General features: G+C 74.5%; 122 protein-coding genes and 3 pseudogenes. 55 read left to right on the forward strand and 70 right to left on the reverse strand.

Annotated features, from left to right (window positions below):
* Window positions 1-119 precede the first annotated feature (119 nt).
* From ACZ47G_RS25785 to ACZ47G_RS25795, 3 genes are all read left to right on the forward strand, one after another.
* Window positions 120-296, forward strand: coding sequence for a hypothetical protein (locus ACZ47G_RS25785; protein ID WP_465746434.1), 177 nt, complete (start codon window positions 120-122; stop codon window positions 294-296).
* 103 nt (window positions 297-399) lie between these two features.
* Window positions 400-1434 carry an AAA family ATPase gene (locus tag ACZ47G_RS25790; RefSeq protein WP_465746436.1) on the forward strand — a complete coding sequence of 345 codons (1035 nt, stop codon included), beginning with the start codon at window positions 400-402 and terminating at the stop codon, window positions 1432-1434.
* A 12-nt stretch (window positions 1435-1446) separates the two neighbouring features.
* Window positions 1447-7356: an SAV_2336 N-terminal domain-related protein gene (locus ACZ47G_RS25795; RefSeq protein ID WP_465746438.1), complete on the forward strand. Its 5910-nt coding sequence runs from the start codon at window positions 1447-1449 to the stop codon at window positions 7354-7356.
* Between the two features lie 163 nt (window positions 7357-7519).
* On the opposite strand, the gene ACZ47G_RS25800 is transcribed toward ACZ47G_RS25795, so the two are convergent.
* Window positions 7520-8377, reverse strand: coding sequence for a helix-turn-helix transcriptional regulator (locus ACZ47G_RS25800; protein WP_465746440.1), 858 nt, complete (start codon window positions 8375-8377; stop codon window positions 7520-7522).
* An 86-nt stretch (window positions 8378-8463) separates the two neighbouring features.
* On the opposite strand from ACZ47G_RS25800, the gene ACZ47G_RS25805 reads away from it, so the two are divergent.
* Entirely contained in the window at window positions 8464-9246 is a 783-nt protein-coding gene (locus ACZ47G_RS25805) for an SDR family NAD(P)-dependent oxidoreductase (protein WP_465746442.1), read from the forward strand.
* Window positions 9247-9359: 113 nt separating this feature from the next.
* Here ACZ47G_RS25805 and ACZ47G_RS25810 read toward each other — a convergent pair whose 3' ends face one another.
* From ACZ47G_RS25810 to ACZ47G_RS25840, 7 genes are all read right to left on the reverse strand, one after another.
* On the reverse strand, window positions 9360-10313 hold the full coding sequence (locus tag ACZ47G_RS25810) for an SAM-dependent methyltransferase (RefSeq protein ID WP_465746444.1): 954 nt from the start codon (window positions 10311-10313) through the stop codon (window positions 9360-9362).
* The gene (locus ACZ47G_RS25815) at window positions 10310-10972 is read right to left on the reverse strand and encodes a cysteine hydrolase family protein (protein ID WP_465746446.1); all 663 of its coding nucleotides are present in this window, start codon (window positions 10970-10972) and stop codon (window positions 10310-10312) included. Before ACZ47G_RS25815 ends, ACZ47G_RS25810 begins: the two co-directional genes overlap by 4 nt.
* On the reverse strand, window positions 10969-12108 hold the full coding sequence (locus tag ACZ47G_RS25820; RefSeq protein WP_465746448.1) for an isocitrate/isopropylmalate family dehydrogenase: 1140 nt from the start codon (window positions 12106-12108) through the stop codon (window positions 10969-10971). The genes ACZ47G_RS25815 and ACZ47G_RS25820 overlap by 4 nt, the downstream gene beginning before the upstream one ends.
* Window positions 12109-12134: 26 nt before the next feature.
* The gene (locus ACZ47G_RS25825; protein ID WP_465746450.1) at window positions 12135-12668 is read right to left on the reverse strand and encodes an EF-hand domain-containing protein; all 534 of its coding nucleotides are present in this window, start codon (window positions 12666-12668) and stop codon (window positions 12135-12137) included.
* Between the two features lie 159 nt (window positions 12669-12827).
* Window positions 12828-13583 carry an FAD:protein FMN transferase gene (locus tag ACZ47G_RS25830; RefSeq protein ID WP_465746654.1) on the reverse strand — a complete coding sequence of 252 codons (756 nt, stop codon included), beginning with the start codon at window positions 13581-13583 and terminating at the stop codon, window positions 12828-12830.
* A 30-nt stretch (window positions 13584-13613) separates the two neighbouring features.
* Window positions 13614-14132 (reverse strand): FMN-binding protein, encoded by a 519-nt coding sequence (locus ACZ47G_RS25835; protein ID WP_465746452.1) that lies wholly within the window; start codon window positions 14130-14132, stop codon window positions 13614-13616.
* 85 nt (window positions 14133-14217) lie between these two features.
* Window positions 14218-15585 (reverse strand): ferredoxin reductase family protein, encoded by a 1368-nt coding sequence (locus tag ACZ47G_RS25840; protein WP_465746454.1) that lies wholly within the window; start codon window positions 15583-15585, stop codon window positions 14218-14220.
* A gap of 232 nt (window positions 15586-15817) precedes the next feature.
* Here ACZ47G_RS25840 and ACZ47G_RS25845 point away from each other — a divergent pair, with 232 nt between their 5' ends.
* Together ACZ47G_RS25845 and ACZ47G_RS25850 are read left to right on the forward strand one after the other, a co-directional pair.
* Entirely contained in the window at window positions 15818-16582 is a 765-nt protein-coding gene (locus ACZ47G_RS25845; RefSeq protein WP_465746456.1) for a response regulator transcription factor, read from the forward strand.
* A complete protein-coding gene (locus ACZ47G_RS25850; protein ID WP_465746458.1) occupies window positions 16579-18072 on the forward strand; it encodes a sensor histidine kinase in 1494 nt (497 codons plus the stop codon). Before ACZ47G_RS25845 ends, ACZ47G_RS25850 begins: the two co-directional genes overlap by 4 nt.
* Here the strand turns inward: ACZ47G_RS25850 and ACZ47G_RS25855 are convergent.
* Window positions 18047-19111 carry a GlxA family transcriptional regulator gene (locus tag ACZ47G_RS25855; RefSeq protein WP_465746460.1) on the reverse strand — a complete coding sequence of 355 codons (1065 nt, stop codon included), beginning with the start codon at window positions 19109-19111 and terminating at the stop codon, window positions 18047-18049. The two genes, ACZ47G_RS25850 and ACZ47G_RS25855, sit on opposite strands and share 26 nt — an antisense overlap.
* A gap of 239 nt (window positions 19112-19350) precedes the next feature.
* Here ACZ47G_RS25855 and ACZ47G_RS25860 point away from each other — a divergent pair, with 239 nt between their 5' ends.
* Both ACZ47G_RS25860 and ACZ47G_RS25865 read left to right on the forward strand, forming a co-directional pair.
* Entirely contained in the window at window positions 19351-19941 is a 591-nt protein-coding gene (locus tag ACZ47G_RS25860) for an isochorismatase family protein (RefSeq protein ID WP_465746462.1), read from the forward strand.
* Between the two features lie 185 nt (window positions 19942-20126).
* Window positions 20127-21128: an ArsR/SmtB family transcription factor gene (locus ACZ47G_RS25865; RefSeq protein ID WP_465746464.1), complete on the forward strand. Its 1002-nt coding sequence runs from the start codon at window positions 20127-20129 to the stop codon at window positions 21126-21128.
* 27 nt (window positions 21129-21155) lie between these two features.
* On the opposite strand, the gene ACZ47G_RS25870 is transcribed toward ACZ47G_RS25865, so the two are convergent.
* Window positions 21156-21869: an alpha/beta fold hydrolase gene (locus ACZ47G_RS25870; protein WP_465746656.1), complete on the reverse strand. Its 714-nt coding sequence runs from the start codon at window positions 21867-21869 to the stop codon at window positions 21156-21158.
* A 243-nt stretch (window positions 21870-22112) separates the two neighbouring features.
* Between ACZ47G_RS25870 and ACZ47G_RS25875 the strand changes: the two genes are divergently transcribed.
* A complete protein-coding gene (locus ACZ47G_RS25875) occupies window positions 22113-22916 on the forward strand; it encodes a membrane protein (protein ID WP_465746466.1) in 804 nt (267 codons plus the stop codon).
* Window positions 22917-22931: 15 nt separating this feature from the next.
* On the opposite strand, the gene ACZ47G_RS25880 is transcribed toward ACZ47G_RS25875, so the two are convergent.
* Complete coding sequence (locus ACZ47G_RS25880; protein WP_380453055.1) at window positions 22932-23285, reverse strand: DUF6401 family natural product biosynthesis protein; 354 nt, start codon at window positions 23283-23285, stop codon at window positions 22932-22934.
* 142 nt (window positions 23286-23427) lie between these two features.
* Between ACZ47G_RS25880 and ACZ47G_RS25885 the strand changes: the two genes are divergently transcribed.
* The 6 genes from ACZ47G_RS25885 to ACZ47G_RS25910 all read left to right on the forward strand — a co-directional run bounded on the left by ACZ47G_RS25885 (window position 23428) and on the right by ACZ47G_RS25910 (window position 34386).
* The gene (locus ACZ47G_RS25885) at window positions 23428-24354 is read left to right on the forward strand and encodes an LLM class F420-dependent oxidoreductase (protein WP_465746469.1); all 927 of its coding nucleotides are present in this window, start codon (window positions 23428-23430) and stop codon (window positions 24352-24354) included.
* 115 nt (window positions 24355-24469) lie between these two features.
* Entirely contained in the window at window positions 24470-25156 is a 687-nt protein-coding gene (locus tag ACZ47G_RS25890; protein ID WP_465746471.1) for an AAA family ATPase, read from the forward strand.
* Window positions 25157-25245: 89 nt separating this feature from the next.
* Window positions 25246-26211: a zinc metalloprotease gene (locus ACZ47G_RS25895; RefSeq protein WP_465746473.1), complete on the forward strand. Its 966-nt coding sequence runs from the start codon at window positions 25246-25248 to the stop codon at window positions 26209-26211.
* 240 nt (window positions 26212-26451) lie between these two features.
* Window positions 26452-32721, forward strand: a complete 6270-nt coding sequence (locus ACZ47G_RS25900) for a beta-ketoacyl synthase N-terminal-like domain-containing protein (protein ID WP_465746475.1) — start codon at window positions 26452-26454, stop codon at window positions 32719-32721.
* A gap of 267 nt (window positions 32722-32988) precedes the next feature.
* Window positions 32989-33453 carry a universal stress protein gene (locus ACZ47G_RS25905; RefSeq protein ID WP_465746477.1) on the forward strand — a complete coding sequence of 155 codons (465 nt, stop codon included), beginning with the start codon at window positions 32989-32991 and terminating at the stop codon, window positions 33451-33453.
* A 75-nt stretch (window positions 33454-33528) separates the two neighbouring features.
* Window positions 33529-34386 carry a DNA-formamidopyrimidine glycosylase family protein gene (locus ACZ47G_RS25910; protein WP_465746479.1) on the forward strand — a complete coding sequence of 286 codons (858 nt, stop codon included), beginning with the start codon at window positions 33529-33531 and terminating at the stop codon, window positions 34384-34386.
* Here the strand turns inward: ACZ47G_RS25910 and ACZ47G_RS25915 are convergent.
* Together ACZ47G_RS25915 and ACZ47G_RS25920 are read right to left on the reverse strand one after the other, a co-directional pair.
* Window positions 34334-34969, reverse strand: a complete 636-nt coding sequence (locus tag ACZ47G_RS25915) for a nucleoside/nucleotide kinase family protein (protein WP_465746481.1) — start codon at window positions 34967-34969, stop codon at window positions 34334-34336. The two genes, ACZ47G_RS25910 and ACZ47G_RS25915, sit on opposite strands and share 53 nt — an antisense overlap.
* Window positions 34970-35024: 55 nt before the next feature.
* On the reverse strand, window positions 35025-36335 hold the full coding sequence (locus ACZ47G_RS25920) for an outer membrane protein assembly factor BamB family protein (RefSeq protein ID WP_465746482.1): 1311 nt from the start codon (window positions 36333-36335) through the stop codon (window positions 35025-35027).
* 257 nt (window positions 36336-36592) lie between these two features.
* On the opposite strand from ACZ47G_RS25920, the gene ACZ47G_RS25925 reads away from it, so the two are divergent.
* From ACZ47G_RS25925 to ACZ47G_RS25955, 7 genes are all read left to right on the forward strand, one after another.
* Entirely contained in the window at window positions 36593-39142 is a 2550-nt protein-coding gene (locus ACZ47G_RS25925) for a SpoIIE family protein phosphatase (RefSeq protein ID WP_465746484.1), read from the forward strand.
* A 36-nt stretch (window positions 39143-39178) separates the two neighbouring features.
* A complete protein-coding gene (locus tag ACZ47G_RS25930; RefSeq protein ID WP_465746486.1) occupies window positions 39179-40843 on the forward strand; it encodes a sensor histidine kinase in 1665 nt (554 codons plus the stop codon).
* A gap of 154 nt (window positions 40844-40997) precedes the next feature.
* The gene (locus ACZ47G_RS25935) at window positions 40998-41666 is read left to right on the forward strand and encodes a response regulator transcription factor (protein WP_465746658.1); all 669 of its coding nucleotides are present in this window, start codon (window positions 40998-41000) and stop codon (window positions 41664-41666) included.
* A gap of 554 nt (window positions 41667-42220) precedes the next feature.
* Complete coding sequence (locus ACZ47G_RS25940; protein ID WP_465746488.1) at window positions 42221-42991, forward strand: transglycosylase family protein; 771 nt, start codon at window positions 42221-42223, stop codon at window positions 42989-42991.
* Between the two features lie 258 nt (window positions 42992-43249).
* Window positions 43250-44005, forward strand: coding sequence for an SDR family NAD(P)-dependent oxidoreductase (locus tag ACZ47G_RS25945; protein ID WP_465746490.1), 756 nt, complete (start codon window positions 43250-43252; stop codon window positions 44003-44005).
* A 177-nt stretch (window positions 44006-44182) separates the two neighbouring features.
* The gene (locus tag ACZ47G_RS25950; protein WP_465746492.1) at window positions 44183-44761 is read left to right on the forward strand and encodes a TIGR03086 family metal-binding protein; all 579 of its coding nucleotides are present in this window, start codon (window positions 44183-44185) and stop codon (window positions 44759-44761) included.
* 48 nt (window positions 44762-44809) lie between these two features.
* Window positions 44810-46108: an alpha/beta hydrolase family protein gene (locus ACZ47G_RS25955; protein ID WP_465746494.1), complete on the forward strand. Its 1299-nt coding sequence runs from the start codon at window positions 44810-44812 to the stop codon at window positions 46106-46108.
* 112 nt (window positions 46109-46220) lie between these two features.
* Here ACZ47G_RS25955 and ACZ47G_RS25960 read toward each other — a convergent pair whose 3' ends face one another.
* Window positions 46221-47495, reverse strand: coding sequence for a helix-turn-helix domain-containing protein (locus ACZ47G_RS25960; protein WP_465746496.1), 1275 nt, complete (start codon window positions 47493-47495; stop codon window positions 46221-46223).
* A gap of 283 nt (window positions 47496-47778) precedes the next feature.
* Here ACZ47G_RS25960 and ACZ47G_RS25965 point away from each other — a divergent pair, with 283 nt between their 5' ends.
* On the forward strand, window positions 47779-48171 hold the full coding sequence (locus tag ACZ47G_RS25965) for a hypothetical protein (RefSeq protein ID WP_465746498.1): 393 nt from the start codon (window positions 47779-47781) through the stop codon (window positions 48169-48171).
* Between the two features lie 54 nt (window positions 48172-48225).
* Here the strand turns inward: ACZ47G_RS25965 and ACZ47G_RS25970 are convergent, their stop codons facing one another.
* Window positions 48226-48690 carry a (2Fe-2S)-binding protein gene (locus ACZ47G_RS25970; protein WP_465746500.1) on the reverse strand — a complete coding sequence of 155 codons (465 nt, stop codon included), beginning with the start codon at window positions 48688-48690 and terminating at the stop codon, window positions 48226-48228.
* A 15-nt stretch (window positions 48691-48705) separates the two neighbouring features.
* Window positions 48706-51252 (reverse strand): xanthine dehydrogenase family protein molybdopterin-binding subunit, encoded by a 2547-nt coding sequence (locus ACZ47G_RS25975; protein WP_465746502.1) that lies wholly within the window; start codon window positions 51250-51252, stop codon window positions 48706-48708.
* A gap of 285 nt (window positions 51253-51537) precedes the next feature.
* Here ACZ47G_RS25975 and ACZ47G_RS25980 point away from each other — a divergent pair, with 285 nt between their 5' ends.
* The 3 genes from ACZ47G_RS25980 to ACZ47G_RS25990 all read left to right on the forward strand — a co-directional run bounded on the left by ACZ47G_RS25980 (window position 51538) and on the right by ACZ47G_RS25990 (window position 54186).
* On the forward strand, window positions 51538-52788 hold the full coding sequence (locus ACZ47G_RS25980) for an MFS transporter (protein WP_465746504.1): 1251 nt from the start codon (window positions 51538-51540) through the stop codon (window positions 52786-52788).
* A 90-nt stretch (window positions 52789-52878) separates the two neighbouring features.
* Window positions 52879-53610, forward strand: a complete 732-nt coding sequence (locus tag ACZ47G_RS25985) for a Mut7-C RNAse domain-containing protein (RefSeq protein ID WP_465746506.1) — start codon at window positions 52879-52881, stop codon at window positions 53608-53610.
* A 129-nt stretch (window positions 53611-53739) separates the two neighbouring features.
* Window positions 53740-54186 carry a cupin domain-containing protein gene (locus ACZ47G_RS25990; RefSeq protein WP_465746508.1) on the forward strand — a complete coding sequence of 149 codons (447 nt, stop codon included), beginning with the start codon at window positions 53740-53742 and terminating at the stop codon, window positions 54184-54186.
* A 52-nt stretch (window positions 54187-54238) separates the two neighbouring features.
* Here ACZ47G_RS25990 and ACZ47G_RS25995 read toward each other — a convergent pair whose 3' ends face one another.
* Window positions 54239-55057, reverse strand: coding sequence for a hypothetical protein (locus ACZ47G_RS25995; protein ID WP_465746510.1), 819 nt, complete (start codon window positions 55055-55057; stop codon window positions 54239-54241).
* 453 nt (window positions 55058-55510) lie between these two features.
* On the opposite strand from ACZ47G_RS25995, the gene ACZ47G_RS26000 reads away from it, so the two are divergent.
* The gene (locus tag ACZ47G_RS26000) at window positions 55511-56809 is read left to right on the forward strand and encodes an alpha/beta hydrolase family protein (RefSeq protein ID WP_465746512.1); all 1299 of its coding nucleotides are present in this window, start codon (window positions 55511-55513) and stop codon (window positions 56807-56809) included.
* Window positions 56810-57116: 307 nt separating this feature from the next.
* On the forward strand, window positions 57117-57602 hold the full coding sequence (locus tag ACZ47G_RS26005) for an inorganic diphosphatase (protein WP_465746660.1): 486 nt from the start codon (window positions 57117-57119) through the stop codon (window positions 57600-57602).
* 97 nt (window positions 57603-57699) lie between these two features.
* Here the strand turns inward: ACZ47G_RS26005 and ACZ47G_RS26010 are convergent, their stop codons facing one another.
* A complete protein-coding gene (locus tag ACZ47G_RS26010; protein ID WP_465746514.1) occupies window positions 57700-59016 on the reverse strand; it encodes a pyroglutamyl-peptidase I in 1317 nt (438 codons plus the stop codon).
* Between the two features lie 161 nt (window positions 59017-59177).
* Between ACZ47G_RS26010 and ACZ47G_RS26015 the strand changes: the two genes are divergently transcribed.
* Window positions 59178-60224, forward strand: coding sequence for a TerD family protein (locus ACZ47G_RS26015; protein ID WP_465746516.1), 1047 nt, complete (start codon window positions 59178-59180; stop codon window positions 60222-60224).
* Window positions 60225-60251: 27 nt separating this feature from the next.
* Here ACZ47G_RS26015 and ACZ47G_RS26020 read toward each other — a convergent pair whose 3' ends face one another.
* The 3 genes from ACZ47G_RS26020 to ACZ47G_RS26030 are packed head-to-tail and all read right to left on the reverse strand — an operon-like array spanning window position 60252 to window position 62952.
* Entirely contained in the window at window positions 60252-60737 is a 486-nt protein-coding gene (locus ACZ47G_RS26020) for a GerMN domain-containing protein (protein WP_465746518.1), read from the reverse strand.
* Window positions 60734-62275 (reverse strand): ATP-binding protein, encoded by a 1542-nt coding sequence (locus ACZ47G_RS26025; RefSeq protein ID WP_465746520.1) that lies wholly within the window; start codon window positions 62273-62275, stop codon window positions 60734-60736. Before ACZ47G_RS26025 ends, ACZ47G_RS26020 begins: the two co-directional genes overlap by 4 nt.
* On the reverse strand, window positions 62272-62952 hold the full coding sequence (locus tag ACZ47G_RS26030; RefSeq protein WP_465746522.1) for a response regulator: 681 nt from the start codon (window positions 62950-62952) through the stop codon (window positions 62272-62274). Before ACZ47G_RS26030 ends, ACZ47G_RS26025 begins: the two co-directional genes overlap by 4 nt.
* Before the next feature lie 182 nt (window positions 62953-63134).
* Between ACZ47G_RS26030 and ACZ47G_RS26035 the strand changes: the two genes are divergently transcribed.
* On the forward strand, window positions 63135-63392 hold the full coding sequence (locus ACZ47G_RS26035; RefSeq protein WP_465746524.1) for a hypothetical protein: 258 nt from the start codon (window positions 63135-63137) through the stop codon (window positions 63390-63392).
* On the opposite strand, the gene ACZ47G_RS26040 is transcribed toward ACZ47G_RS26035, so the two are convergent.
* Entirely contained in the window at window positions 63382-64044 is a 663-nt protein-coding gene (locus ACZ47G_RS26040; RefSeq protein ID WP_465746526.1) for a C39 family peptidase, read from the reverse strand. The genes ACZ47G_RS26035 and ACZ47G_RS26040 overlap by 11 nt on opposite strands.
* Before the next feature lie 155 nt (window positions 64045-64199).
* Window positions 64200-64820, reverse strand: coding sequence for a TetR/AcrR family transcriptional regulator (locus ACZ47G_RS26045; RefSeq protein ID WP_465746528.1), 621 nt, complete (start codon window positions 64818-64820; stop codon window positions 64200-64202).
* A gap of 126 nt (window positions 64821-64946) precedes the next feature.
* Between ACZ47G_RS26045 and ACZ47G_RS26050 the strand changes: the two genes are divergently transcribed.
* From ACZ47G_RS26050 to ACZ47G_RS26065, 4 genes are all read left to right on the forward strand, one after another.
* On the forward strand, window positions 64947-65984 hold the full coding sequence (locus ACZ47G_RS26050) for an aldo/keto reductase (protein ID WP_465746662.1): 1038 nt from the start codon (window positions 64947-64949) through the stop codon (window positions 65982-65984).
* 255 nt (window positions 65985-66239) lie between these two features.
* On the forward strand, window positions 66240-67373 hold the full coding sequence (locus ACZ47G_RS26055; protein WP_465746664.1) for a molybdopterin-dependent oxidoreductase: 1134 nt from the start codon (window positions 66240-66242) through the stop codon (window positions 67371-67373).
* A complete protein-coding gene (locus tag ACZ47G_RS26060; protein WP_465746530.1) occupies window positions 67370-67783 on the forward strand; it encodes a hypothetical protein in 414 nt (137 codons plus the stop codon). The genes ACZ47G_RS26055 and ACZ47G_RS26060 overlap by 4 nt, the downstream gene beginning before the upstream one ends.
* Before the next feature lie 145 nt (window positions 67784-67928).
* Window positions 67929-69626: an N-acyl-D-amino-acid deacylase family protein gene (locus tag ACZ47G_RS26065; RefSeq protein WP_465746532.1), complete on the forward strand. Its 1698-nt coding sequence runs from the start codon at window positions 67929-67931 to the stop codon at window positions 69624-69626.
* 86 nt (window positions 69627-69712) lie between these two features.
* On the opposite strand, the gene ACZ47G_RS26070 is transcribed toward ACZ47G_RS26065, so the two are convergent.
* From ACZ47G_RS26070 to ACZ47G_RS26085, 4 genes are all read right to left on the reverse strand, one after another.
* Window positions 69713-69871, reverse strand: a complete 159-nt coding sequence (locus tag ACZ47G_RS26070) for a hypothetical protein (RefSeq protein WP_465746534.1) — start codon at window positions 69869-69871, stop codon at window positions 69713-69715.
* Window positions 69872-69966: 95 nt separating this feature from the next.
* Complete coding sequence (locus tag ACZ47G_RS26075) at window positions 69967-70893, reverse strand: LysR family transcriptional regulator (protein ID WP_465746536.1); 927 nt, start codon at window positions 70891-70893, stop codon at window positions 69967-69969.
* A gap of 41 nt (window positions 70894-70934) precedes the next feature.
* Window positions 70935-72311 (reverse strand): diaminopimelate decarboxylase, encoded by a 1377-nt coding sequence (lysA, locus tag ACZ47G_RS26080; RefSeq protein WP_465746538.1) that lies wholly within the window; start codon window positions 72309-72311, stop codon window positions 70935-70937.
* Window positions 72312-72547: 236 nt separating this feature from the next.
* Window positions 72548-74614, reverse strand: coding sequence for an MDR family MFS transporter (locus tag ACZ47G_RS26085; protein WP_465746540.1), 2067 nt, complete (start codon window positions 74612-74614; stop codon window positions 72548-72550).
* Between the two features lie 273 nt (window positions 74615-74887).
* On the opposite strand from ACZ47G_RS26085, the gene ACZ47G_RS26090 reads away from it, so the two are divergent.
* Entirely contained in the window at window positions 74888-76411 is a 1524-nt protein-coding gene (locus tag ACZ47G_RS26090) for an MFS transporter (RefSeq protein WP_465746543.1), read from the forward strand.
* On the opposite strand, the gene ACZ47G_RS26095 is transcribed toward ACZ47G_RS26090, so the two are convergent.
* On the reverse strand, window positions 76374-77210 hold the full coding sequence (locus tag ACZ47G_RS26095) for a protease-associated domain-containing protein (protein WP_465746545.1): 837 nt from the start codon (window positions 77208-77210) through the stop codon (window positions 76374-76376). The genes ACZ47G_RS26090 and ACZ47G_RS26095 overlap by 38 nt on opposite strands.
* On the reverse strand, window positions 77207-78118 hold the full coding sequence (locus ACZ47G_RS26100; RefSeq protein WP_465746547.1) for an ABC transporter ATP-binding protein: 912 nt from the start codon (window positions 78116-78118) through the stop codon (window positions 77207-77209). Before ACZ47G_RS26100 ends, ACZ47G_RS26095 begins: the two co-directional genes overlap by 4 nt.
* Before the next feature lie 134 nt (window positions 78119-78252).
* On the opposite strand from ACZ47G_RS26100, the gene ACZ47G_RS26105 reads away from it, so the two are divergent.
* Both ACZ47G_RS26105 and ACZ47G_RS26110 read left to right on the forward strand, forming a co-directional pair.
* Window positions 78253-79446 carry a sensor histidine kinase gene (locus tag ACZ47G_RS26105; protein ID WP_465746549.1) on the forward strand — a complete coding sequence of 398 codons (1194 nt, stop codon included), beginning with the start codon at window positions 78253-78255 and terminating at the stop codon, window positions 79444-79446.
* On the forward strand, window positions 79443-80141 hold the full coding sequence (locus ACZ47G_RS26110) for a response regulator (RefSeq protein ID WP_465746551.1): 699 nt from the start codon (window positions 79443-79445) through the stop codon (window positions 80139-80141). The genes ACZ47G_RS26105 and ACZ47G_RS26110 overlap by 4 nt, the downstream gene beginning before the upstream one ends.
* On the opposite strand, the gene ACZ47G_RS26115 is transcribed toward ACZ47G_RS26110, so the two are convergent.
* From ACZ47G_RS26115 to ACZ47G_RS26145, 7 genes are all read right to left on the reverse strand, one after another.
* Window positions 80108-80935 (reverse strand): tRNA-dependent cyclodipeptide synthase, encoded by an 828-nt coding sequence (locus ACZ47G_RS26115; RefSeq protein WP_465746553.1) that lies wholly within the window; start codon window positions 80933-80935, stop codon window positions 80108-80110. The genes ACZ47G_RS26110 and ACZ47G_RS26115 overlap by 34 nt on opposite strands.
* Window positions 80936-81123: 188 nt before the next feature.
* A complete protein-coding gene (locus tag ACZ47G_RS26120; RefSeq protein WP_465746555.1) occupies window positions 81124-81963 on the reverse strand; it encodes an SAM-dependent methyltransferase in 840 nt (279 codons plus the stop codon).
* Between the two features lie 98 nt (window positions 81964-82061).
* The gene (locus ACZ47G_RS26125; RefSeq protein WP_465746557.1) at window positions 82062-82826 is read right to left on the reverse strand and encodes a hypothetical protein; all 765 of its coding nucleotides are present in this window, start codon (window positions 82824-82826) and stop codon (window positions 82062-82064) included.
* 228 nt (window positions 82827-83054) lie between these two features.
* Window positions 83055-84065 carry a DUF1648 domain-containing protein gene (locus tag ACZ47G_RS26130; protein ID WP_465746559.1) on the reverse strand — a complete coding sequence of 337 codons (1011 nt, stop codon included), beginning with the start codon at window positions 84063-84065 and terminating at the stop codon, window positions 83055-83057.
* Window positions 84062-84409 carry a GntR family transcriptional regulator gene (locus ACZ47G_RS26135; protein WP_465746561.1) on the reverse strand — a complete coding sequence of 116 codons (348 nt, stop codon included), beginning with the start codon at window positions 84407-84409 and terminating at the stop codon, window positions 84062-84064. Before ACZ47G_RS26135 ends, ACZ47G_RS26130 begins: the two co-directional genes overlap by 4 nt.
* A gap of 57 nt (window positions 84410-84466) precedes the next feature.
* Complete coding sequence (locus ACZ47G_RS26140) at window positions 84467-84760, reverse strand: hypothetical protein (protein WP_465746563.1); 294 nt, start codon at window positions 84758-84760, stop codon at window positions 84467-84469.
* A 229-nt stretch (window positions 84761-84989) separates the two neighbouring features.
* Window positions 84990-86762 (reverse strand): oleate hydratase, encoded by a 1773-nt coding sequence (locus ACZ47G_RS26145; protein ID WP_465746565.1) that lies wholly within the window; start codon window positions 86760-86762, stop codon window positions 84990-84992.
* Window positions 86763-87026: 264 nt separating this feature from the next.
* On the opposite strand from ACZ47G_RS26145, the gene ACZ47G_RS26150 reads away from it, so the two are divergent.
* From ACZ47G_RS26150 to ACZ47G_RS26160, 3 genes and pseudogenes are all read left to right on the forward strand, one after another.
* Window positions 87027-87584 (forward strand): universal stress protein, encoded by a 558-nt coding sequence (locus tag ACZ47G_RS26150; RefSeq protein WP_465746567.1) that lies wholly within the window; start codon window positions 87027-87029, stop codon window positions 87582-87584.
* Window positions 87585-87913: 329 nt separating this feature from the next.
* On the forward strand, window positions 87914-88510 hold the full coding sequence (locus tag ACZ47G_RS26155) for a GNAT family N-acetyltransferase (protein ID WP_465746666.1): 597 nt from the start codon (window positions 87914-87916) through the stop codon (window positions 88508-88510).
* Window positions 88511-88718: 208 nt separating this feature from the next.
* Window positions 88719-89264, forward strand: a pseudogene (locus ACZ47G_RS26160) (ABC transporter permease); the annotation flags it as partial.
* Window positions 89265-89344: 80 nt separating this feature from the next.
* Here ACZ47G_RS26160 and ACZ47G_RS26165 read toward each other — a convergent pair.
* The 3 genes and pseudogenes from ACZ47G_RS26165 to ACZ47G_RS26175 form a co-directional block, all read right to left on the reverse strand.
* Window positions 89345-89740, reverse strand: a complete 396-nt coding sequence (locus ACZ47G_RS26165) for a hypothetical protein (protein WP_465746569.1) — start codon at window positions 89738-89740, stop codon at window positions 89345-89347.
* 482 nt (window positions 89741-90222) lie between these two features.
* Window positions 90223-91487, reverse strand: a pseudogene (locus ACZ47G_RS26170) (APC family permease).
* Between the two features lie 424 nt (window positions 91488-91911).
* Entirely contained in the window at window positions 91912-92139 is a 228-nt protein-coding gene (locus ACZ47G_RS26175; RefSeq protein ID WP_465746571.1) for a hypothetical protein, read from the reverse strand.
* Window positions 92140-92640: 501 nt separating this feature from the next.
* Here ACZ47G_RS26175 and ACZ47G_RS26180 point away from each other — a divergent pair.
* The 3 genes from ACZ47G_RS26180 to ACZ47G_RS26190 all read left to right on the forward strand — a co-directional run bounded on the left by ACZ47G_RS26180 (window position 92641) and on the right by ACZ47G_RS26190 (window position 95358).
* Window positions 92641-92844: a cold-shock protein gene (locus ACZ47G_RS26180; RefSeq protein WP_030918248.1), complete on the forward strand. Its 204-nt coding sequence runs from the start codon at window positions 92641-92643 to the stop codon at window positions 92842-92844.
* Window positions 92845-93185: 341 nt separating this feature from the next.
* Complete coding sequence (locus ACZ47G_RS26185; RefSeq protein ID WP_465746573.1) at window positions 93186-94781, forward strand: DEAD/DEAH box helicase; 1596 nt, start codon at window positions 93186-93188, stop codon at window positions 94779-94781.
* Between the two features lie 196 nt (window positions 94782-94977).
* Window positions 94978-95358, forward strand: a complete 381-nt coding sequence (locus tag ACZ47G_RS26190) for a CBS domain-containing protein (protein WP_465746575.1) — start codon at window positions 94978-94980, stop codon at window positions 95356-95358.
* A 138-nt stretch (window positions 95359-95496) separates the two neighbouring features.
* Here ACZ47G_RS26190 and ACZ47G_RS26195 read toward each other — a convergent pair whose 3' ends face one another.
* The 4 genes from ACZ47G_RS26195 to ACZ47G_RS26210 form a co-directional block, all read right to left on the reverse strand.
* A complete protein-coding gene (locus tag ACZ47G_RS26195) occupies window positions 95497-96375 on the reverse strand; it encodes a thioesterase II family protein (protein ID WP_465746577.1) in 879 nt (292 codons plus the stop codon).
* Complete coding sequence (locus ACZ47G_RS26200; protein WP_465746579.1) at window positions 96372-104147, reverse strand: SDR family NAD(P)-dependent oxidoreductase; 7776 nt, start codon at window positions 104145-104147, stop codon at window positions 96372-96374. Before ACZ47G_RS26200 ends, ACZ47G_RS26195 begins: the two co-directional genes overlap by 4 nt.
* Window positions 104148-104338: 191 nt before the next feature.
* Window positions 104339-105184 (reverse strand): methyltransferase domain-containing protein, encoded by an 846-nt coding sequence (locus ACZ47G_RS26205; RefSeq protein WP_465746581.1) that lies wholly within the window; start codon window positions 105182-105184, stop codon window positions 104339-104341.
* 832 nt (window positions 105185-106016) lie between these two features.
* Window positions 106017-107162 carry an FAD-dependent oxidoreductase gene (locus tag ACZ47G_RS26210; RefSeq protein ID WP_465746583.1) on the reverse strand — a complete coding sequence of 382 codons (1146 nt, stop codon included), beginning with the start codon at window positions 107160-107162 and terminating at the stop codon, window positions 106017-106019.
* Between the two features lie 235 nt (window positions 107163-107397).
* Between ACZ47G_RS26210 and ACZ47G_RS26215 the strand changes: the two genes are divergently transcribed.
* Window positions 107398-107991 (forward strand): TetR/AcrR family transcriptional regulator, encoded by a 594-nt coding sequence (locus ACZ47G_RS26215; protein WP_465746585.1) that lies wholly within the window; start codon window positions 107398-107400, stop codon window positions 107989-107991.
* Between the two features lie 38 nt (window positions 107992-108029).
* Here ACZ47G_RS26215 and ACZ47G_RS26220 read toward each other — a convergent pair whose 3' ends face one another.
* From ACZ47G_RS26220 to ACZ47G_RS26230, 3 genes are all read right to left on the reverse strand, one after another.
* Window positions 108030-109262 (reverse strand): NAD(P)/FAD-dependent oxidoreductase, encoded by a 1233-nt coding sequence (locus ACZ47G_RS26220; protein ID WP_465746587.1) that lies wholly within the window; start codon window positions 109260-109262, stop codon window positions 108030-108032.
* 200 nt (window positions 109263-109462) lie between these two features.
* On the reverse strand, window positions 109463-109894 hold the full coding sequence (locus ACZ47G_RS26225) for a nuclear transport factor 2 family protein (protein WP_465746589.1): 432 nt from the start codon (window positions 109892-109894) through the stop codon (window positions 109463-109465).
* Window positions 109895-109901: 7 nt separating this feature from the next.
* The gene (locus ACZ47G_RS26230; protein WP_465746591.1) at window positions 109902-110705 is read right to left on the reverse strand and encodes an MBL fold metallo-hydrolase; all 804 of its coding nucleotides are present in this window, start codon (window positions 110703-110705) and stop codon (window positions 109902-109904) included.
* 281 nt (window positions 110706-110986) lie between these two features.
* Here ACZ47G_RS26230 and ACZ47G_RS26235 point away from each other — a divergent pair, with 281 nt between their 5' ends.
* Window positions 110987-114103 (forward strand): SpaA isopeptide-forming pilin-related protein, encoded by a 3117-nt coding sequence (locus ACZ47G_RS26235; RefSeq protein WP_465746593.1) that lies wholly within the window; start codon window positions 110987-110989, stop codon window positions 114101-114103.
* Between the two features lie 99 nt (window positions 114104-114202).
* Here ACZ47G_RS26235 and ACZ47G_RS26240 read toward each other — a convergent pair whose 3' ends face one another.
* Window positions 114203-114772 carry a hypothetical protein gene (locus tag ACZ47G_RS26240; RefSeq protein ID WP_465746595.1) on the reverse strand — a complete coding sequence of 190 codons (570 nt, stop codon included), beginning with the start codon at window positions 114770-114772 and terminating at the stop codon, window positions 114203-114205.
* A 31-nt stretch (window positions 114773-114803) separates the two neighbouring features.
* The gene (locus tag ACZ47G_RS26245) at window positions 114804-116090 is read right to left on the reverse strand and encodes an MFS transporter (RefSeq protein ID WP_465746597.1); all 1287 of its coding nucleotides are present in this window, start codon (window positions 116088-116090) and stop codon (window positions 114804-114806) included.
* 139 nt (window positions 116091-116229) lie between these two features.
* Here ACZ47G_RS26245 and ACZ47G_RS26250 point away from each other — a divergent pair, with 139 nt between their 5' ends.
* Together ACZ47G_RS26250 and ACZ47G_RS26255 are read left to right on the forward strand one after the other, a co-directional pair.
* Window positions 116230-117324 (forward strand): DUF5937 family protein, encoded by a 1095-nt coding sequence (locus tag ACZ47G_RS26250; RefSeq protein WP_465746599.1) that lies wholly within the window; start codon window positions 116230-116232, stop codon window positions 117322-117324.
* Window positions 117325-117395: 71 nt separating this feature from the next.
* Window positions 117396-118247, forward strand: a complete 852-nt coding sequence (locus ACZ47G_RS26255) for a PhzF family phenazine biosynthesis protein (protein ID WP_465746601.1) — start codon at window positions 117396-117398, stop codon at window positions 118245-118247.
* 47 nt (window positions 118248-118294) lie between these two features.
* Here ACZ47G_RS26255 and ACZ47G_RS26260 read toward each other — a convergent pair whose 3' ends face one another.
* The 11 genes from ACZ47G_RS26260 to ACZ47G_RS26310 form a co-directional block, all read right to left on the reverse strand.
* Complete coding sequence (locus ACZ47G_RS26260) at window positions 118295-119524, reverse strand: aminotransferase-like domain-containing protein (protein ID WP_465746668.1); 1230 nt, start codon at window positions 119522-119524, stop codon at window positions 118295-118297.
* 65 nt (window positions 119525-119589) lie between these two features.
* Window positions 119590-120720: an alpha-hydroxy acid oxidase gene (locus ACZ47G_RS26265; RefSeq protein ID WP_465746603.1), complete on the reverse strand. Its 1131-nt coding sequence runs from the start codon at window positions 120718-120720 to the stop codon at window positions 119590-119592.
* On the reverse strand, window positions 120717-121874 hold the full coding sequence (gene hppD, locus ACZ47G_RS26270) for a 4-hydroxyphenylpyruvate dioxygenase (RefSeq protein ID WP_465746605.1): 1158 nt from the start codon (window positions 121872-121874) through the stop codon (window positions 120717-120719). The genes ACZ47G_RS26265 and hppD overlap by 4 nt, the downstream gene beginning before the upstream one ends.
* A 154-nt stretch (window positions 121875-122028) precedes the next feature.
* On the reverse strand, window positions 122029-123348 hold the full coding sequence (locus ACZ47G_RS26275) for an MFS transporter (RefSeq protein WP_465746607.1): 1320 nt from the start codon (window positions 123346-123348) through the stop codon (window positions 122029-122031).
* Between the two features lie 47 nt (window positions 123349-123395).
* A complete protein-coding gene (locus ACZ47G_RS26280; RefSeq protein ID WP_465746609.1) occupies window positions 123396-124415 on the reverse strand; it encodes a pyridoxal phosphate-dependent aminotransferase in 1020 nt (339 codons plus the stop codon).
* Complete coding sequence (locus tag ACZ47G_RS26285) at window positions 124415-125476, reverse strand: SAM-dependent methyltransferase (RefSeq protein WP_465746611.1); 1062 nt, start codon at window positions 125474-125476, stop codon at window positions 124415-124417. The genes ACZ47G_RS26280 and ACZ47G_RS26285 overlap by 1 nt, the downstream gene beginning before the upstream one ends.
* A gap of 92 nt (window positions 125477-125568) precedes the next feature.
* Window positions 125569-139110 carry an amino acid adenylation domain-containing protein gene (locus ACZ47G_RS26290; RefSeq protein WP_465746613.1) on the reverse strand — a complete coding sequence of 4514 codons (13542 nt, stop codon included), beginning with the start codon at window positions 139108-139110 and terminating at the stop codon, window positions 125569-125571.
* A gap of 79 nt (window positions 139111-139189) precedes the next feature.
* Window positions 139190-148990, reverse strand: a complete 9801-nt coding sequence (locus tag ACZ47G_RS26295; RefSeq protein ID WP_465746615.1) for an amino acid adenylation domain-containing protein — start codon at window positions 148988-148990, stop codon at window positions 139190-139192.
* Between the two features lie 169 nt (window positions 148991-149159).
* The gene (locus ACZ47G_RS26300) at window positions 149160-149372 is read right to left on the reverse strand and encodes an MbtH family protein (RefSeq protein ID WP_465746617.1); all 213 of its coding nucleotides are present in this window, start codon (window positions 149370-149372) and stop codon (window positions 149160-149162) included.
* Window positions 149373-149479: 107 nt separating this feature from the next.
* The gene (locus ACZ47G_RS26305; RefSeq protein WP_465746619.1) at window positions 149480-149638 is read right to left on the reverse strand and encodes a hypothetical protein; all 159 of its coding nucleotides are present in this window, start codon (window positions 149636-149638) and stop codon (window positions 149480-149482) included.
* A 402-nt stretch (window positions 149639-150040) separates the two neighbouring features.
* Window positions 150041-151390 (reverse strand): IS256 family transposase, encoded by a 1350-nt coding sequence (locus tag ACZ47G_RS26310; RefSeq protein WP_465746670.1) that lies wholly within the window; start codon window positions 151388-151390, stop codon window positions 150041-150043.
* Window positions 151391-151783: 393 nt separating this feature from the next.
* On the opposite strand from ACZ47G_RS26310, the gene ACZ47G_RS26315 reads away from it, so the two are divergent.
* Window positions 151784-152770 carry a helix-turn-helix transcriptional regulator gene (locus tag ACZ47G_RS26315; RefSeq protein ID WP_465746621.1) on the forward strand — a complete coding sequence of 329 codons (987 nt, stop codon included), beginning with the start codon at window positions 151784-151786 and terminating at the stop codon, window positions 152768-152770.
* Window positions 152771-153069: 299 nt separating this feature from the next.
* On the opposite strand, the gene ACZ47G_RS26320 is transcribed toward ACZ47G_RS26315, so the two are convergent.
* Window positions 153070-153468: an MBL fold metallo-hydrolase gene (locus ACZ47G_RS26320; RefSeq protein WP_465746623.1), complete on the reverse strand. Its 399-nt coding sequence runs from the start codon at window positions 153466-153468 to the stop codon at window positions 153070-153072.
* Window positions 153469-153564: 96 nt separating this feature from the next.
* Between ACZ47G_RS26320 and ACZ47G_RS26325 the strand changes: the two genes are divergently transcribed.
* Complete coding sequence (locus ACZ47G_RS26325) at window positions 153565-154836, forward strand: phosphotransferase family protein (protein ID WP_465746625.1); 1272 nt, start codon at window positions 153565-153567, stop codon at window positions 154834-154836.
* A gap of 49 nt (window positions 154837-154885) precedes the next feature.
* Window positions 154886-155800, forward strand: coding sequence for a LysR family transcriptional regulator (locus tag ACZ47G_RS26330; RefSeq protein ID WP_465746626.1), 915 nt, complete (start codon window positions 154886-154888; stop codon window positions 155798-155800).
* A 306-nt stretch (window positions 155801-156106) separates the two neighbouring features.
* Here the strand turns inward: ACZ47G_RS26330 and ACZ47G_RS26335 are convergent.
* The 3 genes and pseudogenes from ACZ47G_RS26335 to ACZ47G_RS26345 all read right to left on the reverse strand — a co-directional run.
* Window positions 156107-157048: pseudogene (locus ACZ47G_RS26335) on the reverse strand (MFS transporter); the annotation flags it as partial.
* Window positions 157049-157206: 158 nt separating this feature from the next.
* Entirely contained in the window at window positions 157207-157497 is a 291-nt protein-coding gene (locus ACZ47G_RS26340) for a ferredoxin (RefSeq protein WP_465746628.1), read from the reverse strand.
* Window positions 157494-158714 (reverse strand): cytochrome P450, encoded by a 1221-nt coding sequence (locus ACZ47G_RS26345; RefSeq protein WP_465746630.1) that lies wholly within the window; start codon window positions 158712-158714, stop codon window positions 157494-157496. The genes ACZ47G_RS26340 and ACZ47G_RS26345 overlap by 4 nt, the downstream gene beginning before the upstream one ends.
* Window positions 158715-159431: 717 nt before the next feature.
* Between ACZ47G_RS26345 and ACZ47G_RS26350 the strand changes: the two genes are divergently transcribed.
* The 3 genes from ACZ47G_RS26350 (at window position 159432) to ACZ47G_RS26360 (ending at window position 161668) form a co-directional block, all read left to right on the forward strand.
* The gene (locus tag ACZ47G_RS26350) at window positions 159432-160517 is read left to right on the forward strand and encodes an S-(hydroxymethyl)mycothiol dehydrogenase (RefSeq protein ID WP_465746632.1); all 1086 of its coding nucleotides are present in this window, start codon (window positions 159432-159434) and stop codon (window positions 160515-160517) included.
* Window positions 160514-161143, forward strand: a complete 630-nt coding sequence (locus ACZ47G_RS26355) for an MBL fold metallo-hydrolase (protein WP_465746634.1) — start codon at window positions 160514-160516, stop codon at window positions 161141-161143. Before ACZ47G_RS26350 ends, ACZ47G_RS26355 begins: the two co-directional genes overlap by 4 nt.
* A gap of 123 nt (window positions 161144-161266) precedes the next feature.
* Window positions 161267-161668 carry a pyridoxamine 5'-phosphate oxidase family protein gene (locus ACZ47G_RS26360; protein WP_465746636.1) on the forward strand — a complete coding sequence of 134 codons (402 nt, stop codon included), beginning with the start codon at window positions 161267-161269 and terminating at the stop codon, window positions 161666-161668.
* A gap of 70 nt (window positions 161669-161738) precedes the next feature.
* Here the strand turns inward: ACZ47G_RS26360 and ACZ47G_RS26365 are convergent, their stop codons facing one another.
* From ACZ47G_RS26365 to ACZ47G_RS26380, 4 genes are all read right to left on the reverse strand, one after another.
* Window positions 161739-162143, reverse strand: a complete 405-nt coding sequence (locus ACZ47G_RS26365; protein WP_465746638.1) for an SRPBCC family protein — start codon at window positions 162141-162143, stop codon at window positions 161739-161741.
* Window positions 162140-162454 carry a metalloregulator ArsR/SmtB family transcription factor gene (locus ACZ47G_RS26370; protein ID WP_380462274.1) on the reverse strand — a complete coding sequence of 105 codons (315 nt, stop codon included), beginning with the start codon at window positions 162452-162454 and terminating at the stop codon, window positions 162140-162142. Before ACZ47G_RS26370 ends, ACZ47G_RS26365 begins: the two co-directional genes overlap by 4 nt.
* Before the next feature lie 183 nt (window positions 162455-162637).
* Window positions 162638-164335, reverse strand: a complete 1698-nt coding sequence (locus ACZ47G_RS26375; protein ID WP_465746640.1) for an FAD-binding oxidoreductase — start codon at window positions 164333-164335, stop codon at window positions 162638-162640.
* Between the two features lie 94 nt (window positions 164336-164429).
* Window positions 164430-165467: an Lrp/AsnC family transcriptional regulator gene (locus tag ACZ47G_RS26380; protein WP_465746642.1), complete on the reverse strand. Its 1038-nt coding sequence runs from the start codon at window positions 165465-165467 to the stop codon at window positions 164430-164432.
* Window positions 165468-165580: 113 nt separating this feature from the next.
* Between ACZ47G_RS26380 and ACZ47G_RS26385 the strand changes: the two genes are divergently transcribed.
* A complete protein-coding gene (locus tag ACZ47G_RS26385) occupies window positions 165581-167134 on the forward strand; it encodes an AbgT family transporter (RefSeq protein ID WP_465746644.1) in 1554 nt (517 codons plus the stop codon).
* A 114-nt stretch (window positions 167135-167248) separates the two neighbouring features.
* Window positions 167249-168448, forward strand: coding sequence for a M20 family metallopeptidase (locus ACZ47G_RS26390; RefSeq protein ID WP_465746672.1), 1200 nt, complete (start codon window positions 167249-167251; stop codon window positions 168446-168448).
* Window positions 168449-168605: 157 nt separating this feature from the next.
* On the opposite strand, the gene ACZ47G_RS26395 is transcribed toward ACZ47G_RS26390, so the two are convergent.
* From ACZ47G_RS26395 to ACZ47G_RS26405, 3 genes are all read right to left on the reverse strand, one after another.
* Window positions 168606-169253 carry a 2'-5' RNA ligase family protein gene (locus ACZ47G_RS26395; protein WP_465746646.1) on the reverse strand — a complete coding sequence of 216 codons (648 nt, stop codon included), beginning with the start codon at window positions 169251-169253 and terminating at the stop codon, window positions 168606-168608.
* 233 nt (window positions 169254-169486) lie between these two features.
* Window positions 169487-170656 carry an alanine--tRNA ligase-related protein gene (locus tag ACZ47G_RS26400; protein WP_465746648.1) on the reverse strand — a complete coding sequence of 390 codons (1170 nt, stop codon included), beginning with the start codon at window positions 170654-170656 and terminating at the stop codon, window positions 169487-169489.
* Between the two features lie 406 nt (window positions 170657-171062).
* Window positions 171063-171641 (reverse strand): amidohydrolase family protein (locus tag ACZ47G_RS26405; protein WP_465746650.1); only part of this gene is annotated, 579 nt, incomplete at its 5' end.

A 171641-nucleotide genomic window follows, 5' to 3' on the forward strand; every position in this document is an offset into this window, starting at 1 on the left:
CCTTACACCCTGTGCGGGAGGCCCATCGCTTGGGGTTGTGGGCGGTTGTCTTCGGTTCTGTAGGCCCGGGCGTCTTCCCTCCGGTTTTGTGCCCCCCCCCCCCCCCCCCCCCGACCGACGTGGTCGACGCCCTGCGCCGCGACCGCCCGCGCTCACTGGCCCACCTGCCGGAGGCCGTCCACCGGCACCGCAAGGTCACCAGGGCGGCACCGGCCCAGGACGGCGTCACCCTGTTCTGGGACGACCCCAACTGCATGGATCCGGATCAGGACGCCGGCTTTCCGGGGATGGTGTGACGCGGACGGCAACGGCGGAGCAGCAGTCGGCGGAGCGGCAAACGGCGGAGCGGCAAACGACGGAGTGGCAAACGATGAGCACGACGAGGACGAGGCGGTAACGATGCCCGAGAACTGGTGGATCTACCGAGGCACCGGCGTGCCCCACAGCGGCATCGCCGCGCTCCCGCCCGCCCCCGCCTGGCGCTCCTTCGGCGAGTGGGTCGAGAGCGAGGACGAACTGCCCCCGCCCCCGGCCGACGACGCCGCCGGCCCGACCGCCCGCCGGCTCGGCCGCATCCAGCAGGCCATCGCCTACCAGGCCGACGACCGCGAGATCCACCTCGTCAACCTGGCCCTCCACCTGCGCCGCCCGCTGCTGATCACCGGCAAGCCCGGCGTCGGCAAGTCCACCCTCGCCTACGCCGTCGCCCACGAGCTGGGCCTCGGCCCGGTGCTGCGCTGGCCCATCAGCAGCCGCTCCACCCTGCGTGACGGCCTCTACACCTACGACGCCATCGGACGGCTCCACGAGGCGGGCCTGCGCACCCCCGAGGGCCCGGACCGACAGCCGCCCGCCATCGGCCAGTTCCTGCGCCTCGGCCCGCTCGGCACCGCGCTGCTGCCCTGGCGCACCCCGCGCGTCGTCCTCATCGACGAGATCGACAAGAGCGACATCGACCTGCCCAACGACCTCCTGAACGTCTTCGAGGAGGGCGAGTTCGAGATCCCCGAACTCCAGCGCCTCGGCCCGGTCCCGCAGGAGGTCGCCACCGCCGACCCGGGCCGGCGGGCGACCGTCCGCGGCGGCCACGTGCGCTGCGCCCACTTCCCGCTGGTCGTCCTCACCAGCAACGGCGAACGGGAGTTCCCCTCGGCACTGCTGCGCCGCTGCGTCCGCCTGGAGATCCAGCCGCCCACCGAGGACCGGCTGGCCGCCATGGTCGCCGCCCACCTGGGCGCCGACCGCTCGGCCGACGGCGCCCAACGCGCCGCGCTGATCACCGAGTTCCTCCGCCGCCAGCGCGAGGACGGCGCCGACCTCGCCAACGACCAACTGCTCAACGCCCTGCTGATGGCCGAGCGCGGCCTGTGGGGCAGCGGACCGGGGCGCGACGTCATCCACGACGTCCTGCTGCGCCCGCTCAACGAGAGCTGAGGCGGCGGTCGGGTGAATAGCGACTTCGGTACGGGCCCTGGTACCGCCGGGGAGTCGGCGGCGCGGTCCGTGCTGCGCCAGGCGCTGGCCGCGCTGGTCGCCCCCGACGGCGGGCGGGCAGAGCCGCAGGACCTGGCCGACGTGCTGTGGATCTCCCGCCTCGCCGGCCTCGGCCCGCTGCCCGACGGCGACCCGGAGCAGCCCGCCGACCGGCCCGCGCCACCGACGGCCGTCACGCCGTCGCCCGGCACCCCGCAGCGGCCCGACCCCGGGCCCGACCGGCCGACCGAACCCGAACCGCCCGCGCCCACCACCCCCCGGCCCGACCCCAAGGTCCGACTCCACCCCCGCGGCGCCCCCACCGGCCCCGGCCGGCCGGAGGCCGTCGCCCCCGCCGCCGAAGTCGTCCAGGTCACCCGGCCCACCGCCCTGCCCGGCGCCCTGGCCATCGCCCGCGCCCTGCGCCCGCTGCGCCGACCGCTCACCCAACGCCCCGGCGGCCGACGGCCGTTGCACCTCGACGAGGAGGCCACGGCGGCGGCCACCGCCGAGGCCGGCGTCCTGCTGCCGGTCTGGCAGCGGGCCCGACCCCGGTACTCCGTCGACCTGCTGGTCGACACCGGCGCCACCATGGCCGTCTGGCACGACCTGGCCGGCGAACTCGCCACCCTGCTGGAACGCCACGGCGCCTTCGAGAAGGTGCGCACCTGGTCCCTCGACACCGACCGGGACACCCCGCACCTCACCCCCTTCCGGCGCCGCCGCACAGCCGTACCGCAGTCCGCCAGCCCTCAGTCCGCCGGCCGCGACCGCAACTGGGCCCGCCCACTCGCCGACCCGCACCGGCGCCGCATCCTGTTCGTCCTCACCGACGGCGTCGGCCCCGCCTGGTACGGCGCCGAGCTGGTGCCCTTCCTCGCCCGCGCCGCCGCCACCGGCCCAGCCGCCGCCCTCCAGGTGCTGCCCCGTCGCCTCTGGCACCGCACCGCGCTGCGCCCAGCCCCCGTCGAGGCCCGGGCCGCCACCCACGGCCGCCCCGTGCCCGTCCTGCGCACCGACACCACCCTGCCCGGCATCCCGCGCGGCAGGGCCGGCGAAGCCGCGCGCGCGGCAGTGGGCTGGCTCCCGCTGCTGGAGATCGACGCCGACTGGCTCGCCCCCTGGGCCGACCTCACCGCCGGCCGCACCACCGGCTGGACGCCCATGCTCGCCGCACCCCTCAGCGGAGTGCCCCGGCCACGCCGCCCCCGCGCCGGGGACACCGCCCCGCGCCCCGCCGCCGACCGGGTCGCCGCCTTCCGGGCCGGCAGCTCTCCGAACGCCTACCGGCTGGCCTGCCACCTGGCGGCGGCACCGCTCAGCCTGCCGGTGATGCGGCTGGTCCAGCGGGCCACGGTGCCGGAGTCGGGGCAGCGGGAGCTGGCCGAGCTGTTCCTGTCCGGGCTGATCGAGGTACGGCAGAAGGCCGCCGACCCGGACGAGGTGGTGTACGACTTCGTCGACGACGTCAGGGAGGAACTGCTGGGCGAGCTGACCCGCACCGAGTCGGTACGGGTGCTGGACCACGTGCTCGCCAAGGTCTCGGGGCGGGTCGCGGCCACCTTCGGCGGGACGCTCGACTTCCGCGCCCTGGTGGCGGCCGGCGCGGGGGAGGGGCGCCACCGGCTGCCCGAGCGCAGCCGCCCCTTCGCCGAGGTCGCGGCGACGGTGCTGGCCGGAGCGGGCGGCCAACACGCTGCGATCGCACGGAACTTGGGCAGAGCGGTGGCCGACCGGGCGATCCGGGCGCTACTCACCCCGCCGCCGCCGATCGTCAGCCCGCCGGACCCACCGCGGATGATCGGGCGGGACCACGAACTCCGCCTGCTCGCCGAGGCCTGCGAGCCCGGGGGCGCCCGGACCCGGATGGTGGTGATCGAGGCCGCCCCCGGCATGGGCCGACGCCGTCTCGTCCAGGAGTACGCCCAGCGCCACGGCGGCCGGCACGCCTTCGTCCACTGGATCGACGGCCGGACGGCCCGCACGGTGGGGAACGGCTTCGAGCGGCTGCGAGCCGCCCTCGCCACGGACCGTACCGAGCCCCTCGGCGAGACGGTCAAGGACCACCCGAACTGGCTGGTCGTCGTGGACGACCTGGGATCGGGCGCCCTGTACCCCCGCGAACTCGCCCAGCTGATCGACTCCGATGCCGGCCGCTTGATCGTCACCACCGACACGCGCCAGGGGAAGCCCTTCCTCCGGTCCGCGACGACCATCACCCTCGGCTTCCTCACCGAGGCCGAACTGCGCGAGGAGATCCGCCACCGCCTCGGCGACGCCTACCAACGGATCGAGCACGCCGAGGAGTTCCAACACCTGCTGGACCGGATGCCCCGGCGCCCGGACGAACTGGCGACCTGGCACCTGGACGAGCAACTGGCCGCCCTGGTCGGCCGGGCCGGGGCGGGGGACTCCTCCTCCAACGTCCGGAGCTTCCGGCTGCCGAGTCCGGCGCTGGCGATGGCCGCGGTGTCGCACCCCCCTGGCTGCCTCGCCGTGTGCGGGGCGGACCGCCTGATCCGCTACATCGACATGACGACCGGGCAGGAGGCGCGGCCCCCGTTGGCCCTGGAGGACCAGATCTCGGACGTCTTCGCCCTGGCCGAGGCGAGCAACTCGCCTTTCGTCCTGGTGACGACGGGGTTCGCCGGTGGCCTCCTCTACTGGGACACCGGCAACGGCTCCTTCGTGACGGGCCACCGTGCCATGGCCGAACCGCTGGTGGCCCTGGCGCCCATCGACCACACCGACGGGCAGCGGTACCTCTGGACGGTGGACCTCAACGGCCGGATGCGCCTGTGGAGCCCACAAGACGCCTCCGTGGTCGCGGAGTTGCCGAGCCTCGCCGGTGGCCACCCCTCCTGGGTGATGACCACACTGCCCCAGCCCGACGGCCGCCCCTCGCTCCTGATCGGCGTCGACCCGACCGGCCGCCTTCACCGCTGGCGCCCCGACGACCCCTCGACCGTCGAGTCCTTCGCCGCCGCCGTCATCGACCCCGGCCGGGCGCGCACCATCGTCGGGATCACCGGCGACGAGAACCGCTGCGTGATCGCCTCGATCGGCGACCGGGACACCCACGTCCACATCTGGGAGTTCGAGGGCCACTGGCGCGCCGACCAGCGGAGGGAGACCGAACGGCCGCTGCTCGCCAGCCGCTTCCGCCTCATCGAGCGGATCGCCCAGGGCCGGCAGAGCGAGATATGGCGGGCCCGGGACGAACGGGACGGCACGACCGTCGCGGTGAAGACCTTCGACCGTGAGCGCCTGCCCGCCGTCCTGGAGGCGGACCCGTTCCTGGACCAGACCGGGAGGCTCGCGGACCTCGACCACCCCGGCGTCGTCGCCTGCCGGAGCGCCGGCATCGGCCCCGAACGCCTGTTCCTGGTGATGGAGTTCATCGACGGCCCCGACCTGAGCACGATGCTCGACGGGGAGCCGCTACCCCCGTACGAGGCAGCGGCGATCGCCCACGGCGTCGCCGAAGCGCTGGACTACCTGCACGGCCGCGGGATCACCCACGGCAGGATCGAGCCCGCCAACATCCTCATCCGCCCGGACGGCCGCCCGGTCCTCTGCGACTTCGGGATCGACCTCGCCGGGGCCGGGCCGGCGGACCGGGCGGACGACCTCCACGCCCTCGGCAACCTCCTCCAGCAGACCGGCGTCCCCGAGGCCCTGCAAGGACTCGTCCTCGAACTGCTGCACCCGGACCCGCGCCGTCGGCCGTCCGCCGCCGAGGCCGCCCGGCGGATCGACGCCTCGGGTGCCCTGCGCCGGCCCGACCGCACACCGGAGCCCCCGCTCAGGTTCACCCTGCTCGGCGAGGTGCGGGTCTGGCGCGGGGACGAGCCGATCGATCTCGGGTCGCAGGAGCGGGGGGCGGTGCTCGCCGCCCTGCTGAGGTACCGGGGCCGTCCCGTCCGGGCCGAGGTCCTGCTCGACGCGGTCCGGCCCCAGCACACCTCCTCCGCCCAGGAGATCGACGAAGTGTGGGTCCACGTCCAGGAGTTGGAGCGCCTGCTCAACTCGCCCTCGGCGCCGCGCGCCGTGCTGGAGGAGCTGGCGGACGGCCACACCTGGGTCCTGAACGTCGCCGCCGAACAGATCGACGTCGTCCTCTTCGAACGGGCCCTGGAACGCGCCGAGGCCGCCCTCGCGGACGGCGCCCCGGGCTCGGCCCGACGGCACGCGGAGGAGGCCCTCGACCTCTGGCGGGGCACACCGCTGCCGGGCCTGTCCGGGCCTTCGGTGGAACCGGAGCGGACCCGCCTCGAAGAACTGCACCGGCGCGCGATGGAGTTGATCCTCGAAACCGCGCCACCGACCGCGTCCGAGGCCGGTCGCCTCAGCTACTCCCTGCTCGGCCCGCTGCGCGTCCGGCGCGGCGAGCAGCCGGTGCGCGTCGGCTCACCGCATCAGGAGGCCGTCCTCGCCGCCCTCCTCCTGCACGCGCCGGCGGCCGTGCCCGTCGCCAGCCTGATCAACGCGGTCTGGGGCGACCAACCACCGCCCGATGCCATGGCGGTGGTGCGCAGCCATGTGTCCCGGCTGCGCAACGCCCTGGGCGACCGCACCGGGCCGCGCGGTGCGGCCGAGCTCCTCCAGTCGGTGAGTGACGGCTACCGGCTGACCGTCGACCGGGGCTCGCTCGACGCGGCCCTCTTCACCGAGCGGCTGGCCGCGGCCGCGCAGGCGGAGCAGGCCGGCAACCCGGCCGCAGGCCACGAGCTGCTGCGCTCCGCGCTCGACCTCTGGCAGGGCACCGCGCTGGACGGCGTCCCCGGTCCGTACGCCTCCTGGGAGCGCACCCGGCTGACCGAGCGCCGGATGGCCGCCACCGAGGACCTGTACGCCACCGGGCTGGCACTCGGGCGGCACGAGGAGTTCGTCACGGAGATCGAACTTCTCGTCGCCGAGCACCCGTTGCGCGAGCGGCTGTGCGCCCTGCTGATGCTCGCCCTCTACCGGTGCGGGCGGAAGGCCGAGGCCTGGGAGGCCTACGGGCGGCTGCGGGCGCGGCTGGGGCAGGAGTTCGCCGTCGAGCCGGGCCCGGTCGTGACCAGGCTGCACCGGATGATCCAGGAGGACGACCGCGAGCTCCACCGCCCGGGCCGGGCCGAGGCGCTCGTGGTGCCGCAGGGCGGAACGACCGCGCCCGCCGGGGTGGACGCCGGCCGGCTCCCGCGCGGCGACGCCCCGCAGGGCGTGGCGATCGGGCTGGGCGTCGCCGAACAGGCGCCGGTCTTCGTGGACTTCGAGACCGACCCGCTGTTCGCGGTGTTCGGCGACGCCGGCTCCGGGAAGACCGCCCTGCTCCGCTTCCTGCTCAAGCAGCTCACCGAGCGCTACACCCCGGACCAGGCGGGCTTCCTGGTCTTCGACCGCCGCCACGCGCTGGTCGACGCGCTGCCGCCCGACTACCTGGTCCTCCACGCTTCGAGCGTCCCGGAGTTGGAGACCCTGGCCCGGACCCTGCGGGTCGCCGCGAACAGCCGTACACCGGGCGATCGGCGACACAAGGACGTCTTCCTGATCGTGGACGACCACGAGCTGATCGCCGCCGACCTCGCCGCGGACGAGGAGGACCCGCTGAACCTGCTGGTCGAGTTCCTGCCCCAGGCAAGCGAACTGGGCCTCCGCGTGATCATCGCCCGCCGCTGCGAGGGCGCCGGCCGCGCCCGCGCCACCCAGCCCTTCCTCCGTACCGTCTGCGACCTGGGCCCCCACGGCGTGGTACTCCCCGGCCAGGAACAGGAGGGCCGCTTGCTCGGCGCCGTCGCCCCCCAACCCCTCCGCCCGGGCGAGGGCATCCAGGTGACGCCGGAGAACCCGTCCGGAACCCTGATCCAGATCGGCTGGACGCCGATCGGCACGGGCTGATGGCCGGGACTGACGCGGGCCCGTTCCTGCGGGGGAGCGGCGGACACGGCGACGCACCCGGCCGAGCCGCGGCGCCGCCCGGCCCGCTACGGCTGGGCCCGGCGCCCTGACACCTCGATGCCCGACCGGTCCGGCGAGCCCTCGGAGGCCGTGTCCGGCTCCGTCAGAGCGACCCGCCCGCGTCAAGGCTCGCGGCTCCGAGCACGTTCAGGAAGGCCAGCGCCTCGGCGTCAGGAGTGTCCGGCGGCGCGCTGTAGAGCACGAGGTGCTGGTCGCGGTCGGTGAGCGTGAGCGAGTCGCAGTCGACGGTGAGCTCCCCGACGACCGGATGACGGAAGGTCTTGGTGAGCACCGGCGCGGCCTGGACGTCGCGCTGCTCCCAGAGCCGGACGAACTCCGGGCTGGCGTTGCGCAGTTCGTCGACCAGGTCGGTCACCGCGGGGTCGGACGGGTAGCGGGCGAGGGCGGATCGCAGCCCCATGGCGACGTGGCGGCGGAACTCGGCGACGTCGGAGATTCCGTACAGCGCCGTGTCAGGTCGGGCCGGGCCGAGGAACGCCCGCCGCGCGAGATTGCGGTCCGGTGGGGCGAGTTCGGTGAAGTCCCCCATGAGCGCGCCCGCCAGGTGGTTCCACGCGAGCACCTCGAACGCGGCGGACATCACGAACGCGGCCGTGTGCGGCAGCCGTTCGAGGAGCGCGAGGATGCTCGGGCGCACGTCGCGCCGGTGCAGTCGGTGGCGGCTCGGCGCGGTGCCGGCGAGGACGTGGAGGTGATCGGACTCGCTGTCCGTGAGCCGGAGCGCCCCCGCGATCCCGGCGAGGACCTCGCTCGACGGGCGCGGTGCCCTGCCCTGTTCGAGCCGGACGTAGTACTCCGTGGAGATGTGCGCGAGGACCGCGACCTCCTCGCGGCGAAGACCCGGTGTCCGGCGGCGCGGTCCGCACGGCAGGCCGAGGTCCTGCGGGCGGAGCCGCTCGCGACGGCTACGAAGGAACGCTCCGAGCTCCTGTTTGTCCATACCCCGAGTCTGCACGCTGTGCGTCGGCGGATCCTGGTACCGCCTGTGCCTGTATCCGGCGGGGAGGCCGATCCGAGACTGTCGGCATGACGAACACCACTGACATCACGCCCAGCGGCCTGCTCACCGGCAAGGTCGTGTTCATCACCGGCGCCAGCCGCGGCATCGGGGCGGCCGCGGCCCGGCTCTTCGCCCGCGAGGGCGCCGCCGTCGTGCTCGCCGCCCGCGGCGCCGACGCCCTCCAGCGGATCGTCACCGAGATCCGCGCCGACGGCGGCGTCGCGGATGCCGTGACGGTGGACCTCGCCGACCGCGCGAGCATCCGTGCGGCGCTCGACCGCGTCGAGGACCTGCACGGCCGGCTCGACGGCGCGTTCAACAACGGCGCGGCGATCCAGCGGCCGGGCCCGCTCGAGACGACCAGCGACGAGGACATCGACGAGCAGTTCGCGGTCAACTTCCGGGCGCACTGGACTGCCATGACGGCCGAAGCCGCGCTCATGCGACGGAACGGTGGCGGGGCGATCGTGAACACCTCCAGCATCGGCAGCCGCCGTGCGAACCAGGCCCTGCCCGCCTACGGCGCGATGAAGCGCGCGCTCAACAGCATCACCGAGACCGCCGCCGTGACCTGGGGGCGGCAGGGGATCAGGGTCAACGGCATCACCCCCGGCGGCACCGCCACGGAGATGATCGAGGCCTGGGAGGCGGCGTCCCCCGGCATCGTCGAAGCGATCAACGCGGCCACCCCGCTCGGCCGGATGGCCGAGCCCCGAGAGGTCGCCGAAGCGGCCGCTTGGCTGCTCAGCGACCGGGCCTCCATGGTGACCGGCGCGATCGTGCCGGTGGACGGCGGCGCCGGCGCCTGAGCAAGAGCGAGCCCGGGTGATGCCGCGACTCCGCTACGACGGACGACTACCGCCCGACGTCTGACGGCCGCAGCGGGACCAGGGGGGTGCGTGGCCTTCGGTCGGCAGCGGGATCACGGCCGGACGGCGAAGACCCAGCGGTTGGCGGCGAGGGTGTCGTCCGGTTCCGGGAGGGGGCCGCGGCCGTAGTGGCGGGTGAACTCGAAGGGGGTGTGGGCGGTGGTGGACCAGCCGCGGGCGGTGAGGTCGGCGGGGGTGTCGGGGCGGGGTTCGGCGTCGAAGAGGGCGAGCAGGTCGATGCCGGTGCGCTCGCGGGTGGCGGTGTAGACGGGGTTGCCGCGGACGGCCGCCGACTCGACGCCGAGCTTGGCTTCGTAGGCGAGGGTGGAGCCGGGGGCGCTGAGCCGGTCGACGACGGCGAAGAGGTCGCGTTCCACCGTGCCGGGCAGGTAGAGCAGCAGGCCTTCGGCGAGCCAAGCGGTGGGCCGGTCGGGGCGGAACCCGGCGGCGGTGAGGGTGTCGGCCCAGTCGGTGCGGAGGTCGGCCGCGACGGTGTGGCGTCGGGCGGTGGGCTGTGCGTCGAGGCCGTCCAGGACGCGCTGCTTGAAGGCGAGCACTTCGGGCCGGTCGATCTCGTAGAGGGCGCAGTCGGCGGGCCAGTCCAGCCGGTAGGCCCGGGTGTCGAGCCCGGCTCCGAGCAGCACGACCTGCCGGGCGCCGAGTTGGACGGCCCGGAGCAGCTGGTCGTCCAACGCCCTGGTGCGCAGGGCGAAGTAGCGGCCCAGGCGGCCCCAGAGCGGGTCGGCCTCGCCGTCCGGGACATCCCGGGGGTGGCGGGGCCAGTGGGCGGTGGCGGGGTCGGCGCGGACGAAGTGTTCCGCGTACGGGTCCCGGGCGAGGGCGTCGGGGCGGTGGGTCTCGACGGCCCGGGCGGCGGCGACCAGCAGGGCGGTGAGGCCCACGCCTTCGGTCAGGCCGGGGGCGTCGGGGGTGCCGGGGGTTCCGGTCAGGCCGGGGCTTCCGGGGGTTCCGGCCGGGGTGCGGGTTTCGGCGGCACCGACACTCATGCGCGCTCCTGCTGTGCGGGGACGGGGGGTTCGGGGTGGCTGGTCCAGACGGCGGGTTGGTCGCGGGTGGTGACGCGGGCGCCGTACACCCGGCGCATGAAGGCGAGGACGGCCTCGTCGGGCAGGTGCAGTGCCGCGGTGCAGTCGGCGAGCACCGTGATGTGGAAGCCCTTCTGGAAGGCGGTGCGCGCGGTGCTGTCGACGCACACGTCGGCGAACACGCCGACCAGGGCGAGGTGTCGGACGCCGCCGTCCACCAGGTGCCGTTCGAAGCCCGGGCTGAGGAAGGCGTCGAAGCAGGCGTGCTTGGTGAACACCGCCTCGCCGTCCTGCGGGGCCACGCCGGTGAACTCGGCTCCCCAGCTGCCGTCGAGGCACTTGGGGCGCTTGCCGAGCACGGCGTCCCGGTGGCGCCAACTCGCGCCCTGGTGTGCCGGATCGCCGAGGAAGCGGACGAACACCACCTCGATGCCGTGCGCGCGGGCGGCCTCGACGGCGTCGGCGGTGTTGGCGGCGACGGTGGCGAGCCGGGCCGGGTCGCCGGGGTAGCGGGCGGCGGCCACCGGCCCGGCGCAGAAGTCGTTCTGCAGGTCGACGACGACCAGGGCGGTGCGGCCGGGCGGTGGCGCGTTCACCTGGCTGGGCGGTGGCGCGTTCACGCGGCCGGTCCGGGGTGGGCGCCGACGGTGGCGTCGGCCGCGGTGCCGGGCGCGGTGCCGACCGCGACGCTTGCGTGGTCCGGGTCCTGGGGGTCCGCCGCCAGCGCGTCGAGGACCGCGGCCGCGACCTCGGTGGTGGAGTGCCGCCCGCCGAGGTCGGGCGTGCCGATGCCCTGCCGGCCGACGGCGGCGAGGGCGGCCTCCAGGGCGGCGACCGCGCCCGGGCAGCCCGCGTGCCGCTCGGCGATCACGGCGGCGGCTCGTAGGGTGGCGACCGGGTTGACGGTGTCCTTGCCGGCGAGGTCGTCGGCAGAGCCGTGCACGGTCTGGTACTCCACCAACTCGGCCAGCTCCGGGTGGAGATGGACGTTCTCGGTGCAGCGGTTCTCCTGCCGCTCGGAGCCGTACCGGTCGAGCAGGACGACGTGCATGATGTCCGCCCACTCGTTGCCGGCCACGATCACGGTGCGGTCGGCGGGGCCGTGGGTGATCAGGTTGCGGTTGACCGTGTCGGGCTGGTACAGCTCCACGTCGACGCCGAGCCGGTCGGACAGCTCGCGCACCCAGTCGTCCAGGGCGCCGTCGAGGAGGTGGAACTTGTAGGCCATGACGATCCGCTGCGGGCCGCCGTCCGGCCAGTGCCGACGGGCACGGCGCAGGGCGTAGTCCAGGACCGCGCGGGTGGTGTCGCGGCTGAACTCCATGGTGCGGGTGACCACGCCGGGGGAGTGCCGGTTCTCGCCGGTGTAGAAGCCCTGGGCCTCGTCCCGGACCAGCAGCAGCGAGGCCGTCCCGGCGGTGATCGGCTCGACCTTGACGGCCTGGAGCCGCTGGCGCACCAGGTAGAGCGACTGGGCGTTGATGGCGGTGCGGAAGATCGCGGGGACGCCCTGCCGGGCCTGGTCGCGGCAGAACCGCTCGTAGTGCTCGGCGTCCTCCTGGGTGAGGCGGCGGATCCGCTCGGTGTCCGCCACCTCCTCGCGCAGCGAGACGTAGGAGTGGTACGTCCGGGGCGACCGGGTGATCTCCACTGCGGTGCCGTGGAGTTGCGCGATCCGGTGCAGAGCCTGCTCGAAGACGGTCGCGAGTTCCGCGCCCGTTCCCCGGCCGACGGCGAGTGCGACGACGGGTGCCACGGTGCCTCCTCGGGGCGGCGGTGACGTCAGGCGGCCGGGTGGCCGACCAGGCGGTCGCCGGGGATGCCGGCCTTGTCCGGGCTGTAGAAGTCACGGATCCCGTCGGCCCAGGTGGCGACGGTGATCCGGTCGTCGGGGGTGGGGCCGAAGGCGTCGAACAGGGCGTCGGTGTTGGCGGGTTCGAACCCGATCGCGGTCATCAGGGCGAGGAACAGCGGCCGTTCGACGAGCCCGTCGCCGTCCGGGTCGCCGAGGGCGGCCAGCGCCTCGGCGAACTCGTCGGCGGTCGGGCCGAAGCGTTCGGGAGCCAGGACGAAGCCGCGGAACTCCTCCCGGCTGACCACGCCGTCGCCGTCGGCGTCCAACTCGCTCTCCAGCGTGGTCCAGTAGCGCCGGAAGGCGGCGCGGATGGCCTGCTTGGCGGACTCGTCGGACTCGGCGGCGGCCTCGACCACGCGGGTCGACATCAGCTCGAAGTCCTCGGCCTCGATCACACCGTTGCGGTTGGCGTCGAAGAGGGTGAAGACCAGTTCGACCCGCTGGGCGGCCTCGGTCAGCATGAACGGCTCCTGGTGGGTGGTGCGTCGGGGAACGGGGCGCCTCGGCGCCCGGTGGTTCCCCCACTATCGACGGACCGGGCCGGTGCGAGCGGGACATGATCGTCGGGTTCACCTGATGGAGTGAACTCGGCGTGGCGAGGGCCGAGTTGCCGCGGTGGCTCAGCGCGTCGCGGCGGGCTGCCAGTCGGCGGGGCCGGAGGGCGGCAGGTGGCCGGGCAGTCCGGGGGTCCAGCGCTTCGTGCCGTCGGGCAGGACGGCCAGGGCTTCCACCCCGGGGCGTCGGGCGGCCCAGGCCAGTGCGCGGTCCGGGCCCATGGCGAAGGCGGCGGTCGCCCAGGCGTCGGTGCGGGCGATGCCGGTGCCGGGGGCGCCGACCAGGGTGAGCGAGGCGAGGCCGTCGGCGGGGCGGCCGGTGTGCGGGTCCAGGATGTGGGCGCCGCGCTCGGCGGTGCCGGAGGTGGCGATGGCGAGGTCGTGGCCGCCGAGCACGGCGGCGAGGTCGCCGGGTCGCCGGGGGTGGGCGATGCCGATCCGCCACGGCCCGCCGGAGGTCTGGACGTCCCCGCCGCCGTTGACGCAGAACTGCCGGGCGCCGGCGGCCCGCAGCAGCCGGGCGGTCTCCTCGACGGCCCAGCCCTTGACCCAGCCGCTGGGGTCGAGCCGCCCGCCGGGCCGTTCGGTGAAGTACCCGTCGGTCTCGGCGGCGACCTCGCGGCAGGCGTCGAGCACCGTACGGACCTCGGGATCGCAGTCGGCGAGGGCCAGTTCGCCCCGGTCGAGCCGGCTGATGTCGCTGTCCGGCCGGTAGGTGGAGAACACCGCGTCGATCCGGTGCAGCCGTTCGGCGATCCGCCGCAGCGCCTCGGGCAGGGCGGGCCCGGGGTCGCGGACGGCGATGGAGAAGACGGTGCCCATCACGGGCTCGGCGTGCCGAAGCACCGGCGATCAGCCCTTCGCCCGGTCGAGGGCGCTCTGCAGCGAGCGGATGTAGCCGTCGCTGGTGTAGGTGGCGCCGCTGACGGCGTCGATCTGGGCGCTCTGCGCGGAGATCGCCTCCTGGTTGAGGGTGGGCAGGGCGTCGGTGTTGATCTCGCGGTCCCGGCGGTCCTCGGTGGGGTACTTGACCACGTCGACGCCGGTGAGCCGGCTCCCGCTGAGGGTGACCTGCACCTGCACCGGCCCGTACCGGGTGTTCACGGTGTCCCCGCTGATCTTCCGGGTGGCACCGCCGCCGGACGCGGGTGCGGGCGTGGGGGAGGCGGAGGTGTCGGGGGCACCGGTGGTCCCGGAACCGGACGACGAGCCGGACGAGGAACCGGACGAAGAGCCCGACGAAGAGCCCGAGGACGACCCCGCCCCCGAGCTGATCACCGGCGCGGACCCGGTGGCCTGGTGCGGTTTGAGGGAGAGCAGCAGCACCACCCCGGCGGCGGTGGCGGCACTGGTGACGACGGCTCGGCGCATCGGCGGGACAACTCCTTCGGATGTTCGGACTACGGACAGACGGCGGGCTCAGGCGGGTGGCCTCAGCGCGCTCGGGCGTACGGGCTCAGAAGGCGAAGGACTCGTGGTGGATCCGCCCCGCCCGCACCCCGGCCGCCCGCAGCCCGCGCACGGCCTCCGCGGTGACGGCCTCGGGCCCGCACAGGTACACCTCGTGCTCGGCCAGCCCGGGCACCAGCCGGGCGAGCGCCGTACCGAGGTCGCCGACCTGTTCCCGCGAGCCGAGCAGCTCGTGCACCACCGCGCCGCGTCGGCGGGCGACGTCGGCCAGCTCGGCCCGGAACAGGACGTCCTCGGCGCGCCGGGCCCGCTGCACCAGGGTGAGGTCGCCCGGCAGGGTCTCGAACAGCGCCCGCAGCGGGGTGATCCCGACGCCGACCCCGAGCAGCAGCACCTTGCGCTGCCGCTGCTGCCGTCCGGTGAAGGCCCCGTACGGGCCCTCGGCCCGTACCTTGGTGCCCGGCCGCAGCCGGGCGACGGCCGCGCTGTGCCCGCCGAGGTCCTTGACGGTGAACCGGAGGAAGTCGGGGCGGGCCGGTGCGGACAGCGAGTACGGGTTGGCGGCCCAGCGCAGTCCGGGGGCCTGGAACTGGAGGCGGAAGAACTGGCCGGGTTCGGCGCGGAGTTCGTCCAGCCGCCGGCCGGACAGGAACAGCGACACCACGCCGGGGCCCTCCGGGCGCACCTCGGCCACCTTCAGCCCGTGCCGCCGGTCGAGCAGCCAGGGCCACAGCAGCCGGTACCAGCCGAGCAGCGCCGCCGTCCCGAAGTAGAGCGCGTACCAGGCGGCCCGGCCGGGGCCGCCGCCGAGGTCGGCGCCGGTGGTCAGCTGGTGGGCGAAGGCGAGCGCGACCGCGAGGTAGGTGGCCAGGTGGAGGTAGTACCAGGTCTCGTAGGAGAGCCGGCGGCGGGCCGCCCGGGCGGAGACCGCTCCGGTGCCGAGCATCAGCAGGGTGCCCGCGGTGGCCTTGAGCATGTCGGGGTAGTGGAAGACGATCTCGACGCCCTCGCCGACCGGCCCGCGCCCGTCGGTGAGCGCGTAGCCCCAGATGACGGTCAGCACGTGCACGGTGACCAGGCCGACCAGCCAGCGGCCGCCGTAGGCGTGCCACCGGGCCAGCCGGTCGGCGCCGACCCCGCGCTCCACCGGCGGCAGCCGGGCCATCAGCAGGAGCAGCACCGGCGCGGCGTACCCGGCGAGCAGCCCGGCGATCCGCCCGGCGCCGGTCAGCCAGCCGGCCGCGCCGACCACCGCGGCGGTGTTCACCCACCACAGCCCGAGCACGCCGAGCGCGCCGGCGGCGATCAGGCCGAGCGCGGCGCCCGGCGGCAGCGCGAGCGGCGGGCGGGCCACGGCCCGGTGACGCGGGCCGGCGGGCGCCTGCCGGGACTTCGGTACGGTGGCAGTGCTCATCGCGGATCCTCCTTGACTCCCGGCGGTGGCACGGCCCCGCCGGGATGGTCCACGATGTCAGCGCAAGCTCTGAGTCACCTCTGAGGAAGCTCGGCCCGGCACCCGTCAGGACCATAATCGTCGCAGTTCAGCAGCTATGTTCTGGTGTACGAACCAGTCCCGGTGATCTCACGGGTTTCTCATCGCGGCGGGCCACAATGAACGCCGTCCACCGCCGAGCCGAAGGAGCACCATGGACGACAGCGCCGACCACCGGGAGGACCGCCCGGGCGGGCGCGCGGAGGACCGCCCGGACGACCGTCCGGACTGGCGCGTCCTGGTCGTCGACGACGAGCCGGACCTGGTGGAGGTGGTCTGCGGCGCCGTCCGCTACGAGGGCTGGCAGGCGCGCGGCGTCACCACCGGCCTGGAGGCCGTCCGGGAGGCGGAGCGGTGGCGGCCGCACGCGGTGGTGCTCGACATGATGCTGCCCGACCTCGACGGCCTGGAGGTGCTGCGCCGGCTGCACGCCGGGCAGCCCGAGGTGCGGGTGCTGTTCCTCACCGCCCGGGACGCCGTCGAGGAGCGGATCGCGGGCATCGCGGCGGGTGGCGACGACTACGTGACCAAGCCGTTCAGCCTGGCCGAGGTGGTGGTCCGGCTGCGCGGGCTGCTGCGCCGGGCCGCCCCGACGGAGGGGCCGCGCCGTCCGCCCGCGCACGCCCTGGTGCTCGGCGACCTCGTCCTGGACGACCGGGCCCGCGAGGTGACCCGCGACGGCGAGACCATCGAGCTCAGCCCGACCGAGTACGCGCTGCTCGCCCACCTGATGCGCCACCCCCGGCAGGTGCTCAGCAAGGCGCAGATCCTGGACGCGGTCTGGTCGTACGACTTCGGCGGGCAGGCGCACATCGTCGAGCTGTACATCAGCTACCTGCGCAAGAAGCTGGACGCCGGCCGCAGCCCGATGATCCACACCGTGCGCGGCGCGGGCTACCTGATCAAGGCCGCGCCGTGAGCCGCGCTGTGCGTCGCGCGGCGACCCGAGCCGCCACGGCCCTGCGCCGGCTGCTGCCCCGCACCCTGCGCGCCCGGCTGATCGCGGGCCTGCTGGTGCTGCTGGTGGTCACCTGCGCGGCCGTCGGCTTCGCCACCGCCGCCGCGCTGCGCCACTTCCTGGTGGACCGGCTCGACCAGCAGCTCGCCGAGGCCGGCGGCCGCTACGCCGCCAGCCTGGAGCACACCGGCGCCGGTGCCGGCCCGGACACCCGGGCCCAGACCCCCGGCACCCTGGGCGTGCGGCTGCTCGGCGGCAAGGTCACCGCCGCCGGGGTGGTGGACGGGGACGCCGACGACGTCGACAACCCCGACGACGCGGACGACCGGGTCACCTTCACGCCCGACGAGCAGCGCCGACTGGCCGCCCTGCCGGCCGGCGGCCCGGCCCGCACCCTGGACCTCGGCGGCACCCTGGGCCACTACCGGGTCCGGGCGGTGGCCGGGCGGGACGGCGACGTGCTGGTCAGCGGGCTGCCGCTGCGCCCGGCCGAGGACACCGTGGAGCGCCTGGAGACCCTCGAACTGACCGTCTTCGCGATCGCCGTCACCGCGGCCGGCGCCGCCGGGGCGGTCTGGGTCGGCTGGTCGCTGCGCCCGCTGCGCCGGGTGGTGGGGATGGCCGAGCGGGTGAGCGCGCTGCCGCTGGCCAGCGGCGAGGTGCTGCTGGCCGAGCGGGTGCCGGACGACGATCCGCGCACCGAGGTCGGCCGGGTCGGCGCGGCGCTCAACCGGATGCTGGGCCACGTCGGCGACGCGCTGGCCCGCCGGCACGCGGTGGAGGAGCGGCTGCGCGCCTTCGCCGCCGACGCCAGCCACGAGCTGCGCACCCCGGTGGCGGCCGTCCGCGGCCACGCCGAGCTGGCGCTGCGGCACCCCGGGGAGGTGCCCGGCGAGGTGCGGCACTCGCTGGAGCGGATCGACGCCGAGGCGCTGCGGATGGGCGCGATCGTCGAGGACCTGCTGCTGCTCGCCCGGCTGGACGCGGGCCGTCCGCTGGCCGAGGACGAGGTGGACCTCACCCGGATCGCGCTCAACGCGGTGGCCGACGCCCGGGCGGCCGGCCCCGACCACCGCTGGCGCCTGGTGCTGCCGGAGGAGCCGGTGCTGGTGCGCGGGGACGAGCACCGGCTGAGCCAGGTGGCGGCCAATCTGCTGGCCAACGCCCGCACCCACACCCCGGCCGGTACTGCGGTCGAGCTGGGTCTCGAACTCGTCGGCGACCAGGTGGAGTTGAGTGTCATCGACGACGGCCCGGGGATCCCGCCGGAGCTGCTGGGGCGGGTCTTCGAGCGCTTCGTCCGGGGCGACCGCGCCCGCTCCCGGGCCACCGGCTCGACCGGGCTGGGCCTGTCCATCGTCCGGGCCGTGGTCCAGGCGCACGGCGGTACGGTCGAGGCGGTCAGTCGGCCCGGCCGGACGGCCTTCACGGTGCGGCTGCCGGCGGTGTGACCGGGGCCGCGGTGACCGGGGTCGCGGCGCCCGGGGTCGCGCCCGGACCGGTGGCCGTACGGAAGCGCTGCCGGTAGTCCGTCGGCGTGGTGTCCAGCCGGCGGCGGAAGGCCCGTACCAGGGTGTCCGTGGTGCCGAACCCGCAGGCGGTGGCGATGCGTTCGAGCGTGTCGTCGCCCGACTCCAGCCGGTGGCGGGCGAGTTCGACCCGCGCCGACTCGATGTAGGCGCTCGGGGTGGTGTCCAGTTCGGTCTTGAAGATCCGGACCAACTGCCGTTCGCTGAGGTGCGCGTGGGCGGCGAGTGCGGGCACGGTGAGCCGTCCGGAGAGGTTGCGCAGGATGTGGTGGCGCAGCTCCTCGATCCGCCGGGTGGTGGAGACCGGCTCCAGCGGGACGCTGAACTGGCTCTGGCCGCTGGGGCGTTTGAGGTACATCACCAGCTGCCGGGCGACCCGCAGGGCGAGTTCCTCGCCGAAGTCCTCGGCGACCAGGGCGAGCGAGAGGTCCAGGCAGGCGCTGATGCCGGCGCCCGTCCACACCTCGCCCGCGCGGATGAAGATCGGGTCGGCGTCGACCTCGATCCCCGGGTACTCGGCGGCCAGCTGGCCCGCCGTCGACCAGTGGGTGGTGGCCCGCTTGCCCTCCAGCAGCCCGGCCGCCGCCAGCAGGTGGGCGCCGACGCAGACCGAGGCGACCCGGCGCGAGCGGGCGGCCAGCGTGCGGACGTGCTCGACCACGGCCGGGTCGGTGAGCGCCCGGACCCTGCGGGCCTCGTCGACCTCCACGGCCCCGGGCACCAGCAGGGTGTCGATGCCGCCCGCGGCGGCGGCCTGGTCGAAGGTGAGGTCGGGCAGGATCCGCACCCCGGCGGCGGTGGTGACCGGCCCGGTGGTCTCGGCGGCCAGCACCACCCGGTAGCCGGCGGCCTCCTCGCTCTCCCGCCGGACCAGCGAGAACACCTCCGGCGGCCCGGTGACGTCCAGCAGGTCGACGCCCTCGAACAGGATGATGACGATCAGCCGTTGCGGGCTCTCCACGGGCTCCCCCTCTGTGCCGGGCCTGCTCTGTGCCGGGTGTTCGCAGCGCCGGGCGTTCTCTGTGCCGGGCGTTCGCTGTGCCGATCCCCGATGTCGGAATCTGCATGTTAGACGGCATTGCCGCCATGGCGGACCGGCCCGTAGCGTTCCAGAGGCAGGCCGCACCACGCGTGACCTGCCAGAACACTCCTCGAATCCTCGAACCCGGACACCCCCGGAACGACGAAGGCGGCACAGCCATGCCCAGCACCACCCTGCGCACCCTCGACGGCCTCGACGACAAGCCCGCCCCGCTCGCCGCGGCCACCCTGGTCCTGATCGACTACCAGAACACCTACACCCGCGGCGTGATGGAGCTGACCGGCTGGCGCGAGGCCCTGGACGCGGCCGCCGACCTGCTCGCCCGGGCCCGGGCGGCCGGTACCACCGTCATCCACGTGATCAACGACGGCGGCGAGGGCACCCCGTACGACATCCGCGCCGAGATCGGACAGATCCACCCGCGCGTGGCCCCGGTCGAGGGCGAGCGGGTGGTGGTCAAGCAGGTCCCGGACGCCTTCGTCGGCACCGAGCTGGGCGAACTGCTGGACGCGGCCGGTCACCAGGAGGTGGTGATCGCCGGGTTCATGACCCACCTGTGCGTCGCCTTCACCACCGCCGGAGCCTTCCTGCGCGGCAACCGCCCCACGGTCGTCGCGGAGGCCTGCGCCACCCGCCCGCTGGGCTCCGGCACCGCGGAGCTCACCGCCGAGCAGATCCACCGGGGCGCGCTCGCCACCATCGGGGACCTCTACGGGGTCGTCGTGGAGTCCGCGGCCGAGCTGGGCTGACGGCCTGCCACCATCCGCCACCGTCAGGCCCCGGGCCCGCTTCCCGGCGAGGGTGCCCCGGTCCGTCACCCGGGGCACCCGGCCGGCCCCACCGAGCCTGCCCGGGCCGCGGGCGCGGGGCAATGGATTCGGTTCTCGCCGAAGGGTGTTGCGGTCCGGCCGCCGGCGGGGTGACGATCCTGTCCGTGCTGCGAATCTTCTTCGGTACGGACGACCTCGAACGCACCCGGGTGGCCGAGCGCCCGGACATGTCGATGGAACTGTCCCTCAGCGTGCACGCCCTGATCAGCGGCCGGTGCGACCCGCGCTTCCAGGCTTGGCGCAACCGCCTGCGGGCCTCCTGGAACCCGCGCACCTCGCTGCTCTTCGACCTCTACACCTCCACGGCGATCCCCGAGTTCCTCACCGTCCGCCGCGACCCCGGCGCGACCGAGAGCGCCACCGCGGAGGCACCCGAGGAGCCGCTCCGCGGCCACCTGCGATCGGTGGGCGGGGAGCGGCAGTTGAGCGCCTTCGCACGCGGCGTGGCGGCGGGCGACCGGCGGGCCAGGAGGCTGCTCGGCAACGTCACCGCCGACTACCAGACCCGCGCGATCGACCCCTACCGGCGGCAGATCGAGACCATCGTCACCACCGAGCACGGCCGGCGCCGCCGGACCACCGGGCCGGACGAGGTGCTCGGCTCGCTGCACCCGGCACTGTCCTGGCGCCGCCCGGTGCTCAGCTTCCCGCTGGTCGGCGGCTGCCGGCACGACCTACGGCTGGACGGCCGCGGACTCCTGCTCCAGCCCTGCGTGTTCGGCCCCCGCCGGCCGGTCATCGCCCGCTTCGAGGACCCGCGGCAGCAGCCCGTCCTCCTCTACCCGGCGAGGATCGGCGGCCCCTTGCGGCCCGAGCCCGAACCCACCCCCAGCCGCACCCTCACCGCGCTGCTCGGCCAGACCCGCGCCGCCGCCCTGGAGGCCATCGCCACCCACGGCCCGTGCTCCACCAAGGACCTGGCCGCCCACCTCGGCATCTCCACCGCCTCCGCCAGCGAACACGCCACCGTCCTCGCCGACTCCGGCCTCACCACCAAGGACCGCACCGGCCGCACCGTCACCCACCGCCCCACCCCCCTCGGCCACGCCCTTCTCACCGGCCACCTCCCCACCCCGGCCCCCGACCCCGACCAGCACCGCACGTAGCACCGCGCGGCCGTCCCTGGGGCGGGCTCAGGCGCGGGCGGGGCCGGTGCGGGGTTGGTGGGGGAGGGGGAGGGTGAGGGCTTCGGGGGAGGTGGGTGGGAGGGCGAGGGCGGAGGCGGTCTCGGCGGGGAGGGGGTGGAGGCCGAGGAGGGCGGTGGTGAGGCGGGTGGTGGCGCGGTGCCAGTCCGGGATGCGCTGGAGCATGGCGTGGCCGCTGCCGGTGACGGTGTAGCCGCAGACCCGGGCGCCGGCGGCGCGGCTGCGGGCGGCGAAGGCGCGGGTGTCGGCGGGCAGGGTGACGGTGTCGCGGTCGCCGTGCAGGAGCAGGACGTCGCGGCCGGCGAGGTGGTCGCAGGGGTCCTCGGCGGGGCACCAGGGGGCGAGGGCGACCAGGCCGGTGACGGCGGGGTGGCCGGCGGCGCGGAGGGCGGCGCGGCCGCCCATGGAGTGGCCGACCAGGACGGTCGGCACCGGGCCGAGCGTCCCGGTGAGTTCGTCGAGGGCGGCGAGCGCGTCCCGGGCCGCGTCGGCGCGGGCGCCGTTCCAGCCGCGGTGGCGGTAGCGGACGGTGCCGATGGCGATCGCCTCGGCCGCGGTCTCCCTGCTGAGCGCGCGGAGGAAGCCGTGCATGCGCAGCAGCGGGAGGTTGAGGCGCCGGGGGCGGGCGAGGTTGTGCTCCTCGCCGCCGTGGAGGACGAGGACGGCGGCCCGGGGAGCGGCGGGCCGCACCCGCCACCGCAGCGCCCGGTGCGCGGCCGTGTCCGTGCTGTCCCCGATCACCTGCGCACCGTCCGGCTCCGTCACCGCGACCCCTCACCTCTCGGTCTGGACCGCCACTGTACGCGTGCGGAGGGCGGGGGTGTTCACCCGACGGAACCATCCCGGACAGCCGGGCGCGCGCGGGTCGGGCGGGGTGCTGCTATCCACGAAGGGTGGGGGTCGCCTGCGCCGCTCGTGGCGCCGTGTCACCGAGTGGAGGACTTCGTGGCTCAGCAGCTCGCACTCTCCGTCGACTTCGGGTCGGGTTTCACCCAGGCCTGGGGCAAGATCGCCAAGGTCATCCCGCAGTTCATCGCCTTCCTGGTGATCCTGGCCATCGGCTGGATCGTCGCCAAGGCGATCGCCCGCGTCCTGGACCGCGTGCTTCGCCGGGTCGGCTCGGAGAAGGTCGCCGAGCGGGCCGGGATGGCCCGCTACCTGAGCGGCTCGAAGTACGACATGACCGGAATCATCTGCAAGATCGTCTACTACGCGATCCTGCTGATGGCGCTGCAGCTGGCGTTCGGCGTCTTCGGCCCGAACCCGATCAGCGTGATGATCCACAGCATCGTCGCCTGGCTGCCCCGGGGCATCGTCGCGGTGGCGATCGTGGTGGTGGCGATGGCCATCGCCAACGGGGTGCGCGACATCGTCGGCAACGCGCTCTCCGGCGCCTCGTACGGCCGTACCGTCTCCACCGTGGCCTGGGCGTTCATCGTGGCGCTGGGGGTGATCGCGGCGCTCGGCCAGGCCGGGATCGCGACCGCGATCACCGGCCCGGTGCTGATCGCCGCGCTGGCCACCGTCACCGGTGTGCTGGTGGTCGGCGTCGGCGGCGGCCTGATCATGCCGATGCGCCAGCGCTGGGAGCGGTGGCTGGACAACGCCGAGCAGGAGACCGCGCGGCTGCGCGGCACCGCGTACCAGGCGGGCCGTTCGGACGCGCTGGCCAACCAGCCGGTCCGGCCGACCACCCAGGCCGGTGGCCCGGGCAACCCGCCGGGGATCGAGGGCGACCAGCCGCGGTAGGGCTGTTACGGCTGCTCAGGCCTCCAGCAGGCCCTGGTCGCGCACCAGCCAGCAGATCGCGGTCAGCCGGGTGACGGCGTAGTCGTAGCCCACCGGCTCGCGCCAGCCGATCTCGGTGAGCGCGTCGAGGAAGCCCAGCGCGTAGTCCGAGAGTTCCTCACGGTCCAGGGGCCGGGGCGCCAGCTCCGGCCCCTGGGCGTACAGCAGCTCGCGCAGCATCGCCGCGTGCTGGTCGACGGCGGCGACGAAGCCGGGCTCGAAGGCGAACTCGGCCAGCCGGGGCGTGAAGGCGGCCACGATGCCGGGCAGCGGGCAGCCGGCCGGTTCGTCGGGGGAGCGCCGGAAGGACTCGTCGGGGGTCGCGAACATCCGTCCACGGTAGGCGAGCCGCCGAGGGGGCGAGCCGGGCCGTGACGGTTCCGTGCTGAGACCTTGGCCACCTTCGGGACTTTCCGTGGCATGGCCGGTTCCGTGCGTTCCCGAACCGGCGGTCCGTACCAGAATGGCCCGCATGGATCTCCGCATCTTCACCGAGCCCCAGCAGGGCGCGAGCTACGACACCCTCCTCACGGTCGCCCGCACCGCCGAGCAGCTCGGTGCCTTCAGCGCCTTCTTCCGTTCCGACCACTACCTGAAGATGGGCGACGTCGACGGCCTGCCCGGCCCCACTGACGCCTGGATCACCCTGGCCGGCCTCGCCCGCGACACCAGCACCATCCGCCTCGGCACCCTGATGACGGCCGGCACCTTCCGGCTGCCGGGCGTCACCGCGATCCAGGTCGCCCAGGTCGACGCGATGAGCGGCGGCCGGGTCGAGTTCGGCCTCGGCGCCGGCTGGTACGAGGCCGAGCACACCGCGTACGGCATCCCGTTCCCGAAGGAGAAGTTCGGGCGGCTGGAGGAGCAGCTGGAGATCATCACCGGCCTGTGGCGGACCAAGCTCGGCGACACCTTCGACTTCGCCGGCGAGTACTACACCCTCACCGACTCGCCCGCGCTGCCCAAGCCCGTCCAGGAGCGGATCCCGGTGCTGGTCGGCGGCACCGGGCCGAAGCGCACCCCGGCGCTGGCGGCCCGCTTCGCCGACGAGTTCAACCTGCCGTTCGCCTCCGTGGAGGACACCGCGGCCCAGTTCGGCCGGGTCCGGGCCGCGGTCGAGCAGGCCGGCCGCTCGGCCGACGAGCTGGTGTACTCCAACGCCCTGGTGCTGTGCGTCGGCCGGGACGACGCCGAGGTGGCCCGCCGGGCCGCCGCGATCGGCCGGGAGGTGGCCGAGCTGAAGGAGAACGGCCTGGCCGGCACTCCGGACGAGGTGGTGGAGAAGCTCGGCCGGTACGCGGCGGTCGGCAGCGAGCGGGTCTACCTCCAGGTGCTCGACCTGGCCGACCTCGACCACCTGGAGCTGGTCGCCGCCCGGGTCGCCCCGCAGCTGGGCTGAGGGAACTCCGACAGCGGCCCTCCACACCCGCCCTGACCACGTCTCTTTACTCGTTTTTGGGAATCCGCCATGCTACGGGGAGGGAACGGCGGCGGGAGCGGCGGGCGGAGGGCCGGTGACGGGGACACGAATACCGCGGGCGGCGGCACCACCGGTGCCGCCGCCTCGCGCTGCGGAGAGCCGCCGCGCCGGGGGCCGTCCGGTCGGGGGCCGTCCCGCCAGGGTGGTCCGTACCGGCGTGCACGAGCTGCGCGGCCCCGGCCCGGCCGCCCTGCACTACCCCGCCGGTGACCTGCTGGTGGTCACCGGACTGCCCGGCAGCGGCAAGAGCACCCTGATGCGCCGCTGCGTCCGGGCCTCGCTGGTCGACTCCCAGCTGGTCCGCGAGGAGTACGCGGCCCGGCTGCCCGGCCGCCTCCCGTACGCGCTGTACCGGCCGCTCGCCCGGCTCGCCCACTACCGGCGGCTGCGCCGGGCGGTGCTGGACGGCGGCCCGCTGGCGGTGCACGACTGCGGCACGCTGCCCTTCGTCCGGAGCTGGCTGGTCCGGGCCGCCGCCCGGCAGGGGCGCCGGGTGCACCTGCTGCTGCTGGACGCGGACCCGGCCGAGGCCCGGGCCGGGCAGCGGCGGCGCGGGCGGCGGGTCTCGCGCTACGCCTTCGCCCGGCACCGGGGCGCGGCGGCCAGGCTGCGCGGACTGCTGCTGGGGGCGGGGCGGCCGCCGGCGGGCTGTGCGTCGGCAGTGGTACTCGACCGGGGCGCCGCGCGCGCCCTGCGGGAGATCGACTTCCCGGCGTCGTAGTCTCGGCGGGTCCGCGCCGGGCGCCGGTCGCCGGTGGGCGGGCCCGGGGCGCGGTCGCCTCCCCGTCAACTCCCCCGTCAGGAGCGCTGATGCGCCGTACTGTCCGGGTGCGCTCGCGTGCCCCCCGCCTGTTCCCCTGCGCCGCCGTGCTGATCGCGGCGGCCGGTCTGAGCCAAGTCGCGGCCCCGGCCCCGCACCGCGCGGTGGCGGCCGTCTGCGACGGCACCGCCGACGCGGACGCCGCCGCCCGCAAGCCGGCCGGCAGCCGGGCGGGCCGGGACCCGAACGCCGTGAGTGCCGGCGAGGCCCGGGCGATGCAGGCGGACCTGGACCACCGGCTCGCCGAGCTCGGCCCGGCGCACGTCCAGCTGGCCGCCGCCCCGACCACCGTCCCGGTGTACGTCCACGTGATCCACTCCGGGGACGCCGGCCGGCTGGACGCGAGCGTCGTCGCCGCCCAGATCGACCACCTCAACGCCACCTACGGCGGCCAGGGCGACGGCAACACCCCCACCCGGTTCCACTTCGAGTCGGCCGGCACCGACTGGACCGACAACGCTGCCTGGTACACCGGCATGACGCCCGGCTCCGGCGCCGAGCGGGCGATGAAGAGCGCCCTGCGCAAGGGCGACCAGGGCGCCCTCAACCTCTACACCGCCCACCTCGGGCAGTCCCTGCTCGGCTGGTCGACCTTCCCCAACGCCTACCGCTCCAACCCGACCGACGACGGCGTGGTGGTCCTGGACGACTCGCTGCCCGGCGGCCCCGCCACCCACTACAACGAGGGCAACACCGCCACCCACGAGACCGGTCACTGGCTGGGCCTCTTCCACACCTTCCAGGGCGGCTGCCTGACCCCGGGCGACTACGTGGACGACACCCCGCCCGAGCGCAGCGCCGCCTACGGCTGCCCGGAGGGCCGGCACAGCTGCCCCGGCGGCACCCTCGACCCGATCCACAACTTCATGGACTACAGCTACGACTCCTGCATGACCCAGTTCACCCCGGGGCAGGCCCAGCGGATGTCCAACTCATGGGCGGCCTACCGCAGTTGAGGTGAGCGAGGCGACTCGCCCGAGAACGGCGCCGGGGCCCGTCCCGGCACCACCCGGCAGCTCTCCAGGTCGGAGGGCCATCCGCTGCCGACTCGGACCAGGCGGGGCGCGGGTCCGCGGAATCCACGAGAAACGCCGTGGTGCCGCCGCGCGGAGGCGGAGCGAATTTGACGAACGATCACGCCACGCGTGACCGTTGCGACAACCCGTTCACCACACCGCGGAATGCAGGGGTGCCAGATGCACGAGCTGATCCTCCGTCGCGCATCGGAGCATCCGGACAGGACCGCCTTCGCCGACGCCCGCGGCGCGCTGAGCTACGGCGACCTCGCCCGCCACACGGCCCTGGTGGCCGGCAATCTCCGGGTCGAGCGCGGCAGCCGGGTGGCGCTGTACCTGGCCGGCGGGGTGCCCGCGATCGCCGCGACCCTCGGCGTCGAACGCGCCGCCGCGGTCGGCGTTCCGCTCGACCCGCGGATCGGCGACGACGACCTCCGGTTCCGGCTGGCTGACAGCGGCGCCGACCTGGTGATCACCGACCGCGCCCACCTGGCCCGGGCCCGACGGATGTCCGGTGTCCGGGTGGTGACGGTGGACGACCTGCTCGCCCCCACCCGTACGCCGGCCCGGGACGACCTCGAACCGGACGCGCCCGCGTGGCTGCACTACACCTCGGGGACCAGCGGGGACCCGAAGGGCGTGCTGTCGACGCAGGCGGCCTGGCTCCGGTCGGCCGACCACGCCTACCGGGGACTGCTGGGCATGTCCGCCGAGGACCACCTGCTCTGGCCGCTGCCGCTGTTCCACGCCTTCGGGCACTCGATGTGCGTGGTGGGCGTGCTGGCCCTGGGCGCGAGCGCCCACGTGATGGACCGCTTCACGCCGGAGGCGGCGGCCGAGCTCCTCCGCCGGACGCCGTTCACGGCACTGGGCGGCGTACCGACGGTCTTCACCCAGCTCCTGGAAGTCGGGGCCCCGCTGCCGCCCCGCTGCCTGTCGGCCGGCGCTCCGCTGCCGGAGGAGTTGCGGGACCGCTTCCGCCGGGCGTCCGGCCACGAGCTGCACGACGGCTACGGCAGCACGGAGGCCTCCGGGAAGGTCGCCGTCGACGGCGTCGTGCTGCCCGGGATCGAGACCCGGTTCGTCGACGGCGAGATCCAGCTGCGGATGCCCGGCGCCGTCGGCTGGCAGGCCACCGGGGACCTCGGCCGGGAGGAGAACGGCCGGCTGGTGGTCACCGGGCGGGCGAGCGAGATCATCATCCGGGGAGGGGAGAACATCCACCCCGCCGAGCTCGAGCAGGTGCTGGCCCGCTGCCCGGACGTCCGGGACGCGGCCGTGGCGGGGGAGCCCGACGCGGTGCTCGGCGAGGTGCCGGTCGGCTACGTCGTCGGCGACGCCGATCCGGCGGCGGTCCTGGCCTTCTGCCGTCGGCAGCTGCCACCGCACCGGGTACCGGAGGTGATCCGCCCGGTCAGCCGGATCCCGCAGACGTCCTCGGGCAAGCCGGCCCGGCGACGGCTGCGGTTCCAGTACGTGCTGGACCTGGTCCGCCGGGAGACCGAGGCGATCACCGGTCGGGCACCGGAGCCGGACCAGCCGTTCGCCGAGGCCGGTCTGGACTCGCTGGGCACCGTACGGCTGCGCGACCGGCTGGGCACCGGACTCGGGGTCGCGCTGCGCCCGTCCCTGGTGTTCGACCACCCCACGCCCCGCGCGATGGCGGACCACCTGACCGGCGGGACGGACGGCGGGCCGCCGCCCGCCCGCCGTGCCACCGAGCCGGTCGCGATCGTCGGCATGGCCTGCCGCTACCCCGGCGGGATCGCCGGCCCCGAGGACCTGTGGCGGGTGGTCGCCGCCGGCCAGGACACCATCACGGACTTCCCCACGGACCGGGGCTGGCCCCTCGACGAGCTGTTCCACCCCGACCCCGACCACGTCGGCACCAGCTACGTGACGCGCGGCGGCTTCCTCGCCGACGCGGCCGACTTCGACGCGGCGTTCTTCCGGATGTCACCGCGGGAGGCGCTGACCACCGACCCCCAGCACCGGCTGCTGCTGGAGACGGCCTGGGAGGCGGTCGAACGGGCGGGCATCGCCCCCGAGTCGCTGCGCGGCAGCAACACCGGTGTCTTCGTGGGCCTGATGTACAACGACTACGCCGGCCGGTTCCGGGGCGCCGACCACGAGCTCCTGCCCCAGCTCGCCCTGGGTTCGGCGGGCAGCGTGGCGTCCGGGCGGATCGCCTACGGACTGGGCCTGCACGGGCCGGCCCTCACCCTGGACACCGCCTGTTCCTCCTCCCTGGTCACCATGCACCTCGCGGCGGACGCGCTGCGCAGCGGGCAGTGCGACCTGGCCCTGGCCGGGGGCGCCACGGTCATGGCGAGCCCGGACAGCTTCGTCGCCTTCAGCCGACAGCGCGGCCTCGCCCCCGACGGACGGGTGAAGCCGTTCTCCGCGGCCGCCGACGGCACCGTCTGGTCGGAAGGGGTGGGACTGCTGCTCATGGAGCGGGTCGAGGACGCGGTGCGCAACGGCCACCCGATCCTGGCCCTGCTGCGCGGCTCGGCGGTCAACCAGGACGGCGCCTCCAACGGCCTCACGGCGCCCAGCGGCCCCGCCCAGGCCGCGGTGATCCAGCAGGCGCTGGCCGACGCCGGGCTGACCGGCGCCGACGTGGACGTGATCGAGGCCCACGGCACCGGCACCGCCCTGGGCGACCCGGTCGAGGCGGCCGCGCTGCTCGCCACCTACGGCCAGGACCGGCCGGCCCCCGTCCTGGTCGGCACCGTCAAGTCCAACCTCGGGCACACCCAGGCGGCCGCCGGGGTCGCCGGGGTGATCAAGACCGTGATGGCGATGCGACACCGCACGGTGCCCGCCACCCTGCACATCGACGAGCCCTCCCGCGAGGTCGACTGGACGGCCGGCCGGGTCAGCCTGGTCACCGAGCCGACGCCCTGGCCGGCGCGGGACCGTCCGCGCCGTGGCGCGGTGTCGGCGTTCGGGATCTCCGGGACCAACGCACACGTGATCGTCGAGGAGTACGAGCAGCTGCGGACGGCGTACCTCTTCCCGGGGCAGGGAGCGCAACGGCCCGGGATGGGGCGGGAGTTGGCCGCCCGGCACCCGGTGTTCGGCGCGGCCTTCGAGGAGGCCTGGGCCCACCTGGACCCGGCGGTACGGGAGGCGGTCGACACCGAGCTGGTGCACCGCACCGACATCGCCCAGGCGGCCCTGTTCGCCTACGAGGTCGCCATGTTCCGCCTGTTGGAGTCCTGGGGGTACCGCCCGGACGCGCTGATCGGGCACTCCGTCGGGCAGATCGCGGCCGCCCACGTCGCGGGCGTCCTGTCGCTGCCCGACGCCGCGCGGCTCGTCACCGCCCGCGGACGGCTCATGCGGCGGCTGCCGCCGGGCGGGGCCATGGTCGCCCTCCGGGCCGCCGAGAGCGAGGTCCGGCTCACCCCCCGCACCGCGATCGCGGCCGTCAACGGCCCGGACTCGGTCGTCGTGTCCGGGCCGGAGGAGGAAGTCCTCGCCATCGCCGCCGGGTTCGAGCACGCCACCCGGCTCACCGTCGGCCACGCCTTCCACTCGCCGCTGATGGACCCCGTGCTGGCGGAGTTCGCCCGGGTGGCGGAGGGCCTGACGTACCGTCCGCCGACGATCCCGGTCATCGGCGCCCGCCCGGACGATCCGGGCCACTGGGTGCGACACCTGCGCGAGACGGTCCGCTTCGCCGACCACGTGGCCGCGGTCGAGGGTGCCACCCTGGTCGAACTCGGCCCGGGCAACACCCTGGGCGCCCTCGTCGAAGGGGTCGTCCCCACCACCGACCCCGAGCGGGCGGCGGCCCGGCTGCGCGGCACCCGCGGCTTCCGACGCCGGCGCTACTGGCTCGACCGGGGCGCCGAGCATCCGCTGATCGAGTCGACCGTCGTGGTGCCCGGTTCGGGCGAGGTGGTGTGCGTCGCCGACCTCAGCCCCGCCTGGCTGCTCGACCACGTCGTCGACGGGACCGCGCTGGTGCCCGCCACGGCGATCCTGGAACTGGTGCTGTACGCCGGGGAGCGGGCCGGGTGCGGCAGCGTCGGGGAACTGGTCCTGCACACCGCGATGCCGCTGCCCCGGACCCGGCGGGCCGAGGTCGTCGTCCGGCCCGGGGAACCCGACGGCGCACGGCCGTTCGAGGTCTACGCGAACGGGGTCCGCTGCGCGAGCGGCCGACTGGACTCCGGGCCGCCCCCGCAGGTGGAGACCGGCGAGTGGCCCCCGCCGGGCGCCGAGGAGCTCGACGTCGAGCACGCCGACTACGGTCCGGCGTTCCGCGGGCTGAGCCGGATGTGGCGCCGCGGCGACGAACTCTTCGGCGAGGTGCGCGGGGAGTTCCCCGACGCCGGACGGTTCGCCCTGCACCCCGCCCTGTTCGACGCGGCCCTGCACCCGGCCCGGCTGCTCACCGGCGGGGTGCCGTACGTCCTGCGCGGTGTGCACCTGCTGGCCCGGGGCGCCACGGCCCTGCGCGTGCGCATCCGCGCGGGGCGGATCGACGTGACCGACCGGACGGGCCGACCGGTGGCGTACGTCGAGTCGCTCACCGCGCGGACGACCGGAACCGGCCGGGGCTCCCTGTACCGCCCGCAGTGGCAGCGAGTGTCGGAACCCCCACGGGGCAAGCTGCTGGAGGTACCGGCCGGGGACGCGCCCGCCGCCCTGGCACTCGTCCTGCGGGAGTTGCAGGCCGATCACGAGCACCTGACCGTCCTGGTGCGGCCGGACGACCTCGCCGGAGCGGCGGTGGCCGGCCTGGTCCGGGTCGCGCAGCGGGAACACCCCGGCAGGTTCACCCTGGCCGAACTCGGCGACGGGGGGCCGGAAACCGTCGCCGAGCACGCGGAGCTGGTCCCCGTGGCCGGCGGCGGCGCCTTCGCCTGGCGCGGGACCGTCCTGGTCACCGGCGGCGGCGCGCTGGGCCGGGCGGTCGCCGACCACCTGCGGGACAAGGGCGTGCGCGTCGTCGTCGCCAGCCGCAGCGGCGAGACCCGGCTGGACGTCACCGACCGGGTGGCGCTGGCCGCACTGGTCGACTCGATCGAGGACCTGCGGGCCGTCGTGCACACCGCCGGGGTCCTCGACGACGGGATCCTGGCCTCGATGACTCCGGAACGCCTGGCGACCGTGTGGCACCCCAAGGCCGAAGCCGCCTGGCACCTCCACGAGCTGACCGCGCACCGGGACCTCGACGCCTTCGTGCTGTTCTCCTCGGCGGCCGGCGTGCTCGGCCACGCCGGGCAGGCCAACTACGCGGCGGCCAACAGCTACCTGGACGAACTCGCCCGCCACCGGCGGCGGGCGGGGCTCCCCGCGCTCTCCCTGGCCTGGGGCCCGTGGACGGTCGGGATGATGGCCGACCGGACCGCCGGTCCCGGCCCGGTGCCGCTCACCCCGGCGGAGGGCGTGGCGCTCCTGGAGTCGGCGCTGGGCAGCGACGAGCCGGTCCTGGTGCCGATCGCCTACGACCGGACTCCCCGGCCGGAACCGCGGCGCGCACCGGAACCGGCCCGGCCGACGAACCTGCTGGAACTGGTGTGCGCCGAGATCGCCGCCGTACTGAGCTACCCGGAGGTGGATCCGGACACCCCGGTCCCCGACCTCGGCTTCGACTCGCTGACCTCGATCGAGCTGCGCAACAGGCTGGAGGAGCGGACCGGCCTGCGCCTGCCCGCCACCGTGGTGTTCGACTCCCCCACGCCGAGGGCGATCGCCGAGCAGCTGCGCCCGCCGCCGGCCCCGGGAACGCTCGCCTTCCTGTACCACAGGCTCTGCGGGCTGGGCCGCCACCAGGAGGCCATGCACCTGCTCGTCTCGGCCTCGTGGGCGCTGCCGTCGGCGGCGACGCTCCCGTCGGTGGCCCCGACGCGACTCAGCGGCGGCGCCGGCGGGGGCGAGGGCGACGGAGACGGCGAGGGCGACGGCGAGGGCCCGGCGATCGTCTGCTTCCCCGCCTTCACCTCGCCTCCCGGGGAGTACCGCCTGCTGGCCCGGCACCTCCCGGGCCTGTGGCTGCTCCCGCACCCGGGGTACGAGGGCGGCGAGGTGCCGGAGGACGTGGAAGCGCTCGTCCGGACGCACGCCGCCTCGATCAGGCGGCTCGGCCGACCGGTGGTGCTGCTGGGCCGCTCCACCGGCGGCCTGGTCGCCCAGGCCGTCGCGGAGCGGGTCGGCGCCGAGGCCGTGGTGCTGCTGGACACCCACCCCGTCAGGGACGAGGAACGGCTCACCGGGCTGGCGGCCCGTACCGCGGTCAGGCTGGACGAGCCCGCGCTCGCGGCGATGGGCGCGTACGTGCGCATCTTCCTGGGTCGACCGGAGGAGACGGTCGAGCCCACCCTGCACCTGCGCCCCGGCGACGTCCCCGGAGACCACCACTCGATGCTCGACGAGCACGTGGCGACGACGGCGGAAGCGATCCGGACGTGGCTCGCCCGGACGGTGAACTGACCCCGGCTCCGGACCCCGGCCCCGCAGACCCCGGTCACGGTGGGGCCGGACCAGGCTGCGCTGGAGCGGGTGCGCCGAGCGGGCGGGGGGCTCGAACGGGTGGTTGACTCGACCTGGTCTGCGATCGGCCCTGCCGGCCCTGACGGCGTTCCACCCCACGGTTTCACCCAGGCCGGTCGGGCTCAGCAGTGACACCTGTCGCCTCCCGGCACACGGCACAGCCGGAACCCGGCACGGGCAACCCGGACCAAGCGAAGGAGCACCCACATGAGTGGCAAACCCCGGATCGTCGTCGGCGTGGACGGCTCGCCCGCCTCCGAGCAGGCCCTGCGCTGGGCCGTCGACTACGCCGAGGCCGTCGGCGGCACCGTCAACGCCGTCGCCGCCTGGGAGTACCCCGCCTTCTACGGCTGGGGCGGGACCGCCGCCCCTACCGACGTGTCCTTCAACCCGGAGGAACTGGCCGGCCAGACGCTCGCCGGGAGCGTCGCCAAGGTGGTCGGCGCGGACCCGCCCGTAGCGGTCACCGAGAACGTGCTGCCCGGCAACGCGGCGGGCGCCCTGCTGCAGGCCGCCAAGGGCGCCGCGCTGCTGGTCGTCGGCAGCCGCGGCCTCGGCGGCTTCTCCGGCGTGCTGCTCGGCTCGGTCAGCCGCCACGTCACCGAGCACGCGCCCTGCCCGGTGGTCGTGGTGCGCGAGGGCCGGACGGCGGACGGTGCGGCCGAGGACTAAGCCCTGTCCGGCCGGACCTGGTGCCGGCCGAGGGGCCGTGCCGCGCCGGGCCGCCATGCGGATCAGAATGGACTCATGCCAGAAGGTGACTCCATCTACCGCGTGGCGGCCCGGCTGCACGGGGCCCTCGCCGGACAGCTGCTGACCAGCGCCGAGCTGCGGGTGCCCGCCCACGCCACCGCCGCCCTCGCCGGGCGCCGGGTGCTGGAGGTCCGCCCGCGCGGCAAGCACCTGCTCACCCGCCTCGACGGCGGCCTCACCCTGCACACCCACCTGCGGATGGACGGCCACTGGGAGGTCTACCGCCCCGGCGAGCTCTGGACCGGCGGCCCCGCCCACCAGATCCGCGCCGTCCTCGGCACCGAGCAGGGCACGGCCGTCGGCTACCGGCTGCCCGTCGTCGAGCTGCTGCGCACCACCGACGAACACCGGGCCGTCGGCCACCTCGGCCCGGACCTGCTCGGCCCCGACTGGGACCCGGTCGAGGCCGTCCACCGGCTCACCGCCCGACCCACCCGGCCGCTCGTCGAGGCCCTGCTCGACCAGCGCAACCTGGCCGGGATCGGCAACGTCTACGCCAACGAGCTGTGCTTCGTGGCCGGGGTGACCCCGTGGACCGAGGTCGGTGAAGTCCCGCACCCCGACCGGCTGGTGGAACGCGCCCGGCAGATGCTCGACGCCAACAAGCTGCGCCCCGGCCACGTCACCACCGGTGACACCCGGCCCGGCTACCGGCACTGGGTCTACGGCCGCGCCGGGCGGCCCTGCCCGCGCTGCGTCACACCCGTGCTGGCCGGCCGCCAGGGCGAGGCCCCCCGGGACCGGGCGGTGTTCTGGTGCCCCTACTGCCAGCGCGGGCCGGCCCCGGCGGTTTCCGCGGTCACGGCCGCTCGACCAGGGCGGGGTGCCGCGGGTCGTCCACCCGGACGGTGAGGTCGGCGGCCTCGGCCGGCCCGGTCTCCGCCTCGTAGCGGGCGAAGGCGGGCAACGTCCACTGCCGGTCGGCCGGGGTGCGGCGGGCCAGCGCGGCCGGGGTGAGCGCCAGGTGGACGGTCAGGTCGAGCGGCAGCCAGCGGCCGAGCAGCAGCGCGCCGTCCAGCAACAGCACGCCGCCGGGCGGCAGTCGGACGTACGGTGCGCGGGTCGAGCGGTCGGTGGCCGGATCGCGCAGCGAGGGCAGCACCCGGCCGGTGCCGCCCGGCTCCAGCGGGTCCAGGACCTCGCGCAGCAGGGCGCCGTCGTCCAGCCAGAGGTCGTGGAAGGCGTCCGCGTCGTGGTGGCCGTACTCCAGCCGGATCGAGGCCGGGCGCAGGAAGTCCGCCGCCGACACCCGCAGCGTGGGCCGGCCGCGCAGCCGCAGCGGCTCCACCAGGGCGTCGGCGAGCAGCTCGGGCCGGGCGGGCCCGGCGCCGTCCACGGCGATCCGCAGCCACCGCTCGCCGGCGCCGGGCAGTTCGGTGATCCGGTCGGCGAGCAGCTCGGCCAGCTTGTCGGGGGAGATCGGGCGTACCTTCACCAGGCCATCCTGCCGGTTCGGCCGTTCCCGGCCCAGCAGTTTCAGGTCAGCGGAGTCACGCCAGCGGGAGCGCGTGCAGGACGTCGTCGTGGCCCGCGTAGAGGTGACGGTCGTCGACGGCGACCGCCCAGACGTCCCGGCCGGGGCCGGAGTCGCGGAAGGTCCAGAGCAGTCGGCCGGACCGGGTGTCGATCGCGCACACCCCGCCCGCCGCGGGCCCCGGGACGAACAGCGTGCCGACGGCGACCACCGGACGGCTGCGGCGGTCCAGCAGGAACGGCACCCGGCAGGTCCAGCGCACCGCGCCGGTCTCCGCGTCGTGCGCGGTGACCACGCCGTTGTCGCGCGGGACGTACACCTGGGGGCCGTCCGGCAGCGGCGGCAGCGCCCGCCAGGACTCGCCGCGGGCGGGGGAGGCCGTCCAGTCCGGCTCGCCGGAGACCCGCAGGGTGCGGACGCCGCCGGTGCCGTCCGGGAGGTAGAGGCGCCCGGCGTCGGCGGCGCACCAGCGCAGGTCCTCCTGGCCGGGGGCGGTCCACAGCTCCTGGCCGTCGGCGGCGCGCCGGACCACCAGCAGCGAGTGGTCGCCGAGGGAACGGGCGCAGGCGAGGTACTTCCCGTCCGCGGCGAGCGGGGTGACCGGCAGCTCCTGCTGGACGGCGGGCAGCGACCAGAGCAGCGAGCGGTCGGCGGGCCGCAGGGCGAACACCCGGTTCTCCGCCGAGGCCTGCTCCGGGCGGCCGCGGCCCCAGGAGAAACCGAAGAGGACACCGCCGTCCATGCCGGTGAGCTTGCACTGGCCCTGCAGCTCCTCCGGCAGCGGCAGGCTCCAGTCGCCGGCCGGATCGCTCAAGTGGTGCGCGTCCAGGTGGCCCTTCGACTCGGTGCTGAACAGGTGCTCCGGCCCGATCGCGACCTTCCCGCCGGGCAGTTCGAGGTCGCTCGGCCAGTCCGTGGGCCGCGGCGGGTCGAACACCAGCAGCCGCCGGGGATCACCGCCCGCCGGGTCGAGGACCTGCAACCCGGCCTTGGACAGGAACACCGGGCGCTGCGGCGGGGCGAGCAGCCGCTCGGGGGTCATCGCCTGTGCGCCCCGGTACGTCCACAGCGGCGTCGGCCCGGACACCCCGGTCGGCTGCGGCCTGCTCGGGCCCGGAGTCGGCGCCCCACCCGCACGGCTCAGCGCCCACGCCGCCCCGCCGACCGCCAGCCCCCCGGCCCCGGCCAGCAGCCCGCGCCGGCTCAGCCGCGGCCCGCCCCCGTCCGGACCCTGGCCGATCACGTCCCCGGACACCCCGTCGGCCCCGTCCACCGGCCCGTCCCACTGCCACGCCGCCTCCCGCGCGGGCCCCTCGGACGACTTCATACGGCCCTCGCCTCCACCCCCGGCGGCCACCGCGCCACCACCCGCCGCGAGGATATCGAACAGTCCCCGAACCATCCCAGGCCATCGCCGTGGGGCGGCCGCCCCGGCGTCGCGGGCCCGGCGACGATCCACGGGACATCACCCGCTCGGGGGAGCGGGGCGTGGGTGGCCGAACCGGTGCCGGAGGGGGCGGAGGTGGACCGGAGGCGGTGGGGGTTCGCCTTGACACGGTTCCGGGGCGGACGTAGCAAGGGAGCATGCGCCATCCGCAGCTGACCGGTGGGGCCGGCGAGCCGGTCGGGGGGACGGGCCCGGAGGCGGAGCACCGGCGGGACGAGCTGTTGGCGGAGGCCGTCCGGGGGGTGCTGGGGTCGACCGGGGCGTACGCGGCGATGGTGTACCTGCGGTCGCGGGACGGGCGGTCGCTGGTGCTGCGCACCCTGGCCGGGCTGCCGTTGTCGATCATGAGCCCGTTCCGGCGGATCGCGGCGGCCGGGCCGCTTCCGGTGGCGGTCTGCTTCCGGAGCGGCCGGAGCATCGCGCTGTCCGACTCCGAGGACACCATGCGGCGCTTCCCCCAGCTCGCGGTCGGCCTGCCGTACGAGTTCGTCTCGGTCTGCGTGCCGGTGGGGCACGGCGGGGAGCGGTTCGGGGTGCTCAGCGCGCTGTGGCCGGCCGCGGACGAGGGCGGGCCGGCCCGGGAAGGCCCGCAGCTGACCGCCATCACCTCCCGACTGGGCGCCGGGCTGGCCGAGTCGGTGGCCTCCGGGCAGCCGGTGGAGCCGGCCGGGGACGCCGCCGTGGTGGAGCTGCCGTCGGCGTCCGCGCCGAGCACCAGGGTCGGGCTGTTCGACTGGGACGTGGCCACCGGCGCGCTCGCCGCGGACGTCGGGTTCCGGGAGATCTTCGGCTTCGCGCCCGGCGAGTTCGACGGCACGGTGGGCTGCCTGACCGGCCGGATCGCCCCCGGGGACGTGCCCGGGTTCCGGGCCGCGGCCCGGACCGCCCTGGAGCGCGGCGAGGTGCTGGCCGCCCGGGTGCGGGTGCTCGGACCGGCGGGCCGCCCGCACCCGGTGGAGCTGTGGGCCCGGGTGCCCGGCGCGATCTCCGACGGCCGGACCCACCTGGTCGGCGCCGTCCTGGACGTCCGCACCCTGACCGCCGCCGCGGCCGCCGTCGAGCGGCTGCACGAGGGCGTCCTCGCGCTCGACCCGGACGGCCTGATCAGCTACGCCAACCGGGCAGCCGAGCCACTGCTGCGGGCGAGCGCGGCGGACCTCGTCGGCCACCACCCCTGGGAGGTGCTGCCCTGGCTCGCCGACCCCTTCTACGAGAACCGCTACCGCGCCGCCCTGCTCTCCCAGCAGCCCACCGCCTTCCTGGCCGCCCGCCCGCCGGACGGCTGGCTGGCCTTCTCGCTCTTCCCCGACGCGCACGGCGTCACCGCCCGGGTGGTCGCCGCCGAGGCCCCGCCGGGCACGGCCGAGCCGCCGGCCGCCCTGCTCTCCCCGGCCACCGCCGGCGCCGGCACGGGCGGGGTCGGGGGCGTCGGCGGCACCCACCACCTGCTCCAGCTGGCCAGTGCGCTCACCGAGGCCGCCACCGTGCGCGACGTGTGCCGGGCGGTGGCCGAGGAGATCCTCCCGGCCTTCGGCGGCCAGGAGCTGGCCATCTACGGGGTGCGCGAGCAGCGGCTGCACCTGGTCTCGCAGAGCGGCTACCCCGACGGCTTCCTGGACGGCTTCGAGGGCACCCCGCTCGACGCCCGGGTGCCCGGCGCCGAGGCGCTCAGCACCGGCACCCCGATCTTCTTCGAGTCGGTGCGCGAACTCGCCGCCGCCTACCCGGGCCTCGCCCTGGACGAGATGGGCGCCTGGGCCTTCCTGCCGCTGATCGCCTCCGGCCGGCCGGTCGGCAGCTGCATCCTCGGCTTCGACCGGGCGCACCCCTTCACCCTCGAGGAGCGCGGCCTGCTCACCGGCCTCGGCGGCTTCATCGCCCAGGCGCTGGAGCGCGCCCGGCTCTACGACGCCGAGTTCGCCCTGGCCCGCGGTCTGCAGCAGGCCCTGCTGCCGCACCGGCTGCCGCAGGTGCCCGGCATCCGGACCGCCGCCCGCTACCTGCCCGGCACCCAGGGCATGGAGATCGGCGGCGACTGGTACGACGCGATCATCACCGGCGCCGACCTCACCCTGGTGATCGGCGACGTCGAGGGCCACAGCGTCGGCGCCGCCGCCGCGATGGGTCAGCTGCGCAGCGCCGTCCGGGCCTTCGCCAGCGGCGGCGAACCGCCCGACCAGGTGCTCGCCCGGACCAACCGGCTGCTGCTCGACCTCGACCCCGGGCTGCTCGCCAGCTGCTGCCTGGTCCGGCTCACCCCCGCCGACGGCACCGTGCGGATCGGCCGGGCCGGGCACCTGCCGCCCGTGCTGCGCCACCCGGACGGGCGGGCCGAGGCGCTGTACGTCCCGGGCGGGCCGCTGCTCGGCGTGGACGACGGCGCCGCGTACCCGGTCAGCGAGCTGCGGTTGCGGCCCGGCTCGCTGCTCGCCCTGTACACCGACGGGCTGGTGGAGGACCCGGCGCTGGCGATCGACCAGGGGGTGGACCGGCTGCGGGCGGCGCTGGCGCACGGGCGGCCCGGGGAGGAGCTGGAGGAGCTGGCCGAGCGGCTGATCCGGGAGGTCGGCTCGACGGGGCGGGTGGACGACGTGGCGCTGCTGCTCACGGTCTTCGGGGAGGCCGGCGGCTCGGGCAGCGGCCCCGGAGAGGCGACTTTCGTCGGCCCCGCCGGCGACGAAGGGTGACCGCGGCCCGGACGGCCGCCCGGTTAGCCTCGACGGGTGGACGCAATCGCACGGGCCTGGTCGAAGGTGGTACGGACGGCACTCCCGGGGCCGTGGCGGCCCCGGCGGGTGGTGGGCGAGGCCGTGGTGGCGCTGCTGCTGGCCGTGCTCACCGGGCTGCTGGAGCTGGTCGCCGGCACCGGTCTGGCCTGGCCCTTCGGTCTCGCGGTCGCGGTGCTGTGGGTGCTGCGGCGCGGCTTCCCGGCCACCGTGCTGGTGCTGACCGGGGCGATCGCGGGCTGGTCGGTGGGGCCGGTACTGCTGCTGGTGTGCGCGGGCTGGGTGGCCGGGGCGCGGATCGGCCGGGTGTGGCGGCTGGTCGGCGCCTTCGTGCTGAGCTACCTGGTGTTCTCCACCTTCGGGATGCTCAAGGACGGCGCCGCGGGCTCGTCCAAGCTGATCATCGGACTGTCGCTCGGCGTCTTCCTGGTCTTCGCCGTGCTGCCCGCCCTCTACAGCCGCTACCGGGCGCAGCGCCGGGCCCTGCTGGACGCGCTGCGCGAGCGCAACGACCAGCTGGTACGCGAGCGGGCGATGGTGGTGCACCAGGCCCGGCTGCGCGAGCGGCACCGGATCGCCCAGGACATGCACGACAGCCTGGGCCACCAGCTCGCGCTGATCTCCGTGCACTCGGGCGCGCTGGAGGTGGACCGCACCCTCAGCGACCGGCAACGGGAGGCGGTCGGGGTGCTGCGGCAGGCGGCGGTCGCCGCGATGCGCGAGCTGCGCGAGGTGGTCGGGGTGCTGCACGACGAGTCGACGGCCCTGCCGCCGGCGGCAGGCGCCCCCGGCCCGGCGCCCTCCCGGGGCGGGGTGGACGGCGTCGAGGGGCTGGTGGAGTCCTCCCGCGCGGCCGGCGCGGAGGTGGTGTTCCGTACCGAGGGGGAGCGGCGGGCGCTCGCGGCGGCGGTCGACCACGCGGCGTACCGGATCGTGCAGGAGGCGCTCACCAACGCGCACAAGCACGCCCCCGGCGCGCCGATCGCGGTCGCGCTCCGGTACGAGCCGGACGCGCTGGTGGTGGAGGTCACCAACCCGGGCGCGCCGGAGCTGGTCGGCGCCCGCGCCGGCGCGGGGGCGGTGGTGAGCGGCGGACAGGGGCTCACCGGCCTGCGGGAGCGCGCCCGGCTGGTCGGCGGGATGGTGCACGCCGGTCCGACGCCCGAGCAGGGTTTCCGGCTGGCGGCCGTCCTCCCGTACGAGGGGGCGGAGGCCGAGGGCGCAGCCGTGCTGACGGCGGAGGAGGACTGGATGTCCGGTCTGCCGCCGGTCGACGGGGCGGAGGACGGTCGGCGCCGCCCGGCGCTCGGCTGCGCGGCCGGGGTGGGCGCGGTCACGCTGATCGTGGCGGGCTTGGTGGCCTGGGGCGTGGTGGCCTTCGTCCGGGGCGCCAGCGACTCGACGGTGTCGCAGTCGCTCTACGACCAGATCGGGGTCGGGGAGTCGAGGTCCGAGGTGATGCGGCAGCTGCCGCCCGGCAACGACTTCTTCACCTCCGACTACCAGCACGCGGGCCCGCCCCAGCCGGAGGACTCGCACTGCCGCTGGTACTCGCTGGCGAAGGCGGAGACGGGCGACTCCTGGTCGGACGACCACGTGGCGCGGTTCTGCTTCAAGGGCGGGGTGCTGGTGGAGAAGGTGGAGTACGTCAAGAAGAGCTGACACCGTCCGGGCGGGCCGCCGAGGCCAGGCAGGCGGGCCGGGCAGGCCGCCGAGGCCGGGCGCGTCGGGCGGGGCGGCCCGGGCGGGGGACGGTGGGGGCGGGGATGTGAGGATGGTGCTCCAGTCGCACCACCGTTCGAGGGGAATGACCAGCGTGATCCGAGTCCTCGTCGCCGACGACGAGCCGCTCATCCGGGCCGGGATCAGGATGATCCTGGGGTCGGCCGACGACATCGAGGTGGTCGCGGAGGCCGCCGACGGCCGGGAGGCGCTGGAACTGGCCAGGGCGCACCGGGTGGACGTCGTGCTGCTGGACATCCAGATGCCGGTGATGGACGGGCTGACGGCGCTCGGGGAGCTCGGGAGGGTCGCCCCCGGCGCGCGGGCGATCATCCTCACCACCTTCGGGGAGCGCGAGAACGTCCTGCGCGCCGTGACCGAGGGCGGCGCCGGGTTCCTGCTCAAGGACACCGCGCCGAACGAGCTGATCCAGGCCGTCCGTGCGGCGGCCGGCGGGAACGCCTTCCTCTCCCCGGCCGCCACCCGGCACATCGTCGACTCGCTCGCCTCCGGGCGCAGCGGCTCGGCGGCCGCCCGCGGGGCGGCGGCGCGGCGCCGGCTGGAGGTGCTCACCGGGCGCGAGCTGGAGGTGCTGGCGCTGCTCGGGGAGGGGCTGTCCAACGCGGACGCGGGGGCCCGGATCCACATGAGCGAGGCGACGGTGAAGACGTACGTCAGCCGGATCCTGGCCAAGCTGGGCTGCGAGAACCGGGTGCAGGCGGCGCTGCTGGCGCGGGACGCGGAGCTCGACGGCCGTAGCTGAGCGCGTTCGCGCGATCGCGGAGGGTGTCGGTGGTGACGGATCCCACTCGATCGCCTTGCCGAACGGGGAACTCCGGATGTCGTGGTGACGGTCCGTCAGTGATCGGTGACGGACCGTCGACGGTGTGCGGGACTTCACGGATGGACAGATGTGAGCGCGAGCACGGAAATTGATCGTTCGATCTTTAAAATGCGGTCAAACCCGGTCGAACCGGGCATCGTTTCTTGATCGATACCGCCGGTAACAGTCAACTGACCTGCGATGACCAAGAATTGCTTGCTGTGCCCCGGACATGCCCCTAGCTTTCTTGGCGGCGCAACGAGCGCCACCCGGGTTCACCCCGACGCACGGCCCGCCGACTGACCCCCGGCGCGAGGGCGGTGCCCGCCGACGAGACCGGCTCGAACAGGCCGTCGGCGAGTGGAGGTGACCGGGGCGGCACGGCACGTCCGACACGTGTCCGGCCGCCCGACGAGTGAGGTGAGCGCGACCGACCGGCCCGTGTCCCGGGCCTGGTTCCGCCTGCCCGCCCGGGGCTTGTCGAGAGGACATTCATGACTTCCCGTCACGAGACCGCCGCTGCCACCGACACCACCGCCACCGTCAAGCGCAACCGCCTGCGGCTGGCGGTCATCGCGGGCGCCGCCGTCGCGGCCCTGCCGGTGGCCGGCCTCGTCACGGCCACCTCGGCCTCCGCCGCACCCTCCTCGGCCTGGGACACCGTCGCCCAGTGCGAGAGCGGCGGGAACTGGAGCATCAGCACCGGCAACGGCTTCCACGGCGGACTGCAGTTCACCCCCTCCACCTGGGCCGCGTACGGCGGAACCGCGTACGCCCCCCAGGCCAACCAGGCGACCAGGGCGCAGCAGATCGCCGTCGCCGAGAAGGTGCTCGCCTCGCAGGGGCCGGGCGCCTGGCCGGTCTGCTCCAAGAAGGCGGGCCTGAGCAAGGGCGGCGCCCCGGCCGCCGTCGACACCGGCTCGGACGCGGGCTCGGACGCGGGCTCCTCGGCGGCCAAGCCGGCCCAGCGCTCCGCCAAGGCGGCCCCGAAGGCCGCCCAGCACGCCGCTCCCAAGGCCGCCCCGAAGGCCAAGGCGCCCGCCGCGGAGGCCCCGCAGGGCCGTCCGTCGGCCAAGCCGGCGCAGTCGGCCCCGGCGGCGGAGCGGAACACCTCCGGCGGCAGCTACACCGTCAGGAGCGGTGACACGCTGAGCGGCATCGCCGCCAAGTTCGGCGTCGACACCGACCGCCTGTACGGCAAGAACGTGCGCACCATCGGCGCCGACCCGGACCTGATCTTCCCGGGGCAGACGCTGACCGTCTGACACGGCTCCACACCGGCGGCCACCCCTGTGCGGGGGTGGCCGTTCCGGCGTGTTCGTGGGTCGGGTCGTACTACCTCCCGGTGGTCGCACCACCGGGGCGCGCGGAGTCGTAGTTGAAGATTGAACGCAACGTCTGAATACCGCCGGAGACGTCAAGGAATCCGGATCAGGATCGACCCGTACCCCGAGAGCGGCACACCGGCCGGACACACCGGCCGGGGCGCGATCGGAACACGGTGAACGAGGAGATCCGAAGACATGACGATGAACAGTGCGGCGGCGCTCGACGGCAAGGTGGCCCTGGTGACCGGCGGCAGCCGGGGGATCGGGGCGGCCATCGCGCTGCGGCTGGCCGAGGACGGCGCCCACGTGGCGCTGACCTACCAGGGCTCGGCCGAGCGGGCCGAGGAAGTGGTCGCGAAGATCACCGCGATGGGCCGGACCGGCTGGGCCGTGCGGGCCGACAGCGCCGACCCGGCGGCGGTGCGCGCCGCGGTGGCGGAGGTCGCCGAGCGGTTCGGGCGGCTGGACGTCCTGGTGAACAACGCGGGCGCCGGCGCCGGCGGGCCGATCGAGGAGGCCTCGATCGAGGAGATCGACCGGGTGCTGGACGTGAACGTCCGCGCGCCGTACCTCTACGCCCAGGCGGCGGTCGAGCACCTGGCCGAGGGCGGGCGGATCGTCAGCATCGCCAGCTGCATCGCCCAGCGCGTGGTCTTCCCCGGCGCCGCGCTCTACGCGACCAGCAAGGCCGCGCTGATCGGCCTGACCAAGGCGCTGGCCAGGGAGCTCGGCCCGCGCGGGATCACCGTCAACCTGGTCCACCCGGGCCCGATCGACACCGACATGAACCCGGCCGACGGCCCCTCCGCCGACTTCCAGCGCGGCTTCGTCGCCCTCGGCCGCTACGGCACGGTGGCGGAGGTGGCGGGCGCCGTCGCCTACCTGGTGGGCGAGGACGGACGGTACGTCACCGGCGCCGAACTGTCGGTGGACGGCGGGTTCGCCGCCTGACGCCCAGGGCCCGTCCGGCAGGGGCGGCGGTGTCGTGCCGGGCGGTCGTCGGTGACCGCGCTTACGATCGCCCGGCACGACCCGTGCGCCCCCCAGGCCCTGTCCGGCGGATCCTGCCGCGCGCTGATCCGACACGATCCGCCGGACAGGACCCAGACCCCGACCGAGAGGTGTGCCATGACCGCGGTGGACGACCCGATCGACCTGCTCGCCCGGGCGCTCGCCCAGACCGCCGGGCTGATCGACGGCACCGGTGTCGAGCTGGCCGGCCACCAGACCCCCTGCCACGCCTGGGACGTCGGCGATCTGATCAGCCACCTCCTCCACGACCTGCGGCAGTTCACCCTCCGGGCCGAGGGCGGCCGGCCGGACTGGTCACAGCCCTTCGACCGGGTGGAGGAGGACTGGCTGCACGCCTTCGAAGCCGGCGCCGAACGGCTCGTCCAGGCCTGGCGCGCCGCCGGGGACCTCACCGGCACCGTGCCGGGGCCCGGCGGCGGCACCCTCCCGGCCCGCTTCCCGGTCGACCAGCAGACCACCGAATTCGCCGTCCACGCCTGGGACTTGGCGCACGCCACCGGCCAGTCCACCGACGGGCTGGACCACCAGGTGGCCGACGCGGCGCTCGACTGGGCGCACGGCGCCCTCAAACCCGAGTACCGCGGCGAGGCCTTCGGTCCCGAAGTCCCCGCGCCGGCGGACGCCCCGGCGTACGACCGGCTGGCGGCGTTCTTCGGCCGCGACCCGGGCGCGTGACTCGGCGGCCGGTGGGGTCAAATCCTGTTCCTGATACGGTTCTTGACCATGGGGGATGATCAGGGACGAGTAATCGAGACGGCCCGCGCGTTCGCCGCGCTGCTGCGGGCCGAGGGCTTCGCCGAGGCCGTCGAACTGTTCGCGCCGCCGCTGCGGGCCGCCGTCCCGGCCGAGGCGCTCCGGCTCGCCTGGGCGACCGAGACCGACGGGCGCGGCGGGGTGACGGCGATCGGCGAACCGGAGCCCGAGGAGGTGGCGGGGGAAGGGGCCGAGGAGGTGGCCGAACCCGATGGCGAGCCGGTGCGCGTACGCATCCCGGTGAGCTGCGCGGACGGCGGCTTCACCGTGGTCACCTCGGTCGGCCCGGACGGCCTGCTGCACGGACTGCGGCTGGACCCGGGCGACGGCGCCGCCTGGCGGCCGCCGGCGTACGCGGACCCGGCGCGGTTCACCGAGACCGAGGTGCTGCTCGGCAGCGGACCGCTCGCCGTCCCAGGCACCCTCACCCTGCCGGTCGGACCGGGCCCCTGGCCCGCCGTGGTGCTGCTCAGCGGCGGCGGCGCCTTCGACCGCGACGAGAGCAGCGGCCCCAACAAGCCGCTCAAGGACCTCGCCTGGGGGCTCGCCACCCGGCTGACAGCCGTCCTGCGCTTCGACAAGCCGACCTTCACCCACCCGGACCGGCTGCCCGCCGGCTTCACCATGGCCGACGAGTACCTGCCGCCCGCGCTCGCCGCCCTCGACCTGCTCCGCGCCCGCCCGGAGATCGACGCCGACCGGCTCCACCTGCTCGGCCACAGCATGGGCGGCAAGGTGGCGCCCCGGATCGCCGCGGCCGCCGAACCCCCGGTCGCGGGAATGGTGTTGCTGGCCGCCGACGCCCAGCCGATGCACCAGGCGGCCGTCCGGGTCGCCCGGTACCTCGCGGCGCTGATGCCCGGACCGCAGCTGGAGCAGCTGGTGGAGACCCTGGTCGGGCAGGCCGCGGTCGTGGCGGGCCCCGAGCTGACCCCGGACACCCCGGCCGACGCCCTGCCGTTCGGACTCTCCGCCGCGTACTGGCTCGACCTGCGCGACTACGACCCGGTGGCCACGGCCGCCGGCCTGTCCGTCCCGATGCTGATCCTCCAGGGCGGCCGGGACTACCAGGTGACCGTCGAGGACGACCTGACGCGCTGGCGGCAGGCCCTCGCCGACCGGCCCGAGGTGACGGTGCGGATCCACCCGGAGCTCAACCACCTCTTCCTCCCGGGCAGCGGCCCCGCCACCCCGGCCGAGTACGCCCGGCCCGGGCACGTGGCGGCGGAGGTGCTGGAGGGCATCGCGGCCTGGCTGGACGGCCGATAGGGGCATGCTGCGGTGGGGGGCGTTCGACGGGGGCGCTCGGTAGGGGTGTTCGACAGGCCCTGAGCCGCGCCTGACCGTTGGGGCCGGTGCGGCCCGGCCGTGGAGCGGGTGCTCAGTGGAGGACGACGAGGACGGCGTCCCACTGGGCGGTGGTGCGGCCGGTGGCGGTGCAGTGGGTGGCGTCGGCATCGGTACCGGTGGCGATCCGGTGGGCGGTGGTGAGGCGGTCGGGGGAGAGCTGGAGGACGGGCAGGGTGGTCCAGCCGGCGGCGAACTCGGGGGCGGTGCCGCCGTTGCTGCCGACCGCGCCCACCAGGAGGTCGCCGGGTTCGCAGCCGGAGCTGCCGGCGGTGCTGAAGGCGGACCCGCCGGCGTCTCCGGAGGCGGGGGAAAAGGCGCGGAGGGTGCTGACGCCGCGGAACTCGTCCACGGCGACGTGGAAGTCCTCGGAGCGCGGATAGCTGGCGCGGATCGAATCGGCGGTGGTGAGGGCGGCGGCGTCGAAGGCGGCGAGCACCAGGACGCGGTGGCGCAGTGCGTCGGTGACGTCGCCGAGGAGCTGGAAGCGGTCGCCGTGGCTGTCGGTGACCGTGACCGGTCCGGGGCAGGTGCCGGTCAGCAGCACGGAGACCACCAGGGCGTCCCCGCGGGTGACCGGGGCCAGCACCGGCAGGGTGAAGTCCGTGCTGGTGGCGGCCTGTTGGCCGAAGGCCGTCCGGGCGACCCAGTCGGGCGCCGGCGTTCCGGGGCCGGTCGGGCCCGGTGTCGGGTGTTCGCCGGGCGCGGGGAGGTCGGGGTCGGCGCTCGGGCAGTCGTGCGCGGCGGACCGGGCGCCGGCTGGGGCTGGGGCTGGGGACTGGGCGGCGGGTGCGCGGTCGGCGAGCAGGCCGAGGGTGCCGAGGACGCCGAGCGCCAGCCCGAGGAGCAGGCTGAGCGCGTGGGTCCAGAGCCGGGTGCGCGGCGGCCGGGCGGGCGGGGCGGGCGGGGCGATCCGTACGGCCCCGGACGGAGTCGGGACCGGTGCCGGGACCGGTGTCGGGACCGGTGTCGGGACCGGCGGCGCGGGTGCGGGGGAGGTCGGCGGCGCCGGGATGACGAGTTCGGCGGGTGGTTCCCCCTTGACGGCGGCCCGCCAGCGGTGGTGCCACTCCTCCTCGTCCCCGCCGCAGGCGCTGACGAAGGCCCGGGTGGTGGGCCAGGAGGGGAGCCGGGAGCCGGAGGCGGCCTCGTAGAGCGTGGTGTGGGAGATCGAGCCGACGGCCTTGGCCATGGTGCGGAACGAGGGCTGGCCGGCGTCCAGTCGGAGGGTGCGCAGCTGGCCGGCGAAGTTCTCGGCGGCGGTGGGCGGTTTTCGCGCGGCTCGCCGCTCCTGCTGGTGTTCCGCCATGACGGCCCCCTGTTGTCAGCTGTCAGATCCTTCGGTGCCGCTGCTTGCTTGTCGCGTACGGATCATAGCGATGGGTGACGGCGGTGAAGGGGCGATTCATCGACTCCGGTCGGCGGAAGGCGTGTTCGGCAGGTGTGTTCGTCAGACGTGTCAGCTGTTGTCAGTTCCTGTCAGGCGGTACCGAACAGTGCCGGTGATCGGGTCAGCTGGCTCCGCCGTCGAGGTCGACGGGGTTGGCAACGGAGCGGCCGGACCGGGCGTCCGGCCGGACAGGAGGACCCTCATGGTCAAGAACATCATGAAGAAGATCGGGCGGCGCGGGGCGACCACGGCTGCCGTGCTGGCACTGGCGGCCGGCGCGGTGGGCGTCTCGGCCGGCAGCGCGTCCGCCGACGGCTGGTACTCCCTCCGGTACCACGCCAGCGGCCACGGCGTGGGCGTCTACGCGCAGCAGTACTCCTGGACGACCAAGGTCGCCGGCGACCTGGGCTCGTACTCGTGGTCCTCGGACGAGATCTACATCGAGTGCTGGACCCGGGGCGAGGACATCAACAACCAGGGCAACGTCTGGTACCAGATCGGTGGCACCAACGGCGTCTTCTTCGGAACGGCGTACACCTACGGCGCCTACACCGACGGCAACTGGTACTTCCACAACGGCCTGCGCGCGTGCTGACGGCCGGTTGACCCGGCTGTGCCCCGCCCGTCCGCCGGGCGGGGCACAGCCGCGTCAGTGTGCCGTCCGGGCCGCCGCCGCACGCTTGATCGCCTCGCGGATGCGCGGGTAGCTGCCGCAGCGGCAGATGTTCTGGATCTGGTCGATGTCGGCGTCCGTCGGCGCGGGGGTGCGGCGCAGCAGGGCGACGGCCGTCATGATCTGGCCGGGCTGGCAGAACCCGCACTGGGCGACGTCGCAGTCGATCCAGGCCTCCTGCACGGGGTGCAGGGTGTCGCCGTCGGCGAGGCCCTCGATGGTGGTGACGGTGCGGCCCTCGCAGTCCTTGACGGCGCGGGTGCAGGGCTGGAACTCCTGGCCGTCGAGGTGGCTGGTGCAGGCCCGGCAGACGCCCACCCCGCAGCCGTACTTGGGGCCGGTGACGCCGAGCTTGTCGCGGAGCACCCAGAGCAGCGGCATGTCGTCCGGGGCCTCGACGCTGACGGGCTGCCCGTTGAGGACGAAGGTGTGGGTGGGCATGGGGAGTCGGTGTCCTCAGAAGTCGATCGGGAAGGAGCGCGGGCTGGTGCCGGTGGCGCGGGCGTAGGCGTTGGCGACCGCGGCGGAGGCGGCCGGGACGCCCAACTCGCCCGCGCCGCCGGGGGATCCGCTGGGCGGCATGAGGTGGATCTCGACCGTCGGCGGGCTGTTGCGCTGCCGGGCGTAGTGGAAGTCGGCGTAACTCCCCTCCCGGAAGGCGCCGTTGTCCAGGTGGTTGCCGGCCTGCAGGATGACCGAGATGCCGTCGATCAGGGCGCCGGTCAACTGGGCTTCCAGACCACGGGGGTTGATCACCTGGCCGACGTCGGCGGCGATGACGGCCTTGGTGACCCGGGGGTTGGCGCGGTCGGTGGCGTCGAGCTCGACCAGGTAGGCGACCCGGCCGCCGTTCTCGTCGTGGTAGCCGACGCCCTGGGCCTGGCCGTCGGGCATCGGGCGGCCCCAGTTCCCGGCCTTGGCGACGGTGTCGAGCAGGGCCTGCCCGGCGGCGTCGCGCACCCGGGCGCGGCGGAAGGCGACCTCGTCCTGGCCCATCCGGCGGGCCAGTTCGTCCATCATGATCTCGTCGGCGACCCGCACCATGCCCGAGTAGACGGAGCGCCAGCTGCCGGTGTGCACCTGCAGCGGCACCTCGGCGAGCAGCTGGGTGGGGATGCCGACGTTGTACGGGTTCTTCTCGGTGAGCAGGAAGAAGGCCTGGGCGAGGCTGATCCCGGCGACGGAGAGGTTGAACCCGGCGCCGGTGAGGGCCTCGCCGAGGCCGTGCGAGAGGTCGGTGCGGACGGTGGCGGCGCGGTGCTCCCAGGTGAGGACCTGGCCGAGGCCGTAGGTGGCGCGGATGCGGTGGTGGCTGGCGGGGCGCATCCGGCCGTGGCGCATGTCGTCGTTGCGGGTCCACATCAGCTTGACCGGGCGCCCGGCGGCCTTGGAGATCTGGGCGGCCTCCAGGGCGGCGTCGAAGAACAGCCGGCGCCCGAAGGAGCCGCCGCCGCGCACCACGTGGACGGTGACGGCGTTCTGCGGCAGGCCGAGTTCGGCGGCGATGGTCTGCTGGGCGATGATCGGGCTCTGCGCGGCGAACCACAGCTCGGCGCGGCCGGGCCGGACGTCGGCGACGGCCGTCAGCACCTCCATCGGGGCGTGGTTGACGAAGGCGAAGTCGAACTCGCCGTCCAGGTACGGGGTGAGCAGCGGCGGCAGCAGGAACGGCGCGTGGGCGGCGCGCAGCCGGGCCTGGACGTCGGCGGTGGAGAGGTCGGCGACCGGGCCGGGGTTCCAGGTGGTGCGCAGCGCGTCGCGGGCCTTGAGCGCCTGGTCGAAGGTCTCGGCGAGGACGGCGACGCCGGTGGGGATCCGCACCACGGCGAGCACACCGGGCATGGCGCGGGCGACCGAGGCGTCCAGCGACCTGAGGGTGCCGTTGACGGTGGTCGGGCGGGCGACGACGGTGGGCGCGGCGCCCGGGATCCGGAGGTCCCCGGTGTACTCGGCGCGCCCGGTGACGATGTCGCGGGCGTCGATCCGGCCGGTGGGCCGGCCGACCAGGCGGCGCTGGTCGGCCGGCTTGGGGGTGGCGGGCACGGCGGGCACGATCACGGCGGCGGCGTCGGCGGCGAGTTCGCCGAAGCCGAGCCGGCGGCCGTCGGGGGCGAGCACCGCGGAGCCGGCGGTGCGCAGGCCGCCCGCGGGAACGTTCCAGCGGTGGGCCGCGGCCGTGACCAGCCGGGCGCGGGCGGCGGCGGCCGCGGCGCGCACCGGGTCGTACAGCGAGCGCACCGAGTTGGAGCCGCCGGTCAGCTGGTTGAAGAGCAGTTCGGGGCGGCCGTCGGAGAGCGGCACGTCCACGTCGGTGAGTTCGGCGTCGAGTTCGTCGGCGACCAGCATGGCGATCGCGGTGGTCAGGCCCTGGCCGACCTCCAGCCGGGGCAGGTACAGCGCGGCACGCCCGGCGGGGGTGATTTCGAGTACCAGCAGGTGGGAGGTCGGCAGCCCGGCGAGGATCATCGCGTCGCCGAGGTCGAGGACGTCGGGGATGCCGGGCAGGCCGAGCAGTTGCGGGGGCGCGGAGGCGGCCCGGGTGGCCGCGGCGGCTTCGGCGGTGCGGACGGCGGCCCGGGCGGTGGCGGGTGCGGCGGCGTCGAGGCCGAGCCGGGCGGCGACGGTGAGGGTGGGGGCGGCCAGCAGGTAGGTGAGGAAGCGGCGGCGGCCGGTGTCGTCGTCGGCGGGGCGGGCCGGCTCGTCCGGGTGGTCGGCGGTCTCCGAGGGCGCGATGGAGGTGCTGATGGGAGGAAACCCTTCGAACCGGGGACGGCGCCGGATCGGGCGGGCACGGACGGCCCCGGCCCCGGTGCCGGATCGCGAACGCCGTCGAGCATAGGAGGGCGCTACTGACGGGTCAACACGGTCAATCTTGGCCCTCCGGTCGGCTGGTGGAGGTGTCCGGTCCGCTTCCGGCGGGGGAGTCCGAGCGGGTACGGACGGCGCTTCGGCCGGGCGGCCGGGGGCGGCGCGGGGCCGCGCCGGATCCGGTCGACGGGCCAACGGACGGCTGTCGTACGGGAGTTCACGGCTCGTCCGGCGGTGCGCCCGGTGGTGCGGCGGGTGGCGCAGTGGGCGGTGGGGTGCGGTGGGGAAGTGGCCCAGGTGGATGCAAGATCAATGGATCTGTCGGATGGTCCACTTCTTCCCTAGGCTGGGCGCTGCCCCACCACGGACCGCCCCGAGCGGTTGCGAACGGGTGGCCCGCGCGCCGCCCGTCCGCAGTCCGTCGTCCCGAATCGTCGTCCGCAGTCCGCAGTCGCAGTCCCGCCATCCGACAGGAGACACGTGCCGAACCAGAGCGCCGCCCGGCTCGCCCTGCTGCCCCCCGCCGGCCCCCAGCGCACCCTCGCCGCAGCCCAGTTGGCGAGCGCGGTGGGCGACGGCGCCTACTACACCTGCTCCGCGCTCTACTTCACCCGGGTCGTCGGCATGTCGCCGACCGCCCTCGGCCTGGGCCTCGCGGTGGCCTGGGCGCTCGGCTCGCTGGCGGGCGTGCCGCTCGGCCACCTCGCCGACCGCCGCGGCCCGCGCCGCACCGCCGTGACGCTCGCGCTCGCCACCGCCGCCGTGGTCGCCGTCCTCCTGGTGGTCCGCTCGTACGCCCCCTTCCTGCTCGCCGTCTGCCTCTACGCCACCGCGCAGTCCGGCCTCACCGCCGCCCGGCAGGCGCTGGTCGCGGGCCTGGTGCCGCCCGCCGAACGCACCGGACTGCTCGCCCACCTGCAGTCAACCCTCAACGGCGGACTCGCCGTCGGCGCCGCCATCGGCGGCATCGCGCTCACCGTCGGCACCCGGACGGCCTACCTCGGCGCCTTCGCCGTCACCGCACTCGGCTTCCTGGCCGGCGCCCTCGTCCTCCGAGGGCTGCCCGAAGTCCCGCCCGCGCCACGGGAGTCGGGCACCGGCCCGCGCCTGGCCGTGCTGCGGGACCGCCGCTACGCCGCCGTCACCCTGGTCAACACCGTGCTGCTGCTGCGGATGCCGATGCTCAGCCTGATCCTGCCGCTGTGGATCGCCCAGCGCGCCCCCGGCCTGGGCTGGCTCGGCTCGGTGCTGTTCGTGCTCAACACCCTGGCCGTACTGGCCTTCCAGGTCCGGGCGGCGCGCGACGTCAGCGGACTGGACTCCGCCGTCCGCGCGGTGCGCTCGTCCGGGGTGCTGCTGCTCGCCTCCTGCGTGGTCTGCGGGCTGTCCGTGCTGGACGTCCCGCTGTGGGCCTTCGCCGCCCTGCTGGTGGCCTCGGCCGTCCTCCAGGTCGCCGGCGAGATGCGCCAGTCGGCCGGCTCCTGGCAGCTCGGCTTCGACCTCGCGCCGCCCGAGCGGATCGGCCAGTACCAGGGGTTCTTCGGCACCGGCGTGGCCGTCGCCCGCACCCTCGGACCGCTGCTGCTCACCGCCCTGCTGCTGGACGGCGGGCTCGCCGGCTGGCTGGTGCTGGGCGCGGTGTTCCTCGCCGCCGGGTACGCGATGGGCCCGGTGGCCCGCTGGGCGGCGCGCGACCGGGCGCCGCTGGCAGCGGCGGCGGCCGCCTCGTAGGGCGAGTCCGGGCCGGTCCGCCGGACGGGCCCAGGACGGCGCCGGGCAAACCGGTGGCCCCGGCCCGCCGTCCGCTGGCATGCTGGCCGCGTGGAAAGACCCCAGATCTGGCTCGACTTCGCCCCCGAGCTGCACCTCTTCGTCTCCGCTCCCCGGCGGGCCGGCCGCACCGCGCTGCGCACCGACGGCTCCTCCAGCCTCGGCCACGTGGTCGAGTCCCTGGGCGTCCCGCTCACCGAGGTCGGCACCCTGCGGGTGGACGGCCGGCCGGTGCCCGGCTCGTACGTCCCGGCCGAGGACGAGCACGTCAGCGTCGAGGCGGTGGCCCGGCCGCAGCCCTCGCCCGCCGCGCCGCGCTTCCTGCTGGACGTCCACCTCGGCACCCTCGCCCGCCGGATGCGCCTGCTCGGCCTCGACGCCGCGTACGAGAACCCGGACATCGGCGACGCCGCGCTGGCCGCCCGCTCCGCCGCCGAACAGCGCATCATGCTCTCCCGCGACCGCGGCCTGCTGCGCCGCCGCGAGCTGTGGGCCGGCGCCTACGTCTACAGCCACCGCCCCGCCGAGCAGCTGCGCGACGTGCTCTCCCGCTTCGCCCCGCCGCTCGCCCCCTGGAGCCGCTGCACCACCTGCAACGGCACCCTGCGCACGGTGAGCAAGACCACGGTGCGCGAGCAGCTCCACGACGGCACCGAGCGCTCCTACGACGCCTTCGCCCAGTGCACGGAGTGCGGCCAGGCCTACTGGCGCGGCGCCCACCACGCCCGGCTGGAGGCGATCGTCACCGACGCCGTGCGCGAGTTCGGGGGCGTCCCGGGGTAGCGGCCGCGCGGGCGTCCCGAGGCCGGATGCCGGCCGGTGCCGAAGCCGGGCCCCGCGGTGGGCGTGGCCCGATCGGCGACGGGGGACGATCCCGGGAACTCCGTCGTACGAGAGAGGCCGGGTCGTCGGATGAACGATCAGTCAGTGCAGCAGTCCGTCTCAGCACGGCACCAGGCGTTCGAGAGCGCCGAGGCCGCCGACGCCCCCGTGGTGACCGCCCCGGACGGCGCCGTGGTCCGCCCGCTGCTGGTCCTGGACGGGCTGGGCAGCCTCGCCGTCTTCGAGCTCGCCCCCGGGCAGGTCACTCACGCGGTGTCGCACGCCACCGTGCAGGAGCTGTGGCAGGTCACCGCCGGTGGCGGCGAGCTGTGGCGGCGCCAGGACGGCCGGGAGGAGGTCCACCGGCTCGACCCCGGCACGGCCGTGTCGATCCCGCTGGGCACCGCCTTCCAGTTCCGGGCCGACCCGGACGGCGACGGGCCGCTGCGGATCACCGCCGTCACCATGCCGCCCTGGCCGGGGACGGACACCGAGGCGCGCCCCGAGGACGGCCCCTGGAGGGCGACCGTCCGATGAGCCGGGCCCGGTGCGGCAACTGCCGTTAGAGCAAAGGTGGTTGCCGCGCCGGTCACGGCGTGTGCAGGCCGAGGGTCCAGACGTGGCGGTGGTAGCGGCCCATCCGGGTCGGGTGGCGCTCGACCAGCGTCGCGGTCAGGCCCTCGGCCGTCCGGCGCAGCGCGCCGGTGAAGCGGTGCCGCTGGTCCGGCGCGAGCGGGAGCAGTTCGGCGAGCACCGCGTCGTCCAGTTCCCGCCCGACGGCGCGCAGCACCCCCGCGTCCAGCACCAGCAGGGTGCCGTCGGGCAGCACCAGCGGCGCGGGGGCCCGGGCGTCGGAGAGCAGCGGGCCGCGCTCGACCACCCCGCCGGGCAGCAGCCGCACCACCCGGCTGTCGGTGGGGTTCCGGCGGTCCGCCTCGACGACGCGCAGCCCGCCGTCGACCACGTAGTGGCCGTAGCTGGGCCAGCTGTCGGTGACGGCGCCGTCCCGGTCGTACGCCCGGGTGCGGAAGGCGCCGTAGCCCTCCAGCCCGAGCACGAACCGGCCGTCGTCGCCGAGCGCCGCGCCCCGCTCGCCGCGTAGTTCGGCGACCAGGGAGCCGGCGGCGAGGTCCAGCAGCAGGGCCGGGCCCAGGTGGCCCCAGGCCGTGTACTCGAAGGAGTCGGTGGTGACCAGCACCCGGTCGGCGGACAGGTGTGCCGCGTTCGGCCGCCCCTGGCAGGGCCGCCGCCAGCGGACCCCGCCGTCCGGGCCGACCCAGCTGAGCCAGCCGTCCCCGCCGTGCACCTCCCAGCCGTCCCGGCGCGCCAGCGGCCCCTCCGGGCGCCCCTGCGGCCGTCCGCCGGGCTCGTGACGGTGGTCCAGGACGGTGACCTGCCAGCTCCCCATGGGCCGGATGCTATCGGCTGGGTCCGGGCGGCGGAGGCCGTTTCGACAGCTGCCCACGGCGCCCGGACCGCGGACAATCGCCCCGGTGCGGCGCCGCGTCGATCCTTCGAGGGTTCACCCTCACCCTCGTCACGCCCGCCATCGCCTCCGGAATCGGCACCGCCGCGCCGCCGTGGGCCGCGACCGCCCCGGCCGAGACCACCGGCACCACCACCCCGCCCGACGACAACGGCCGGGACCGACAGGTGGGTTATCCCTACCCCGGTCCGGTGGGCTGGCCATGTGTCCGGCCCGGCCGAACTGCGGTTGGCTGGACGGCAGATGGTCGGTTCGGGCCGCGCAGGTGCGCCGCCCCGCAGCACCACCGCCAACCACCGGTGAGGGCCACCGGCCTTTCCGAGAACGAGGAGTGGAACGATCAATACCTCAAGCCGCATCGCCCGACGGTGCACCATGACGACCGGCGACGGCGCGGTCGACCTCGCGGTGCCGTCGAGCACCGGCTACCTGGGCGACGCCCACAGCAGCAGCTCCGTCGGTCCCGTGAGACGCAATCGCCGCATCGGCGCTGTCGCGGTGCTGGCGCTCGCCGCCCTCGTCGCCGGAACCGGCACCGGGTTCGCCGCCACGACCACACCGTCGGCCACACCGGTGGCCGCGCACGCGTTCGGCACCGCACCGGCCACGGCCACGGCCGCCGCGCCCACGCGGTCCTTCCAAGGCGCGCTCCCCGCGCCGACCGGCCCCTACGCCGCCGGCGAGGACGTCATCCACCTCACCGACGCGAGCCGTCCCGACCCGTGGGTGCCGTCCTCCGGCCCCCGCCAACTGGCCGTCACGATGGTCTACCCGGCCGTCCCCGGGACCGGGACTCCGGCCCCTTACATGACCCTCGGCGAGGCAGCCGGAATCGTCCAGCGGCAGAATCTGCCGGCGAGCTCCGGCGTCACCCCGGAGACCCTTGCCGGCGTCACCACTCACGCCTTCAACGGCGCGCGGCCGCAGCGCGGCAAGTATCCGCTGGTGGTCCTCTCACCCGCGCACGAGGACCCGCGCATGACGCTCACCTCGCTCGCGACCGACCTGGCCAGTCACGGCTACGTCGTCGCGCTCGTCGGCGACACCTACGAGGACAGCGGCGAGACGCTGGCGAACGGCCAGACGACGTCGTGCGCGATCTGCGATGACCCGGCGCGGATCGACTCCATCCCCGCCAGCCGCGCGCTGGACGTGTCCTTCTTGATCGACCGGTTGACGCACGGCAATACCGCGTGGCGCCTGGCACACCTCATCGACAAGCACGAGATCGGCATGGCCGGACACTCCCTCGGCGGAGCGTCGGCCGCCACCACGATGATCGCCGACCCGCGCGTACGGGCCGGAGTGAACATGGACGGCAAGTTCTTCCCGGCCCCGATGCCCGGCCAGATCGACCGGCCGTTCCTCATGCTGGGCGTGACCGACAGCCACTCGCCCAGCGGCTCCGACACCACGTGGGGGCAGGCCTGGGCCGCCCTCGGCGGCTACAAGAAGTGGCTGACGGTCGCCGGCGCCGACCACTTCAGCTTCAGCGACCTGGACCTGCTTCACGAGCAGGCCGGGTTCCCGACGCCGCCCCTCTCCCCGGAACGCGGGGTGGAGATCACCCGCGAGTACGTGACGGCGTTCTTCGACCAGACGCTGAAGGGGATCCACCGTCCGCTGCTGGACGGCCCCTCGCCGAACAACCCGGAAGTACTCTTCCAGTCCTAGTTAGTGCGGCGCCGCGTTGATCCTGCGGGGGTTCATGCGGTTTCGAGTGGGCTGCCGTCGTAGGTCCAGTGGTAGGGCTTGGCGTGGTACTGGTCGGCCGCATCTCCCCGCCCCGAGATCAGCTGACCGATCCGCCGATCCTCGCGTCGTCAGGGTGGTGCGAGCCGTCGCCGGGGGCGGATCGGGCAAGATGGGCGGCATGGCCAGCTCGAACACCGTCAAGGCCGCAGCCTTGCCGCAGCGGGTTTGAAGGCGGGCCCGAGGAGCCGAGGAGGAGGCCGCGGTGGAACCCGCCGAGTTCGAGGTGATGATCGAGACCCCCCAGGGGTCGCGCAACAAGTACGTGATGGACTTCGCGGCGGGCCGGATCCGCCTCGACCGCACGCTCTTCACCGCCACCCGCTACCCCACCGACTACGGCTACGTCGAGGGCACCCTCAGCGGCGACGGCGAACCGCTGGACGCCCTGGCCCTCGGCCGCGAACCGGCCGTCCCCGGCTGCGTGCTCACCTGCCGGGCGGTCGGCATGTGGGTGATGCGCGACGAACGCGGCCCGGACCAGAAGATCCTCTGCGTCCCGGCCCGTGATCCGCGCTACGCCGACCTCCGCGACATCGGCGACCTGCCCGAGTTCGACCTGCTGGAGATCACCCACTTCTTCCAGGTCTACAAGGCGCTGGAACGCGGCAAGGCGGTCGAGGGCTCGCACTGGGCCGGCCGGGACGCCGCCTACGCGGAGATCACCGGCTCCCGCGCCCGGGCGGCGGGCACCCGCTTCGCCCACCCGGCGTAGGCGCGTCCGGCCCGACCCGGCCCGCCCGACTGCGGCGGGCCGGGCCGGGTCCGGCGGGCGAGGGGCCGGGGAGTGGTGCCGAACAAGGGCCGCCCGCTCAGAGCCGGGCGCCGCGCAGGATGGCGCCGACCTCGTCCGCGATGGCGGCCTCGTTGTGCTCGAACTCCGGTGAGGTGAGCCGGTCCTGCTGGGCCGGGAGGCCGGTGAGCACGGGGGTGTGGAGGTGGCCGCCGGGGAGGTCGGGGTCGAGGTCGAGGCGCAGCCGGTTGGAGCGGTAGGCGACTTCGTTGGAGAGGTAGCCCCCGCCGCCGCCGGCGACGGCGCGGGAGCCGGGGGTGGGGCCGTCGGGGCGCTGGACGGGGGCGGTGGCGCCCGCCGGGATCTCGGTGACGGGGGTGTTGAGCAGCACGGGGTAGGGCTGCTGGACGGCCGTCATGGCGTCCGTGGGCAGGGTGGTGCGGATGAACTGCGGTCCGTCGGCGAGGCCGGGGGCGTCGACCGGGTGGGCGGTGGTGCCGCCGGAGAGCGCGCCGACGTTGTCGGTGGCCGGGTCGGCGGAGCGGGCGCGCCCGGCCCAGGCCTCCAGGGTGAACGTGCCGGGGTAGCCCTGGCTGATGCTGGTGATCAGGTCGGCGGACTGTGGGCCGTCCGGCCGCAGGTGGGGGCCGAAGGCGCGTTCCACGATCCCGTGGTCGAAGTCGCCGTAGCGCACCGGCAGGACGACGGCCCGCACCTCGGCGGTGCTGCCGTCGGCGAGGGTGATCCGCCGGCCGTGGAGTTGCAGCACGGCCGCGCCGGACGGGTTGGCGCGGCGCGGTTCGGTGTCCAGGCCGTACGGGTCGAAGCCGCTGACGAAGATCCGCCGGACGTCGCTCCCGGGCCCGGAGCCGGATCCGGCGGAGAAGCCGTCGTCCAGGCCGCGCGAGGCGTCCTCGAAGCGGGCCCGGAGTGCGGTGTGGTCGACGTCGAACCGGGGCTGCCACTGGGCGATCCGGACGGTCATGGCGAGCCGGGCCCAGTACAGCGGGCGGTCGTCCAGGGCGGGCAGTTCACCGCTGGGGCGGCGGCCCTGGGCGCGGTCGAGGCCGGCCTGCCAGAGCTTGCGGCCCCAGGCGTCGACCACCCGCTGGGCGCGGTGGGCGGTGCGGGCGGAGCAGAGGGCGGTGGGGAAGTCGTGCAGCAGGTCGGCGAGGCCGGAGCGTTCGGTGAACGCGGCGGTGCGGGGGTCCTGGAGCCGGGCCTGTTCGGCGTCCAGGGGCGCGGTGGTGACGGTCCGGCAGCCGGCCGGTGCGGCCTGGGCGGCGGCTGGGGTGAGGAGTGCCGCGAGGGCGCCGGCGAGGGCGGTGGCCAGCGCGACGGAGCGGCGGGTGGCGCGACGGGCGGTGCGGCCGGCGTCACGGTGCGCATTTGTCATGGACGCTGACGATAAGCGGCGGGCTGACACCGCGCCAGGGCGCCCGCCCCGCAGGCCCGTGGCCTGCCGGAACTCCGCCCGGTCCGGCTCGGACGGGAACCGGAGTGACCTCTACAGCGTTGTCGTGGTCGAACAGCAGGAATCGGACGTGGAGGAACCCCATGAGCGTGGCCCTGACGAAGGGTGGCAACGTCTCCCTGAACCGGCAGGCGCCCGGTGTGCGGTCCGTGCGGGTGTGCCTCGGCTGGACGGTCGGGGCCGAGTACGACCTGGACGCCAGCGCGCTGCTCTGCGGGGAGAACGGAAAGGTCCTCTCGGACCGGCACTTCGTCTTCTTCAACAACCTGCAGAGCCCGGACGGCGCGGTCCGCCACCTCGGCGCGGGCGGCGCGGGCGAGGACCGGGAGCGGATCGAGGTCCGGCTCGCGGACGTGGCGGCCGAGGTGCGGAAGATCGTCTTCCCGGTGGCGATCTACGACGCGGCGCAGCGCCGGCAGTCCTTCGGGCAGGTGCGCGGCGCGTACGTCCGGCTCGTCGACGCGGACGGCGGCGGCGAGGTGGCCCGCTACGACGTGACGCCGGAGGCGGGCAGCGAGACGGCCATGGTGTTCGGCGAGCTCTACCGCAACGGCGCGGACTGGAAGTTCCGGGCCGTCGGGCAGGGCTACGCCGCGGGGCTCGCGGGCATCGCCACCGACTTCGGCGTCGACGTCCTGCAGCCCGCGCCGGCGGCCGCGGCCCCGGCGCCGGTTCCGGTGCCCGCCGCGCCCGCCGTGGCTCCCGCCGTCCCCGCCGTTCCGAAGACCCAGCCAGCAACAGGGAGTTCACCCGTGACGTGTTTCTTCGACCCCACCCACGGTGTCGGCTCGGCCGTGGTGCTGTGGCAGCCGCAGTGGGGCGTGCCGCGCCAGGTCGAGACCTGCGCCGCCTGCGCCCAGCGGGTGCAGACCACCGTCCCGCCGTTCTACACCCCGCAGCAGGGCTACCCGCAGCAGGGCTACCCGCAGGCCGGCTACCCGCAGCCGGTCCAGGCGCAGGTGCCCGCCCAGCAGCAGGAGCAGGGCGGCCGCCGGTTCGGCACCGGCGCGATGATCGGCGCCGGTGCGGCCGGCCTGGTGGGCGGCATGCTGCTCAACGAGGCGCTGAGCGACGACGAGCCGCAGGTGGTCGTCAACAACTACTACGAGGACGACGACTCGTTCTTCTAAACCGTCAGGTCGTCGACGCCCCCGCGGTCAGCCGGTGCGGTGCAGGTCGCACTGCTGCTGGATGGCCGAGGGGGCGTCGCTGCTGACGATGGCGACCTTCGGCACCGGCCCGGCGGTGGGCGCGTCCTCGGTGGTGCAGACGAGCTGCTGGATGGCCGGAGCGGACAGCGAGGCGGCCGGCCAGGAGAGCCGCAGGGTGACCACCCCGGGAGTCGCGGTGGCCTGGACCCTGCCGTTCGCCGGGAGGTCGCTGTACAGGCCCTGGTGGTACTCGGCCTTGTCGGGCCCGCCCAGCAGGGTGTCCAGGGTCTGCTGGAGGTCCTCGCGCTGCGCGGCCGGGCGGATCGCGGGGCGGATGCCGTGCTGGTCGAGGAAGTACAGCCGGGTGCCGGGCTGCACGCCGGTGGCCGGCTGTCCGCTGCGGACGGCGCCGGTGGTGGAGATCGAGCAGCCGCAGGCGAGCAGCAGGGCGGCGGCCAGGGCGGCCGGCCGGGCGAGGCGGCGGACGGTCACAGCTCCTCCTCCGGGTCGAGCCCGCGGGGCAGGACGAGGGTGAACACCGCACCGCCGTCGGGGGAGTTGGCGGCCTGGACGAGCCCGCCGTGCAGCCGGGCGTTCTCCTGGGCGATGGCCAGCCCCAGCCCGCTGCCCTCGGACCGCGCCCGGGACTTGTCGGCCTTGTAGAACCGGTCGAACAGGTGCGGGAGTTCGGCCGGCGGGATGCCCGCGCCGTGGTCGGTGACGGTGAGCACCAGTTCGTCCGCCGAGCCGCGCAGGGCCAGCCGCACCGGCGGGCGGCCGTGCCGCAGGGCGTTGCCGGCCAGGTTGGCGACGATGACGTCGAAGCGGCGCGGGTCCAGGCGGACGGGCAGGGCGGCGGGCAGGTCGAGGTCGACCCGCTCGCTCCAGCCGCGCAGGTCGAGGGTCTCGCGCACGGCGGTGGCGGCGTCGACGGCCTCGGTGCGCAGCGGGGCGGCCCCGGCGTCCAGGCGGGAGATCTCGATCAGGTCGTTGACCAGGCGGGTCAGCCGTACCGTCTCGCCGCTGATCATGCGCAGGGCGGTGGCGGTGTCGGCGGGCAGCTGTTCGGCGTCCTCGTCGAGGATGTCGGTGACGGCGAGCATCGCGGCCAGCGGGGTGCGCAGTTCGTGGGAGACGTCGGCGGCGAAGCGCCGGCCCTGGGACTCGATGGCGCGCAGCTCCTCGATGGTGCCCTGGAGGGTGCGGGCGGTGTGGTTGAAGGTCTTGGAGAGCTGGGCGAGTTCGTCGTGCCCGGTGACGGTCAGCCGGGTGTCCAGCCGGCCCTGGGCGAGGGCCCGGGCGGCGTCGCCGAGGGCCCGGACCGGTCGCAGGACCTGGCGGGCGGCCAGCAGGGCGAGCCCGGCGGCCAGCACGGCGGCGAACGCCCCGGCCCCGGCGGCGCCGGCGAGCAGGGAGTCGGCCGTGCCCTGTTCGCGGTCGAGGGGGAGGGCGGCGTAGACGGTGAGCCCGGACGGCCCGGCGGAGGCGGCGCCCTTCGCGTAGCTGACGGGGACGCCGACGGCGAGCCAGGGGTGGCCGTCGTCGGTGAAGCGCTGGAAGGCGGCGTGGCCGGTGCCGACGGTGTGCTGGAGCGCCGGCGGGACGGCGAAGGGCTGGGTCCACTCCGAGCGGGCCGTGCCGTAGGAGGCCAGCACCCGCCAGTCGCGGAAGCCGCCGGTGCCCGACAGCTGGCCGGCCAGCCGGTCGAGTTCGCCCTGGGTGGGCGGGAAGGGCAGGGCCGGGGCGAGGACGTCGACGCGGCGGCGCAGTTCGTCCAGGGCGGTGTCCTTGGTGAGGTCGAGGGTGGAGGTGGTGGCGGCCCGGTAGGTGAGCGCGGCGGTGGCCAGGGCGCTCAGGGCGGCGACGGCCACGAAGGCGACCAGCAGGCGCGGGCGCAGGCCGGCGACGGCGCGGCGCAGCCGGAGCAGCCGGGGCGGGTGGGGCTCCTCGGTCCGGCGGGGCGCGCCGGCGGGGTCGGGGGCGGGCGCCGGGTCGGGGTTGCGGGTGGGGCCGGGGCCGGGGGCGGTCACAGCGGTCCGAAGCGGTAGCCGAAACCGCGGACGGTCTGGATGTAGCGCGGCGCGGCGGGGTCGTCCTCGATCCTGGCGCGCAGCCGGTTCACCCCGGCGTCGACCAGGCGGATGTCGTCCTGGCGGCCGAGCCCCCAGACGGACTCCAGGAGTCGCTCCCGGCTGAAGACCCGGCCGGGGGCCGCGGCCAGTTCCAGCAGCAGGCGCAGTTCGCTGGGCGCCAGCGGGAGCGGGGCGCCGCCCTTGGTGACGGTCAGCGCCGAGCGGTCCAGCACCAGGTCGCCGTGGGTCTCCCGGTCCGCCTCCGGGCCCGGCCCGCCCGCGCGGCGCAGGACGGCGCGGATCCGGGCGTCCAGGACGCGGGACTGGGCCGGCTTGACCACGTAGTCGTCGGCGCCGGCCTCCAGCCCGAGCACGGTGTCCACGTCGTCGCCGAGCGCGGTCAGCATGATCACCGGGGTGGGCCCGGCCCGGCGCAGCCGCCGGCAGACCTCCAGGCCGTCGATCCCGGGCAGCATCAGGTCCAGGACCACCAGCTCCGGCGGCTCCCGGTGGGCGGCCTCCAGCCCCGCCTCGCCGGAGGCCGCCGTGCGCACCTCGTGGCCCTGGCGGCGCAGGCCCAGGGCCAGTGCCTCGCGTACGGAGTCGTCGTCCTCGATCAGGAGCAGCCGTGCCATGTGAGCCAGTATCCGGGTTGACCTGCGGGGACGCGTCTCCGGGGGTGGGGTGGGGGCGGGCTGTCGCGAAACGCTCGTACGCGGCTCACGGTGCGCGCGGGCGGGCGGCCGAGGGTGGCGGGCGCCGAGGTGGGCACCGCGACCCCCGGCCTCGCCCGGCAGATGGTCGCCGCGCCCACGGCATGCGCCCGCTGGGCTGGAACGTCGACACCCGCGACTTCGAGCGCCCGGGTGTGGAGCGGGTCGTCGAGACGGCGAAGGCCCGGCTGCGCATCGGCCCGACCGTGCCGCCGCGCGACGGCGGGGGCAACCGGGCGCAGACCGTACAGGCGCTGGAAGAGCTGCCGCCCTGGCTCCCGGGCCGACGGCTTCGCGTTCGGCTTCCCCCGGTTCCCCCGGCGGTGACGCCCGGCGGCGCGGGGGCAGGGGTCAGCGGATGACCACCGCCATGTGCCCGTACGTGGCGTAGCCGTCGGCGAAGTCCTGCTCGGAGACGGTGGTGCGGCCGCGGGCCGGGTCGTTGACCGACACCTTGCCGCCGCTGAACCCCGTGACCACGACGGTGTGTTCGGCCGTCCCGGCGTACAGCACGCTCCGGCCGTCGTAGGCCGTGTAGGTGGTGCTCTTGAGGTGCCGCCAGAGGTAGTCCACCCAGACGATCGCCGGGTGGCCGGCGGCGAGCTGGTCCTTGAGCTGCTGGACGGAGATGCCCGAGCCGTCCTGGAGCACGGTGAGCCCGTACGAGCGGGCGGCCTCGGCGACGGGAGGGGAGTAGACGCCGAAGCCGGTGCCGCCGGTCTCCGAGCCGTCGGGGTCGCCGACGAAGGCCTCGTAGGGGTCGCCGGACCGCGGGCCGGAGTGGCCGAACTCGGGGTGCGCCCGGTCGACGCCGATCCGGTCCAGGATCTGCTGGTCGTCGGCCGTCACGTCCCGCGCGGCGAGGACCATGCGCAGGGCGGCGGCCTCGCAGTCGTCGCTGAGCTGCTGGTGGTAGTAGGGGACGGTCGCGGCGGCGGGGGCGGGGGTGGCGCCCAGCGCCAGGGTCGTGGTGGTGAGGACGGCGAGCAGGGAAGCGCGTGCGGTAATCGTCATGGCCATGACGCTACGAAGACCGGTCGCGCTCCGCAGCCGGTGAGGGGCGATCAGGTGACGGAGCGTTCCCTCCGGTGGTCCCGGCAGTTCCGGTGGTCCCGGTGGTTCCGGCGGGGCCGGCCGCCCGGGCCGTCGGCGTACTCGGCCGCTCGCCCTCAGCCCTCCGCGCGCCGGTACGCCCCCGCCCGGGCGGCGGCCTCGGCGGCGGCCGCGGCGCGGTCGGCGGCGGACTGGGCGAGCGGCTCGGCGGTGGTGAGCATCCGGTAGTAGAGCGGCGCCGAGACGGCCCGGATCACCTCGAACGGGTCGGTGTCGGCGGGGAGTTCGCCGCGCTCGACGGCCTCGGTGACGCACGGCGCCCACTCCTCGACCCGGCGCCGGTAGAAGTGCCGCAGCGCCTCGGCGGTGCCCGGATCGCCGTTGGCGGCGACGAGGACGGCGCGGAACAGCGCGCCCTGCCGGGGGTCGGCCAGGGTCCGCTGGACCAGTCGGGCGTTGGCCCGGAGGTCCTCGGCGAGCGAGCCGCTGCGGGCGCGCGGCAGTGACTGCTCGGCCATGTCCGTGAGCAGGTCGGCGACCAGGGCGGTGGTGCTGCCCCAGCGGCGGTAGACGGTGGTGCGGCCGACCTCGGCCCGCTGGGCGAGGTCGCCGAGGTCGAGGCCGCCGAAGCCGTGTTCGACCAGGGCGTCCTCGGCGGCCCGCAGGACGGCGGCGCGCACCCGGGCGGTGCGGCCGCCGGGACGGACGGTGCCGGGCGTGGAGGGCTCGTCGGCCATTAACGGGATTCCTGTTCCATTAGCTGGGTGGAGTCTGCTAGGTTCGATCCATTCTAACGGAACGAGAGTCCCATTAGGGGCTCCGAGGGGAGTGCCTTCATGTCAACCACCGTGGAATCCACCGGCATGGAATACCGCCGACTCGGCGCATCCGGCCTCAAGGTCCCCGCCCTGAGCCTCGGCACCGGCACCTTCGGCGGCCGCGGCCCGCTGTTCGGCGCCTGGGGCACCACCGACGTCCAGGAGGCCCGCCGCCTCCTCGACATCGCCATCGACGCCGGCGTCACCCTCTTCGACACCGCCGACGTCTACTCCGACGGCGCCTCCGAGGAGGTGCTCGGCCAGGCCCTCCGCGGCCGCCGCGACCAGGTGCTGATCTCCACCAAGGCCGGCCTCCCGCTCGGCGACGGCCCCCAGCAGGCCGGCACCTCCCGCGCCCGGCTCATCCGCTCGGTGGACGACGCGCTGCGCCGCCTCGGCACCGACCACCTCGACCTCTTCCAGCTGCACGCCTACGACGCCGCCACCCCGATCGAGGAGGTGCTGGCCACCCTGGAGGACCTCGTCCGCGCGGGCAAGATCCGCTACACCGGCGTCTCCAACTTCTCCGGCTGGCAGCTGATGAAGTCCCTCGACCTGGCCGAGCGGCACGGCCGCCCCCGCTACGCCGCTCACCAGGTCTACTACTCCCTGGTCGGCCGCGACTACGAGTGGGAGCTGATGCCGCTCGCCGAACAGGAGGGCGTCGGCGCCCTGGTCTGGAGCCCGCTCGGCTGGGGCCGCCTCACCGGCCGGATCCGCCGCGGCCAACCGCTCCCGGCCGGCAGCCGCCTGCACGACACCGCCGACTACGGCCCGCCGGTCGACGACGACCTGCTCCACCGGGTGGTCGACGCCCTCGACGAGATCGCCGCCGAAACCGGCCGCACCGTCCCGCAGATCGCGATCAACTGGCTGCTGCGCCGCCCCACCGTCTCCTCCGTCATCATCGGCGCCCGCAACGAGGACCAGCTCCGCCAGAACCTCGGGGCCATCGGCTGGTCCCTGACTCCCGACCAGGTCGCCCGCCTCGACGCCGCCAGCGCCCGCACCGCCCCCTACCCGTACTTCCCCTACCGCCGCCAGGCCGGCTTCGCCCGCCTCAACCCGCCCCTGGCCGGCTGACCGGGCGGAATCGACCGGTGGCATCGATCGGTGGCGTCGACCGGTGGGCGCGCCCCCGTGTCGAGCCGGGTACCGCCGCGACGCCCTCGGCCGCGTGATCGGCCGGAGCAGCGGACCCGCCGGAGCCGCGGACCCGCCGGCCGTACGAATTCCGTAAGCGGCCGACTCCACCGGTCCGGGCCCGGCGGCTGCTGTCATGGCAGGGTGCGACGAACCCCTTCCTCCCGTTCTGCCGGGCGGCACTTCGACCTGCCGCTGCCGACGCCGCCCGAGGCGCTGCGGAAAGGACCGCTGCGCGAAGGCGCGTTCCGCTCCCGGCTCCACGATCCCCGCACCGCCGTGGTGGTCGGCCGCTGGCTCGGCGCGGCACTGCTGCTCTGCTTCCTCACCGGCCTGTACAGCCATGCGCTGCAGGAGCCGCCCGGCTGGCTGCGCGACCACCTGCCCACCCGACCGGTGGGGCTCTACCGGGCCACCCAGGGGGCGCACGTGATCAGCGGCATCGCCGCGATCCCGTTGCTGGGCGCCAAGTTGTGGACCGTCTACCCGAGGCTGTTCGAATGGCCCCCCGCGCGCAGCGTGCGGCACGCGCTGGAGCGACTGGGCATCCTGCTGCTGGTCGCGTCGATGGTGCTGGAACTGTTCACCGGGCTGCTCAACACCCTGCAGTGGTACGTGTGGCCGTTCCCGTTCCGGCAGACGCACTTCTGGCTGGCGTGGATCGCGGTCGGCGGGCTGCTGCTGCACCTGGCCGTCAAGTCGCCGGAGATCGCCGCCCATTGGCGGCGCGGGCGGCCCGGCCCGGCGGAGCGCCGGAGCTTCCTGGCCGCCGTCACCGCGTCCGTCCTGGCGGTGACGGCGGTCACCGCCGGACAGACGGTGCCGTGGCTGCGCCGGATCGACCTGCTGGCGCCGCGACGCCCGGGCGACGGCCCCCAGGGCCTGCCGGTCAACCGGACCGCGGCCGCGGCGGGCACCGAACTTCCGCCCGCCGACTGGCGGTTGACCGTCACCGGTCCGCAGCCGTACCAGCTGACCATGGCCGAACTGCTGGCCATGGACCAGCACGAAGCCGTGCTGCCGATCGCCTGCGTCGAAGGCTGGAGCGCCTCCGCGCACTGGGCCGGGGTGCGCATCCGCGACCTGGTGGCCCGCGCCGGAGCCCCGGCCACCGCCCGGCTGCGGATCACCTCCCTGGAGGCGGACGGCCCCTACCGGCAGACCGAGATGGAGGCCGCCCACGCCGCCGACCCGCTGACCCTGCTGGCGCTGCGGGTCGACGGCGCGGTCCTGGACGCCGACCACGGCTACCCGGCCCGAGTGATCGCGCCGGGTCGGCCGGGCGTGCTGCAGACCAAGTGGGTGGAGCGGATCGAGGTGATCGCATGAACGCGGCGAGGGTGCTGCGGACGGTGACCGGGCTGGTCGCGGTGGGCGTGATCGGCTACGGCGGGCACGGGCTGCTGACCGACCCGGACCTCCGGGACCCGCTGGACGTCGGGATCTGGGCGGCCGGGGGAGTGGTGCTGCACGACGGGCTGTGGCTCCCGCTGGTCTGCCTGGTCGGGGCGGCCCTGCCCCGGCTGTCCTGGACGGTGCGCGGCGGCCTGATCGTGGCCACCGCACTGACCGCGGTCGGGCTGCCGGCCGTCCTGCACGCGGGCGAAGGCGCCAACCCGACCGTGCTGCCGCTGCCCTATGCGCGCAACCTGTGGTGGCTGCTGCTCGCGACGGCCGCGGTCACCCTGCTCCTGGAGGCGGTCGGCCGGGCACGCCGGGCACGCCGGGCACGCCGGTAGCCCGTTCGGCGGTACGGCGGCGCGGCGGGGCCACCCGGGCAGCAGTACCAATGTGGTGGCTGAGGCGGAAATCGCCTCATCATCTTCCGTTTCCCCGCCGCCGGCTGCCAGCATCGGCGGACCGCCACCGTCCGAGGAGTCGCCGATGCACCGCCGTGCCCCGTCCGCCCGGATCGACCTGCTGCTGCGCGGCGGCACCCTGGTGGACGGCACCGGGGACGCCGGCCGTCCGGCGGACGTGGCGGTCGTCGGCGGGCGGGTCGCCGTGCTGGCACCGGGGGCCGCGGCGGACGCGGTCGAGGTGCTGGACGTCACCGGGCGGGTGGTGACCCCCGGCTTCATCGACGTCCACACCCACTCGGACGCGCTCGCGGCCACCTTCGACGGCGCGGACGGTGAGTCCGGCGCGGACGGCCACAGCCACAGCCACGGCCACAGCCACGGCCACAGCCACGGCCACGGCCACGGCACCGAGGAGCTGCGGCTGGCCCCGCTGCTGCAGGGCGTCACCACCGAGATCGCCGGCAACTGCGGCACCAGCCTGTTCCCCGCGCTGCCCGGGCGGCTGCCCGAGCTGGCCGAGCACCTGCGGGTCACCTTCGGCCTCGGGCCGGTGCGCCCGGCCGGGGACTTCGCCGGCTTCGCGGCCGGCCAGCGGCCCGAGTTGCGGCGCACCCACCTGGCCTCGCTGATCGGCCACGGCACCCTGCGCGCCGGGGTGATGGGCTTCGCGGACCGCCCGCCCCGCCCCGAGGAACTGGCCTCGATGTGCGAGCTGCTGGACCGCTCGCTCACCCAGGGCGCCGCCGGGTTCTCCACCGGGCTGATCTACCCGCCCGGCGGCTACGCCGGCACGGAGGAGATCGTCGCCCTGGCGACGGTCGCCGCGCGCCACCGCAAGCCGTACGTGACCCACCTGCGGGACGAGATGTCCCAGGTGGAGACGGCCTTGGAGGAGGCCCTGGAGATCGCCGTGCGCTCCGGCGCCGCGCTGCAGGTCTCCCACCACAAGACGGCCGGCCGGCACGGCTGGGGCGCCACCCTGCGCACCCTGCCGCGGCTGGAGCGGGCCCGCGCCGAGGGCGTGGACGTGCTCTGCGACGTCTACCCGTACACCGCGGGCAGCACCGTGCTGCACGCGATGCTGCCGCCGTGGGTGAGCGAGGGCGGGCCGGGCTCGCTGCTGGCCCGGCTGGGCAGTCCGGAGGTGCGCGGGCGGATCCGGGCGGACATCGCGAACGGCGTGCCGGGCTGGGAGAACACCGTGGGCAACGGGGGCTGGAACTTCATCTCGGTCGCCGCCGCCCCGGCCCGCCCCGCGACCGAGGGCCGGCGGATCGCCGAACTGGCGGCCGAGCGCGGCGCGGACCCGGTGGACTACGTCTGCGAGCTGCTGCTGGAGGGGCGGGGCGAGGTGACCATCATCAGCCACTCGATGCGGGAGGACGACGTCCGCCGGGTGCTGGCCAGCCCGCTGTCCATGATCGGCTCGGACGGGGTGCCCAAACCCGGTCGCCCGCACCCGCGTTGGGCGGGCAGCTTCGCCCGGGTGCTCGGCCACTACGGGCGCCGCCAGGGGCTGCTGCCGCTGGAACGCGCGGTGCACAAGATGACCGGCCTGCCCGCGGCGCGGTTCCGGCTGGCCGGGCGCGGGGTGCTGCGGGACGGCGCGGTGGCGGACCTGGTGGTGCTGGACCCGGCGGCCGTGCTCGACCGGGCGACCTTCGACCGGCCGCTGCTGCCGCCGGAGGGCGTGGAGACGGTGGTGGTCGCCGGGAACGTCGCGGTGCGCGGGGGCCGGGCGACCGGGGCCCGGGCGGGCGAGGTGCTGCGGGTCCGGTGAGCCCGGCCCCGGGCGGCCGGATCGACCTGCTGCTGCACGGCGGCCGCCCGGGCTCGGCACGGGGGCCAACCGGGCTCGGCCGACCGTCAGTTGTGCTCGGAGCGCTGGTCCGTGTGTCCGCCGGCGGTGCTGGCGGGGGCCTCGGCGACGGTCGTGGTCCGGCTCGCGGTGCGGCTCGCGGTGTGCTGGGCGTAGGCCGCGCCGATCGAGAGGGCGGCTGCGGCGGCGATCAGGAGTGCGGACATCCGGCGGATCATCAGGGCCCAATCAGCTGAGATGGATTCTGGTCGCAGAAGCATGACACACCCGCAGCCCGTGGCACAGGGCGAGGAACGGGCGCTCAGACCGCCCACCGCTGCGCCAGCGCGGAGCCGATCTCCCCGGCGGCGGCGCCGAGTTCGGCGAGGAACGCGCTCAGCACCGGATTGCGGTTGGTCGCCCGGGTGGCCACCCCGATCCGGCGGTGCAGCTGCGGGTGGTCCAGCCGGCAGACCCGCACCCCGGTGCTGTCGGCCAGCCCGAGGGCCGGGATCAGCGCCACGCCCATCCCGGCCCGGGCGAGGTTGACGGTGACCTGGTACTGGTCGCTGCGGCAGCGCACGCGGGGCCGGAACCCCTCGGCGGCGCAGGCGCGTTCCAGCACCGGCTCGCCGGTGCCGCCGCCGTGGGTGCCGATCCAGCTCTCGCCCGCCAGCTCGGCCAGCCGCACCACCGGGCGCCGCCCCAGCCGGTGCCGGGGCGGCAGCACGATCAGCTGCGGTTCCTCGAAGAACATCCGCACCTCCACCGAGGCCTGGCGCCACCACGGGTCCAGCGGGTGCTCGAACACCACGGCCGTGTCCAGCCGGCCGGCCTCCAGGTCGGGCACCAGCTCGTGCGGCTGGCCCATCACCAGCTCCAGCTCCACCTGCGGGTGCCGGTCCGCGAACTCCGACAGCGCCCGGGGCAGCAGCTCCAGCCCGGCGGAGACGAAGAAGCCGACCCGCAGCACCCCGGCCGCCGCCCCCGCGTGCGCCCGCAGGTCGTCCTGGGCGACGGCCATCAGGTCGGCGATCGCCTGGGCGTGCTCGGCCAGCCGGGCGCCCGCGGCCGTCAGGCGCAGCGACTGCGGCGCCCGCTCCACCAGTGCCACACCCAACTCCTGCTCCAGACGGGCGAGTTGGTGCGACACGGCGGAGGGGCTCAGATGCAGTGCCTGCGCCGCGGCCACGATGGTGCCCCGGCGGGCGATCTCCAGCAGGACGAGCAGTCGGGCACTGTTCAGCATCGGCCCAGGTTAGGCCCTGTCCCCGAGGGCCTGTCCGGCCCTCAGCCGCCCGGTCGGGTGGTGACCAGCTCGGGGGTCGGCCGCTCCGCGCCGCCCTCGCCCGCCACGTCCAGGCGGAGCAGGTCGTACTCGGTCTCCCGCCGCACCACCAGCCGGGCCCGGCCGTCGCGGACGAAGACCACGGCCGGTCGCGGCAGCTTGTTGTAGTTGGAGGCCATCGCGTAGCCGTAGGCGCCGGTGACCGGGGTGGCCAGCAGGTCCCCGACCCGCAGGTCCGCCGGCAGGGCCGCGTCGTCGATGATCACGTCGCCGCTCTCGCAGTGCTTGCCGACCAGCCGGGCGCGCTGCGGGCGGGCCGCCTCGGGGCAGCGCGGCAGGAACGCCTCGTAGCGGGCCTGGTAGAGCGCCGGCCGGGGGTTGTCGCTCATCCCTCCGTCCACGCTGACGTAGGTGCGCACGCCCGGGATCCGCTTGACGGTGCCGACCCGGTACAGCGTCAGCCCGGCCCGGGCGACTATCGCCCGGCCCGGCTCGACGCCGACCTCGCCCGTCCAGCCCGCGCCGCGCACCGCCGCGCGCACCTTCTCCGCCCAGACGGCGAACGAGGGGGCGCTCTGCCCGCCCACGTAGGCCACGCCCAGACCGCCGCCCACGGTCAGTCCGGTGACCTCGCTGTCCACCGCGAAGCGGGCCATCGCGGCGGCGCCGTCGGCGAGTTCGGCCGGGTCGAGCACCTGGGAGCCGACGTGGGCGTGGACGCCGTCCAGTCGGACGGCCGAGGAGGCCCGGGCCCGCCGCACGGCGGCCTCGGCGACGCCGTCGGCCAGGCCGAAGCCGAACTTGGAGTCGCGGCCCCCGGTCCGGATCGCCTGGTGGGCGCCCGCCGCGACGCCGGGCGCCACCCGCACCCGGATCCGGGCCGGCGGCAGGCCCTCCACGTGGTGCAGCCGCTCGATCCGCTCCAGCTCGTCGAAGCTGTCCACCACGATGTGGTGCACTCCGGCGGTCATCGCGGTGCGCAGCTCGGCGTCGTCCTTGTTGTTGCCGTGCAGCACGATGCGGTCCGGCTCCACCCCGGCGTACAGCACGGTGCGCAGCTCGCCGCCGGAGGCCACGTCCAGCAGCAGGCCCTCCTCGGCGGCGAGCCGGGCCATGGCGGTGCACAGGAAGGCCTTGGAGGCGTAGGCGACGTTGCCCCGGCCGAAGGCGGCCACCGCCTCCCGGCAGCGCCGGCGCAGGTGCTCCTCGTCGTAGACGAAGAGCGGGGTGCCGTGCCGGCGGGCGATCTGCTCCAGCAGGACACCGCCCACCGCCAGGCCCTCCGGCCGGACCTCGGCGGTGAGCGGCAGCAGGCCCGCCTCGACGGGCGTGTCGACGGACGTGTCGACGGACGGCAGGGCGGGCGGCGCAGCGGACACGGCATTCCTTTCGGCGGGCTGGATTCGCTGCTCATCCTCGGGCGTGCGGGATGGGTCGATAAAGCGCATTCTTCCGGCGCTGAGCCGTACCTTCCTCGATGCTCAGCCGCGCTCGGCTACGCGGCCGAGAGCGGGCCGCACCCCTTGGGTGCCCCGGTCCGCCTCCCGGCGCCGTTCGGCCTGGACCTCGACACCAGCCGGCTGTAGCCGGGGCGGGCGGCGTCCGCTTCCGGGCGTCAGACCTTGGTGCCGGCCTTGGGGCGGGCGCCGGCCGGGAGGCCGTTGGCGAGGTCCTCGGTGAGCAGGCGCCAGGCGATGGCGTCGGCGGCGGTGCGCAGTCGGGGGCTGCGGGGGCGGCCGGCGTCGGCGTCGAGGCGGTCGTTGAGCCAGCCGGACCAGGCGCGGCCGAGGGCGCGGACCTCGCGGGTGCCGGCGTCGGTGGGGGCGAGGCGGTCGCCGTCGCGGGTGAGGTAGCCCTCGGCGGCCATCCGGTCGAAGACCGGTTCCAGGACCTCGGGCGGCAGCTTCTTGCGGGTGGCGATGAGGTCGAGGGAGGCGTGGCCGAGGGCCTTGGTGTGGCCGGCCACCTCCATCAGGGCCCAGGCGCCGGCGAGGTCGACCCGGGTGTCGGCGCCGCCGACGATGGTCCGTACGGTGTCCAGGTCCACGCCGCGCACGATCTTGCAGACCGCGTACTCCAGGTGCGGGTCGGAGTCGCTGGTGGTCGGCTGGGCGAAGCCCTCGCCCATGTCGGTGGAGCCGGCCCGGGTGGTGTCGCGCAGCTGCACCTGCTTGAGGAACAGCGCGACCACGAAGCCGACCAGGGCCACCGGGATCGTCCACAGGTACACGGTGTGCAGGGCGTCCGAGTACGACTGGATGATCGGTGCGGCCTGGTCGGCGGGCAGCCGGTGCAGGCCCTGGGGGCTCTCGGCGGCGTGGGCCAGTACGGCCGGGTCGGCGCCGGTGAGCCGGGCGGCGGAGGCGACGCCCTTGGCCAGTTCGGTCTTGAGGCCGTTGGCGTAGATGGTGCCGAACACGGCGGTGCCGAAGGAGCTGCCGATGGTGCGGAAGAAGGTCACCCCGGAGGTGGCGGTGCCGAGGTCCGCGTAGTCGACGGTGTTCTGCACGGCGATGGTCAGCACCTGCATGCTCAGCCCGATGCCGACACCGAGCACGAACATGTAGAGGGAGGCCAGCGCGGTGCCGGTGCCGGGTTCGAGCCGCGACAGCAGGTAGAGGCCGACGGCCATCACCAGCGTCCCGGCGATCGGGAACAGCCGGTACTGGCCGGTCTTGCTGACCACGTTGCCGCTGGCGATCGAGGCGATCAGCAGGCCGATCACCATCGGCAGCATCCGCACGCCGGAGACGGTCGCGGAGTCGCCGTCGACGTACTGGAGGAAGGTCGGCAGGAAGGTCAGCGCGCCGAGCATGGCGAAGCCGACGATGAAGCTGAGCACCGAGCAGACCGCGAACACCGGGTTGCGGAACAGCCGCATCGGCAGCATCGGTTCGGCCGCCCGGGTCTCCGCCCGGCAGAACAGCCCGAGCGCCACCGCGCCGCCGACGAACAGGGCGATGATCACCCCGGAGCCCCAGGCGTACTGGTTGCCGCCCCAACTGGTCGCCAGGATCAGGGCGCTGGCGCCGACCGAGACCAGCGCGATGCCCAGGTAGTCGATCACCGGCCGCACCGCCGAGCGCACCGACGGGATGGTCCGGGCGGCCGCGAGCACCACCACGACGGCGATCGGGACGTTCACGTAGAACGCCCAGCGCCAGGACAGGTGGTCGGTGAACAGCCCGCCCAGCAGCGGCCCGATGACGGTGGCCAGGCCGAACACCGCGCCGATCGCGCCCTGGTACTTGCCGCGCTCGCGCAACGGGATGACGTCCGCGATCAGCGCCATGGCCGTCACCATCAGCCCGCCCGCACCGATGCCCTGCACCGCCCGCCAGGCGATCAGCAGGGTCATGTTGGTGGACAGGCCGCACAGGAACGAGCCGCCGACGAAGACGATCGCCGACAGCTGGAAGATCAGCTTGCGCCCGTACAGGTCGCCGAACTTGCCGGCCAGCACGGTGGCCACCGTCTCGGCCAGCAGGTAGGACGTCACCACCCAGGACATGTGGGCGGCGCCGCCGAGGTCCGAGACGATGGTGGGCAGCGCGGTGCCGACGATGGTCTGGTCGAGGGCGGCCAGCAGCATGCCGAGCACGATGGTGGCGAAGACGACGTTCCGCTGCCGCACGTCGAGCACCGGCGGGGCGGAGGGCGGGGTCTCGGTGGCGACGGTCATGCGGCCAGCCTCGGGGGCGGGCGGGCCGGTCGCGATCCGGTTCGTCCGTTCGAGTGAGCCGGACGTGAGTCGGAGGAGAGCCCGGGCGGGAGACCGGATGAGAGAACGGACGACGTGCGCCGGACGCCGGGCGGGCCTCGGGTGGCGGGCGGGCCTCGGGTGGCGGCGGGGTACGGCCCAGGTGAGGATGAGCCGGAGCAGAGCCAGGACTAGGGCCTGTCCTCGGGCCTGTCCGCCGGGCCCCGGGCCCCGGACCCCGGGAAGAGGCTCCCCATGACCGCCCCCACCTCCCCTGACGCGCAGAACCCGCGCCCGCAGCCGCCCGGTGCCTCCGCCGTCGGCGGGCGGGCCGACGCGCGCCGCTGGCAGGCGCTGACGGTCTGCCTGGTGGCCGGGTTCATGACCCTGCTGGACGTCAGCATCGTGAACGTCGCGCTGCCCACCGTCCGGGTCGGGCTGCACATGTCGGACAGTGGCCTGCAGTGGGTGCTCAGCGGCTACGCGCTGGCCTTCGGCCTCGTGCTCGTCCCCGCCGGGCGGCTCGGCGACGCCCGGAGCCGTCGGGCCGTCTTCCTCGCCGGGCTCGCCCTGTTCACCGCCGCCAGCGCGCTGGCCGGTGCGGCCCAGGACCAGGAGTGGCTGGTGCTGGCCCGGCTGTTCCAGGGCGCGGCCGGCGGGGTGCTGGTGCCCCAGGTGTCCGGCTTCATCCAGGTCCTGTTCCAGGGCGCCGAACGCGGCCGGGCCTTCGGCGCGCTCGGCGCGACCATCGGGCTGTCCACCGCCGTCGGCCCGCTGCTGGGCGGCCTGCTGATCCACCTGGTCGGCCCCCAGGACGGTTGGCGCTGGGTGTTCCTGGTCAACCTGCCGATCGGCCTCGCCGCCCTGCCGATCGCCTACCGGCTGCTCCCGCCGCCGCGCCCGGCCGCCGAGCGGGCCGGGCACCGGGACTTCGACCCGCTCGGGGTGCTGCTGCTCGGTGCGGGGACGGTCGCCCTGCTGCTGCCGTTCGTCCAGGAGCAGCAGTGGCACGGCCCGGCCCGCTGGCTGCTGCTGCCGCTGGCGGCGGTGCTGCTGGCCGCCTTCGTCGGCTGGGAGCGGGTCTACGGGCGTCGGCACGAACCGCTGGTCAGCATGGCGCTGTTCGCGGTGCGGCCGTACGCGGCGGGGGTGCTGCTGTCGCTGGTGTACTTCGCCGGGTTCACCGCGATCTTCTTCATCTTCACGCTCTACCTGCAGGCGGGTCTGCACTACTCGGCGCTGACGGCGGGTCTGGCGATCACCCCCTTCGCGGTGGGTTCGGGGGTGGCGGCCGCGGTGGGCGGGCGGCTGGTGAGCCGGCTGGGCCGGCGGCTGGTGGTGCTCGGGCTGCTGCTGGTGCTGGTCGGCCTGCTGGCCTCGGCGCTGGCGGTGCAGCTGTGGTCGGGGCCCTCGGTGGGCTGGACGACGCTCGTACCGCTGCTGGTCGCCGGGGTGGGCAGCGGCCTGGTGATCGCCCCGAACCAGACGCTCACCCTCCAGCACGTGCCGCTCACCCGGGCGGGCAGCGCGGGTGGCGTGCTGCAGACCGCCCAGCGGGTCGGCTCGGCGGTCGGCATCGCCGTGGTCGGCTCGGTCTTCTTCGCCCACGCGGCCGGACCCCGCCCCGACTGGGCGCTGGCCTTCGAACTGGGCGTCGCCGTCGCGGCGGGGCTGGTGCTGACGGCCCTGCTGGTGGCGCTGGCCGACGAGTGGGCCGGCCGGCGCGAGGCGGCCGGCGCCCTCAGTGGTCGCGGCGCTGGATCGCCACCGCCGCGATGAGCACCGAGGCGAGCGCCCACACCGCGTAGGTGGTCCAGGAGCCGGCGACGGTGGCCGGGTACTCGGTGGGGCGCATGTTCGCCAGCGTGGTGCGGGCCAGGCGCTGCCAGGCCGGGAACGGCAGGGCGTGCAGCAGATCGGCGGTCCAGCGGTAGCGCTCGTTGACGAAGGACGGCAGGAAGAACAGCACCACCACGGTGCCCACCACGGCGCCCGCGCTGTGCCGCAGCAGGGTGCCGAGGCAGAGCCCGACCAGTCCGCAGACCGGGGCGAACAGGACGGCCGCGGCCACGTACCGGAAGGCGGTCGGGTCGGTGATCGACTGGCCGATGCCGCGGTCGGCCAGCATCGCCTGGGAGAGGGCGAAGGAGACGCCCACGCTGACGACACCGAAGCCGGTCAGCACCGCGGCCAGCACGCCCGCCTTGGCGAGCAGCACCGCCCGGCGGTCGGGGACGGCGGCCAGGGTGGTGCGGATCAGCCCGGTCGCGTACTCGCCGGTGATGACGATCGCGCCGAGGCCGCCGGCCAGCAGCATCACGATGTCGGCGCAGGCGGTGTCGAAGGCGTCGTTCAGGGCGGCCTGCTTCATCGCCACCGGGTCGCCGTCGCCGAGCGTGTAGTGGTCGTGGGTGTACTGGGCGGACTTGAGGTTGGCGGCGATGACGACCAGCGTGCCGATGGCGAGCACCCAGGGGATGGAGCGCAGTGACCAGAACTTGAGCCACTCGGCGGCGAGCAGGTCGCCGAAGCGGTGGCGGCGCAGGGGCGTGGAAGGGGAAAGAGTGGCGGTGCTCATCGGGGCTCTCCGGCGAGGTATTCGACGCTGTCGGCGGTCAGTTCCATGAAGGCGTCCTCCAGGGAGGCGCCGCGCTCGGTCAGGGCGTACAGCAACAGGCGCTGGTCCAGGGCGAGTTCGCCGATCCGGCCGGCGTCCAGCCCGGTGACGTCCAGGCTGCCGTCCGGTCCGGGCCGGACGGTGGCGCCCTCGGCGCGCAGGACGGCGGCCAGCCGGTCGGGTTCGGCGGCGCGGACGCTGACGGAGGCGCGGCCGGCCCGGGCGGCGAACTCGCTCAGGCTCTCGTCGGCGATCAGCCGGCCGCGGCCGATCACCACCAGGCGGTCCGCGGTGTGCTCCATCTCGGCCATCATGTGGCTGGAGACGAAGACGGTACGGCCTTCGGCGGCGAGGCGGCGGAACAGTCCGCGCACCCAGAGCACGCCCTCCGGGTCCAGCCCGTTCAGCGGCTCGTCGAAGAGGAGGACGGGCGGGTCGCCGAGCAGGGCGCCGGCGATGCCCAGGCGCTGCTTCATGCCCAGCGAGTAGCCGCCGATCCGCCGCCCCGCGGCGTCGGCCAGGCCGACCTCGGCGAGCACCTCGTCCACCCGTCGGCGGGGGATCGCGTTGCTGAGGGCCAGGGCCCGCAGCTGGGCGGAGCCGGTGCGTCCGCCGTGCACGTTGCCCGCGTCGAGCAGCGCGCCGACCTCCCGCAGGCCGCGCGGCAGGCCGCGGAAGGCCCGGCCGTCCACGGTGGCGGTGCCGGAGGTCGGGGCATCCAGGCCCAGGATCATCCGCAGGGTGGTGGACTTGCCGGCGCCGTTGGGGCCGAGGAAGCCGGTGACGTGCCCGGGGCGGACGGTGAAGGTCAGCCGGTCGACGGCCGTGCGGCGGCCGTAGCGCTTGGTGAGTTCGATGACTTCGATCATGGCCACCACGATGCCGGGGGAGCCCCGGCCGCCACATCGGACCGGCGTCGACACCGCAGGGTCCACGCGCCTGCCCCGGTCGTACAACCATGGTTGGATGCCGGGCGCCCGGCCGGTCGTTACGATCTTGAACCATGTCCGCGACACCGACAGCCCCGCTGATCCGGCGCGTCCCGCCCGAGGCCTGGGTCGCCCTCGCCTGGTGCGTGGCCGTCGCCTACCCCGCCGTGCTGCTCCGCGACACCGGCTGGCGGCAGCACGGCGCCGCCGCGCACGGCGGCCTGCCGTTCGCCCTGGCCACCACGGTGGTGGCCTTCGCCGGTGCCGCGCTGGTGCGCCGTCGGCCGGTGCTCTCGGTCATCGTGCTGCTGATCGCCACCTGGACCGAGACCGACGGCTGGGCGGCGAAGAACCAGGTGCCCCCGGCCGCGCTTCTCGCCGTGGACGTCGCGCTCTTCGTGATCACCGCCGGAGCGCCGCGCCGCAGTTCGCGGGCCGCTTCCGCGCTGGTCATGACCTTCCTGGTGCTGCACATCGGACTGGTGCCCGGCAACACCGTCGGCATCTTCACCGGCACCCACATCGGCACCGCCGACGGCGCCGCGCTGCTCGCCCTGATCGCCTGGCTGGCCGGGCGCTCGCTCCGGCAGAACCGGGAGCACGCCGAGGCGCTGAGCAGCCGGGCGGCCGTCGAGGCGGTCACCGCCGAACGGCTGCGGATCGCCCGGGAGATGCACGACACCGTCGCCCACAGCATCGGCATCGTCGCCCTCCAGGCCGGCGCCGCCCGGCGGGTGATCGACCGCCGGCCCGAGCGGGCCAAGCAGGCGCTGGGCGAGATCGAGACCGCCGGCCGGGAGACCCTGGCCGCGCTGCGCCGCATGTTGGTCGCTCTGCGCCAGGCCGACGGCGAGGTGTCGGACACCGTCCCGGCGGGCCTGGCCGATCTCGACCGGCTGGCCGAGACCACCACCGCGGCCGGGGTGCGGGTCGAGCTGCGGCGCGCGGGCGAACCGGGGTCGCTGCCACCGGAGATCGACCTCTCGGCGTTCCGGATCATCCAGGAGTCGGTGACCAATGTGGTCCGGCACGCGCAGGTTCGCGACTGCCTGGTGACCGTCGACCGCGCGGCGGGGGAGCTGAGCGTGGAGATCACCGATCGGGGCCGGGGCCACGGCAGCGCGCCCGGCAGCGGCTTCGGCCTGGCCGGGCTGCGCGAGCGGGTCGCCCTGCTGCACGGTGAGTTCGAGGCCGGGCCGCGCCCGGGCGGCGGCTTCCGGGTCGCCGCCCGGCTGCCGATCCCCGGCCCCGCGGAGGTGACGGCGTGATCCGGGTGGTGCTGGCCGACGACCAGCCGCTGGTGCGGGCCGCGCTGGAGATGGTGATCGCCGAGACCGCGGACGTCGAGGTGGTCGGCGAGGCGGGCGACGGCGCCGAGGCCGTCCGGCTGGCCGCCGAACTGCGGCCGGACGTCGTGGTGATGGACATCCGGATGCGCCCCCAGCCCGGCGGCCGGGGGATGCCCCCGGTCGCCGACGGCATCGAGGCCACCCGGCTGGTGACCGCGGCCGGCGGGCCGACCAGGGTGGTGGTGCTCACCACCTTCGACGAGGACGAGCACGTGTACGCGGCGCTGCGCGCCGGGGCGTCCGGCTTCCTGGTCAAGGACATGGCGCTGGACGACATCCTGGCGGCGGTCCGGGTGGTCGCCGCGGGGGAGGCGCTGATCGCGCCGAGCGTCACCCGGCGGCTGATCGGGGCGTTCGCGGCGCAGCAGCCGAAGCCGCCGCTCGGAGCGCCGGTGGCGGCGCGCCGGCTGGAGGTGATCACCGAGCGGGAGCGGGAGATCCTCACCCTGGTCGGCCGGGGCCTGTCCAACGCCGAGATCGCCGCCGAACTGGTGCTCAGCGTCGCCACCGTGAAGACCTACATGACCCGGCTGCTGGCCAAGCTGGACGCCCGGGACCGGGTGCAACTGGTCATCCTGGCCTACGAGGCGGGTCTGGTGTCCATCTCCGGCTGAGCACCGTGCCCGTACCGGCCGGTCCGGGACGAGCGCCTCCGCAGGCCGAGCGAGACGACGGTCAACCGGCGCAACTCCTCGGGCACGCCCGGGTGCCGGCCCTCGGTGATCTCGGCGAGGGAGGCCAGCGAACCGGGGTAGACCATGACCGGCCAGCCCTCGCGGGCGAGACAGCCGAAGACCGCCAGTTCCTCCAGGAAGTACCGGGAGGACAGCTCGACCCGCCGTTCCAGCTCGGTCTGCCGTTCCGGCCCGGTCGCGGTGAGCCGGTCGGCGTGCCGGCGGTGGTAGCTCCGGCCGAAGGCTTCGACGGACTCCCGGAACGCCCGGTCGGTCCGGTGGTGGTCGGTGAGGCTGCGGTGGAGCTCTGCGTAGGCGGTCCCCTGCTGGACTTCGGAGCAGTACCGGACGGTGAACTCGGTCCGCTCCTGTTCGGCCGCGAACAGGGCGCGGGTCTCGGCGGTGAAGCTCCGGCCCAGGGCGAGCGCCCGGGCGAGCGCCTCGTCCTCGGACAGGCCGCGGGTGGCGGCCAGGGTGATCCGGTGGATGCTGTCCCCGACCAGCACCGTGCAGTGCGGGAAGCGCCCGGATATCCAGCGGAGGGTGGCGGCCAGCTTGGCCGGGGCGAAGCCGGGGTTCTCCAGGCTGATGCCGAGGAAGCACCGGTCCTGGTCCGCCAGTTCGGCCCGGCGGGAGGGCGGGGAGACGTGGTCGATGCTCGCCCTGTAGGACGGGTGCGGTCGGTCCCGGGGCGATTCCGGCGACGCGACGGACGTCCGTTCGCCAGAAGGCATGGCCGAGCCTTTCGGGGTTGGGTTGGTATGAGTGGTACGTACCGAACCCAGCCGACGCTAGATCGCGTCTGACGGGACGTCAAGGGACGTCGGTTCGCCCGCGGACCGACCCCGGAGCACCACGCCGCCCCCGGGCCCGCGGCTCGAAGGCGGCGGGTCCGGGGGCGGCGGCGTGGTCGCGCGGCTACTCAGTCCTTGACGGCCACGCCCGCGTACATCGCGATGTCCCGGTCGCGGATCGCCGGGGCGCCGGCGTCCGGCCGCCAGTGGTGGACCAGGGTGACGCCCGGGTCGAGCAGCCGGTAGCCGTCGAAGAAGGCCTCGGTCTCGGTCCTGTCGCGGATCTGCAGCGGGATGCCGCGGGCGTTGTACTCCCGGCCGACGCCGCCCACCCCGACCGGGTCGGTGTCACCGGTGAACACGGTGAGGGCGAGGAAGCTGCCGGGCGCCAGGGCGTCCATGAGGCGGCGGACGATGCCCTGGGGGTCGTCCTCGTCCAGCACGAAGTGGACGATGGCGATCAGCGAGAGCGCCACCGGCTGCGAGAAGTCGAGCACCTCGCGCAGCCGGGGGTCGCCGATGATCGACTCCGGGTCGCGGAAGTCCGCTTCCACATAACAGGTGTGGCCCTGGGGCGTGCTGGACATCAGGGCCCGCGCGTGGGTCAGCACGATCGGGTCGTTGTCCACGTAGCCGACCCGGGCCTCGGGGGCGATCGCCTGGGCGATCTCGTGCACATTGGGTGAGGTGGGGATGCCGGTGCCGATGTCGAGGAACTGCCGCACCCCGTACCGCTCGGTGAGGTGGCGCACCGAGCGTTGCATGAAGTCGCGGGTGGTGCGCATCGAGACCGGCAGCGCCGGCCAGGCCTGCACCGAGGCGTGCGCGGCGGCCCGGTCCGCCTCGAAGTTGGTCTTGCCGCCGATGAGGTAGTCGTAGACCCGGGCGGAGTGCGGCACGTCCATCCGCAGGTCGACCGACGGGTACTCCTCGTTCGTCACGTGCGCGCTCCCCGTAGCTGCTGGCATCCGGCACCGGCCGCCCCAGGGCCTGTGGTGGGCTCTGTCCGGCGGCCGGCCTCCGTGCGCATGGTAACGGTTCGCCGGTACGACGAGATGACGAACGCTCAGGTCTGGGATGCCTCCGGCCCTCGCACCTCCAACCCAACCGCCTGACGCGGCAGCCGCCCGGCCCCGGCCCGCCCGCCGCGCCCGGCCGCCAGCTCCACCGCCGCGCCGATCCAGGCCGCACCGAACGCCCAGGTCGCCACCCACTCGCACAGGTACACCGGCCGCACCGTCCAGTCCGCCCCGAACCCGGACAGCCCGGTGGCCACCGCCGCCAGCAGCGCGACCACGATCAGCCCGCCCGCCGCCAGGTAGGCCGTGCCCACCCGGGCCGGCTGCGCCGAGCGCGGATCGCGGAAGGAGTACAGGCAGAACAGCGCCAGCATCACGAACAGCAGCCCGGCGAACACCAGGTGGAACACCCCGACCGTGCGTTGCAGCCCGCTCGGATCCGACGGTGTCGTCGGACAGAGCGCCACCCCCAGCGCGAACACCCCCGCCGCCGTGCTCCACCGGTCGTCCCGCCGGTCGGACCGGTAGCAGATCAGGAACACCCCGAGCGCGCACAGCGCCCCGACGAACACGTTCCGCGTCCCCGAGTAGTACGCGGCACTCATCGACGCGGGCCAGTACCCCTCGGTGGCCCGCCCGGTGACCTCGGCCGCCAGCCAGTTGCCCAACGGCAGTGCCGGTGGCAGCAGCACCCCGATCGCCCCGACGCCGAACCGCAGGAAGGTGATGGTCCGTTCGTCCTGAGCTGTCTGGACGGTCTGGACGGTCTGCTCTGAATCGATGGTCCCCTGGACACTCCGGTCGTCGGTCACGGACGCCTCCTCGCTGGTCCGCGCAATGCTTGGCCGTCAACTGGTGTACCCGCTACGGAGATCGCCCCACCACTGGATCAGGTGGTTTCCCGCGGTGCCGAGTTGACGCCAGTGCCGAGTTGACGCCAGAGGACCGCCCGGGCACCGAGGTCGAGGAGCACGCTGCGCGGGCGGTCGGCGGCCTCCGCGGGTTCGGCGGGTTCGGCGGGTTCGGCGGGTCGGGCCTGCTCAGCGGGTCGGCGTACCGGCCCGTTCGACGAGCGCGTTGAGCAGGGCCGCGCCGCGCTCGGCGTCGTCGACGCTGATCACGAAGTCCGTCCCCCGGGTGGTGCGGACGACCAGGCATTCGCCGGAGCGGACGAGGACGGCGGTGCCCTTGCGGAAGACCCGGAAGCCCCAGCCGCCGGCCTGACGGGCGCTGAGGTGCTCGACCCGGGCGGAGACGATCTCCGCGGGGGCGAGGTGCCGGGTCGGCAGGCCGAACGGGCCGAAGCCGACGTGCAGGCCGTCGCCGGTCACCCGGACCCGTACCGAGGAGCAGAGCAGGACGGTGACGGCGCCGGCGCCGAACAGGACGACCGACAGCCAGTCGGCGGACTCCGTGCGCCCGCTCGCGGCGAGCAGCACGCCCGGCACCGAGACCAGCCCCAGGACGGCGGCGAGCACCTGCAGCCAGTGGTTGGCGGCCTGGGAGAGCCAGACCAGCCGCTCGCCCGGCTTCGCGGCCAGCACCGGTGCCCCGGGGAGGACGGGCGTGGTCACGGCGGCGGCCCGTCGGGTCGCCAGCCAGGCCAGGGCGCCGGCCAGGCCGGCCGCCACGATGACCAGGACCACCTCGACGCCCATCGGCGCGGCGTCCTGCCAGCGGGTGCGGTCCAGGTTGGCGCGCACGATGGAGGCCTGCGCGCCGGCCAGCAGCACCCCGGTGGCGGCCAGGAGCGGTCCGGCGACCCCACGGGTACGGTCGGGCCCGAGCCGCAGGCCGACGGCGAGCCCGAGCGCGACCAGTAGCCAGACCCCGGCCGGGAACAGCGCCGCCGTCGTCAGCGGCATCGAACCGTCCGGGCGGCTCCCGCTCCAGTGGGTCGCCACCTGCTCCGGCAGCCGGTCCCGCGCGGTCAGCGGCAGGGCGACCAGCAGGGCCGTCACGCCGAGGGTCCAGACCACGGCCCCCCACAGCGCGGCCCGGCGCACCGGCCGGTCTGGGACGGGCTCTCCGGCCGCTTCTTCGAACTTCACGACATCCCCCTGATCAGATCCACGAGATCATTCCTGCTGTAGCCGGCCCGGGCCGCGTCGGCGACCAACTGCCGTACCCGGTCCATCAGTTCGGCCCGGGTGTCGGCGTCGGTGGCGACCGTGATGCCGCGGCCCCGGCGGAACTCCAGCACCCCCTCGTCGCGCAGGGCGCGCAGCCCGCGCAGGACGGTGTTGGTGTTCACGCCGAGGGCCCGGGAGAGCTCCCGGGCGGGCGGCAGTTTGTCGCCGGGGGCGCACTCGCCCTCCGCGACGGCCCGTCGGATCGCGCCCGCCACCTGCTCGTGCAGGGGGCGGGCGTCGCCAAGGTCCAGCTTCAGCAACATGGTGCTAGTGACGATAGCACCATGCGGTCATGGTGCTGGGTGGGGGTCCGGGCCGGTTCAGGGGATGTTGAGGCTCTGGGCTCCGGTGACGCGGCTGTCGTCACCGGCGGCGATCGTTTCGACGACGTCTCCGGTGCAGTCCGCGGAGGAGTAGATCTCCACTGTCCGGTCGGTGAGGTTGTCGACGATGCTGGCGGCCTCGTCCAGGGCGTAGCAGCCGGAGGGATCCGTCTGGGTGGCGCCGTTGATGGCCAGGTCTCCGGTGGCCGCGGCGGCCGGGCCGGTGGTCAGGGTCAGGGCCGCGATGGCCATCAGGGGGGCGCCGAGGGCGGTGGTAAGGGTGATTTTCATGCAATATGAATAACCATTCGAAGCTTGCGCCTCCCCGGCAACGGGCGCGGGTCACCCCCGCAGGGCGGTGGGGTGGGCCGAATGCCCGCAAGCGGTCGAGCAGCGGGCGCGGGGCCGCCTCCAGGCCGACTCGGGAGCGGCTCGGGAGTGGCTCGGGAGCGGCTCGGGAGTGGCTCAGGAGTGGCTCAAGTTCAGCTCGGGAGCCGCTCGGGAGCGGCTCACGTTCGGCTCAGGAGCGGCCGTCCTCGATCAGGCCGAACTCCCGCAGCAGCTCGCCGACTTCGGTCGCCTCCAGTCGGCGCAGCAACCGCTTGCGCAGGAACTCCGGCCCCGGCAGGTCGAGTTCGGCGCCGTCCCGGAGCCGGGTGGTGGCCGCCAGCAGCTTGCGCACGTCATAGGTGGAGTTGAACACCTCGGGCACGCCGCGCTCGACGCCCAGCAGCCGGTAGACCGCCTCCATGCCGGTGCGCACCGAGTACTCGGTGGTGAAGATGCAGTCCCGGGTGGTCTCGGCGAACTGGCCGATGAAGGCGAAGTTGACCGCTCCCTCGGGCACCACGTCCGGCCGGTCGCCCGCGTGCCGGGGCAGGAAGAAGGACGTCACGTACGGCATCATCACCGGCACGCAACGGGCCGCCGAGGCGGCCAGCTCGGGGATCTCCTCGACCGGCACCCCCAGGTGGTACAGCCACTCCCGGGTGATCTCCTCGCCGGTGCACTCCTGCATCGGCTTCCGCACGTGGTCGCCCGGGCGGTCGACGAACAGCGAGTACAGCCAGACCACGATCTGGTCGGCGGGCTGCTGCTTGAAGTGCGGCTGGCGGTTGACCGTCCAGCTCAGCAGCCAGGAGGAGTCGCGGGCGGTGACGATGCCGCCGGTGACCACGCCGCCGCCGAACGGGTCGCGCCGGGCGACCTTGCGGATGTACTCGGGGATCCGCGGATCCAGCGTGGTGACCGTGGCGGACTCCCACTTGCTCGCGGCGATGTTCCCGCAGAACACCTCGGGGCGGCCGAAGGCCGGGTCCTTGGCGGCGATCCGGCGCCACAGGTCCCAGGCCGGGGCCGGGCCCTCGTTCAGCCGGGCCGGGGTGTGCTGGTCACCGTTGTCGGAGTTCTCGGTCAGCGAGCCGATGGTGGTGAACACCAGGTCGTCCTCGCCGAGGTCGACCCCGCCCTCCCGCCCGGCCTCGCGCCAGTGGATCCGGGTGGCCCGCTTGCGCCCGGGGGAGAGCTCGAAGTCGATGTCGGTGACCTCGACCTCGTAGCGGAACCGCACGCCCTGGTCCATCAGCCAGCGGGTCAGCGGCAGCACCAGGGACTCGTACTGGTTGTACTTGGTGAACTTCAGCGCCGAGAGGTCCGGCAGGCCGCCGACGTGGTGGACGAACCGGTGCACGTAGAGCTTCATCTCCAGCGCGCCGTGCCACTCCTCGAAGGCGAACATGGTGCGCCAGTACAGCCAGAAGTTGCTGGCCAGGAAGTTCCGGGAGAAGACCTCGTCGATCCGCCTGCCCTCCAACTCCTCGCGGGTCGCCAGGAAGATCCGCACCAGGTCCTTCTGCGCGGTGTCGTCGAGCGCGAACAGCCCGTCCGTACCGGCGTCCTGGCCGCGGCGCTCGGTGACGCGCCGGAGCGAGAAGTTGGGGTCGTCCTTGTTCAGCCAGTAGAACTCGTCCAGCACGGACGCGCCCTCGACCTCCAGCGAGGGCACCGAGCGGAAGAGGTCCCACAGGCACTCCATGTGGTCCTCCAGCTCGCGCCCGCCCCGGACCACGAAGCCCTTGGCCGGCTCCTTGATGCCGTCCAGCGCGCCGCCGGCCAGCTTCAGCCGCTCCAGCACGGTGACCCGCTCCCCGGGCACCTGGCCGTCCCGCACCAGGAACGCGGCACCGGCCAGGGAGGCCAGGCCCGCCCCGACGAACCACGCCCGCTTGCGCTCCGCGCCCTCGGGCTTCCTCGGCCGGGCGAACGCCTCGTAGTTGCCGCTGCTGTAGTACAAGCCCGCGCTCCCTTGAAAGTTCGGCATCGAACGGCCTGCGGGCACGGCTGTCCCGCGGGCGCTTCCCATCCACCCATCCGGAACTGGTCGTCGCCCGCTGGTTGAGCCGGACGGGTGAAGGGGCGGACCGCCCGGCGATCCGCGTATGGAGTGCGTACGGAACGTCCTCCGGGGCGTCAGGAAGGCGTCAAGGCGGCCCGGAGCGGCCGGCCGGCGGCGGTTGGGTGGAGACCGACGGACGAACGGACCACGCGAGGACGGATCATGCACGGCAGCGGGCAGCACCAGGACGGCACGGCACTCAGGGTGGTGGTCGGGGTCAGCGGGTCGCTGGGGAGTCTGGCGGCGCTGCACCGCGGCCTCGCCGAGGCCCGCGACCGCGGCGCCGCGCTCTGGCCGGTGCTCGCCTGGGAGCCGCCGGGTGGCGAGCACGGCTACCGCCGTTCGCCCTGCCCGCCGCTGCTCGCCGCCGCCCGGGAGGCCGCCGAGCGGCGGCTGGACGAGGCCCTCGAAGCGGCCTTCGGCGAAGCCGGACCCGGCGTGCCGATGCAGCCCGTGGTGATCCGGGGCGAGACCGGGCCCGCCCTGGTCCACCTCGCCGACCGGCCGGACGACCTGCTCGTCCTCGGCCGCAGCGGCGGCCTGCTGCGCCGTCGGCTGCGGCGCCCGGTCTCCGGGTACTGCGCCCGCCGGGCCGGCTGTCCGGTGCTCACCGTCCCGGTGCCCGAGCTGCTGCACGACCTGGAGACGCTGCACCGTCGCGCCCGCTGGCACCTGCCCATCGGCCCGGCACCGGAACTCATCGCGGCCAAGGCGGCCTGACCCCGGCGCCTTCGGGCGCCGCCACCGCGGTCCGACCGTACGGTCCGGGCCGCCCATGGACGGTCCGCCCTCTTCCCGGGGCGGACCGCGCCGGCCCGCCGGGCTCCGGCCGGAACTCCGGAGCCCGCGGCCACCGGCGGAAGACAGGTGGGAGCGGGGTTCCCCGGCCCCCCCGGTGGAGCGGCCGCCGTTCGGACAGCGGGCCCGCCGCCCGCAGCGGCCGCTCCACCGCCTCCTCGCGCACATGCGGTCAGAAGCGTTCGGAACAAGCCGAGTTGGGGCCCCGCCCGGGCGGCGGGGATAAGGGCGAGCAGAATGTCCGTATGCGGATGACGAATGCGGGCACGCCCAGGGCGGCGACGGGTGACGACGTCGGGTCGATAGCCGGGGCGCTCGCCCGGGCCTTCGAGGACGACCCGATGATGTGCTGGTTCTTCCCGGACGGCGCCACCCGCCCGGCCGCGCTGGACGGCTACTTCAGCACCCTGCTCACCCGGCAGTACCTGCCGCACGGGGTGTGCGAGCGCACCGAGCACGCGGCCGCCCTCTGGGTGGGGCCGGAGGCGCAGGAGAAGGCCGCGCCGGACGAGGGGACGATCCGGGAGCTGAGCGGGCTGCTCGGGGAGCGGGCCGACTGGTTCCGGCACTGCGCCGAGGCGGCCGCCGCGAACGCCCCGCAGGAGGCGCACTGGTACCTCGCGGTGCTCGGCGCGGACCCGGTCGCCCAGGGCCGCGGACAGGGCGCCGCCCTGCTGCGCTCGGGGCTGGCCAGGGCGGACGCGGCGGGCCTGCCGGTGTACCTGGAGTCCTCCAAGCAGGAGAACATCGCGCTGTACCGGCACTTCGGCTTCGAGGTGGAGGAGGAGGTGCGGCTGCCGGGGGACGGCCCGACCCTGTGGGCGATGCGGCGCGCGCCCCGGCCCTAGGCGTGCGCGGAGGGCGCCACGAAGCCGTACTCCAGTCGCACCCGCTCCCTTGGCGCGGGCTTCGGCGCGCCCGGCTCGGTTCAGCCGTGCTGGACCCCGCGCTTGGCCAGTTCCAGCAGAGCCTCCAGGTCGAGTGCCGCCTCTACGGCGCACAGGCAGGTGGCCAGGAGGAGTCCGGTGATCGCGGCGATCGGCAGGGCGCGAGGCCCAGGACTTCGCCCTCCACCTCAACACCGCGCCCGGCGCCGACAGGAAGCAGGTCCAGGCCGCCCTCGATACGATCCTCGCGGGCTACCCGCAGGTCACCGTGCAGAGCCAGGCCGACTACAAGAAGTCGATCACGGGCCAGGTCGACACCATCCTGTACCTCGTCTACGCCCTGCTCGCCCTCGCGATCGTCATCGCCGTCCTCGGCGTGATCAACACCCTCGCCCTGTCGGTGATCGAACGCACCCGCGAGATCGGGCTGCTCCGCGCCGTCGGTACCTCCCGGCGGCAGATCGACCGGATGGTCCGGCTGGAGTCCGTGCTGATCGCCGTCCACGGCGCGCTGCTCGGCCCCGGCCTGGGGCCGGCCTGGGGCATCGCCGGGCAGAAGGTCCTGACCCTGTACGGGATCACTGCGCTGACCATCCCCTGGACCACCATCCTCGCCGTCCTGGCAGGCTCGGCCCCGGCCGGCCTCACCGCGGCGATCCTGCCCGCGACGAAGGCCGCCCGCACCCGCGTCCTGACCGCCATCGCCACCGCGTGAGCGAGCTCGGCGAGCGAACCGTCGAAAGGCACGCGCGGGCGAGGACCCCTGCCGACGTGGAGGTGGGCCGGCCGTCCTTCTCAGCGCGCGGGACGGGCCGGCGCGCCGGGGGCGCCGTGCTCCAGGTCGGTCGGGTTCTCGACGTCGACGGACTGCGTCGGTGCGGGCGACGGTGTGGCTGCCGCGGGCGGGGGCGTGGCGGCGCGGGTCGCGGCCGGGGGCGTGGTGGCCGGGGCCGCTCGAGGCGGTGCGGGGGTGGTTGCGCCAGGGCCCGCCGGGACGGCCGGTGAAGCGGTGGCCGTGGTGCTGCCCGGGGCCGTCGGGGCCGCCGTCGAGGGCGGTGCCGTGACGGCGGTGGTGGCCGGGGGCGGGCTGGAGGGTCGGGTGGCGCCACTCTTGTCCGTGTGGCAGGCCGAGGCGGTGCCGAGCGCGGTGAGGACGAGGACGGCGATCCCCGCGGTTCTGTGTCGGTGCATGGGCGAGGTCTCCCGGTTCTGGCGGACGGTGCGGCCATGGGACGGCGGCGGCGTCCGTCCGGTTCCGCAGGTGCGCGCGGCCCCACCGGCCAGGAGTGGCGGGTGGGGCCGCACGTGGGAAGGACCGTCAGCCGGTGATCTTCCACAGGCCGCGGCCGTGGGACGCCGACGTCGCCGCCGACGACCACCTGGCCCTTCCAGAGCTTCACCACGCTGAACGGCGCGTCCGGCAGGTTGCCGCTGGTGTCCGTCCAGTGCGCGCCGCCGTCGATCCAGTGGCGGCTGTAGGAGCCGTAGACCGCGTGGACGTGGCCGGCGTCGGCCGGGTCGACGGTCAGGCCGGTGACGAAGCGGTTGGGCAGCTCAGCGCGTGCTGACCGAGCAGAGCAGGGCGACGCAGGGGCGTACGCCCCTGGGCACCGGCCCGGTCGGTTGCCGCAGCAGGGCCGTTCGGCCTCGTCTGCCGGACCGGGCGGTCACGGTCAGGCGCGGGCGAGGGCCTTGCGCAGGCCGTAGGCGGCGGCGCCGAGCGCGATGACCACGGCGCCCCACACCACCGAGTCCGCCGGCAGGGCGAAGGCCAGGACGAGGCAGCCGGCGGTGCCGGCGACGGGCACGATCCTCGGCGGGCGCCCCTCCTCGGCGGTGAGTGTCCAGGCGGAGGCGTTGGCGACGGCGTAGTAGGCGAGCACTCCGAAGGAGGAGAAGCCGATCGCGCCGCGCACGTCCGCGACGGCCGCCAGGGCTGCGACGACGGCGCCGACGGCGAGTTCGGCGCGGTGCGGTACTGCGAAGCGCGGGTGGACGGCGGCGAGTCGGTGGGGCAGGTGCCGGTCGCGGGCCATCGCCAGGGTGGTGCGCGAGACGCCGAGGATCAGCGCGAGCAGTGAGCCGAGGGCGGCCACCGCCGCGCCGGCGCGCACCGCCGGGGCGAGGCCCGGCACGCCGGCCGCGCGGACCGCCTCGGCGAGAGGCGCCGCGGTGCGGGCCAGCTGCTCGGGGCCGAGCACGGCGAGAACGGAGAGCGCGACGACGGCGTACACGACCAGGGTGACGCCGAGCGCGAGCGAGATCGCGCGGGGGATCGTGCGCTGTGGGTCGCGGACTCCTCGCCGAGGGTCGCGATGCGGGCGTACCCGGCGAAGGCGAAGAACAGCAGGCCCGCGGCCTGTAGCACCCCGTGGAAGCCGGCGTCCGCGCCGACCGCCCAGCGGCCGGTGTCGGCGGCGCCGCTGGTCAGACAGGCGGTCACCACGGCGGCGAGCACGGCCAGGACGACGGCGACGATCGCCCGGGTCAGCCAGGCAGCCTTCCGCACGCCGACGTAGTTGACCGCGGTCAGCGCCACCACCGCCGCGACCGCCACGGCGTGGGCCTGCGCGGGCCACACGTAGGAGCCGACGGTGAGTGCCATCGCCGCGCAGGAGGCGGTCTTGCCGACGACGAACCCCCACCCGGCCAGGTATCCCCAGAACTCGCCGAGTCGCTCCCGCCCGTACACGTAGGTGCCGCCGGACTGCGGGTAGCGGGCAGCCAGCCGCGCGGAGGAGGTCGCGTTGCAGTACGCGACGACGCCGGCCAGCGCCAGTCCGATCGGCAGCCCGGACCCGGCTGCCGCCGCGGCGGGCGCGAGCGCGGCGAAGATGCCCGCGCCGATCATCGACCCCAGCCCGATCACCACGGCGTCGAACACGCCCAGGTGCCGTCGCAGTTCCTGCGGCCCGGCCGTCCGCGCCGAGGTGCTCATCGGCCTGTACCTCTCCCTCACCGGTTCCGATTCCGGTGCACCATACGCGAGCGAGGTCGTGGGAGTCCGAACCCGTCATCGTCGGTGTGGACAGCTCCGGACGGAGCCTGCGCGCCCCGGTGCGGGCCCGGCCGTTCTGCCCGGGGCCCAGCACGCACGGTGCGGCGCCTGACCGATCGGGCCACGCGCGCGATGCTCGCCGCACTGCTGCACGGCCTGGAGGACGCCATCGACCCCCGGGCCGGCGACCGTCTGGTCAAGCCCCGGCACCACCTTCAGGGTCAGCGGGTCGTCTGACCATCGGGGCGGGGCGCCCCCGACTCCACGCCGAATCGGCCCGCTGTCCGATGGCGTCGTCCGTCGGACAGCGGGCCGGTGCCGTTGACGACCGGGCGATGTCGGCCGTCTGCCGAGGCCCGCTCGGTCAGAGTTTGAACATCGCGGTGTACGGCGGGGTGATGCGTTCCTGCCGTGATCCGAAGTCGACGAGGACCGCGATGTCGCTGTCGCCCTCGACGCCGATGGCCCGGCCGAGGCCGTACCTGTCGTGGGAGACCCGGTCGCCGACGATGAAGTGCTTGGGCGGCGCCTCCACTCGGACCTTGAAGGGGCTGGTGGGCAGGTGGCGGCGGACTGCTGCAGATTTCGTCATTCCCTCCAGTATGCGCCGGAAAGCGCGGGCGCGGGGTCATTCCGGCGATCGATTTCGGGGGTCGGAATGCCAGGTACGCCGTTCGGCGCGCCCCTGGAATGCGGGATGGGCCCGGTAAGTCGAGTTTGCGGGGCTGGTGAAGCATCCAAGGCGCTCCCGGTCGCGGGGAACGCCCTCCTGGGGAGACGTCGGTGCCGAGGGGTGCGGATGTGTGCTCGATCGCCTTGGTGCGCAGGCGTGTTGACGGGTGTTGTCGGCTCGGGTCCGGCGCCCTGGGGGAGGCTCTCGCGGAACCGGGGGTGAAATATTCCGCCACGGCGGGCCGTGGTCTGCTAGAGTCGCCTTAGTTGCAGTAGTGGTTCCCATGAACTTTGTGTGCGCCTGCTGATGTTTCGCAGGCGTATTTTCGTTTCCCGGCTTTTCTCCGGGTGGGTGCTCATCGCGGCGACTCGAAGCCCGCGCTGTGCGTGCTTCGGACAGCCCCTTGAAGGAGATTTCTTTATGGCTAATGGCACTGTGAAGTGGTTCAACGCGGAAAAGGGCTTCGGCTTCATCGAGCAGGAGGGTGGCGGCCCCGACGTCTTCGCCCACTACTCGAACATCAACGCCAACGGCTTCCGTGAGCTGCTCGAGGGCCAGAAGGTCGAGTTCGACGTCACGCAGGGCCAGAAGGGCCCGCAGGCCGAGAACATTCGTCCGCTGTAGTTCATCTGTCAAGGCACCCGCCTAGCAGCGAGGGGCCCGCACCGAGTACATGCACGGTGCGGGCCCCTCGGCATTGCGCCACGACGCACATCCCCGGCCGTTTCAGGCCCCCTGGCTCCGCCGCCGGCGGCCATCCCCACGCGAGACGCACAGCGTCGCGTCCGGATCGGCGCCCTGCCGTGACATCCCACAGTTCGAGGATCTCCGGCCTGAGGTGACGTGCCGCACGGTTTCACCGTCCACGCCCCGCTCCCCACACTTCGGCCCGTTGACTTGCGATCTCCTGCCGGCGCCGCGCGCCGCGGAGCCGCCCCGCGACGTGCCGTCCAGGAAGGTTGTCCATGAACTCCTCCAGTCGCTCCTCGTACCGGAACGCCAACTCCCGTTCCCGCGCGGGCTCCCGCTCCGGCGGCAGCTCCTTCTCGGGCGGCAGCTCCCGCTCCGGCGGCAACTTCGGCGGCAGCTCCGGCAGCAGCTCCTTCTACGGCGACCGGCCTGCCGGCGGCCGGCGCTCCGCAGGTCGGGGCACGCGCCAGGGGGCTTCCCCGCAGGGGGAGTTCGCGATGCCGGTGAGCACCACCCCGGCGCTGCCGCCCGTCGAAGCGTTCGACGAGCTGGACATGCCCAAGGCGCTGCTGTCCGTGCTGACCCGCCAGGGCGTCACCGCGCCGTTCCCGATCCAGGCCGCGACGCTGCCGAACTCGCTGGCCGGCCGCGACGTCCTCGGGCGGGGCCGCACCGGCTCCGGCAAGACCATCGCGTTCGGCCTGGCCGTCCTGGCCCGCACCGCCGGGCGCCGGGCCGAGCCGCGCCGACCGCTGGCGCTGGTGCTGGTCCCCACCCGTGAGCTCGCGCAGCAGGTCACCGAGGCCCTCACCCCCTACGCCCACGCGGTGCGCCTGCGGATGGCGACCGTGGTGGGCGGCGTGTCGATCGGTCGCCAGGCCCAGACGCTGAACCGCGGGGCGGACGTCGTGGTGGCCACCCCCGGTCGGCTCAAGGACCTGATCCAGCGCGGCGACTGCCAACTGGACGGCGTCGGCATCACGGTGCTCGACGAGGCCGACCAGATGGCCGACATGGGCTTCCTGCCGCAGGTCACCGAGCTCCTGGAGCAGGTCGCCGAAGGCTGCCAGACGATGCTGTTCTCCGCGACCTTGGACCGCAATGTCGACCGCCTGGTGCGGCGCTTCCTCAAGGACCCGGTCACGCACTCGGTGGACCCCTCCGCGGGAGCCGTCAGCACCATGGAGCACCACGTGCTGCATGTGCAGGCCTTCGACAAGAGCGCCACGATCGCCCACATCGCGTCCCGCGACGGCGGGGTGATCATGTTCATCGACACCAAGCACGGCGCGGACCGCCTGGTGGAGGAGCTGCTCGCGAACGGGGTGAAGGCCGCGGCGCTGCACGGCGGCAAGTCCCAGCCCCAGCGCACCCGCACCCTGGAGCAGTTCCGCACCGGCCAGGTCACCGCGCTGATCGCCACCAACGTCGCCGCCCGGGGCATCCACGTCGACGGTCTCGACCTGGTCGTCAACCTGGACCCGCCGGCCGACCACAAGGACTACCTGCACCGGGGCGGGCGCACCGCCCGGGCCGGTGAGTCCGGCACCGTCGTCACCCTCGTGCTGCCCAACCAGCGCCGCGAGATGGCCCGCATGATGACCACGGCCGCCATCACCCCCATCACCACCAGGGTCAGCTCCGGCGACGAGGACCTGGCCCGGATCACCGGCGCCCGGGTGCCCACCGGCATCCCCACCGTGATCGCCGACCCCGTCGTCGAGCGGCCGCGCCGTAGCCAGTCCTCCAGCCGCGGCCGCCGCGGTCGTCCCGCCTCCACGGCTGGCGAGACCCGTGCCGCCTCCAGCCGCGGCAGCCGGGGCTCCTCCGGCCGCCGCCGCGCGCCCCAGCGCGTCGCCCTCGCCGCGTAGCACCCGCCGGGCCCGGTGCGCGGTGCGTACCGGGCCCGCGCGGTTCGCCGCCTCGGCGGCAGCGGTTTCCCGCGACGGCCCGCACGCGCGGTTCGTCAGCAACGCCGCGCCGCGCTCCGGCGGACCGCCACCGGCCTCCCACCGCCCGTGCCCCGATCACCGCCGGACCCGGCGGGAGAGACGAAGGAGTCAGCCCATGACCATCGCCCTCGAACACCCCGCGACCACCGCCACGGTCGGCGACCTCATGCGACACCCGGAGCTGCAGATCAGCGACGATGTCATGGTCGACACGGCGATGGACATCCTGCAGAGCTCCGGCGCCGACCACCTGCTGGTCCGCGACGAGGACGGCCGCTGCGCCGGGCTGCTGACCCGCCTGCAGCTGGCGCCGTTCCAGGCCCGGTCCTGGTACACCGAGCGCACCCCGGTGCGCGACATCGTCTTCGACCGCGCGCCGTTCGCCACCCTCGACATGCCCGCCGCCACCGCGGCCGCTGCCATGCTCTCCCGCGACCTGGACGCGTGGCCCGTCGTGGACCACGACGGCCACGCCATCGGGCTGCTCAGCTTCTAGGGCCTGTGTGGCGTCGTGATCGATCTTCGGGTGGTGCCCCCGCCCTGCTCCACGCCCCGGGTGGTGGCGCGCCGCCCTCCGGGCCGCCCCGGTGGGAGGTCCGGCGGGACCGGACTCCCGCCAGACCTCCCACCCGCGTCACCGCGGAGCGCCGAGGTCGGCGATCGGACACTCCCCCGAAGGTGAGCCGGAGCCGCCGGTCGGACACACCCACCCCCGCAGGGAGGTGACGAGGTCGACGGTGAGCCGGGAACCGAGCGCCGCGACGGCGTCGAGGGGGTAGGTGTGATCGCCGGGGAAGAGGCGTGGGGTGGCCGGTCGGCTACTGATGTCGTTCCAGCCGGCCAAGGCCTCCGGGGAGATGACGGGATCGTCCTCGCCTCCGTAGAGGGCGAGTTGGGCGTCCAGCGGTGGTCCCTGGTGGGGCGGGAACTGCAGGGCGAGCAGAAGATCGGCGAGCATCGGGATCCACGTGTTGACCAGTGCCCTGGGGTCGTGGCCGACGTGGTCGGGCAGGCGGCCGAAGAGCTTCTCGATCCCCTCCCGGCCGCCGAGCAGGACATCCGGAGCCCTTGCGGTGAACTCGGGGTGGTGGGGGGCGGCCATGGCGGACAGGGCGAGCAGGGTGGGCGGGCGGTGGCCCTGCCGGATGAGGCACTTGACGGTCTCGTAGGCGACGAGGGCTCCCACGCTGTGGCCGAACACGGCGTACGGGTGGCCGTGGTCGCCCTGACGGATGCGCTCCGCGAGGAGCTGTCCGAGGCGGTGCGGGTCGGTGTGCACCGCCGTGCCGATGGCCCGTCCACGCCCGGGCAGTTGCAGGGCGTGCAGGCTGACGGTGGCCGGCAGGTGGGCGGTGAAGGCCTGGAAGTAGGTGGCGTTCGTTCCCGCGGGCGGCATGCAGTAGAGGCGCAGGAGGTGTCCGTCACCGGTGGCCGGGCTCAGCGCGACGAAGTCGGGTTGGTCGACGGCGGTGGTCAGGCGGGCCGAACTGCTGCCCACGGCATGGGTGTTCATGCGTGTTCACTCCGCTCCGGGACGGTGACGGTCTTGGTGGGGTCGGCGTAACCCGGCTGCCGGAGGCGGTACAGGGCTCGCTTGGCGATGTCGGGCAGGTGGGCGGCGCCCATCAGTTCCAGGGTGGGGATGTCGCAGCCGAGGTGCCGGCGCAGTGCCGCGGAGAGTTCCAGGAACATCAGGGAGTCGATGCCGAGCAGGTCGAGGCGGCTGGTGCGGTCCAGGCGGTCGACGGGGGTGTGCAGGACGGCGGCGGCGAGCTCGGCGACCTTGTCCTCGATCAGGACGATGGCCTCGTCGTCGCTCAGCACGGCGACCTCGCTGCGCAAGGAGGTGGGGCGGTCGGTGCTCACGTGATGCTGTCGGAGCAGTGCGCCGGTCCTGGGCGCCTTGAGAGCGGGCAGGACGCGGCTGATGCTGTCCCAGTCGAACCGGCCCAGTGCGACGACCAGTCCCGTTCGGGTGTCGAGAAGCCGGTCGAGTGCGGTGAGCGCGTCGGTGGCGGAGACGGGGGCCATGCCGTAGGAGGCCATCTCGTCGACGCGTCCGGTGCGGTGGACGTATCCGGCGTCCGCGATGACGCCCCATTGAACGGCGAGGGCGGGGCTGCCGCCTCGGTGTCGGGCTCGGATCAGCGCTTCCATCGCAGCGTTCGCGGCGACGTAGGGGGCCTGCTGGATGTTGCCGTCGAGGGCGGCCACCGAACTGTAGGCGAGGAAGAAGTCGGGATCGTGCTCTTCGGCGAGAGCGTCGAGTGCGTGGAGTCCGGCGATCTTGGGGGCGAGGATGGCCTCCAGCTGGGTGTCGGTGCAGTCGGTGAAGGGAGCGTCCGCGAGGACCATGGCGGCGTGCACGACACCGCCCAGGCGCCGTTCCCGCAGGGCGGTGCGCACGGGATCGAGGGCGCCGGGCCGCGTGACGTCGGCGCGGTGCACGGTGACCTCGACCTTCATGGCGCGAAGCTCGTCGAGCAGTCCCGCCGCGCCGGGAGTCCGGGCGCCTCGGCGGCCGACGAGATGAAGGTGGCGGGCGCCGCGTGCGGCGAAGTGACGGGCCGTGGCGGCACCGAATCCCGCGAGGCCACCGGTGATGACGAAGGCGGCGTCGGCGTCGAGCGCGCTCGCGGGCGCGGAGTCGACGACCGGTGGTGGGGCGTCGAAATCGATGACGATCCTGCCGATGTGCCGGGCGTGGCTCAGCAGGCTGAACGCCTCCCCGAAGCGGTCCGCGGGGAAGGTGTGATGGGGCACCGGCGTCCAGCGGCCGGTGGTGACGGCTTCGGCCAGCGCGGTGAAGTGGCGCCGGACCACGGGCGCCCGCCGATCGTGCAGGTCCAGCGTGTCCACCTCGAAGAACGAGACGTTGCGGGCCGGCGGGGAAACCGGCAGCGGATCGTCCCGCTCCGCGTCGCGTCGACCGAGTTCGATGAAACGCCCCTGCGGGGCGAGCAGGTGCAGGCTGCGCAGACGGGCCTCGCCGGGCAGGGAGTTGAGGACGACGTCGACGCCGCGGCCGTCGGTCAGGTCCGCGACCTGTTCGGCGAAGTCCAGGGTGCGCGAGTCCAGCACCTGCTCGACGCCCAGCAGGCGCAGCAGGCTCCGTTTGGCGGGGGTGCCGGCTGTGGCGATGACGCGCGCGCCGGCGTGCCGCGCGAGTTGCAGCGCGGCCAGCCCGACGCCCCCGGTGGCGGCGTGCACGAGGACGGTGTCGTCCTCGGTGAGGCCCGCGCACTGCTCGAGGGCGTGGTGTGCGGTGAGGAACGAGGTGGGCAGGGTGGCTGCCGCGGTGAACGCCATCGCGTCGGGCAGCGGTACGACGTGATCGCTGGAAGCCAGGACATGGGAGGCCAGAGCGGTGTGCGCCATGGCCGCGACGCGGTCGCCCGGTGCGAGATGGGTGACACCGGGACCGACCGCGGTGATGGTGCCCGCGCAGTCCAGGCCGAGGCCGAGGAATCCGTGGCGGCGGGCTGCGGGCAGGGGACTGCTGCCGGTCGCGGTGAGCAGGTCGTGGTGGTTCAGCGCCGCGGCCGCGGTACGGATGAGCACCTGTCCTTCGGCCGGGTGGAGCGCGGTGGTGGAGCGCCAGGTGAGGACGGGGTGTCGTCCGGAGGCATCGACGTGCAGCGCGTAGTGGGGTTCGGATCCGGAGGTGGCCCCGCTGGCGGGCAGTGTGGTGACCCGGGTGGCGAATCGCCCTCGCGGCGTGAGGACCACCTCGTCGTCGACGAACTCCTCGGGGGTGCCCGCCGCGGCTGCGCTGCCTTGGAGGTGGTGCAGTTCGTGCAGGAGGCGCTTGAACGTGTCGTCGTCGCCGGGCTCGGTCAAGGCGATGCGACGTACGCTCAGTGAGGGGTGTTCGTTCGCCAGACTTCGCGCGGCGCCCCACAGGGGGGCGCCGTGGGGCGAGGGCGGCGGGGTGGGTGGCTGCTGGCTGTCGGCGTCGATGATCCAGACACGCAGGTTCCCTTCGTACGACCGCGCGCTCCGGCTCCAGGCCCGGGTGAGGTCACGCAGCGCGGCGAGCTGCCGCACGCCGTGGTCGGTGCGTTGCCGTGGTCCCGTTTCGCCGGCCGGTTCGGCGAGGAGGATCACGTCGCTCACCGGTCGGGGGGCCTCGGCCCCGTCTGCCGCAGCGGTCAGTTCGCGGGCCCAGGAGTCCGCACCGCCGGCCGCCGCGACGTGCTGGACGCGGCCCTGGGGGCATGCGGTGAGCAGGGCCCGGGTCAGTCGGTGCGCCAACTCGGTGGGGGCGTCGGCGGTGGGCGTGCTCAGCAGCCAGGACCGCTGCGTCGCGTGGTCGGGCGCCGCCCCGGCGGCGGAGGCCCGTCGCCCGCCCGAGGCGCCGGGAGGAGTACGGTCCGTTGCCTCGTCGGGGACGGCGCGGGCGCAGCGCTCCGCGACGACGAGGGACACGTAGGGCCGGTCGGCGGCGGTGTCGTCGTACTGTCCGGTGGCCGCGAAGCCGCAATCGGCGAGCAGGTCGGGCCAGCGGTCGTAGGGCACCAGGGGACCGTCGGGCCGGACGTCCTGGTCGGTGGGGAGCCAGAAGGAGTCCAGCAGGCCGAACACCGGAGCCAGGAGTTCGGTGCTGTGGGTTTCCAGGGCGATCAGGTGGCCGCCGTCCGCGAGCAGGGTGGCCATGCCGCGCAGCGCGCGGGAGATGTCGCCCGTGGCGTGCAGGATGTTCGAGGCGATGACGAGGTCGTAGGCACCTGGCTCGAAGCCCTGGGCCACCGGGTCGCTGCCGGCGTCCAGGACCTGGTGGGTGAGGAAGTCGTAGGCGTGGAAGCGCTTCTCGGCGGCGGGGAAGAACGCGGGTGACACGTCGGTGAAGGTGTAGTGGACACGCTCCGGCGGCAGGTGCGGTAGCAGGGCGGCGGTGGTGGCGCCGGTGCCCGCACCGACTTCCAGGATGCGCAGCGGCCGGTCGGTGGGCCAACCGGCGACGACGCTGCGGATCCACCCGACGAGCGCGCGGGTGTGCGGGGCGAAGAAGGCGCTGGCCTCGTAGAACCGTTGGGCGAGGTTGTCGGCGTCGGAGAAGAGGAGCTCCAGGGGGTCGGCGTCACCGGTGAGGACATCGGCGAGGCGGTCCCCGCACACACCGTAGGTGAGGACGGTGACGGACTGGCCGGGACAGTCCTCGAGCAGACGGCTGAACAGTGCCTCGGGGCGTGGTGCGGCCGTGCTGCTCCAGACGCCGGGCCCGGTGGCGGTGAGGACGCCGGCACCGACGGCCTGGGGCAGCAGGACCTCGAGGAGCCGCGCGTGCTTGGCCTTGACTCCCGCCTCGATGAGGTCGGCCAGGCCGAACGAGGAGTGCTTCGCGGCTGGGAGCAGGTGGCGCACGGCCCGGGCGGTGAAGTGGGCGCAGACTTCGAGCAGGCGTGGCCGCAGCGCGTCGCTGATCCGGTGCAGCCGGCCCAGTTGGGCGTCGTTCTGCCTCCTGACCAGTTCCGGCAGCGACCGCGGGGCAGGCAGCGGGCTCCGGCCGGGCTCGGGTTGGCCGGGTAGGGGCACCGCGCGCAGGACTTCGGTGAGGCGGTCCTGCTCGTCGGCGGTCACGGTGTCGAAGCGTCGCAGTTCGCAGCCGAGCAGTTCCATGCACACCTCACCGTCGTCGTCGCACACGGCGATGTCCCAGAGGCCTTCGGGCCCGGTGGCGCGGGTGACGTGGCTGAAGCCGGAGGAGGGCAGCGTCCGCCAGCTGCGGACGGTGGTGATGCGGGCGGGCAGGAACGGGGCGGGTCGGTCCGCGGTGAACATCAGCGGCAGACAGGTCTGCAGGGCTCCGTCCACCAGCGTGGGGTGGGCGATGACTCCGGGCTCGGGCCGGCTCGACGCGGTGAACTCGTAGCGTCCTACGGTCTCCTCCGCCCCGGTGTACAGGTGGGTGACGGTCCGGAAGGCCGGCCCGTAGTCGAGAGCGGCCCGACGGGCGGCTGCGTAGTGCTCCGGGGCGGGATGCCGGTTCGGCAGCCGGCGTTCCAGGGCCGCGACGTCCAGCGGGGGGCGCTGCGGGCGCAGCAGGCTCCGCACGCCGGCGCGGACGTGCTCGGTCCAGTCCTGTTCACCCGTGCGGCTTCGAACGGTGAGCCTGCCGTCCTGGGAGAGGTGGGTGGCCAGCTGGACGTCGTCCCCGTCCATGGGGCTCGCGGAGTCGGTGCTCCAGTCGAGGGTCAGGGCCCGGTCGATGGACAGGCCGGTGATTTCGACCGGTCCGTCGTGTCGGCTCCGTGCGGCGGCCAACGCCATTTCCACGAAGCCTGCGGCGGGCCAGACGACGGCGTCCGCGACCCGGTGGTCCTCCATCCAGGACAGCCGGTCGGCGTCCAGACGGTTCAACCACGCGGCCTCCGGCCCGGCTTGGCGGGATCCGAGCAGGGGGTGGGGATCGGCGGCGTCCTCACCGGGGGCGTCCTCCTGCCACCAGGACGCGTCGCCGTTCCAGTGCCGCTCGCGCTGCCACGCCACCGCCGGCAGGTCGGCCACCGCGCCGGGACGGGGGAAGTGGCTGTCCCAGTCCACCGCCGCCCCGGCGGCGAGTACGTGCAGGACGGTCTGTTGCAGCGCGTCCACGGTGGCGAACGTCCGGGACAGCGTGGGAACGACCACGCCGGGAGCGGGGGCGTCGGCGGTGGCACGCCGCAGATAGGCGGTCAGCACGGGGTGGGGGCCGACCTCGACCAGGACGTCGCAGGCGGCGTCCCCGGCCGTCAGTTCGGTGGCGGCCTGGTGGAAGCGGACGGGGCGGCGGATGTTGGCCCACCAGTACCCGGCGTCCAGGGCCTGCCCCGACTCGAGGCGGCCGGTCACCGAGGAGACCATCGGAATGCGGAAGGACCCGGGGGCCAGGGATTCCAGTGCACGGGCCAACTGGTCACGCACGGGCTCCATGGCTTCCGTGTGGAAGGCGTAGTCGAGGCGCAGGTCCCGGAAGAAGACGCCGTCGGAATCCAGTGCGGCGCCGAGGGCCGCGAGGTCCTCGTGCGGGCCCGCGAGGGTGACGTCCTGGTCGGAGTTGATCGCGGCGATCTCCACGCGGCCGGTCAGCTGAGCCTGCTCGAGCCTTTCCCTGGCGGCGCGTTCGCTCAGGCCCACCGCGGCCATGCCTCCCGAGCCCGCCGTGGCGGCCTGGGCGAGGCTGCGGGCGGCGATGACGCGGCAGGCTTGAGCCCGGGTGAGGCCACCCGCACAGTACGCGGCGGCCACTTCCCCGACGCTGTGTCCCATGACCGCGTGCGGATCGACGCCCCGGGCGGACAAGGCGGCGACCAGGCCCGCCTGGACGGCGAACAGCATCGGCTGCGCGACTTCCGTGCGGTCCCAACGGGAGGCATCGGCGCGGGCCATCTCCTCAAGCACGCTCCAGCCGAGCAGGGGCTCCAGCTCGCCGCTGACGGCTTCGACTTCGCTGGTGAACGCACGGTCCTGGCCGAGGAGTTCGGCCCCCATGCCCGCCCACTGCGATCCGTTCCCACAGAAGACGAAGCCGATCCGGCCTCCGCTCACCAGACGTTCGGTAGCGGTGGCGGCTTCCTGCCCCCGTGCCGCTTCCTGCCCCCGTGCCGCCCGGGCCAGGACCTCTGCGGCCTGGGTGGGACCGGTCGCGAAGAACGCCATGCCGTGGCGGCGCCGGGTCCGTCGTCGGCACGAGGTGAAGGCGGCGTCGTACAGGGCCTCGGGCCCCTGCGAGGAGTCGGCGGCCATCGCGGTGAAGTGCTCCGCCCAGGACTCCAGGGCGGCGGTCAGCGCCTGGGCCGTGTGGGCGGAGACGATGACCGGCACCGGCCGCGCCGCAGTGCCGACGACTGGCGCGGCGTCGGCGTCGCTCGGCGCGGCGGCGGCGTCGGCGAGGACAGGCCGGGCCTGTGGCGCCGACAGCACGGGCGGTGCGGTCAGGACGGGCGGTGCGGTCAGGACGGGCGGTGCGGCCAGAACGGCGTGCGCGTTGGCACCACCGATACCGAAGGAGTTGATGCCGACCACCACACGGCCGTCGCCGGGAACGGGACGGGCGGCGAGTACCGGCTGCAGACCGAGGCCGTCGAAGTCGATCTTCGGGTTGGGTGGATCGGCGTGCAGAGTCCTCGGTATGGAACGGGACTTGATGACGATCAGCGACTTCAGCACTCCCGCCATCCCGGCCGCCGCCTCCAGGTGCCCGAGGTTGGACTTGATCGAACCGATCGGAAGCGGGGCGTCGGCACGGCGGCTGCCGAGCACCTCACCCAGCGCCGCGCACTCGACGGGGTCGCCGACCAGGGTGCCGGTGCCGTGTGCCTCCACATAGGACACGTCGCGCGGGTCGATGCCGGCGGTGGCGTACACCCGGCGCAGCAGAGCGGCCTGGGTGCGTGAACTCGGCGCGGACAGGCCCACGGTGCGGCCGTCGGAGTTGAGCGCGGTGGCCAGGATGACGGCATGCACCCGGTCGTCGTCGGCGAGGGCGGCGGCCAGGGGTTTCAGGACGAGCATCACGGCACCCTCGGAGCGTACGAAGCCGTCGGCCGCCGCTCCGAAGGGGTGGCAGCGCCCCGTCGGCGAGAGCACTCCGGCCTGCGCGTAGCCGACGAAGGGACCCGGCGCCAGCATCAGGTTCACGGCGCCTGCCAGGGCGAGCGGGCTGCGGCCGGTGCGCAGGTGCTCGCACGCCTGGTGCAGCGCGGTCAGACCGGAGGAGCAGGCGCTGTCCACGGCGCTGGACGGTCCGGTCAGATCCAGTTCGTACGAGACGCGGTTGGCCGTGGTCGACAGGAGTCCGCCGGTCGTGGTGTAGGGATTGCTCGAACGCAGGCGGCGCGCCTGCAGGTCGGCGTAGTCGTGGTTGGAGACACCGGTGACGACGGCGGTTTCGGTGCCGGCCAGGGCACTGATGTCGAGGGCGGCGTCGTCGAGCGCCTCGACCGCGCATTCGAGGAGCAGACGCTGCTGCGGATCGATGCGGGAGGCTTCCTTGGGAGTGATGCCGAAGTACGAGGTGTCGAAGCCGGTGACCTCCGGTTCGGGTAGGAAACCGCCCGCGATGGAGTTGAACTTGCCCGGCCGTCCCGAGCGACGGGCTTGGTGGGCACTGATGTCGAAGCGGTCCGGGGGCATGGTGCCGACCAGGTCGCGTCCTTCACGCAGGGCCTGCCCGAGCTGGTCCAGGCGGTGGATGCCGCCCGGCAGACGCAGGCCCACCCCGATCACGGCCACCGCGTCAGTGGGCACCGGGGGGTGGTCGACGTCGGAGGACGTGTACGGAGAGGATGGACGGGGTTCAGCCATGGAGTCCCTCCACATGAGCGGCGCGGGTTCGAATCTCGGGGATGGTGAGGCGACAACAGGGCGTGTCGGGTCGGCGCTCAAGCGCCGAGGGGTGCGCGGACCGGGGCCGCGGCGTCCACTCCCGGAGTTGTCGGGCCGGGCGGCTGTCCGGGCGGCTGTCCGGGCGGCTGTGCGGGCGGCTGTCCGAGCCGCTAGCTGGTCGGCTGCACGGGCTTGCGACCCCATACGGAGACGGCGTGCATGCCGAGATCCGTGAAGTCCGGTCGGTCGATCAAGGACAGTGCCGCGTCCAGCTCGTCGGCCAGCGGGGAGCCGTTCCGGGCCTGGAAGTCGCGGAGTTGCGCGAACGACAGGCGCCAGAACTCATCAGCGAAGCCGCCGTCACCGATCATCACCGGCTGCACCGCCATGCCGCCCAAGGTGAAGCCGCCATCGGTCACCAGGGCTTGCAACCGTCGGCCCAGGCGGAGATCGCTGCCCTGGGAGACCCCGAGGGTCCGCTCGGCGACGAGCAGGCCCTGACGCATCACCGGGTGGGGTGAGGCATCGGCGGGCCCCAGGTCGAGATCCTCGACCAGGAGAAGGCCACCGGGGCGTAGCCACTCGGCCATGGCGGCCAACGCCTTCGCAGGGTCGGCCAGATGGCACAGGACCATCCGGGCGTGGATCACGTCGAAGGAGCCGGCGGGAAAGCCGTCCCGGGTCACGTCGTGGCTCAGGACGGTGATGCGCTCCTCGGTCGCGAGTTCCGCGAAGAAACGGGTGTCGATGTCCGTCGCGGTGACGTCACCGCTCGGGCAGATCCGGGCCAGCATCCGGGCCACCGACCCGGCGCCTGCCCCGACTTCCAGACAGCGGGCCGTGGCGGGCACGCCTGCCCGTGCCAGGTACTGCTCGGTGAACGGGTCCCACAGGTCCTCCAGCGCACGCAGCCGGCCCTGCTCACCGGTCCTCTGATGGCCGAAGGCCCCGGTCTTGTAGCCGGACGCCGTCTGGGATCCGGGTTCGTGCCCGGTCGTGGGATGGGAGCTGGTCAAGGTTGTGGCCTTCCTGGGCTGAGTATCCGGTCCTCGACAGGCGCCGCGGGTTCCGATGCCGCCTGGCGCGCTCGCGCGGCGTGGCGGCCGGTCGCTACGAATGCCTCGCACGCGGCGGGAACCCGGTCTCCACCGCTCGCGCCGGTCCCGCTTGTGGCTTCACGCCCGCGATGGCGCGGGAGCCGAACTCGGCAAGGGCGATCGCGGTGAGGATGCGGTCGCCCGCGCCCACGGGGTCCATCGTCCGGACGGAGGCGGCGTTGCCGTCGGCGTTCGAGGCGGAGGTCGTACTCCAGGTGGAGGGCCGTGTGGCATTCGAGCCGCTGGAGGAGGAAGTTCGCGCCCCGGCTCCGCGCACCTGGGTCCGGACAGGGCCTTTAGGCGCCGGCCGAGCCCTTGGGAACGCACGCGGTCAGCGCCCGCCCCGCGGCGACGAGCGCGGTAACCGGTCTTCGTGCGCAGGCGTGCATACCCCTCATCGCTTTCGACATCGTCGTCCCCCATCCGGCGGCACTGTCCGCTCCGCCCCTCGGAGGACGACGATCGGTGGTGGCTGCAACGACCTTGACACACGCAACCTCCCAGGTGAACGCCGGTTACGGCCCCGTGACACAACGTCGAAGGTCTGGCGACAATCAGCACCGGGCGTCCCCCGGCCGAGGTGCTCGCCCGTCCGGCACGGGTCCTCGGACGGGTTCTGCGGCAGGCCGCTGCTCGCGCGGCGGCGGAAAGGGGGGTCGCGTGAACTGACTATTCGTCAAGTCGGCACTGCAGCCGGCCATTCGGCGGTATCCTCGGCCCTCGGCTGAAGACCTCAGCCTGATCCCGGTTCTCAGGGCTGGGTGTCGTCGTCGCTGCCGAAGTCGGGTACGCCTGCGGACAGCAGGTGCTCGGTGCCCCCTTCGAGGGCCTCGGCCGTCTCGGTGGATCGGGGGAGCATGGTCTTCTCGTAGGTGCGGATCGCGTCGTCGACGGTGGCGGCGTTCGCGAGCGCGAGGGCGAGTTCGGCGGCGTCGAGCATGGCGAGGTTGACGCCGACGCCGAGCGGGGGCATGAGGTGGGCGGCGTCGCCGAGCAGGGTCACCGTCGGGTTGTGTTCCCAGGTGTGCGGGACCGGGAGGGCGAAGATCGGGCGGTCGACGTAGGGGCCGTCGTTCTCGGTGATCATCCGGCGCATGCGGGGCGACCAGTGGGCGTACTCGCCCAGGAGCAGGGCGCGGATGCCATCGGTGTCCTCGACGGTCAGGCCGCTCCTGCTGATCCAGTCGACCGGAACCCGTCGGATGATGTAGACGCGGATGTGGTTTCCGCTGTTGCGCTGGGCGAACAGGCCGCGCTCGCCGTCGGCCGCGTGGGCGCCGCCCTGGCCGACCAGCTCGGCGAGACCCGGGTGCCGGTCCTCGACGTCGGTGAACCAGGCTTCCAGGAAGCTCACCCCGGTGTACCCGGGGACGGCGGGAGACAGGGTCGGGCGCACCCGGGAGGAGGCGCCGTCGGCGCCGATGACCAGATCGGTCTCGACGGTCGTGCCGTCGGCGAAGTGCAACCGCCGAGGCCCGTCGCCGGGTCCACTGATCAGGTGCAGGGCGCGGCCCCAACGCACGGTTCCCGGTTGCAGGGAGTCGAGCAGCAGGTCGCGCAGCCGTCCGCGGTCGATCTCCGGCTTGAACAGCTCGTCGGCCTCCGGGACGTGATGGGACGTGATCGTGCCGGTCGGGTCCATCTGGCGCATTTCCTGCCCTTCGGGGCGAGCGAGCTTGAAGAACTCGTCGAGCAGGCCGGCTTCACGCAGGGCGACTTGGCCGTTGTCGGCGTGCAGGTCGAGAGTGCCGCCCTGGTTGCGCGCGTCGGGGCCCGCGTCGCGGTCGTAGACGGTGACCGCTATGCCGCGCTGCTGGAGGATGCGGGCGCAGGTCAGTCCGCCGGGGCCGGCACCGATGATGCTGATGCGGGCCCGGGCGGGCGCTGGGGAGTTCATGGTCGTTCCCTTCGGTCGGCGAGGAGGAGTCGAGCAGGACCGGGCATGTCGATCTCGGCGCCGGACGTGCCACGCAGGGGGCCTCCCCGGTGAACGGGTCGGCGCGGCGCAGGCCATGACGGGTCCGACGGCGATGTGCCGGTCAGGTACGTACAGTGTCCATAAAATCAGAGCGAGTAGAAAAGTGCAACGACTCTACTTAGCGATTGATTCGACTGTCGGGTACGCTCTGGCCATGACCGTGCCCCCTGTCAGCCGCCGCGACCGCAAGAAGGCGGCCACCCGGCAGACGATCGCCGACGCCGCGCTGCGACTCTTCCTGGAGCGCGGCTACGACCAGGTGAGCATCCGTGACATCGCCGACACCGCCGACGTGTCGACCGCTACGGTGTTCAAACACTTCAGTGGCAAGGAGGCGCTGGTCTTCGACCAGGACGTGGACCGAGAGTCACAACTGGTCGCCGCGGTGCGGCAGCGACCCTCCGGCCAGAGCATCCTCGATGCCCTCCGACAGCACGTGCTGGACACCTGGCCGGCGATCGGGGCCCATCCTCAGGCGGCCGCGTTCACCGACCTGGTGAACTCCACGCCGGCACTGCGCGCGTACGCCGAACGCATGTGGACCAGGCACGCCGACAGCCTCGGTGCAGCCATCGCGGACGAGTTCGGCGTGGACCACGACAACCTCGCCTGTGTGGCTCTTGCTCGATTCGTGCTCCAGATCCCGGTCCTCGCTCACGGCCGGCAGGACCGCCGGGCCGCCGTCGGGGCACTCTTCGACATCCTCGCCCACGGCTGGGAACCGCCGACCAGGCCGCCCGCGCCGTAGCGGGGCGGCTGCTCGCCGGCCAGGGCTCCTGTCGTGTCTCAGACCTCGGCGAGGGGGACGTCCGGGTTGGCCAGGGCCTTGACGTCCACCTGCCGCCCCGAGCGGACCAGTTCGCGGATCGGGTCGGTGACGTCCCAGACGTTGACGTTCATCCCCGCCAGCACCTTGCCGCCGGAGAGCCAGAAGGCGATGAACTCGCGGGCGGCCGGGTCGCCGCGGAACACCACCCGGTCGTAGCCGCCGGGTTCGACATAGCCGACGTACTCCAGGCCGAGGTCGTACTGGTCCGAGAAGAAGTACGGCACCCGGTCGTAGACGGCGTCCGGCTGTCCGAGCATGGCGCGGGCGGCGGTCTGCGGCTGGTTGAGGGCGTTGGCCCAGTGTTCGACCCGGATGTGCCGGCCGAACAGTGGGTGGTAGGCGTTGGCGGCGTCGCCGGCCGCGTAGACGTGGGGGTCGGAGGTGCGCAGGTGCTGGTCGGTCTTGATGCCGTTGTCGACCTCCAGCCCGGCGGCCTCGGCCAGGGCGGTGGCGGGGGAGATGCCGATGCCGACCACCACGGCGTCGGCGGCCAGCTCGGTGCCGTCGCCGAGCCGTACGCCGCTCACCGTGCCGTCGGCGCCGGTCAGTTCGGCGACCTGCGCCCCGAAGCGCAGGTCCACGCCGTGGTCGCGGTGCAGGTCGGCGAAGACCTGGGCGACCTCCCGGCCGAGCACCCGCAGCAGCGGCAGCTCCAGCGACTCCAGGACGGTGACCTCGGCGCCGGCGGTACGGGCCGCGGCCGCCACCTCCAGGCCGATCCAGCCGGCGCCGATCACCGCGATCCGGGCGCCGGGGCGCAGTGCGGACTTGATCCGGTCGCTGTCCTCGACCCGGCGCAGGTAGAGCACGCCGGCCTGGTCGGCGCCCGGCACCGGCAGTCGGCGCGGCACCGAGCCGGTGGTCAACAGCAGCTTGCCGTAGGCGACTTCGCCGTCGTCGGCGAGCGTGACGGTGCGGGCGGCCGGGTCGACGGAGGTCACCGCGGTGCCGAGCCGCAGGGTGACGTCGTGCTCGGCGTACCACTGCGGCGGGTGGACGTAGATCTTCTCCCGGCCCTCCTTGCCGAGCAGGTAGCCCTTGGACAGTGGCGGGCGCTCGTACGGGCGCTCGTGCTCCTCGCCGATCAGCACGATGCCGCCCCGGTACCCGGCGCCGCGCAGCGCCTCGGCCGCCTTGGCACCGCCCAGGGAGGCCCCGACGATCACCATCGGCCGCTCGCTGCCCGCCATGCCCAACTCCTCGTACTCCGTGGAAGATCCGTGGGAAAGCCCCGTGGAATGACCGGTGGAAGGATCCGTTGAGGACCGGGGCCAGCCTGCCGCCGTCCGGGTGGTGTGTCGAGACCGCGCCGGGCGCGCCGCGCCATGCTCGCCCGTTCGAGCGAACGGGGCGGCCGGCGCGGCGGTCCGGTTCACCTGGTTCACCCGGTTCACCCGGTCATCGCGTCCCTGATAAGCGCGGTGTCGGTGAACTGCTCGAAGCGGACGATCCGACCGCCGCGCACCACGAAGTGATGGGCGACCCGGACCGCGAGCGGTCGTCCGGAGGCCTTGTGGACGGCCGTGTAGCGGGCCAGGACCACCACGTTCTCGCCGTCCACCACGTAGGTGTCGTCGTGGGTCGTCCAGTCCTCCCACTCGGCGGCGAGGCGCTCCATGACGTGGGTGGTGACGCCCTTCGGGGTGCGGTAGGTGCCGGCCAGCGGGAAGCCCGCCATCTCGGTCCACTCGACGTCGTCGGCGAGGGTGGTGCGCAGCGCGGCCAGGTCGCCGCGGGCGGAGGCCAGGTACTGGCGGCGCACCACGTCGGCGGGAGCGGCGGACTCGGCGAAGCCGGCGACGTCCCTGGGGATCTCGATCATCGTGCGCTCACCCCCAGGCCATCTCGCCCTTGGCGACCTTGGTGCCGAGGTCGACCGCGATCCGCAGCCCGAGCTCCGGGAAGCGCCGTTCCAGTGCCTCCTTGGCGGCGGCCGCGTCGGCCGTCCGGCCCAGTTCGGTCTCGAAGGCGCGCAGGTAGGCGCGGGTGTGGTCGATGGCGTTGAGGTCGGTGGGTGCGTCGGCGACCCGGTGGCCGGCCGCCACCCAGGTCGGGCGCAGCGCCTCCATTCCGTCCAACAGGTCGATCCAGGCGGCCCGTTGGGCGGCCGTCGGGGTGTCGGCCGTCCACACGTGGAGGCCCTCGAAGAGCAGCACCCCGCCGAGTACCGCGCGGTGGTGGTGCTGCCACAGGTAGTGGCGGTCGGGCAGGTGGAAGTCGGCGCCGCGCAGCTCGAAGCGGTGGCCCTCGAAGACGATCTCGTCGCCGGGCAGCACCTCGGGCCGGACCAGCCGGGTGGGCAGTTCGGGGCCCAGGTGCGACCAGGCGCGCAGCTTGGACTCGAAGGTCTCCTGGATGTGCTCGACGGTCGGGGCGGTGGCCAGGAACCGCGCCTGGGGGAAGGCGTCCTGGACCTCCTGGGCGCCGAAGTAGAAGTCCGGGTCGCCGTGGCTGACGAACACGGTGGTCAGCCGCTTGCCGGTGGCCCGGACCCGCTCGACCAGTCGGCGCCCGTCGGAGCGGGTGAACCCGGCGTCCACCAGCATGGCGTCGTTCGGGCCGGTGACCAGGACGGCGGTCTTGTTGAGCGAGCTGTCGGGGGCGTCGATGATCTCGAAGTCGAGGGCACTCATGCAGCAAAGTCCTTCCTTGGGCCGGGCACGCCTCGTCGCCCAGCATCCGTGTTCGGTCCGGCGCCCGCATCCGGAGGGCCGGAGCGCCCGCCGGGTGCTGCCGATCGGGTGTACTCCGCCCGGCGTCGGGGCGACACCCCGTGCGCGTCGCGGACACCCGGGGTCCGCGCCAGAAGACTTCCAGGGCCCCATCGTGTTCACGTCATGAGAGGACCGAGGTGAAGCCCAGCCACAGAGCGACGGCACCAGCCGTCACCTGGAGACGCCGACTAGGCAAGGCGATGAGTTCCGCCGTCGCCCTGACGCTCGTCCCGTTCGCCATGTCACTCGTCGCCGCGACGCCGGCCTCGGCGGCCGGTCTGCCGGGCGGTCTCGGGCCCTGCTTGGGCGCGGACTGCCCGGCGACGTTCCCCCCGGTCAACAACGGCCCCTTCGCGGGCCGGGACGCCGGGGTGAACATCTTCGTCGGCGGCGACTTCAATGTGAGCGGCTCGGCCGCCGAGGCCGAGGGACACGTGGTGACCCTCGGCAACTTCTCCCAGAACAAGGCGGCCGGCGTCAGCTCCGTCTACAACGTGGGCATCGTCGGCGTCGGCTCGCGGGTGCCCCCGCCGGACGGCGCGGACTTCCTCACCGCCGGCGGCGACGTCACCGTGGCCCCGGGCCAGCGGCTGCTGGCGGACGGCGGCGTGGTCCGCTACGCGGGCACCGCCACCGGCACCATCACCGGGACGAAGATCCAGGACGCCCAGGCGGTGGCCGCCTACACGCCGCTGCGCGGTCAGCTGCAGACGGCGAGCGAGTGCTACGCCGGGGTCGGCACGCCCCGCCCGGCCACCGGGTCGGCCGTCAACCAGGGCTTCCAGACCCTGTTCACCGGCGACGGCAGCTCCGCGCTGCAGGTCTTCAACGTCGACTTCGACCTCGCGGGCAACGGCGGCGCCACCCAGGGCGTGGCGTTCGCCGGCATCCCCGCGAACGCGACGGTGCTGGTCAACCTGGTCGGTGGCGCCCGCACCATCAACACCTACAGCGGCAGCTTCGACGACAACGACCCGTGGAACCAGCTGCGTTCGCGCCTGCTGTGGAACTTCCCGACCGCGACGACCGTGACCCTCACCGGCTCCGGGCAGTTCCAGGGCAGCGTGCTGGTCGGCAACCCGGCCAGCACCAGCACGATGAACCTGCCCGGCCTGAACGGACGGTTCTTCACCACCGGTTCGCTGCTGCACAACTCCGGCTCCGGCATGACCGGCACCGAGTTCCACGCCTACCCCTTCAACGGGGACCTCCCCGACTGCGGCAACCCGCCGGCGCCGACCGCGTCGACCAGCGTGACCAAGGTCGACTCGGCCGGCTCGCAGCCGTTGGCGGGCGCGGTCTTCCAGCTGTGGCGGGAGACGAACGGCGTCGCCGGGCTGCAGACCTCGGGCACCACCCCGGACACCAAGGTCGGTGCCCCCTGCACCACCGGGGCGGACGGCGTCTGCTCGGTGGGTGACCTCCCGCTGGGGACGTACTACTGGCAGGAGACGGCGGCCCCGGCCGGGTACGACCTGCCGCAGCAGCCGGTGACGACGGTGGTGCTGGACACCGGCGGGCAGAGCGTCCCGGTGACCGTCGCCGACACCAAGTCCCCGGTGGTCGAGACCGCGTCGACCAGCGTGACCAAGGTCGACTCGGCCAGCTCGCAGCCGCTGGCGGGCGCCGTCTTCCAGTTGTGGCGGGAGACCAACGGCGTCGCCGGGTTGCAGACCACGGGCGCCGACCCGGACACCGCGGTCGGCCCGCCGTGCACCACGCCCGCCTCGGGCGTCTGCTCGGCGACCGACCTGCCGCTGGGCACCTACTACTGGCAGGAGACCGCGGCCCCGCCCGGGCACGACCTGCCGGGGCTCAACGTGACCGAGGTGGTGCTGAACACCAACGGGCAGAACGCCGCGGTCACCGTCGCCGACACCGCGACGGCCGCTCCCACCGCCGGAACGACCGTCACCAAGGTCGACTCCGCCGGTGGGCAGCCGCTGGCGGGCGCGGTCTTCCAGCTGTGGCGGGAGACCAACGGCGTCGCCGGGCTGCAGACCACGGGTGCCAACCCGGACACGGTGGTCGGCTCGCCGTGCACCACGCCCGCCTCGGGCGTCTGCTCGGCCGACGGCCTGCCGCTGGGGACCTACTACTGGCAGGAGGTCTCCGCGCCCAACGGCTATGAGCTGCCCGACCTGAACGTGACCACCGTGGTGCTGGACACCGACGGGCAGACCGTCGCGGTGACCGTCCAGGACACCCAGACGGTCGCGCCGACCGGCTCCACCGCGGTGACCAAGGTCGACTCGGCCGGCTCGCAGCCGCTGGCGGGTGCGGTCTTCCAGCTGTGGCGGGAGACCAACGGCGTCGCCGGGTTGCAGACCACGGGTGCGAACCCGGACACGGCGGTCGGCTCGCCCTGCACCACGCCCGCCTCGGGCGTCTGCTCGGCCGACGGCCTGCCGCTGGGGACGTACTACTGGCAGGAGACGGCGGCCCCACCCGGGTACGACCTGCCGTCGCAGCCGGTGACGACGGTGGTGCTGGACACCAACGGGCAGAACGTGCCGGTCACGGTGCAGGACTCGAAGTCGGTCGCGCCGACCGGCTCCACCACGGTGACCAAGGTGGACGCCGACACGGGCCGCCCGCTGGCCGGGGCCGTGTTCCAGCTCTGGCACGAGACCAACGGCGTGCCCGGACTCCAGACCACCGGCGCCGACCCGGACACCGCGGTCGGCTCGCCCTGCACCACCTCCGAAACGGGTGTCTGCTCCGCCGACAACCTCGCGCTGGGGACGTACTACTGGCAGGAGACGGCGGCCCCGCCCGGGTACGACCTGCCGCAGCAGCCGGTGACGACGGTGGTGCTGGACACCGACAGGCAGAACGTCCCGGTCACCGTGCAGGACAAGAAGACGGCCGGGCAGACCGGTTCCACGACCGTCACCAAGGTGGACGCCGAGACCGGCCGCCCGCTGGTCGGGGCGGTCTTCCAGCTGTGGCGGGAGACCAACGGGGTGCCCGGACTCCAGACGACCGGCGCGAACCCGGACACCAAGGTCGGTGCGCCGTGCGTCACCGGCGCCGACGGCGTCTGCTCGGCGGACAACCTGCCGCTGGGCACCTACTACTGGCAGGAGGTCCTCGCGCCCCCCGGCTACCAGCTGCCGCAGGACGCGGTGAGCACCGTCGAGCTGACCGAGGACTGCCCGTGCGTGGAGATCACGGTCCAGGACAGCCGGAAGGGCCACCCGGAGCCGTGCCCGCCGGAGCCCTGCCCGCCGGAGCCCTGCGACCCGCCGGCCCACGAGTGGGGCACCCAGGCCGACCGCACCCCGGTGCCCGGCCGGTCCGGGGGCCGCGCCTGACGGACCGCCGACGGGCGTGAGCGCCTGACCCGATGACGTGGCCGGAGGAGCCGAGGACGGCGCCTCCGGCCACCGGCGTCGACGGGCGGGTCAGCCGGGTCAGGGCCGGCTCCAGAGGGTGAGGTCGCTGCTGGTGGCCACGGCGAGGGTGCGGCCGGTGGGGGAGAAGCCGGCGGCGCGGAAGGTCGACCAGGAGGAGTGGAAGACGTGCCACCAGGTCTCGCCGTGCCGTCCGCCGCGGGCGGGCTCGGTGCCGCCGACGAGCAGCACCCGGTGGTTCGGCCACTCGGGCGCCACGACGTCGGCCCTCCAGCCGTCGTCCGTCCCGGTGTGCAGGCCGCCGCCCCACAGGCCGGCCACCGGGATCCGGAGGTCGGCGACCGGGCCGATGCCGGGGCAGGAGAGGTCGCGGCCGTCCGGGTCCTCCTCCGGGTCGTACTCGCGCTCCAGCTTCTCGCCGGTGACCGCGTCGAACAGGCCGTGCCCGCTGCTGGAGACGGTCAGCACCAGGTCGTGGCCGGTGCCGGGGTGGACGGCGAAGCCGATCCCGAGCAGTCCGCCGACCGGGACGATCCCCCGGCCGACCTGCCGCCACGGCTCCGGCGGGGGAGTCACCTCGGCGGCCAGGAGCTGTTCGCGGAGCTGCTGCTGGAAGGGGGTCAGGGCCATGCGGATGATCATCCCACCACTGCTTGGTGCGTCAGGCCCTGTCCGCCGGGCCCAGCCGCAGCACCGCCAGCGCCCCGGCCGCCGTGGTCACCGCGAGCGCGCCCCACAGCAGCCCCGGCCCGGCCGCCAGCAAGGCCGTCAGCACCGCGGGCGCCGCCGCCCGGCCGACGCCCATCGACAGCTCCCAGCGGGCCAGCGCCCGGCCCAGCAGGTGCGGCGGGGCCGAGGCCGCCACCAGGGCCGTACCGGAGCCGGTGTAGAGGATCTCGCCCAGCGTGTACGGCACGGACACCAGCACGATGCCCACCGCCCCCGGGACGCCGCCCAGCGAACCGGCCGCCCAGAAACCCAGGTACGACACGCTCAGCGCCGCCCCCGCGACCGCCAGCACCGACCGCCGGGAGCGCTTCGCCAGCCGCAGCACCAGCGCCAGCTGCAGCGCGATCACCAGCACGGTGTTGCCCACGAACACGCCCGAGGACCAGGCCGCGGAGGCGTGCAGCTGCAGCACCAGCAGCGCCGGCAGCGCCACCTCCAGCACGTCGGAGCAGAACGCGTACGGCAGGTTGGCCACGCTCAGCAGGGTGATCCGCCGCAGCGGCTCGCCGCCGGCCGCGGTCCGCAGCGCCTGGGCGGCCGGCCGCTGCGGCGCCCGCACCCGCAGCGAGCCCACCAGCGCGGCGGCCAGCAGGCAGGCCACGCCGGTCACCCCGGCCAGCACCCGGATCGCGCCGGTGCCGCCGGCCACCACCACCGTCGCCAGCAGTGCGCCGGTGCCCAGGCCCGCGTTGCGCAGCGACCGCCCGGCGGCCAGCGCGGCGTCCCGCAGCCGGCCCTCGGTCAGGGTGCTCACCACGGCGCCGTGGGTGGTCGGCCAGGACTGGCTGCCGATGCCGAACAGCACCGCCGCCGCAGTGAACAGCGGCAACCCGTCGGCGGTGAGCAGGACCAGCGCGCCCGCCGCCCGCAGCACCAGGGCGACGGCGGCCGGCAGGGTGCGGGCGCCGCTGTCGATCCAACGGCCGGTCAGCGGCACCAGCAGCAGCCCGGCGACCATCCCGGCCGACAGGGCCAGGCCGACCGACCCGGCGTGCAGGTGCAGCACCCTGATGCCGTACAGCAGCAGGAACGGGCGCAGCATGCCGCCGCCCACCGCGTCCACGGCGAGCGCCGTCGCGTACCGGGGGCCGCCGGCCGCGGTCAGCAGGCTCAGCAGCGCGGACGGGCCGCCGCGGCCGGTGCCGATCGGCGGCGCGGGCGGCTCACCGGTGCGGGCGGCGGCGTGGTCGTGGACCGACTTCTCCTGGATCAGGCTCATGGCCGGTACCGTCCGCCCAGGTGGGGGCCGGTGGCACGTGGATTGACGATCGGCGTCAATCGACGCCGGGCGGGGTGCGCAGGGGTGGCAGGATCACCGACGTGAGTGAGCGGAGCGAGGGAACCAGCAGGGGACGCGCATGAGTGTGACCATCGACATCACCGGACTGCCCGAGGAGCGGCTGCTCTTCAGCCCGTCCCCGCTCGCCGAGCTGAACGCCATGCTGCACGTGCTCGCCGAGCCCGCGCACCACCCGGCGCTGCACGGCTGGGCGGCCAGTACCACCACCGCGATCCCGCCGGAACTCGCCGAACGGCTGCTGGAGGCGGACTTCCTCTGGCGCTCCTCGCGCGCCGACTTCCTGGTCCCCGGCCTGCCCGGCGCCACCCTCGCCGAGGAACTCGACGCCGTCGACCGGATCGACGACGAGCTGTTCGTCCGCGGCGCCCTGATCACCACCTGCGGCTCCTCCCGGTTCTCCCGCCGGCTGGGCTCCCCGCTCACCGACGCCGCCGCCAACGAGCGGGCCCGCGACCTCGCCCTCGCCCGCGGGCCCCGGCAGGCCGCCTTCGCCGACCGGCTGCTCGCCGACCCGCCCGCGGTCCGGGCGCTGGTGCGCCGGATGCTGGAGGACTGCCACACCGCGTTCTTCGCCGACGCCTGGCAGCGGGTGCTGCCGGGCCTGGCGGCGGACGCCCGCCGCAAGGCGGACCTGCACGCCCGGCACGGCCTGGCCGAGGCGGTCGCCGCGCTCTCGCCCGCCGTGGCCCTGGAGGAGGGCGGCGGGCGGCGACGGATCGTCATCGATAAGCTGCAGGACAGCGCCACCAGCGGCACCGAGGGCGGGGGCGTCACCTTCATCCCCACCGTCTTCGGCCGCCCGCACCTGCTGGTGGTGCACGCCCAGGGCTGGCGGCCGGTGCTGCAGTACCCGGTGGCCGAGGCGGGGCTGCCCGAGCCGGTCTCGCTCGCGCTCGTCCAGCAGCGGCTGGAGGCGCTCGCCCATCCGATCCGGCTGCGGCTGGCCCGCACCATCGCCCGCGGCCCGCACACCACCGGGGAACTCGCCGCGGCCTGGCAGTTGAGCGCCCCCGAGGTGTCCCGGCACCTGGCGGTGCTGCGCAAGGCCGGGCTGCTGATCACCGAGCGGCGCGGCCGGTACATGCTCTACCAGCTGGACCTGTCCGGCAGCGCCCGGCTCGGCTCGGACTTCCTGGAGGCGGTGCTGCGGTGAGCCGTCGCCTGCTCGTCCGGTGGTCCGGCCGTCCCGGGAACAGTGATCACCCGGCGCGCGTTCGTCCGGTCATGACCGACGATGCTCCTGAGATCCTCCGCTACACGGCCTTCTCGACCCGGCCCGAGGGCGGCAACCCGGCGGGCGTGGTGCTGGACGCCACCAGACTGACCGACGAGCGGATGCTCGCGATCGCCGCCGAGCTCGGCTACTCCGAGACCGCCTTCCTGACCCCCGGCGGCTCCCAAGGGGCCTACCGGGTGCGGTACTTCAGCCCGCTCGTCGAGGTGCCGTTCTGCGGGCACGCGACGGTGGCCGCCGCCGTCGCGGTGGCCGGGCGGACCGGCCCCGGGCAGTACGTGTTCGGCACCGCCGCCGGGGACGTCCCGGTCGAGGTGGAGCGCGACGCGGACGGCCTGCGGGCGACGCTGACCAGCGTGGAGCCGAAGGTCGAGGAGGTGCCGGCGGCGGACGTCGAGGAGGCGCTCGCGCTGCTCGGCTGGTCGGCCGCCGACCTGGACCCGGCGCTGCCGCCGCGGATCGGCTACGCCGGCGCCCGGCACCTCGTCCTGGCAGCCGCCACCCGCTCGCGGCTGGCCCGGCTGGACTACGACTTCGACGGGCTGGCCGCCTACATGACCGCCCGCGACCTGGTCACCCTGCAGCTGGTCTGGCGCGAGGCCGCCGACGTCTTCCACGTCCGCGACCCGTTCCCGGTCGGCGGCGTGGTGGAGGACCCGGCCACCGGCGCGGCCGCGGCCGCCTTCGGCGCCTACCTGCACGAGCTGGGCGCGGTGACCGCCCCGGCGGTGCTGACGCTGCACCAGGGCGAGGACCTCGGCCGCCCGGGCGTGCTGCGGGTCGAACTGCGCGCGGAGGACACCCGGGTGCGGGTCTCCGGCGCGGCGGTGGCCATCCCGTAGTGGCCGAGGGGGAGGGGGTGGCACGGGCCACCCCCTCCCAGGGCGGTTCAGGAGCGGGCGGCGATCAGGGCGGCCAGGCCGTCCAGCCCCCGGTCCAGGGTCGCCGGGTCGACCTGGCTGACCGACAGCCGCAGCTGCCGCTCCCCGCCCGCGCCCGGGTAGAAGTGGCACATCGGGGTCCAGATCACCCCGTACCGCGAGGCGGACAGCTCCAGCAGTGCGTCGTCCACCACGCAGGGCACCGTGAGCACCAGGAAGAACCCGCCGCGCGGCTCGTTCCAGCTCACCCCGCCGCCGGGCGGGAAGCGCCGGGCCAGGCCGTCCAGCACCAGGGCGAGGTTGCGCCGGTAGAGCGCGGCGACCTCGGTGTTGGCGGCCCGCAGGCTGAGGCCGTGTTCCAGCAGCGCCCCGCCGACCACGGCCTGGGCGATCGGCGAGGTGTTCACCGTGGTCATGCTCTTGACCATGCCGAGCAGGTCGGCCAGCAGGACGGTGCCGCCGGCGCCGTCCGCCACCAGCTGGTCGGCCACCACGTAGCCGACCCGGGCGCCCGGCAGGGCCGTCTTGGCGAAGGAGCCGAGGTGGACCACCCGCCGCCCGGTGTCCAGCGCCTTGAGCGAGGGCAGCCGCTCCTCGCCCGCGAAGACGCAGTACGGGTTGTCCTCCAGGATCAGGAAGTCCTCCTCGGCCGCCAGCGCCAGCAGCTCCCGGCGCAGCGCCGGCGGCAGGCTGGCGCCGCTCGGGTTGGCCACGTCCGGCACCAGGTAGAGCGCCCGGGGGCGCAGCCCCTCGGCCCGGGCGGCGGCCAGCTCCCGCCGAAGGTCGGCGAGGTCCAGCCCGTCCGGGCCGTCGGCCACCGGCCGGACCGGAAGGTCCGCCAGCAGGGCCGCGCCGGTCAGCCCGACGTAGGTGGGGACCACGGCCAGCACCACGTCCTCGGGGCCGCGGCGCAGCGCCCGCAGCACCAGGAACATCGCCTCCTGGCAGCCGACCGTCACCACGATCGACTCGGCGGGCACCTCGATGCCCTCGTCCACCGCGAGGTGGGCGGCGATCAGCTCGTGGATGATCCCCTTGGTGCGCCCGTACTGGAGCACCTGGCGGCGGGCCGCCTCCTCGGACAGCCCGCGCTCGGTGCGCAGGTGCTCGACGTAGCGGTCCAGGTGGCGGTGGACGGCGTCCAGTTCGAAGAACTGCTCGGCCGGGCGGCCGGCTGCGAAGGAGACCGCCTCCGGGTAGCGGATGGAGATCTCGTTGAGCAGGTTCATCGAGGTCATCGCCGGGTCGGCGAGGGAGGGGTGGAGATCGGTCAGCCGCAGCTCGTGCGGCGGGGCGACGACGGTCACGGGGCACTCCAGGCGGGGCAGGGCAGGGGGGTGGTGCGCAGGGTGGCGGCGGTGGCGAGATCGGCGCAGCCGGCCAGGCCGAGCGCGTGCCGCAGTTCGGCGGCCAGCAGCTCCAGCACCCGGGTGCAGCCCGGTTCGCCGCCGGCCGCCAGGCCCCAGATCGCCGGGCGTCCCAGCAGCACCCCGGACGCCCCGAGGGCCAGTGCGGTGAGCACGTCCGCGCCGCCGCGCACCCCGCTGTCCAGCAGCACCTGGCAGTCCCGGCCGGCCAGCGCGTCGGCGACGGCGGGCAGCGCCGTCAGCGAGGGCACCGCCCGGTCGAGCTGGCGGCCGCCGTGGTTGGAGACCACCACGGCGGCGGCGCCCAGCTCGGCGGCCCGCAGGGCGTCCGCCGGGTCGAGCACCCCCTTGACCACCAGCGGCAGGTCGGTCTGCCGGCGCAGCCAGTCGAGGTCCGCCCAGGTGACGGCGGGGGAGAGCAGTTCGGCGGTGTGCGCGGCCACCGCCGAGACGTCGGCGGTGGCCCGGTGCGCCCGGCCCGCCGCGCCGCCCTCCAGCAGGGCGGCGCGGACGTCCCCGGGCAGGGCGAAGGCGTTGCGGGCGTCGCGCAGCCGGCGGCCCATGTACGGGACGTCGGCAGTGACCACCAGGCACTCGCTGCCCGCCGCCTCGGCCGCCGCGACCAGGTCGAGCAGCCGCGCCCGGTCGCGCAGCCAGTACAGCTGGAACCAGAGGGTGGCCCCGGTCGCCGCCAGCTCCTCGAAGCCGACGCTGCTGAGCGTGCCGACGGTGAACGGCACCCCCGCCGTGGCCGCCGCCCGGGCCGAGGCGAGTTCGCCCTCGGGGTGGAACAGGCGGTGGTAGGCGATCGGCGCCAGCGCGACCGGCAGCGCCGCCCGGCTGCGCACCAGGGTGGTGGCGGTGTCGCAGGCGGAGACGTCGGCCAGCACCCGGGGCACCACGCCCAGCCGGTCGAAGGCCGCCCGGTTGGCGGCCAGGGTGTGCTCCCGCTCGGCGCCGCCGGCCAGCCAGTCCCACACCTCGGGAGCCAGGGCGGCCCGGGCGAGGTCGGCGTAGTCGGCGACACAGAGCGGGAGTTGACGGCCCGTCAGGAGCGGGGTGCTCATCCGGCCACTTCGCTGGCGCTGCGCTGGAGTTCGACCGCCTCGTAGAGGGCGCGGATGTTGTTGCTGCCGAAGTTGCGGGCCCGGATGCGCTCGATCACCTCGAAGAAGAAGGTGCCGCGCGGGTGCTGGGAGCGGGTGAAGATCTGGAACAGCTGGCCGTCGTGGTCCTGGTCGACCAGGAGGTTCAGGTCGCGCAGCTCGTCGAAGGAGTGCCGCATCGGGGTGAGCCGGGCGGGCAGGGCGTCGAAGTAGGCGCCGGGGGTGCGCAGGAAGGGCACGCCGCGGGCGGCCATGGTGGAGACGGAGTGGACGGCGTCCTCGGAGGAGAAGGCCACGTGCTGCACCCCGGCGCCGTCGTGGTCGGCCAGGAAGGAGGCGATCTGGCCGCCGGCGTCCGGGGTGAGCGGCTCGATCAGGGTGAGGGTGACGCTGTGGTCGGGGCTCTGCACGACCATCGAGTCCATGCCGAGCGCGCCGACCTCGATCCGCTCCTCGAAGACCATGCGGAAGCCGAAGACGTCGCAGTAGTGCCGGACGGTGTCGAGCAGTTGGCCGGAGGGGACGCAGACCGCGAAGTGGTCGACGGAGCGCAGGCCCACCGCGCCGTCATCGCTCACCGGAGCGGCGTCGGGCAGACCGGGTATCCGGTCGGCGGGGGTGTCCGGGCCCCGCTCGATCAGGGTGTGCACCACGTCGCCGAAGGCGCCGACCACGGCGGTGACGCAGCCGTCCGCGGCCTGCGGCGGGCGCAGTCCGTCGGCGCCCCGGCCGGTCAGCGTCCGGTAGGCGGCGGTGGCGTCCGGCACCCGCAGGGCCAGCGCGGCCACGCCGTCCTGGTGCCGGGCCAGGTAGGCAGTGCCGGGGTGGCCGACGGCCAGCGGCTGGGTGAGCAGCAGCCGGATCGCGGCCTGGCCGAGCAGGGCGGAGACGCAGCGCTCGGCGCTCTCGCCGCGCTCGGTGGGCGGGACGAGCAGGTCGAAGCCGTACTCGGTGGTCAGCCGGGTGACGTCGGCGGCGAGGTCGGTGACGTAGAACTCGACGTGGTCGAGGGTGAGTGGGAGCGGGGCGTCGGTGGTGTCGGTGGTGTCCGCGCTGGCGGTGGCGGTCGCGGTGGTCGCGGCGGTCGCGGTGTCGGGAGAGGAACGGTCGGGCATCTGAGGGGCTCTCTCGTGAGGAGTGCGCGGAGGCCCGCCCCGGCGGCGGTGCGGTGCGGCAGGGCCGCCGCCGGGGCGGGCCGGTGGCGTGGTGCTCGGTACGTGGTGAGCGGTACGTGAGGCTCGGTACGTGATGCGGGGTGGTGCCGGTCGGTCAGGTGGACTGGAGGCGCGGGGCGGGCTCGGCGGACACCGCGGCGGGCTCGACCGGCTCGGTGTCCTCGGCCGGCTCCCCGGCTCGTTCCGCGGTGAGTTCCCCGGCGGGCTCCTCCTCGCCGTCCTCGTCCTCGTCGTCGAGCACGGCGTCGGGCTTGCCGAGCAGGTAGAGGCCGGACAGCAGCGCGCCGATCACCATCGCGGCGAGCACCGTCCGGAAGTCCAGTGCGGCCACCAGGCCGGCGCCGACGCCGATGGCGATCGCCTGCGGGGCGGTGAGCGAGAGGTTGACGGCCGCCTGGGTGCGGCCCATCAGCTGCGGCGGGGTGAGCGACTGGGCGGCGGTGGCCAGGCCGACCACGCCGGCCGGCATGCCGGCTCCGGCGATCAGCAGACCCGCCGACACCGCCCAGACCGAGGGCACCAGCAGCAGCACGGCGCCGACGCCGAAGGTGGCCGAGCCGAGCATGACGGTCTTGCGCGGCCCGAGCTTGCCGATCAGGATGCCGCCCAGCACCGAGCCGCCCAGCGCCCCGACCGCCTCCACCGTCTCCAGCACGCCGAGGAACTGCGGCGAGCGGTGCAGCCCGTGCTGGATGAGCGAGAACAGCACCGGCTGGAGGAAGCTGAGCACGGTCGCGGTGGCGGTGGTGGCGATCAGCAGCGGCAGCAGCGAGGCGGTGCCGCGCAGGTGCTGGAAGCCCGCCAGCACCTCGGTGCGCCAGTGCCGGCCGGAGGGCTCCGGCTTGGTCTCGGGCACCCGCAGCGCCAGGAACGCCAGCGCCGCCAGGAGCAGGATGCCGATGTCGACCAGGGCGACGGCCCGGCCGCCGAGCCACCCGTACAGGCCGGAGCCCACCAGCGGCGCGACCAGGGTGGTGCCCGCGCGCATGGTCTGGGTGAACCCGACGGCCGCGCCGAAGTCCTGACGCTCCGTCAGGATGGTGCGCAGCATGGCGCTCTGGGCCGGGGTGAGGACGGCCCCGGCCAGCCCGTAGAGCACCGCGGTGCCGTAGATGATCCACAGGTGGCCCCGGCCGTCGACCAGCAGCAGCGGCGAAACCGCCACCGCCAGACCGAGGTTGACCGCGACCAGCAGCGGCCGTCGGCGGACCCGGTCGGCGACCAGGCCGCCGAGCGGCAGCAGCAGCATCGGGACGGCGTAGCAGAACATCACCAGACCGGCCGCCGAACTGCTCCCCGTCAGAACCTTGGCCCAGATGCCGAGGGCGATGAAGAGGGCGCTGTCCCCGAGGACGGACAGCGTCTGTCCCGCGATGTAGAGCCGGAACTCCGGCCGCGCCAGAAGTGGGTGCATGTCCTGTCCTGTCCTTGACTGCTGCGTGGTGATGGGGGTTCCGGGGACTATCGGGGCGGTGCGGTGACGGCCTGGAACGCTTCGAGTACGGCGTCGTTGGCGTCCTTCTCGCCGACGGCGATCCGGATGCCCTGGCCCGGGTAGAAGCGGACGGCCACCCCGAGCCGCTCCAGCTCCGCCCGGACCGGGAGCTGCTCCTCGGGTGAAGGCGCTGTCACCCAGAGGAAGTTGGTCAGGCTCGGCGGCACCGGCCGGCCCAGGGCGAGCAGGCCGTCCCGCAGTCGCTCGCGCTCGCCGGCGATCTCGGCGATCCGCCGGTCCACCTCGTCCTGGGCGGCGACGGCGGCCAGCAGGCCCGCCTCCTGGAGCCGGTTCACCGCGTACGGCACCTGGACGTCCCGCACCCGCCGGGCCACGGACTTCTCCGCGACGGCGTAGCCGATCCGCAGCGCGGCCAGGCCGTGCGACTTGGAGAGGGTGCGCAGCACCACCAGGTTGGGCCACTCGGCGATCCGGGCCGGGACGTCCGGGGCCGCCCAGCCTTCGGCGAAGTCCACGTACGCCTCGTCCAGCAGGATCAGCGCGGTGGCCGGCACCCGGCGGAAGAACGCGGTCAGTTCGGCCCAGGAGTAGACCGTGCCGGTCGGGTTGTGCGGGTTGCACAGCACGATGATCCGGGTGCGCTCGTCCGACTGCCCGGCGATCGCGGCCAGGTCGTGCCGGGCGTCCGGGCCGAGCGGGACGGACCGGGCCTCGGCCCCGGCGATCCGGCAGAACAGCGGGTACGCGTCGAAGCAGGGGTCCGAGTGCACCACGTTGTCGCCGGGGCGGACGACGGAGTGGAAGAGGTCCAGCGCGACGCCGGCCGAGCCGTGGCCGACCACGACCTGCGCGGCCGGGACGCCCTGCCAGTCGGCGATGATCCCGGCGAACCGCTCCGGGCGGAAGTCCGGGTAGCGGTTCAGGTCGGCGACCGCCCCGGCCAGGGCGGCCAGCACGGACGGCAGCGGCGGGAACGGGTGCTCGTTCTGGGCCAGCAGGTGTCTGGCCGTGGACGCGGCGGCCATCAGTCGGCCTGCAGGACGTAGAGCCAGGAGTGCGGGGTGGCCAGCGCCTCGACGCGGTCGATCCGCAGCCCGGCGTCGGTGAACAGCCGCTCGTAGGTCTCCTTGGTGTGCAGCGGGACGCCCATCATCGCGTGCGCCAGCTCGAAGCCGACCGAGAACACCGGCATCGCGCTCTGGGACTCGCCCGGGCCGCGCAGCATGGTGTCGCCGAGCACGAAGGTGCGGGCCTTCGGGAAGGCCTCGCGCATCCGGGTGAAGATCGAGGAGCGGGTGCTCGGGTCGGCCAGCAGGTCGTGCAGCAGGAAGAAGCTCATCACGGTGTCGACCTCGGCCACCTCGGCGGCCTCGGCGTCGTTGTCGATCTGGGTGCCCAGCAGGCCCAGCACGTCGGCCCGGACGGCGGTGACCCGGTCCTGCATCCCGGCGGCGGCGATGTCGGCGCGGGCGATGTCGGTGGCCGGGCGGCTGATGTCGATGCCCAGGCCGCGGCTGCCCTCGCGCTGGGAGACCACCCGGCGCACCCGGGCGGAGGTGCCGCTGCCCAGGTCGGCGATGGTGCGGAAGTCGATGCCGGAGAGCACGTCGGTCAGCTGGGCGGCGAACATCGACTGGTCGCACTGGGCGGAGCCGAGGGCGACCATCGCCTCGTCGCGGAAGACGTCCGCGTTGTAGCGGTGCGAGCCGGTGCTCAGGTGCCCGGCGCGGCCGAACACGTCGTGGTAGCCGCCGACCGCCCAGGTGAAGTAGCCGCGGGCGGCGGCGATCTCGATGCCCGCCTCGGTGGGCAGGTAGCCGGCGCCGTCGGCCTTGAGGTAGCCGTAGTCGGCGGCGGCGCGCAGCACGGCCTCGGTGCGGGCGGTGTCGCCGCGCTCGGCGGCCACTTCGGCGCCGGCCAGCGCGGCGGCCGAGAGGGCCTCGCCGCGGCCGATCTGCTCCAGCACGCCGATCCGGTCCAGCGCGAAGATCACGTTGGCGGCGATGTAGCCGTTGTAGGCGTCGGTCGACGAGATCGGCGCCGGGGTGACGCCGCGCCAGGTGTCGGGGATGACGGCAGTCTGCATCGGTGTGTCCATTCCTCGTAGGGGCCGGGTCACGGCCGCTCGGCGTGGTGGTGCGGGGGTGTCGCGGTGGTGCAGGGGGTCGGCGAGGAGGTTCAGGGGTGGGGCGTCGGGTCCTGCGCCGGGCGGCGCAGGCGGTCGGCGAGCACCGGGCCGATGACCGCGAGGGCCTCCGCCCCGGTCATCGCCCCGTGGGTGCTGGGCACCTCGTGGATCTCCAGCCGACCGCCCACGTGGGCCCGCCAGGTCTCCGGGTCGGGGGCGTCGGCCGGACGGTCCTTCGCGGCGACGAAGACCAGCGCGTCGCCGTCGTAGCCGGGCGGCGGGGCCTCGCCGGCCAGCGCCAGGTTGGCGAGGAAGACCTCGACCACCCGGGCCACCCCGGCGCCGCTCAGCCCGGCCAGCGGGCCCTCGCCGTGCCGGACCAGCTCGGCGAAGCCCGCCTCGTCGGCCGGCCAGGCGGTGATCTCGCCGGCCGGCTGGCCGAGGGATTCGAGGATCGCGGCGAGCAGTGCCGGGTCGCGGTCGGCCGCGTCCCCGGCGTACCGGGCGTACTCGTCCAGCTCCGGGTAGCCGTCCAGCACGGCGAGCAGTTCGACCTGCTCGCCCTGTTCGCGCAGCAGCGCCGCCATCGCGTGGGCGACCGGGCCGCCGAAGGACCAGCCCAGCAGCGCGTACGGGCCCTCGGGGCGCACCGACCGCAGCTCGGCCAGGTAGCCGCGGGCCATCTCGGCCAGGCTCGCCGGGTGGCGGGAGAGGTCGGCCAGTCCGGGCGCCTGGAGGCCGTAGATCGGCTGCTCGGCGTCCAGGTGGCGCAGCAGGCCGGTGTACACCCAGCTGATCCCGGCGGCCGGGTGCACGCAGAACAGCGGCGGGCGCGAGCCGCGGGTGCGGATCGGCAGCAGCACCGGGAAGGTCTCCTCGGCGGCGGCGCCGTCCCGGGCCCCGGACAGCAGGTCGGCCAGCCCGGCGACGGTCGGCGCCTGGAACAGCGCCCGGACGCCGAGCTCGGCGCTGCCGGTCAGCTCGCGCATCCCGGCGACCAGCCGGCCGGCCAGCAGCGAATGGCCGCCCAGCTCGAAGAAGTTGTCGTCGATGCCGACCCGCTCCAGGCCGAGCACATCGGCGAACAGCCCGCAGAGCACCTCCTCCAGCGGGGTGCGCGGGCCCCGGCCGCCGCCGGCCCGGCCCGGCTCGGGGGCGGGCAGCGCCCGCTCGTCGAGCTTGCCGTTGGGCGTCAGCGGCAGCCGCTCCAGCGGCACCAGGGCGGCGGGCAGCATGTAGTCCGGCAGTTCGGCGGCCAGGTGGCTGCGCAGGACGTCCAGGTCGACCGGCCCGGCGGCCGGTACCAGGTAGCCGACCAGGCGCTTCTCGCCCGGGGCGTCCTCGCGGACCACCACGGCGGCGGAGGCCACCTCCGGCCGGCGGCTGAGCACCGAGCCGATCTCGCCCAGCTCGATCCGGAAGCCGCGGATCTTCACCTGGGCGTCGATCCGGCCCAGGTACTCCAGTTCGCCGTCGGCCGTCCAGCGGGCCAGGTCGCCGGTGCGGTACATCCGGGTTCCGGGGGCGCCGTACGGGTCGGCGACGAAGCGCTCGGCGGTCAGCGCCGGGCGGCCCAGGTAGCCGCGGGCCGAGCCGGCGCCCGCGACGTACAGCTCGCCGGGCACCCCGGCGGGCACCGGGCGCAGCCGGGAGTCCAGCAGGTAGAGCCGCAGGTCGGGGATGCCGGCGCCGATCAGCGAGCGGGACTGCCCGGCGGCCGTGGCGGCGTCCAGCGGGCGGTAGGAGACGTGCACCGTGGTCTCGGTGATGCCGTACATGTTGACCAGCACCGGGGCGTCCTCGGCGTGCCGGGCGTACCAGGGCGCCAGCCGGGCCAGGTCGAGCGCCTCGCCGCCGAACACCACCCGGCGCAGAGCGAGGCGGGCGCCGAGCTCCGGCGCCTCCTGGTCGGCCTGCATCAACTGGTAGAAGGCGGAGGGGGTCTGGTTGAGGACGGTGACCTGCTCGCGCACCAGCAGCTCCAGGAACTCCCGGGGCGAGCGGCTGGTCCCGAAGGGCACCACCACCAGGCGGCCGCCGTGCAGCAGCGCGCCCCACAGCTCCCAGACCGAGAAGTCGAAGGCGTAGGAGTGGAACAGCGTCCAGACGTCCTGCGGGCCCGGGGCGAACCAGTGGTCGGTGGCGGAGAACAGCCGGGCGACGTTGCGGTGCGGGATCACCACGCCCTTCGGTCGGCCGGTCGAGCCCGAGGTGTAGATGACGTACGCCGGGTGGTCGGGGCCGAGGGCGGGCGCGGGGGCGACGGCGGGCGCCCGGCGCAGCTCGGCCGCCGTCTCCGGGGTGTCCAGCAGCAGCGACGGCACGTCCGGGTCGGGCAGTCGGGCGCCGGCCGCGGTGGTGGTGAGCAGCAGCGCGGGCGCCGAATCGCGCAGGGTGTAGGCGATCCGGTCGGCCGGGTAGTCCGGGTCGATCGGCACATAGGCGCCGCCCGCCTTGAGCACCGCGAGCACGGCGACCACCAGCTCCACCGAGCGCGGCAGCGCCAGCGCCACCAGGCGCTCGGGGCCGACGCCCCGGCCGGTGAGGACCTGGGCCAGCCGGTTCGCCCGGGCGTCCAGCTCGGCGTAGTCGATCCGCTCGTCCCGGTGGACCACCGCCACGGCCTGCGGGGTCCGGGCGGCCTGGGCCGCGAAGAGCTCCGGGAGGGTGCGCGGTTCGACGGCCGCGGGCTGCTCCCCGGGGGCGCTCCAGTGGTCCAGGATCAGCGTCCGCTCGGCCGGGGTGAGGATCTCCGCCTCGCCGACCGGGCGGGCCGGGTCGGCCACCACAGCGGCCAGCAGCCGCTCGAAGCGGCCGCAGATCGCCGTCACGGTGGCCGGATCGAACAGCTCCTGGGCGAACTCGACCACCACGCCGATTCCGGCCGGGGTGGGGGCACCTCCCGGGCCGCCAGGCCCAGGGGGACCCTCCTCGGCCAGCCGCTCGTCGAAACCGAAGGCCAGGTCGAACTTGGCGAGTTCGGCGGCGGAGGGCTCCATCCGGGCGGGCAGCCCGGCGAAGGACGGGGCGGTCTCGGTCTCCGGGCCGGCGGCGAAGGTCAGCATCACCTGGAACAGCGGGTGCCGGGCCGTCGAGCGGGCCGGGTTGAGTGCCTCGACCAGCCGCTCGAAGGGCACGTCCTGGTGCTCGAAGGCGTCCAGGTTGGCCAGCCGCACCCGCTCCAGCAGCTCCTGGAAGCTCGGGTCCCCGGAGAGGTCGGCGCGCAGGACGAGGGTGTTGACGAAGAAGCCGATCAGCTCGTCCAGGGCCTCGTCGGTGCGGCCGGCGATCGGGGTGCCGAGCGGGATGTCGGTGCCCGCGCCCAGCCGGCTCAGGGTGGCGGCCAGGGCGGCCTGCACCACCATGAACACGCTGGAGCGGCTCGACCGGGCCAACTCGGCGACGGCGGCGTGGAGTTCGGCCGGGATCAGGAACTCAACGGTGTCCCCGCGGCGGTTCGGGGCCATCGGCCGCTTGCGGTCGTAGGGGAGCGTCAGCTCCTCCGGGAGGCCGGCCAGGGCGCGCTTCCAGTAGGCGAGTTGGGCGTGCTGGGCGCTCTCCGGGTCGTCTTCGGCGCCGAGCAGTTCGCGCTGCCAGAGCGCGTAGTCGGCGTACTGGACGGGCAGCGGCGCCCACCGCGGCGCGGTGCCGGCGCTGCGGGCCAGGTAGGCGGCGTCCAGGTCGCGCAGCAGCGGGCCGACGGACCAGCCGTCGCTGACGATGTGGTGCATCAGCACCAGCAGCACGTGCTCGTCGGTCGGCAGCGAGAACAGCCAGGACCGCAACGGCAGGTCGACGGCCAGGTCGAAGGGCTCCCGGCTCGCCTCCGCGAGGGCGGCGCGCAGTTCCTCCTCGTCGGCCACCGCCCGTGTCCGCAGGGTGAGTTCGGCGCGCTCGGCGATCAGCTGGTGGGGCCGGCCGTCGGTGGCCGGGAAGGTGGTGCGCAGCACCTCGTGCCGGGCCACCACGTCGTTCAGTGCCCCGGCCAGCGCGGCGGTGTCCACCGCGCCGGTCAGCCGGATCGCCAAGGGGGTGTTGTAGAGGGCGCTCGGGCCCTCGAACTGGTCGATGAACCACAGGCGTTGCTGGGCGTGCGAGAGCGGGACCAGCTCCGGGCGCTCCCGGGGCAGCAGTTGGGCGCGCGCCGGGCCGGCGCCCTCGCCGAGCTGCCGGGCCAGCCCGGCGACGGTCGGGTGGTCGAAGAGGGTGCGGATGGGCAGTTCGGCGCCCAGGCCGGTGCGGATCCGGCTGATCAGCTTGGTGGCGAGCAGCGAGTGCCCGCCGAGGTCGAAGAAGTCGTCGTCGATGCTCACCGCGGGCAGGCCCAGGGTCTCCGCGAAGAGCCCGCACAGGGCCCGCTCCCGCGCCGTCCGGGGCGCCCGGCCCTCCGGCGCGCCGGAGAGGTCGGGGGCGGGCAGGGCCCGGCGGTCCACCTTGCCGTTGGCGGTCACCGGCAGCGCGTCGAGGGTGACCACCGCCGCCGGGACCATGTACGCGGGCACCCGGTCGCCGAGGAAGGCGCGCAGCTCGCCGGGGGTGGCGTCGCCGGTGACGTAGGCGACCAGCCGCTTGTCCCCGGGCCGGTCCTCCCGGACCATCGCCACCGCGTGGCCCACCGCCGGGTGGGCGGCCAGCGCGGCCTCCACCTCGGCGGGCTCGATCCGGAAGCCGCGGATCTTGACCTGGTCGTCGGCGCGGCCGAGGAACTCCAGGACGCCGTCCGCGCTCCAGCGGACGATGTCGCCGGTGCGGTACATCCGGCCGCCCTTGCCGCCGTACGGGCAGGCCACGAAGCGCTCGGCGGTCAGTGCCGGGCGGCCGACGTAGCCCCGGGCCAGGCCGTCGCCCGCGATGTACAGCTCGCCGGGCACCCCGGCCGGCACGGGCCGCAGGGTCTCGTCCAGGACGTACAGCCGGGTGTTGGCCAGCGGGCGGCCGATCGGCACCACGGCCGGGACGTCCCCGCCCGGCGCCATGGTGAAGGTGGTCTTGATGGCCGTGGTCTCGGTCGGCGCGTACACCGCGACCACCTCCGTCTCCGGGCACACCTGGAGCAGCCGGCGCACCGCGTCCGGGGGCACCACGTCACCGCCGGTCCACACCTGGCGCACCGTGCGGAAGGTCTCCGGGGTCTCCTCGGCCAGCAGCCGCAGCAGGCCCGAGGGCGCCTGCACCAGGGTGACGGCGTGCCGGGTGATGGTCGCGGCCAGCGCGGGCAGGTCCAGCTGCCCGGGGGCGGCCAGGACGATCCGCCCGCCGGTCACCAGCGGGGCCCACACCTCGGTGGTGGAGGCGTCGAAGGCGGTGGGCGAGTGCAGGAGGACGGCCTCGTGGTGGCCCTGGTGGAAGTGCCGGTTGGCGAGCAGGTCGACCACGTTGCGGTGGGTCACGGCGACGCCCTTGGGGACGCCGGTCGAGCCCGAGGTGTACATCACGTAGAGCAGTTGGCCGGGGTGGGAGCGCCGGGTGGCGGGGGCGTGGCTTTTTTCGGGGGCCTGGGCGTTATCGGCAACCCGGGTGACGTCCAGCGCGGTGAGGCCGCTGTCGTCGAGGGCCGGGTGGTCGCGGTGGGCCGGGTCGACCAGGACGAGCTGCGCCCGGGTGTCGGCCAGGATGTGCCGCATCCGGTCCAGCGGGTAGCGGGCGTCCAGCGGGACGTAGGTGCCGCCGGCCTTGGTGACCGCCAGGATCGCCGTCACCAGCTCGGCCGAGCGGTCCATCAGGATCGCGACCGGCTCCTCCACCGCCAGCCCGCGGGCCAGCAGGACGGCCGCCAGGGCGCCGGCCCGGGCGTCGAGTTCGGCATAGCTCAGCTCCTCGGCGTCGGACACCACGGCGAGCGCGTCGGGGGTGGCGGCGGCCTGGGCCTCGAACAGCTCGGGCAGCGTGGTGTCGGCGACCGGGGCGGCGGTGTCGTTCCAACCGGTGAGCAGCTGCTCCCGTTCCGCCGGGGCGAGGATCTCGATCTCGCCGATCGGGGCGTCCGGGTCGGTGGCGGCGGCGGTCAGGATGCGCAGCAGCCGTTCGGTCAGGGTGGCGACGGTGGTGTGGTCGAAGAGGTCGGCCGCGTACTCGACGGCCGCCGCCACCCCGAGCGCGCTGCCGTCCGCGCCGTGCTGCTCGGTGAAGTTGAAGTTCAGGTCGAAGTGCGCCTGGGACTCGCCCGTGCCCTCCAGCACCCCGCTCACCCCGCCCAGGGTGAGTACGGGGGCCGGGCCGCCGTTCACCGTCAGGACGGTCTGGAAGAGCGGGTGGCGGGCGGGGGTGCGGGTGGGGTTGAGCTGTTCGACCAGGCGCTCGAAGGGGATGTCCTGGTGGTCGAAGGCGTCCAGGTCGGTGCGGCGGACGCGGTCGAGGAGTTCGCGGAAGCTGGGGTTGCCGCTGGTGTCGGTGCGCAGGACGAGGGTGTTGACGAAGAAGCCGACCAGGTCGTTCAGGGCCTCGTCGGTGCGTCCGGCGACGGGGGTGCCGAGCGGGAGGTCGGTGCCGGCGCCGAGGCGGGTGTAGAGGGTGGCGACGGCGGCCTGCAGCACCATGAACAGGCTGGCGCGGCTCGTGCTGGCCAACTCGCCCAGCCGCTGGTGCAGTTCGGCGTCCAGGCGGTACTCGACCACCCCGGAGCGGTGGCTCGGGGTGGTCGGGCGCGGGCGGTCGTAGGGGAGGGCCAGCTCCTCGGGCGCCTCGGCCAGGACCTGCTGCCAGTGGGCGAGTTGCCCGGTCAGCAGGGCGGTGGGCCGCTCCTGGTCGCCGAGGAGCTCACGCTGCCAGAGGGTGTAGTCGGCGTACTGGACCGGCAGCGGCTCCCACTGCGGCGCGGTGCCGGTGGTGCGGGCCCGGTAGGCGGTGGTGAGGTCGCGCAGCAGGGGGGTGACGGACCAGCCGTCGCTCGCGATGTGGTGCAGCAGGAGCAGCAGTACGTGCCGTTCGCCGTCCAGGGAGAACAAGGAGACCCGCAGCGGCTGGTCCCCGGCGAGGCGGAACACCTCGCCGGTGGCCTCGGCCAGGGCGGCGCGCAGTTCCTCCTCGTCGGCCACCGCCCGTGCCCGCAGGGTGAGTTCGGCGCGCTCGGCGATCAGCTGGTGGGGCCGGCCGTCGGTGGCCGGGAAGGTGGTGCGCAGCACCTCGTGCCGGGCCACCACGTCGTTCAGTGCCCCGGCCAGGGCGGCGGTGTCGATGGCGCCGGTGAGCCGGGCGACGAACGGGGTGTTGTAGAGGGCGCTGGGGCCCTCGAACTGGTCGATGAACCACAGGCGTTGCTGCGCCGGGGAGAGCGGGACGCGCGCGGGCCGGTCGGCCGGCCGCAGGGCCGGGCGGACGGCGCCGGAGGCGGGCAGGGCCTCGGCCAGCGCGGCCACCGTCGGGCTGTCGAAGAGGGTGCGGATGGGCAGTTCGATGCCGAGGGCGGTGCGGATCCGGCTGACCAGTTTGGTGGCGAGCAGGGAGTGGCCGCCGAGGTCGAAGAAGCCGTCGTCGATGCTGACGGTGGGCACGCCGAGGGTGTCGGCGAAGAGTGCGCAGAGCGTCCGCTCGGCGGCGGTGCGGGGGGCGCGTCCTTCGGGGGTGCCGGTGTAGTCGGGGGCGGGGAGGGCGCGGCGGTCGACCTTGCCGTTGGGGGTGACGGGCAGGGCGTCGAGGACGATGACGGCGGCGGGGAGCATGTAGGCGGGGAGGCGTTCGGCGGCGTGGGTGCGCAGTTCGCCGGGGGTGGCGGTGCCGGTGCCGGTGGTGGTGGCGGTGACGTAGGCGACGAGGCGTTTGTCGCCGGGTTGGTCCTCGCGGACCAGGGCGAGGGCCTGGCCGACGCCTTCGTGGGTGGTGAGGGCGGCTTCGACTTCGCCGAGTTCGATGCGGAAGCCGCGGATCTTGACCTGGTCGTCGGCGCGGCCGAGGAACTCCAGGATGCCTCCCCCAGCCTCCGGCCGAGGGGACCCCCATGTGGTCCAGCGGACGATGTCGCCGGTGCGGTACATCCGGCCGCCGGGCTCGCCGTAGGGGCAGGCGACGAAGCGCTCGGCGGTCAGGGCCGGGCGGCCGGCGTAGCCCCGGGCCAGACCCGCACCGGCGATGTACAGCTCACCCGGGACGCCCACCGGGACCGGCTGGAGGGTGTCGTCCAGCACGTATGCCCGGGTGTTGGGCAGCGGGCGGCCGATCGGGACGGCGGTGGGCACCTCTCCGGCGGTGGCCATCCGGTGGCGGGTGGCGAAGGTGGTGGTCTCGGTGGGCCCGTAGCCGTCGACCACGGTGAGGCCGGGGCAGGCGGTCAGCACCCGGCGGACGGCGGCGGGGGAGACCACGTCGCCGCCGGTCCACACCTCGCGGAGACCGGCGAAGACACCCGGATCCTCGGTGGCCATGACGTTGAACAGCCCGGCGGTGAGCCAGGCGGCGGTCACCGCGCCCTGGCCGATGGTGGCCGCGAGTTCGGAGACGCCCAGACGCCCGGGAGGAGCGAGCACGAGACTGCCGCCGGAGAGCAGTGGGGCCCAGAGCTCGTAGGTGGAGGCGTCGAAGGCGGTGGGGGAGTGCACCAGCACGCGTGCGTGGCCGCCGCCGGAGAAGGCGCCGCCGAGGGCGAGGTCGACCACGGAGCGGTGGGTGACGCCGATGCCCTTGGGCCTGCCGGTCGAGCCGGAGGTGTGCATCACGTACGCCAACTGATCGGCGCTGACGTCGAGTTCGAGGTTGTCGGCGGTCTCCGCGCCGACCCGGAGGGTGGTCAGCCCGGCCAGGGCGGGGTGCTCGGTGTCGGTGACGGCGAGCGTGGCGCCCGCGTCGGCGAGGACGGCCCGCAGGCGCTCCTGGGGCTGGGCGCTGTCGAGCGGGACGTAGCTGCCGCCGGCCTTGAGGATACCCAGCAGGGTGACCACCAGCGCGGGGGAGCGCTCCAGCAGGACCGCCACCGGGGTCTCGGTCGTGACGCCTGACGCGACCAGGCGCAGCGCCAATCCGTTGGCGCGGGCGTTGAGTTCGGCATAGCTCAGCGTCTCCGAGCCCGCCACCAGGGCGACGGCCTCCGGTGTGGCGGCGGCCCGGGCCTCGAACAGCCGGGGCACCGCCGCCGTCGGCAGCGTCGCGACCGGGCCGCTCCAGCCGGTCAACAGCTGCTCCCGCACGGCGGGGCTGAGGATCTCGATGTCCCCGATCGGGGCGTCGGGGTCGGTGGCGGCGGCGTCCAGGACGCGCAGCAGACGCTCGGCGAGGGTGGCGACGGTGGCGTGGTCGAAGAGGTCGGCCGCGTACTCGATCGCGCCGGAGAGTCCGGTCGGCTCGGTGCGCCCGCTTGCTTCGGAGAACCCGAAGGAGAGGTCGAACTTGGCCACATTGAGGTCGAACTCCAGCTCGCTGCAGCTCAGTTCGCCGAAATTGCGCGGCGCCTTCTCCTGGTTCTCCAGGGCGATGAGGGTCTGGAAGAGCGGGTGGCGGGCGGGGGTGCGGGTGGGGTTGAGCTGTTCGACCAGGCGCTCGAAGGGGATGTCCTGGTGGTCGAAGGCGTCCAGGTCGGTGCGGCGGACCCGGTCGAGGAGGTCGCGGAAGCTGGGGTTGCCGCTGGTGTCGGTGCGCAGGACGAGGGTGTTGACGAAGAAGCCGACCAGGTCGTTCAGGGCCTCGTCGGTGCGTCCGGCGACGGGGGTGCCGAGTGGGAGGTCGGTGCCGGCGCCGAGGCGGGTGTAGAGGGTGGCGACGGCGGCCTGCAGCACCATGAACAGGCTGGCGCGGCTCGCGGTGGCCAACTCGTTGAGACCGCAGTGCAGTTCGGCGTCCACGGTGAACTCGACCAGCTCGCCCCGGTGGCTGGGGGCGGCGGGGCGCGGCCGGTCGTACGGGAGGGCCAGCTCCTCCGGGGCGTCGGCCAAGGACTGCTGCCAGAAGGTGAGTTGGCGCCCGATCAGGCTGTCCGGGTCGTCCTCGGTGCCGAGCACCTCGCGCTGCCAGAGGGTGTAGTCGGCGTACTGGACCGGCAGCGGCGGCCAGTCGGGGGTGCTGCCGGTGGTGCGGGCCCGGTAGGCCTCGCCCAGGTCGCGGAAGAGCGGGGCGACGGACCAGCCGTCGCTGGCGATGTGGTGCAGCAGGACCAGCAGCACGTGCTGGTCCTTCGGCAGCGAGAACAGCTGGGCCTGGAAGGGGAGTTCGGTGGCCAGGTCGAAGGTGTGGCCGATGGCCCGGTCCAGCAGGGCGGTCAGCTCGGCCTCGTCGGCCGCGCGGGTGACCGTCAGGGTCGGTGTGGCGTTCGCGGCGACCAGCTGGTGCGGCTGGCCGTCGGCGGTCGGGAAGAGCGTGCGCAGTACTTCGTGCCGGGTGGCCACGTCCTTCAGCGCCTCGGCCAGGGCGGTGGTGTCCACGGCGCCGGTCAGCCTGATCGCGAAGGGGGTGTTGTAGAGGGCGCTGGGGCCCTCGAACTGGTCGATGAACCATAGGCGTTGCTGGGCGTACGAGAGCGGCACCCGCTCGGGGCGCTCCCGAGTGGTCAGCCCGGCGCGCACCGGGGTGTGGTCCTGGCCGAGGTGCTGGGCCAGCCCGGCGATGGTCGGAGTGTCGAAGAGGGTGCGGATCGGCAGTTCGGTGCCGAGGGCGGTGCGGATGCGGCTGGTGAGCCGGGTGGCGAGCAGGGAGTGGCCGCCGAGGTCGAAGAAGTTGTCGTCGATGCTGGGCTCGGCCGCCTGGAGGACTTCGGCGAAGAGCTCGCACAGGGTCTGCTCGGTGGCGTTGCGGGGCGCCCGGCCGGTGCTGGTGGCGGTGTAGTCGGGGGCGGGCAGGGCGCGTCGGTCGACCTTGCCGTTGGGGGTGACGGGCAGGGCGTCCAGGACGACGACCGCGGCCGGGACCATGTAGCCGGGCAGGCGGTCGGCGGCGAAGGCGCGCAGCTCGTCCAGCGGGGCCCCACCGGTGACGTAGGCGACCAGGCGCTTGTCGCCGGGCTGGTCCTGGCGGACTGTCGCGACGACCTGGCGGACGGCCGGGTGGGCGGCGAACGCGGCCTCCACCTCGGCGAGTTCGATCCGGAAGCCGCGGATCTTGACCTGGTCGTCCGTTCGGCCGACGAACTCCAGTTCGCCTGTGGTGTTCCAGCGGGCGAGGTCGCCGGTGCGGTACATCCGGCCGCCGGGCTCGCCGTACGGGCAGGCGACGAAGCGCTCGGCGGTCAGGGCCGGGCGGCCGGCGTAGCCCCGGGCCAGGCCGTGCCCGGCGAGGTACAGCTCGCCGGCGACCCCGGCCGGGACGGGCCGCAATCCGCCGTCCAGGACATAGGCCAGGGTGTTGGGCAGCGGGCGGCCGATCGGGACGGCGGTGGGCACCTCGCCGGCGGTGGCCATCCGGTGGTGGGTGGCGAAGGTGGTGGTCTCGGTGGGGCCGTAGCCGTTCACCACCCGCAGGCCGGGGCAGCTCTCCATGACCCGCCGCACGGCGGCCGAGGAGACGATGTCCCCGCCCGTCCACACCTCCTGCAACCCGGCGAAGGTCTGCGGGGCCTCGGCGGCGAGCACGTTGAACAGTCCGACCGTCATCCAGGCGGCCGTCACCCGGCCCCGGTCGATGGTATCGGCGAGTTCGGTGACGCCGAGGCGGCCGGGCGGGGCGATGACCAGGCCGGCGCCGGAGAGCAGTGGGGCCCAGAGTTCGTAGGTGGAGGCGTCGAAGGCGGTGGGCGAGTGGACCAGCACGCGTTCGTGGCCGCCGTCCGAGAAGGTGCCGCCGAGGGCGAGGTCGACGATGGAACGGTGGGTGATGCCGATGCCCTTGGGTCTGCCGGTGGAGCCGGAGGTGTGCATCACATAGGCCAACTGGTGCTCACTGAGCGCGAGTTCCAGGTTGTCGGCGGTCTCCGCGCCGACCGCGAGGGTGGTCAGTCCGGCCAGCGCCGGGTGCTCGCGGTCGGTGACGGCCAGGGTGGCGCCCGCGTCGGCGAGGACGGCGAGCAGCCGCTCCTGCGGCTGGGCGTCGTCCAGCGGCACATAGCTGCCACCGGCCTTGAGCACCGCGAGCAGCGCGACCACCAGGGCGGGTGTGCGCTCCAGCAGTACCGCCACCGGTGTCTCCACGCCGACCCCGGCCGCGACCAGCCGCCGCGCCAACCCGTTGGCGCGGGCGTTGAGTTCGCCGTAGGTCAGCGTCTCCGAGCCCGCCACCAGCGCGACCGCCTCCGGCGTGGCCGCCGCCCGGGCCTCGAACAGCTCGGGGACCGCGCCGGCCGGCAGCGCGGTGACCGGGCCGTGCCGGTCCGAGAGCAACTGGGCCCGCTCCGCCGGGCCGAGGACCTCGATCGCCCCGATCGGCGCGTCCGGGTCGGCGGCGGCCGCCCGCAGCACCCGGGCCAGGCGCTCGCCCAGGGTGGCGGCGGTGGCGTGGTCGAAGAGGTCGGCGGCGTACTCCACGGCCCCGGTCAGGCCGTTGGCGGCGCCGTCGGCGTCGTGCTGCTCGACGAAGGCGAAGGAGAGGTCGAACTTGGCCAGGTGCTGTTCGAGGACGTACTCCCGGCAGCCGAGGCCGGCGAAGTCGGCGGGGAGGTCCTCGTCGCTGTCCAGGGTCACCATGGTCTGGAACAGCGGGTGGCGGGCCGGGAGTCGGGCCGGGTTGAGCTGTTCGACCAGGCGCTCGAAGGGGACGTCCTGGTGGTCGAAGGCGTCCAGGTCGGTGCGGCGGACGCGCTCCAGCAGTTCGCGGAAGGTCGGATCGCCCGAGGTGTCGGTGCGCAGCACCACGGTGTTGACGAAGAAGCCGACCAGGTCGTCCAGGGCCTCGTCGGTGCGTCCGGCCACCGCGGTGCCCAGCGGCAGGTCGGTGCCGGCGCCGAGGCGGGTGTAGAGGGTGGCGACGGCGGCCTGCAGCACCATGAACAGGCTGGCGCGCTCCTCGGCCGCCAACCGGGCCAGGGCGGCGTGGAGTTCGGCGTCCAGGCTGAGAACGGCGGAGCCGCCGCGGTGGCTCGGCGCGGCCGGTCTCGGCCGGTCGCGGGGGAGTTCCAGCTCCTCCGGGGCCTCGGCCAGGGTGCCCTGCCAGTAGGCGAGTTGGGTGGTGAGCAGGCTCTCCGGGTCGTCCTCGGCGCCGAGCACCTCGCGCTGCCAGAGGGTGTAGTCGGCGTACTGGACGGGCAGCGGCTCCCACTGCGGCGCGGTGCCGGCCAGCCGGGCCCGGTAGGCGTCGTCCAGGTCGCGGAAGAGCGGGGGGACCGACCAGGCGTCGCTGGCGATGTGGTGCATCAGCACCAGCAGCACGTGCTCCTGGTCGGAGAGCGAGAACAGCGTGCAGCGGACGGGGAGTTCGGTGGCGAGGTCGAAGACGTGCCGCATCGCCGCGTCCAGCCGGACGGACAGCTCGGCCTCGTCGGCCACCGGCTCCGCCGCCACCGCGGCGGACCGGACGGCGGGGCTGTCCGGTTCGGCGATCGACTGCTGCGGCCGGCCGTCGGTGGCCGGGAAGGTGGTGCGCAGCACCTCGTGCCGGGTGAGCACGTCCCGCAGGGCGAGGGTGAGCGCGGCGGTGTCGATCGCACCGGTCAGCCGGACGGCGAACGGGGTGTTGTAGAGCGCGCTGGGGCCCTCGAGCTGTTCGATGAACCACAGCCGCTGCTGCGCGAACGACAACGGGATCACGGTGTGCCTCCGGCGGGTGACGTGCTGAGTTGGGGACGTGACGGTCGGGCCACCGGGGACGGCCGGTGGCGCGCGTGACCTACGAGGCGCTGCCGGGCCGGCGCATCGGCCGGAGGGCGGGGCGGGCCTTGCGGGCCGCGGGCAGCGCGGTGGAGAGTTCGCCGACCGTGGGGTGGTCGAACAGGGTGCGGATCGACAGTTCGACGCCGAGGGCGGCGCGGATCCGGCTGACCAGTTTGGTGGCGAGCAGGGAGTGGCCGCCGAGGTCGAAGAAGCCGTCGTCGATGCTGACCGTGGGCAGCCCGAGCACCTGGGCGAACAGCTCGCACAGGCTCTCCTCCCGGGCCGTCCTGGGGGCGCGTCCTTCGGGGGTGCCGGTGTAGTCGGGGGCGGGGAGGGCGCGGCGGTCGACCTTGCCGTTGGGGGTGACGGGCAGGGCGTCGAGGATGATGACGGCGGCGGGGAGCATGTAGGCGGGGAGGCGTTCGGCGGCGTGGGTGCGCAGTTCGCCGGGGGTGGCGGTGCCGGTGCCGGTGCCGGTGGTGGTGGTGACGTAGGCGACGAGGCGTTTGTCGCCGGGTTGGTCCTCGCGGACCAGGGCGAGGGTCTGGCCGACGCCTTCGTGGGTGGTGAGGGCGGCTTCGACTTCGCCGAGTTCGATGCGGAAGCCGCGGATCTTGACCTGGTCGTCGGCGCGGCCGAGGAACTCCAGGAGGCCGTCGGTGGTCCAGCGGACGATGTCGCCGGTGCGGTACATCCGGCCGCCGGGCTCGCCGTAGGGGCAGGCGACGAAGCGCTCGGCGGTGAGGGCCGGGCGGCCGGCGTAGCCCCGGGCCAGACCCGCACCGGCGATGTACAGCTCACCCGGGACGCCCACCGGGACGGGCTGCAACCCGCCGTCCAGCAGGTACGCCCGGGTGTTGGCCATCGGGTGCCCGATCGGCACCACGTCCGGTACGGACTCCACTGTGGGCAGGGCGAGTTGGGTCGCGCAGAGGGTGATCTCGGTCGGGCCGTAGAGCACCCGGACCCCGATGCCCGGGACGGCCGCCAGCACCTTGCGGACGGCGGGTGCCGAGACCACGTCCCCGCCGGTCAGCACCTCGCGCACCCCGGCGAAGACACCGGGCTCCTCCTCCGCGATGACGCGGAACAGTCCAGCGGTGACGTGGACGTGGGTGAGCCGGTGGGCCCGGACCAGGGCGCCGATCGCGGCGGCGTCCAGGTCGCCCTTGGGGGCGACGACCACCTGCCCGCCGGAGAGCAGCGGCGCCCAGAGTTCGTAGGTGGAGGCGTCGAAGGCGTGCGGGGCGTGGAACAGCACCCGCAGACCGTCGGGGTGCCGCCAGCACGGGTCCGAGGCGAGCTGGACGACGTCCCGGTGGGTGATGGCGATGCCCTTGGGCAGGCCGGTGGAGCCGGAGGTGAACATCACGTAGGCGAGCTGTTCCGGGTGCAGCGGCGGGCGCTGGGCGCGCTGCCTGCGCGGGCCGTCGAAGCCGAAGGAGTCCGGGGCGAGCGGCAGCACAGGGCAGGGGGCGTCGGCGGCCAGCGGGTGGTCCCGGTGGGCCTGGTCGACCAGGACGAGCGCCGCCCCGGTCTCGGCGGTGATCTGCCGCAGCCGCTCGGCCGGGTGCCGGTCGTCCAGCGGGACGTAGCTGCCGCCGGCCTTGAGCACGGCCAGCAGGGCGACCACCAGCTCGGCGGAACGGTCCATCAGCAGGACCACCGGGGTGTCGGCGCCGACGCCGGCCTCGGCGAGGTGGGCGGCCAGGTGCTCGGCCCGGGAGTCCAGTTCGGCGTAGCTCAGCGTCCCGGTGTCGGCGACCACGGCGGGCGCGTCGGGGGTGGCGGCGGCCCGGGCCTCGAACAGCTCGGGCAGGGTGGCGTCCGGGACGGGCACGGCGGGGCCGTTCCAGCCGGTGAGCAGCTGCTCGCGCTCGGCCGGGGCGAGCAGGTCGATGCCGCCGATCGGGGCGTCCGGGTCGGCCGCGACGGCGCTCAGCACTCGCAGCAGCCGCTCGGCCAGGGTGGCGGCGGTGGTGTGGTCGAAGAGGTCGGTCGCGTACTCCAGTGTCACCGTCAGGCCGGCCCGGGCGCCCTGCTCGGTGGACTCGGTGAACTCGGTGAAGCGGAAGGACAGGTCGAACTTGGCCACGTCCAGCTGGAAGGGGTGCTCGGCGCAGGCCAGGTCGCCGAAGGCGGCGGGCACCGCCGCGCGGCTCTCCAGGGCGACGAGGGTCTGGAACAGCGGGTGCCGGGCCGGGACGCGGGCGGGGTTGAGCTGTTCGACCAGGCGCTCGAACGGGATGTCCTGGTGGTCGAAGGCGTCCAGGTCGGTGCGGCGGACGCGGTCGAGGAGTTCGCGGAAGCTGGGGTTGCCGCTGGTGTCGGTGCGCAGCAGCAGGGTGTTGACGAAGAAGCCGACCAGGTCGTCCAGGGCTTCGTCGGTGCGCCCGGCGACGGGGGTGCCGAGCGGGAGGTCGGTGCCGGCGCCGAGGCGGGTGTAGAGGGTGGCGATGGCGGCCTGCAGCACCATGAACAGGCTGGCGCGGCTCGCGGTGGCCAACTTGCCGAGTGCCGCGTGGAGTTCGGCGTCGACGACGGCCTCCGTCAGGCCGCCCCGGTGGCTGGGGACGGCCGGGCGAGGGCGGTCGTAGGGCAGCGCCAGCTCCTCCGGGGCGTCGGCCAGCGCCCGCTGCCAGTGGGCGAGTTGCTCGGTCAGCAGAGCGGTGGGCCGCTCCTGGTCGCCGAGCAACTCGCGCTGCCAGAGGGCGTAGTCGGCGTACTGCACCGGCAGCGGTGGCCAGTCGGGGGTGCCGCCGGTGGTGCGGGCCCGGTAGGCCTCGCCCAGGTCGCGGAAGAGCGGGGCGACGGACCAGCCGTCGCCGGCGATGTGGTGCAGCAGCACCAGCAGCACGTGCTCGTCGTGCGGCAGCGAGAACAGGGTGGCCCGGACGGGGAGTTCGGTGGCGAGGTCGAAGACCCGGCCGCCGGCCTCGGCCAGCGCGGTCCGCAGTTCCGTCTCGGTGGCCACCGGCACGGTGTGCAGCGGGAGTTCGGGGGCGTCGGTGACCAGCTGGTGGGGCTGGCCGTCGGTGGTCGGGACGAGGGTGCGCAGCGCCTCGTGCCGGGTCACCACGTCTCGCAGTGCCCGCTCCAGGGCGGATTGGTCGACCGCGCCGGTCAGCCGGACCGCGACGGGCGTGTTGTAGAGCGCGCTCGGGCCCTCGAACTGCTCGATGAACCACAGGCGTTGCTGGGCGGGGGAGAGCGGGACGAGGGCGGGCCGGTCGGCCGGCCGCAGGGCCGGGCGGGCCGCGCGGGAGGCGGGCAGGGCGGCGGCCAGCGCGGCGACGGTCGGGTGGTCGAAGAGGGCGCGGATCGGCAGCTCGGCGCCGAGCGCGGTGCGGATCCGGCTGACCAGCTTGGTGGCGAGCAGCGAGTGTCCGCCGAGGTCGAAGAAGCTGTCGTCGATGCCGGGTTCGGCCACCTGGAGGACTTCGGCGAAGAGTTCGCACAGCGCGCGCTCGGTGCCGGTGCGCGGGGCCCGGCCCTCGGTGCCGCTGAAGTCGGGGGCGGGCAGGGCGCGTCGGTCGACCTTGCCGTTGGGCGTGACGGGCAGGGCGTCCAGGACGACGACCGCGGCCGGGACCATGTAGCCGGGCAGGCGGTCGGCGGCGAAGGCGCGCAGCTCCGCCGGGGTGGTGTCACCGGTGACGTAGGCGACCAGGCGCTTGTCACCGGGTTGGTCCTGGCGGACCAGGGCGACGACCTGGCGGACGGCCGGGTGGGCGGCGAACGCGCTCTCCACCTCGCCGAGTTCGATCCGGAAGCCACGCAGCTTCACCTGGTCGTCCGCTCGACCGACAAACTCCAGTTCGCCTGTGGTGGTCCAGCGGGCGAGGTCGCCGGTGCGATACATCCGGCCGCCGGGCTCGCCGTACGGGCAGGCGACGAAGCGTTCGGCGGTCAGCGCCGGGCGGCCGACGTAGCCCCGGGCGAGGCCGTGGCCCCCGAGGTACAGCTCGCCGGGCACGCCCACGGGGACGGGCCGGAGGGCGGCGTCCAGCACGTACGCCCGGGTGTTGGGCAGCGGCCGCCCGATCGGGACGGTGTCCGGCACCTCGGCGGGGGTGCTCATGGGGTGGTGGGTGGCGAAGGTGGTGGTCTCGGTGGGGCCGTAGCCGTTCACCACCCGCAGGCCGGGGCAGGTTTCCATGACGCGTCGCATGGCGGTGGGCGAGACGATGTCCCCGCCGGTCCAGACCTCCTGCAGGGCGGCGAAGGTCTGCGGGGCTTCGGCGGCGAGCACGTTGAAGAGTCCGACCGTCATCCAGGCGGCGGTGACGCCGCCCTGGTGGATCGTGTCGGCGAGTTCGGTGACGCCGAGGCGGCCGGGCGGGGCGATGACCAGGGTGGCGCCGGAGAGCAGCGGGGCCCAGAGTTCGTAGGTGGAGGCGTCGAAGGCGGTGGGCGAGTGGACCAGCACGCGTTCGTGGCCGCCGCCCGAGAAGGTGCCGCCGAGGGCGAGGTCGACGATGGAACGGTGGGTGATGCCGATGCCCTTGGGCCTGCCGGTGGAGCCGGAGGTGTGCATCACATAGGCCAACTGGTGCTCACTGAGTGCGAGTTCGAGGTTGTCGGCGGTCTCCGTGCCGACCGCGAGGGTGGTCAGTCCGGCCAGCGCCGGGTGCTCGCGGTCGGTGACGGCCAGGGTGGCGCCCGCGTCGGCGAGGACGGCGAGCAGCCGCTCCTGCGGCTGGGCGTCGTCCAGCGGCACATAGCTGCCACCGGCCTTCAGTACCGCGAGCAGCGCGATCACCAGGGCGGGTGTGCGCTCCAGCAGTACCGCCACCGGTGTCTCCGTGCCGACCCCGGCCGCGACCAGCCGCCGTGCCAACCCGCTGGCGCGGGCGTTGAGTTCGCCGTAGGTCAGCGTCTCCGAGCCCGCCACCAGCGCGACCGCCTCCGGCGTGGCCGCCGCCCGGGCCTCGAACAGCTCGGGGACCGCGCCGGCCGGCAGCGCGGTGACCGGGCCGTGCCGGTCGAAGAGCAGCTGTGACCGCTCCTGCTCGGTCAACACGTCGACGGTGCCGATGAGTTCGGCCGGGTCGGCGACGATCCGGTCCAGCAGGGCGAGGAAGCGGTCCAGGACGGTGCGTGCCTCGGCGGCGGTGAAGGCGTCCGGCTGGTGGTCCAGGCGCAGTTGCAGGCCGTCGCCCGGGGTGAGGGCGAGCAGCAGCGGGTAGTGGGCGCTGTCGACGTCCTCCACCAGGGTGACGCGGGTGGCGCCGCTCGGGTCGGCGTCGTCCAGGGCGGTCGGGTCCGGGTAGTTGCCGTACACCGTGACGGTGTCGAACAGGCTGCCCAGTCCGATGAGTTGCTGGATCTCGGTGAGGCTGAGGTGCTGGTGGTCCAGCAGCGCGGACTGCTCGTGCTGCAGTCGCAGCAGCAGCTGCCCCCAGGACTCGGCAGGGTCCAGGGTGACCCGCACCGGCACGGTGTTGATGAGCAGGCCCATCATCCGCTCCACGCCCGGCAGGTCGTGCGGCCGGCCGGACACGGTGGTGCCGAACAGCACGTCGTCCCGCCCGGTGAGCCGGGCCAGCAGCACGCCCCAGGCGGCCTGGACGAGGGTGTTGAGCGTGACGCCGTAGCGGCGGGCGGTGCGGCCCAGCGCCTCGGTGGCGGCCGGGGTGAGGGCGGTGTGCAGGCGCAGCGGCAGCTGCGGGGTGGCGGTGCTGCGGGCGGGGGCGAGCAGGGTGGGCTCGTCGGCGCCGGCGAGGGCGCCGGCCCAGGCGGCGCGGGCGGCGGCGCCGTCGCGCCGGGTGATCCAGCGCAGGTACTCGCGGTAGGGCGCGGCCGGGGGCAGCGGCCGGCGGAAGTACAGGGCCCACAGCTCCTCGGCGAACAGCGGGGTGGACCAGCCGTCCAGCAGGATGTGATGGGCGGCGGCGATCAGCCGGTGTCGGCCGGGGGCGAGGGTGAGCAGGGTGTAGCGCAGCAGCGGGGGCCTGGCCAGGTCGAAGCGGCGGCCGTACTCGGCGGCGGCGATCCGCTCGGCCTCGGCCTCCGGGTCGGGGTGCGCGGTCAGGTCGAGGACGGTGAAGGGCAGTTCGACGTGGTCCGGCACGGCCTGGACGGGCGGGCCGTCGGGGCGCTGGTGGAAGCCGGCCCTGAGGTTGGGCTGGCGCAGCAGCAGGGCCTCGGCGGCGGCGCGCAGCCGGTCGGCGTCGACCGGGCCGGTGAGGTCGAAGGTGCAGACGGAGGTGTAGACGTCGGCGCCGTCGGTGTCGTACTCGGCGTGGAAGGCCATGCCCTGCTGGAGCGGGGAGGTGGGCCAGACGTCCACCAGGGCGGCGGGGGCGTGGAGTCCGGCGAGCCGGTCGACCTCGTCCTGGCCGAGGGCGACGAGCGGGAAGTCGGAGGGGGTGTGTCCGCCGGCGTCCGGCCGCCGGGCGTGCTCGGCGAGCGCGCCCAGTGCGGTGAACCAGGCCTCGGCGAGCGCCCGGACCCGCTCCTCGCCGAGCAGTTCGGCGGCCCAGGACCACTGGGCGACCAGCAGCGGGCCCTGTGGGGTGTCGACGGTGGTGGCGTCCAGGCCCAGCACCCGGCCGAGCGCGAGGTCCGGCGCGGCGCCCTCGGTCATCGCCTCGGCGCCGGCCCGTACGGACTCGGCGGTGACGCCCTCGGGCTGGAAGCGGCCCAGGTAGTTGAACTCGACCTGCGGCTCGGCGTACCCGGCCAGCACCTCGGCGGTGGCCGGGTTGAGGTGGCGCAGCAGGCCGTAGCCGATGCCGTTGTCCGGGACGGCGCGCAGCTGTTCCTTCACCCGGCCGAGGGCCCGGCCGAGTTCGGGGCCGGCCGCGGTGACCTCGGCCCAGGACAGCGCTCCGGGGGCGAGCCGTACGGGGTAGACGGAGGTGAACCAGCCGGCGGTGCGGTGCAGGTCGACGCCCTCGACGACCTCCTCCCGGCCGTGGCCCTCGACGTTCAGCAGCACGGCGCCATCGGGCGCGGCCGGGTGGTCGCCGCGCCAGTGGGCGAGGGCCAGGGCCAGCGCGGTCAGCAGCACGTCGTTGACCTGGGCGTGGTACGCGGCGGTGACGCCGGTCAGCAGCGCCCGGGTGGTCTCGGCGGGCAGCACCAGCCGCAGGGTGGCGCCGGTGGCGTAGGTGTCCTCGGCCGGATCCAGGGCCCGGGCGCCGAGCAGCGGGTCGGGGGTGGCCAGGGCGGCCTGCCAGAGCGGGAGTTCGGCGGCCCGGCGGTCGGTGCGGGCCTCCGCGGTGAGCCGCTGGGCCCAGCGGCGGAAGGAGGTGGGCACCGGCGGCAGCTGCGGTGCGCGGCCCTCGCGGGCGGCGGCGAGCGCGGCGAGCAGGTCCTCCTCGACGATGCGCCAGGTGACGCCGTCCACCACCAGGTGGTGGATCACCAGCAGCAGCTGGGCGGGCTGGTCCGGGCCGGCGTCGAAGCGGACGGCCTGGAGCATCCGGCCGTCCTCGGGCGCGAGCCGGTCGCGGGCGGCCTCGGTGGCGGCGCGCAGGGTGTCCGTGGTGGCGGGGCCGGGGACGCTGCGCAGCAGCTCGGCGGCGGGGACGGCGCCGGGCGCGGGGACGTGCAGGGTCCAGGGGCGCCGGGCGAGCGGGGAGGTGCGGGCGCGCAGCACGTCGTGGTGGTCCAGCAGGACCTGCAGGGCGGTGGTCAGGTGCCGGTGGCCGGTGCCGGCCGGGAGGGTGAGCAGGGTGGACTGGTAGAAGCTCCCGACGGCGCCGCGCTGCTCGGACAGCCAGTGCACGATCGGCGTCGGCGGCACCTCGCCGAGGCCGGCCCCGGGCGGCTCGACGGCGACCGGCCCCTCCAGCGGGCGGGCGACCAGGGCCAGCGCCTCGACGCTGGGGGCCTCGAAGACCGCGCGGGGGGTGAGCTGCAGCCCGGCGTGCCGGGCCCGGGAGACCAGCTGGATGGCCACGATGGAGTCCCCGCCGAGCTCGAAGAAGGACTCGGTGACCCCGACCCTCGGCAGTCCGAGCACCTCGGCGAACAGCCGGGCCAGGGTGTGCTCCAGCTCCCCGGCCGGGGCCCGGCCGCCCTCCTCGGCGGCGCCGAGGACCGGCGCGGGCAGGGCGCGCTTGTCCACCTTGCCGTTGGGCGTGAGCGGCAGCCGGTCCAGGACGACGACGGTGGGCACCATGTGGTCGGGCAGCAGCTCGGCGCAGTGGGCGCGCAGCTCGTCCGGGTCGGCGGTGCCGACGGTGTAGCCGACCAGCCGGCGCTCGCCCGGGCGGTCCTCGCGGACCAGCACCACGGCCTGGCGGACCCCGGGGTGGGCGGAGAGGGTCTGCTCGATCTCGCCGAGCTCCACCCGGAAGCCGCGGATCTTCACCTGGTCGTCGGCCCGGCCGAGGAAGTCCAGCTGGCCGTCCGGGCGGTGGCTGCCGAGGTCGCCGGTGCGGTACATCCGCTCGCCGGGCTCGCCGAAGGGGCAGGCGACGAACCGGTCGGCGGTCAGGCCGGGGCGGCCCAGGTAGCCGCGGGCCAGGTGCGGGCCGGAGACGTACAGCTCGCCGACGGTGCCGGGCTCCACCGGGCGCAGCCGCTCGTCCAGCAGGTGGATCCGCACGTCCTGGCAGGGGTGGCCGATCGGGGGCTGTTCGGTGCCGGTGAGCGGCTCGCTCATGGTGACGATGACGGTGGTCTCGGTCGGCCCGTAGCTGTTGAGCATCAGCCGGTCCCGGCCGAGCCGGGCGGCCAGTTCGCGCGGGATGGCCTCACCGCCGCCGATCAGGGTGCGCAGGGTCGGCAGCGGGACGTCCGGCAGGGTGGCGGCCATCGCGGTGGCGACGTCGGCGTGGGTGACGCCGTGCCGGTCGATCAGCGCGGCCAGCGCCTCGCCGACCAGCTCGCTCTGCTCGCGGGGGAGGACGAGCGCGGCGCCGGTGGTGAGCGCCACGGCCAGGTCGGAGACCGAGACGTCGAAGCTGAGCGAGGCGGCCTGGAGCACCCGGCTGCCGGGGCCGACCCCGGTGGCGGCGACCTGGGTGCCGACCATGCTGGGCAGTCCGGCGTGGGTGACGGCCACGCCCTTGGGCACGCCGGTGGAGCCGGAGGTGTAGATGACGTACGCGGTGTGGTCGGCGCTCAGCGGCCGCACCCGCTCGTCGGCGGTGAACGGGGTGCCGGGCCGCCCGGCGAGGTCGGCCAGGTGCTCGGGGGAGTCGAGCAGCAGCCGGGGGGCGCCGGTGTCGGGCAGCCGCTCGGCGGTGCCGGCGGTGCTGAGCACCAGGGCGGCGCGGGAGTCGGTGAGCATGTGGCGCAGCCGCTCGGCCGGGTAGGCCGGGTCGGCGGGCAGCCAGGCCGCGCCGGTCTTGGCCACGGCGAGGATCGCGGCGATCGCCTCGGGGGACTTCGGCAGGGCGAGCGCGACGACGTCCTCGGTGCCCAGGCCGCGGGCGGCGAGCACCCGGGCCAGCCGGTTGGCGCGGGCGTCCAGTTCGGCGTAGCTGAGGGTGACGTCCTCGGCGTACAGCGCGGGGGCCTGCGGGGTGCGGGCCACCTGGGCGTCGACCAGCGCGCTGAGGGTGGGGCGCGGGTCGGCGGTGACGGGGGTGACGAGGGTGGTGGGGGCGACGAGCCGGGTGGCCAGGCCGGCCGGGGTGGGGGCGTCCAGCAGCAGTGGCAGCGGCACCCGGAAGCCGAGTTCGGCGCGCACCCGGGCCAGCAGCCGGACGGCGGCGGGCCGGTCACCGCCGAGGTCGAAGAAGCCCGCCGCGGGATCGACGGACTCCCGGCCGAGCACCTCCGCGAACAGTCGACACAGCAGCACCTCGGCCGGTCCCGGCCGCGGCTCGGTTCTGTGTGTCTGCTGGTCCCCGGACATGTGACTGTCTCCCTCGTTGCTGCGTGACCGGTGGAGCGTGCGGTGGTGCGGTGTGCTGCGGAGCGGTGGTGCGGTGCTGAGCAGGTGCGGAGCGATGGCGCGGTGCGGAGCAGTGGCGCGGTGTCGTGCGGTGTCGTGCGGTGTGGAGCGGCCGAGCCCGGCGGAGCGGTCAGCGGCCGGCCAGGTGGGTGACCAGGCTCTTCGGCCGCAGGTCCTGCCAGTGCTGCTCGACGTAGTCCACGCAGTCCTGGCGTCCGGCCGCGCCGAAGACCTGCTGCCAGCCGTCGGGCACCGGGCTGAAGACCGGCCACAGCGAGTGCTGGCCCTCGTCGTTGACCAGGACGAGGTAGTCGGCCTCGGGGTCCTCGAACGGGTTCGCCATCGTCGGTTTCCTCTCTGTTGGGAGAATTACGAAGAGGGGGGAATTTCGTTGTCGCGCGGTGAACGGATTACGTCGACGTACGGTTCAGCGACTTCGTCGCAGTACGGTCACGGACCCCAGCCGGAGTCGTCGCCGTGGACGGTGGAGGGCCCGGCGACGGCGGTGGACGGGTAGGGTGCGGCGTGGGTCTGGAGGCCGATGACGGCGACCAGCAGAACGGTGAGAATCCCCAGCATCTTGTGAATGCGAGCGGCAAGATTCGTCATGGCGAATTCCTCTTCCTGAGGCGGGCGGTGTGTGCGCTCCTCGCTGTGAATGCATCCTGCCGAGGCTCAAACTGGCGTGGAAGCTCTGGCCGTTATCGGGATCACGCAATGCGGGAACCGGAAGCGTGAACAGACTGTGTCAAAAACGGGCAGAACTGATGCAATGAGCACCTGGTTCTGTCAGATCAGTGGTGGGAGGACGGGCCCGCGAAGGCCCCGCCCGATGGCTGGATCCGCACCCCGGTGGCCGGAAACCCCCGACTCGACGGCCGGACGGGCCCTGCGGGTCGGCAGGACAACTCCCTGACCAGTAACGGAACTTGATGTTCTACGGCGGTCTCGGCGGATTCGATGCCGGCCTCGGCGGGTTGGACGCCGGCCTCGGCGGGTTGGACGCCCGCCTCAGTGCCGGGAGCCCCGGCGCAGCTCCTCGCGGACGGCCGGCCAGTCCCCGGTCCACGGCCGCCGGGCCCCGGCCGGTGACTCCAGGGCCAGGGTCGCCAGGTAGACGCGCTTGAGCGCGGCCCGCTCGTCCCGCACCCGCCCCGCGGCCTGCTCGATCCGGCGCAGCCGCGCGTGCAACCGCTCCAGCGCGCCGCCGCCCGCGAGCAGCCGCCGCGCCTCCGGACCGAACCGGAAGCCGGGCGCCAGCAGCGGCCAGGCCGCCCGCCACACCCGGAACACCTCGCGGTGGCTCGGCCCCCACTCCCGCTCGGCCCGGCCCAGCCGCTCCAGCGCGGCGGACTCGGTGGGGGCCGTACAGATCTCGTGCAGGGTCCGGGCCAGCGCGCCCCAGTCCTCGCCCGGCGCGTGCCGCAGCGCCGCGTGCAGCAGATGGGCCACCGAGGTGTGCACCACGGTGCGCGGCCAGCGCGCGGACGCCGCCTCGGCCAGGCCCGCGCCCGCGTCGCCGACCAGCACCCAGACCTCGCGCACCCCGCGCTCGGCGAGTCCGGCCAGCACCCGCGGCCAGTGCTCGCCGTCCGTGGCCGGCCACAGGCCCAGCACCTCGCGCAGCCCGTCGGTGGACACCCCCAGCGCCAGGTGCACCAGCGGACCGCCCGAGCGGCCGCTGCGCACCGAGTCGAGGAACACCACCGGGTAGACCGGGTCCAGCGGGCGCCCGCGCCGGTCGGCGAGCTCGTCCAGCACCTGATCGGTGATCACCGAGACGGTCTCCCGGCTGAGTTCCACCCCGTACACCTCCGACAGGTGCGCCACCAGCTCACCCGAACTGAGGCCGCGCGCGGTCAGCGAGACCACCAGCCGGTCGAGGCCGGGCAGCCGGCGCGCCCGGGGGCGGACCGTACGGGGGGCGAAGCTGCCGTCCCGGTCGCGCGGCACCCGCACCTCGACCGGCCCGATCTCGGTGAGCAGCCGTCTGGCCCGGGCGCCGTTGGGGCCGTTGGGATTTGCGGCGGCCGGGCCGAGGGCGCCGCCGCGACCGCCGGCGCCGGCCGGGTTGTTGCCGACCGCCGTACCGCCGACCGCCGTACCGCCGACCGCCGTACCGCCGACCGCCGGAGTGCCGCCCGCCGTATTTCCGCGCGCCGGAGTGCCGCCACCGGGCCCGCCGCCGCGCAGGTGCTCCTGGAGCTCGATCTCCAGGGCACGCTCGATCAGCTGCTTGGCCAGCGCCTGGAGCAGCCCGCCGTCACCGAGCAACTGCACGGCCCCGGAGCCGACCTGGGCGGCCGCGGCCTCCGCGAGCTGCCGCACCAGCCGCTGGTCCACCAGCGCGGCCGGGTCCACGGGAGGGGGCGGATCGGGATCAGCTCGCAACAAGGGTGCCCTCCGTCCGTCGGCCGGCCCGTTCGCCGGCCGTTCGCTCCGGCCGCCCGGGCGCGGCGACACGTGCAATGCGGCGGCCATCCGCCCGTTACCACGGCCGGGTACGGTCGTCCTCGCCGTCACCGGCGCGTCCACCGCCACCGCCACCGCCCGCCGGACGCCGTTGTCGGGCATGCCCGGTTTCACCGTGAACCGCTGATTTCCGCGCCTTTAGGGCGTACACTCGCGGCTGTCGTGGCCCGGGGGGGATGCGTTCGAACGGCAGGCGAGTTCCATCCTGCCCTTTCGGACGCCTGGCTGTTGCCGGTGCGGGCATTCGTGAAAGCGCAATGCCGAAGCCGGAAGGATGCCCAGATGTGCGTATCCCAGGACACCACCACGGAAAAGGGGACACCCCAACTCTGTGACCGCGGTGTCGAGTTCTACCGCGCCGCCCTCGCCGAGGGCGGCGCCACCGCCGGACAGGCCCCCGAGTGCCTGCTCAGCATGGGCCTGCTGCGCGCCCTGCCCGGCGCAGGGCAGCGCTTGGCGCCCGTCCCGCCCGACCTCGCGGTCACCGGCCTGACCAGGCCGCTCGAACTCGCCGTCCTGGCCCACCAGGAGCAGCTCGCCGAGCTGCGCACCGCCTTCACCGCCGCCGAACACGCCTACCAGGACGTGATGAGACAGGCCCAGCTCCCGATCCGCCTGCTGGCCGGCGAGGAGATCAACCCCGCCCTGGAGAAGGCCGTAGCCGCCTGCACCGAGGAGCTGCGCACCGCCCAGCCCGGCGGCGGCCGCGGCGCCGACCAGCTCGCCGACGCCCTCCCGCGCGACCTCGCCCTCGCCGAACGCGGCGTCCGCCAACGCACCCTCTACCAGCACACCGTGCGCTCGCACGGCCCGACGCTCGCCTACATCGAGCAGGTCAGCGCCCGGGGCGCCCAGGTGCGCACCCTCAACGAGGTCTTCGACCGGGTCATCATCTGTGACCGCTCCACCGCCTTCGTCCCGGCCGGCGCCGACCGTGAGGCCGCCGCGATGCTCATCCAGTTCCCGCCGCTGGTCGAGTACCTGCTCAAGATCTACGAACTGATGTGGGAACGCGCCGAGCCCGTCACCTACCTGGAGGGCCACCACCGGCCCCAGCTGCTCACCGACCGCACCCGGCAGAACGTCCTGCGGCTGATGGTCAACGGCTTCACCGACGAGGCCATCGCCTCCCGCCTCGGCATGAGCACCCGCACCGTCTCCAGCCACATCCAGAAGGCCAGCGAACTCCTCGGCAGCCGCAGTCGCGGCCACCTCGGCTACATCATCGCCCGAGAGGGCGTGCTGGCCGAGCCGCTCGACGACCTCTGACGGTCCCGCCGCCCCTCTTCCCGGTACGACGCTTCGGGCAGCGCGGCCTCACCGCGGGCGCCGAGGCCGTCAGCAGGGGAGCACCAGGCCCTCCTCCGCCGCGATCACCTCGCCACCCGGGAACCCGCTCGCGGCCTCGGCCACCGACCCGCCCCGGTCGGCGCCGGGCCAGAAGTGGGTGAGGAGCAGCCGGCGGGCACGGGCCGCCCAGGCCCCGGCCTCGGCCGCACTCAGCAGGTGCGGGTCGCGGTCGGGGCCGCGCAGGGTGGCCCCGGCGACGAACAGGTCCGCGTCCGCTGCTAGGTCCTGTCCAGCCGGAGGGGCCCGACCAGGTGGCCGCCCGCCGGGATCCGGTGCACCTCGAAGACCTCGGCCAGGCTCTCGGTCGGCTCCATCGCCTGCACCCGCTCGACCACCCCGGGGGTGCAGTACAGCGGCAGCCGGGCACCCCGCCGCTCGGCGAAGGAGCGGGCCCGGCACAGCGCGCTGAGGTCGGCGCAGTGGTCGGGGTGCTCGTGGGTGATCACCACGGCGTCCAACTCCCCGGCGCCGCAGTGCTCCAGCAGCCGGGGCAGCGTCCCGTGACCGAGGTCCAGCGCCAGCCGGAACCCGTCGTACTCCAGCAGGAACCCGCTCGCCGCCCGCCCGGCCTCCGGCCAGGCCCCGCCACGTCCGCAGGGGCCCGTCAGTGCTCGCACCGCGCGATGCTCCCACGCCGGGGCCGCTCCCATGCCCGGGCCGCTCCCGCCGAAATCCGGTCGCGCTCCCGGGGGTTCGTCGGCGAAGCTGCCCGGATGCAGCGAGCGAGCAGCCGGACCGTGACGGTCGACCTCACCCACGGGGACGAGTACTTCGGGCAGTTGGGCCCCTTCGAGGCCGCCGTCGGGTGGTGGTCCTCGATGGACGGCGTCGTCGACCGGGCGACCGAACTGGCCGGCGTGCCGGTGCTGGTGACCAGGCTGGTCGACGGCCACAGCGAGGACCTCGGGCACGGCGGCCGGGTCCGCTACCACGCCGAGGCACTGCGCCGGCCGAGCGCCCTCCGACCCCGCCCCCTGGACGGCGGGACGGCCGCCCGGCTGGGCCCCGGCGACACCCGGCGCGCCGCCTGGGCCACCCCCGAGGGCCTACGGGCGGCGCTGACCTGGGCCGAGGAGCAGCTCGCCGCCCTCGGCCGCCCCGCCGCCGGCGCCGCCCGGCAGATCCGTACCTGGAACCTGTCCGGCCTCTTCCGCATACCCACCGCCACCGGCCCCGACGCCTGGCTGAAGACCACCAGCCCGCGCTTCAACGCCCCCGAGGGCGAGGTCATCGCGCTGCTCGGCGGCGTCGACCCCGCGCTGGTACCGACCGTCCTCGCCGCCGACCCGGCCGCCGGGCGGCTGCTGCTCGACCACATCCCCGGCGAGGACTGCTGGACCCCGAGCGAGGCCACCGTCGCGGACGTCGTCCCGCGCTTCGTCGCCGCCCAGGCCGCCCTCGCCGAACACCCCGCCGCCCTCGCCGGCCTGCGCGACCGCACGCCCGCCGCCCTGCACACCCAGCTGCTGGCCCTGCTGGACCGGCTCCCCGCCGAGACCGACCTGACGGCGGAGGAACGCGACCGGCTACGGCGGTTCGCCGCCGGCCTGCCCGCGCTGCTGCGGGACCTGGCCGCCTGCGGGCTGCCCGCGACCCTGCTGCACGGCGACTTCCACCCGGGCAACTGGCGCACCGGGAACGGCAGCCCGGTCGTCGTCGACTACGCCGACGCCTGCCTCGGCCACCCGGCCGAGGACGGCCTGCGCCCCCGCGCCTACCTCACCCCGGAGGCCTGGCGGCACTACGCCGAGGTCTGGACGGCGGCCTGGCGCCGGCACGCCCCCGGCTCGGACCCGCAGCGCGCCCTCGAACTCGCCGAACCGCTCCACCACCTGTTCCACGCGCTGCGCTACCAGGAGTTCCTGGACCACATCGAGCCCAGCGAACGCCCGTACCACGAGGGCGACCCGGCCGCCCAACTGCGCGCCGCCCTGGCCTGCTGGCGGCCGGCTCACCGGCCGGCGGGAGGGCGCGACGCACGCTGATCCCCGGCCGCCCAGCTGCCCGGCCCTGCCCCGCACCTACACTGCCCGGGTGGAACGTACGCCCCCGAACCCGGCGCCCCCGATGCTTCCCGAGCTTCCGTTGCAGGAGCTGGAGTGCTTCTCCGTCCTGGTGCACCAGCTGCACTTCGGGCGGACGGCGGAGCTGCTCGGCGTCTCCCAGGGGCGGGTGTCGCAGCTGATCAAGCGGCTGGAGGGCCGGATCGGTGCGCCGGTGTTCGAACGGACCAGCCGGCGGGTGGAGTTGACCGAGCTGGGCCGCACCCTGGCCGAACAGGTGGTGCCCGCCTTCGCGTGGCTGCGGGAGGGGTACGGGGACGCCCGGGCGCGGGCCGCGGCCGCCGACCGGCCGCTGCGGCTCGGCTTCCAGTGCGCGGTGTACGAGCCGGTGGCGCGGGCGATCGCGCGGCTGCCGGAGGGCGCCGCGCAGCTGGTGGAGTTGCCCTGGGGGGATCCGTTCTCGCAGCTCAACGGGGGCGGGGTGGACCTGGGGATCGTGCTGGCGCCGTGCCGGGAGCCGGAGTTGGAGGTGCTGCTGGAGTTCTCCCGGCAGCCGGTGTTCGTGGCGGTGGCCGCCGGGCGGCGGCCGGCCGGTGCGGACGTCGTCTCGGCGGAGGAGCTGGCCGGGCTGCCGCTGATCGAGCCGCGCGGCCCGGCGCCCGAGTACTGGCGGCTGGCCAATGCCCCGCGCCGGACGCCGAGCGGGCGGGAGCTGGCCTACCCGGCGGGCGCCGCCACCGTGCAGGAGGGGCTCTCGATGGTGGCCAGCACCCGCCGGGGGCTGCTGTTGTGCGAGGCCAGCACCCGCTACGTCCCGCGGCCGGACATCCGCTACCTGCCGGTGCCTGAGCTGGCGCCGAGCGCGCTGCAGGTGGTGCAGCACGGGCGGCGGCCGCACCCGCTGGCCGGTCGGCTGGTGGAGTCGCTGCTGGCCGAGGTCAGCTGACGGTGCCGGTGCCGGCCGAGGCCAGCTGACGGTGCTGCCGCTGCCGCTGCCGCTGCCGCTGCCGCCGCGCGGGCGGGTGAGGGCGGCGGTCAGCAGTCCGGCGGCGGTCAGTCCGGCCGCGGTGTACAGCACCGCGTGGTTCCCGGCCCGGTCGACCACCACCCCGCCGGCCAGCGAGCCGAGCGCGATGCTCGCGTTGAACACGCCCGCCCAGAGGGCCGCCGAGGCCTCGAGCCGGCCCGGGTCGGCGGCGCGGATCCAGGTCTGGGTGGAGACCGACACCCCGCCGTACGCGGCGCCCCAGACGAGCAGGGCGAGCAGGACGGTGCCGATGCCGCCGGTGGCGGACGGCAGCAGGGCAGCGGCCAGGGTGACGCCGGCGAGGGCGAGGGTGACGGCGGCCTTGGGGCGGCGGCCGGACAGCGGGCCGAGGGTGAAGTTCCCGGCGACGCCGGCCAGTCCGTACACCAGCAGGCAGGTCGCGATGGCGCCGCTGCTCAGGCTCGCGTCGGTCTCCAGGACCGGGCGGACGTAGGTGTAGCCGGCGAAGTGGCCGAGCACGACGAACGCGGTGACGGCGGTGCCGGCGGCGACGCCCCGGTTGCGCAGGGCCTCGGTGAGGCCGCCCAGCCGGCCGCGCTCGGTGGCCGGCAGCGCGGGCAGGGTGACGGCGAGCACGGCGGCGGAGAGGGCGCCGAGCAGGGCGAGCGCCCAGAACGCGGCGCGCCAGTCGAGCAGCGCGGCGAGGTAGGTGCCGAGCGGGACGCCGAGCACCGAGGCGATCGAGACGCCGGAGAAGATCAGCGTCATGGCGAGCGCGATCCGCGGTCCGTCGGCGAGGCGCGGTCCGAGGCTCCCGGCGAGGCCCCAGACGATGCCCATGGCGGCGCCGAGCAGGATCCGGCCGAGGGCCAGCACGAGGAAGTCCGGTGCGAGGGCGCTGATCGCGTTGGCGAGGCCGAGCAGCAGCATGAAGGTGATCAGGACGGCCTTGCGGTCGCGGCGCCCGACGAGCACGGGGGTGACGGGGGCGAGGGCGGCGGCGATCAGGCCGGTGATGGTGAGGGAGAGGCCGGTGGTGCCGTCGGAGACGCCGAGGCTGTGGGACATCGGGGTGAGCAGGCCGACCGGCATCATCTCGGCGGACACCACGGTGAAGGTGGCCAGGGCGACGGCGAGCACCGGGGCCCAGCGGTGGGCCCCGGGCGGGGCGGGCGTCGGAGGTGCGAGGGCTTCCGCGTTCGTCATGCGGCCAGCTCACCAGCCGGGGGGAGGGCGCAACAAGATCGAATGGCTCATCGACTGATGAGCCCGGCTCATCGATCGATGCGGGGTCAGGTCGGGCCGCCCCGGTGTCGTCCTCCGCCGCCGTGACCGCGGCGAGGGCCGACACCGGAGCGGTCCCGTCACTCCGCCGGTGCGATCCGGTACCCGCCGCGGGCCGAGTGCAGGGCCAGCGCCTCGACCGGGCAGAACTCCACCGCCTCGGCCAGCCCGTCCGTCAACTCCGCGCCGCCGTCCGCGTACCCGGCCACCGGCCGGGCCAGCCCGTCGGTGCCCAGGGCCAGGGAGTCGGGGGCGCTGAGGGCGCACATCCCGGAGCCGATGCAGCGGTCCCGGTCGACCCGGACCACCACCGCCTCGGCGGCACCGGTCCCCGCCCCGGTGGTGTCGGCGGACCCCGAGGAGCCCGTCACCAGCTGACCCGCAGGGTGTTGGGGCTGCGGGTGAGCAGCCCGCGCCGCCAGTCGATGGTCTCGACCGGCTCGGCCATCCGCAGCGAGGGCAGCCGCCGGGCCAGCCGGTGCAGGGCGAGTTCCAGCTCCATCCGGGCCAGCCAGGCGCCCAGGCAGTGGTGGGGTCCGGCGCCGAAGGTGAGCATCGGCGCGGCCAGCGGGGAGAACAGCTCGGTGCGCAGGTCCCCGGTGAAGACCTCCGGGTCCTGGTTGGCGGAGCCGGTGTCGGCGGCGACGACGCTGCCGGCCGGGATGACCACCCCGCCGATCTCCACCTCCTCCACGGTGCGGCGCAGCAGTCCGGGCATGTGCTCGGCGGCGTCGCCGAGCGGCACCGCGCGCAGGATCTGCTCGGTCGCGGCGGCGGCGCTGGCCTCGTCCGAGGCGAGCCGCTGCCAGGCGTCCCGGCCGTCCTGCAGCAGGTAGACCAGGGCGTTGCCGAGGCTGGTCATGGTGGTCTCGTGACCGGCCACCACCAGGCCGATGACCAGGGCGATCAGCTGCCCCTCGGTGATCGAGCCGTCCTCGGCGGCGGCCGTGAGCAGGCTGCTGACCAGGTCGTCGCCCGGCTCGGCGCGGCGCTCGGCGATCACCTCGGCGCCGAAGGCGGCGAACTCGGTCATCGCGGTGCCGATCGCCTCGGCGCTGTAGGCGGTGGTGGAGAGTGCGTGGTCGCTCCAGTGGGCGAGCCGCTTGCCGTCCAGGTTGTCCAGGCCCATCAGCCGGCTGATCACCGCGACCGGCAGCGGCCGGGTGTAGGCGGCGACGATGTCGACCGGGGAGGCCCGGTCGATCACCTCGTCGATCAGCGACTCGACCACCGAGGCCACCCAGGGCTTCCAGCGGGCGATCGCGCGCGGGGTGAACGCCCGCTGCACGGTGCGGCGCAGCCGCTGGTGCTCGGTGCCGTCGATGTTCAGCATGCTCTGCGGGTCGTCCAGGATGTTCGGCGTGACCATCAGCGGCGGCGCGTCCGGCGCGTAGAGCGGGGCGCGGCCCAGCCGGGGGTCGGTCAGCACCTGCCGGACGTCGGCGTGCCGGCTGACCAGCCACACCGGGGTGCCGGTGGGCAGCGCGGCCAGTCGCGGCGGACCGGGTTCGAGGTGGCGCAGGCAGTGCATCGGGGGGAGCGGGGCGGTGCCGGTGCCGGCACCGGTCGCACTGTTCTCGGTGGACATCCGTACTCCAGACTCCAGGGCAGGGACCGCACGGTGCGGCCCGACGGGGGGTGGATCCGGGGTTCGTTGCGGGGACGGGCGGTTCGGCCGGGGCGGCTCGACTCCGGGCCGGCGGTGCGGGCGGTGCCGGGTGGCGCCGGGGGTGCCGGGTGGTTCAGGGTGTGCAGGCGGTTCGGGGTGTGCAGGCGGTTCCGGGCATGCGGGCGGTGCCGGCGGTGCGGGCGGGCCGGGGACGTCGCCCGCGCGGGGCGCGGGCCCGTGCGCGGGATGGCGCGAAACGTGCGGGAGCGCACGGTCGGTACGCGCCCGGCACGGGCGGCGCGCGGTGGCTTGCCGTCAGGTGGGGCGGGTGTGCTGAGCGTGGTCGCGTGGACCGTCTCTGCTACGACCGTACGTGGACGGCGGGGTGCCCGTCTGCGGCACTTCCAGCCAACGGCGGCGCTTTCCGGGCAGTTCGTTGCGCGCTGACGGGCGCTCAACACCACCCGCGCGCCCCCCGTACCGGACCGCGCCCGGACCGCGCCGGGCCCGCCCCCGACGCCGGACCGCCACCGACCCGTTCCGCCGCCCCTGCGCCGGTGGCCGACCGGGCGGGCGCTACCCTTCGTACGCACTCCTTCGGCAGTGCTTCGAAGGCAGGCCCTAGAGTTCTGCCGCAGTCGTTTGTCGCAGGTCACGCCGGGGCAGAGCCGCACCGGCCGACGGAGGTGGAATCGGATGGCCCAGCAGGTCAAGGCAGTCATCGCGCGTGCCAAGGGCGCGCCCGTGGAGGTGACCACGATCGTGGTGCCGGACCCGGGGCCGGGCGAGGCGGTGGTCCGGATCCAGGCGTGCGGCGTCTGCCACACCGACCTCCACTACCGCGAGGGCGGCATCAACGACGAGTTCCCGTTCCTGCTCGGCCACGAGGCCGCGGGCATCGTGGAGTCGGTCGGCGAGGGCGTCACCGAGGTGGAGCCGGGCGACTTCGTCGTCCTCAACTGGCGTGCGGTGTGCGGCCAGTGCCGCGCCTGCAAGCGCGGGCGCGCGCAGTACTGCTTCAACACCCACAACGCCAAGCAGAAGATGACGCTGCTGGACGGCACCGAGCTGTCCCCGGCCCTGGGCATCGGCGCCTTCGCCGAGAAGACCCTGGTCGCGGCCGGCCAGTGCACCAAGGTCGACCCGGCCGCCGACCCGGCCGTCGCCGGCCTGCTGGGCTGCGGCGTGATGGCGGGCCTCGGCGCGGCGATCAACACCGGCAACGTCGGCCGCGGCGACACCGTCGCCGTGATCGGCTGCGGCGGCGTCGGCGGGGCGGCCGTGATGGGCTCCCGGCTGGCGGGCGCGTCGAGGATCATCGCGGTGGACATCGACGACCGCAAGCTGGAGACGGCCCGCACCCTCGGCGCCACCCACACCGTCAACTCCCGCACCACCGACCCGGTCGAGGCCATCCGGGAGCTGACCGGCGGCAACGGCGCGGACGTCGTGGTGGAGGCCGTCGGCCGCCCCGAGACGTACCGGCAGGCCTTCTACGCCCGGGACCTCGCGGGCACCGTCGTCCTGGTCGGCGTGCCGACCCCGGAGATGACCCTGGAACTGCCGCTGCTGGACGTCTTCGGCCGCGGCGGCGCGCTGAAGTCCTCCTGGTACGGCGACTGCCTGCCCTCCCGGGACTTCCCGATGCTGATCGACCTCTACCTCCAGGGCCGCCTGGACCTGCGCGCCTTCGTCACCGAGACGACCGGACTCGACGCCGTCGAGCAGGCCTTCGAGCGCATGCACCACGGCGACGTGCTCCGCTCGGTGGTGGTCCTGTGACCCTCCGAGTGGACCGTCTGGTCACCGCCGGGACGTTCGAACTCGACGGCGGCAGCTGGGAGGTGGAGAACAACGTCTGGATCGTCGGCGACGACGAGGAGGCGGTGGTGATCGACGCCGCGCACGACGCCGAGGCCATCGAGGCCGCGCTCGGCGGGCGCCGGCTGCTGGCGATCGTCTCCACCCACGCGCACAACGACCACATCGACGCCGCCCCGGCCCTGGCCGGGCGCACCGGCGCGCCGATCCTGCTGCACCCGGACGACCTCCCGCTGTGGAAGCTCACCCACCCCGATCGGCTCCCGGACGGCGAACTCGCCGACGGGCAGCGGATCGCGGTGGCCGGCACCGAACTGACGGTGCTGCACACCCCGGGCCACGCGCCCGGCGCGGTCTGCCTGTACGCGCCCGAACTCGGCACCGTCTTCACCGGCGACACCCTGTTCCACGGTGGCCCGGGCGCGACCGGACGCTCCTTCTCGCACTTCCCGACCATCATCGAGTCGATCCGCGAGCGACTGCTGTCCCTCCCGGCCGACACCGTGGTGCGCACCGGCCACGGCGACCCGACCACCATCGGCGCCGAGGCCCCGGCCCTGCCGGAGTGGATCGCCCGCGGCCACTGAGCCCGTAGCGGCTGTAGCGAAGCAGCGGTCTGAGCGGTCTGCGCGGCCCCTGCGGTTCACGCTGGCGCAGCGGTACGGCCCCCAGGGAGTCGATCACTCCCCGGGGGCCGTACGATCGCGATCATGGCCCATGACCCGCGCGACCTCGACGACGCCTTCCTCGCCTTCTGGCGCGAGCGGCACATCTCCACCCTGACCACCACCCGCCCCGACGGCACCCCGCACGTGGTGCCGGTCGGTGTGACCTTCGACCCGGCGACGGGCCTCGCCCGGGTGATCACCAGCCGCACCAGCCGCAAGGCCCGCAACGTCGCGGAGGCCGGGCCGGCCGGCCTGCGGGTCGCGGTCTGCCAGGTCGACCGGGCCCGCTGGTCCACCCTGGAGGGCGTCGCGGTGGTACGGGACGAGCCCGAGCAGGTCGCCGACGCCGAGCGGCGCTACGCCGAGCGCTACCGCCCGCCCCGGGAGAACCCGGCCCGGGTGGTCATCGAGATCACCGTCGAACGCGTCCTCGGCCGCGCCTGAGCACCACCGGCCCGCTCACGCCGCCGACGTCACCCGGCCGACGTCATCCGCCGGCCTCACCCGGCCGACGTCACTCGGACAACGCGGGGGCGATCCGGCGCAGCACCGCCGGCCACCCGCGCCCCATGCCCTGGTGAGCCTGCCGGCCCATCGGGGTGTTCAGGTCGAACCCGGCGTGCTCCAGCAGCAGTCGGGTCCCGTGCCCCTCGGGCACCAGCCGCCAGGTCACGGTGGTGTCCAGTGACCCCGCGCCGAACGAGTACCGCAGCAGCCGCTCCACCTCCACCGCGACCACCTCGCACGGCTGTTGCCCCCACTGCCCCATGTCCAGGGTGAACCGGTGCCCCACCACCGCCTTCACGTCCCCGGCGGCCCACCACCGCGCGTGCAGCTCCGGATCGGTCAGGGCCTCCCACACCCGCGCCGGCGGGTGCGGCAGGAACTCGTCGCAGTGGATCGCGGCCATCTCGGTCATGAACTCTCCTCGTCCAGGAGCTCGCGCAGCGAACGCATCCGCGCCCGCCAGTAGTGCTCGAAGGGGTGCAGCCACTGCCCGACCTCGGCCAGCGGCGCGGCTTCCAGGTGGTAGTAGCGGTGCCGCCCCCTCGGCTCCTCGCGCACCAGCCGGGCGTTCCGCAGCACCGCCAGGTGCTCGGACACGGCCGGCCGGCTCAGCTCGAACTCCCCCGCCAGCTCCCCGGCCGCCCGCGGCCCCTCCCGCAGGCTCTCCAGCAGCCTCCGCCGCACGGGGTTGGCCAGCGCGCTGAACACATCGACATCCGCCATGCCTCCACCATCCGTCGGAGACTCCCGACATGTCAACTTTTCCCGACGCGTGGCTGTGCTCCCGCTGTGCAGGGTGCCGCCCCACACCAGCAGCGCGTCGGCGTCCCGCACCGTCGGCACCCAGGCGGCCTCCTCGATGACGGCCGGCCGGAATCACTCCCGTCGGACGTACGGCGTACCGGCTCACCGGTCGGGGAGTTCGACGGAGAGGGCGTGGCGGAAGACGTCGAGCGGGTCCCAGCGGGCCTTGGCGCGCTGGAGGCGGGGGTAGCCGTCCTTGTAGTAGAGGGTGTGCCAGGGGACGCCGGAGGTGTTCCAGGCCGGGTCGGCGAGGTCGGCGTCCGGGTAGTTGATGTACGAGCCGTCGCTCACCTCGCCCGGGACGGGCACGCCGCCGGTGTCGCGGTAGACCTCGCGGTAGAGCTCGCGCACCCAGGAGAGGTTGGCGCCGTCGTCCTTCTCCTCGGCCCAGACGCTGTGGTAGACGGCCTTCATCACCACGTCGCGCTGCGCCACCGCGGTGGCGCCCGGCTGTACGGAGCGGACCTGGCCGCCGTAGCCGATCAGCAGCATGCCGCAGGCGGGGGTGCCGGTGTCATTGGTCAAGTGCCGGTGGATGGTGGTGAGTTGGTCCTCGGTGAGGGAGCGCTTGAGGTAGCCGGCCTTGCCCTTGTAGCGGCGGGTGATGATGTTCCCGGCCTCGCCGTTGCCCGGCCAGGTCATCGGGTACAGCCAGGGGACGGTCGCGCTTCCGCCGCCGGCGTCCAGGCCGGTGCCGGCGTTCACCTGCTGGATGAAGTCCTTGACCAGGTCCGTCGCGCCGGGGATCCCGGCGTCGATCTGGACCACCATGGAGAACGTGGTCGCGGTGTGGTGGGTGAGCTGTAGGACGGCGTACAACCCGGCCTGGGGTGAACCCGGCTCGCTGTTGCGCTCGTGCCAGGCGCAGAAGTTGCGCAGCAGGGTGGTGAGCGCCTGCTCACTGGTCCTGGCCTTGTCCCAGGGCCACTCCACCAGGGCCTCCAGCATCTCGGCGGGCGCCGGCGGCAGCAGTCGGCACGGATCGGGCGCGGCCGTACGGGCCTCGGCGTCGGCCTGCGGCGAGCGCAGCCAGTACCGGGTGACCACGCCGAAGTTGCCGCCGCCACCGCCGGTGTGCGCCCACCACAGTTCGCGGGCGGGGTCGTCCGGTTCGCGGGTGGCGACCACGGCGCGGGCGGTGCCGTCGTGGTCCACGACCACCACCTCGACGCCGTACAGGTGGTCCACCACCGAGCCGTAGCGCCGCGACAGGGGCCCGTACCCGCCGCCGACCAGGTGCCCGCCGGCGCCCACCTCCGGGCAGCCGCCCGCCGGCACGGTGACGCCCCAGCCCTTGAACAGCGTCCGGTAGACCCGCCCGAGGGTGGCGCCGGGCCGCACCTCGAAGGCCCGCCGCTCCGGGTCGTAGCCCACCGCGTCCAGCTGGGAGAGGTCCAGCAGCACCTGGATCGCCGGATCGGCGGTGAAGTCCTCGAAGCAGTGCCCGCCGCTGCGCACGCCGATCCGGCGCCCGGCCCGGACGGCGTCCTGGACGGCCCGCACCACCTGCTCGGTGCTGCCCACCACCACGATCTCGTCCGGACGCCCGACGAAGCGCTGGTTGTCGCCCTTCAGCAGGCTCTCGTAGCGCGGATCCCCGGGCCGCACAGCCGCCGGCCCGAACGGCGCGGGCTCCCGCCGCCCCGCCGCCTCGGCCGGTCCCGTCGGTCCCGTCGGTCCCGCCGCCTCGGCCTGAGCCGCCCCCGCCCCCGTCCCGGCCAGTCCGGCGGCCAGGCCGCCGGCCGCGGCGAGCAGGGCGCGGCGGTTCGGTCGCGCGGTAGTTCCCTCACTGTGACTCATCGTCAGCCCCCGTACGGTGTCAGCTGGTTGCCCCATTAGCATGCCCGCCGCCCGGCTCCGCGCCCACCCCTCGGCCGCACGCCTCGCCGTCGAATCAAGCCGGAGCGCCGCTCAGCGCCGGTGCGTGGAACTCCCCGAGCCCGGAGGTCCGGTTCTGGTCCAGCCAGTAGCGGCGCGGCTCGGCGAGTACCACGTCGACGTTGACGGCGAGGATGCCGGGGATCTTGGCGAGCTCGTCGTCGATGAACGCCGCCAGGGCCGGGCGGTCGGCGACCAGCCCCGCGCACAGCACTGACAGGTCGCTGGCGACGTGGGCGACGAGCCGGGTCTGGGGGAGCACGTCGAGGCGGTGCATGACTGCGGGGGTGTCGCCGGGCGCGACCCGCAGGCGCAGCAGGAACGGGGTCTGGAAGCCGAGCCACTCCGACACGATCTCCAGCCGGGGCTTGACCCATCGCTCGTCGAGGATCCGGCGGACGATGCGGTGGGTGGTGGAGGTGGCCAGTCCGGTGGTCCGGGCGACGGCGGCGGCGGAGGCCCGGCCGTCCTGGATCAGCTGGGCGACGATGGTGCGCTCGGCCTCGCTGAGGGGTTTTGCGGGGGGCGTCGCGGTCGCGGTGCCCTCAGGGCTGGCTCCGGTGAGTCGCAGCAGCTCGGCCCGTTCGGCTTCGGTCAGGAACTGCGGGTCCCAGGTGACGCCCCGCCGCAGGGTGTGGAGCGCGGGCAGGGCGTTGACGCGGCGGACGCCCGGGATGGAGAACATCCGGTCGATCGCCTCGCTCGTGGCGGCATCGGAGGGGGCGTGCACCACCGCGTAGAGGGGGTAGTCGCCGGAGATCTGCGCCAGCCGCTGGAGGTGGGGCAGGGCGCGCAGGCGGTCCACGACGGTGAGCGGGGTCAGGCCCGTGACGTCCAGGAACACGTGGACCGGCATCGCGGTGGAGTGCAGTCCCCAGTCGGCCTGCCCGATCACCCGCAGCATCCGCGCTTCCCGCAGCCGGTCGAAGCGGCGCTTGAGCGTGCTCGCGTCGGCGGACAGCACTGCGGCCAGGTCGTCCCAGGTGGCTCGGGGCGCCAGGTGCAGTGCTCCGATGAGGCGCCGGTCGAGTTCGTCGAGCTGCGGGGAGGTCATGGACTCCTACCTTAGACTGTCGATTGATCCCATTGTTATCTGGCAAGACTAGAGAATCTCTCACTTGCTTGTCATTCTTTGCAGGAACATCCCTCCAGTACGAAGAGGTACCTATGAGTGCCACCGCGACCAGGCCCCGGTCGAGCGTGCCCGACTCGAGAGCCGCGCGTGCCGCGTTCCGCGCGATGGCGGCCGTCGAGAAGGTCGGCAACAAGCTGCCCGAGCCGTTCTGGCTGTTCTGGTCGCTGGTAGGGGCCGTGGTCGTCCTCAGTGCCGTGCTCGCGGCCGAGCACGTCAGTGCCGTGCTGCCCGGCACGCACAAGGCCGTCGCGGTACAGAGCCTGCTGAGCAAGGCCGGCCTCGCGGTGCTCATCCAGGGCGGTGACACCGGCTTCGCGAGCTTCCCGCCCATCGCCACGGTCCTGGTCGTCGGCTTCGGCATCGCCGTCGCCGAGCAGAGCGGCCTGTTCACGGCCCTGCTGCACCGCATGGTCGCGAAGGTGCCGGGCAAGTACCTGACCTTCGCCCTGGCGATGACCGCCATGGTCAGCCACGTCGCGGGTGACGCCGCCTATGTGACGTTGATCCCGTTGGGCGCCCTGATCTTCCGGGCTGCGGGCCGCAGCCCGATGCTCGGCTGCATCGTTGCGTACGTCTCCATCTCGGCGGGTTACAACGCCTCCCCCTCGCTCACCACGACGGACGTCCTGCTGTCGTCGATGTCGACCACGGCGGCCCGGACCATCGCCCCGCACGCCGTCGTCAGCCCGATGGCCAACTACTTCTTCGGGGTCGCGTCCTCCGTCGTGATGGCCCTGGTGATCACGCTCGTCACCGACAGGTTCCTCGCCCGCCGCGCCGACCTGGCGACCGACGAGCCGGCCACCGCGCTGAACACCGTCGAGATGGCGCAGATCACGGTGCCCGAGGTTCAGCGCCGTGCGCTGCGGGTGACCGGCCTGGTCGCGCTGGGCTTCCTCGCCCTCCTGGTCGCGGCGGTGGTCCCGGACTCCTCGCCGCTGCGCGGTGACCACGGCGGCATCATCAGCTCGCCGCTGTTCACCGGCATGTCGCTGGTGCTGTGCGTGTTCTTCGCCCTGCTCGGCACCGTCTACGGGCGCAGCACGGGCAAGTTCACCGCCTCCTCCGACGTGGTCGAGGCGATGACCACCGGCACCAAGGCGATGGCGCCGACCCTGGTGCTGTTCTTCGCGATCTCCCAGTTCCTCGCCGCCTTCAAGTGGACCAACATCGGCAACATCATCGCCGTCAAGGGCGCGCAGCAGCTGACCTCGATGCATCTGAGCGGCTGGGCGGTCCTGCTGGCCATCGCCGTGATGGTCTCGCTGATGAATCTCTTCCTCACCAGCGGGTCCGCACTGTGGGCGCTGCTCGCCCCGGTGCTCGTGCCCATGCTGATGCTGATCGGGATCCACCCCGACGCCGCCCAGGCCGGGTACCGGGTCGCCGACTCGGTCACCAAGTGCGTCACGCCGATGAGCCCGTTCTTCGTCATGGCGGTCGGCTTCGTCAAGCAGTACCGCAAGGACGCCGGCATCGGCACCCTCGCCTCCTACACCGTCCCGATCGCGGCCGTCGCCTGGTTCGTCTGGGTCGGGTTCTTCCTGGCCTGGTACCTGCTCGGCATCCCCTTCGGCATCAGCTGACCCCGAGCCCCCACCCGAAAGGGACCGCCCCAGAGGCCCACCTCCCGCAGCCGTCAGAAGAAGCACATCGACTCAAGAGGCGCACCGTCCGCCTCTCGCACGAGAAAGCCGACCATCACCGTGTTGCCCGCTGCCACCCTCACCAGCTGCGCCCAGGATGTCTCGCCGGAGATCCTCTGCGACATCCTGACGCTCGTCCACCAGGAGACCAGCAGCTACGACCTGCCCGCGCTCGCCGCAGGCCTGGACCTCCTGCGCGAGCTGGTGGTCCACCGACTCGGGCACCCCGACCACGAGCGCCGCCACCCCGGCGGCGCCTGCGGCGACACCATCACGCTGACCTACAACGGCACCGCCCCCGGGCACGTCGCGCTGGTCGGGCACTACGACACCGTGTGGCCGACCGGCACGCTCGCCGACTGGGACGAGCAGGCGCCGCTCGCGTTCGACGGCCGGGAGAAGCTCACCGGACCGGGCATCTTCGACATGAAGACCGGCCTGGCGCAGGGGATCTGGGCGCTGAGGCTGGCTCGCGAGAGCGGTGATCCGGTCCCCACCGTCACCTTCGTGTTCAACGGCGACGAGGAGATCAGCTCGCGCTCCTCCCGTCCGGTGATCGAGGAGGTCGCTCAGCACGTCGACGTGACGCTGGTGCTGGAGCCCTCCGCGGGGGAGGGTGCCGTGAAGACCGGCCGCAAGGGCACCGGTGTCTTCCGGGTCACGGCCTCCGGCATCGAGTCGCACGCGGGGCTGGCGCCCGAGGAGGGGGCCAGCGCCATCACCGCGCTGTCCAACTTCGTGGTCGCCGCCACGGCCGTCGCCGCTCCGGAGCTCGGCACCACGATCAACCCCGGACTCATCGAGGGCGGCAGTGCCACCAACGTCGTCGCGGGCCACGCCAGCGCGAGCATCGACATCCGGGTCAGCAGTGAGGCCGAGCAGAAGCGGGTGGACGCGGCGTTCGACAGCATCGACGTCGGCGACCGGCGGGTGGGCATCGAGATCGTGCACGGCTGGAACCGGCCGCCCATGACCCTGAACGCCGCCTCCGCCCCGCTCCTGGGCCTGGCCCGCGAGGTCGCCCGCGAGCAGGGCCGCGACCTGCCCGCCGCCTCCGTCGGCGGTGGCAGCGACGCCAACTTCGTCGCCGCCCTGGGCCTGCCGGTGCTGTGCGGCATGGGCGCGGTCGGCAATGGCGCCCACGCTCAAGGCGAGTTCATCTACCCCGACACCGTGCCCGCCCAGACCGCGTTGGTCGCCGGGATGCTGGGCCGCCTGGCCGATCCGATGCGGCCTTCGGCGAAGGCGTCCTGAGACAGCGGACCCACCGCGGACCGCGCGTCCGCGAGTCGCTGTTCAAGAGCCCGGTCGGGCAGCTTCGAGCTGCCCGGCCGGGCTCCGGTGTCACTCGCAAGATCGCTGCCGCGAAGAGCGACGGTCTCGTTCGGGGGGCATGACGGATGCGGAGCGGTTACTCGTCGAGGGGGATGGTGGCGAGGGTGTCCCAGTCGATCTGCCAGGCGGGGTGGTCGGTGCCGGGGGCGGGGGTGCGCCGCCAGTGGACCTCGTTGAGGATGATCCGGCGCACGGTGAACGGGGCGTGGCCGGGGCGGATCCGGTGGATGGTCTGGGCGAGTTCGTCGGTGTCGGTGTCGGCGGTCGCGTAGGCGGCGGTGGTGTGGAGGACGCCGAGCGGGTAGTCGGTGGAGTCGGGGCCGAAGACGTCGTGGACGGCGGTGCGGACGCGCTGTTGGAGGGCGGCGAGGGCGTGGTCGGGGTGGAGGTCGAGCCGGACGCCGGTGCGGTACGCGAGCGGTGAGCCGGCGTTGAGCCGGATCGGGCCGGTGCCGGCGACGGCGCTGCGCAGCCGGTCGGCGAGGCGGCGGTGCCGGGCCGGGTCGATGGTGTCGGCCGGGGCGGAGGTGATCATGTCGAGGGTGATGTGGGTGCGGTCGTCGGGTACGGGCAGGACGGGGTAGCCGGTCAGGGCCTGGCGCAGGTCGGCGAGCAGGGTGTGCAGGGCGGATCCGGCGGGCAGGTCGGGCAGGGCGTAGATCTGCAGGGCGCGCAGGCCGTCGGGCCAGGGGGAGCGGCCGAAGGTGGGGTGGAAGGCCTTCATGCGGTCTCCTCGTGGTCGGGGTCGGGGTCGTGGTCGTGGTCGGAGTCGTGGTCGGGGTCGATGCGGGCCGGCCGGGCGTCGCGGAGGGGGTGAAGTCGAAGAGGGGGTGGAGCGGTCGAAGGGGTCGAAGGGGCCGAAGGGCAGTGTCCGCGAAGCCCGGCCGGGCCGGGTCGGTTCCGTCCGGGATCAGCCGAACGGGTGAGTTCGGGTGCGGGGCGGCTGGGGAGGGGGCGTCAGCGGGAGCGCAGGGCGAGGACGAGGTCGCGCGGCAGCCCGTGGGTGTCGTGGAGGTAGTGGAGGTCGTCCTCGCTGAGCGGGCCGCGGAAGCGGGGGCGGGAGAGGATCTGCCGGCCGCGGTGCAGGAGGCGGTCGAAGCGGTGCTCCTCGTCCAGCAGGACCTGGCGGACGGTCTCGGGCCGCACGTCCTGGCGGAAGCGGTCCAGGGTGTGCCGGACCAGTTCGTCCGGCAGATCGCCGAGGCCGCGCTGGGGGTCGTCGCGGCGCAGCACGGTGAGCACCCGGCGCACCAGGCGGCGGAGCACGTAGCCGCGACCGGTGGGAGACGGGCGGACGCCGTCGCCGATGACGACCACGGCCGAGCGCAGATGGTCGCTGACCAGGCGCAGGGACGGTTCGTCGAGCTGCCACAGGGTCGGGACCAGGCGGCGCCAGGGGTCGAAGACGTCGCACTCGAAGACCGAGGAGCGGCCCTGGAGCAGCGAGGAGAGCCGTTCCAGTCCGAGCCCGGTGTCCACGTTGCGCTGGGGGAGCGGAACGAGCGAGCCGTCGTCGAGCCGCCGGTGGCGCATCATCACGTGGTTCCACACCTCCACCCAGCGGTCGTCCCGGGTGGGGGTGGACTCGGGCGGGGTGTCGCCGGTCCACAGGAAGATCTCCGAGTCGGGGCCGCACGGGCCGGTCGGGCCGTTGGACCACCAGTTGTCCTCGACGGTGAGCTCCACCGGGACCCCGCGGTCCTGCCACAGCTCCAGCGAGCCGGTGTCCGGGCCGGTCCGGTCGTCGCCGCCGCCGAAGACGGTGACGTGCAGTCGGCCCGGGTCGATGCCGAGCCCGTCGGTGAGCAGCCCGTAGCCCCAGTCGAGGCTCTGCGGGCCCTCGTAGTCGCCGAGGGACCAACTGCCGAGCATCTCGAAGACGGTGAGGTGGGTGCGGTCGCCGACCTCGTCGAGGTCGGTGGTGCGCAGGCAGCGCTGGAGGTTCACCAGCCGGCGGCCGAGCGGGTGCGGGCGCCCCTCCAGGTACGGGGTGAGGGGGTGCATGCCGGAGGTGGTGAACAGCACCTGGTCCCCGGGCGGGGGCAGCAGGGTGGAGCCGGTGATCCGGCGATGGCCGCGCTCCTCGAAGTACTCGGTGAAGACGCGGACGAGCTGGTCGGTGTTCATGGCGGTGGCTCCTCGAGGGCCGGAGGGAGGCGCCGGAGAACGGGACCGCGCGATCATCGGGCCGAGGAAGGAACACCTCGGAGCCACCACCGGCGGACCGTTTCCGGTCGCCGGGGGGAGGGGTACGTCAGGCGGCGGCAACCGGCGAGCGGGTCGCTCGCGCGGCTGCGGTGGTGCTTCGATCCATGACGTCCATGCCCCCGAGACTAACTCCGGGGGCGCCGACCGGGCCAGCCGTTTTACGGCCGCCGACCCGGGACGCCCGCCGCTGGCGGGAAGCGAGCGCGGGCGGGCAGGGCCCATGGGAAGGGCCCATGGGAAGGGCCCGCGGGAAGGGCCCGCGGGAAGGGCGTGCTGCTCCTGACCGGCCGATCCCGAGCGCCCATGAGCTGCTGGGGGTCTTCGCTCAGGCGGACGTGACGGTGCGGAACCTCTCGCCGCCGACCACCCAGCGGCCCCGGCGCATCACGGCGACCAGGTCGTAGCCGTCGGAGTCGACCACGACCAGGTCGGCGAGCTTGCCGGTCTCCAGCGAGCCGGTCGAGTCGGCCAGACCGAGCAGCCGCGCCGGGGTGGCGGACAGCGACTGGACGGCCTGGTCGAGCCTCAACCCGTGGACCAGCAGGGCCCGTTGGAACACCCGGTCCAGGGTGAGGGTGGACCCGGCGATGGAGCTGCCGTCGGGGAGCATGGCGACGCCGTTCTTGACCTGGACCTGGAGGGGGCCGAGGGGGTAGAGGCCGTCGCCCATGCCGGCGGCGCCCATGGCGTCGGTGATCAGGGCGACGCGGGTGGCGCCGGCGGTGCGGTAGGCGAGGTCGAGGACGGAGGGGTGGAGGTGGACGCCGTCGTTGATCAGCTCGACGGTGACGCGTTCGTCCTCCAGGAGGGCGACGATGGGGCCGGGGGCGCGGTGGGCGATGCCGGGCATGGCGTTGAAGAGGTGGGTGGCGACGGTGGCGCCGGCGTCGATGGCTTCGAGGGT

The sequence above is a fragment of the Kitasatospora sp. NPDC030952 genome (assembly GCF_055571335.1).

Excerpts from the sequence above, each read along its gene's own strand:
- ACZ47G_RS25790 (WP_465746436.1), top strand. The coding sequence starts at position 400 with ATGCCCGAGAACTGGTGGATCTACCGAGGCACCGGCGTGCCCCACAGC.
- ACZ47G_RS25800 (WP_465746440.1), bottom strand. The coding sequence starts at position 8,377 with ATGGACAAACAGGAGCTCGGAGCGTTCCTTCGTAGCCGTCGCGAGCGG.
- ACZ47G_RS25805 (WP_465746442.1), top strand. The coding sequence starts at position 8,464 with ATGACGAACACCACTGACATCACGCCCAGCGGCCTGCTCACCGGCAAG.
- ACZ47G_RS25810 (WP_465746444.1), bottom strand. The coding sequence starts at position 10,313 with ATGAGTGTCGGTGCCGCCGAAACCCGCACCCCGGCCGGAACCCCCGGA.
- ACZ47G_RS25825 (WP_465746450.1), bottom strand. The coding sequence starts at position 12,668 with ATGCTGACCGAGGCCGCCCAGCGGGTCGAACTGGTCTTCACCCTCTTC.
- ACZ47G_RS25830 (WP_465746654.1), bottom strand. The coding sequence starts at position 13,583 with ATGGGCACCGTCTTCTCCATCGCCGTCCGCGACCCCGGGCCCGCCCTG.
- ACZ47G_RS25835 (WP_465746452.1), bottom strand. The coding sequence starts at position 14,132 with ATGCGCCGAGCCGTCGTCACCAGTGCCGCCACCGCCGCCGGGGTGGTG.
- ACZ47G_RS25840 (WP_465746454.1), bottom strand. The coding sequence starts at position 15,585 with ATGAGCACTGCCACCGTACCGAAGTCCCGGCAGGCGCCCGCCGGCCCG.
- ACZ47G_RS25845 (WP_465746456.1), top strand. The coding sequence starts at position 15,818 with ATGGACGACAGCGCCGACCACCGGGAGGACCGCCCGGGCGGGCGCGCG.
- ACZ47G_RS25860 (WP_465746462.1), top strand. The coding sequence starts at position 19,351 with ATGCCCAGCACCACCCTGCGCACCCTCGACGGCCTCGACGACAAGCCC.
- ACZ47G_RS25880 (WP_380453055.1), bottom strand. The coding sequence starts at position 23,285 with ATGTTCGCGACCCCCGACGAGTCCTTCCGGCGCTCCCCCGACGAACCG.
- ACZ47G_RS25885 (WP_465746469.1), top strand. The coding sequence starts at position 23,428 with ATGGATCTCCGCATCTTCACCGAGCCCCAGCAGGGCGCGAGCTACGAC.
- ACZ47G_RS25895 (WP_465746473.1), top strand. The coding sequence starts at position 25,246 with ATGCGCCGTACTGTCCGGGTGCGCTCGCGTGCCCCCCGCCTGTTCCCC.
- ACZ47G_RS25900 (WP_465746475.1), top strand. The coding sequence starts at position 26,452 with ATGCACGAGCTGATCCTCCGTCGCGCATCGGAGCATCCGGACAGGACC.
- ACZ47G_RS25905 (WP_465746477.1), top strand. The coding sequence starts at position 32,989 with ATGAGTGGCAAACCCCGGATCGTCGTCGGCGTGGACGGCTCGCCCGCC.
- ACZ47G_RS25910 (WP_465746479.1), top strand. The coding sequence starts at position 33,529 with ATGCCAGAAGGTGACTCCATCTACCGCGTGGCGGCCCGGCTGCACGGG.
- ACZ47G_RS25920 (WP_465746482.1), bottom strand. The coding sequence starts at position 36,335 with ATGAAGTCGTCCGAGGGGCCCGCGCGGGAGGCGGCGTGGCAGTGGGAC.
- ACZ47G_RS25925 (WP_465746484.1), top strand. The coding sequence starts at position 36,593 with ATGCGCCATCCGCAGCTGACCGGTGGGGCCGGCGAGCCGGTCGGGGGG.
- ACZ47G_RS25940 (WP_465746488.1), top strand. The coding sequence starts at position 42,221 with ATGACTTCCCGTCACGAGACCGCCGCTGCCACCGACACCACCGCCACC.
- ACZ47G_RS25945 (WP_465746490.1), top strand. The coding sequence starts at position 43,250 with ATGACGATGAACAGTGCGGCGGCGCTCGACGGCAAGGTGGCCCTGGTG.
- ACZ47G_RS25950 (WP_465746492.1), top strand. The coding sequence starts at position 44,183 with ATGACCGCGGTGGACGACCCGATCGACCTGCTCGCCCGGGCGCTCGCC.
- ACZ47G_RS25955 (WP_465746494.1), top strand. The coding sequence starts at position 44,810 with ATGGGGGATGATCAGGGACGAGTAATCGAGACGGCCCGCGCGTTCGCC.
- ACZ47G_RS25960 (WP_465746496.1), bottom strand. The coding sequence starts at position 47,495 with ATGGCGGAACACCAGCAGGAGCGGCGAGCCGCGCGAAAACCGCCCACC.
- ACZ47G_RS25965 (WP_465746498.1), top strand. The coding sequence starts at position 47,779 with ATGGTCAAGAACATCATGAAGAAGATCGGGCGGCGCGGGGCGACCACG.
- ACZ47G_RS25970 (WP_465746500.1), bottom strand. The coding sequence starts at position 48,690 with ATGCCCACCCACACCTTCGTCCTCAACGGGCAGCCCGTCAGCGTCGAG.
- ACZ47G_RS25990 (WP_465746508.1), top strand. The coding sequence starts at position 53,740 with ATGAACGATCAGTCAGTGCAGCAGTCCGTCTCAGCACGGCACCAGGCG.
- ACZ47G_RS25995 (WP_465746510.1), bottom strand. The coding sequence starts at position 55,057 with ATGGGGAGCTGGCAGGTCACCGTCCTGGACCACCGTCACGAGCCCGGC.
- ACZ47G_RS26000 (WP_465746512.1), top strand. The coding sequence starts at position 55,511 with ATGACGACCGGCGACGGCGCGGTCGACCTCGCGGTGCCGTCGAGCACC.
- ACZ47G_RS26005 (WP_465746660.1), top strand. The coding sequence starts at position 57,117 with ATGATCGAGACCCCCCAGGGGTCGCGCAACAAGTACGTGATGGACTTC.
- ACZ47G_RS26010 (WP_465746514.1), bottom strand. The coding sequence starts at position 59,016 with ATGACAAATGCGCACCGTGACGCCGGCCGCACCGCCCGTCGCGCCACC.
- ACZ47G_RS26015 (WP_465746516.1), top strand. The coding sequence starts at position 59,178 with ATGAGCGTGGCCCTGACGAAGGGTGGCAACGTCTCCCTGAACCGGCAG.
- ACZ47G_RS26030 (WP_465746522.1), bottom strand. The coding sequence starts at position 62,952 with ATGGCACGGCTGCTCCTGATCGAGGACGACGACTCCGTACGCGAGGCA.
- ACZ47G_RS26035 (WP_465746524.1), top strand. The coding sequence starts at position 63,135 with ATGCGCCCGCTGGGCTGGAACGTCGACACCCGCGACTTCGAGCGCCCG.
- ACZ47G_RS26040 (WP_465746526.1), bottom strand. The coding sequence starts at position 64,044 with ATGACGATTACCGCACGCGCTTCCCTGCTCGCCGTCCTCACCACCACG.
- ACZ47G_RS26045 (WP_465746528.1), bottom strand. The coding sequence starts at position 64,820 with ATGGCCGACGAGCCCTCCACGCCCGGCACCGTCCGTCCCGGCGGCCGC.
- ACZ47G_RS26050 (WP_465746662.1), top strand. The coding sequence starts at position 64,947 with ATGGAATACCGCCGACTCGGCGCATCCGGCCTCAAGGTCCCCGCCCTG.
- ACZ47G_RS26060 (WP_465746530.1), top strand. The coding sequence starts at position 67,370 with ATGAACGCGGCGAGGGTGCTGCGGACGGTGACCGGGCTGGTCGCGGTG.
- ACZ47G_RS26065 (WP_465746532.1), top strand. The coding sequence starts at position 67,929 with ATGCACCGCCGTGCCCCGTCCGCCCGGATCGACCTGCTGCTGCGCGGC.
- ACZ47G_RS26070 (WP_465746534.1), bottom strand. The coding sequence starts at position 69,871 with ATGTCCGCACTCCTGATCGCCGCCGCAGCCGCCCTCTCGATCGGCGCG.
- ACZ47G_RS26075 (WP_465746536.1), bottom strand. The coding sequence starts at position 70,893 with ATGCTGAACAGTGCCCGACTGCTCGTCCTGCTGGAGATCGCCCGCCGG.
- ACZ47G_RS26085 (WP_465746540.1), bottom strand. The coding sequence starts at position 74,614 with ATGACCGTCGCCACCGAGACCCCGCCCTCCGCCCCGCCGGTGCTCGAC.
- ACZ47G_RS26090 (WP_465746543.1), top strand. The coding sequence starts at position 74,888 with ATGACCGCCCCCACCTCCCCTGACGCGCAGAACCCGCGCCCGCAGCCG.
- ACZ47G_RS26095 (WP_465746545.1), bottom strand. The coding sequence starts at position 77,210 with ATGAGCACCGCCACTCTTTCCCCTTCCACGCCCCTGCGCCGCCACCGC.
- ACZ47G_RS26100 (WP_465746547.1), bottom strand. The coding sequence starts at position 78,118 with ATGATCGAAGTCATCGAACTCACCAAGCGCTACGGCCGCCGCACGGCC.
- ACZ47G_RS26105 (WP_465746549.1), top strand. The coding sequence starts at position 78,253 with ATGTCCGCGACACCGACAGCCCCGCTGATCCGGCGCGTCCCGCCCGAG.
- ACZ47G_RS26115 (WP_465746553.1), bottom strand. The coding sequence starts at position 80,935 with ATGCCTTCTGGCGAACGGACGTCCGTCGCGTCGCCGGAATCGCCCCGG.
- ACZ47G_RS26120 (WP_465746555.1), bottom strand. The coding sequence starts at position 81,963 with ATGCCAGCAGCTACGGGGAGCGCGCACGTGACGAACGAGGAGTACCCG.
- ACZ47G_RS26135 (WP_465746561.1), bottom strand. The coding sequence starts at position 84,409 with ATGTTGCTGAAGCTGGACCTTGGCGACGCCCGCCCCCTGCACGAGCAG.
- ACZ47G_RS26140 (WP_465746563.1), bottom strand. The coding sequence starts at position 84,760 with ATGAAAATCACCCTTACCACCGCCCTCGGCGCCCCCCTGATGGCCATC.
- ACZ47G_RS26150 (WP_465746567.1), top strand. The coding sequence starts at position 87,027 with ATGCACGGCAGCGGGCAGCACCAGGACGGCACGGCACTCAGGGTGGTG.
- ACZ47G_RS26155 (WP_465746666.1), top strand. The coding sequence starts at position 87,914 with ATGACGAATGCGGGCACGCCCAGGGCGGCGACGGGTGACGACGTCGGG.
- ACZ47G_RS26165 (WP_465746569.1), bottom strand. The coding sequence starts at position 89,740 with ATGCACCGACACAGAACCGCGGGGATCGCCGTCCTCGTCCTCACCGCG.
- ACZ47G_RS26175 (WP_465746571.1), bottom strand. The coding sequence starts at position 92,139 with ATGACGAAATCTGCAGCAGTCCGCCGCCACCTGCCCACCAGCCCCTTC.
- ACZ47G_RS26180 (WP_030918248.1), top strand. The coding sequence starts at position 92,641 with ATGGCTAATGGCACTGTGAAGTGGTTCAACGCGGAAAAGGGCTTCGGC.
- ACZ47G_RS26185 (WP_465746573.1), top strand. The coding sequence starts at position 93,186 with ATGAACTCCTCCAGTCGCTCCTCGTACCGGAACGCCAACTCCCGTTCC.
- ACZ47G_RS26190 (WP_465746575.1), top strand. The coding sequence starts at position 94,978 with ATGACCATCGCCCTCGAACACCCCGCGACCACCGCCACGGTCGGCGAC.
- ACZ47G_RS26195 (WP_465746577.1), bottom strand. The coding sequence starts at position 96,375 with ATGAACACCCATGCCGTGGGCAGCAGTTCGGCCCGCCTGACCACCGCC.
- ACZ47G_RS26200 (WP_465746579.1), bottom strand. The coding sequence starts at position 104,147 with ATGGCTGAACCCCGTCCATCCTCTCCGTACACGTCCTCCGACGTCGAC.
- ACZ47G_RS26210 (WP_465746583.1), bottom strand. The coding sequence starts at position 107,162 with ATGAACTCCCCAGCGCCCGCCCGGGCCCGCATCAGCATCATCGGTGCC.
- ACZ47G_RS26215 (WP_465746585.1), top strand. The coding sequence starts at position 107,398 with ATGACCGTGCCCCCTGTCAGCCGCCGCGACCGCAAGAAGGCGGCCACC.
- ACZ47G_RS26220 (WP_465746587.1), bottom strand. The coding sequence starts at position 109,262 with ATGGCGGGCAGCGAGCGGCCGATGGTGATCGTCGGGGCCTCCCTGGGC.
- ACZ47G_RS26225 (WP_465746589.1), bottom strand. The coding sequence starts at position 109,894 with ATGATCGAGATCCCCAGGGACGTCGCCGGCTTCGCCGAGTCCGCCGCT.
- ACZ47G_RS26230 (WP_465746591.1), bottom strand. The coding sequence starts at position 110,705 with ATGAGTGCCCTCGACTTCGAGATCATCGACGCCCCCGACAGCTCGCTC.
- ACZ47G_RS26235 (WP_465746593.1), top strand. The coding sequence starts at position 110,987 with ATGAGTTCCGCCGTCGCCCTGACGCTCGTCCCGTTCGCCATGTCACTC.
- ACZ47G_RS26240 (WP_465746595.1), bottom strand. The coding sequence starts at position 114,772 with ATGGCCCTGACCCCCTTCCAGCAGCAGCTCCGCGAACAGCTCCTGGCC.
- ACZ47G_RS26245 (WP_465746597.1), bottom strand. The coding sequence starts at position 116,090 with ATGAGCCTGATCCAGGAGAAGTCGGTCCACGACCACGCCGCCGCCCGC.
- ACZ47G_RS26250 (WP_465746599.1), top strand. The coding sequence starts at position 116,230 with ATGAGTGTGACCATCGACATCACCGGACTGCCCGAGGAGCGGCTGCTC.
- ACZ47G_RS26255 (WP_465746601.1), top strand. The coding sequence starts at position 117,396 with ATGACCGACGATGCTCCTGAGATCCTCCGCTACACGGCCTTCTCGACC.
- ACZ47G_RS26260 (WP_465746668.1), bottom strand. The coding sequence starts at position 119,524 with ATGACCTCGATGAACCTGCTCAACGAGATCTCCATCCGCTACCCGGAG.
- ACZ47G_RS26265 (WP_465746603.1), bottom strand. The coding sequence starts at position 120,720 with ATGAGCACCCCGCTCCTGACGGGCCGTCAACTCCCGCTCTGTGTCGCC.
- hppD (WP_465746605.1), bottom strand. The coding sequence starts at position 121,874 with ATGCCCGACCGTTCCTCTCCCGACACCGCGACCGCCGCGACCACCGCG.
- ACZ47G_RS26275 (WP_465746607.1), bottom strand. The coding sequence starts at position 123,348 with ATGCACCCACTTCTGGCGCGGCCGGAGTTCCGGCTCTACATCGCGGGA.
- ACZ47G_RS26280 (WP_465746609.1), bottom strand. The coding sequence starts at position 124,415 with ATGGCCGCCGCGTCCACGGCCAGACACCTGCTGGCCCAGAACGAGCAC.
- ACZ47G_RS26285 (WP_465746611.1), bottom strand. The coding sequence starts at position 125,476 with ATGCAGACTGCCGTCATCCCCGACACCTGGCGCGGCGTCACCCCGGCG.
- ACZ47G_RS26295 (WP_465746615.1), bottom strand. The coding sequence starts at position 148,990 with ATGTCCGGGGACCAGCAGACACACAGAACCGAGCCGCGGCCGGGACCG.
- ACZ47G_RS26300 (WP_465746617.1), bottom strand. The coding sequence starts at position 149,372 with ATGGCGAACCCGTTCGAGGACCCCGAGGCCGACTACCTCGTCCTGGTC.
- ACZ47G_RS26305 (WP_465746619.1), bottom strand. The coding sequence starts at position 149,638 with ATGACGAATCTTGCCGCTCGCATTCACAAGATGCTGGGGATTCTCACC.
- ACZ47G_RS26315 (WP_465746621.1), top strand. The coding sequence starts at position 151,784 with ATGTGCGTATCCCAGGACACCACCACGGAAAAGGGGACACCCCAACTC.
- ACZ47G_RS26325 (WP_465746625.1), top strand. The coding sequence starts at position 153,565 with ATGCAGCGAGCGAGCAGCCGGACCGTGACGGTCGACCTCACCCACGGG.
- ACZ47G_RS26345 (WP_465746630.1), bottom strand. The coding sequence starts at position 158,714 with ATGTCCACCGAGAACAGTGCGACCGGTGCCGGCACCGGCACCGCCCCG.
- ACZ47G_RS26350 (WP_465746632.1), top strand. The coding sequence starts at position 159,432 with ATGGCCCAGCAGGTCAAGGCAGTCATCGCGCGTGCCAAGGGCGCGCCC.
- ACZ47G_RS26360 (WP_465746636.1), top strand. The coding sequence starts at position 161,267 with ATGGCCCATGACCCGCGCGACCTCGACGACGCCTTCCTCGCCTTCTGG.
- ACZ47G_RS26365 (WP_465746638.1), bottom strand. The coding sequence starts at position 162,143 with ATGACCGAGATGGCCGCGATCCACTGCGACGAGTTCCTGCCGCACCCG.
- ACZ47G_RS26370 (WP_380462274.1), bottom strand. The coding sequence starts at position 162,454 with ATGGCGGATGTCGATGTGTTCAGCGCGCTGGCCAACCCCGTGCGGCGG.
- ACZ47G_RS26375 (WP_465746640.1), bottom strand. The coding sequence starts at position 164,335 with ATGAGTCACAGTGAGGGAACTACCGCGCGACCGAACCGCCGCGCCCTG.
- ACZ47G_RS26380 (WP_465746642.1), bottom strand. The coding sequence starts at position 165,467 with ATGACCTCCCCGCAGCTCGACGAACTCGACCGGCGCCTCATCGGAGCA.
- ACZ47G_RS26385 (WP_465746644.1), top strand. The coding sequence starts at position 165,581 with ATGAGTGCCACCGCGACCAGGCCCCGGTCGAGCGTGCCCGACTCGAGA.
- ACZ47G_RS26395 (WP_465746646.1), bottom strand. The coding sequence starts at position 169,253 with ATGAAGGCCTTCCACCCCACCTTCGGCCGCTCCCCCTGGCCCGACGGC.
- ACZ47G_RS26400 (WP_465746648.1), bottom strand. The coding sequence starts at position 170,656 with ATGAACACCGACCAGCTCGTCCGCGTCTTCACCGAGTACTTCGAGGAG.